Source organism: Methylomonas aurea (genome assembly GCF_024505045.1).
GTDB lineage: Bacteria > Pseudomonadota > Gammaproteobacteria > Methylococcales > Methylomonadaceae > Methylomonas > Methylomonas aurea.
This window is the reverse complement of sequence record NZ_JANIBM010000008.1, coordinates 1-203,327: the sequence shown is the minus strand read 5'-3', so window position 1 is coordinate 203,327 and position 203,327 is coordinate 1. Positions and strand designations below refer to the sequence as shown.

The 203,327-nt window shown below is 55.1% G+C and carries 165 protein-coding genes, 2 tRNA genes and 1 pseudogene; 71 read left to right on the top strand and 97 right to left on the bottom strand.

Features of this window, described 5'->3' with window-relative positions:
• The 3 genes from NP603_RS09770 to NP603_RS09760 all read left to right on the top strand — a co-directional run.
• A partial coding sequence (locus tag NP603_RS09770) for a DUF7986 domain-containing protein (RefSeq protein ID WP_256610677.1) occupies nt 1-554 on the top strand: 554 nt, incomplete at its 5' end.
• Nucleotides 555-639: 85 nt separating this feature from the next.
• On the top strand, nt 640-894 hold the full coding sequence (locus tag NP603_RS09765; RefSeq protein ID WP_256610676.1) for a type II toxin-antitoxin system Phd/YefM family antitoxin: 255 nt from the start codon (nt 640-642) through the stop codon (nt 892-894).
• A complete protein-coding gene (locus tag NP603_RS09760) occupies nt 894-1,169 on the top strand; it encodes a type II toxin-antitoxin system RelE/ParE family toxin (protein WP_256610675.1) in 276 nt (91 codons plus the stop codon). Before NP603_RS09765 ends, NP603_RS09760 begins: the two co-directional genes overlap by 1 nt.
• A gap of 319 nt (nt 1,170-1,488) precedes the next feature.
• On the opposite strand, the gene NP603_RS09755 is transcribed toward NP603_RS09760, so the two are convergent.
• From NP603_RS09755 to prmB, 10 genes are all read right to left on the bottom strand, one after another.
• Nucleotides 1,489-2,718, bottom strand: coding sequence for an AMP-binding protein (locus NP603_RS09755; RefSeq protein ID WP_256610674.1), 1,230 nt, complete (start codon nt 2,716-2,718; stop codon nt 1,489-1,491).
• Nucleotides 2,694-4,298 (bottom strand): photoactive yellow protein, encoded by a 1,605-nt coding sequence (gene pyp, locus NP603_RS09750; protein ID WP_256610673.1) that lies wholly within the window; start codon nt 4,296-4,298, stop codon nt 2,694-2,696. The genes NP603_RS09755 and pyp overlap by 25 nt, the downstream gene beginning before the upstream one ends.
• Nucleotides 4,299-4,571: 273 nt before the next feature.
• Nucleotides 4,572-5,339, bottom strand: a complete 768-nt coding sequence (gene kdsB / locus NP603_RS09745; RefSeq protein WP_256610672.1) for a 3-deoxy-manno-octulosonate cytidylyltransferase — start codon at nt 5,337-5,339, stop codon at nt 4,572-4,574.
• The gene (locus tag NP603_RS09740) at nt 5,336-5,527 is read right to left on the bottom strand and encodes a Trm112 family protein (RefSeq protein ID WP_064029609.1); all 192 of its coding nucleotides are present in this window, start codon (nt 5,525-5,527) and stop codon (nt 5,336-5,338) included. Before NP603_RS09740 ends, kdsB begins: the two co-directional genes overlap by 4 nt.
• The gene (gene lpxK, locus NP603_RS09735; protein ID WP_256610671.1) at nt 5,520-6,524 is read right to left on the bottom strand and encodes a tetraacyldisaccharide 4'-kinase; all 1,005 of its coding nucleotides are present in this window, start codon (nt 6,522-6,524) and stop codon (nt 5,520-5,522) included. The genes NP603_RS09740 and lpxK overlap by 8 nt, the downstream gene beginning before the upstream one ends.
• Nucleotides 6,521-6,955: an ExbD/TolR family protein gene (locus tag NP603_RS09730; RefSeq protein ID WP_256610670.1), complete on the bottom strand. Its 435-nt coding sequence runs from the start codon at nt 6,953-6,955 to the stop codon at nt 6,521-6,523. The genes lpxK and NP603_RS09730 overlap by 4 nt, the downstream gene beginning before the upstream one ends.
• Nucleotides 6,955-7,569 (bottom strand): MotA/TolQ/ExbB proton channel family protein, encoded by a 615-nt coding sequence (locus NP603_RS09725; RefSeq protein WP_256610669.1) that lies wholly within the window; start codon nt 7,567-7,569, stop codon nt 6,955-6,957. The genes NP603_RS09730 and NP603_RS09725 overlap by 1 nt, the downstream gene beginning before the upstream one ends.
• A 32-nt stretch (nt 7,570-7,601) precedes the next feature.
• A complete protein-coding gene (locus tag NP603_RS09720; RefSeq protein WP_256610668.1) occupies nt 7,602-8,759 on the bottom strand; it encodes an MFS transporter in 1,158 nt (385 codons plus the stop codon).
• Entirely contained in the window at nt 8,760-9,848 is a 1,089-nt protein-coding gene (aroC, locus tag NP603_RS09715; RefSeq protein WP_256610667.1) for a chorismate synthase, read from the bottom strand. It abuts the gene before it with no gap.
• A gap of 1 nt (nt 9,849) precedes the next feature.
• The gene (gene prmB, locus NP603_RS09710; protein ID WP_256610666.1) at nt 9,850-10,779 is read right to left on the bottom strand and encodes a 50S ribosomal protein L3 N(5)-glutamine methyltransferase; all 930 of its coding nucleotides are present in this window, start codon (nt 10,777-10,779) and stop codon (nt 9,850-9,852) included.
• A 77-nt stretch (nt 10,780-10,856) separates the two neighbouring features.
• Here prmB and NP603_RS09705 point away from each other — a divergent pair, with 77 nt between their 5' ends.
• The 3 genes from NP603_RS09705 to NP603_RS09695 all read left to right on the top strand — a co-directional run bounded on the left by NP603_RS09705 (nt 10,857) and on the right by NP603_RS09695 (nt 13,515).
• Entirely contained in the window at nt 10,857-11,735 is an 879-nt protein-coding gene (locus tag NP603_RS09705; protein WP_140912963.1) for an HDOD domain-containing protein, read from the top strand.
• Between the two features lie 121 nt (nt 11,736-11,856).
• On the top strand, nt 11,857-12,198 hold the full coding sequence (locus tag NP603_RS09700; protein WP_256610665.1) for a hypothetical protein: 342 nt from the start codon (nt 11,857-11,859) through the stop codon (nt 12,196-12,198).
• A gap of 69 nt (nt 12,199-12,267) precedes the next feature.
• Nucleotides 12,268-13,515, top strand: a complete 1,248-nt coding sequence (locus NP603_RS09695; RefSeq protein WP_256610664.1) for a hypothetical protein — start codon at nt 12,268-12,270, stop codon at nt 13,513-13,515.
• Nucleotides 13,516-13,520: 5 nt separating this feature from the next.
• Here the strand turns inward: NP603_RS09695 and NP603_RS09690 are convergent, their stop codons facing one another.
• The 3 genes from NP603_RS09690 to NP603_RS09680 all read right to left on the bottom strand — a co-directional run bounded on the left by NP603_RS09690 (nt 13,521) and on the right by NP603_RS09680 (nt 16,428).
• On the bottom strand, nt 13,521-13,706 hold the full coding sequence (locus NP603_RS09690; RefSeq protein WP_256610663.1) for a YbdD/YjiX family protein: 186 nt from the start codon (nt 13,704-13,706) through the stop codon (nt 13,521-13,523).
• A complete protein-coding gene (locus NP603_RS09685) occupies nt 13,696-14,076 on the bottom strand; it encodes a PilZ domain-containing protein (protein ID WP_256610662.1) in 381 nt (126 codons plus the stop codon). The genes NP603_RS09690 and NP603_RS09685 overlap by 11 nt, the downstream gene beginning before the upstream one ends.
• Nucleotides 14,077-14,166: 90 nt before the next feature.
• Nucleotides 14,167-16,428, bottom strand: a complete 2,262-nt coding sequence (locus tag NP603_RS09680) for a DNA internalization-related competence protein ComEC/Rec2 (RefSeq protein ID WP_256610661.1) — start codon at nt 16,426-16,428, stop codon at nt 14,167-14,169.
• Nucleotides 16,429-16,659: 231 nt separating this feature from the next.
• Here NP603_RS09680 and NP603_RS09675 point away from each other — a divergent pair, with 231 nt between their 5' ends.
• Entirely contained in the window at nt 16,660-17,976 is a 1,317-nt protein-coding gene (locus NP603_RS09675; protein ID WP_256610660.1) for a PepSY-associated TM helix domain-containing protein, read from the top strand.
• A gap of 704 nt (nt 17,977-18,680) precedes the next feature.
• Here NP603_RS09675 and ftsH read toward each other — a convergent pair.
• Nucleotides 18,681-20,609, bottom strand: coding sequence for an ATP-dependent zinc metalloprotease FtsH (gene ftsH / locus NP603_RS09670; protein ID WP_256610659.1), 1,929 nt, complete (start codon nt 20,607-20,609; stop codon nt 18,681-18,683).
• A 211-nt stretch (nt 20,610-20,820) separates the two neighbouring features.
• On the bottom strand, nt 20,821-22,002 hold the full coding sequence (locus NP603_RS09665; protein WP_256610658.1) for a BaiN/RdsA family NAD(P)/FAD-dependent oxidoreductase: 1,182 nt from the start codon (nt 22,000-22,002) through the stop codon (nt 20,821-20,823).
• A gap of 144 nt (nt 22,003-22,146) precedes the next feature.
• Here NP603_RS09665 and ppdK point away from each other — a divergent pair, with 144 nt between their 5' ends.
• Complete coding sequence (ppdK, locus tag NP603_RS09660; RefSeq protein WP_256610656.1) at nt 22,147-24,888, top strand: pyruvate, phosphate dikinase; 2,742 nt, start codon at nt 22,147-22,149, stop codon at nt 24,886-24,888.
• Nucleotides 24,889-24,925: 37 nt separating this feature from the next.
• On the opposite strand, the gene NP603_RS09655 is transcribed toward ppdK, so the two are convergent.
• Nucleotides 24,926-26,164, bottom strand: coding sequence for a diguanylate cyclase domain-containing protein (locus NP603_RS09655; RefSeq protein ID WP_256610654.1), 1,239 nt, complete (start codon nt 26,162-26,164; stop codon nt 24,926-24,928).
• Between the two features lie 199 nt (nt 26,165-26,363).
• Between NP603_RS09655 and NP603_RS09650 the strand changes: the two genes are divergently transcribed.
• From NP603_RS09650 to NP603_RS09625, 6 genes are all read left to right on the top strand, one after another.
• Nucleotides 26,364-26,885, top strand: a complete 522-nt coding sequence (locus tag NP603_RS09650; protein WP_256610653.1) for a transcriptional repressor — start codon at nt 26,364-26,366, stop codon at nt 26,883-26,885.
• 181 nt (nt 26,886-27,066) lie between these two features.
• A complete protein-coding gene (locus tag NP603_RS09645; RefSeq protein ID WP_256610652.1) occupies nt 27,067-29,022 on the top strand; it encodes a BRCT domain-containing protein in 1,956 nt (651 codons plus the stop codon).
• On the top strand, nt 29,019-29,798 hold the full coding sequence (gene thiD / locus NP603_RS09640; protein WP_256610651.1) for a bifunctional hydroxymethylpyrimidine kinase/phosphomethylpyrimidine kinase: 780 nt from the start codon (nt 29,019-29,021) through the stop codon (nt 29,796-29,798). The genes NP603_RS09645 and thiD overlap by 4 nt, the downstream gene beginning before the upstream one ends.
• Nucleotides 29,795-30,406 (top strand): thiamine phosphate synthase, encoded by a 612-nt coding sequence (gene thiE, locus NP603_RS09635; RefSeq protein ID WP_256610650.1) that lies wholly within the window; start codon nt 29,795-29,797, stop codon nt 30,404-30,406. Before thiD ends, thiE begins: the two co-directional genes overlap by 4 nt.
• Nucleotides 30,407-30,423: 17 nt before the next feature.
• On the top strand, nt 30,424-30,630 hold the full coding sequence (locus tag NP603_RS09630; RefSeq protein WP_256610649.1) for a dodecin: 207 nt from the start codon (nt 30,424-30,426) through the stop codon (nt 30,628-30,630).
• Nucleotides 30,631-30,640: 10 nt separating this feature from the next.
• A complete protein-coding gene (locus tag NP603_RS09625) occupies nt 30,641-31,078 on the top strand; it encodes a nucleoside deaminase (protein ID WP_256610648.1) in 438 nt (145 codons plus the stop codon).
• Between the two features lie 321 nt (nt 31,079-31,399).
• Here NP603_RS09625 and rluB read toward each other — a convergent pair whose 3' ends face one another.
• From rluB to NP603_RS09580, 9 genes are all read right to left on the bottom strand, one after another.
• The gene (rluB, locus tag NP603_RS09620) at nt 31,400-32,164 is read right to left on the bottom strand and encodes a 23S rRNA pseudouridine(2605) synthase RluB (protein WP_371928811.1); all 765 of its coding nucleotides are present in this window, start codon (nt 32,162-32,164) and stop codon (nt 31,400-31,402) included.
• A complete protein-coding gene (gene scpB / locus NP603_RS09615) occupies nt 32,148-33,041 on the bottom strand; it encodes an SMC-Scp complex subunit ScpB (protein ID WP_371928810.1) in 894 nt (297 codons plus the stop codon). The genes rluB and scpB overlap by 17 nt, the downstream gene beginning before the upstream one ends.
• A gap of 223 nt (nt 33,042-33,264) precedes the next feature.
• Entirely contained in the window at nt 33,265-34,086 is an 822-nt protein-coding gene (locus NP603_RS09610; RefSeq protein WP_305891384.1) for a segregation and condensation protein A, read from the bottom strand.
• Between the two features lie 2 nt (nt 34,087-34,088).
• The gene (locus tag NP603_RS09605) at nt 34,089-34,742 is read right to left on the bottom strand and encodes a site-2 protease family protein (protein WP_256610646.1); all 654 of its coding nucleotides are present in this window, start codon (nt 34,740-34,742) and stop codon (nt 34,089-34,091) included.
• Between the two features lie 5 nt (nt 34,743-34,747).
• Entirely contained in the window at nt 34,748-35,368 is a 621-nt protein-coding gene (locus NP603_RS09600) for an L-threonylcarbamoyladenylate synthase (protein ID WP_256610645.1), read from the bottom strand.
• 118 nt (nt 35,369-35,486) lie between these two features.
• Complete coding sequence (gene tsaB / locus NP603_RS09595) at nt 35,487-36,176, bottom strand: tRNA (adenosine(37)-N6)-threonylcarbamoyltransferase complex dimerization subunit type 1 TsaB (RefSeq protein ID WP_256610644.1); 690 nt, start codon at nt 36,174-36,176, stop codon at nt 35,487-35,489.
• 12 nt (nt 36,177-36,188) lie between these two features.
• On the bottom strand, nt 36,189-38,096 hold the full coding sequence (yoaA, locus tag NP603_RS09590) for a DNA repair helicase YoaA (protein WP_256610643.1): 1,908 nt from the start codon (nt 38,094-38,096) through the stop codon (nt 36,189-36,191).
• 32 nt (nt 38,097-38,128) lie between these two features.
• Nucleotides 38,129-38,854, bottom strand: coding sequence for a tetratricopeptide repeat protein (locus NP603_RS09585; RefSeq protein WP_256610642.1), 726 nt, complete (start codon nt 38,852-38,854; stop codon nt 38,129-38,131).
• A gap of 29 nt (nt 38,855-38,883) precedes the next feature.
• Nucleotides 38,884-39,423, bottom strand: a complete 540-nt coding sequence (locus NP603_RS09580; RefSeq protein WP_256610641.1) for a hypothetical protein — start codon at nt 39,421-39,423, stop codon at nt 38,884-38,886.
• A 264-nt stretch (nt 39,424-39,687) separates the two neighbouring features.
• Between NP603_RS09580 and NP603_RS09575 the strand changes: the two genes are divergently transcribed.
• Entirely contained in the window at nt 39,688-41,100 is a 1,413-nt protein-coding gene (locus NP603_RS09575) for a PhoH family protein (RefSeq protein ID WP_256610640.1), read from the top strand.
• Between the two features lies 1 nt (nt 41,101).
• Here NP603_RS09575 and NP603_RS09570 read toward each other — a convergent pair whose 3' ends face one another.
• The 13 genes from NP603_RS09570 to NP603_RS09505 form a co-directional block, all read right to left on the bottom strand.
• Complete coding sequence (locus NP603_RS09570) at nt 41,102-42,202, bottom strand: AI-2E family transporter (protein WP_256610684.1); 1,101 nt, start codon at nt 42,200-42,202, stop codon at nt 41,102-41,104.
• Between the two features lie 63 nt (nt 42,203-42,265).
• A complete protein-coding gene (locus NP603_RS09565; RefSeq protein WP_256610639.1) occupies nt 42,266-42,565 on the bottom strand; it encodes an STAS domain-containing protein in 300 nt (99 codons plus the stop codon).
• Between the two features lie 38 nt (nt 42,566-42,603).
• The gene (locus tag NP603_RS09560) at nt 42,604-43,806 is read right to left on the bottom strand and encodes a methyl-accepting chemotaxis protein (RefSeq protein WP_256610638.1); all 1,203 of its coding nucleotides are present in this window, start codon (nt 43,804-43,806) and stop codon (nt 42,604-42,606) included.
• A gap of 7 nt (nt 43,807-43,813) precedes the next feature.
• Nucleotides 43,814-44,872, bottom strand: a complete 1,059-nt coding sequence (locus NP603_RS09555) for a protein-glutamate methylesterase/protein-glutamine glutaminase (protein WP_256610637.1) — start codon at nt 44,870-44,872, stop codon at nt 43,814-43,816.
• An 8-nt stretch (nt 44,873-44,880) separates the two neighbouring features.
• A complete protein-coding gene (gene cheD / locus NP603_RS09550) occupies nt 44,881-45,519 on the bottom strand; it encodes a chemoreceptor glutamine deamidase CheD (protein WP_256610636.1) in 639 nt (212 codons plus the stop codon).
• Nucleotides 45,516-46,352 (bottom strand): CheR family methyltransferase, encoded by an 837-nt coding sequence (locus NP603_RS09545; RefSeq protein ID WP_256610635.1) that lies wholly within the window; start codon nt 46,350-46,352, stop codon nt 45,516-45,518. The genes cheD and NP603_RS09545 overlap by 4 nt, the downstream gene beginning before the upstream one ends.
• A 35-nt stretch (nt 46,353-46,387) precedes the next feature.
• Nucleotides 46,388-46,888 carry an STAS domain-containing protein gene (locus tag NP603_RS09540; RefSeq protein ID WP_256610634.1) on the bottom strand — a complete coding sequence of 167 codons (501 nt, stop codon included), beginning with the start codon at nt 46,886-46,888 and terminating at the stop codon, nt 46,388-46,390.
• Nucleotides 46,888-47,649, bottom strand: coding sequence for a ParA family protein (locus NP603_RS09535; protein WP_256610633.1), 762 nt, complete (start codon nt 47,647-47,649; stop codon nt 46,888-46,890). The genes NP603_RS09540 and NP603_RS09535 overlap by 1 nt, the downstream gene beginning before the upstream one ends.
• Entirely contained in the window at nt 47,646-48,122 is a 477-nt protein-coding gene (locus NP603_RS09530) for a chemotaxis protein CheW (protein WP_256610632.1), read from the bottom strand. Before NP603_RS09530 ends, NP603_RS09535 begins: the two co-directional genes overlap by 4 nt.
• Before the next feature lie 44 nt (nt 48,123-48,166).
• Nucleotides 48,167-51,358, bottom strand: coding sequence for a methyl-accepting chemotaxis protein (locus NP603_RS22005; RefSeq protein WP_371928808.1), 3,192 nt, complete (start codon nt 51,356-51,358; stop codon nt 48,167-48,169).
• Between the two features lie 33 nt (nt 51,359-51,391).
• Nucleotides 51,392-51,919 (bottom strand): chemotaxis protein CheW, encoded by a 528-nt coding sequence (locus tag NP603_RS09515; protein WP_256610631.1) that lies wholly within the window; start codon nt 51,917-51,919, stop codon nt 51,392-51,394.
• 16 nt (nt 51,920-51,935) lie between these two features.
• On the bottom strand, nt 51,936-54,026 hold the full coding sequence (locus NP603_RS09510) for a chemotaxis protein CheA (protein ID WP_256610630.1): 2,091 nt from the start codon (nt 54,024-54,026) through the stop codon (nt 51,936-51,938).
• A gap of 40 nt (nt 54,027-54,066) precedes the next feature.
• Nucleotides 54,067-54,429: a response regulator gene (locus NP603_RS09505; RefSeq protein ID WP_371928807.1), complete on the bottom strand. Its 363-nt coding sequence runs from the start codon at nt 54,427-54,429 to the stop codon at nt 54,067-54,069.
• Between the two features lie 255 nt (nt 54,430-54,684).
• Here NP603_RS09505 and NP603_RS09495 point away from each other — a divergent pair, with 255 nt between their 5' ends.
• The 6 genes from NP603_RS09495 to NP603_RS09470 all read left to right on the top strand — a co-directional run bounded on the left by NP603_RS09495 (nt 54,685) and on the right by NP603_RS09470 (nt 62,988).
• Nucleotides 54,685-55,281 (top strand): GspH/FimT family pseudopilin, encoded by a 597-nt coding sequence (locus NP603_RS09495; RefSeq protein WP_305891382.1) that lies wholly within the window; start codon nt 54,685-54,687, stop codon nt 55,279-55,281.
• Entirely contained in the window at nt 55,266-55,790 is a 525-nt protein-coding gene (gene pilV / locus NP603_RS09490) for a type IV pilus modification protein PilV (RefSeq protein ID WP_256610629.1), read from the top strand. Before NP603_RS09495 ends, pilV begins: the two co-directional genes overlap by 16 nt.
• 119 nt (nt 55,791-55,909) lie before the next feature.
• Entirely contained in the window at nt 55,910-56,953 is a 1,044-nt protein-coding gene (locus tag NP603_RS09485) for a PilW family protein (protein ID WP_256610628.1), read from the top strand.
• Between the two features lie 62 nt (nt 56,954-57,015).
• A complete protein-coding gene (locus NP603_RS09480; protein ID WP_256610627.1) occupies nt 57,016-57,561 on the top strand; it encodes a pilus assembly PilX family protein in 546 nt (181 codons plus the stop codon).
• A gap of 31 nt (nt 57,562-57,592) precedes the next feature.
• Nucleotides 57,593-62,542 (top strand): pilus assembly protein, encoded by a 4,950-nt coding sequence (locus tag NP603_RS09475; protein ID WP_256610626.1) that lies wholly within the window; start codon nt 57,593-57,595, stop codon nt 62,540-62,542.
• A 14-nt stretch (nt 62,543-62,556) separates the two neighbouring features.
• Complete coding sequence (locus NP603_RS09470) at nt 62,557-62,988, top strand: type IV pilin protein (protein ID WP_256610625.1); 432 nt, start codon at nt 62,557-62,559, stop codon at nt 62,986-62,988.
• 42 nt (nt 62,989-63,030) lie between these two features.
• Here NP603_RS09470 and queA read toward each other — a convergent pair whose 3' ends face one another.
• The 8 genes from queA to NP603_RS09430 all read right to left on the bottom strand — a co-directional run bounded on the left by queA (nt 63,031) and on the right by NP603_RS09430 (nt 69,283).
• Entirely contained in the window at nt 63,031-64,050 is a 1,020-nt protein-coding gene (gene queA / locus NP603_RS09465) for a tRNA preQ1(34) S-adenosylmethionine ribosyltransferase-isomerase QueA (RefSeq protein WP_256610624.1), read from the bottom strand.
• Nucleotides 64,051-64,126: 76 nt separating this feature from the next.
• The gene (locus NP603_RS09460; protein WP_256610623.1) at nt 64,127-64,414 is read right to left on the bottom strand and encodes an FAD assembly factor SdhE; all 288 of its coding nucleotides are present in this window, start codon (nt 64,412-64,414) and stop codon (nt 64,127-64,129) included.
• Complete coding sequence (locus NP603_RS09455) at nt 64,411-65,193, bottom strand: succinate dehydrogenase iron-sulfur subunit (RefSeq protein ID WP_305891381.1); 783 nt, start codon at nt 65,191-65,193, stop codon at nt 64,411-64,413. Before NP603_RS09455 ends, NP603_RS09460 begins: the two co-directional genes overlap by 4 nt.
• The gene (gene sdhA, locus NP603_RS09450) at nt 65,193-66,977 is read right to left on the bottom strand and encodes a succinate dehydrogenase flavoprotein subunit (RefSeq protein WP_256610622.1); all 1,785 of its coding nucleotides are present in this window, start codon (nt 66,975-66,977) and stop codon (nt 65,193-65,195) included. Before sdhA ends, NP603_RS09455 begins: the two co-directional genes overlap by 1 nt.
• Nucleotides 66,978-66,980: 3 nt before the next feature.
• Nucleotides 66,981-67,361: a succinate dehydrogenase, hydrophobic membrane anchor protein gene (gene sdhD, locus NP603_RS09445; protein ID WP_256610621.1), complete on the bottom strand. Its 381-nt coding sequence runs from the start codon at nt 67,359-67,361 to the stop codon at nt 66,981-66,983.
• Between the two features lie 15 nt (nt 67,362-67,376).
• Complete coding sequence (sdhC, locus tag NP603_RS09440; RefSeq protein ID WP_256610620.1) at nt 67,377-67,748, bottom strand: succinate dehydrogenase, cytochrome b556 subunit; 372 nt, start codon at nt 67,746-67,748, stop codon at nt 67,377-67,379.
• Between the two features lie 36 nt (nt 67,749-67,784).
• Nucleotides 67,785-67,958, bottom strand: a complete 174-nt coding sequence (locus tag NP603_RS09435) for a DUF1674 domain-containing protein (protein ID WP_256610619.1) — start codon at nt 67,956-67,958, stop codon at nt 67,785-67,787.
• On the bottom strand, nt 67,955-69,283 hold the full coding sequence (locus NP603_RS09430; RefSeq protein WP_256610618.1) for a citrate synthase: 1,329 nt from the start codon (nt 69,281-69,283) through the stop codon (nt 67,955-67,957). Before NP603_RS09430 ends, NP603_RS09435 begins: the two co-directional genes overlap by 4 nt.
• A gap of 195 nt (nt 69,284-69,478) precedes the next feature.
• Between NP603_RS09430 and NP603_RS22155 the strand changes: the two are divergent.
• A pseudogene (locus NP603_RS22155) lies at nt 69,479-70,668 on the top strand (IS3 family transposase).
• 170 nt (nt 70,669-70,838) lie between these two features.
• Here NP603_RS22155 and NP603_RS09405 read toward each other — a convergent pair.
• Both NP603_RS09405 and rpoH read right to left on the bottom strand, forming a co-directional pair.
• Nucleotides 70,839-70,925, bottom strand: a tRNA-Leu gene (locus NP603_RS09405).
• A gap of 49 nt (nt 70,926-70,974) precedes the next feature.
• Complete coding sequence (gene rpoH, locus NP603_RS09400; protein ID WP_256610616.1) at nt 70,975-71,829, bottom strand: RNA polymerase sigma factor RpoH; 855 nt, start codon at nt 71,827-71,829, stop codon at nt 70,975-70,977.
• A 232-nt stretch (nt 71,830-72,061) separates the two neighbouring features.
• On the opposite strand from rpoH, the gene NP603_RS09395 reads away from it, so the two are divergent.
• Nucleotides 72,062-73,726, top strand: a complete 1,665-nt coding sequence (locus NP603_RS09395) for a glutamine--tRNA ligase/YqeY domain fusion protein (protein WP_256610615.1) — start codon at nt 72,062-72,064, stop codon at nt 73,724-73,726.
• A 10-nt stretch (nt 73,727-73,736) separates the two neighbouring features.
• On the top strand, nt 73,737-74,624 hold the full coding sequence (locus NP603_RS09390; RefSeq protein ID WP_256610614.1) for a fructosamine kinase family protein: 888 nt from the start codon (nt 73,737-73,739) through the stop codon (nt 74,622-74,624).
• A gap of 215 nt (nt 74,625-74,839) precedes the next feature.
• Here the strand turns inward: NP603_RS09390 and NP603_RS09385 are convergent.
• The 5 genes from NP603_RS09385 to cysM all read right to left on the bottom strand — a co-directional run bounded on the left by NP603_RS09385 (nt 74,840) and on the right by cysM (nt 78,704).
• Nucleotides 74,840-74,926 (bottom strand) — tRNA-Leu (locus NP603_RS09385).
• 108 nt (nt 74,927-75,034) lie between these two features.
• Entirely contained in the window at nt 75,035-75,838 is an 804-nt protein-coding gene (gene truA, locus NP603_RS09380) for a tRNA pseudouridine(38-40) synthase TruA (RefSeq protein WP_256610613.1), read from the bottom strand.
• Nucleotides 75,839-75,910: 72 nt separating this feature from the next.
• Nucleotides 75,911-76,408, bottom strand: coding sequence for a L,D-transpeptidase (locus tag NP603_RS09375; protein WP_256610612.1), 498 nt, complete (start codon nt 76,406-76,408; stop codon nt 75,911-75,913).
• On the bottom strand, nt 76,405-77,727 hold the full coding sequence (rlmD, locus tag NP603_RS09370) for a 23S rRNA (uracil(1939)-C(5))-methyltransferase RlmD (protein ID WP_256610611.1): 1,323 nt from the start codon (nt 77,725-77,727) through the stop codon (nt 76,405-76,407). The genes NP603_RS09375 and rlmD overlap by 4 nt, the downstream gene beginning before the upstream one ends.
• Nucleotides 77,728-77,813: 86 nt before the next feature.
• Nucleotides 77,814-78,704 (bottom strand): cysteine synthase CysM, encoded by an 891-nt coding sequence (cysM, locus tag NP603_RS09365; RefSeq protein WP_256610610.1) that lies wholly within the window; start codon nt 78,702-78,704, stop codon nt 77,814-77,816.
• Nucleotides 78,705-78,827: 123 nt separating this feature from the next.
• Between cysM and ppk1 the strand changes: the two genes are divergently transcribed.
• The gene (ppk1, locus tag NP603_RS09360; RefSeq protein WP_256610609.1) at nt 78,828-80,897 is read left to right on the top strand and encodes a polyphosphate kinase 1; all 2,070 of its coding nucleotides are present in this window, start codon (nt 78,828-78,830) and stop codon (nt 80,895-80,897) included.
• A 9-nt stretch (nt 80,898-80,906) separates the two neighbouring features.
• Entirely contained in the window at nt 80,907-81,623 is a 717-nt protein-coding gene (gene dnaQ, locus NP603_RS09355; RefSeq protein ID WP_256610608.1) for a DNA polymerase III subunit epsilon, read from the top strand.
• 12 nt (nt 81,624-81,635) lie between these two features.
• On the opposite strand, the gene NP603_RS09350 is transcribed toward dnaQ, so the two are convergent.
• On the bottom strand, nt 81,636-82,094 hold the full coding sequence (locus tag NP603_RS09350) for an Rrf2 family transcriptional regulator (RefSeq protein WP_256610607.1): 459 nt from the start codon (nt 82,092-82,094) through the stop codon (nt 81,636-81,638).
• A 109-nt stretch (nt 82,095-82,203) separates the two neighbouring features.
• Here NP603_RS09350 and NP603_RS09345 point away from each other — a divergent pair, with 109 nt between their 5' ends.
• From NP603_RS09345 to NP603_RS09330, 4 genes are all read left to right on the top strand, one after another.
• Nucleotides 82,204-82,539 carry a hypothetical protein gene (locus NP603_RS09345; protein ID WP_256610606.1) on the top strand — a complete coding sequence of 112 codons (336 nt, stop codon included), beginning with the start codon at nt 82,204-82,206 and terminating at the stop codon, nt 82,537-82,539.
• Nucleotides 82,532-83,134 carry a c-type cytochrome gene (locus NP603_RS09340; protein WP_256610605.1) on the top strand — a complete coding sequence of 201 codons (603 nt, stop codon included), beginning with the start codon at nt 82,532-82,534 and terminating at the stop codon, nt 83,132-83,134. The genes NP603_RS09345 and NP603_RS09340 overlap by 8 nt, the downstream gene beginning before the upstream one ends.
• A 76-nt stretch (nt 83,135-83,210) precedes the next feature.
• Nucleotides 83,211-84,638 (top strand): cbb3-type cytochrome c oxidase subunit I, encoded by a 1,428-nt coding sequence (locus NP603_RS09335; RefSeq protein ID WP_371928818.1) that lies wholly within the window; start codon nt 83,211-83,213, stop codon nt 84,636-84,638.
• Nucleotides 84,639-85,006: 368 nt separating this feature from the next.
• The gene (locus NP603_RS09330; protein WP_256610603.1) at nt 85,007-85,573 is read left to right on the top strand and encodes a hypothetical protein; all 567 of its coding nucleotides are present in this window, start codon (nt 85,007-85,009) and stop codon (nt 85,571-85,573) included.
• 557 nt (nt 85,574-86,130) lie between these two features.
• On the opposite strand, the gene NP603_RS09325 is transcribed toward NP603_RS09330, so the two are convergent.
• From NP603_RS09325 to NP603_RS09275, 11 genes are all read right to left on the bottom strand, one after another.
• The gene (locus tag NP603_RS09325) at nt 86,131-86,682 is read right to left on the bottom strand and encodes a hypothetical protein (RefSeq protein WP_256610602.1); all 552 of its coding nucleotides are present in this window, start codon (nt 86,680-86,682) and stop codon (nt 86,131-86,133) included.
• Between the two features lie 154 nt (nt 86,683-86,836).
• The gene (locus NP603_RS09320) at nt 86,837-87,424 is read right to left on the bottom strand and encodes a biliverdin-producing heme oxygenase (protein ID WP_256610601.1); all 588 of its coding nucleotides are present in this window, start codon (nt 87,422-87,424) and stop codon (nt 86,837-86,839) included.
• Between the two features lie 5 nt (nt 87,425-87,429).
• Nucleotides 87,430-88,881 carry a GAF domain-containing protein gene (locus tag NP603_RS09315; protein WP_256610600.1) on the bottom strand — a complete coding sequence of 484 codons (1,452 nt, stop codon included), beginning with the start codon at nt 88,879-88,881 and terminating at the stop codon, nt 87,430-87,432.
• On the bottom strand, nt 88,878-93,350 hold the full coding sequence (locus NP603_RS09310) for an EAL domain-containing protein (protein ID WP_256610599.1): 4,473 nt from the start codon (nt 93,348-93,350) through the stop codon (nt 88,878-88,880). Before NP603_RS09310 ends, NP603_RS09315 begins: the two co-directional genes overlap by 4 nt.
• 274 nt (nt 93,351-93,624) lie before the next feature.
• Entirely contained in the window at nt 93,625-93,972 is a 348-nt protein-coding gene (locus tag NP603_RS09305; RefSeq protein ID WP_256610598.1) for a hypothetical protein, read from the bottom strand.
• Between the two features lie 11 nt (nt 93,973-93,983).
• Nucleotides 93,984-94,124, bottom strand: a complete 141-nt coding sequence (locus NP603_RS09300) for a hypothetical protein (protein ID WP_256610597.1) — start codon at nt 94,122-94,124, stop codon at nt 93,984-93,986.
• A 107-nt stretch (nt 94,125-94,231) separates the two neighbouring features.
• Complete coding sequence (locus tag NP603_RS09295; RefSeq protein WP_256610596.1) at nt 94,232-95,347, bottom strand: VPLPA-CTERM sorting domain-containing protein; 1,116 nt, start codon at nt 95,345-95,347, stop codon at nt 94,232-94,234.
• A 213-nt stretch (nt 95,348-95,560) separates the two neighbouring features.
• Nucleotides 95,561-97,663, bottom strand: coding sequence for a cellulose binding domain-containing protein (locus NP603_RS09290; protein WP_256610595.1), 2,103 nt, complete (start codon nt 97,661-97,663; stop codon nt 95,561-95,563).
• A gap of 222 nt (nt 97,664-97,885) precedes the next feature.
• Nucleotides 97,886-100,690, bottom strand: a complete 2,805-nt coding sequence (locus NP603_RS09285; protein WP_256610594.1) for a beta strand repeat-containing protein — start codon at nt 100,688-100,690, stop codon at nt 97,886-97,888.
• 215 nt (nt 100,691-100,905) lie between these two features.
• Nucleotides 100,906-101,121, bottom strand: a complete 216-nt coding sequence (locus NP603_RS09280; RefSeq protein WP_256610593.1) for a hypothetical protein — start codon at nt 101,119-101,121, stop codon at nt 100,906-100,908.
• A gap of 69 nt (nt 101,122-101,190) precedes the next feature.
• Nucleotides 101,191-101,391 (bottom strand): hypothetical protein, encoded by a 201-nt coding sequence (locus tag NP603_RS09275; protein ID WP_256610592.1) that lies wholly within the window; start codon nt 101,389-101,391, stop codon nt 101,191-101,193.
• A 571-nt stretch (nt 101,392-101,962) separates the two neighbouring features.
• Between NP603_RS09275 and NP603_RS09270 the strand changes: the two genes are divergently transcribed.
• Complete coding sequence (locus tag NP603_RS09270) at nt 101,963-104,503, top strand: ATP-binding protein (RefSeq protein ID WP_256610591.1); 2,541 nt, start codon at nt 101,963-101,965, stop codon at nt 104,501-104,503.
• A 3-nt stretch (nt 104,504-104,506) separates the two neighbouring features.
• On the top strand, nt 104,507-104,899 hold the full coding sequence (locus NP603_RS09265; protein ID WP_256610589.1) for a hypothetical protein: 393 nt from the start codon (nt 104,507-104,509) through the stop codon (nt 104,897-104,899).
• Here NP603_RS09265 and NP603_RS09260 read toward each other — a convergent pair.
• Nucleotides 104,896-106,539, bottom strand: a complete 1,644-nt coding sequence (locus NP603_RS09260) for an AAA family ATPase (RefSeq protein ID WP_256610588.1) — start codon at nt 106,537-106,539, stop codon at nt 104,896-104,898. The genes NP603_RS09265 and NP603_RS09260 overlap by 4 nt on opposite strands.
• A gap of 525 nt (nt 106,540-107,064) precedes the next feature.
• Here NP603_RS09260 and NP603_RS09255 point away from each other — a divergent pair.
• Complete coding sequence (locus tag NP603_RS09255) at nt 107,065-108,198, top strand: helix-turn-helix transcriptional regulator (RefSeq protein ID WP_256610587.1); 1,134 nt, start codon at nt 107,065-107,067, stop codon at nt 108,196-108,198.
• A gap of 268 nt (nt 108,199-108,466) precedes the next feature.
• On the opposite strand, the gene katG is transcribed toward NP603_RS09255, so the two are convergent.
• On the bottom strand, nt 108,467-110,689 hold the full coding sequence (gene katG, locus NP603_RS09250; RefSeq protein ID WP_256610586.1) for a catalase/peroxidase HPI: 2,223 nt from the start codon (nt 110,687-110,689) through the stop codon (nt 108,467-108,469).
• Between the two features lie 395 nt (nt 110,690-111,084).
• Here katG and NP603_RS09245 point away from each other — a divergent pair, with 395 nt between their 5' ends.
• The 5 genes from NP603_RS09245 (at nt 111,085) to NP603_RS09225 (ending at nt 118,472) form a co-directional block, all read left to right on the top strand.
• Complete coding sequence (locus NP603_RS09245; protein ID WP_256610585.1) at nt 111,085-111,960, top strand: LysR substrate-binding domain-containing protein; 876 nt, start codon at nt 111,085-111,087, stop codon at nt 111,958-111,960.
• Between the two features lie 210 nt (nt 111,961-112,170).
• Nucleotides 112,171-114,771: a DNA mismatch repair protein MutS gene (gene mutS / locus NP603_RS09240; RefSeq protein WP_256610584.1), complete on the top strand. Its 2,601-nt coding sequence runs from the start codon at nt 112,171-112,173 to the stop codon at nt 114,769-114,771.
• Nucleotides 114,772-115,018: 247 nt separating this feature from the next.
• Nucleotides 115,019-117,307 carry a CHASE2 domain-containing protein gene (locus tag NP603_RS09235; protein WP_256610583.1) on the top strand — a complete coding sequence of 763 codons (2,289 nt, stop codon included), beginning with the start codon at nt 115,019-115,021 and terminating at the stop codon, nt 117,305-117,307.
• A gap of 110 nt (nt 117,308-117,417) precedes the next feature.
• Nucleotides 117,418-117,864, top strand: coding sequence for a FecR family protein (locus NP603_RS09230; RefSeq protein WP_256610582.1), 447 nt, complete (start codon nt 117,418-117,420; stop codon nt 117,862-117,864).
• A 14-nt stretch (nt 117,865-117,878) separates the two neighbouring features.
• Nucleotides 117,879-118,472 carry an OmpA family protein gene (locus NP603_RS09225; protein ID WP_256610581.1) on the top strand — a complete coding sequence of 198 codons (594 nt, stop codon included), beginning with the start codon at nt 117,879-117,881 and terminating at the stop codon, nt 118,470-118,472.
• 40 nt (nt 118,473-118,512) lie between these two features.
• On the opposite strand, the gene dsbC is transcribed toward NP603_RS09225, so the two are convergent.
• From dsbC to rpsB, 9 genes are all read right to left on the bottom strand, one after another.
• Nucleotides 118,513-119,220: a bifunctional protein-disulfide isomerase/oxidoreductase DsbC gene (dsbC, locus tag NP603_RS09220; protein WP_256610580.1), complete on the bottom strand. Its 708-nt coding sequence runs from the start codon at nt 119,218-119,220 to the stop codon at nt 118,513-118,515.
• 65 nt (nt 119,221-119,285) lie between these two features.
• Entirely contained in the window at nt 119,286-120,650 is a 1,365-nt protein-coding gene (gene rseP / locus NP603_RS09215; RefSeq protein ID WP_256610579.1) for an RIP metalloprotease RseP, read from the bottom strand.
• 7 nt (nt 120,651-120,657) lie between these two features.
• On the bottom strand, nt 120,658-121,842 hold the full coding sequence (gene ispC / locus NP603_RS09210; protein ID WP_256610578.1) for a 1-deoxy-D-xylulose-5-phosphate reductoisomerase: 1,185 nt from the start codon (nt 121,840-121,842) through the stop codon (nt 120,658-120,660).
• Nucleotides 121,839-122,762 (bottom strand): phosphatidate cytidylyltransferase, encoded by a 924-nt coding sequence (locus tag NP603_RS09205; RefSeq protein ID WP_256610577.1) that lies wholly within the window; start codon nt 122,760-122,762, stop codon nt 121,839-121,841. The genes ispC and NP603_RS09205 overlap by 4 nt, the downstream gene beginning before the upstream one ends.
• A gap of 37 nt (nt 122,763-122,799) precedes the next feature.
• Entirely contained in the window at nt 122,800-123,561 is a 762-nt protein-coding gene (gene uppS / locus NP603_RS09200; RefSeq protein ID WP_256610576.1) for an undecaprenyl pyrophosphate synthase, read from the bottom strand.
• Nucleotides 123,562-123,572: 11 nt separating this feature from the next.
• Complete coding sequence (gene frr / locus NP603_RS09195; protein WP_256610575.1) at nt 123,573-124,130, bottom strand: ribosome recycling factor; 558 nt, start codon at nt 124,128-124,130, stop codon at nt 123,573-123,575.
• A 4-nt stretch (nt 124,131-124,134) separates the two neighbouring features.
• Entirely contained in the window at nt 124,135-124,854 is a 720-nt protein-coding gene (gene pyrH, locus NP603_RS09190) for a UMP kinase (protein ID WP_256610573.1), read from the bottom strand.
• Nucleotides 124,855-124,939: 85 nt separating this feature from the next.
• Nucleotides 124,940-125,824 (bottom strand): translation elongation factor Ts, encoded by an 885-nt coding sequence (tsf, locus tag NP603_RS09185; RefSeq protein ID WP_256610572.1) that lies wholly within the window; start codon nt 125,822-125,824, stop codon nt 124,940-124,942.
• Between the two features lie 119 nt (nt 125,825-125,943).
• Nucleotides 125,944-126,687 (bottom strand): 30S ribosomal protein S2, encoded by a 744-nt coding sequence (gene rpsB / locus NP603_RS09180; protein WP_256610571.1) that lies wholly within the window; start codon nt 126,685-126,687, stop codon nt 125,944-125,946.
• Between the two features lie 277 nt (nt 126,688-126,964).
• Between rpsB and map the strand changes: the two genes are divergently transcribed.
• Nucleotides 126,965-127,729: a type I methionyl aminopeptidase gene (gene map / locus NP603_RS09175; RefSeq protein WP_256610570.1), complete on the top strand. Its 765-nt coding sequence runs from the start codon at nt 126,965-126,967 to the stop codon at nt 127,727-127,729.
• Nucleotides 127,726-130,371: a [protein-PII] uridylyltransferase gene (gene glnD / locus NP603_RS09170; protein ID WP_256610569.1), complete on the top strand. Its 2,646-nt coding sequence runs from the start codon at nt 127,726-127,728 to the stop codon at nt 130,369-130,371. The genes map and glnD overlap by 4 nt, the downstream gene beginning before the upstream one ends.
• A gap of 6 nt (nt 130,372-130,377) precedes the next feature.
• Here glnD and NP603_RS09165 read toward each other — a convergent pair whose 3' ends face one another.
• Nucleotides 130,378-131,598 carry an FAD-dependent monooxygenase gene (locus NP603_RS09165; RefSeq protein WP_256610568.1) on the bottom strand — a complete coding sequence of 407 codons (1,221 nt, stop codon included), beginning with the start codon at nt 131,596-131,598 and terminating at the stop codon, nt 130,378-130,380.
• Nucleotides 131,599-131,848: 250 nt separating this feature from the next.
• On the opposite strand from NP603_RS09165, the gene NP603_RS09160 reads away from it, so the two are divergent.
• From NP603_RS09160 to NP603_RS09145, 4 genes are all read left to right on the top strand, one after another.
• Nucleotides 131,849-137,332 (top strand): glutamate synthase-related protein, encoded by a 5,484-nt coding sequence (locus tag NP603_RS09160; protein WP_256610567.1) that lies wholly within the window; start codon nt 131,849-131,851, stop codon nt 137,330-137,332.
• 111 nt (nt 137,333-137,443) lie between these two features.
• Nucleotides 137,444-139,186, top strand: coding sequence for a sulfite reductase subunit alpha (locus NP603_RS09155; RefSeq protein WP_256610566.1), 1,743 nt, complete (start codon nt 137,444-137,446; stop codon nt 139,184-139,186).
• Between the two features lie 212 nt (nt 139,187-139,398).
• Nucleotides 139,399-139,875, top strand: a complete 477-nt coding sequence (locus tag NP603_RS09150; protein WP_256610564.1) for a bacteriohemerythrin — start codon at nt 139,399-139,401, stop codon at nt 139,873-139,875.
• Nucleotides 139,876-139,881: 6 nt separating this feature from the next.
• Nucleotides 139,882-140,451 (top strand): alpha-ketoglutarate-dependent dioxygenase AlkB family protein, encoded by a 570-nt coding sequence (locus tag NP603_RS09145; protein WP_256610562.1) that lies wholly within the window; start codon nt 139,882-139,884, stop codon nt 140,449-140,451.
• Between the two features lie 35 nt (nt 140,452-140,486).
• Here the strand turns inward: NP603_RS09145 and nqrM are convergent, their stop codons facing one another.
• The 8 genes from nqrM to NP603_RS09105 all read right to left on the bottom strand — a co-directional run bounded on the left by nqrM (nt 140,487) and on the right by NP603_RS09105 (nt 147,579).
• Nucleotides 140,487-140,681, bottom strand: a complete 195-nt coding sequence (nqrM, locus tag NP603_RS09140; RefSeq protein ID WP_256610561.1) for a (Na+)-NQR maturation NqrM — start codon at nt 140,679-140,681, stop codon at nt 140,487-140,489.
• 91 nt (nt 140,682-140,772) lie between these two features.
• Nucleotides 140,773-141,993: an NADH:ubiquinone reductase (Na(+)-transporting) subunit F gene (nqrF, locus tag NP603_RS09135; RefSeq protein ID WP_256610560.1), complete on the bottom strand. Its 1,221-nt coding sequence runs from the start codon at nt 141,991-141,993 to the stop codon at nt 140,773-140,775.
• 12 nt (nt 141,994-142,005) lie between these two features.
• Entirely contained in the window at nt 142,006-142,614 is a 609-nt protein-coding gene (gene nqrE, locus NP603_RS09130; RefSeq protein WP_256610559.1) for an NADH:ubiquinone reductase (Na(+)-transporting) subunit E, read from the bottom strand.
• On the bottom strand, nt 142,614-143,282 hold the full coding sequence (locus NP603_RS09125; RefSeq protein WP_054759006.1) for an NADH:ubiquinone reductase (Na(+)-transporting) subunit D: 669 nt from the start codon (nt 143,280-143,282) through the stop codon (nt 142,614-142,616). Before NP603_RS09125 ends, nqrE begins: the two co-directional genes overlap by 1 nt.
• Nucleotides 143,283-143,290: 8 nt before the next feature.
• A complete protein-coding gene (locus NP603_RS09120) occupies nt 143,291-144,151 on the bottom strand; it encodes a Na(+)-translocating NADH-quinone reductase subunit C (protein ID WP_256610558.1) in 861 nt (286 codons plus the stop codon).
• Nucleotides 144,144-145,343: an NADH:ubiquinone reductase (Na(+)-transporting) subunit B gene (locus NP603_RS09115; protein ID WP_256610557.1), complete on the bottom strand. Its 1,200-nt coding sequence runs from the start codon at nt 145,341-145,343 to the stop codon at nt 144,144-144,146. Before NP603_RS09115 ends, NP603_RS09120 begins: the two co-directional genes overlap by 8 nt.
• Complete coding sequence (locus NP603_RS09110) at nt 145,344-146,687, bottom strand: Na(+)-translocating NADH-quinone reductase subunit A (protein WP_256610556.1); 1,344 nt, start codon at nt 146,685-146,687, stop codon at nt 145,344-145,346.
• 187 nt (nt 146,688-146,874) lie between these two features.
• Entirely contained in the window at nt 146,875-147,579 is a 705-nt protein-coding gene (locus NP603_RS09105) for a metallophosphoesterase (RefSeq protein ID WP_504137820.1), read from the bottom strand.
• Nucleotides 147,580-147,698: 119 nt separating this feature from the next.
• Here NP603_RS09105 and ispG point away from each other — a divergent pair, with 119 nt between their 5' ends.
• Complete coding sequence (ispG, locus tag NP603_RS09100; protein WP_256610554.1) at nt 147,699-148,919, top strand: flavodoxin-dependent (E)-4-hydroxy-3-methylbut-2-enyl-diphosphate synthase; 1,221 nt, start codon at nt 147,699-147,701, stop codon at nt 148,917-148,919.
• Nucleotides 148,920-148,967: 48 nt separating this feature from the next.
• On the opposite strand, the gene NP603_RS09095 is transcribed toward ispG, so the two are convergent.
• The 3 genes from NP603_RS09095 to NP603_RS09085 are packed head-to-tail and all read right to left on the bottom strand — an operon-like array spanning nt 148,968 to nt 151,114.
• Nucleotides 148,968-150,143, bottom strand: a complete 1,176-nt coding sequence (locus NP603_RS09095) for an NnrS family protein (RefSeq protein WP_256610553.1) — start codon at nt 150,141-150,143, stop codon at nt 148,968-148,970.
• On the bottom strand, nt 150,136-150,939 hold the full coding sequence (locus tag NP603_RS09090) for a ferritin-like domain-containing protein (protein WP_256610552.1): 804 nt from the start codon (nt 150,937-150,939) through the stop codon (nt 150,136-150,138). The genes NP603_RS09095 and NP603_RS09090 overlap by 8 nt, the downstream gene beginning before the upstream one ends.
• A gap of 40 nt (nt 150,940-150,979) precedes the next feature.
• Nucleotides 150,980-151,114 carry a hypothetical protein gene (locus tag NP603_RS09085; protein WP_256610551.1) on the bottom strand — a complete coding sequence of 45 codons (135 nt, stop codon included), beginning with the start codon at nt 151,112-151,114 and terminating at the stop codon, nt 150,980-150,982.
• A 193-nt stretch (nt 151,115-151,307) separates the two neighbouring features.
• Here NP603_RS09085 and NP603_RS09080 point away from each other — a divergent pair, with 193 nt between their 5' ends.
• From NP603_RS09080 to NP603_RS09070, 3 genes are all read left to right on the top strand, one after another.
• A complete protein-coding gene (locus tag NP603_RS09080) occupies nt 151,308-152,066 on the top strand; it encodes a DUF6901 family protein (protein ID WP_256610550.1) in 759 nt (252 codons plus the stop codon).
• 9 nt (nt 152,067-152,075) lie between these two features.
• Entirely contained in the window at nt 152,076-152,453 is a 378-nt protein-coding gene (locus NP603_RS09075; RefSeq protein WP_256610549.1) for a VanZ family protein, read from the top strand.
• A gap of 167 nt (nt 152,454-152,620) precedes the next feature.
• Nucleotides 152,621-154,195 carry a peptide chain release factor 3 gene (locus NP603_RS09070; protein WP_256610548.1) on the top strand — a complete coding sequence of 525 codons (1,575 nt, stop codon included), beginning with the start codon at nt 152,621-152,623 and terminating at the stop codon, nt 154,193-154,195.
• A 59-nt stretch (nt 154,196-154,254) separates the two neighbouring features.
• Here the strand turns inward: NP603_RS09070 and NP603_RS09065 are convergent, their stop codons facing one another.
• From NP603_RS09065 to hrpA, 3 genes are all read right to left on the bottom strand, one after another.
• Entirely contained in the window at nt 154,255-154,578 is a 324-nt protein-coding gene (locus NP603_RS09065) for a hypothetical protein (protein WP_256610547.1), read from the bottom strand.
• Between the two features lie 145 nt (nt 154,579-154,723).
• Nucleotides 154,724-155,428, bottom strand: a complete 705-nt coding sequence (locus NP603_RS09060) for a rhomboid family intramembrane serine protease (RefSeq protein WP_256610546.1) — start codon at nt 155,426-155,428, stop codon at nt 154,724-154,726.
• Between the two features lie 38 nt (nt 155,429-155,466).
• On the bottom strand, nt 155,467-159,360 hold the full coding sequence (gene hrpA / locus NP603_RS09055; protein WP_256610545.1) for an ATP-dependent RNA helicase HrpA: 3,894 nt from the start codon (nt 159,358-159,360) through the stop codon (nt 155,467-155,469).
• Between the two features lie 511 nt (nt 159,361-159,871).
• Between hrpA and NP603_RS09050 the strand changes: the two genes are divergently transcribed.
• Complete coding sequence (locus NP603_RS09050) at nt 159,872-163,693, top strand: P-loop NTPase family protein (protein ID WP_256610544.1); 3,822 nt, start codon at nt 159,872-159,874, stop codon at nt 163,691-163,693.
• A 158-nt stretch (nt 163,694-163,851) separates the two neighbouring features.
• Here the strand turns inward: NP603_RS09050 and NP603_RS09045 are convergent, their stop codons facing one another.
• Nucleotides 163,852-164,439: a hypothetical protein gene (locus NP603_RS09045; RefSeq protein ID WP_256610543.1), complete on the bottom strand. Its 588-nt coding sequence runs from the start codon at nt 164,437-164,439 to the stop codon at nt 163,852-163,854.
• 949 nt (nt 164,440-165,388) lie between these two features.
• Here NP603_RS09045 and NP603_RS09040 point away from each other — a divergent pair.
• The 7 genes from NP603_RS09040 to NP603_RS09010 all read left to right on the top strand — a co-directional run bounded on the left by NP603_RS09040 (nt 165,389) and on the right by NP603_RS09010 (nt 179,261).
• Nucleotides 165,389-166,480 carry a flavin monoamine oxidase family protein gene (locus NP603_RS09040; protein WP_256610542.1) on the top strand — a complete coding sequence of 364 codons (1,092 nt, stop codon included), beginning with the start codon at nt 165,389-165,391 and terminating at the stop codon, nt 166,478-166,480.
• A 340-nt stretch (nt 166,481-166,820) separates the two neighbouring features.
• Nucleotides 166,821-168,803, top strand: a complete 1,983-nt coding sequence (locus tag NP603_RS09035; protein ID WP_256610541.1) for a TonB-dependent receptor plug domain-containing protein — start codon at nt 166,821-166,823, stop codon at nt 168,801-168,803.
• Between the two features lie 33 nt (nt 168,804-168,836).
• Nucleotides 168,837-170,882: a TonB-dependent receptor plug domain-containing protein gene (locus NP603_RS09030; protein WP_256610540.1), complete on the top strand. Its 2,046-nt coding sequence runs from the start codon at nt 168,837-168,839 to the stop codon at nt 170,880-170,882.
• A gap of 129 nt (nt 170,883-171,011) precedes the next feature.
• Nucleotides 171,012-171,521, top strand: a complete 510-nt coding sequence (locus tag NP603_RS09025) for a YfiR family protein (RefSeq protein WP_256610539.1) — start codon at nt 171,012-171,014, stop codon at nt 171,519-171,521.
• 19 nt (nt 171,522-171,540) lie between these two features.
• Nucleotides 171,541-174,276, top strand: a complete 2,736-nt coding sequence (locus NP603_RS09020; RefSeq protein WP_256610538.1) for a response regulator — start codon at nt 171,541-171,543, stop codon at nt 174,274-174,276.
• Nucleotides 174,277-176,424 (top strand): putative bifunctional diguanylate cyclase/phosphodiesterase, encoded by a 2,148-nt coding sequence (locus NP603_RS09015; protein WP_256610537.1) that lies wholly within the window; start codon nt 174,277-174,279, stop codon nt 176,422-176,424.
• On the top strand, nt 176,421-179,261 hold the full coding sequence (locus NP603_RS09010; protein WP_256610536.1) for an EAL domain-containing protein: 2,841 nt from the start codon (nt 176,421-176,423) through the stop codon (nt 179,259-179,261). Before NP603_RS09015 ends, NP603_RS09010 begins: the two co-directional genes overlap by 4 nt.
• A gap of 6 nt (nt 179,262-179,267) precedes the next feature.
• Here NP603_RS09010 and NP603_RS09005 read toward each other — a convergent pair whose 3' ends face one another.
• Nucleotides 179,268-180,101, bottom strand: a complete 834-nt coding sequence (locus tag NP603_RS09005; protein WP_256610535.1) for a PHP domain-containing protein — start codon at nt 180,099-180,101, stop codon at nt 179,268-179,270.
• On the bottom strand, nt 180,098-181,927 hold the full coding sequence (locus NP603_RS09000) for an ABC transporter ATP-binding protein (RefSeq protein WP_256610534.1): 1,830 nt from the start codon (nt 181,925-181,927) through the stop codon (nt 180,098-180,100). The genes NP603_RS09005 and NP603_RS09000 overlap by 4 nt, the downstream gene beginning before the upstream one ends.
• A 69-nt stretch (nt 181,928-181,996) precedes the next feature.
• On the opposite strand from NP603_RS09000, the gene NP603_RS08995 reads away from it, so the two are divergent.
• The 5 genes from NP603_RS08995 (at nt 181,997) to galE (ending at nt 187,702) form a co-directional block, all read left to right on the top strand.
• Nucleotides 181,997-183,913, top strand: a complete 1,917-nt coding sequence (locus NP603_RS08995; protein ID WP_256610533.1) for a transglycosylase SLT domain-containing protein — start codon at nt 181,997-181,999, stop codon at nt 183,911-183,913.
• A gap of 76 nt (nt 183,914-183,989) precedes the next feature.
• On the top strand, nt 183,990-184,505 hold the full coding sequence (fabA, locus tag NP603_RS08990; protein WP_064021976.1) for a 3-hydroxyacyl-[acyl-carrier-protein] dehydratase FabA: 516 nt from the start codon (nt 183,990-183,992) through the stop codon (nt 184,503-184,505).
• A 10-nt stretch (nt 184,506-184,515) separates the two neighbouring features.
• Nucleotides 184,516-185,736: a beta-ketoacyl-ACP synthase I gene (gene fabB, locus NP603_RS08985; RefSeq protein ID WP_256610532.1), complete on the top strand. Its 1,221-nt coding sequence runs from the start codon at nt 184,516-184,518 to the stop codon at nt 185,734-185,736.
• A gap of 46 nt (nt 185,737-185,782) precedes the next feature.
• Nucleotides 185,783-186,640, top strand: coding sequence for a tRNA 2-thiocytidine(32) synthetase TtcA (gene ttcA / locus NP603_RS08980; RefSeq protein ID WP_256610531.1), 858 nt, complete (start codon nt 185,783-185,785; stop codon nt 186,638-186,640).
• Nucleotides 186,641-186,655: 15 nt separating this feature from the next.
• Nucleotides 186,656-187,702, top strand: coding sequence for a UDP-glucose 4-epimerase GalE (galE, locus tag NP603_RS08975; protein WP_256610530.1), 1,047 nt, complete (start codon nt 186,656-186,658; stop codon nt 187,700-187,702).
• On the opposite strand, the gene NP603_RS08970 is transcribed toward galE, so the two are convergent.
• Entirely contained in the window at nt 187,699-188,832 is a 1,134-nt protein-coding gene (locus NP603_RS08970) for a GGDEF domain-containing protein (protein ID WP_256610529.1), read from the bottom strand. The two genes, galE and NP603_RS08970, sit on opposite strands and share 4 nt — an antisense overlap.
• Before the next feature lie 250 nt (nt 188,833-189,082).
• Here NP603_RS08970 and NP603_RS08965 point away from each other — a divergent pair, with 250 nt between their 5' ends.
• Together NP603_RS08965 and NP603_RS08960 are read left to right on the top strand one after the other, a co-directional pair.
• Nucleotides 189,083-189,547 carry an RNA polymerase sigma factor gene (locus NP603_RS08965; RefSeq protein ID WP_256610528.1) on the top strand — a complete coding sequence of 155 codons (465 nt, stop codon included), beginning with the start codon at nt 189,083-189,085 and terminating at the stop codon, nt 189,545-189,547.
• A 293-nt stretch (nt 189,548-189,840) separates the two neighbouring features.
• Nucleotides 189,841-190,470 (top strand): PepSY-associated TM helix domain-containing protein, encoded by a 630-nt coding sequence (locus NP603_RS08960; protein ID WP_256610527.1) that lies wholly within the window; start codon nt 189,841-189,843, stop codon nt 190,468-190,470.
• 73 nt (nt 190,471-190,543) lie between these two features.
• Here NP603_RS08960 and NP603_RS08955 read toward each other — a convergent pair whose 3' ends face one another.
• Together NP603_RS08955 and NP603_RS08950 are read right to left on the bottom strand one after the other, a co-directional pair.
• Nucleotides 190,544-191,932: a sensor histidine kinase gene (locus tag NP603_RS08955; RefSeq protein ID WP_256610526.1), complete on the bottom strand. Its 1,389-nt coding sequence runs from the start codon at nt 191,930-191,932 to the stop codon at nt 190,544-190,546.
• Nucleotides 191,932-192,600 carry a response regulator transcription factor gene (locus NP603_RS08950; protein WP_256610525.1) on the bottom strand — a complete coding sequence of 223 codons (669 nt, stop codon included), beginning with the start codon at nt 192,598-192,600 and terminating at the stop codon, nt 191,932-191,934. The genes NP603_RS08955 and NP603_RS08950 overlap by 1 nt, the downstream gene beginning before the upstream one ends.
• A 154-nt stretch (nt 192,601-192,754) precedes the next feature.
• Between NP603_RS08950 and NP603_RS08945 the strand changes: the two genes are divergently transcribed.
• From NP603_RS08945 to NP603_RS08910, 8 genes are all read left to right on the top strand, one after another.
• Nucleotides 192,755-194,125, top strand: coding sequence for an OpgC family protein (locus NP603_RS08945; RefSeq protein ID WP_256610524.1), 1,371 nt, complete (start codon nt 192,755-192,757; stop codon nt 194,123-194,125).
• Between the two features lie 266 nt (nt 194,126-194,391).
• Nucleotides 194,392-195,783: a sodium:proton antiporter NhaD gene (gene nhaD / locus NP603_RS08940; protein ID WP_371928816.1), complete on the top strand. Its 1,392-nt coding sequence runs from the start codon at nt 194,392-194,394 to the stop codon at nt 195,781-195,783.
• A gap of 73 nt (nt 195,784-195,856) precedes the next feature.
• Nucleotides 195,857-196,417, top strand: coding sequence for a hypothetical protein (locus NP603_RS08935; protein WP_256610522.1), 561 nt, complete (start codon nt 195,857-195,859; stop codon nt 196,415-196,417).
• Nucleotides 196,414-196,626, top strand: coding sequence for a hypothetical protein (locus NP603_RS08930; protein ID WP_256610521.1), 213 nt, complete (start codon nt 196,414-196,416; stop codon nt 196,624-196,626). Before NP603_RS08935 ends, NP603_RS08930 begins: the two co-directional genes overlap by 4 nt.
• 106 nt (nt 196,627-196,732) lie before the next feature.
• Complete coding sequence (locus NP603_RS08925; RefSeq protein ID WP_256610520.1) at nt 196,733-196,903, top strand: chromate transporter; 171 nt, start codon at nt 196,733-196,735, stop codon at nt 196,901-196,903.
• Between the two features lie 464 nt (nt 196,904-197,367).
• Entirely contained in the window at nt 197,368-197,589 is a 222-nt protein-coding gene (locus NP603_RS08920) for a chromate transporter (RefSeq protein ID WP_256610519.1), read from the top strand.
• Nucleotides 197,590-198,448: 859 nt separating this feature from the next.
• Nucleotides 198,449-200,653, top strand: coding sequence for an SGNH/GDSL hydrolase family protein (locus NP603_RS08915; protein ID WP_256610518.1), 2,205 nt, complete (start codon nt 198,449-198,451; stop codon nt 200,651-200,653).
• Nucleotides 200,654-200,700: 47 nt separating this feature from the next.
• A partial coding sequence (locus NP603_RS08910) for a S8 family serine peptidase (RefSeq protein WP_256610517.1) occupies nt 200,701-203,327 on the top strand: 2,627 nt, incomplete at its 3' end.

Genomic DNA, 203,327 nt, shown 5'->3' with positions numbered 1-203,327 from the left:
CGCAGTTGGGCATATGGCGCAACAAATCGATTGCGGTGGACAGCGACGAAGCCATGGACAAGTTTACTGATTACACCATCTATGGCTACCGACCGCGCGGTTTCAACATGGCGGAAAAGTTTCTGCGCTTGTTCAGTAAGGAAGCCGACGACTACGAGTTGGCCCTACTTCGACATTTGCGCCATGCCCGCTATGCGATCTACCAGATCGAGGATACCGACGGCAGCGAATTTTTGCGGGCAGTCGATGTATTCAGTAAACAAACCTATCGCTTGATGGACTATCAAATGGCGAAAACGGCTTATACCGGCTTGATGCTAGCGGGCTATCTGGTTGACTTCGACGAGTTCACGATCCAGACCGGCGGCACGGTATTGGTTACGCGCGAGATTTTGCAGGCTGATGAAGTGGAAGCCATCATCGACGAAATCGACGACGAACAACTAGCGAGCTTTTTGAATGACGCCACCAACGGCGCCAAACTGGCCAGAGCAATCGTTACCGCGACGTTTAGATTTCAGCAATCCAGCAACTTCAAGCATCACCGGGTTTGATATGCACATAGTTCAAGCACTTGATAAACCGCTCGATTAAGCGCATTATTTGACACTCGTTTCTCCGTATTCTCAAGGAGGCTTTATGTCTCATATCAGTGCCAACGATTTAAAGACCAAAGGTATCGCCGCAATCGAAGCGGCGTTGAGCGAGTCACCCGAGGCGATTGTTTCGGTGCGCGGCAAGGATAAGTTTGTAGTGATGGATTTAGCCCATTACCATTATTTACGGGAATGCGAACTGGATGCGGCGTTAGCCGAAGCTCGCGCCGATATGGCGGCGGGACGCTTCGTCCAGGAGTCCGCCGAAGCCCATCTGGCGAGGTTGGATACGCTTTAATGGCTTACGCGCTGATTTTTACCGAGCGTTACAATCCCCGGGCGGCGCGCTTCATCAAGCAACATCCTGAGCTTCGGCAACAATACCTAAAAACCCTGCAATTGCTGGAAGCCAATCCGTTTCATCCGTCGCTGCGCCTGCATCCGTTGCGCGGCAAACTGGATGGATTGCATTCGGTGTCGATCAATCTATCCTATCGAATCACATTGGAACTACTGATCCAGGGCGACCAAATCATTCCGGTGAATGTCGGGAACCATGATGCGGTTTATTAATCACTAACCAAAAATTCAATAGTAGTCGTTTGCAGGGCGCCAACAGCAACAGCAATCCGCAACATAAAATGCCGCAGGGTTCCGCACAGTTCTCAGACCAGTCAGCTCCCTAACTACCCGATAACTCAAGCCGTTATGACACGTGATAATATAGCTTTCATAAAAACCAGAACCGGTTTTCATTTTGCAAAATACCTTGCCAACATCGATCAGACCGGGGTAACTCTTATTTTGTAAAAAATAAAGCCCTTTGTTTTCAGGGTCTACAGGTCATTGTTCGATTGACTCTTTCAATTTGCCGAGTCGATTGAAAGAGCGCTTATAGCTGGCGGGCCAGCTCTATTTGCCAGTCACTCAGTTTACCCATCGAGTTACGCGGCAACGCAACGCCAACGGTGAAATGTTTGGGAATGTGTAAGGGGGGAAGACGGTCAGCTAGCCAAACCGACACATCGGCAATTAATTCGGCGTCCGAACGGCGGGGGGAATTGGGTACAAGAAAGGCTTTAAGTTGATGCCCGTGCAATCTCACCGCCGCCGCTTCAATTCGGCCATGCTGGCAGATCAATTTGGCAATGTCGTCCGGATAGACATTCGTACCGCCGAGTTGAATCGCTCCGTCTCGACGATCACCGATCATGAAGCTATGTTGATCCAGCCATTTCAGATGGTCTGGGATGCCGGCACTATGGAAGCTACTGACCAAATTGTTGTGCTCCATGCGCCAGTGCGGCATCAGCGCGAATGCAGAGTCGGTGTGTTTGCGAAAGCCGATGCCTCCGGTTTCCGATGCGCCGTAAATTTCGAGAATTTCAGCCCCCTGTCCATGCAATGCCTGTAACACTTCGGCTTCACATGGGGCAGAGGCGGTGATTGCGACAGCGCCAGAGGGCAAAACCTGGCCGGCTTTGACCCATTGCCGCCAAAAGTCAGGGACCGCGACGATGATGTCACCCTGTTGAAACTCCCGCTGCAAAGCTGACAGCATGCGCCAACGGCCATCGAGTACTTCGGGTTGATCGGTTAATGCAGTAGGCAACAGGATTGTAAAAATGAAGCCATAAATATGATGGGCGGGCACCAGAGTCCATATACGCCTTCGAAACGGTGTAGTTTTGGGTAATAGATGCTCGGTAATGAACTGGATTTCTGTCATCAAATGTGCGGTCGGCAGGCAACAGCGCTTGGCTGGCCCCGTCGACCCGGAACTAAAGAAACTGATATTTTGATGTGCCTTTTCCAGACTCTGTTCGGCTACTGCTTTCCAGTTTTTCAAAGAGGGCTGGATCAGTAACAAATCTTCCAATCCTGAGTCATGAATGTGCAGCCGTTGCGCAAACTGCGTGGCACAGTCGAGCAATTCGATCGAATCCATCGCCACCGGCGGCTGCAACCAATTATCAGCAAGCGTAATGTTTTGTATGGAAGGTACGAAGCCGCCAAGGCGCTGCGCGGCAAAATAGCCGGAAACGATATCAACTATTAACCGGCGAAGATTTGCGCTAGTCGCCCACCACATCGTGTTTATATCCGTTTTACGAAAATCCAATAAGTGTTACCGCTAAGCGATTTCTTCATATGCACTTTCACTTTGGTTGGGCGCATGTTGTAGTCGAAGGTATATTCGAATTTTTTGTCCAACGCCCCTCTACGCACGCCTTGATCGAATTCGCCTTTGAATTTGGGCGTGTTGGTACATGGAGCTACATCGGTAAAAAAGTTCTTGCCCAACACCTCCTGAGGATTTCGTCCGGTAATGGCCCCTTCAGCGGCATTGTAGCGGATGATTACGCCGTTATTGTCCAGTTCCACGGCGCCAAACGCCATACGATCGATTTCAGCCGCACTCATGTTTCTGATGGCATTAACAATGTCGTCCCGGCCGAATTCCACTGAACTCGAACCGGATTGGTGTTTGAAACGGGAAACGAGTTGTTCCAGTTTCTTGGCACGTTGCGACAATATTTCGCTGACTTCCTGGTTTTGATTCATCGCTTGGGTGTTGGCTTCCGCAAGCTGGTTAATACGCAGCATGCTCTGGCTGATCTCTTCGGCGGACTGGTACTGCTGCTGGGCCGCTACGGAAATTTGTTGTCCCATGGCGTTAACCGAATCGACACGATGGTTTATCTCATTCAGTGCAGCGCCGGCGGAATTTGCTTGTTCGACACAGTTACGAGCGTGCTCGGTGCCCTTGCCGATAGCATTGGTCACATCCCGCGCCGCACCTTGCAAATCGACGATAATTTGATGAATTTGCTGAGTCGCACCTTGAGTATCCGATGCCAATTTACGTACTTCATCGGCTACCACAGCAAAACCGCGACCGTGTTCGCCTGCTCTGGCGGCTTCGATGGCGGCATTCAAGGCTAACAGGTTAGTCTGATCGGCAATCTTGGCGATGGTGTCTATCACGTCACCGATATTTTGGCTGCCTTTATCCAACCGGGTCACAGTACTCTGCATGCCTTCCATTTGGCTGGCCAACGAACCGATAGCATTGATGGTTTGGTTTACCACATGCAAACCGGTTTCGGTTTGTTGTTTGGCATTGGACGCTGAAGACTGAGTTGCTTCTGCATGATGGGCCATGCCGTTGGAAGAGTGCGCCATTTGCGAACTGGCTCGGACTACCTGATCGGTTTCACGTTGTTGCGAGGTTGCCAAATCGATGCTCTGTTGGCTGTTAGCGATAAACTGTTCAACCGCAACATTAAGATCATCCGAGGTCACGGCCACTTCTTCGATGATATTTTGCAAACCGTCGGAATGGTGATTAAAAGCCGAAAATAACTGTGCCAATTCGTCATCACCCTCAGTTTCCAATCGGGTATGCAAATTTTGCTCCATGCGTTTCAGCTGCCATATTGCCTGCTCTATGGGTCTGCGGACGCGTACCTCTATCGTCATGGACACAGCGAATACTGAACAGGCTATCAGAGCGACAAAGCCTCCAGCGAATAGGCGTAAGGCGTTGTTCAGTGTCGCTATCAGCTCGTTTGCTGACATGGTGACCAATGGTTGACTTTGTAGCCAGACCCAATAAAGAGCGCCCAAAAGCAAGAAGAAAATGCTTACCAGAAGGATATTCCCGATAACGCGCGTTTTGATTGAAGTTTGATTAAGCATTGCTCTATTGAAGATTCGTTTGTATTGTCACGGAATCAGCATTCCATCGAAGTATTGTTTTGCCGAAATAAAACTGTGACAAATCCGGCAGGTTTAGGCGCGCTCGCGCACTGAAACGCCGAGCTTTAACCGTGCATAGGCTGTCGAGGGAAAAACAGCCTTTCAACGAGCTCAGGGGGAACCGATAAAACTTGGCGGGCGGATAATGCGCCAGTTCCGAAGATTTTCAATACCGTCAAACTTGACGACGGAAAGCCGGAAATCTCGATTGGTTCAGTTTTGACGAAACGTCGAAGCCACCCTCAGCAAATCCTCCGCGGTATCTACCCCCGCCTCCGGCGTCCTCTCGACAATCTTCACCAAGACACGCTCTCCGTGCCAGAGAATCCGCAATTGCTCCAGCGATTCGACGCCCTCCAGCGGCGAAGCGGGCCAATTGCAATAACGGTTCAAAAAACCCACGGTATAGGCATACATACCGATATGCCGTAAATGCGAGAAAGCCGCGGCGGCGATATCGTGTTTGTCGGGGAACGTGGTCCGGCTCCAAGGAATCGGCGCGCGGCTGAAATACAACGCATAGCCGTTTTTATCCAACACCACTTTCACGGCGTTGGGATTGAAAATTTCGTCGGCATCCAAAATCTTAGCCGCCAACGTGGCAATGCCGGCCTGGTCTTGTCCCGCCAGCGCCAAGGCCGCGTCGCGGATGTAAGCCGGCGGAATCAACGGCTCGTCGCCTTGCAGGTTGACCACGATTTGTTCGTCGGCCCAGCCCATGATGCGCGCCACTTCGGCGATGCGTTCGGTGCCGGATTGGTGATTGGGATCGGTCATCACCGCCTGCAACCCCAGACTGCCAACTGCATCGAAAATGCGCTGATCGTCGGTGGCAACGACGATTTGCTCGGCGTCGGCTTCCAGCGCCCGCTCGCAAACGTGGACGATCATCGGCTTGCCGGCGATGTCCAGCAGAGGCTTGCCCGGCAAGCGGGTGGAGCCGTAGCGAGCCGGAATCACGACCTTGAAGCCGGCGCTCATTTTTTCAGCGCTTCGGCTTCTTCGAAACTCAGTTCGCGGGCTTCGTCTTCCAGCATCACCGGAATACCGTCGCGGATCGGAAACGCCAGCTTGTCAGCCTTGCAGATCAACTCTTGCTTGTCTTTATCGTAAATCAGCGAGCTTTTGCACAGCGGGCAAGCCAGAATATCGAGCAGTTTTTTATCCATGGGTTTTGGTTTTCAATAGTTTTAATAGCTGTTGAGAAAATGCCTCGGGCAATTCGGCATCAATGGGTAAGCACCAGAAATTATCGGCGGCAAAGGCGACGCACTTGACGGCGTCTTTTTCGGTCATCACCACCGGCCGCTGATCTTTGAACCGCAAATCGGCAGCGCTAAATGGAAGATGATCCGGATAAGCATGGGTTTCACAGACCAGGCCGGCCTCGGCCAATTGGCTGAAAAACCGCTTGGGATTGCCGATCGCGGCAACGGCATTCACCGCCACGCCTTTAAAATCAGCCAACGGTCGACTTTCGCCGGTTTTTAAATTACTCAGTTGTTGCCCCCGGCATTGCATCGGCCACTCGCCTTCCAGCAATTCCAACGGGCCGTTGACCACCACCAGATCGACCTGTTTGATCCGCTCCGGCGGTTCGCGCAGCGGGCCGACCGGCAGGCAGTAGCCGTTGCCGAACCGGCGCTGGCCGTCGATGACGACGATTTCGATGTCGCGCTCCAGCGCATAATGTTGTAAACCGTCGTCGGAAATAATCACGTCGCAGGGGTGGTTGGCCAGCAGATGTTTGGCGGCTGCCGGCCGATCCCGGCCGATTGCCACAGGGCAGCCGCAACGGCGGGCCAACAACACCGGTTCGTCGCCGACGCTGGCCGGGTCGCTGTCCGCTGCGACCAGTTGCGGGCCGGAGTCGGCCTTGGCGCCGGCGTAACCGCGACTGATCACGCCGGGTTTATAGCCTTGCTGGCGCAAAAATTCGACCATCCAGACCACCAACGGCGTCTTGCCGGTCCCACCGACCGTGATGTTGCCGACCACGATCACCGGTACCGGCAGCCGGGTTTTTCGCTTCAGGCCGACGCGGTAAGCGAAACGGCGCAAGCGCACCGCATCGACGTAGAGCATCGACAACGGCATGAACCAGGCCGATATGTACATCTCGCCATACCAGGCATCTTCGAACCATTTCACGAGTTTTTTGTTCATGGCTGTTCCGGCTGGTTGACGGCAAAGGTAATGTGGTGGAAACCAAGTTGGTTGGCCACGTCCAAGGCACTGACCACGGCTTGGTGCGGCGCCTTGCCGTCGGCACTGATGATGAACGGCAATTGCCGGGTTTCGCCGGCGAACTTGGCCAGCGCCGCTTTCAGGCCGTCAAGATTTTGGTTGACCAGTTCGTGAAACTGGTTGTCTTCGCCGGACAAAGAGTAGACACCCTTGGCGTCGACATACAAATTGATGGTTTTGCCCGGCTCTGCCGCGTCGCTGCCCTGCGCTTCCGGTAAATTGATCTTCAGCTCGGAATGGTGGCGGAACGTCGTCGCCACCATGAAGAAAAACAGCAGAACCAGCAACACGTCGATCATCGGAATCAAACCGATCTCGACCGGAGCCCGGCGGCGACGGCGAAATTCCATTACACGTCCTCTCTGGCGCCTTGCATGATGTCGACCAGGCGCAACGACTCCTCTTCCATCCGCACCACGTGGTCGTCGACCAGACGCTCGAAATAGCGGTGAAAAAACAGGCTGGGTATCGCCACGGTCAAACCGGAAGCGGTACAGATCAACGCTTCCGAGATACCGCCGCTCAACACCGCCGGGTCGCCCATACCGCCGACCGCGATATCGGAAAACACCCGGATTATACCGTCCACGGTGCCCAATAAGCCCAGTAATGGCGTGATCGAAGCGATGCTGCCCAAGGCGTTCAAGTAGCGCTCCAGCTCGTGAGCCACCTGGCGGCCGACTTCCTCGATACTGGATTTCATGATCTCGCGGCCATGTTTGCGGTTAAGCAAGCCGGCGGCCAAAATCCGTCCCAGTGGCGAACTCAATTTGATACGGCGGATGGTGGCTTCGTCGAGCTTGTTCTCCCGATGCAATTGCCAGATGTACGGCACCAGGTCGGCCGGAAGAATGCGTTTACGTTGCAGCGACCAGAATCGCTCGCCGATGATCGCCATCGCCACAATCGAACACAAAATGATCGGCGCCATCATCCAGCCGCCGTTTTTGATAACCTCGAACACTTGATAACCCTTGTTAGTAAATCGTCACAATTTTAACCCAATCTGGGTCGCGATTCGCGCGCCAGGCCGACGAAGGCGATCAACCAAGCCACGCCGCAAACCAACGCCGCAATCACATAAACTTCGCGCCCGCCCAACAAATCCCAGAAATAACCGCTGTACAAACTGCCGATCATACCGCCGACGCCGAAACTGGCACTACTGTACAAGGCTTGGCCCTTGCTCTGATGGCGTTCGCCGAAATAATGGTAGAGCAGCTGCATTGCCACGACGTGCGCGACACCGAACGTGGCGGCGTGCAGCAGCTGTGCGCCGATGGTCAAAGCCAGCGATCCGACACCGTCGGCAATCAACAGCCAACGCACCACGCTGAGCGCAATCGCCCACAGTAGCAGGCTGCGCGGCTTGCACCAACTCAGCAGACGCCGCATCGCCAAAAACAGCACGATTTCGGCGCCGACTCCGGTGGCCCATAGCAAGCCGGTTTCGCTGGCGCTGTACCCGTGTTGCTGCAAATATACAGAATAGAACACGTAATAAGGGCCGTGAGCCACTTGCAGCAATAAATAAACCAGCAGAAACGCCAGCAATTCCCAGCGCAACAACACCTGCCAGATGCCCGGCCCGGCTTGACCGCGACCGTTACCGGGCCGGGCCTCCGGAGTCAGCAGCGCCGCCAGCCAGTTAAACAGCATCAAACCGCCGATGATCAACGGCAAGTTGGCAATACTGAAATAATCGAGAAAGCGGCCGATGCCGAGCACGGCCGCGATGAAACCGATCGAACCCCACAAGCGGATCTGGCTGTAGCGCTGCGGCTCGGTCTGTAAATGAAACAACGTCGCGGCTTCGAACTGCGGCAGCGTCGCGTTCCAGAAAAAGCTGAAGCCGACGGTGACTAGCGCAAACCACCAGTAGTCGTTGCGGAGCAAAAACCCGGCAAAACTGGACGCCGCCAGCACCAGCGTCAGCCGAATCAAACGCAGATTGCGGCCGCTTTTATCCGCCAGCCAGCCCCAATAGTTCGGAGCGACGATTTTGGTCGCTACCATCAGCGCGGTCAGCTCGCCGATTTCATCGGCAGCAAAACCGGCCTGCTTCAGGTATAAGCTCCAGAACGGAAGAAACGCCCCGAGCGTCGCGAAATAGAAAAAATAAAAGCCGGATAACCGCCAATACGGAACGGGCATTTAGCGCAAGACAGGCAAACCGCAGTCGACGTGCAGATTTTGGGCGCGGTGGCGTAGCAGGTGGTCCATCAACACCAAGGCTACCATAGCTTCCGCAATCGGCGTGGCGCGGATGCCGACGCAGGGATCGTGGCGGCCCTCGGTGACCACTTCGATCGGCTCACCTTTGGTGTTGATGCTGCGGCCCGGCAGGCGCAGGCTGGAGGTCGGCTTCAACGCAATCCGGGCGACGATGTCCTGGCCGGTGGAAATACCGCCCAAAATGCCGCCGGCGTGGTTGCTCAAAAAACCTTCCGGCGTGATTTCGTCGCGGAATTGGGTGCCTTTGGTAGCAATGCAGTCGAAACCGTCGCCGATTTCGACGCCTTTCACCGCATTGATGCTCATCAACGCGTAAGCCAGTTCCGCGTCGAGCCGGTCGAAAATCGGCTCACCCAGACCCGGCGGCACTTGGCTGGCTACAACCTCGATTTTGGCGCCAATCGATTCGCCTTCCTTGCGCAGCGCGTCCATGTATTTTTCCATATCCGCGACTTTGCCGGCGTCTGGACAAAAAAACGGGTTATTGCCTATTTCATTCCAGTCGAATTGTTCGATCTTGATCGGACCGAGTTGCGACAGGTAACCGCGTACCTGAATACCGTGTTGCTGAAATAAATATTTCTTGGCGATTGCCCCGGCCGCCACCCGCATCGCGGTTTCCCGCGCAGACGAGCGGCCGCCGCCGCGGTAGTCGCGAATACCGTATTTGTGGTGGTAGGTGTAATCGGCGTGGCCGGGACGGAAGCTTTCGGCGATTTTGCCGTAATCCTTGGAGCGCTGGTCGGTGTTTTCGATCAACAGACCAATCGGCGTACCCGTGGTTTTACCTTCGAACACGCCGGACAGAATCTTGACCTCGTCGGCCTCGCGGCGCTGGGTGGTATGGCGCGAGGTGCCCGGTTTGCGCCGATCCAAATCGATCTGCAAATCGGCTTCGCACAATTCCAGTCCCGGCGGGCAGCCGTCAACGATCGCCCCCAAGGCGGGGCCGTGGCTTTCGCCGAAAGTCGTAACAGTGAACAGTTTGCCTATGGTATTTCCGGACATGTCAAAGCGCGTTGGTGAAGAGTGAATGGTAAGCGGAAACTTGTTCGGCGGTCAGCAGAAACACGCCGTCGCCGCCATGTTCGAATTCCAGCCAGTGGAACGGTACTTCCGGAAACATGTCCTGTAAGGTCTGAGCGCTGCTGCCGACTTCGACCACCAGGATACCCTGCTCCGCCAGATAGCGCTCGGCGTCGACCAAAATTCGCAGCACCAAATCCAGGCCGTGTTCGCCGCCTTTGAAGCCCAGCGCCGGTTCGGCATGAAATTCCGGAGGCAGGCTTTCCCACTCGGCTATGGAAACATAGGGCGGATTGCTGACGATGATATCGTAAGGTTTTGCCGGCAGTTTATCGAATAAGTCCGACTGGTAGAGCTGCAATTGCTCTTGCAACTCGTGCTGTTCCAGATTGATGCGCGCCACGGCCAATGCGGCGTCGGAGAGTTCCACCGCATCGACTTGCGCTTCGGGGAAGGCATAAGCGCAGGCGATGGCGATGCAGGCGCTACCGGTGCATAGGTCGAGAATGTTGAATACTTGGGTTTCGTCGACCCAAGGCTCGAAGCGTTCGTTGATCAATTCCGCGATCGGCGAGCGCGGCACCAGCACCCGTTCGTCGACGTAAAACGACAAACCGGCAAACAGGGCTTCGTGGGTCAAGTAAGCGGAAGGCTTGCGCTCGACGATACGCCGCTCGATGAGTTCGGCCACTTGCTGGCGCTCGGCCATCGTCAATACGCTATCCAAGTAACTGTCGGCCAAGTCGTAGGGCTGGTGCAGGGTATGCAGCACGATTGCCGCGGCTTCGTCCAGTGGCGTTACGGTGCCGTGGCCGAGAAATACCTTGTGTTCGGCAAAGCGGCTGGCGGCCCAGCGGATGTAATCTCGAATGCTGCTCAGGGTTGTAATAACATCCGGGCCTGTTATAGTCATAGCGTATCCGTGTGTAAAAAATGCAGCGGCGGATTTTAAACCAAACCCTTGCCGCTTGTCCGAATTAAGCAACGTCCATGACCGAGGCCGCAACCCATCCGCTCAGCGCCAAGCTGGCGAAAAACCGCTTGTACCAGGATTGCTTCAAATACATGCAATCCGATTCGCTGGCCTTGCCCACCATTCCGGACGTATCGCTAAAAATCCGCCGCGCGATCAACGAACCCAGCGCCAATAGCAACAAGATCGCCCGCGTGGTGCAAATCGACCCCAGCATCACCGCCCGCCTGGTCAAGATCTCGAACAGCCCGCTATACCGCGGCCGACGCCGCATCGAAAGCTGCCCGGAGGCCTTGACCCGACTCGGCTTGAAGGCAGCGCAAGACATTATCACCGCGTTTGCCTTGAAAGCCGTGTTCAATGCCCGTTCGCCGGTGATCCGCCGCAGAATGCAGGAGCTTTGGGCTCACAGCAGTTACGTGGCGGCGATCAGCGCGGTGCTGGCGCATAAGACGCCGGGCTTCGATCCGGACCGGGCCATGCTGGCCGGCCTGATCCACGACATCGGCGTGGTACCGATACTGGCTTACGCCGACCGCCAGCCGGATATTCTGGACAATCCGGGCGACCTGGCCGAAGCCGTGCGCGAATTGCGCAGCCCGATCGGCGTACAGATCGTGCGCAAATGGGACTTCCCGGCCGACTTCGAGGACGTGATCATTCACGCCGAAAACTGGCGGCGCGACAGCGGCGAATCGGCCAGCTACAGCGACATCGTCATGATTTCGCAATTGCACAGCTTCATCGGCAAAGTCGACGTCAAACAGATGCCGAAGATGGACGAACTGCCGGCCTACAAAAAATTGGCGGCCGGGAACCTGGATGCCGACTTGAGCATCAACATTCTCGACCAGGCCAAGGACGAGATCGAACATATCCGGCAAATGCTTAGCTAAAGCGCGGTTTTTCGTTGCGGCGATTGGCATTGGCGCCGGGTTGCGGAATAATCCCGCCGGCAAATCCTGCGGCCGCTTGCGGCCGATAAATTTCCGTTCAAATCCGCCAAGGAGACAACGAATGAAACTTACCGTTTTAACGACGACCGCCCTGCTGCTATCCAGCGGTATCTCCACCGCCGGCACACTGGGCAACGGCACTTGGGTTCCGGCCGCTTGCGGCACACTGCCGGAAACGCCGGTCGTAGACGACAGCGATGTCGACGCGTTCAATAAAAGTATCGCCGCGATCAATACCTGGCAACAAAAATCGCGCGACTATTTCGAGTGTATGATCAAGGAAGCCAATGCCGACAATGCCACCATCGCCGACAGCGCCAACCAGGCTCAAGCCAAATACCGGGAAACCGTCGAGAAAGTCGGCACTCAAGCCGACGCCGCGAAGAAAAAGCTGGATAAGTAACGCCCGCTGCGGAAAACCGCGCCTGCCGTCGGCATCAACCAAGCAACCCTGCCCGTAAACGCAACACACATGAAAATACTCAAACTGAAGCTGCCGATTCTGGCGCTGGCACTGCTGTCGTCCGGTTGCGCCAGTATCGGCAAAGGCATTACCGAAGCCATCCTGGAGAAACAGGAAGAAGAAGATACCCGCATCTGCGAGATCAAAGGCGAAAAATTCAGCGGCATCAAACCGCAATTGGAAGCCTCAGGCCGCAAAATGAAGCTGTTGATGGTGCACGGCGTCGGCAACCATTTGCCGGGCTATTCCACCCAATTCATGGAAAAGCTGGCGAAGGAGTTGGATCTGACCGTCACTTCCAGCAATGTCAAAAACATCCGTTTGACCGACGCCAAGGATCCGGCCCGGCCACTGGGCAATTTGCGCATCAACCGCTACCTGAATGCCGACCGGACCCAGGAGATGCAGTTTTACGAATTGACCTGGTCGGAAATCAGCGCCAAGGACAAGGAAGTGCTGTCATACGACAACTCCGGAGAACAGTCGTTTCGCCGAGCGGAAGTCAACGACTTGTTGAAGAAGTTCTCCAATGACACCGGCCCGGATCCGATTATCTATCTGGGAGAAAAGCGCGAAGACATTTTATCGGCCTTCGCCCAGTCGTTTTGCTGGATGATACACGGCGATTGGAACAGTCTGCCCGACGACGTTCAGCAAAGCTGCTCCACCAAAAACGTCACGCCGTTTTACAACGACAGTTACGCCTTCGTCTCGCATAGCCTGGGCAGCCGGATCACCATCGACGGTCTGCAACACATCGCCTCGAAATTGAGCAGCGGCGATACCGCCAGCTACTACACCGCGTTGACCAATGTCTTGAAAAACAAGGAAGTACCGATCTACATGATGTCCAACCAATTGCCTATGCTGCAACTGGGGCGCAGCCTGCCGGAAGTTGCCAACCAGGCCCAGGCCTATTGCAAAAGCGACGGAGCCAAATACAGCGAACGCATACTAGGCAGAACCTCGGTGATTGCGTTCAGCGATCCCAACGATTTACTGAGTTATGCGATCCCGCACGATTTCGTCAACAAGTATCTGGACTCGCGGCTGTGCATTAACGTGACCAATATCAACATCAACGTGGCCCGGGTTTACGACGCGTTCGGCTTAGGCAAGCTCGCCAACCCGATGGACGCCCACATCGGCTACGATACCGACGAGCGGGTAGTGGCGATGATCGCCAAAGGTATTGCCAATGACAAAACCGCGCCTATCGTCAACGAACGTTGCCGTTGGATAGAAACCATCGATTGACGGCGTCAGCAACAACGTTTGACGCCGCTCCATTTGCGCCGGGTTTCGGCGGCGAAAAACGCCTTGCGGCTGAGCGGTTCGGTTTGTTGGCCGGCATGCTCGGCCTGCCAATGGCGCAAGTAACGTTGGTATGCCGCGTCGCCGTTCAGATCGCGCCAGATTCGCAGCAAAACTTGCGGACTAAACTTCATGGATGGGTTCTGCCTCCGGTTGCGGCGCGAGTTTGACGCATTCGAACATCAAATCGTCCAGTTCGTGTTCTTGGTGCCTTTCGGCATCGTATTGCAAACCGCATTCCTGCTCTTCCTGAATATGTTTGATCGTGCCGTGGATCGATACCGGCACCCCCGACTCCGGCAAGATGATCGAGATCCGCAACTCGGCCTCTTCGATGGATTGGCCCAGCGGCTCGCATAAACGAATCTTGATCCCGCTGTAACTCATGTCCACCACATGGCCGTCGATCACGATTTCGCCTCCGGGCGGCGGCGGATCGATAATGATGTGCGCGACCAATCCGGCCGGATTAAAACGTATTCTGCTGCGGTTGTCGTTCTCCACGAATCTGTACTCCTGAGTTCGGTTTGCCGAAGTATAGGCACAAACCCATAGCCGACACAATTTATCCGCGATTACAGCCTAACACTGAAACTAGTCCGCATGCCAATAGCGGCGCCGGCGTTGTCGCTCGGCAGACGGATCTTGACCGCTACCTCGAACCTCGATGGCTCCGAGCTCGCCGCTAGTCATAAACGCCGCCGGCAATCGTCGATAGCGCTCCACTACCTGACTATGCGGAAAACCGAACCGGTTGCCATAGCCGGCTGGAATCAACACCCAGTCTGGCCGGACCGCGTCCAGAAATGCCTGGCTAGACGATGTCTTGCTGCCGTGATGCGGAGCCAGCAAGATCCGGCTGGACAACTGCCCGCCGTATGCAGCGACCAACCACTGTTCGGCGGCTTGTTCGATATCGCCGGTCAACAATGCACTCTGTCCGGCCGTAGCAACCTGCACGACGCAGGAATTGTCGTTTTCCTTGTCGAATGTCGGCTGCGGCGGTGCCAGCACGCGGAAGCGCACGCCGTCCCAAATCCACTCCTGCCCTGCCCGACAATAACGGCCGCCGTTGCGCTCGGCCCATTGCGGCACGCTGCTGACCAGCTCCGCTACCGGCAGCTCGGCCAGCACGGACTCGGTACCGCCGCTATGGTCGTTATCGCCGTGACTTACCACCAGCGTGTCGACCCGGCTGATACCGCGCCAACGTAAATACGGCAACACCACCGATTCGCCCATGTCGTTGAATTCCGAATATTTGGCGCCGGTGTCGAACAGCAAGACATGTTCGGCGGTCTGCACCACCGCCGCCAAACCCTGGCCGACATCCAATAGCGTCAACCAGAACTCCCCTACTTTGGGCTTGGCGACGGGCGGAAAACACAACGGAATCAGCAGCAACGGGCTCAGATGCCTGCCGGGAAACCCGCGCGGCGCCAACGCCAGCAAGATGCCTATCGCCGCCAACGGCAAAGCGTACCAAGTTGGCGGCGGCAAACTCCACTGCGACAACGGCAACGCTGCCAGGCGCTCCAGCATCCACCACAGTAGCTGCAATAACGAATCGGCCATTTGCAGTAGCAACGCTGCCAGAGTCGGCCAAACGAACAGCATCGCTACCGCCAGTAATGCCAACGGCACCACCACCACGCCGATCAGCGGTACGGCCAACCAGTTGGCAAGCGGGGCGATCAACGACACCTGTTGAAAAAACAATACCAATAACGGCGCCAGTCCGATCAAGCTGGCCCATTGCGCGGCGGCCAGTTCCCGCCAATAGCCGGGGCGGCCCAACCGCCCGGCCGAGACGTAGAGCAATAACGCCACGGCGGCAAACGACAACCAGAAGCCAACCGACAAAACCGCCAGCGGGTCGGCAACCACTACGGCCAGTAATGCCCAAATCAGTACTTGGCCAGGGGCGGGATTGCGTTGCCAGGCTATTGCCGCCAACACGACTCCAAGCATGATCAGCGCCCGCTCCGTCGGCGCCGAAAAGCCGGCCAGACCGGCATAGAACAGCGCCGACAGCCAGGCGATCAGAGCGGCGATCCGTTGCGGCGCGATAGCGAGGATGCCAGACCAGGCCCAGATCCGGCGCGTTGCCAGATAAACCCAGCCGGCCAACAAGCCGATATGGGAGCCGGAAATGACGATCAAATGCACCACGCCGGTAACGCGGAATACCTGCCATTGGTTCTGACTGACTGCGTTCTGGGTACCGATCGTCAAGGCTTTGATTACGCCGAGTTGGGGGCTGCCGGGTAACGCCGCGTCGATTTTATCCGCAATCCGGCTGCGGCAGACCGCCAGATAGCGGCCTAAACTGGCGACGCCGGTGATCGGTTGCGGCGACGGCTTGCTCTTTACATATCCCGTCGCGCCGATACGATTGGCAAACAGCCAGGCTTCGTAATCGAAGCCGCCGGGATTGAAGCGGCCGCGAGGTTTTCGCAACTTGACCTGGAATCGCCAACTTTGTCCCGCCTTGAGTTCGAACTCCGGCGTATACCAGGACAAACGCATCTTGTCCGGAACGTCGTCCGGCGCTCGAGTGACCGTAAAATCGAAACCTGTTCGGTGTTCTTGTATTTGCGGCAAACTGGCGATGTAGCCCTCGACTTCGATTTCGGCATTTTGGTAACGGTCCGGCAGTTGCTGCGCCATGCGCCAGGCACCAAATGCGCAAGCCCATGCCAGACCTAACATCAAGCTCAACACCATGTAAAGGCGGCGGGCGCAAGCCAGCAATGCGCAAACCGCCAAACCGGCGCATTCCAAGAGATTCGGCAGCCGACTAAACTGCTGAACCGCGACAATACCGACAAAGAACGCCAAGCTGTAACCGATCATCGGGGATTTCCGCCGGGGATATACGAAAGGGAGACAAATTCGTACTCTACCATGCAACCTACGCTGCCAACCAATTCGGCCAGTCTAGCCGATTTTTCGGCCAACCGCGGCAGGGAAACGCGTTAAACTGCGCCGATTTTTTGGCGGTATCCGTCAACCAAACGAAAACGCAGCAATTGACACCGATTGCTCCTTCTTGATCAACCACTGCAATTTAACGCTAACCCAGCTATGCCAGAACCGCATTACCCGTTAATCGTCCGCCCCCGCTTTATCGTCAACGCCAGAAAATTCTGGCGGCAATGTCATCTGGTGTTGGCGCTGGGCCTGGGTCTGGTATTTGCCTTGATCGGCCTCACCGGCAGCCTCAGCGTTTACCGCGAGCAACTGGACAGCCTGTTCAATCCGCAACTGCGGATCGAAGTTCCGCAAGATGGTGTGCCACTGCCGCTGGAGAAAATCCTGGGTTCGTTGCGAACCGCGCATCCCGACCGCCACGGCGCCTGGACTCTGGAACTGCCGCTCGCGCCGGACCGGCCGCTAACCGCCTGGTTCGATAAACCCAAAGAAAGCGTCGACGCGTTTTACGCTCCGTTGATGGTTTCGATCAACCCCTACACTGGAGCGGTGTTGGACAGCCGTTTGTGGGGCCAAACCTTCGCCACCTGGGTCCTGGACTTGCACGCCCAACTGCAACTGGACGCCGCCGGCCGTTGCGCGACAGCCATTCTGGGCGGCCTGCTGATGCTGTCTACGCTTAGCGGCCTGTATTTGTGGTGGCCGGGCTGGCGGAATCTGGCCGGCGCTTTCCGCGTCCGCCGCGATAATAGCCTGATCGGGCTGATATTCGACCTCCACCGCTGGTTGGGCTTGGCCGCGGCCGGATTTTTGCTGTTGCTGGCGTTCACCGGCCTGCATTTGGCCTATCCGCCGTTACTGGAAAGCCTGACATCGGCGGAAGGCATGGGCCACGGCGACGCCGGACCCAACGTGCGCAGCACCGCGGTTCCGAACGATCGGCCTGTATCGGTGGGCGAAGCGATTTTGGTCGCCCGCGGGCCGTTTCCCAGTTCCGAGGTCAGGCGGGTCACCACGCCGGCTGGCGAACTGGGTGTGTATCGGGTCAATCTGCGCCAGCGCGACGAAATCAACCAACACCACCCCTTTACTACGGTCTGGGTCGACCGCTGGAGCGGGCAGATCAGAGACGTCCGCAATCCGCACCGGTTTTCGCTGGGCCAGACGTTCACGGTCTGGCTGTGGCCTCTCCATACCGGCGAGGCCTTCGGCGCCGGCGGCCGGTTTTTATGGTTCTGCGCCGGCTTGACCCCTGCCCTGTTGTTCGTCTCCGGTTTACTGCACTGGCTGTACCGGCACGGCTGGATCGCGGACCACCAACTCGATTGGCCGACGCTGGCCGGCAAAATCCGTAGCAAAGTAGCCGGAGCCGCCGGACTCGCAAAAGCCGCCTGGGCAGTACGGTGGCCAAGGATAAAAATCTGGAGCGGCAAAGCCGGAAGAAAATTATTGGAACGGTTGCAGCGTTAACCGAAACGCGGCATGTTGGCAGTCGCCGGCTTGAGCCGGCGCCAAGTTCGCGGAGCGGCAGGCTAAGCGCGGCAGCGCCCAGCCCGTCGTCCACGTCGGCGGAAACTTATCTTCTGTCAGCCCTTATTATCGACGACAAGGGCCGGCCACAGTGGGCGCAGACGAAATTGCCGGTCGGCAAGCCCAAGACGAATTCTTTCGCCAAAGACGGGTGGCTGCAGTCGCCGCCGTGATTTTTGTTTACCGTGTCGTTTTTCTTAGTGTCCATAATCTTTGCCTCGCTATCGCTCAATTCACAATTCTTATAAGACTTTCCCTACACACCGAACACTAAGCAAAATATGTGCACTTTTTGAATAATCAATAGAAAATAGCTACTTTATGTGATAGATCTCACATCGAAAAACATCTATTACAGAAATGTGTAAAAATTTCCGACTAGAGCTACGGAACTATGTCAGCGACGGAAAACGGCGCCATCCCGCCTGTATAAAGCCACGGGCGATGAAAACAAATCAATTGCCTAACAATAGCTTGTAAAATATTTCGACAAAATAACATTAATAATCTTAATGTCGAAGCATTGATCGGAAACTCCAAGTCGGCAGCCGCGGCGGAGTCCCGGTTTGTATGATATGGCGACACCGAAACATCGGCCGCACCGCACCGCCGCTTCGGCCCAACCCGAAGCGGCAGCCTCGGCGTCAACCGCCGATTAGTTCCAGCATTTCCTCGCGCTGGATCACTTCCTTGTCTTGCAACAATTCGGCGAGTTTATCCAAATGGCCGCGTTTGCCGGTCAGAATCTGCTGCGCCCGACGCTCTGCATCCTCAATCAGGGCGCGAATTTCGGCATCGACCACGCGCGCGGTTTCTTCGCTGTAGTTACGTTGTTTGGATACATCGCCGGCCAGAAATTGCAGTTGTTGGCGTTGGCCGTAAATCAACGGCCCCAGTTTTTTACTCATGCCCAAGTAACACACCATGTTACGGGCAATTTCGCTGGCTTTTTCCAGGTCGTTTTGGGCGCCGGTGGAAACGCTCTGCAACGCCAGTTGCTCGGCGACCCGCCCTGCCAGCAGTATGGCGAGCTGGTCTTTCAGTTCCGCTTCGGTGGACAGGTATTTTTCTTCGACCGGCAGTTGCAAAGTAAATCCCAGCGCCGATACGCCGCGCGGAATGATCGATATTTTGTGCACCGGCTGGCCGGTCGGCACGTTTTCGGCAACCAGGGCATGTCCGGCTTCGTGGTAAGCTACCCGCCGTTTTTCCTCCGGGCCGAGTACCCGGTTTTTCTTTTCCGGCCCGGCCATGACCCGATCGATGGCAGCTTCGAAATCGGCCATGTTTACGGTGTCGCGGCCGGCGCGAGCAGCCAGGATCGCCGCCTCGTTGGCGATATTGGATAAATCGGCGCCGACAAAGCCCGGCGTGCGCTTGGCAACGATGGCCAGATCGACGTCTTTGTCCAGTTGCATGCCTTGAGTGTGCAATTTCAGGATTGCCACCCGATCCAGTTGGTCGGGCTTATCGACCACGATTTGCCGGTCGAAGCGGCCGGCGCGCAACAAGGCCTTGTCGAGAATCTCCGGCCGGTTGGTCGCTGCCATCACCACAACGCCGGAAGTGGCGTCGAAACCGTCCATTTCGGTCAATAATTGATTCAAAGTCTGTTCGCGTTCGTCGTTGCCGCCCATCACTACCGGGCCGCCGCGAGAGCGGCCGATCGCATCCAATTCGTCGATGAATATGATGCAAGGAGCTTTTTGCCGAGCTTGTTCGAACAAATCCCGCACTCGCGCGGCACCGACCCCGACAAACAGCTCAATGAACTCGGAAGCGCTGATATTGAAGAACGGCACACCGGCCTCGCCGGAAACGGCCCGCGCCAGCAAGGTTTTCCCGGTACCCGGCGAACCCACCAGCAGCACGCCCTTCGGCATCCGCCCACCCAGCTTTTGCAGTTTTTCCGGCGCTTTTAAAAATTCGATGGTTTCCTTCAGTTCCTGTTTGGCACTGTCGGCACCGGCCACGTCGTCGAACGTGGTCTTTGAAGTCTCCTGCTGAATGCGCATTTTGTTGCCCAGATTCAAAAAACCGCGGCCGCCTCCGCCAGCCATTTTCGGTAACAGCCACATCCAGATGCCGGCAAAAATCGCGATCGGAATGATCCAATTGAACAGCAAACTGCTGGCCCAGTTATCGCCGCTCCTGACCACATACTCGACCTTATGCGCCTGCAGGTTTTTTACCAACGACTCGTCCCACAGCGGTATCGTGAAAAATTGCTTGCCGATTTTCTTGTCTTCCTGCTTCAACGTGCCGTTGATGAAACGTTGCGTAACGACGGCATTTTCCACTTTGTCTTCGTTGACCAGGCTGATGAACTGGCTGTAGGGAATCTCTTTACCCTGGATGCGTTCGCCGCCGGCAAAAATCGACAACAAAAAAATACCCAGAAGCAGATACAGCCAGAACCGCGATTGCGGCGGCGCCTCGTTACCGGATTGGCCGGCGTTATCTGCGTTCTTGGCATTGAAAGCGCGCCAACGCGCCTGCAGCCAAACCCAGGCAGCGTTTAGCCATTCGACCGCAAGCCGGTAAATCTCGCCGATTTTTTGCTTATCTATCATGACGTTCGCCCTCGTTATAATGTTTGTTCTCCGAATACTCTAACCCAGTTTTACCGGAATTTGTGGAGTATTCAAGTAACACATCCGCAAGGGTCAGCTGAGAGCAACCGGCGTGTTGCGGAAACAGATCGGCGGCAAGTGCGTGGATTTGGCGGACAAAGTCGAAAATTGCAAAGCTAACCAAATCGGAGCGCAATAACCACGACAATCGTCAAACGTACTGGCCGGCACACCAGCCCGAGGACCAGGCCCATTGAAAATTGTAACCGCCCAGCCAACCGGTCACGTCCAGCACTTCACCGACAAAATACAAATCCGGTACCTGCAGGCATTGCATGGTCTTCGACGACACGCTATCGCAATCGACGCCGCCGACGGTTACTTCGGCGGTGCGGTAACCTTCGCTGCCGTTCGGTTTGACGCGCCAGCCATGCAAGCGTTCGGCGACCACGGCGATTTGTTTGTCCGAACAGTTTGCCGCCACAGCCGCCAGCAAATTCTGGTCAAGCAAGGCTTGCAGCAAGCGTTTTGGCAGATATTCTCCTAGTAAATTCAATAACTTGACCTTGCCACCGGCGCTGCGTTCGGCTCGCAGACGCTCGCCGAGATCATGGTCCGGCAGTAAATCGATCGATAGCTCGGTCCCCGGCCGCCAATACGACGAGATCTGCAAAATTGCCGGACCGCTCAAGCCTCTATGGGTTAACAACAGGTTTTCCCGGAAACTGCGCCCGCCGTAATCGACTCGGCACTGGACGGCAATTCCGGATAGCGGCGCAAAACGCTGGCTGTCGTCGTCCTGCCAGGTCAACGGCACCAGGCCGGCCCGAGTCGGCCAGACTTTGATGCCGAATTGCTCGGCGACGCGGTAGCCGAACGGCGTGGCCCCCATCTTCGGAATCGATAATCCGCCGCTGGCGACCACGACACTCTCCGCCCGGCGTTCCCCGAGGCTGGTTTGCAAGACAAAGCCGCCGCTTGCGGCCGCTTGCAGTTTGTCGATCCGGCAGTTCAATTCAATTAGCACGCCGTATTGGCGACATTCGGCCAGTAATGCGTTCAGAATATCCTTGGCGCTGTCGTCGCAAAACAATTGGCCGTGCAAACGCTCGTGGTAAGGGATCCGGTGCCGCTGTACAAAATCGATGAAATCCCATTGCGTAAAGCGGCTCAACGCCGATTTGCAAAAATGTGGGTTATGCGAGATGTAATTTTCGGCTTCGATGCTGTAGTTGGTGAAATTGCAGCGACCGCCGCCCGACATCAAAATCTTTTTGCCGGGCCGGTTGGCGTGATCCAGCACCCGCACTTTACGCCCGCGTTTGCCGGCCTCTATGGCGCACATCAAGCCGGAGGCACCGGCTCCGATGATGATTACGTTCGAACTATCCATTCCGCTCTGCTTGTCATAGCTTGAAAAAATCGGTAAAAAGTCAGGGTATTTTAACCGCATTCCCCTGCAGGCCGCGGCGTTGCTCCGCGCAACTCGGTGCCGGCTTGCAAGCCATGGACCTCCACCACTTCGACAAGAGCGATAATGACTGCACAATTCAGCTACTCATTCACCACCGGCGACGGTAAAAATAAAGCCTTACTGGGCGGTAAAGGCGCCAATCTGTGCGAGATGACCCAAATGGGCTTCAACGTGCCGCCGGGTTTTGTCATCAGCACCCAGACCTGTCTTAGCTATTTGGAGCAAAAACGCTTGCCGGACGGTTTGATGGACGAAGTGCGAGCCCAGATTGCCGACATCGAGCGGGTGACCGGCAAACATTTCGGCGGCGCCAGCGACCCGCTGCTGGTTTCGGTGCGTTCCGGTTCGGCGATTTCGATGCCAGGCATGATGGACACCATCCTGAATCTGGGGTTGAACAAACAAACCCTAGCCGGCTTGATCGAGGAAACCTCCGACCCGCGTTTCGCTTACGACGCTTACCGCCGCTTCATTCAACTGTTCGGCAAGGTCGCGCTCGGGATTGAAGACGAGAAATTCGACACGCATTTCAACAACGTCAAACGCGCCGCCGGCATCAAGGCCGACGTCGCACTCAGTGCAGACCAGTTACAAGAGATCAGCGAATTGTTCTTGATGGTCGTGCATGAAGAAACCGGCCGGCCGTTTCCGGAAGACGTCTACCAGCAGTTGGAGATTGCGATCTGCGCCGTATTCAACTCCTGGATGGGCAAGCGCGCGGTCGACTACCGCAGAGAATTCCACATCACGCCGGACATCGCCAATGGCACGGCAGTCAATATAGTGACGATGGTGTTCGGCAACATGGGCGACGATTGCGCCACCGGCGTCGGCTTCACCCGTAACCCCGGCACCGGCGAGAACGAGATGTACGGCGAATACTTGGTCAACGCCCAGGGCGAAGACGTGGTGGCCGGCATCCGCACGCCGAAGCCGGTGCAAGAAATGGCCAAGGAAATGCCGGAGCAATACCGGCAACTGGTGGAATTGCGCAACAAACTGGAAGCGCATTACCACGAAGTCCAGGACTACGAGTACACCATCGAACGCGGCGTGTTGTACTGCCTGCAAACCCGCAACGGCAAAATGAACGCGGCAGCGATGGTCAAAACCTCGATCGACATGGTCGCGGAAGGCCTGATCAGCAAGGAGCAGGCACTTCTAAGGATCAACCCTGAGTTATTGGAGCAATTGCTGCATCCGCAATTGGCGCCGGATCACGACAACAAACCCATCGCCACCGGTCTCCCCGCCTCCCCTGGCGCAGCCTGCGGCCATTGCGTGTTCGACGCCGATACCGCGGTGCGCCTGGGTAAAACCGGCCAGGACTTGATTCTGTTGCGGGAGGAAACCAAACCGGAGGACATTCACGGATTCTTCGCCGCTCAGGGTGTGTTGACCAGTCGTGGCGGCAAGACTTCGCACGCCGCGGTGGTGGCGCGGGGCATGGGCAAGGCTTGCGTCGCCGGCGCCGAAGACATCAAGGTCGATGTGCGGGCGCGGCTGGCTATCGTCGGCGATATCCACATTAAAGAAGGCGATCTGATCACGATCGACGGCAGTAACGGCAACATTTACCTGGGCCGGATCCCGACCATCGCGCCCCGTTTCTCGGAGGATTTGAAAACGCTGCTGGGTTGGGCCGACGAAGTGGCGCGCCTGCGGGTACACGCCAACGTCGACACGCCGGAAACAGCGCGTCTTGCGGTCAGCTACGGCGCCAAAGGCATCGGTCTGTGCCGTACCGAACGTATGTTCAACGCTGCCGACCGCCTGCCGCTAGTGGTCGACATGATTCTGGCCCACAATACCGAAGAGCGGGAAGCAGCGCTGGCCAAACTATTCCCGATCCAGCGCGACGACTTCGAGCAATTGTTCGAAGCGATGTCGCCGCATCCGGTCACCGTCCGTTTGCTGGACCCGCCGATGCACGAGTTCCTGCCCAACGAACACCAGCTCACCGACGAACTGGACGCGCTGAAACATTACCTGACCATCGTTAAAGGCCAACGGGTGACGCTGGACACCTTGGCCAATGCCGGCGATTTGCCGGCGCCGTTCAACAGGTTGAACGAAGACGTGATTCTGGAAGCGATTGCCAAGAAGCAGATGATGCTGGACAAGGTACTGGAGCTGTACGAAGTCAATCCGATGTTGGGCCACCGCGGCGTCCGCCTGGGCATGAGTTACCCGGAAATCTACAAGATGCAGATTCGCTCCATTCTGGAAGCGGCGGCGCGTTGCATCAAGCAACGCATCCCGGTCGAGCCGGAAATCATGGTGCCGCAAGTCATTACCGTGCAAGAGTTGAAACAGGTGAAAGGCTATGTCGACGAAATCCAGAACGAGGTCGAAAGCCAATACAAAATCAAACTGAATTTCAAATTCGGCACGATGATCGAAACCGTCAGGGCCTGCACCCGTGCCGACCGTTTGGCGGCGACGGCCAGTTTCTTCTCGTTCGGCACCAACGATTTGACCCAGGCCACCTTCTCCTTCTCGCGGGAAGACGCCGAAAACAAATTCCTGCCGCTGTACGAGGAGTCCGGATTACTGGAAGACAACCCGTTCGAAACGCTGGATATCGAAGGCTTGGGCAAACTGATGAAAATGGCGGTGGAATTGGGCCGGCAACAACGCCCCGAATTGAAGATCGGCATTTGCGGCGAGCACGGCGGCCATCCGCGTTCGATCCGTTTCGTCCACAATTTGGGTTTGAACTACGTCTCCTGCTCGGCGCCGCGGATTCCGGTCGCCCGACTGGCGGCCGCCCACGCCAAACTGCTGGAGACTAAACCGTTATAAGCTAAAACGGCCGGCGCCCCAACCTGGTGCCGGCTGCTTATTCCCGATAACGTCCGACCCGGTTCCTGCCCGAGGCCTTGGCGTCGTACAGGGCTTGGTCGGCACGATACAACAAACCGTCGAAAGCTTGATCGTGGCCGGGAATGATGGTCGCCACGCCGAGGCTGATCGTGACGAACTCGGAAATCTTCGAATCCGGATGCGGCATGCGCATATTCTCGACCGCCTTGCGCAATATCTCCGCCAACACTAATATTTGTTCGGCATCGCAAGCCGCCACCACGCAGAATTCCTCGCCGCCGTAGCGGGCGATCAAATCGCCGGGCCGGCGGAAAAACCGCTTCAAGGTTCTCGCCACTTGCCGCAGACACTGGTCGCCTTCCAAATGGCCCAGATTGTCGTTGTAGGATTTAAAAAAATCGATGTCGATCATGATCATCGACAACGGGTACTGGTGCCGTAAGGCCCGCTTCCATTCGCGTTTGACGAAGGCGTCGTAATAGCGCCGGTTCGGCAACAACGTCAGCGAATCCAGATAGGCCAGTTGCAAGCGGCTCTGCGCCTTATCCAGGCGCTTGCTGAGCCGGGCCTGCGCCAGATAAGACAGTAACAACACGATCACACCGATTAGCGCAACGATGCTATGGGTGATGACCAGATGGTCGACCCGTTCGTCGACGAAACTGTCCAGCGTCGCGGCGGGTATATTGACGCTGACGCCGCCCCTGACGTCGCCCAACTTATAGCCATCCTGATCGTGGCACTTCAAGCATGCCGGTTCGACCAGCAGCGGCGCCATATAACGGTAAAAAGGCTTGCCGTCGATCAGGCCCGAACCGCTGACGCTTTTCAGACCGTTCTGAAACGCGGCCAAAGCCTGAGCCTCCCAATTATCGGGTTTGTTTTCCGGCCGCAGCGGCTCGGTGCTGGTGATATGAAAATTGATCCCGCTTTGGCTTTTGCTCATTTCCGCCAACTGCCGGGTCATGAATGCCGGGTTAATCAAGGTTAGTTTGACCCCCTCCTTGGTCTCCAGATCCCGGTTCGGTACTTTCAGATACGGATTGGGCTGAGTAGCGGCATCGATCGGCACATAGACGCCGCCGTGCGAAGCATTCCATTTTCTGACCAGCAAAATGTGATCGAAAAACATTTCAGCCTGGCGGGTGGCGATATTTTGCGCGTACTGTTTGGTATCCATTACTTGCTGGTATAGGTTCAGGCCAAGCAACATTAGCCATAACATCGCATAAACCAGGAACGTAATCCTTCTCATCAATTGCCTCAAAAAATACTTGCCACCACGCCGCGCCCCTCACCGGCCATGTATCCAACAACCATACTATGGCGCCCAAACGGCCACCACACCATCATAGCAGCAGACAACTTCGATATGAATTGAAATGGCCTGTTGATGCTGGCACTATAAACAAGCCGGACAGCCAAATGAATGAACCTTATCACCCTTCCCGCAAATGACCGAATCAGAACCCGAACGTATCAGCCACCCGGAACACGACCACAACCAGTGCATTCGAAATGCGATAAGTGTAGCGGAACAGCTTTGCTTGTCACGCGGCGTGCAGTTGACGCCGATCCGTCATAAAATCCTGGAGTTGATCTGGAACAGCCATAAGGCCGTCAAAGCTTACGATTTGCTCGACCAAATCCGTCCGGTCAACGATGCCGCCAAACCCTCGACCGTGTACCGGGCACTGGATTTTTTACTGGAACAAGGCCTGATTCACCGGGTGGAAAGCCTGAATGCTTTCGTCGGCTGCCATTGCTCCGGCACCCAGCACGACCAGCTCTTGCTGATCTGCACCGCCTGCCATACCGTCGAAGAACGCGCCGCCCCGGACGTATTGAGCGCGCTAAGCACGGAATTAAGCGGCGCCGGCTTCGTCCCGCAACGTAAAACCATCGAAATTCACGGATTATGCAAGTCCTGTAAACCCGCTGCGACTGCCGCGTCGGAAAAAGACGACGAACATTGACCCAGGTCAATGCTGAATAACGTTAAAGTCCTAAACTAGAGCCATGTCGAACGCTTTCCTACCGTCGACATGATCCTCTTGAAAGATAGATGCTCGGCGGGCGAGTTTAACTCTCCCGCCTTTTTTTTGCCCGACGATCCTCCTATAATCGCCGGCCTATCCTAATCCGAATTCCCTCCGCATGCTCAGCGACAACCAAAAACATCTGCTCCGCCAAGCCGGAGTCGAGTTGCAGGACATCGGTGAACACCGCTTTTGCGAGCTGTGCCGCCATCCGCAGCAAATCGACTCCGCCGCTGACGGCGAACTGGTCGCCTTTCTAAAAGTCGCCAACGCCCTCTACCGCGGCGGCGAACCGGCGATCAGCGACAGCGACTACGATTTCGTGTTTCTGGCCGAACTGAAACAGCGCCAACCCGAGCATCCGTTGTTACACGAAGTGGAACCGGAACCGGCCTTCGCCGGTAAAACCGTCGACCTGCCGGTGATGATGCTATCCACCGACAAGGCTTACAGCCGCGACGAAGTCGAACGCTGGGCGGCACGCATCGAAAAAGCAGCGGAAGAACTGGGCAAGAACTTTGCCGACCTGCAATTCAAAATCACGCCAAAACTGGACGGTTACGCCGCCTACGACGACGGCCGGATGCTGTATACCCGCGGCGACGGCCGTAAAGGCCAGGACATCAGCCGCGTGTTCGAGAGAGGCCTGCAAGTTGCCAACCAAGGCCAGCGCGGCCTGGGCGCCGGCGAAATCGTGGTCAGCCGCAGTTATTTCGATCGGAACTTGGCCGACTTTTTCGACAACCCGCGGAATTTTCAGGCCAGCGTGATCAAGGAAAAAGATTTGGACGAACACGCCCAACAAGCCATCAACGACCATGCCGCGGTATTTTATCCGTTTGCATTGCTGCCAACGTGGACGGGCTCCTGGGCCGAATTGATCGCCGACTTCGAGAGCCACGTCAAAACCATCTGGCATAAAGTCGACTACGATGTCGACGGCGTGATTCTGGAAATCGCCGACGAGGAATTGAAAACTTACTTAGGCGCCACCCGCCACCACCACCGCTGGCAGTTGGCGTACAAGGAAAACCTGGAAACCGCCGAAGTCAGAATTCTGCATATCGTGCCGCAAACCTCGCGCTCGGGCCGGATTACACCGGTCGCCGAGCTGGAGCCGACCCGACTCAGCGGTGCGCTGCTGTCGCGGGCGACGGCCCACCATTACAAAATGGTGCTGGACAAGGGCATAGGACCCGGCGCGCTAATCCGCTTGGCGCGCTCCGGCGAGGTAATTCCGAAAATAGAGGCCGTCATCCGCCCGGCCGAACCCGACATCCCCGAGGCCTGCCCCAGTTGCGGCCACGCTTTGATTTGGGATAACGACTACCTGCTCTGCCCGAACAACCTGGCGTGTCCGGCGCAAATCAGCAACAGCATGGAGCATTTCTTCAGGGTATTGAAAAACAACGACGGTTTCGGCGCCGCCAGCATCAAACGCCTGTACGAACACGGTATCCGCCGCGTCGACCAAATCTATGCCCTCAACGCCGAGCAATTCGAAAACATGGGCTTCGGCCCGAAACAATCGCAAAATCTGGTCGACCAGTTGTTGCGCAGCCGGCGCGAAGCGGTCGAAGACTGGCGCTTCCTGGCCGCGTTCGGCGTGTTCCGCATGGGTTTGGGCAATTGCGAACGTTTGCTGGCCCACTATCCGCTACCAGCGATCTTCGAACTGAGCGAAGCCGATATCGTCGCGATCGAAGGCTTTGCCGAAAAGACTGCCGCCGTGATTACCGAAGGCTTCGCCAATATCAAACCCTTGTTCGATAATTTAATGGCACTGGGATTTAACTTACAGGCCAGTCAGGCGCAACCCGACGAAAACGCGCACCCGTTGGCCGGCAAAACCCTGGTATTTACCGGCACTTTGCACAGCGGCAGCCGCGACGAACTCAGCAAGCAAGCCAAAGCCAAGGGCGCCAAAGTCGGCAGCTCGGTTTCGGCCAAGACCGACTATTTGGTGGCCGGCGACAATGTCGGCGCCAACAAAACCAACGCCGCCCGCGAAAAAGGCGTCACGGTACTCAGCGAGCAGGAATTTCTGGCCTTGCTGAATGGAGACACAGCATGAGCCGGCCGATCGTATTGTGTTTTTCCGGCCACGACCCCAGCGGCGGCGCCGGGATTCAAGCCGATATCGAGGCCATCGCCAGCCACCGCTGCCACGCCGCCAGCATCGTCACGGCGTTGACCGAACAAGACAGCCGCAACGTCAAAAAGCTGATTCCGCAGCGTCCGGAGGATATTGTCAGCCAAGCTGAAACCCTGTTAAACGACTTCGAAGTTGCCGCGTGCAAAATAGGCCTGATCGGCGACGCCGAAATCGCCAGAGCGATTGCCCTGGTATTGCGGCAATATCCGACCGTTCCGGTGGTACTGGACCCGGTGCTGGCTGCCGGCGGCGGCACCGAGTTGGCCGGCCGGCAGTTGATAGACGTAATCGTCTCCGAACTACTGCCGCTCACTACCTTACTCACACCCAACAGCAATGAAGCCCGCCGCCTCTCCGGTCAAACCGATCTGGCCGATTGCGCACACTGGCTGCAACAACGCGGAGCCGAGTACGTGCTAATCACCGGCACCCACGAAAACTCCGAGCTGGTACACAACCGTTTATACATGCCCGACGCCCTCAACCAAACCTTCAATTGGGAACGCCTGCCCCACCACTACCACGGCTCCGGCTGCACGCTGGCTAGCACGATTGCCGCGTTGCTAGCCCAAGGCCTGGACATGTTCACCGCCGTCAGCGAAGCTCAGGAATTTACCTGGCAATCCCTGGCTGCAGCCTACCTGCCCGGAAAAGGCCAACATAATCCGGACCGGCTATTTTGGGTGGATACATGAAGTTTCCTCGCAAAGGCCTATACGCCATCACCCAACCGGACGGCAAATCCATTGCTCAAGTCGTCGCAGACGTTGAAGCGGCGTTACGCGGCGGTGCCGCCGTCATTCAATACCGCGACAAAAATCCGCTGGATGCCGGCAAACTGGCCGCCGCGCTGTTGGCCGTTTGCCACGCGCACCAGGTGCCGCTATTAATCAACGACAGCGTCGAATTGGCGCTGGCGGTTGGTGCCGACGGCGTGCATTTGGGCCGCGACGACGGCGACCTGGCGGCCGCCAGGGCCGCATTGGGGCCCGACGCGATTATCGGCGTGTCCTGCTACAACGACATCGGCAGAGCGACAGCGGCCGTCGCGGCCGGCGCCGATTACGTCGCCTTCGGCCGCTTTTTTCCGTCCGGGTCCAAGCCATTGGCCGCGCCGGCCGAAATCGGCACGCTGCAAACAGCCAAGCGCAGCTTGCAAGTCCCTATCGTCGCAATTGGCGGCATTTTGCCGGAAAACGCTGGACAGTTATTGGCAGCCGGTGCAGACTTAGTTGCCGTTATCGGCGGCGTATTCGACGGCGATCCGTTCGCAGCCGCGCGCCGTTTCCAGGCATTGTTTTAATTTTTGCGGAGGCCGCCATGCCAGACCATGTCTATCAAAAAATCGAATTAACCGGCTCGTCCACCGTCAGCATCGAAAACGCGGTGGAAAACGCCGTGGCCAAGGCCGGCGAATCGGTGACCAATATGCGCTGGTTCGAGGTCGTCGAAACCCGCGGCCATATCGCCGACGGCAAAATCGCCCACTGGCAAGTGACGATCAAAGTCGGCTACACGCTGGACTGAGCCACCGGATATGGACCCCTTTCTGCAAGCCGCCATCGCCGAAGCCGAAGCAGGTTTGGCGGAAGGCGGCATCCCGATCGGTTCGGTATTGGTTTACCAGAATCGCATCATCGGCCGCGGCCATAATCGTCGCGTGCAACACGGCAGCGCGATTCTGCACGGCGAAATGGACGCGTTGGAAAATGCCGGCCGTTTACCGGCCCAGGTTTACCGCGACAGCGTGCTCTACACCACCTTGTCGCCTTGCGCGATGTGCAGCGGCGCAATTTTGTTATACGGCATTCCGCGTGTCGTAATCGGCGAGAACCAGACCTTCGTTGGCGAAGAAAAGCTACTACAGCAGCGAGGTGTGGAGCTGGAAATAGTACAAGATCAGAGTTGCATCGATTTGATGCAGAATTTCATTGCCGCCCGCCCCGAACTTTGGAACGAAGACATCGGCGTCTAAGCACAGCCTATCAGGCTCAGCCAATCTTTGACATTCGCGTTTCAAAAACCGGTTTTACGTTCGATGATCTTGCCTGAGTTTTACAGACAGATCGCCAAGAACCTTGCTTAAGTTCAAAGGCTTCAGTGGATAAGTCTCCCAATTTGGAATGAAGCCGTTTGCGATTGCAATACCCTTCGGTGTGCTCAAAGACATGCAGTTTGGCATCGTCAGGTATTTTTAGGCGCTCGCCGTAAATAACGTCAACCTTAGAGTTGCGATACCAGCTTTCCCTAGCGGCAATCGGCTTCGCCAAATGTAGAGCCGAATAATCCGACGCAGCTATAAGCCCACAAACTCCATCAATCCCTGCAATTCCTTAGGCTCCAGTTCATAAAACGAATGCGCCCTGACCCGCTCCGGCAGCGTGATGTCGCCGTAGCGGACCCGGATCAGGCGGCTGACTTTGACGCCTTGCGATTCCCATAGCCTCCGCACCAAGCGGTTGCGTCCCTGTTTTACTGTGGCGTAGAACCACTTATTGGCGCCCTCGCCGGCGTAGAAACTGACGTCTTCGAAATGCGCCGGGCCATCGTCCAACTCGACACCTTGTTTCAAGCGTTCCAGCATCGCATCGTCGACTTCGCCCAGAATGCGCACCGCGTACTCCCGCTCGACTTCGCGCGACGGGTGCATCAAGCGATTGGCCAATTCGCCGTTGTTGGTGACCAGAATCAAGCCGGAAGTGTTGATATCCAGCCGGCCGACCGCAATCCAGCGCCCGACTTGCAGCCGCGGCAGTTGGGTAAATATCACCGGCCGGCCTTCCGGATCGCGTCGCGTGACTAACTCGCCGACCGGTTTGTGGTAAACCAACACCCGGGTCGGCTGTTCGGCGTATTTTTCCCATTTGACGATGCGGCCGTTGATCTGCAAATGATCGCCCGGCTTAAGATGGTAGCCCAATTGCACCGGATTGCCGTTGACCAATAGCTTACCTTCGCCAATCCAGCGCTCGATTTCGCGCCGCGAGCCCAAACCGGCGCGGGCCAGCAATTTTTGAATCCGTTCGCCGGCCGCCGTTACGCTGTCAGTGGAAGGTGACACTTTTTTCGCCGCCGGAGCCGGTTTCGGCTTGCGCACTGGTGTCGACTTCGGTTTGCGGTTCGGTTCCATCGGCTTTCGGTGGTCGGGACGGGTTGACGGTTGTTGCGGTTTCGACGGTTTGCGGTCTTTCACTGTGGTCCTGCTCGGTTTGCGGTTGCGGCGGATTACCGAAATCGAAATCGGCGATTTCTTGTAAGGTCGGCAATTCGTTCAACGAAGTTAAATTGAAATAATCCAGAAATTGTTTGGTGGTGCCGAATAAGGCCGGCCGGCCCGGCACCTCCTTATGCGCGATCACCCGGATCCACTCCCGTTCCAGCAAAGTCTGAATAATGGAACTGCTGACGCTGACGCCGCGGATATCTTCGATTTCGCCGCGCGTCACCGGTTGGCGGTAGGCGATAATGGCCAGAGTTTCCAACAATGCGCGCGAATAGCGTGCCGGTTTTTCCTCGAACAAACGCGTCACGTAAGGCGACAGGCCTTCACGCACCTGAAACCGGTAACCGCTGGCCAGTTGCCGGAGGCCGATCGGTCGATCGGCGTAATCGCGGGCGATGTCTTCCAGGGCCATCTGAATCGTCAGCGTGTCCGGCTGTTCCAGTTCCGGAAAGGTTTCCTGAATCTGACGGATGGTCATCGGCCGATTGGCGGCGAACAAAATGGCTTCGACGATGCGCTTGGTGTTCATGTCGCAGTCTTTAACCCGTTCCGGCGCCGGCAAATGGCGTTCGACGATGATGGCTTGGTGTTCGCTGGCGCGGATGACGGCAGCCCATTGCGGCGGCAGGCGGGTTGAGCGGCGGCGGATAGCAATAGTCTCGGATATTTGCTCGACTTCCGGTTTACGCCAATCGCTTTGCCAAGTAGGCCGCAAGCGTACCGCACGCCGACCCGCCGGTTTGGCAAGGTTTGTCGGTATTTCGCGCGGCTCCGGTTGGACGCGAGGTTGGCCGCTCCAGCCGGTTGGAAACCGTACTGCCCGCCGCTTGACCGGTACCAAAATTTTGACCGGCTCGGGCTTGGTCCGCGGTTTGCGCGGTGCGCGGGGCTTAGATGGCTGACTAACATGGTCGGCAAGGTTGGCGGTTGGCGGCGGCTCAATCGCCAGTGCTGCTATTGACTCGGAAGCGGACGTGGATGCCGGCGTAGGGTTCGGGCTGGAAGATGTCGATGACTCGCTCCTTGGAGAGTTCAAGGATGGCAAGAAACGCGACAACCACCCCGTTTTTTCCTTCACCTCGGGTAAAACACGCTGGGAAAGGGAGGATATCTGTTCGGTTAAGTTTTTCCAAAATGGCTGCCATTCGTTCACGGACTGATAGAGGCTCTTTGGTTATGTGGTGGTGGCTGAGCCGTTCGGCACGTTTCAACACGTCCTGAAAGGCCAGCAATAATTCCCTGAGTTCCACGTCCGGCAGAATCTGCCGAACGTTGACCGTTGAGGTGTCGACGCCGAATTCGAAGGTGTCGCGCTCGTTTCTGGGCAATAGATCGATTTCTTCGGCAACTTTCTTGATCGCCTCGTATTCCTGCAATTTACGGATCAAAAACGCCCTGGGGTCTTCTTCCTCTTCCTCGCTCTCCGGCTGGCGCGGCAACAACATCCGCGATTTTATTTCGGCCAGCAAGGCCGCCATGACCAAATATTCGGCGGCCAGCTCCAAGCGCAGGTTTTCCATCATTTCGATATAGGCGATGTATTGCCGAGTGATCTGCGCAATCGGAATATCGAGAATATCCAGATTCTGGCGGCGGATCAAATAGAGCAGCAAGTCCAGCGGCCCTTCGAATGCATCGAGAAACACTTCCAGCGCATCGGGCGGAATGTAGAGGTCTTCCGGCAGTTCCTGGAACGGCTGCCCTTGGACCAGGGCCAACGGGGCCGGCGCCGACTCGACGGCTAACGCGGTTTCGTTCAAACCTAAATTCCCGCCAGACTAAAAAACAATTGCTGGGCGTAATACAACGGGTAGGCCAAGATGTACTTCAAGACATCGGTCGCCAACAGAATCAGCAAAATCACAAAGCCGAAACGTTCCAGGCGGTTATATTGCCAGGCCCAGTAATGCGGCAGCATACCGGACAATATCCGGCTGCCGTCCAGCGGCGGAATCGGCAACATATTGATCAAGGCCAATACCAGATTGATGCTGATGCCGGCCACGCCGCTGTAGATAAAAGGCATCGATATAAACTCGATTTCCAGCAACACGCCCAGCCTGGCGATCAGCGCCCAGGCCGCAGCCATCAACAGGTTGGACACCGGTCCGGCCAAGGCCACCCACGCCATACCCTGCAACGGTTTCTTGAAATTGCGCGGATCGACCGGCACCGGCTTGGCCCAACCGAATACGAAGCCGGTGAATGTCAACAGCAACAGACCGGGAATGATCAGAGTTCCCAAGATATCGATATGCTTGAGCGGATTCACCGTTAACCGGCCTTGCGATGCCGCGGTATTGTCACCCAATAGCTTGGCAACCCAACCGTGGGCGACTTCATGCACGGTAATCGCAAAAATCACCGGCAAGATCCAGACCACGATGCGCTGCACCAGAGTTAATTCGTCCATCATTGTATTTACTCCAACATCGGCGCGATACCGATACCTTGCCTGACTATTTCGATGGTTTTGTCGCCGCAGGCGATCACCGTGGTCGGTTGGTGTTCGATCACGCCGCCATCGATGACAAGAGCCAGCTCTTTCTCTAACCGCTGCCTAATTTCGTAAGGATCGGACAGCGCATCGGTTTCGCCGGGCATGATCAAGGTCGTAGTCAGCAACGGCTCGCCCAATTGTTCCACCAAAGTCTGGGCGATGACATGATCGGGGATACGCACGCCGATGGTTTTCTTTTTCGGATGTTGCAGCCGGCGCGGGACTTCCCGCGTCGCATCCAGCAAAAACGTGAACGGCCCCGGCGTTAGTTTTTTGATCAGCCGGTGGGCATCGTTACCCATTTTGGTAAAGGTCGATACCTGCGATAAATCGGTACAAATCAACGTGAAATTATGGTTGTCGTCCAGCCGGCGAATGGTGCGGATGGTATCCATCGCCGCCTTATCGCCTATCTGGCAGCCCAGCGCGTATGAGGTATCGGTCGGATAGGCGATCACGCCGCCGTCGCGCAGAATATTCAACGTTTGTTGAATCAAGCGCGGTTGCGGATTCTTCGGGTGGATTTCGAAATATTGCGCCATGGGCTGAAGAAGTCGGCTTAAAGAGCGCCATTGTACCGCACAAGCGGCGGAAAACCTTGCCGGACATTTGCCATGCCGACCAACGAACATAACTTAAATTACTGAATCCGTTAATTTATTACCTTTCCGACTGCTTTTTCGCGACCTTATCGCGCAGGTAAACCGGCATGGCCCGCTCGACCGGCACCGCGCCGCCGTTAGCGCACAGATAAGCGCCGAGTTGGGCGATGCAGGCGGCATGCGGCCAGATATCTTCGGCTTCGACGGCCAGCAGTCGCTGGCCCAATCGCTGCGCCAGCGACTCGGCGTAAACCGGCCAGCCGGAGCCGACGCCAAAGCCGGATTCATCGCCGACCTGAATATCCGAGGCGGGTGTGACCGCTTCGGCGCCGAGCAATTCGGCCAAGCCCAAGTCGCTGCGCCGATAAACGCCCCAGAAAATCTCGCCCATCCGCGCATCCATCGCCGTGAATGCAATTTCGGGATCGTTCCGCTTATTGAAGAAATCTTGAGCGATCGCGGCCAGCGTCGATACTGGCGCCACCGGCAAATCGGCGCCGTAGGCGATACCCTGCACCACGCCGCCGGCGATGCGGACACCGGTAAACGAGCCGGGACCACGGCTGACGGCGACGGCATCCAACTGTTGCGGCCGCAGTTGCGCCTCGGCCATCAGACTGTCGATCATCGGCAGGATCAACTTGGTGTGCTCGCGCGGCGCGATGGCAAATTCTTCCCGAATTTCGCCGTTGATGAACAATGCCGCCGAGCAGGCGTCGGTCGAGGTTTCTACCGCTAGTAACTTCAAAGCCTTTCCTCGTTATGCAAAAAATTGGCGGACGTCGGCGATATCCCGGCTGCGCTTCATGGCAGGCACACTATCCAAAAACATCTGGCCGTAGGAGCGTTTCAACAAGCGCGGATCGCAAACCATCAACACGCCGCGGTCGTTGACGTCGCGGATCAAGCGGCCTACGCCCTGGCGCAGCATGATGATGGCACTGGGCAATTGGTGTTCGAAAAACGGGTTACGCCCCTGCTTCTCCATTGCGCTCATCCGGGCCTTCAATACCGGATCGCCCGGCGATGCAAACGGCAGCTTGTCGATAATCACGCAGGACAAGGCATCGCCGCGCACGTCAACGCCTTCCCAAAAGCTGGCGGTGGCCAACAGCACCGCATTGCCGAGTTCCTTGAACTGGTCCAACAACACACCTTTGGACTTGGTACCTTGTACCAGCAACGGGTGTTCGAGTTTGCCTTCCAGCAATTGCGCGGCGCGCTGCAACGCCCGGTGGCTGGTGAACAGAAAAAATGCCCTGCCCCGGCTGGCTTCCAGCACCGGCAACGCAAAATCGACGATTTTGTCGGTAAAGTCAGGATCGCTCGGTTGCGGCAGGCCCTTGGGGTGGTAAAACAAGGCCTGGTTCGGATAATCGAACGGGCTGTCCCAGCTTTGGCTCAACGCACCGCTCAAGCCCAAGCTCTTGGCGAAATGCACGAAATTGTTGGCCACGCTGAGCGTCGCCGATGTAAATATCCAGGTGGCTTTATGCCTGGCCATAAAGCCGCGGAATTCCTTGGCGATATCCAGCGGGGTCCGGCTCAGCGTGAACGACTTGCTGTAGGTCTCGTACCATTTGATCCATTGGCCGTCCTTGTCGCTAATCAAGGTATCCAGTTGCGCATCCAGCGCCTCGGCGCGATCGAAGCAGGACTCCAGGCCTTTGCTGCGCACCGAAGCCCGCTCCAATTGGTCGGTCAGCCGAGCCAATTGCTTTTGCAAGGATTCCAACGCGCCGGCGATTTTCGGATTACTTTCGATCTCCTGCCAGTCGCCGCGCCTCAGCTCCAACCCAAAGGCCAAACGCATGTCCTTGACTTCATGCTGCAAATCCTCGCAGGCGGTGCGCAGGTCCGGCATGTCCTTGGCATCGGTAAAATATTCGGCCAAGGTATCGTCGGCCAGATCGGTCAACTGTTTGCCGCTGATGGTCACGCCCAAGAAATTCGAGGCGGTGTCGGCCAATTGATGAGCTTCGTCGATGACGACGACATCGGCGTCGGGCAGCAATTCGCCGAATCCAGTCTCGCGAATCGACCAGTCCGCACACAGCAAATGGTGGTTGACCACGACAATATCGGCCTCCTGCGCCTGTTTGCGGGCTTTGGTCAGAAAACAGTCGGCATAATCCGGACAATTCTGGCCCAGGCAGTTGTCGGTGGTGGACGTGGCGTGAAACCAGACCGGGTCGCCGTCGTGGACATCGGCCACTTCCGAGACGTCGCCGGTTTTGGTACGTCTCGACCAGGCCTTGATTTGCGACAACGCCGTCGCCTCTTCGTGGCTGTAGCCGAAGGCGGAATTCAGCGCCTGTTCCAATCGGTAGGTACACAAATAATTGGCCCGGCCTTTCAACAAGCTGGCTTTAAAAGGCCGTTTCGTCAGGGCTTTGCGTATCAGCGGCAGATCTTTGTTGAACAACTGGTCTTGCAGATTTTTGGTGCCGGTCGACACGATCACGCGTTTGCCGGACAGGATGGCCGGAATCAGGTAGGCGAAGGTCTTACCGGTGCCGGTGCCGGCCTCGGCGATCAGGTTCTGTTGCGATTCGATGGCGTAAGCGATTTTTTCCGCCATCTCGATCTGGGCCGCGCGCGGCGAGTAACCGGCGATGACGCCGGCCAACGCGCCATCGCTGCCAAACACTTCCGCCAGTGTACTCACGCTGCAACAGACTCCTCAGAACTCCGGGACGATTAGTGCCCGAAAAAGCTTTCAGCCTTAGCCTTGGCTTCTTTGGCGCCTTGCGGGTTCTGCTGCATATTGCGGGCTTCGGCGATCAGCATCCAGCTTTTACGCTTCAGGTCCAGATTGCCGCCGGCCAGCAGCGCCGCCTTGCCGGCCAGCTCTTCGGCGAGTTGCGGCTTGTTCTGCTTCAGACGTAATTGCGCCAGTTTGTAGGTTAAAGTCGGATTGCGGGCATCGATGCGCAAAGCGCGTTCCATCACGACCACGGCGGCATCCAGGTCGCCGCTGTTGCGGCTGCGGTCGGCTTCGGTAACCAGCGCCAGCACGGCAGGCGGCGTCCCACTCGGAATCGCGGCTTCTTCGACCGCGTATTTTGGCGCAGGCACATTGACCAAGGCGGTCGTAGGATTGGCCGGCGCGGCCGGGGCCGCCGCTCCGGGCTGTGGCGGCGGTACGTCGGCCGGCGGCATCAACGGTTCGGCACGGAAGGCTGGCAAATTAGGCTCGACTTTAATGCTGCTGGGGCCGCTGTCGATCGCGTAGGTCGCGGTCGGGCTGGCATTAGTTGCCGGCTTTTTCGGCGCGGCGGCTGTGGCAGGCGCCTTTGCCGCTGGCTTTTTCGCTGTTTTTTTGGCCGGTGCGCTACCGGCTACCGGCGGTTCCGACACGTTGCTACAGCCGGTTCCTAAAATAGACAACAGCGCGAGGGCTAACAACAAAGATTGGTTTTTCATTTCAAATGTTTATTCAAGCTTATGAAAGGTTAAAACAGTTCGATTTCGTCGGGGCTGCTTTGCCGGTTCGCCTGTGCGAACAATTGCAGTGCCTCGTCGATACTCTTACCTTGGTGAATGGCGTCGAACATGACTTTTTCGGACTCCATCGTGTAACGGCTGCGAATACTTTCCTGAAATTTGTGCCATTCCATCGGATTGTAAAGCCTGTGCGGGGTATCGATAATCTCGGACAAGCCTCTTAGGTTGTTCGACACGTGCTGCAGACACTGCTGCATCCGGTCGTAAAACTGAAACGCCACGATCGCCCGGTTGATCTTTTCCTGCATCGATTCGCAATAACCCAACGCCGCGACCGTTGCCGCGTCCGGAGCGACTCTGGCCAATATTTCCTGAATCTTTTGCATATCGTCGACCATCAGCGTAAAGGTGCTGGCCAATTCATTGACCGATTCGTCGCCGTCTTTGATGCTACTTTCGACCTGAACCACCGACACGGTCAACAGCTTAATCGTCTCCCTGATTTGGCTCCAATCCAAGTCGGGCTGGTTTGATGCTGAATAGTTCATAAAGCAATCCTGGAAATAAGTGTATCGATTCGGAATCGACAGCCAACCGCGGATATTGTAACCGACTCTGCGGTACGGCATGGCGTCGGCTTAATTATAGGAAACTGGCAGACTTCGGCACGCTCGCGGCGACCTGCATTTGCACGGCAGCGGGCGAACCGCAGCTTCGGCCCGGTTGACGATTGCGCGCCGTATGGAGTAGAAAGACGGGGAGTAACGCGTGTCCACGCCGTCAAATACCCAACCCACCTAGACAGGGAAACCATGAATATAGAATCCGCCGGCAAAAAATTGTTCGTCCTGGACACCAACGTGCTGATGCACGATCCGACGTCGATCTTCCGGTTTCAGGAGCACAATGTATTCATTCCGATGGTGGTGCTGGAAGAATTGGACCACGCCAAGAAAGGCCTATCCGACGTATCGCGCAACGTGCGCCAAGTCAGCCGGTTTTTGGACGAGCTGATCCGCGACGCCGACCAGCAATCGATCAAGGACGGCCTGCCGCTGTCGCGCATCGAACACGGGCTGGCCGGCGAGCGCGAATTCGACGGCCGCCTGTTTTTCCAAACCCGGCAGTTGTCGCATCTGTTACCGGCCGATCTGCCAGGCCAAATCGCCGACAACTCCATCCTCAGCATTATGCTGGCTTTGAGCAAGGAGTATCCAGACGTCAACGTGATTTTGGTGTCCAAGGACATCAATATGCGCATCAAAGCCGCGGCCCTGCAAATCAACGCCGAGGATTACCATAACGACCAGACCATCGAAGACATCGACTTGCTGTACAGCGGCAGTTTGGCGCTGGAGGCCGATTTCTGGGACGAGAACGGCGGCAAGATGGAATCCTGGCAGGAAAACAACAACACCTACTACCGAATCAGCGGGCCGGCGGTCAGCGAATGGTATCCGAACCAATACCTGTACATGGAGGGCGAGGACAATTTCGAGGCCATCGTTAAAAGCCGCGACGGCGAGACCGCGGTACTGCAATTGGCCAGGGACTTCCGCACCAAACACAACAATATCTGGGGCATCTTCGCCAAAAACCGGGAACAAAATTTTGCGTTGAATGCGTTGATGGACCCGGACGTGGATTTCGTGACCTTAATCGGCTCGGCCGGCACCGGCAAGACCCTGTTGGCCTTGGCGGCCGGCCTGTCTCTGACCTTGGAACAGAAGCTATACCAGGAAATCATCATGACTCGCGAGACCATGCCAGTCGGCCAGGACATCGGTTTTCTACCCGGAAGCGAGGAGGAAAAGATGGCGCCGTGGATGGGCGCGTTGATGGACAATCTGGAATTGCTGGGTAGCCGGGCCGGCAACACCGAATGGGAACAAGGCGCTTCGCAAAACGTGTTGATGAACCGGGTAAAAATCCGCTCATTGAATTTCATGCGCGGCCGCACCTTCCTGAACCGCTATCTAATTATTGACGAAGCGCAAAACCTGACGCCGAAGCAATTGAAAACCTTGATCACCCGCGCCGGACCGGGTACCAAAATCATCTGTATCGGCAATTTGGCGCAGATCGATACGCCTTACCTGACCGCCACCAGTTCAGGCTTGACCTACGTGGTGGACCGCTTTAAAAACTGGCCCAACAGCGCTCACATCACCTTGCGCCGCGGCGAAAGATCGCGTCTGGCCGATTTCGCCTCGGACAACTTGTAAGCTATCCAGCCAACGTTCCGTTGGCATCCCAGCGCGGCCACGCGGTTAACACGGCTTTAACCAGCGTGGCCAATGGGATTGCAAAAAACACGCCCCAAAACCCCCACAGGCCGCCGAAGAACAAAATGGCGACGATAATCGCCACCGGATGCAAATTCACCGCTTCCGAAAACAGTAACGGCACCAATATCACGCCATCCAGTGCCTGAATCACCGAATAAGCGATGAACACATACATGAAATGGTCGCCGCCGCCGACACCCCATTGCACATAAGCCACGCCCAGCACCGGAAAGGTGACCAAGGTAGCGCCGACATAAGGAATCACCACAGACAGGCCCATCAACACCGCCAGCAGCATCGCGTAATTCAGACCCAGCCACCAAAACACCAGATAGCTGATCGCCCATAAGATGAAAACCTCGACGAACTTGCCGCGCACGTAGTTGGAGATTTGTTTGTCTACCTCCTGCCAGACCCGAAGGCTGAGGCTGGTATCGGACGGCAGGAATTGCAGCAGCCAGCCCAGTAGCAGGTGCTTGTCTTTCAAAAAGAAAAACACCATCAACGGCACTAGAAACAAATAAATGACTACGGCGACCAAACTGACGACGGATTGTGCGGAACCGGAAATGAGGTCCTGGCCGTATTTAAGCAAATCCTGCTGAATCGAGAACATGATTTCCCGGATTCGGCTTTCCGAAATCAACTCGGGGTGGCGTTCCGGAAAACGCATGATCTCCGCCTGGGTTCTGGACACGATTTCCGGGATATGCTGCACCAGTTGTACGGTTTGTTCCGATACCATCGGCACCAATACGAACAACACAAAGCCCAGCACCGCCATGAAGGCAAAAAACACCAGATGAACCGCGATTAGTCGGGCCACGCCGCGCATTTCCAGTTTGGTAACCAGCCCTTCCAGCAGATAGGCCAACACCACCGCAACAAATACCGGCATCAACAGCCCCAGTAGGCTGTAGATCAACAAAAAGCCGCCAAGCAATATGATTGCCAGAGCGGCTACTTGCGAATCGGGGAAGAAACGCCTGAAGAAATGGCGGACGGCGCTATAACTGGAGTTGTCGCTATAAGGGTTCATGAAGGGCTGACGCAGATCCGGCAAGAGCCGGCTCCAACTTACCGGACGAGAAATAGAAACGGCTTAAACCAAAGAAAACAGCTTATCGAAGTTGGCGATTTCCAGAATTTTTTTTACTTCGGCACGGGCGTTTTTTATTCTTATCGCCGATTTGTCGCCACCGATTTTATCGCGCAGCACCAACAGCATTCCCAGCGCCGAGCTATCCATATAATCGGTCCCCGCCAAATCGACTTCTATTTGTTTCAAGCCACCTTCGAGCAATTTAACCGCTTCCCGAAACTCGTTATGCACACCGAAATCGAATTTTCCGCTGACTTTTATTTGTAACAAGCCCGAGTCGACTCTTGCATCAATCCCCATAGTTTTTCCTCATTGTAATAATCTGCGCAGCAGCCGACTCAAAACAAATCCACGTCGCCCTCGTCCATCGACGATTGCGAGACGACGCGGGATTTAAGGGTCTGCCATTGATGTTTCATCTGCCTTAAACGGTCGGCACCCTGCCCGAGTTGCAATTGCCAGTCCGCGCGGTTATCGGCTTTGAACATGGCCATGCCAATCGCGACCTCGTCTTTCAACGCAATAAAATGTTCCAGATGGCCTTGCATATGTTCGATCAACTGACGGGCCATATCTTCGAATTGCAGCCCCCTGACGGCGTTGCCGACGCTGATTTCGATCTGGCTGGTCAACTGAGAAATCTCATCCACGTTTTTGGCAATATTGGCATTGATGATGCCGATATCATCCATCATTTTGTCGATATTGGCTTTGGAACTAATCGCGACGTTCATGCCCTTCGAAGCCATGACTTCGATCATGTTTTGTGCATCGCGAATGTTTTCCTTGGAAGCCTTGACGACCGCCTTGATTTCTTCACTGAATTTATCGGAGTTTTTCGAAAGGTTACGGACCTCGCCGGCCACGACGGCGAAGCCTCTACCGGCCTCCCCTGCCCGCGCCGCCTCTATCGCTGCGTTCAGCGCCAGCAGGTTGGTCTGGTCGGCTATCTTCTGTACGTCGCCCAACAGCTTTTCGACGTGAGCCATATGCCCGCCCACATCGTTGATGACCGCGACCATCTCCACGCTTTGCTTACTGATTTGCAGGACATGGTCAATGAAGAATTGCAGCACATTGTCGGTTTCGTGGGTAAATCGGGTGAAATTGATCGTTTGGCTGCCACCCTCTACACTGCCTTCCAGATCTGACACTAAAGAGCAGACCACGGACGATTGTCCGCTGGTCAACGTATGCAAGTTGTTAAAACTATTGGACATGGTTCTGACCGCATCCGCCAACATGGATTTTAACTGTTCCAGTTCGGCCCGAAAGCGATCGCTTTCCTGTTCGATACAATCAGCCAGATTGACCAGATAACCATCTACCGCTCTGGACATATCGACTTCATATCGATGACTTTGCCCGGTTTGCGGCAGCGCGGAAACGGCCTGAGCGCGAAAGGTCCGAAGCATCCACAACAGGCTGATCACGGCGCTCGCTCCCCAGTACACCCTGATATCGGAAAAGACTAGCGGCAGCATCAGCACCATAAAGGTCGAGCCGACTAATACGCCGTTATCTTTTAGGAACTGCACCATAATGAACTTATTCCGCTAATGCCAAAATTTTTTCTGCGATTTTGTCCAAGGATAACACATGATGCGCTGCTCCCAGCCTGAAGGCTTCGCCGGGCATGCCCCATACCACGCTGGAGGCCTCGTCCTGCACGATATTGATGGCTCCGGCGTCGCGCATCTCCTTCATCGCCTTCGCGCCATCGGCGCCCATCCCGGTCAGCATCACACCAATCGCGTTACCGCCGACGTTATGCGCGGCGGAGCGGAACAAAACCTCGACCGACGGTTTATGTCGATTCACCGGCGGACCGTCGTCCAGACGGCAAATATAACGAGCGCCGTCGCGGGCCACCAGCAGATGGCGATCTCCGGGCGCAATGTAAACGTGACCCGGCAATATCGGCTGTCCGTCCTGGGCCAGCCCCACAGTCATTTCGGTGGCGTCATTGACGTGTTTGGCAAACGACGCGCTGAACGCTAACGGCAGGTGCTGAGCGATGACGATCGCCGGCGCCGTCCGCGGTAAAGTCCTAACCAAGTTTTTGATCGCTTCGGTACCTCCGGTGGAGGAACCGAGTGCGACGATTTTATGGGTAGTCTTGAAATGTTTTTTCATAACGGTGTGTGCCGAAGCGTTCGGCTGGCTGGTGATTGCGCGGGCATTCGGCGTCTCCAAGCCCTTGACCTTTGCCTGTGCCGCCATGCGGATTTTGCCGACGATTTCGTCCGCATACGCTCTTAAACCTTGCGACACCTCGACTTTGGGCTTGGCGACGAAATCGACCGCGCCCAACGCCAGAGCCTCCAACGTGACCTCGGCCCCTTTTTCGGTGAGCGTCGAAATCATTACCACCGGCATCGGCCGCAGCCGCATCAGGTTTCGCAGAAAGGTCAGACCGTCCATGCGCGGCATTTCCACATCCAGCGTCAGCACATCGGGATTCAAGGCCTTGATTTTATCGCGTGCAATCAACGGATCGCCGGCGGTACCGACCACCTCGATATCGCCGGCTTCGTTGAATATCTGCGTCAACATTTGCCTGATCAGCGCCGAGTCGTCGACGATCAGCAGTTTTATTTTTGCCACTCCCGCTCCTAGAACAGTTCGACGCTGCCTTCGACCGGCGCGTCTTTGATACTGTAGCTGTATTGTTTCTCGCGCAGAAAAATGGTCTGGTTATGTAGATCCTTGATTTTTTTCATTCTGACGCGTCCGCTAAGTGGAAAGAAGTTGACTTTACGCGGATAGATATCGCCCAAGTCGTGAGAGACCAGTTTCAATGCCTCAGTATCGACATAATTCAATACGAATTTGACGTTGCGGGAGCCGACATTACCCAGCGAGGCGATGATTTTGCCGCCGCCAAACAACTTGACCTCTAGATTTTTGCGCTTACCCCCGTTTTGCAGGATGGTATTGATCAGGTGTTCCATCGCATAGTTGCCATAGCGCAACGCATTGCCGACCACGGCTTCGTCGCGGGCAGTCAAACGGCTACCGCTGGTTTCCGGCAACATGAAATGGTTCATACCGCCGACTCCGGTTTCGCAATCGCGAATGCAGGCGGCCACGCAGGAACCGAGTACCGTCGTGATCATTTCATCGCCGTTGGTAACGTAATAATCGCCCGGCATCAACTTCGCTGCGACGATTTGGTTCTCTTGGTCCCAGTAGCGGTTAATGCCCTCGAACCCGGCAATAGGCGGTTTTTCTATAATCCGAGTATGGCTCACTTGGTTGACTTCCGGTAAATGGTATTTCCGATCGGTTCGAAGGCCGTATCGAGTTGATGTAGCGATTCGGAATGGCCGATGAAAAGATAGCCGCCCGATTCGAGCAGGCGAGCATAGCGTTCGACGAGCATCGTTTTGGTTGCCCGATCGAAATAAATCAGTACGTTGCGGCAAAAGATGGCATCGAAACGGCCTCGCATCGGCCACTCCCGCATCAGGTTCAGCTGTCTGAACGTGACCGCCGCGCGTAATTCCGGCTTGACTCTGACCTTGTTTGCCTGCCGGCCGCTACCTCGTTGAAACCAGCGTTTCAGGCGCTGCTCGCCGATGCCGGCGACCCGATCCGCGCTGTAAACACCATCGGCAGCGGCCGCCAACACATTGGTGTCGAGATCGGTAGCCAGTATTTTCAACTCCCAACCGGCCGGCAAACTCTCTTTCAGCGCCATCGCCAACGAATAAGGCTCTTCCCCGGTCGAACAACCGGCCGACCAAATTTTGACCTGTCTAACCGCGGCTTTCTTTTTCAACAGCTCCGGGACCACGGTTTTATTCAAATATTCAAAATGGTGGTTTTCGCGAAAGAACGAAGTCAGATTGGTTGTAACAGCATTGATGAATTCAGTGAATTCATCGGCCGGATTCTCGGTTAAATACTGGCAATATTCCTTAAAACTGCCGAGCCCCAATAGTCTGAGCCGTTTCGCCAGCCGCGAATAGAACATGTCGAACTTATCGTCCGGCACCAAGATCCCCGAGTGTTGATTGGAAATTTTGCGAAGAATATCGAAATCCGCCTGGGTATATTCGAATTCGCGAGTGTTCTCTTTCATCTTGGCCGCAGCCTTCGCGTACAGAGCCGGAATCGCTAGAAAAAGCCAGACGCGGCGGCATCGACTTCCAACATTTCCGAAACGCCCAATAACTGCGCAGCCTCGATAAATCTTTCGGAGGGAAAATCGATAGTCACCACCTTCTGCAAACCGGCGGCCGTGCGCTTCAAAACCAATAGCAGTTGCAGCGTCGAAGTATCGATGCTAGTTACTGCTGACGCGTCTATATCGAGAGCATCATACTGGTTCAACATCTGCATCATTTCCTGGTGCAAGCGAGCGACACCCTGGATATTCAATAAAGGTTCCAGCACCAGCGTACCTTTTCCTGCCGTCTGCCACTCTGGTTCGGGCACTGGGCTAGCGGATTCGGCGACCACACAGTGGTCGACATCCTGTAGCGGCACCTCTGCCGCTATGTGGCCGGCAAATTCGACCGCCCGCGCCGCTGAGCCGGTTTGCCCGTCGCCGGGATTACCTTTCATCCAGGCCAGCGGATCGTAACCTATTAAACTGTTCTCGCCGTTCTCGGCCATTACATCACCCTATTTTCCAAAAAGTCTTTGGCCAACTCGGTGAAATCCCGCGCCGAGCGGCAGCCTGGACGATACTCAAAAATAGTCTTGCCAAAACTAGGACACTCGGCCAGCAACGCCGTCTCGCGTATCGGCGTCGCCAGTATTTTGCCGGGAAAGTAGTTTTTGACCAGTTCCAATACCTCTCTGGACAAGCGCCGCGTCGGAATGTAGCGCGACATGACCAGCGAGAAACGATATTGCCGCTTCAATGCCGATTCGAACTTCTTGATAGTGCCCATTAAATGCGACAAGCCCTGCAAAACCAGATAATCGCTGGTCATCGGAATCAAAATCTCGTCGGCGGCGAACAGCGCATTGGCAACCAACACGCCGGACGAAGGCGGGCAATCGATAAAAACGAAATCCTGATCCGATGGGCAAGAGTCCAACGCCTTTTTCAATAAATCGCCACGGCAGGAGCCGCCTTCGCTGAGCTGTTCGATCTCCTGCAAGCGCGGTCCGGATAAGACCAGATTCAGATTCTTTCTTACCGGTAGCAACCGGCTCGGTAACTCGCAATCGGCCAGCATCACCTCGTCGATACCGCCCTGCTGCGGCGCCACGACTCCGAGGGATACGGCCAAATGGCTTTGCGGGTCCAGATCGATCACGGTCACCGTTTTGCCCATCCGGGCCAACGCGTGGGTCAGATTGACCGAGGTCGTAGTTTTACCGACGCCGCCTTTTTGATTCAGCACGGCTATGATTTTCGGTTTCATTGCAAACTGGAGATATCGATAAACTCTTCAGGATTCAATAACCTGTCGACATCCAACAGCATGACCATGTTCTTTTTACCGACGTACATGCCGCGCATGTATTCGGTGTTGATTTTGGTTCCCAAATTCGGCGCCTGTTTTATATCTGTCGGATCGATGTCCAATACGTCGGAAACGGTATCGGCGACGACGCCCATCACGCTAGGGCCTGCCAGTGTATCGATGCTCAACACGATCACAACGGTAACGGGGGTATATTCGGCTTTTTCCATCTGAAACCGTTCGCGCAAATCGATAATCGGCACAATCGTTCCGCGTAAATTCAGCGCGCCTTTGACAAAGGCCGGCGCATTCGGAATTTTCCGGATCGGCTCCCAACCCCTGATTTCCTGGACTTTCAAGATATCGATACCGTAAGCGTCGCCGGCCAACTCGAACGTCAGGAACTGTTCAACCTGTTTATTCGTTGCCATCGCTTATTTTCCTTGTATAGAGGCCGACCTATCGCGGACTCTGATCAAAAATCCTGCCATTCGTCGTCCGCATCGTTAGACCTCGAGACAAATGCCGGTTGGCTACTCGATGCTGCAGCCGGTGCCGGACGGGAAGACTCGGTCCTCGCCACGCCGGTAGCGTGGCCGCGATGAACGGCTTGGTGCTGGCCGGCATTTTTGTCGGTCTTAAAAAACGCTAGCATTTCCACCATATTGGTAGACAAATCGCTCATAGAGATGCTCGCCGCCGAGGCTTCTTCGGCTAACGCGGCATTTTGCTGAGTGATTTCGTCCATCTGCGCCACGGCTTGGTTGACTTGGCCGATGCCGGCAGACTGCTCGATACTGGCGTCGGCGATTTGCGCCACGATGTCCCCGACCTTCTTGACGCCTGCAACGATTTCGGTGAGCGCCTTGCCGGTTTCATTGACGAACTCGGTACCGGCCCGAACCTTTTGCACACTGTTCTGGATCAATTCCTTACTTTCTCTGGCCGCAGTCGCGCTACGCTGCGCCAGATTCCGAACTTCGGTGGCGACCACTGAAAAGCCACGCCCTTGTTCGCCGGCTCTGGCCGCTTCCACCGACGCATTCAACGCCAGCAAATTGGTCTGGAAGGCAATTTCGTCGATCACGCCGATGATGTCGGCAATTTTATTGCTGCTTTCGTTAATCTCCTGCATCGCCGATACGGCGGCTTTGACCACATTGCCGCCTTTTTCGGCCAATTCCTTGGCGTTGTTGGCCAGCAAATTGGCTTGCTGGGCGTTGTCGGCATTGTTTTTCACTGTGCTGGTGAGTTCTTCCATGCTCGCCGCGGTTTGCTCCAAGTTAGCTGCCTGCTGCTCCGCGCGTTGCGATAAATTATTGTTGCCGCTGGCAATCTCTTGCGAAGAATTGTTGATGAAATGCGCAGACTCGCTGACTTGGCCGAAGATTTCGTTCAGTTTGTCGATGGTGGCATTGATATCGTTTTTGCAAGTCAAATATGTGCCTTGATAATCGCGTTCTATACGGTTGGTCAAATCGCCTTCAGCCATGCTTTGCATCGTGCTGCCGATATCGTTGAACACATTTTCAATCACATCGGTTAGTTCGTTGATACCGGCGCTAAGTGTGGCGAAAAAGCCTTGCTTATTGCTCAGATCGATGCGGTTGGACAGTTCTCCGGCTTTCACCGCTTCCACGATATCCGCTATCTCCCGTTCTATCTTTACCTCGTGGGTCCTGTCTAGCCACTCGACCACCGTACCAATCCGGTTACCGTCAGCATCGACGACCGGATTGGCAACGATGTTCATGTAACGACTACCGATTTCCAGACTTGATTTATGCGTTGAGTCTAGTTTGGCAAGCATACCGCGCTGATGGCTAGGATTTTTATGAAATTGATCGATATTTGCTCCCATCAACTTGGCCGCATCGAAGCCTGGTAATTGTTGCTTGATATCCTGCTCGGCATTTTTGAACAGTTCGGCAACCGCTTTGTTCATGTAGATGATTTCCAAATTATTGTTCGCCAGCATTACGCAAGAACTGACGTTATCCAGAGCACGCTCGACCCGGGTCGATTTAATCGCTCGCTCCCGCGTATCGGAGATATCGACATTCAGATTGACCTGCATCATTTGCAAACTGCGCAACAAATCACCCAACTCATCATAGCCATCCAAGTCGATAGCGCTGCGGAAATTACCCTCGGTGATTTTGGAAAACACTTGGTTAACGTTTCGCAGATTGGAGGTGATGTGACGAATGATTGCAAAGCCGATCAACAGGACAACTGCAATCACACCGATTACTGCAGCAAATTGAGTATATTTTTGCTGCTGAATGCCATCAATCCGTTTCTGCAGTATTCCCTTCAAGAGTGGACTAGCCGCATCATAGAATGCATAAATCGATTGCAACGCCGAGATACCGGAAGCTGTAACGCGATCGGCCGAGATATTTACCACCTGGGCAAGATATAAATTTTGCTTGACCAAGTCGGAAAACTTAGCTGTTTCAGAAAATAAAGTATCCTGCTTGCCGCTCAGCCCAGTCTTTAATTCGGAATCAGCAGTAGAAGCAACTAACAGATCGTGTTCGGTTTCTCCGAGCCTTTCAGCGATATGCTGATCTAGGACGGCCATTTGTATTTTCGCTTGCTGATCCATAGCCCCGCCTGCTCGAGCTACGGCCGCCGCATTCGCCATATGCTCGCTGACATGGTCCATCAGCTCCGGAAGCCGAATGGTTACAAGATTCATTAAGTAGTAAGAAGCGACTTCGGGATCGAGCGTCAAATTCGATTGGTCACTCACCTGGACCATCAGATCGGTAACTTTTTCGATCACCTCGTTGTGCTTGGCTAAACTGGCTTGAGCTGTCAATTGAGCAATGTTTTGTTGCTCGAGTACCATCCAATCACTCTTGATTTGGCGCCAAGCATCGGAGCTGTTTAACTGGGCGCCCAATTCGGCATCGACAGCATCCATCGTTCTAATCGCCTCGGCGACTCGCTTTCCGATCTGATCCAAGCCGACTGAATCGCGATTAGCGGCTGCTGTTAACAAGCCATAGCTGGCAGTGCGATGTTCGCTGAATTGAACCAATACTTGCTTCAGCGGCATCAAATAGTCGATACCGCTTATTTCCTTCCTTGCAAACTCGATATTCACGTTTTTATCGTGATCGACCGTGCCGAGCAAAATCAGGCCAGGTAGTAGTAGCAATGCGGCTAATAAGGCCAACTTCGCGGAAATTCCTAATCGGTCGATAAAATTGATTTTGTCGATGAAGCGTTCTGCTCTGATTTGAGCTTTTTTGTTCCGAACATTCTCGTACAACATTTCCGCAGCACGGATTTGTTCGCGGCTGGGCGCGTAGCGAGCGGAAACGTAACCCGTTACTCTGCCTTGTTCGAAAATCGGCGAAACATTTGCTTCCACCCAATAGTAATCACCGGATTTACAACGATTTTTTACTAAATTTCTCCACGGTCTGCCCTTGGCAATCGTGCTCCACAAGTCGGCGAAGGCCTCGGGAGGCATATCCGGATGACGAACGATATTATGGTTCTGGCCGAGCAGTTCATCTTTCGAGAATCCGCTAATTTCGATAAAGGCTTCATTCGCATAGACTATCCGACCTTTCAAATCGGTCTTAGTAACCAGGATGGTGCCTTCCTTCATCAAGACTTCACGGTCAGTTACCGGATGGTTTACCTTCATTTTGAACGCTCCTTAGCCGCTAATTCTTTTGTTTTATTTGTTCGAACTGTCATATTCATCAGAAACACCATCAAGCGACAGTAGTTTGTCGACGTCCAAAAGCATGACCATTCGGCCGCCCACGGCGGCAAGGCCGGTTATAAATTGGGTGCTCACTTTGGCTCCAAAATCCGGAGCAGTCTGAATATTCTTTCTATCTATGTTGATCACATCGGAAACCGAATCGACCACAACACCCATAATTCTAGTCCTCTCCTCGATTCTGACCTGCAACACCACAACCACTGTGAGCGCGGTATATTGGCTATGGCCCAACTGAAATCGTTCTCTCAAATCGATGATCGGAACGATGGCACCTCGCAGGTTGACAACCCCTTTCTCATAAGACGGAACGTTAGGAATCCTCGATACAGGTTCCCAACTCCTAATTTCTTGAACTCGCAAAATATCCACCCCATATTCTTCTCGCCCCAAGGAGAAACTCAGGAATTGCAACTGATTTTCCTGACTCTTAGCAGTCTCGCCTTGTTCGGGATTGATAGTTACGGCCTCATCAGTCATAGTCATTGCGCAAAAGTCATTGGCTGGATAAACGGACCAAACCCGGAATATCTAAAATCAAAGCCACCGAACCATCTCCCAAAATGGTGGCACCTGAGATACCTTCAACTCGCCGGTAATTGGCTTCGAGCGATTTAATCACCACTTGCTGCTGGCCGAGCAAGTCGTCGACAAACAAGCCGCAACGTACACCTTGCCCTTCAACAACGACAATCAGGCCTTCCGTCAACTTGGTGGTCTTGGCACCAGGCACGTTGAAAATTTCGTGGATGCGGATGATGGGAAGGTATTGGCCGCGCAACAAAAAGGTTTCGCCTTTCCCGACGACCCTGTTGATCCTTTCTTCCTTGACGTGCAGCGATTCGATAATCGAACCCAGCGGCAAGATATAGGTTTCGTCGCCAACGGCAATCGATTGGCCGTCCAGAATCGCCAACGTCAGCGGTAAATGGATGGAAATAGTCGAACCTTTGCCTAACTCGGATAAAATTTCTATATCGCCGCCCAAGGCCTGAATGTTGCGCCGCACGACATCCATGCCGACGCCGCGGCCGGAAATATCGGTCAATTTTTCCGCCGTCGAAAAGCCGGGCATGAAGATCAATTCGTAGGTCTGTTTCTCGCTCAGTACGGCGTCGGCATCGATCAAACCTTTCTCGATGGCTTTAGCGCGTAACTTGTCTTTATCCAAACCTTTGCCGTCGTCCGACACTTCTATCACGATATTGCCGCCGCGGTGGTAGGCCTCCAGCGTAACGGTGCCGGTTTCCGGTTTGCCGGCCGCAATGCGCACTTCGGGCATTTCTATGCCATGGTCAAGACTGTTCCGAACCAGATGCACCAAGGGATCGCTTAGCAATTCCACCACGGTTTTATCCACCTCGGTATTTTCGCCGACCAATTTGAGCTCGATTTTTTTGCCGAGCTTGGTACTGATGTCATGTGCCAAGCGCGGGAACCGGCTGAAGACGAAGCTAATCGGCAACATCCGGATATTCATCACGCTTTCCTGCAATTCGCGGGTGTGGCGTTCCAATTGCGACAAGCCGTTTTTTAACTGGTCGAGTTTGTTCATTTCGAAATGCTCACCCAGCAGGCTCAGCATCGACTGGGTGATGACTAATTCGCCGACCATATTAATCAATGTGTCGATCTTGCCGGTGTCGACCCGAATCGAACTGGAACCTTTCCCGGCGGCTTTAGCTTCTTCCTTTTTAGGCGCTTTGGCATCCTGCGGCTGGATTTCTGCCCCTGCAACATTCTCCTCCGTGGGCTTATTTACGGGAGCAGCGCTTGTGTTGACATCGTTGGCGCTCAGCGTGCCTTCACTTTGCAAAGCCTGCAACGGCATTTCAGTCTTGTAGATTGGCTGTTTGGCCAAGTCACAATCGTCTTCTACCCAATCGAATATCTCGTCGATTTCCGCGGCGGAAATATTTCCGGCAACATGTAATTTCCAGGATAAATGACATTCCTCCGGGTCGAGATCGTAAAGACTGGGTACGCCTTGTAAATCGACGGTGGTTGTCAGCTCCCCCAAACCTGCCAGCTCTCTGAGCATTCTGACCGGCTCGTTTCCGGTTTTCAGTAGATTTAGATGCGGGCTGAAGGCAATGCTCCACCCGCAAATTTCCAACTCAGCACCATCATCGGCTGGCGTTATCGGGCTAACGGACGGCAACGGTTCGAGAGCAGAAGAGCCATTGGCACCATTCGCGGAATTGCGCAATTCACTATCTAAAGCCAATTTGTGCGCCGAGACTACGGATTGGTCGACTTGCCCGCCGTCGCGGATGGACTGCAGCATATCGCGCAAACAATCGACCGAGCCAAGCAAGACGTCGACGGCTGGCTGGGTCACTTTGCGCCGGCCGTCGCGCATCTCGTCGAGCAAGGTCTCCATGACATGGGTAAAGTCGGATACCGCGGTAAAACCGAACGTACCGCTCCCGCCTTTTATCGAGTGGGCGGCACGGAAAATGGTGTTGATGTCCTCGGCATCGACGTCGCCGATATCCATATTCAGCAAACCGGACTCCATCGCATCGAGCCCTTCGAAGCTTTCCTCGAAGAACACCTGATGGAATTGCGCCATATCGATTGCCATACAACCACCCAGAATTGATTGCCCAGACGCTAGCGAAAACTTAACCCATGACCTTCTTGATCGTTTTCAGCAATTGGTCGGGATTGAACGGCTTTACGATCCATCCGGTGGCCCCGGCATCCTTACCCTGTTGTTTTTTATCCGCGCCGGCCTCGGTGGTTAACATCAGCATCGGCGTGAATTTGTAATTGGGCAGCGCGCGCAATTCCCTGATCAATTCGATTCCGTCTTTGTTGGGCATATTGACATCGGTCACCACACAATCGAATACCTGCGCCTTGGCTTTATTCAAAGCATCCACGCCATCGACGGCCTCCACTACGCTGAAACCAGCCCCTTTCAAGGTAAACGCCACCATTTGTCTCATCGATGCCGAATCGTCTACGGCAAGAATCGTCGCCACAATTATTTCCTCCAAATTTAAGACTCGTTAATTACTTAGCCGAAATTGCCGTATTGGCCGGATCGCCAAGCTCCGGGGGCAATTCCGAGACAGGGGAATTTTAGCCAAGCTCGCTTAACAGTGTAGTTACTGAAATCCGTTCTTGCGAGGCTCAGCCGAATTTTGTTTCAGCTCTCATAACTTTGTTTAATACTGTGCTATCTTCCATCCGGCTTCACAAAGAACCGCGCAGGAAAGCTGGAGACACTCCGACCTATGAGAAAACCCTCATCCCTCCTAGGATTCACACTGATCGAGTTACTTACGGTGGTGACGATAGTTGGCATTTTATCGGCTATCGCGGTTCCTAGCTTTGTCACGGCCATCAGAAACAGCCGATTGACCAGTACGGCAAACCAATTAATCACCTCTTTGAATTTCGCCCGTAGCGAGGCGGTAAAGCGCGGCAAAATCGTCGTCGTTCGTAAATCGGGCACGAACTGGGAAGACGGTTGGCAGGTTTTCGTCGATATCGACCGCTCGTCTTCAAGCAATACCAACGCCTTCAACGACGACGGAGATAACAATCTTTGCGAAGCGAATGAAGACTGTAATTTAAGGATCTATGAGCCTTTACCTACCAACTTTACGTTGAGAGCCAACAATTTCTCGACATATATCAGTTATAGCCCAACCGGAGAGAGCAACACGTTCGGCTCTTTTGCAATTTGCGATAATTCGGACGGCAACAACATTCCGGAACGAGGCACTGCCAAGCAAATCATTGTCAATACGGTGGGCCGGGTCCGCCTTGGTCAAGATGCCAACAGTGACGGCATACCGGACGGCCTAACATCATGTACATCACCATAACCTTAACGGCAAAACTACAAATGTTAAGTGTCAATAGGAAACGAATTACTCTGCGACGCCTTAGGCAACAAGGCAGCAGCCTGATCGAAATTCTTGTCACGATGCTTATAGTTTCGTTGGGCTTACTGGGCCAGGCCGGGGTTATAGCTTTATCAGCGAAAGCGAGTCACAGTGCTTTTCTAAGGAGCCAAGCGACGCTGCTGAGTTACGACATATTGGAGCGTTTGAGATTGAATCGTGCCCAGGCCGTTGCCGGAAATTTCACGATCAACTATGCCCCCACTGGCAGTACTCCAAGTGAAAGCGTACCCAGCGGCTCAGCAATCCAGCACGTGGAACTGAGAAACTGGAAAGCGAATTTGGAAAAATCCCTGCCTAACGGTGACGGCCAAGTAACAGTCGATGGCGGTGGGAACGTCACAATTAACATTCGCTGGAGCGAAGTAGTAAAAGGCGCTGCTGACGGCACTATTACGCCTACAGTTTTTACTACTCAAAGCGTGATATGAATAGCAGCCCGAAATTAACCGTGTTAAAGCCGCTACCCAACGCTATGTTGGGCGTTACGTTGATAGAATTGATGGTTTCGTTGACTGTCGGCTTGGTCATCATAGCCGCAATCGGATATGTGTTGCTGGCCTCCCGGCAAAGCTTCCGCAGCCAAGATGTATTGGCCCGGATGCAAGAAGGTGCCCGTACAGCCTTCCATATCCTTGAAAAAGACATGCGCATGGCCGGATTTAGAGGTTGTCCGGTCAACTCGGCTGCCGGCGGCGATATAAACGTTCTAGTTAACAGTACGGATTGGGACAAAAATCTAATAGGGCAACCGCTAATCGGTTACGAAAAAGCCAGCGCTACGGCTTGGAGCGCTTTTCCGACTGGTATCAACGGTGTAGTAGGAAATGTCATAGCCGGTGATGCGGTAACGATCTTGCACGCCGACAACACTCAAGAATATATAGTCTCTTCCCATACCCCGGCCTCGACACCACCGCAGTTTACGCTGACCGCTAACCACGATATCAAACAAGGCCAGATTTTGATTGCGGCTAAAGCCGACTGCTCGCGGATAGCATTGTTTCAGAATACCAAAGACTGCACCTTAAACAGTAACGGCAACTGCGGGCATAGCCTGATTCAACATAATGCCGTATCGCCTTGCAATGCGGGAAACAGCCGAAAAGGCCTTGGCAGTCCGATTGGTTCCTGTCCAGACGGCACCTCCGATACTTTCGATGCCGGTTCGCGATTGTTTCGGCTTAGCGCGACCACTTACTACCTCCGTAATAACGCCAGCAACCAACCATCCTTGTACCGTCAGGTGTTATCCACTTCCGGCGGTTCGCCAACCAATACCGCAGAAGAACTGATCGAAGGCGTTCAGGACATGCAAATATCCTACGCGGTAGACACCGGAACCGACAAAGCCGTGGACGCGTACGTTACGGCAGACGCTGTAGCCGACTGGTCTAAAGTGCTCGGTATCAGGGTAAGTCTGTTGATGGTGTCGCGCCAAGATGAACAAGGCATAACCTCTTCTCCTCAGCGATATTCGATAGACAAGAACGGCGACGGCGACAGCGAGGACACCGGGGAGACGGTGACTCCCACCGACTACTTACTGCGCAAAGTATTCACGACCACGATTGCCATTAAAAATCGGTTATGAAAAGGTTACTCCGCTTTGACGCTAAAAATCGGCCCGGATGGCAGCCTACTTTGCGGGTAGCGATGTCCCCGTTAACCCGGCAAACCGGCGCCACCTTATTCACCGCTCTGATTTTTTTGATCATGCTTTCAGTTCTCGGGGTTAACGTAGCTCAGATGAGTACGCTGGAAGAACGCATGGCCGGCAACAGCCGCAATCAGGATCTCGCGTTACAAGCTGCTGAAGCGGCACTTAAATACGTCGAAAGCAATTTAACGACTGGCGCCAATATTCGTTCATTAATTCCGCTTCCGGCTAATAACACCAGCGGCACAGTTACTGGCCCGGGCCTAAAGGCGATCAATGTTTGCTTACCCAACAACGCCAGTTATTGGAACGGAACCGGAGCCGCCGATTGCAACGGCGCCACCCAACAATTTACCTGGTCGGACGCTAATGCGCGTACTGCCCCTGTTGCACTTAACCAAATAGCGGCACAGCCCATGTATGTTGTCGAAAGGATGACTAACGAAGGAACAACTGAAAAATACCGAGTCACGGCAAGGGCTATAGGGGGCGATAGCAGTGTAATCGTAATTTTACAAGCCATGTTTAGCGTCACTCCCTAAGGTCGCACAACTGATTTTCAGGACAACCGCCATGAAAAATAGGTTTACCAAATTACTGCCGATAGCTGTGTTAGCGGCCATATCATTCGGAAGTCGGGCCGCACAACTCAATCTAGCCGATACGCCTCTATTTTTGACGTCGTCGACTACGCCGATATTAATGCTGAACATATCCAAAGACCACCAGCTATCGTTCAAAGCCTTCGACGATTACTCGGACCTCGACAATGACGGCACTCCAGAAACATCGTACAAGCATAGTTTCGATTACTACGGCTATTTTGATAGTTACAAATGCTATACCTACAGCACAACCAACAAAAGATTCGAGCCGAGTACCACAACCAGCAACAAATATTGCAGCGGGGCCTGGAGCGGAAACTTTCTGAATTGGGCCAGCATGACTCGGATGGATACGATCCGGAAGATTCTGTACGGAGGGCTGCGTTCGACCGATACCGGTAATACATCAAGCACTACCACGACCACAACGCCACCGGTCACATCCACCCCCGTTGCGACCGGCTCCGCATCGCCTGCTAGCGCTTATACGTTGACGGATACGACCTTAACCAATACCAGCCAAGGATCAAGGTATAACGGGCCGAATACCCTTTGCTCTCTACTGCCTATAACCAGTCCGGAATCGGCACCTAGCGCAGACTCTGCTGCCAGTGCGACTCAAAATGGCCCAACAACGGATGGGACGCCGACCAATAGCACTCCGACTAATAGCACTGCGATAACTACTTATACCGACACGCCGCTGGGCACCGTAACCACAACTACGTATACCACAAGCTACAACACCTCTTTCAATAGAACCACTTCGACGTTCTACACAAAAACCTATACAACCACTTACACCGTTACTAGCCGGAACGATTCTTTAGGTGGGGGCATGTGTAGTACCAGAGTAAGGCCTTATACCAACACCTATACTAAAACGTTTACATCCACCAGTACCACGCCTTACGAATCCACGACCACCTCGACCACCACTACCACCACCGGCCCAGTTGCCGGCACAACAGTATTACAGCGCAGCTATCTGCCAAATGACGCCCATAGTTTCGCTAAATTTTATAGCGGCTCAGACTTAACACAACTGACGCCATTTACGTCAACCGAGGTTGCCAGCGGTATCACACTATGTAACACAACGGTTTCTAGCACCACTTTATCGCAAAACGTCACTGACGATCCCTTAATCCGGGTAGCAAAGGGCAATTATTCTTTATGGGCCTCTAATGAGCGATGGCAATGTCGCTGGTCGGAAGAAAAGGCAGCTTCCAACGGTAACGTATCGTCTAGTTCCGGCATAAGCGCGCAAAGTGACAATCCATCCAAATCGAGCCAAGGCTTAGGTTCGCAGGACTACTCTGCAAAAATCAAAGTCTGTGACTCAAATTACATCGGCACCGAAAACTGCAAAATTTACCCTGACGGAACTCGCAAGCCGATTGGTTTATTACAAACTTACGGCGATGACAACAAAGTACGCTTCGGCCTGATGACAGGTTCTTACGGTAAAAACAAATCCGGTGGGGTACTGCGTAAAAATGCCTCGTCGTTATCCGATGAAATTAACGTATCCACGAACGGCACTTTCAAAACCGCACCTACTACTGGCGCGATCATCAACACGCTCAATAAGGTGAGGATTTATGGTTACCGCCACGATGACGGTACTTATTTTGGCGTCACAGGCAGTGCCGGTTGCAGCTGGGGTCTGAACACATTCTCGAACGGATCGTGTAACAACTGGGGCAACCCCCAGTCCGAAATTCTATTGGCATCCTTGCGTTATCTGGCTGGCAAATCCGCATCATCGACGTTTAACGTTGACGACTCCGGCTACATCTCCGGCCTCACCACCGCATCTGTCAGCGATCCGGTGATTCCGGCCCAGTGGTGCGCCACCCAAAACATCATTCAATTCAATGCTAGTACCAGTTCATACGACGGCGACGAACTGGGTGCTGTGACCGATTTAGGTGCTTCCGACATGAATACCTTGACGAACACAGTGGGTACCGGAGAAAACATTCCGGGCAATAGTTTCTTCGTCGGAGAAAACGGATTCAATAATAACCAGTTGTGTACTGCCAAAACCGTCAGCAATTTGAGCGACGTACGAGGCACATGCCCGGACGCCCCCCGACTCTCGGGCTCGTATCATATGGCGGGCTTGGCGCATTACTCTCACACCAACGATATTCGGTCCGATTTGCAAGGTAAACAGCTCGTCACCACTTACGGAGTCGCTTTATCTCCGCAGGTTCCCAAAATCGTAGTGCCAGTGCCGGGCAGTTCAACAAAAACCGTGACTATTTTACCGGCATGCCAAAACACCGATATCGGCGGAAACTGTGCAATCGTCGATTTCAAGATCGTCAGCCAGTCCAGCACGGCGACGACGAACACAGGCAAACTCTATATAAATTGGGAAGACAGCGAACAAGGCGGCGATTTCGACCAAGATCAATGGGGCATTCTGAGCTATTCGGTCACCTCGACTCAAGCCACTATCACTACCGACGTCATAGCCCAGTCAACTCCCTATCCAATGGGTTTTGGTTACATCATCAGCGGGACAACCAAGGATGGATTCCACGCCCATTCCGGCATCAACACTTACGATTACACCGATCCCCAAGGCACCACCGCATGCGCAAACTGTAACACCAGCGATGCGGCAACCTCGGTAACCTATACGATTGGTTCGAGTTCAGCGAACAGTTTGCAACAACCGCTCTATTATGCCGCCAAGTGGGGAGGTTTTATCGATGCCAATAACGACAATAAGCCAAACGCCAAGGCGGAATGGGATAGCAACCTCGATGACAAACCCGATCGTTATTTCTTTGCAATCGATCCAAAAAATCTGGAAACATCCCTTAAAAGCGCGCTTGATGACGTTCTGAAACGCACGGCAGCCGCCTCCGCTGCAGCGGCAAACTCGACCAGCATACAAAGCGGCACGATGTTATACCAGGCTCAGTTCAACTCGACGGATTGGAGCGGCCATTTATTCAATTTTCCAGTGAATAGCTCTGGTTTTGTTGTCGACGTCAATAGCGATGGTAGATTGGATATTAACGACGCCAATTGGGACGCCGGCACGCTGATTCCAGCCGCAACGGCGCGCAACATATACACGTTTAACCAATCGGTAGGCACCACTTTTCTTTGGGACAACCTAAGCGCTGGCCAACAAACCAATCTGCAGACCAGTTCCTCCGGCGTTCTCGGCTCGACTACCACAGGCCAAAACCGGTTGAATTGGATCAGAGGCGACGCTAGCTTCGAAGTGCGCAACGGAGGAACATTCCGAAATCGTAACAGCACTACATTGGCAGACGTAATCGATTCCGACCCGTTATTCACCAAAAATGAAAGCTACGGGTATGAGCATTTACCGACATCGACCCCAGGACAATCGACTTATCTCCAGTTCGTAACCAACAAAACCAGCGGTTCCACACCTCGCATTCCGATGGTTTATGTCGGCGCCAATGACGGCATGTTGCACGGGTTTCGGGCTGACACAGGAAATATCAATTCCGGCAAAGAGATTCTTGCCTACGTACCGGCCGGGACTTATAACAATCTAAGCAAGCTAACCGACACGGATTATGCTCATACCTATTATGTGGACGGCTCTCCGACTATCAGCGATGCGTATTTGAATGGCTCTTGGAAAACGGTACTGGTCGGAGGTTTAAATAAGGGCGGTAAATCGATTTATGCTCTGAATATTTCAAATCCGGGTGCCTTCAGCCCCGCCGCAGATGTTTTGTGGGAATACCAAGGAACAGACGCCGATACCGGAAACGTTGGCACAACCGATATTAACGCATTGGGCTTAACCTACAGCCAGCCTCAAATAGGTCTGCTCAATGACGGCACCTGGGTAGCCATTTTCGGCAACGGCTACAATAGCGCCGCCGAAAAAGCCTTTCTTTATATCGTTAATTTAAACACCGGTACTTTAATCAAGAAAATACCGACCAACACGAGCACCGGTAACGGGCTGTCCACGCCCAAACTATACGATAGTAACGGCGATAAAATCATTGACTACGTCTACGCCGGGGATCTGCAGGGAAACCTTTGGAAGTTTGATTTAACTAGTACTTCTTCAACCGGCTGGGGATTAGCAAATGCTGGCGTGCCTTTGTTTACCGCCGAACGAACGACCGGTGTTACTCAACCAATTACCGCGCAGCCGGTCTTGGGCGCTCATTCCGACGGCGGCATCTTGGTTTTTTTTGGCACTGGCAGATACTTAACAACTACGGATGTAACTAATGCCGAGGTGCAAAGTTTTTACGCGATTTGGGACAAACCGTCTACAACAGGCACAGTAACACGCAGTAATTTAGTTGCTCAAACTATTAACGAAGAAATCACTAAAGGCACAACCAGAACTATTACCGACTGCACTGATGACCCGCTAACGCCAACTAACGAATGCCTGATAACCTACCAATACAACCTAAGGGGAACCTCGGCAAACTCTGTGGATTACAGCACTAAACGCGGCTGGTATATGGATTTGTTGCCATCTTCGGGCACCGCTCAAGGCGAGAGAGTTATTTCCAGCGCTTTATTAAAATTAGACCGCATCATATTTTTGACGGCAATTCCATCTTCGGACCCTTGTAGTCCGGGCGGTACCAGTTGGCTAATGGAAGTAGATTTCAAGACCGGCGGAGCAACCGCAACTTCGTCATTCGATTTAAATAATGACGATAAATTTGATAGTAAGGATACATTGCCCAGTGGAAATACCGCTTCCGGTGCGCAATTCTCTGTAGGTATGGTGAAGTCTTTGGTTTGGTTGGATAAGGAAGGAACCGGCATAGCCGTAAAAGAAGGCTCCGGCACCAGTAGCAATATAGAATCGATTAAAAATAAAGGGCAAACAGCCTCCGCGGGTACAGCCAACCGGCTATACTGGCTACAGATTCAGTAAATATATAACAATTTATGAAATATACATTGCAACATGGCATTACCTTAATAGAACTAATGGTAACCGTGGGAATAATCGGTATTCTCGCAGCGATCGCAATTCCGTCTTACTCAGAATACGTTCACAGGGGTAACAGAACGGAGGCAAAAGCCATCCTTTTGGAAAACGCCCAGTTCCTGGAAAGAAATTTCACGGAGAGTAATAAATACAATAAAGACTCCGCTGGAAACGACATAGCATTACCGTTTACCGCTTCCCCTAAAACCGGCACTGCTTTATACAATATTAGCGCCACATTGGCTGCTACGACTTACACGATTACGGCTACCCCTGTCTCCGGACGAAGTATGAGCGGTGATAAATGCGGGTCATTATCTATCGATCAACTAGGCCAAAAGACCGTGGCATCCGCATCATTGGACGCCAACAGCTGCTGGAAAAAATAACCGCACCTATAAACACTGGTTGGATAGTTTTCGTACCAACATTCAACTAATCAACATCGCATCGCCATAACTGAAAAATCGATAACGCTGTTCTATCGCATGCCGGTACGCAGCCATCACCGCGTCGTAATCGGCAAATGCCGACACCAACATCAGCAGTGTCGACTCCGGCAAATGGAAATTGGTGAACAATGCGTCGACCGATTTAAACCGGTAACCGGGCGTAATGAATAAATCGGTATCGCCGACTCCAGCCGCCAGTTGCCCGCCGGTCGACGCAGACTCCAACGCCCGGACTGCGGTGGTACCCACCGCGACCACCCGCCCGCCTCGTGCCCGCGCCGCTGCGACGGCATCGACAGTGCTTTGCGATACGCTGTAAAACTCTTTATGCATAGTGTGTTGGCTCAGGTCCTCCACTCGCACCGGCCTGAACGTGCCGCTGCCGACGTGCAAGGTAACGAAAGTCCGCTGCAAACCTTTCTGTTCCAGCCTGTCCAACATCGTTTGGTCGAAATGTAGGCCGGCGGTTGGCGCCGCAACGGCACCGGCGCGTTCGGCGAAAACGGTCTGATAACGTTCGAGGTCGCTATTTTCATCATTGCGGTCGATATAAGGCGGTAGCGGAATATGCCCCACGTCTGTCAGCAGATCCAGTACGCCAGTAGGGCCAGGCAAGCGCAAACGGAATAGATCCGCCTCCCGGCCGACGACTTCGAAACAATAGCCAGCCTCCAGCTCTATCCGGGATCCTGCCTTCGGCGACTTGCTGGCCTTGATATGAGCCAAGGCCTGCTGCTGGTCTTCGATACGCTCGATCAAAATCTCGACCTTACCGCCGCTGGCTTTGCGGCCGAAAACGCGGGCGGGTATCACCTTGGTATCGTTGAATACCAACAAGTCGTCCGCCGACAACAACTCGAGCAAATCGGTGAACTGGCGGTCGGACACTGCCCCGCTAAGTTTATCCATGTGCAACATGCGGCTAGCGCTACGCTCCGCTAACGGGTACTGGGCAATCAATTCTTCCGGCAACCGGTAATTGAAGTCACTCTTTTTCATGATAATTTCGGCAACAATAAAGCATCCGGGGCCTCCCGGCCCCCAAAATAATTCAAGATAGAATAATCGACGTTAATTAATTCGATGCGCCGTTAACGGTTACGGCTTGTTCGACCATTTCCAGTGCGGCAGGTAAGGTGCGGATGGCAATAACCAGTTGCGCCAGATCGACGTCGGCCGGTAGCCGGTCCGCCATAAGGTAAGGCATCAGCTCAATGTCTTCCAAATCCAATATACGGAGAAAGGCCTGTTGCTGATCCGATGTTGCAGACAGATAAGCGTGCTCCAGATAGCGGAGCAATAGCAAATCCAATTCGAGGGTACCGCGCCGGCAACGCCAGCGCAGTTTATTCAATTCGCTCACAAATGGTCGCGTTCTACCAGCCGTTTCTTGATTTCCGCAATAGCCTTGGCCGGATTCAAACCTTTCGGACAAGTGTCGGTACAGTTCATGATGGTATGGCACCGGTACAACTTGAACGATTCGTCCAATTCGTCGAGGCGTTCCTTGTCGTTGTCGTCGCGGCTATCCGCCAGCCAGCGGTACGCTTGCAACAAAATCGCCGGCCCAAGATACTTATCGCTGTTCCACCAATAACTCGGGCAACTGGTCGAACAACTGGCGCACAGCACACATTCGTACAAACCGTCCAATTTGGCCCGATCTTCCCGGCTTTGCAACCGTTCGCTGTCTGCCGGCGCTTCGCTGGAAGCCGTCAGCCAGGGTTTGATCGATGCATACTGCTCGAAAAAATGGCTCATGTCGGCCACCAAATCCTTGATTACCGACATATGCGGCAATGGGAATATCTTGATGGTGCCTTGGTAATCGCTGATCGCCTTGATGCAGGCCAGCGTATTCTTGCCGTTGATGTTCATCGCGCACGAACCGCAGACCCCTTCCCGGCAGGAGCGGCGAAAGGTCAGACTGCTATCGATTTCGTTCTTGATCTTCAAGATCGCGTCCAACACCATCGGTCCGCAGTGGTCCATATCGATTTCGTAACTATCGATCCGCGGATTTTCTCCCGAGTCGGGATCCCAGCGGTAGACTTGAACCAGGCGGATATTCGTCGCACCGTCCGCTTTGTAAAGCTTGCCTTTTTTGACGACAGAGTTTCTGGGCAAAGTAAATTCAACCATTAGTAGACCCTCTCTTTCGGCGCCACGACTTCCACTTCGTCGGTCAGCGTATATAAATGCACAGGACGGTAATCGATTTTAACTTGGTTATCCTGGCGCCAAGTCAATGTGTGCTTCAGCCAATTTTTGTCGTCGCGCTGTGGGAAATCCTCGCGGGCGTGGCCGCCACGACTTTCTTTCCGATTGGCGGCGGCAGCAATCGTGACTTGGGCTTGGCCCAACAGATTATCCAGCTCCAGGGTTTCCACCAAATCGGTATTCCAGATCAACGATTTATCGCCGACTTTGACATCGCCGAACGATGCTGCAATCTCTCCGATGCGTTCCACGCCTTCCTGTAAAGTCTCGGCGGTACGGAATACCGCCGCCTTGGCCTGCATCGTGGTTTGCATGTCCAAGCGAATCTCCGCAGTCTTTCTGCTGCCGTTGGCATGGCGAATGCCATCGAAACGCGATAAGGCTTTGTCGCAGGCGTCTTTCGCCAACGGTTTATGCGGCATGCCCGGCTTGATCAATTCGGTGGCCCGAATCGCGGCAGCCCGGCCGAAGACTACCAAATCCAGTAAAGAATTGGATCCCAACCGGTTGGCGCCATGTACCGAGACACAAGCCGTTTCGCCGATCGCCATCAGGCCCGGGACCACGCTGTCGGGATCGCCATCCCTCAAGGTCACGACTTCGGCTTTGTAGTTGGTCGGAATGCCGCCCATGTTGTAATGCACGGTCGGAATCACCGGAATCGGCTGTTTGGTGACATCGACGCCGGCAAAGATGCGCGCGGTTTCGGCGATACCGGGCAGGCGTTCGTGAATGATCGCCGGATCGAGGTGTTCCAAATGCAGCAACGCGTGATCTTTTTTCGGACCGACGCCGCGACCGGCGTTGACTTCCATCGTGATCGCCCGGCTAACCACATCGCGCGACGCCAAGTCCTTAGCGTTCGGCGCGTAATTGGGCATGAACCGTTCGCCTTCGGAATTGGTCAGATAGCCGCCCTCGCCTCTGGCACCTTCCGTGATCAAACAACCGGAACCGTAGATGCCGGTCGGGTGGAACTGCACGAACTCCATATCCTGCAACGGCAAGCCGGCCCGTAACACCATACCGTTACCGTCACCGGTCACCGTATGTGCCGAGGTACAGGAGAAAAACGCCCGGCCGTAACCGCCGGTTGCCAGCACGGTCTGGTGGCCGCGGAACAGATGAATGGAGCCGTCGTCCAGACACCAAGCCAGTACGCCGCGGCATTCGCCGTCCTCCATGATCAGATCCAGCGCAATGTATTCGACGAAGAATTCGGCGTTATGCTTTAAAGCCTGCTGGTACAGCGTGTGCAGAATGGCGTGGCCGGTGACGTCGGCCGCCGCGCAAGTGCGTTGCGCCTGGGCCTTACCGTAATGGGTCGACATGCCGCCGAACGCGCGCTGATAGATTTTGCCTTCCGCAGTGCGTGAAAACGGTACGCCGTAGTGCTCCAATTCGATGATGGCCGGAATCGCCTCGCGACACATGTATTCGATAGCGTCCTGGTCGCCCAGCCAATCCGAACCTTTGACGGTGTCGTACATATGAAACCGCCAATCGTCCTCGCCCATGTTGCCCAATGCGGCACTGATACCGCCCTGCGCCGCTACCGTATGGCTGCGGGTCGGGAACACCTTAGTGATGCAAGCGGTTTTCAGCCCCTTTTCCACCATGCCGAAAGTTGCCCGCAAACCGGCTCCGCCGGCGCCAACCACGACGACGTCATGCTGGTGTTCAATGATGTTATATGCTGAGGCCATGTTTTACCTTGCCAGAAGAATAATGACGATCGCGAGTAACGCAGCGATACCCAAAACCAAAAAAGTCAGATTGGTGGCCCGAATCGCCAAATGCCGCACCGGAATCGTCGAGACGTAGTCCTCGATCACTACCTGCACCCCCAAAGCGGCATGGTAAACCACCGCAACGGTCCAAGCGATAATAGCCAAGGTGTTGAACGGCGACGATAACCAAGCCACGGTGTCCGCATAAGGCGCATTCAAAGCTTTGTGCAGTAACACCAACAGCCATATCGACAAAGGCACCAACGCAACCGCGGTCACCCGCTGGTACCAAAAATGGCCCGATCCGCTGTGCACCGAGAAAAAATCGGCGGCTTTTTCCACGCAGGCTTTGTAACCCATAACTATCCTCCCTAATCAGGAAACGATAAACGTCAATAGTGTCAGCGACGCCGAACACGCCAGTTCGTAAACTGCAAATTTATCCAGCGTCGCCCGCTCGAAAGTCTTGCCGACATCCCAGATCAAATGCCGAATCCCATGGACCAAATGAAAAAACAGCGCGTAAATAAAGCCCCAGTACACCAGTTTGAATAACCAAAAGGACATGAAAGCCTGCATCGCCAGATAGGCGTTTTCGCCGGCGGCAATGGCAAACAAGACGTACACGAACAACACCAGGCCCATCGACAAAAACACGCCGGTCATCCGGTGCGTGATCGATACCAACCCGGTGAGGGGCAACCGGTAGACCTGTAAATGAGGGGAAAGCGGTCGGTTAGCGGACATAATTGACCCTATCTTGAGTTTGAAATAAATACGGCGTTAAAAATCGACGCAACGCCCCTTACGCTCCCAATCTCCAAAGCGAGTGGGTTCCGGGCCTTTCGGGCCGTTGAATTCTTCCGGCTTGGGCGGCGCTGGCTCGGCTGCAGCCGGTGTTGATTCGGTAGCCTCTTCGACGGCCACCTGAGCGTTGTTAGCCTGTGATATTTTCATAGCGGTTTAACGAACGGTTGGCGATCCGCGATCGCAACAAAATCCCGGCGCGGCGGCCCGACGTAAAGCTGCCTGGGCCGACTGATCGGTGTAACAGCTTCCTCCATCATTTCCAGCCAATGCGCGACCCATCCCGCGGTACGGGCAATAGCGAACATTACGGTAAACATATCCACCGGAATATGAAGTGCTTTGTAGATGATGCCCGAGTAGAAATCGACGTTGGGGTAGAGCTTTTTCTCGATGAAATACTCGTCTTTCAAGGCGTACTCTTCCAAAGCCAAAGCAAGCTCGAACAACGGGTCGTTGGTCTGGGTGCGGTTGAGTACCTCGTAGCAGGTTTTGCGGATGATGGTCGCCCGCGGATCAAAGTTCTTGTAAACCCGATGCCCAAAACCCATAAGTCGAAACGGGTCGTTATGGTCCTTGGCCTTGGCGATGTATTTCGGTACGTTCTCGACGCTGCCGATTTGCGCCAACATATTCAATACCGCTTCGTTGGCGCCGCCGTGGGCCGGCCCCCACAACGCGGCAATCCCGGCTGCGACGCAGGCGTAAGGATTGGCGCCGGTGCTGCCGGCCATCCTTACCGTCGAGGTACTGGCGTTTTGCTCGTGGTCGGCATGCAGAATAAACAACAGGTTCAATGCCTTGACCAGATTGGGATCGATGTAGTGGTTCTGGTCAATGTAATTTTGCGACGAACGCGAAAACATCATATTCAGAAAGTTTTCGCAGTAGCTCAAATCCATGCGCGGATAGACGAAGGGCCGACCGACCGAATGCCGGTAAGAGGCTGCAGCGATGGTCGGCATCTTGCCGAGAAGTCTTGCCGCGCAGATCCGTCTGCTGTCGGGATCTTTGATATTCAAATCGCTATGGTAGAACGCCGACAAAGAACCGACCACGCCAACCAGCATCGCCATCGGATGGGCATCATAATGAAAGCCGTCGAAGAACTTGCGTAGCGATTCGTGAATCGTGGCACGGTCGCCGATTTCCTCGTTGAAGTCGCGCAACTGGGTCTGGTCCGGCAACTCGCCATTCATCAACAAGTAGGCCACTTCGGTGAATTCGCAGTTCTCGGCCAACTGCTCAATCGGATAGCCACGGTACAACAAGATGCCCTTATCGCCGTCGATATAGGTGATTTTGCTTTTACAACTTGCGGTGGCAATAAAACCGGGATCGTAAGTGAAACAACCCAAATCCTTGTTCAGGGAACGAATGTCCGCGGTATCTGCACCCAAAGACCCCTTCAACAACGGATATTCCACTTCTTTCCCGGTAGCGTTATGCCTGACCGTTAAAGTATCGTTTGACATGGTTTCCTCAGTATTCTGATAGCAGAAGCTTAGCAGTCGAAAACGATTATCACACAGGCCAAGGATAAGGCCAAACCGTTATCGGTCGGATTTCTTGATCGGCCAAGCGTGGCAACGGCCGCCGCCACACCCATCTGATGTGGTTACACTTTGCCGGACACACTTATACAATGCCTAAAATTGAGTGTGATCCCAATGAGCCGGGAAAAACCGAATATTTATACAGCCGAATTCAGAGCCTGTGCCGTTAAGCTGGCGAATGAGTCAGACAAATCTGTTGCCCAGGTTGCCCATGATTTAGGGATTAACGTGAATACGCTGCATACCTGGATTGGTAAATATTCCAGACGCCAATCCCCAGGTCATCCGGTCAGAACCGATGATCATCTTTGTGATGAACTCAAGCGTCTCAAAAAAGAGGTGGCCCGACTGACCGAGGAGCGCGATTTATTACTTGTGCCCTGTGGGTAAAAAGGCCGCCGCGTATTTATGCCCTATGGGTACTTTGCCAAAGAGCAACGGTAAAGTGCGCCTGGATTCAAAAGCATACGGCGGAATTCAGCGTCGCAGGGATGTGTCGGTTGTTGCAAGTGTCGCCAAGCGCCTATTACGCCTGACAGCATCGCCGCCCCTCGCCACGGCAGCGAGAGGATGAACAACTGAGTAACCTGGTTCATCAAGCCTTCGAAAAAAGCCGACGCAGTTATGGTACCCGACGGATCAAAACTGCCCTGTCCCATCAAGGTCAATCCGTGCGGCGACGGCGAATTGGTAGTTTAATGAGAGAAGCTGGATTGATGTGTAAAACTAAACGCCGATTTAACGTCACCACCGACTCCAAGCATGATCTACCGATTGCGCCCAATCATCTGGATCGTCAGTTCGCGGTTGATCAGGCAAACCAAGTCTATGTGGGCGATATTACTTACATCTATACCCAGGAAGGCTAGTTGTAGTTGGCGGTGGTGATCGACTTGTTTTCTCGCCAGATCGTTGACTGGTCGATGGCCGAGCATATGAAAACCCAATGGGTTAACGATGCGCTGTTGATGGCTATCTGGAAACGCAAGCCCAGCAAAGGCTTGCTATGGCATACCGACCGGGGTAGCCAATAGGCTTCAGAAAGCCATCGAACTTTACTTAAACAACACGGCATTCGACAAAGCATGAGTCGAAAAGATATCTGTTGGGATAACGCGGTTTCGGAGAGTTTCTTTCACACGTTGAAAACCGAGCTGATTCACCAACAGACTTTCCAGACCCGCGCTCAGGTTAAACAAGCGGTGTTCGAATATATCGAAGTGTTTTACAACCGAGAGCGACTGCATTCCGCCAATGGCTATCTGTCTCCGGTTAATTATGAATTGCGGCATCAAGCCGCTTAACTATGTGTCCAGTTTAGTGTTGACAAATCAGTTAGGGGCGTTATGTATAAGGACACACTTTTGGGTGTATGTCCCTGCATTTCGTTGAACTTCGTTGAACAATAAAAAACCCGCTAAGCCATGCGGCTCGCGGGTTTTTGAATTTCTTTGAACTACTCTGAATGAGTAGGTGGTACCGAGGGTCGGAATCGAACCGACACTCCCTCGCGGGAACCGGATTTTGAATCCGGCGCGTCTACCAGTTTCACCACCCCGGCAAAGAAAGCGTCATTATACCGATGTTTTCAGAAATTGCAAATATTTTTTCTAAGCTTCGAGCGTTACGGCAGCCCTGAGCTTCTTCATGGCATTTTGCTCAAGTTGCCGGATGCGCTCGGCGGATACTTGGTAACGGTCAGCGAGCTCGTGCAAAGTCGCTTTTTCGTCGACCAGCCAACGGCTGGACAAGATATCCCGGCTTCTGTCGTCCAACTCGGCCATTGCGTCCATCAACAACTCCTCCTTACGGCCTTCCCAATCGGAAGCTTCCAGCATTAATGCCGGGTCGGCGCCGTGTTGTTCCAGGTAGGCAATCGGTGCCTGTGCCTGATCGTCGTCGCCGTCGCCGTTAGGCTCCAATCCCACGTCACGACCGTCCAACCGCCGTTCCATCTCGTAGACGGTTTTTACGTCTACATCCAGATTTTCGGCAATCGCTTCGGCATCTTCCCGCGTAAGATAGCTCAATTCTTTTTTGAATTTGCGCAGATTGAAAAATAATTTACGCTGCGCTTTGGTAGTGGCGACCTTGACGATACGCCAGTTACGAATGACGTATTCGTGAATTTCCGCCTTGATCCAATGTACCGCGAACGACACCAAGCGTACGCCCATGTCGGGATCGAATCGTTTCACCGCCTTCATCAAACCTATATTGCCTTCTTGCACAATGTCTGCCATCGGCAAGCCATATCCGGAATAACCGCGCGCCACGTGTACGACAAAGCGCAGGTTCGACATCACCAGTTCGCGGGCGGCTTCCAAATCGCCTCGATCGCGGTAACGTAGAGCCAATTCATGCTCTTGTTCGGCGCTGAGCTTAGGCATCTGCGCGATTAGGTTCAAATATGAATCAAAAGTCCCAACCGATAAATTGATGGGCAAAGTCAAGCTGTTACTCATATCACCCTCGATTCTTCTGAAAAATTAGACATGTCCGAATTCTAGCACTCGTTTAACAAGAGTGCTAATAATTTAATAATTTCCTTATATATCAATACGATAATCAATTTTCCGCTTTTTGCTCCGCTTTGCATTCATCTTTACTGGCTCGCGACAAACTCGTTAAAATGGAAGACCGCCCGATTTAATGGCGTTCTCGCAAAAAATCTAAAACTTCAACCCTTAACCGAAAATGTCCGCCTCCGATACCAGCACTGCCGCGCCTAATTTCATTCGCCACATCATTGCCGCCGATTTGGCGTCCAACAAAAACAACGGCCGAGTCGCCACGCGCTTTCCTCCGGAGCCTAACGGCTATCTGCATATCGGTCACGCCAAATCGATCTGTCTGAATTTCACGCTGGCGCTGGAGAACAATGGCACCTGTAATTTGCGCTTCGACGACACCAATCCCGAAAAGGAAAGCGTGGAATACATGGAATCGATCGAACGAGACGTAGCTTGGCTTGGGTTCAAATGGGCGGGTAAGTTCCACGCCTCGGATTATTTCGAACAGCTCTACGACTACGCTGTGCAACTGATCAAACAAGGCGACGCCTATGTCGACAGCTCCAGCGCGGAGCAAATGCGCCAGGATCGAGGTACGCTGACTCAGCCGGGAAAGCCAAGCCCGGATCGCGATCGCAGTATCGAAGACAACCTGGATTTATTCCAACGCATGCGCGCCGGCGAATTCAGCGACGGCCAATATGTGCTGCGCGCCAAAATCGATATGGCGTCGCCGAATATCAACATGCGCGATCCGGTGATCTACCGCATCCGTCGGGTACACCACCACCGCACCGGAGACGCTTGGTGCATCTACCCGATGTACGACTACACCCATTGCTTGTCTGACATGCTGGAAGGCATCACCCATTCGATCTGTACACTGGAGTTCGAAGACCATCGGCCTTTGTACGACTGGGTGTTGGATAAATTGAACACGCCTTGCCATCCGCAACAAATCGAATTCGCCCGCCTGCAATTGGAATACACCATCGTCAGCAAGCGCAAACTGCTGCAATTGGTCACCGAGAAGCATGTTTCCGGCTGGGACGATCCGCGGATGCCGACCATTTCCGGCCTTCGCCGCGCCGGTTTTACCCCGGAAGCGATTCGCGATTTCTGCGAACGGATCGGCGTGACCAAAAACGATTCCTGGATCGAAATGGGGGTGCTGGAAAACTGTATCCGCGAAGATTTGAACGAACGCGCACCGCGAGCGATGGCGGTGTTGCGGCCGCTAAAAGTCACTATTAGCAACTGGGAAGACGGCAAAACTGAAACCTATCAGATTGCCAACCATCCGCAAAAACCGGAAATGGGTAGCCGCGAAGTGCCGTTCGGCAAAGTCATATTGATCGAACAAGACGACTTCATGGAAAACCCGCCCAAAGACTTCAAACGCCTGGTACCGGGCGGCGAAGTTCGTTTGCGCGGTTCCTATGTCATCAAATGCGATGAGGTAATCAAAGACGCTGCCGGCAACGTTGTCGAACTCATTTGCAGCCACGACCCCGCAACCTTGGGCAAGAACCCGGAAGGCCGCAAAGTCAAAGGCGTTATCCATTGGGTATCCGAGGCGCATTCCATCGCGGCAGAGCTGCGCTTATACGACCGCTTGTTCAGCCACCCCAACCCGGACACGCTGGATAATTTCCTGGACGGCATCAATCCCAACTCACTGGAAATTCTTAGCGACTGCCGCCTGGAAGCCAGCTTAGCCAAGCCGACGCCGGACACGCGTTACCAATTCGAACGCACCGGATATTTTTATCTGGACTACGTCGATAGCAAGCCCGAGAAGCTGGTATTCAATCGCACCGTGACGTTACGCGACAGCTGGGGAAAATAAGGACCTGCAGATGTCGGACCGCTTGCAACCCTTGATACGGCATCTGGCGCAATCGACCGGACAAAATCTGGCCGAAGCTCGCCTGACTAGCGTCGGCGGCGGCGACATCAATTCCGCTTATCGGTTACAAAGCCAGGGTATCGACTGGTTTATCAAACTTAACCGAGCGGAATTGGCCGACATGTTTGCTGCCGAAGCCGTCGGCTTGACCGAATTGGCCGGTATCGGCGCTGTTCGCATCCCGAATGTGGTCTGCCATGGTCAGCATCAGCAATACGCCTACTTGGTTTTGGAATACATCGAACTGCGCTCCTTGTCAGCCGGTGCTGCCGCACTATTCGGCGAACAACTGGCCCGCATGCACCTCCAACCGCAAGCCTACTTTGGCTGGAGCATCGACAACACCATAGGCTCAACTCCTCAATACAACCCGAGGCATCATGACTGGATGGAATTTTGGCGCGACCAGCGTCTAGGCAAGCAATTGCAACTTGCCGCCGAAAACGGCCATTGCGGCGCATTGCAAAAACAGGGAGAAAAACTTCAGGAAGGGCTGGCTAGCCTGTTCGATAACTATCGGCCGCAGCCATCCATGTTGCATGGCGATTTATGGGGCGGCAACGCTGCCGCCGACAGCCAGGGGAAGCCGGTAATGTTCGATCCGGCCTGCTATTACGGCGACCGCGAAGCGGATATCGCCATGACCGAATTGTTCGGCGGTTTCGCGCGGGAATTTTACGCCGCCTACCAAGCACACTACCGCCTGGATACAGGTTACCAAGTCCGTAAAAACTTGTACAACCTTTACCACATACTCAACCATTTGAATTTATTCGGCCCCGGCTACCTAGGCCAAGCCACCCGATTGATAGATCAACTACTAGCCGAATTGAAATAATCCGGCCTCTGACGCCTCGCTAATAGCCCAGTATAACGGCCCAGCCAAGCTGGCACGCGTACTCCGCCGGAAACAACAAGCACAGGGAAACGAAAGGAAATCCGGAATTTATTCACTGGCAATTGGTGCTGACACGCAAATTGCGAACAGCCTACCTACCAGCTAAAAGGACAAAAAACTGAAGAAGAAAAGACCATTTATCCGGGAAAAATAAATGGTGCCGAGGAGAGGACTTGAACCTCCACGGGGTTACCCCCACTAGCACCTGAAGCTAGCGCGTCTACCAATTTCACCACCTCGGCTGAGTCAAGTGAAGTCGCCATTGTATAGATCGCCAGCGTAGATGTCAACACCTGCCTAAAAAACGATTGACTGACTCCGTCCGGCAAACACTGGCCAAACCGTTTGCGTCAGTCAAACCGCTTGGCGTTAGCCGGCAACTTATCGAAAAGCGGATGTTTGGCAATACCGTATTGGCCTGGGTAATACACCGCGGCCAGATGCAGGCCGTTGGGCGGTGCCGTCATTGCCGCCCGAGTACGGTCCTTGGCGACCAATAGCTCGGCAGTCCAATCCTCAGGCTGTTTACCGCTACCGATTTCGATCAATACACCGGCTATATTGCGCACCATGTGATGTAAAAAGGCATTGGCGCATAAGTCGATCAGCACTTTCTCGCCGTCGCGGTAGACGTCGATGAAGTACATCAAACGGTTCGGACTGACCGATTGGCAGCTTTGAGCGCGAAACGAGGAAAAATCGTGTTCGCCGAGCAAATGCTGCGCGGCTCGGTGCATACGCTGCTCGTCCAGCGGCCAGTAGCACCACGTCGCCTGATTGCGCAGCAGGGCCGATTTTGTCGGCCGGTTCAAAATCACATAGCGGTAAGCTCGGGCAATGGCGCTGTACCTGGCATGAAAGTCGGCAACTGCCGGCTGCGCCCAGGTAATCCGGATGTCGTCCGGCAAATGGCTGTTGCCACCCATCAACCAGCCGCGCAAATCGCGCTGTACCGGGCTATCGAAATGCACCACCTGTTCCAGCGCATGGACGCCGGCATCGGTCCGGCCCGCGCACACGACAATGACCGGCGCGCAGGCGATTTTGCTCAAGGCCCGCTCCAGTTCGCCTTGCAGGGTGCGTTTGCCCTGCTGCCATTGCCAGCCAGCGTAGGCGCTGCCGTCGTATTCGATACCTAAAACGATGCGATTCATACAATCAGCACGCCGAGAACGGCAGGCACCATTCGGTGTTTTAAAGTGCCCGTAATATCTCGGATACGAGGCTCAGACATGAATAAAAACCCGGCAACCGACCGGCACCGCATCGAACAAGGCGATCACGTCGGCATTGTTCATCCGCACGCAACCGTGCGACTCCGGTTGTCCGTTCATCAATTCGTCCGGCGTGCCGTGGATATAGATATACCGCCAGCCACTATCGACCTCGCCGTAACGGTTCTTGCCGGGCTCCAAACCGCCCAACCACAGAATTCGGCTCAAAACCCAGTCGCGTTGCGGCTGTTGAATCGACAATTCGGGACTGTAAATCTCACCGGTCGGACGCCGAGCCTTGAACACGCTGTTAATCGGCAAACCGGCGCCGATCTTGGCGCGAATCCGGTGCCAGCCAGTCGGCGTACAATAACTGCCCTTTCTTTCGCCGGGACCATTTTTTGCCGTCGATACCGGATAATCGGCAACGACCGCGCCAGCTTGCAGCAAACGCAAGCGCTGTTCGGCGATCGAGACATCGATCAAGCAAGCCGCCGACGCATCCGTCATTTCACAAACAATGCAATCGATTCGACGTGGGCGGTCTGCGGGAACATGTCCATCACGCCGGCTTTGACCAATTTGTAGCCGAGTTCGTTGACCAGAATACCGGCGTCGCGAGCCAGTGTCGACGGGTTGCAGGACACATAAACGATACGTTCCGGCCGCCAGTGCTTGAAATTGTGCAAAACCTCGGACGCACCGGCCCGCGACGGGTCGAGCAGGACTTTATCGAATTTCTGCTTGCACCACGGCAGGTCCTTGACGTCCTTGCTCAAATCGGCGACGTGAAACTCGACATTCTGCAGATTGTTGAGACGGGCATTTTCCCTGGCATGGTTGACCAACGGCAAATCGCCCTCCACGCCGACGACGTGGCCGGCGCGGGTCGCCAATGGCAAGGTGAAATTGCCCAGGCCGCAAAACAAATCCAGCACCCGGTCGTCTTTGCCCAAATCCAAGGCCTCAATGGCCCGAGTCACCATCTTCCGGTTAATTTCATAGTTCACTTGAGTGAACATCGCCGGGCGGAAATTGAATTTGACGCTCTGCTCGGCCAAGGCATAACTCGGCACGACTTCAGCTTCCCCGTCCAACGGCACAATGCTGTCCGGGCCTTTCGGTTGCAGACAAATCGTCACCCCCAGCTTTTCGGCATATTCGCGCATGCGCTGCTGGTCGGCCGCGCTAGGCGGTTCCAACACCCGCACCGCCAGCACGCAGTCGTTATCGCCGATCGCGACTTCAATCTGCGGAATCTTGTCCTTGATCGACAGACCGGCAATCATCTCGCCCAAGGCCAACAGATTTTCGCCGACGATAGGATGCATGACTTTGCAGCTATCGATTTCCGCCAAAAACGGATTGCGCCGTTCGCGAAAGCCGACCAACACCCTACCCTTCTTCGCCACCCATTTCACGCCCATCCTGGCTTTACGCCGGTAACCCCAATGCGGCCCGGTCAACGCTTCCCAGATTTGCGGGATTTCCAGCTTACCGATCCGACGGAACTGGTCGCGCAACAATTCTTCCTTGAAATGAATTTGCTCGGCGTCGTCGACATGCTGAAAACTGCAACCGCCGCAACGGCCGAAATGCGGACAAGCCGGCTCGACCCGATGCGGGTTGCGGTCGTGCAATTCGACGACTTTGCCTTCGGCATAATCGCGGCGGCTGTCGGTATAGACGAAATCCAGGGTTTCTCCGGGCAAGGCTTCGTCGATGAATACCACTTTGCCGTTGACGTGGCTGACGCCGCGGCCGTCGTGGGACAGTGATTCGATGGTTACGGTGACGGGTTCGAGCGGAAGTTTTTTCTTGTGGGCCATTATCAGTAGAAGTTAGGTCGGGGCCGCTCGGTAGAGCGCAACCCGACATGACAGGATGCGAAGACGGATAGTTTAAAAGAGGTGGTTCAGGTCGGAAATACGCCGGTCGACAAATAGCGGTCGCCTCGGTCGCAGACGATGGTGACGATCAAGCTGTTTTCGACTTGCTCGGCCAATTTCAATGCGGCAAACACGGCGCCGCCGGACGAGACGCCGGCAAAAATACCTTCCACCGCCGCCAGACTGCGCGTGGTGTTTTCCGCATCCAATTGCTCGACTTCGATGATCCGGTCTACGCGGCGGGCGTCGTAGATTTTCGGCAGATATTCCTGCGGCCAGCGGCGGATGCCGGGTATCTTCGATTCGCCTGCCGGCTGCACGCCGACGATTTGAATATCCGGATTTTGCTCCTTAAGATACCTCGAAGTCCCCATAATCGTGCCGGTAGTCCCCATCGAACTGACGAAATGGGTCACTTTGCCATCGGTGTCGCGCCAAATTTCCGGGCCGGTACCTTCGTAGTGCGCACGCGGGTTATCGGGATTGGCAAACTGGTCCAAAATCCGGCCTTCGCCGCGCGCTTCCATCGCCCGCGCCAAATCGATCGCGCCTTCCATGCTTTGTTTTGCCGGTGTCAAAATGATCTCGGCGCCATAAGCTTTCATCGACGCGATCCGTTCCGCACTCATGTTGTCGGGCATGATCAAGGTCATTTTATAGCCCTTGATCGCCGCGGCCATCGCCAATGCGATACCGGTATTGCCGCTGGTCGCTTCGATCAGTCGATCGCCGGGCTTGATCTCGCCGCGGGCTTCGGCATGTTTGATCATGCTCACGGCCGGCCTGTCCTTGACCGAACCGGCCGGGTTATTGCCTTCCAACTTCAATAAAACGGTGTTGCCGCCGGCCACCGGCAGACGTTGCAGGCGCACCAATGGCGTATTTCCGACAAAAGTCTCAATGGTTGGGAAGTTCATCAATGGTATCCGTTTGCGTTATCGCGGCGATTATAGCAAGTTCGAGGGCTGGAGCGCCGCTGTAACCCAAGCCTAAAAGTTTTCCTTTATAATCCAATCACCCCAATCCAACCCGCAGCAGACATGGAATCCATCGATTTGACGAGTCCCGAACTCTACCTGAACCGCGAACACAGCCTGCTGGAATTCAACGTCCGGGTGCTGGCGCAAGCGTTGGACGAAAGGCTGCCGCTGCTGGAGCGCCTGAATTACCTATGCATATCCTGTTCCAACCTCGACGAGTTTTACGAAGTGCGCGTCGCCAGCTTGTTGCAGATGGCGGAAATGGACCCCAATCTGGTCAGCGCCGACGGCCTGACCATCAACGAACAGTTCGAGAAAATTTCGCAAAAAGCGCACGAACTGGTGGCCGAACAGTACCGGGTGCTGAACGAAATCTTAATTCCTAAGTTGGAAAGCGAAAACATCCGCTTCCTGCGTCGCGACCGCTGGTCGCCGTCGCAAAAGGCCTGGCTGGAAAAATACTTCAACGAGGAATTGCTGCCGATTCTGACGCCGGTGGGTTTGGATTCGGCCCACCCGTTTCCGCGCATCCTGAACAAAAGTTTGAATTTCATTATTTCGTTGACCGGAAAAGACGCTTTCGGCCGCAACAGTGGCCGCGCCGTGCTGCAGGCCCCGCGGGCGCTGCCGCGTATCATCCAATTGCCGGTCAACGAAACCGACAGCGGCCCGCACGATTTCGTGTTTCTGTCGTCGATCATCCACGCCTTCGTCAACGACCTTTTCAACGGCATGACGGTGAAAGGCTGCTACCAATTCCGGGTCACCCGCAACAGCGACTTTTTCGTCGACGACGACGCGATCGACGATCTGCTGTTGGCTGTGGAAGGCGAATTGGCGATGCGCAACTACGGCGACGAGGTCAGGTTGGAAATCGACGCCAACTGCCCGGAAGAAACCACCCAATTTCTGCTGGCGCGCTTCGATTTGACCCAGGACCGATTGTTTCTGGCCAACGGCCCGGTCAATTTAAGTCGGATGCAAGCGATCTACAGCATGATCGAGCGGGCCGATTTGAAGTTCCCGCCATTCAAACCCAGCGTACCGTCGGCCTTCGGCCGCAACAAGGACTTCTTCGCCAGCATCCGTAAACAGGACATCCTGCTGCACCACCCCTACGAATCGTTTTCGCCGGTGGTCGATTTCATCAAGCAGGCCGCGGCCGATCCCGACGTGCTGGCGATCAAGCAAACGCTGTACCGTACCGGCGTCGATTCACCTATCGTCGCCGCGCTGATCAAAGCCGCTCGCGCCGGCAAGGAAGTCACGGTAGTCATCGAATTGCGGGCCCGGTTCGACGAGAAGGACAACATCGGCCTGGCCGCCAAATTGCAGGAAGCCGCGGCTCACGTGGTATACGGCGTGGTCGGTTACAAGACCCACGCCAAAATGTGCATGGTGCTGCGCAAGGAGGGCAACACGTTGCGCAATTACGTCCATCTCGGCACCGGCAACTACCATCCGCGCACGGCCAGGCTATATACCGATTACGGCCTGTTCACCTGCGAAAAGGAATTGGCCGAGGACGTGCGCCGGGTATTCATGCAATTGACCAGCCTGGGCAAGGTCAGCAAACTGAATAAATTGCTGCAATCGCCGTTTACGCTGCACCACGGCTTACTGAAAATGGTGGAAAGGGAAATCGAACAGGCCAAAAAGGGTAAGCCGGCCAAGATTGTCATCAAGGTCAACGCCGTGGTCGAGGAACAGGCGATCCAGGCGCTATATCGGGCCTCACAGGCTGGCGTCAAGATCAAAATGATCGTGCGCGGCGTGTGCTGTCTGCGGCCGGGAGTAGCGGGCGTTTCCGAGAATATCGAAGTCCGCTCCATCGTCGGCCGCTTCCTGGAACATACCCGGGTTTATGCGTTCTACAACGGCGGCGACTGGGCCGTCTATGCTTCCAGCGCCGACTTGATGAACCGCAACCTGTTTCGCCGTGTTGAAGTCTGCTTCCCAATCGCCGACAAGAGAATCGCCGAACGCATACTCGGCGACCTGGACGGTTATTTGAAAGACAACACCCAGGCCTGGCTACTCGGCCCGGACGGCCAGTATCAGCGGGTCCATGACGAGCGGCATCCGCCCTACCAAGTGCAGACCGAGCTGCTGAAACACTTTTGTACCTGAGGCGAAGCCATGAGCAAACCGGTAAACCGCCAAGTAGTCCTCGATACCGAAACCACCGGTATCAATCCGAAAGAAGGCCATAAGGTCATCGAAATCGGTTGCGTCGAATTGATCAACCGCCGGCTGACCCGCAAGCATTTCCACGTCTACTTGAATCCGGACCGCGAAATCGATGCCGGAGCGATCGAGGTGCACGGCATCACCAACGAGTTTCTGCGCGACAAACCGCGCTTCGTCGACGTGGTCGACGATTTCATGGCATTTACCGCCGGCGCCGAGCTGGTCATCCATAACGCACCGTTCGACGTCGGCTTCTTGAACCACGAACTGTCGCTACTGCCCGGCGAAACCCGCACCGTGGAAAGCAACAGTAGCGTATTCGATACCCTGGCTTTCGCCCGTAAAAAACATCCCGGCGCCCGCAATAGTCTGGACGCGTTGTGCAAACGTTACGGCATCGACAACAGCCATCGGGAATTGCACGGCGCATTGCTCGACGCCGAGATTCTGGCGGACGTCTATTTATTGATGACCGGCGGCCAAGCGTCATTGCTGGACGACGGCGAACAACAGCAAGATGGCGGCGAGCGTGGTATCGTCAGATTGCCGGCGGAACGGCCGCGTTTGAAAGTGATTGCCTGCGGCGCGGAGGAGTTGGCGGCTCATCAGCAACGTTTGGCCAAAATCAGCAAAGCCAGCGGCGGACTCTGCCTCTGGCAAGAATAAAACCGGCGGTGTTTAGCGTGGGTTGCCGCCGGACTCGGCCAGACCGGCAATGGATTTGGCCGGCATTGCCGGCACGCTGATGTCGCTTAACGCGGCTTTATCCAGCGTTTGCAAGAATTGCTCGATGGCGCTGCCCAGCAAACCGGTCAAGCCACAGCCGTATTCCAAAGGGCATAGCCCTTGTTTCTTCGGATTGAAGCACTCGGCCATCTGAAACCGGCCTTCGACTTCGCGGACCACGCTGCCGATACTGATTTCCCGGCCGGGCCGGGACAAGCGAATGCCGCCGCCTTTGCCGCGCACCGTCCGAACAAAGCCTTTCACGCCCAGTTTGTGCACGACTTTGACCAGATGGTTACGGGAAATACCGAAGAAATCGGCCAGCTCGGTAATCGTTACCAATTTTTCGTTATTGACGTTCAGATATATCAGCACGCGCAGCGCGTAATCGGTATGGGCAGTCAGTTGCATGTTCAGTCCTCGTTAAAGCTGCATTTGAAATAAATGTTAATGGCGCTTACACTTGCCGTAAAGTTGCATTTAAAAAACACCTTAAAAACTGAACCAACGGTGGTAACCGATGCTGATCGAACCCGTGGCCTTATCCGATTTTTTTCTGAGTTTTTTCAGTGCGGCATTGATTATTTTGCTCGCCGCACTGTACGCGGCGCTATTCGCCTGGAGCAAGATCGCCGGACGGCGTTCGCTAGGTATCGCCGCCTGGGTGACTTACTTCGCTTTACTGGTTTGCGTCGCACTGTTCAGCTACGTCAACCATTTCAGCGGCTATTGGCTGGCGCTTTCGCTGCTGATGGCGCTGGGTTACGGCTGGATGCCGCGTTTCATCTGGCGATTGTGCGCTGCGACGCACCAGCCGGACCACCACCATCACCAACCTGGAGGTCACCATGACTGAACAAATTCCACCCCGCTGGGCGTCGGAAACTTTCTGGAAGAAAACCGCAATCTGGGTCACCGGCGGCTCATTCGTACTGCTAGTGGTATTAACTTTCGACTCGTTGGCGAAGATTTCCGCCGGCGGCCCGCGGGTGCCGGCTTACAGCGTGATCAACAAAGACATCGGTTACCGTTTCGATAAAAGCAAACAGCGTTACCAGCCCGTGATCGGCGACGACGCGCCGTTGTTCGGCAAAAGCTTGAGCGAAGAGGAAGCGGAAAAGCTAGTCGATCTGGGCAAGAAAACCGTGCAGGCGAAAAACTGCATGAACTGCCACACCCTGCTCGGCAACGGCGCCTATTATGCGCCGGATCTGACCAAGGCCTGGCTGGACCAGGGCTGGATCGCCAAAGAATCGCGCGAACAGATGATGCTCAATTTCCTGCTCGATCCGGAAAAGAACGCCCGCACCTTCGGTTCCAACCGCAAGATGCCGAATCTGGAGATCACTCAACAAGAGGCCGAAGGCATCGTCGCTTTCCTGAAATGGATGGCATCCATCGATACCAACGGCTTCCCGCACAATTTCAGAGCACTCGGCGCAGAGGACTAACACCATGACAGCGACAACTTTCCAAGACAAAGCGGCCGCCTGCTGGTCCGGCTGCAAGCAACGCCACGCCGAGTTCATGGCCAATCCGCATTTGAGCGGCGGCCAGAAACTGGCGGTGCACTACTTCACCGTCGCCATGGTGCTGTTCATGGCGCAATTGCTGTTCGGCCTGCTGGCCGGCCTGCAATTCTTGTTTCCAAGTTTTCTTTACGAAATCCTGGATTTCAACGTCAACCGCATGGTGCACATCAACGCCATGGTGGTGTGGATGTTGTACGGTTTCATCGGCTCGGTGTACTGGTTTCTGGAAGACGAAAGCGGCGTCGAAATCGTCGGTCTGAAATGGGGGCAATTGGCATTCTGGGTACTGACCGGCGCCGTGACGCTGGTGGTTTTGGTCTACCTGTTCATCCAGTTCGGCGCCGGCAACGACACCTCGCTGTGGCTGATCAACGAAGGCCGCGAATACATCGAAGCGCCGCGCTGGGCCGACATCGGCATCGTCGTCGTGGTATTGACGTTCTTCTACAACGTCGCCGCCACCTTCGCCAAAGGCCAATGGTCCGGCATCGCCGGCGTGCTGGTGCTGGACTTGGTGGCATTGGCCGGTTTGTATCTGGCCGGGATGTTTTACGTGACCAACATTTCGGTCGACCAGTACTGGTGGTGGTGGGTGATCCATTTGTGGGTGGAAGCCACCTGGGAAGTATTGGTCGGCTGCATCATGGCCTGGAGCTTGATGAAACTGCTCGGCGTGCGCCGCCAAATCGTGCAAACCTGGTTATATATCGAAGTGGCGCTGATGTTCGGCTCCGGCATTTTAGGCTTGGGCCACCATTATTTCTGGATCGGCACGCCGGAATACTGGTTCAGCATCGGCGGATTTTTCTCGGCCTTGGAACCGATCCCGCTGGTAGCGATGGTGGTGCATTCGGTCTACGATTCCGGCGTCCATCGCTTTAAAAACAGTAACCACCCTGCCCTGGCCTGGATCATTGCCCACACCTTTGGCAACTTTCTCGGTGCCGGCGTCTGGGGCTTCATGCACACTTTGCCGCAAATCAACCTGTACACACACGGTACGCAATGGTCGGCCTCGCACGGCCATCTGGCCTTCTTCGGCGCCTACGCCACGATCAATATCGCCTTCTTTTACTTAGCGGCGCAACAGGCGCGCGGTAACGTTTGGATGGGCGGCGATCTGGCCAACGGCTGGCGCTGGAAAGCGGCGGCGATTTTATTGAACCTCGGCGTCTTGGGTATGACCGTAGCGCTGTTGATCGCCGGTTATGAGCAATCCTTCATAGAACGCGCCGTCGAAGGCTCGACCTGGGCCGGTTACTTCGCCGCGCAAAACCACCCGTGGTTCATGCAAGCCATGGTCTGGCGCATGGTGTTCGGCTTGATGACCGCGGCCGGCGGCGGCTTACTGTTCTGGGATCTAGTGGAAATCGGCAAAGGCGAACAACGGCCGGCCGCAGTAATCGCTAGCCAAGCCGAATAAGCGGTTATCGACCCAACCGGGCAAGCACCGACCGGCTTGCCCGGTATTCCGTACCTCAACTCGTTCCGCTGCTAAAGCTGGCGCAGCACGAACACGCTCCTCTCTTGTTGTCCCGGCCGTCAGTCCGAACGCAACACCGTTGCCCCAAAAGCGTGTTAACACTCCATTCTGACGGTTCCAAGCCAAACGCCGTAGGCCCTAAAAATTACAGGCGCTAATGCAACCATCCCGGAACCGGTTCGCAAAAGTGTGACTACCCGGCCTTATTTTGCCGAATCCGTTTGTTGGATCGCGGAAATCTCTTCGATACTGTCTATCAAGAATGCTCGGCGTTCGGAATACCGATAACAACAATAACGAGAAAAACCATGACTTTCCCCAATACCCGTAATTTTGGGCCAATCGCGGCGGCCGCATTAATTTTCAGTACGCCGGCAATGGCCTCCTTCGTCAATACCTCGCCGCTGATCAACAGTTCGCGTAGTGCGCGCAATGTCGATAACGGTTATGCCGGCCTGAAATGGACCTTGGGAGAAAGTTTCATTCCTGAAGTGGTCGTCGGATTTCGCCATGCCAACGTCAGCTCAAACGGCGAAACCTATGGCGGCGATATTTCGTTTTCGTTTCGGGTTTGGGGTGGACTGCAACCCGGACAGATCCGGTTGAAATACTTTAACGGCGCCGACTACCTGCAAGGCGAAGTCGGCGGCGGCTACGATTTCAAAAACGGCTTTTTCGTCGGCGTCGGCGGTAAAGCGCCGTTCTCCAGCGTCGGCTTGGATTACCAGTTTAACGGTCCGGTGCCGTTGGTACCCTATTTCATGCTGGACTCGATCGGCCAATATCGGAAACCGATCGTCAACTTCAGGTTCACGTGCCCGATAGCTGGACAACATTACAATCCGGTAACCGGAACCTGTGGCGGCGTTATTTAATATCGAAGATGTATTGAGGGGCGGATGCGACAGTCCGCCCGCTGGTCCGAACTCGATGCTATCGCCTGCGCGGGAAACAGATCGGTTAAGCCGCGGCCGCAAAAGGCCCGACAACAAAACCGTTAAAATTTGCACCTGTCAGGCGGACGGCTCTTGGAGGCTTTGCGCACCAGTTGCCACAGTGTTCCGTTCCCTATTCTATGCCGTTAGCACTACTCAGCGCCCATTGGGGGAAAGTATTTGCCGTTGAGGAAGTCGGAGCGTTTCAGCAAAGCCTGCCGCAAAAAATCGTTGTCCAACATCCGCGCCGTGCGGGGCGAGTCATCGAAATGCTTTTCGCCGAAAACCAACCGATAGCACGAACCTAACCGCCCCGGCCAGGGTGGGACACCGGCCGAACTTTAACAGCCCTCCATACGGATACGGTACCAGGTGAAGTGCTCGGCAGGGCCTTTGCCCAATTTCCGCTGTTGAGCCATCGTCGGTACTACCGATGCTCCCAACCGATACACCAATCGGAAAACGCACCGCATGAACCGAACTCGAGGCCATCGATACTATTGCGCCGATTCGTCGCGCACAACCGCATCCGCAGGCCGAGCGTTCGCCGCCGGTTTATGCGCCGTATTCGGCGGCGGCCCCAAGTATTTTTTATAAGCTTCGATCCAATCCGACGAAATTTCTACCTGCGCCTGACGAATTGGAAGGTCTCCGGCACAAACCAATTCGCGCAACTTATTTTCCAGTTCGTCCTTCCGATAAGCGTTATACGGTTGAGTATTGAGCGATTGCGGCCACAGATTTCTGACGGCATTCGAGCCGCCTAATGCCAGGCTGATCAGATGGTCGATTTGGTAACGGCGTGCATTTTGCGCTCCAATACCGTACAAACGAAATACCTGCCTTTTTTCGGTTTCGGTAATCTCCCTGGCCTGTTGGGCGTAGCCTAATTGGCAGACGACATGAATATCGGTCGTCACCGTGTCGCCCGGCGTCAGCCGCGGATCTGGCTTAAGCTGGACCTCGGCGCGGCAGACACCGAAAACGAACATCGCCACCAGCGGCAAAGCCGCCAACACCGAATACGATCTAGCGCATTGACTTCGCATGGCATTTATCCTTTTCTATTGCTCTATTCGGCCGAGTATCGTATCGCGAGATTGCGAAATCTCAATGAAAACCAGAGCGAGACCAAACGCGTCGGATTCGGCCGCTGCGACCCCAGCCGACGCGTAGCGCACAAAGCCCCCAAGCCGGCGAAAATCAAGCATTGGCAAGCCGCTCCAATAGGCTAAAAACCAGATTGGCGTAAGCAGCGGCTTCATTTGTCGCCTGCTGGCTGTCGAGTTGTTCGGATAAAGCCGCTTGCACTTTAGGCCAACTCAACAATGGCCGGCCGTCCAACGTATAAAAAGCCAGAGCGGAATCGATCGCATCTCCCAAACGCGCCCGTAGGTGCGCAGTGATGATATTACCGCCCAACGCCGAGCCTTCGATCACGTAACGGCAGCCGCACGCCGCGGCTTTCGTCGGTATCGTCAGCGAATGATTAGTGCTTGCGGGAAGCGGGCAGCCCAGAGCGGTCAAGTCCCGCGTTAGCAAAGGCAGTCGTGCTTGATAAGACAAGCCCAACGCATTATTCGCTATCAAAACCGGCTCGACCACCGTATAAAACCGGTAATGCGTCGTCAGCACTGCCGCATAATCCGCTAGGGTAACTTCAGCCAGCAGCAAGCGCCGGAATATCGGCAGCGCTTCGACGGCGCGATGCCGATCTTGGGTCAGTTGGCGTAAGACCTTAGCGGCGCAAGAATTGCTCGGAACGCCCCGGTCGGCTGAATCAGATTGCATCGGTACTAAACATAGAGGTTTTGCAATAGATCACGCAATTTGTGCAGCAATAAACGTGATTCGTTTTCCCAAGGCCGGCTGTATCCCATGCGTTTTTCCAGCCATTTTTCGAAGGAGCGGCGCGGCGCAATGCCTAGCCGGCCGTCGTGGTATTCGACCGGTTTGTCCGGATTGCCGCCCCATGCCACTTCGTGGATGTGCTCCATGCGTGTCAAATAGATTCTAAGCACGATGCCCGCTTGAGTGGTCAGACGCATGGCCATGATTCCGGCAACCTCGGATAACGGAAAATCCGGGAACTCGCGCCTCAAGCTATCGCATTGCCAGACCAGTTCGCCCGCTTCGTGGCAAAACCAATCGTCGATGTACCCGAGGGCTTCCGCTTCGAAACCGTGTTCGCAAACGATAAACCTGTCGCCCAAGGCTAAGCAAATGCCGTCGGCTTTGAATTCACTAACCAGCCACGGTGCCAGCTCCGGCCAGGCCGACTCGATAGCACCATGGCGCTGGAGCAGATGCTTAACCTGTTCAAAACGTTGGGTCAACCCATCTATCATGCGGATGCGGCGGCGAGCATGAAAACTGGTTATTGCGACGCTATAAGCGCGAACATGTTCGGCAGCCAACTCCAACGTCTGCGGGGAAAGCAAGCTCGACTGCTGCTGGTGGCAGGCGACCAGCGCCGTCAAAGCGCCATTGACGACGACGGGGAAAGACAAGGACGACCTGACCCCCATGTTGCTTAAATACGTCCGGTGTACCGGCGAGACGCTACGCAAATCGACCAAACTCAAGTCGGCTTGGTCATCGTTACCCAGCAACGCAACGGGATCGGCCAAGGCATCGGCGATAAAACGCCAAGGCGTTCGCAAATACAACTTGCGCGCGATTTGCGGAATGTCGCTGGCTGGGAAACGCAAGCCCAGATAAGTACCGTAATGGCCGTCGGCAGCAACCGTTTCGGCGATGACCTCGCCGTCGCCGTCTTCCCTGAACAAATACAGCATGACGCGTTGAAAGCCGGTGATGGCGGCTACCTTTTCGGTCAACGCCTGCTGCATTCGCTCGATTTCGGCCTCGCTGTCTGGCGTTTGCGGCAAGAAAATACCGTGCGAGGTTTGGCGCCAGGGAACATGAGGCAACAATTCAAAACTGATAGCGCCGCTATCGAGCCGGTTTAAAATCACATCGAGCGGGCGATCCGCTAAAGCCGTTTTGTATAAGATCAAGCGCCGCGAACCTTGATTGGAGAACAGTTTCAGCCAATCGGCCGGCTCCGCAGGCAGCGTGCGACCCAGCCATCGCTCGGCCGGCAGCGCGGCGAACCGTTCAATATTCTCGGAAACGCGGTCGCAAATGCCTTGCCCGTTGACGATAATCAGCGCACCGTGAGCTTGAATCGCGCCCGACAGATGCAAGGCTTCCTGTTCGCACTGATCGAGAAAGCGTGGTTTCATAACCGCAGTCCTGCCAATAAATCCTCGAAATTGTCGGTTTCCAATGGTTTGGAAAATAAATAGCCTTGGTAGATGTCGCAGCCGTTTTGCTGCAGCCAGCGCAGTTGCTGCTCGTTTTCAACGCCTTCGGCGACGGTTTTCAAGTTTAGCGCTCCGGCAAGGCCCAGAATCGCCCGGGCAATGGCTTCGTCTTCGGCTCGCTCGCCCAAACTTTCGACGAAACTCTTGTCGATTTTCAATTCGGTCAAAGGCAGATGCTTCAAATAACTTAAAGACGAGTAACCGGTACCGAAATCATCGATCGCGATGCCGACGCCGGCTTCGTGAATCGCCAGTATATTATTTCGGACCGTAACGCTATTTTCCAACAATGCGCTTTCGGTGATTTCGACTTGAATTTGCCTTGCGGCGACGCCGTAACGCTGCAAGGAGCTCAACATTTTATTGGCGAAGTGGATTTCCCGAATACTCTTGGCCGATACATTGAGCGCAATGGTCGGAACATGCAGGCCCTGGCCCAGCCAATAGGCGATTTGCGCCAGCAACAGCTGCAACACATGTTCGCCCAAATCCAACATGAACCCGCTGCTTTCCGCAATCGGAATAAATTCTGCCGGCGATATGTCGCCCAGTTCGGGGTCGTGCCAGCGTAGCAAGGCTTCCGCGCCGATCAACTGTTTGCCGGCCTCGATTCGGTATTTGGGTTGGTAAACCAATCTGAGCCGTTTCTGCCGGATGGCCTCACGCAGACCGCTTTCCAGCGCCTGTTGCTTCAACAGCTTGATTTGCATATCGGGTTTGAACAATCCGATACGATTGCGGCCTTGCTCTTTGGCGCGGTACATGGCCGTGTCCGCGGCTTTGATCAGCCCCTGGCTATCGTTGCTGTCTTCGGGAAAAAAGGCGATGCCAATGCTGGCAGAAATGAACAGGCTGCGCCCATCGATCTCGAACGAAGCGCATAAATCGTCCAGCAAGCGTTGCGCGATGGCTTGCGCCGTTTTGACGTTGCAATCGGACAGAATGGCGGTGAATTCGTCGCCGCCCAAACGCGCAACCGTATCGATGTCGCGCACGACATCCGTCAACCGCGCGGCAGCCAGTTTCAGCAATTCGTCGCCATAATCGTGACCCAGGCTATCGTTGATGTTTTTGAAATTATCCAAGTCGATGAACAACAGCGCCACCTGGTTATTGCTTCGTCTGGCCTTGGCCAGCGAATGTCTTAACCGGTCTTGAAACAAGGCACGATTGGGCAAACCGGTCAAAGGATCGTGCGTCGCCAGATATTCGGCTTTACGCTGCGAATCTTTGATACTAGTGATGTCGGAAAATACCGCAACGAAATGCTCGGGGTTGCCATCTTTATCGTCGATCCGATTGATGGTCAGCCACTCCGGAAAGATTTCCCCGTTCTTGCGTTTGTTCCAGATTTCGCCTTGCCAATAGCCTTTCTGATTCAAGGCTTGCCACATCGATTGGTAAAACTCGAGACTATGGCGGCCGGATTTCAGCAGAAAACCGACCGTGTGGCCAATGCTTTCCTCCATCAGATATCCGGTGATATGAGTAAACGCCGCATTGACCGTTTCGATAACGCCTTTGGGGTTGGTGACCGCGATGGCTTCGCCGGCCTGTTCGAAAACCCGTGCCGTAATGCGCAATTGCTGTTCGGCATGTTTAGCGGCGGTAACATCCTCGGCTTCGGTGATAAACGCGGTCGGAATGCCGTCCTCGTCCTGCAAGGATTGATGTACTGTGCGCAAGTGGTGGGTTTCGCTGCCGTTATTGATGACATGTTCGCACACCACAGCTTTTTGCATGCGCAAGGCCTCCAGATCGGCGCTCCAGATTTTGGCGGCCAAGTCTTTGGGCAAAAGATTGAAATCGTTTTTGCCCAAATAGCCTTCGGCCGGAATGTCGAAATATTCGAGAAATCGCCGATTGGCGTACAAATAATCGCCCTTGGTGTCCTTCATCGCGAAAATGACGGTAGTGTTTTCCATCAATGCGCTCAAACGCGACTGAGATTTCTGTAATTGAGTCTGCGCTTGACTGATTTCTGTAATATCGATCAGGGTCGCGACCAGGGTAACCACGTTGCCGGTCGCGTCCAGACCCGGAGTGATTGCCAGTTGCAGGCAGCGCTCGTTAAACTTGACCGCACGCTCGATACGGTCGGCATGCGCCAAGGTGCTGCCCAGTAAATTGTCCAGATGCTTCATCGATTCCGGCAGGCGCAGGCGACTGACATGTTGCCTCAGCGCAGTGGGGCGCAGGTCGAAATGGCGGGCCGCCGGCGCATTGAAGCGGATCAATTGGCATGCGCGATCGAACACCAAAATCGGAAATTGCAACGCGTCGTACAAGTGCGCGTATTCTTCCGTCAGCCGCGCCAATTCCTGGGTCTTGACGCTGAGTTCCTCGTTTAAGCTGATCAGCTCTTCGTTGGTGGCCTGTAATTCTTCGTTAGCGGCCTCCAATTCCTCGTTGGTCGCTTGCAACTCCTCGTTCGAGGCCTGAGTTTCTTCATTGAGCGCCTGCATTTCCTCGTTGGCGGTGGCGAGCTCTTCCACCAATGCCTGCAAATGTTCGCGGGTAGCGACCAACTCGTCTTCCAACGCCCGGTTAGGAGTCAGGCCGGCGGGCTCGTCGTTGGCGGCGTCTGCCCTATCCGGCACAAACAGCACCAACCGATATTGGCTATTGCTATCGGCAATCGGCTCGACATAAATCCGAAAGCGCTCGTTACTCAACTTACGTTTACGCCCGCGCTGAGGCTTGCCGGTTTGTTCGCACTGGTGCAACAACGTCAAAAGTTCGCCGCGCAATTGCGGCACGCTGACATCGGCAATCGACAGCCGGGTGCTCCCTACCGGAAATTGCAGGTAATGGTCGACCTTTCCGACGGTATGCTGGATATTGCCTTTACTGTCGATCAGGGCGGCCGTCACCCCATAGTGCCTGACCAAACCGGATAGCAACGCTTCCTGCTTATGATCGCGCTTATGCAGCGGCGACTTAAAACTGGCCGTATTGACCGGGCCCGGCAATATCGCCGAGTCGCCGGTTTTTTTGAACAGGCGTTCGCGGCGATCCAATGGCGTGAACAATTGTTCGGCCTGGGCCACACTTTCCGAACGTCCCAGGAATAAACAGCCTTCTTTCTGCAACCCGAAATGAAAGGTTTGCAATACCTTGGCCTGCAACGGCGAGTCGAAATAAATCAGAACGTTGCGGCAAGACACCAAATCCAGGCGCAAAAACGGCGGATCGCTGACCAGATTGTGCCGAGCAAACACGATCATGTCGCGCAGCAACTTGCCGGCCTCGTAAGCTTGGTTGGCAGGACTGAAATAGCGGCCCAATAACTCCGCCGGCACTTCCGCCATCGAGGCGGCAGGGTAAATCCCACGGCGCGCGACATTCAATGCATCGTCGTCGATGTCGGTCGCAAATACTTGCACTCTATGGTGCTGCAGCCGTTCGCCCAATGCTTCGGCAATGAGCATGGCGACCGAGTAGGCTTCTTCGCCGCTGGCGCAACCGGCAACCCAAACCCGAATCTCGCCGCCCGACGGCTTGCGCTTGCAAAGCTCTTGTATGGAACTGCCCAGCGCGGCAAATGCCTCGCGATCCCGAAAAAAAGCGGTCACCGAAATCAAGATGTCGCGGGCCAAGGCATCCAATTCGCCGGAATCGCGATCCACCCAGTCTAAGTAATCTTTCAATTCCAACTTGGAGGTCGCGATTTGGCGGCGGCGTACCCGCCGCAACAGAGTGCCGATTTTGTACCCGGAAAAATCCAGATGCAGTTTGTCGCGCAACTTACCCAGCAATTGGTCGAGCTGATCCGGCGGCGGGATGACTTCCGGATTGGGTGCCGGCGTTTCCAACAATTGCTGCAATCGCGCCCCAATGTCTTCGGGGGGTAGAATATGGTCCGCGACCCCCGCTTCGATGGCGGATCTGGGCATACCGTCGTATTTGGCCGACTCCGGCGTCTGGGCAAAGGTAAATCCGCCAGCCGCTTGGATCGCGCGCAAGCCGGCGACGCCGTCGGAGCCGGTGCCCGACAGCACGATCCCGATCGCGGAATCGCCTTCTTCTGCCGCCAGGGAAATCAGAAATTGATTGATCGACGGCTTGGGAACGACTTCCGGCTGGGCAGTCACCAAAATCAAATGGCGCTCTTTGATATAAGCGTTGTAATTTGCGGGAACGACGTAGATGAAGCCGGCTTCCGGTAGATCGCCGTTTTGCGCCTCCTTGACCTTGAGTACGGTCTCCCGGCTCAAAATCTCCACCATCATGCTGCGGTAACTGGGCGACAGATGCTGAAGCACCACGTAGGCGCAAGGTAACTCGGGGCGTAATTGGCTGATGAGTTGGCTAATAGCCTCCAATCCACCTGCCGATGCGCCTATGCCGACGACGTAAAGCTTGCTCGATGAATTGGGTTCTAACATTGAGTGGGTTGGGCGATTCGAAATACCCGGGGTATTATCCATAAGTAGGTGGGATTGTCACGGCGCAAACTTGGCGCGCGGTCAACAATCGCCGCGATTAGCGACCGGAAATCCGGCAGCAGTCAGGCAAGCTTCGCACCGATTTTCCCGACGCGGCGGGCGGATAACGCCGGCGCTGGCGGCAACCGCGGCAGCGGCTGCTTAACCGGAAAAGCGCCCAAACCCCAAATCAGACCGATCCTGAACCTGGGCTGCGGAAGCGGTCAGGCTTAACTTAACATGGTCCTTCCCTTAGGCACTGCAGCATTATCAATTCGCCGATCCTGATCGGCTCCGCATCCGGCTCGATGCAAACCGACACATGCCCCCATTCGGTGGGAAGAACGAACTGGAAAAAATTTCCGTAGCGCACCACCAAATAATCAAGGCCGCCGCAATCGATATTGCCGCGTTGCGAGGCTAGTTTCAACAAGGCGGGATTGACCAATAATTCCTCATATCGGTCGCTCTCGGAGCTGCTTGCGCCCGATAGGCCGGTCCTTGACTTCGACCGGAGCTGTCCATTCCGATAGACGGCAACGTAGCGAATGCTTTCGGACAGCCGAAAAATGCTATCGATCATGCTGTTTCTCTTCATAATAAAAGGAGGCCGCCGTCCCCGAACGTATCGAGGCTGACATCACACATGAAGAATGCACTGTCCGCCGCCATCACCGGGAAGCCGGCACGCGGTTCCACCTTCGCAATCTCGGCATAAGCGCTGGTTGGATTCACCAGGCGCTTACTGCCAGCGGTCGGCAACCGCTCATGAATTGGCCACTAAAACGCCGCGAAAATCGGGTAGTAGGCTAAACAATCGCCTGACGAACGGTCTTTGCGAATCAGGCCTTATCGCATATCGCTACTTTGCCCCGCCTCAATGCCCAAAAACCCGCCAAACCGGACAAAAACATCCAGGCAGCGCCGGGCAACGGAACCGGAGCCACCGTATGGTAAGACAGTTCGACCCCTGGTGCGTTGGGAGACGTGATGCCGGCGCTGAAGGTGTTCATGAAATTGCCGTAGACGGTCTTTTCTCCGGCGTCTCCGTGGTAATACACATAGGTGCTGATATCCATGCCGGCGGAAATCGCAAGCTGAGCACCGATATAGGTTTGAAAATCGATGGTCTGTACGATATTGGGCGCCGTGCCCGAGAATGGCAGCCCGAAGGGTCCGCTATACGAGTTGTGCACGCTATCCCCTGCCGTTTCGATACCATTGCTCGCGGCACTCCACCACCAGTCCTCGCTCATATCGTTCATGCCATTGTGATCGGGGTCATATTTGTCTATCCACCAAGGGTGTTCTTCACCATACACCCGGTCGATATAGCCCCAGCTCCTCGATTCGTTAGCTTCTTTTCCCTGAAAATCGAAGGCGGCCACTACCTCGGGGTTGTTGCCCGGCCCGATCAGGTGGTTCGAGTCGGTAATTCGGTAGCTGCCATTGACAACAACCCAACCGCCAGATGCGACATCATAACCATTGGTAATCACACAGGGTATGGTCGTACACCCCTGTTGGGTGGAGTAAGCTCCGTCGAAATTAATGGCCAGCCGGAGGGTAACCGGCGAGCCAACGGAAAGACCGGAACTTCCGGCATTGACGGTCAGGGTTTTAGTGAAACTCGCCGCGATGACTGACTGTGCGTCATTAGAAGGAGTTTCGTTTTGCCCAGGACGCGCCCATGAATACGCCGAAGCCCGCAAAGTTTGGCTGGTCGCGTCAGCATATCCCGAGGTATGGTTTCCGGTGGGAGCCCCGTCCGGATAGACGATTGGCGGGTGCTGCCCGGGGGCGTAGTAGTTATGCTTCACCGGCGAATGGTCATCCGAGTGGGAAAAGTGTGTAGTCGTGTTGCCGCGGTACTCCCAACCGGAAATTTGCGATGCCGCATGGACATGGCCCAATGGAATCATTACCAGGCCAAGAACGGCCGACGCATGTTTTAACATTTCTTTGCTCCGAAAGAATAAATACGAACTTCTTGAAAAACCATAAAAAACAGGACCTGATCGTGCAAACCTGCTTTTAAAAACTCTTAGCCTAAGCCGCGCGGAACCGATGCGGGCAATTTAAAGAGGCCGGCTTCCCCAAAGTGGATCATCCTTTTCCGATGTGAGCCGGCCGAAAGATTACATTGCGCTTCCTTGTGCCGGGTTCATCCTCTAGCGGCTGGCGCAGAAGCCAAAGCTGGTCGACGCGCCGCCCGCCAGGGTTGCATTCCAGACTTCACCCTTGACCTTCAACAAGATGCCGGACTGGCCATAAATGCCGTTCCACAAATTGTCGACCCTGCCCGCGATGTTCAAATCGACAGACCATTGCTGGCCGCTAACGCCAAGATTGTTGACGGTAACGGTCGCGCAGTAACCGGAGCCCCAATCGGCGTCGACATGCAGGCTGTGCTGAATCTGCCCCGGATTGGCATCGGTTTCGTCGCCATCCTCGGCGGATGAGCAACCGGGATCGTCCGGGTAATCGGCCAAGCCGTCGCCGTCGTTGTCGAGTTGGTCGCTGCAAACCGCCGGTGCCGGCGAACGGTCGGCACAGAAACCGAAATTGGCAGTTCCGCCCGGCGCCAACTCCTTGTTCCATTCGTCGCCGCTAGCCGTCACTTGCTTGCCGGTCTGCGTGTAATTGGCGTTCCAGATGTTGCTGATGCTGCCCGCCGCTTCGAAGCCGGTTTGCCAAAGCACCGTGGCCTGTTTGTTGTTGCGAACGGTGACGTCGGCGCAATACCCCGTTCCCCAGTCGCTGCTAATCGCCAGGTTGGAAGGCAAGCTAGTCAGCACCGGCCCGTTGGATTCGTCGCCATCGTCCGCTGCGCTGCAACCCGGATCGTCGGGATAATCGATCCAGCCGTCGCTATCGTTGTCCACGCCGTCGGTACACGCCGGCAACGGCTCGACCTCGTTATTGTCGGTTGGGGACTGGCACTGGGGATCGTTCGGGAAGTCGGTCAAGCCATCGTGATCGTTATCGATGCCGTCGCCGCATTGCGAAGGCACGCGCGGCGCCAGCGGCAGCGCGCCATTGGCGTAATAGCGCTGAATGCCCAGTCTCAGGAAACCGCCGTCGTCGTCGCTGTTCAAGGCCGGCAAGTCGTTCAGATGGTCGGTACGATTGCGCGCGCGATTGTCGATCGGCGCCGGGTCCTCGACTGCGTCCTTCACGTAATCGAAATAGCGGGTCTGATCGTCCTGGCCGGCGCCGAACAGCAGCGCCACCACCCCGGCATCGCGAAATTGCTGCAGACGCGTCGTGTCGCCGCTGTCCACCACCGGCTTCAGGAAATATTCCGGCCGATTGTCCTGATAATGGTTGGGCGTGTTGTTGCATTTGCGGTACAGGGTATTGCCGACCGGAATCTGCCAGATGATGACGTCCTGATTCAGTTCGCTGTGCAAGCGGGACACGAATTGGCGAAAGCGGTCGAAGTCTTCCTGTTTCCACCAGCGGTCGGGGCCGCCCTGCAACTGGTAAAAGCCCGAATCGCGGTCCGATGTTTCGGTGAACATCACGTCGAATTCGGTATCCAGGGAGCGATAGAAATTGGCGGTTTCCACAGCCAATTTGTCCGGATCGCCTTGATTGACGATCAGGTCGGTGCGGGTAGCCCAGCCCGAGACATGCCAACCCAGGATCACATTTGGCGCATATTGGTCGCGCAACGCCTTCATCAGCTTGGCGAAACCGCGGGCATTGTTTTCGTAACCCGCCGCTTGAGCCAAGCCCGAGCTAGCCACCGCGACCCCGGTCTGCGCAGGATCGCTGTTGCTCCATTCGATATAGCCCCACAGGTCGGGTTCGACTTGCACGACTACCGGATGGCCGAAGGCGGCAATGCGCTGCAATAGGAAGATCCAGTTTTCGAAATAAGCCTTCATCGTCGCCGGCGTTTGCAGGTTGCGGCTCGGCGGCTCTTCGAAGCGGTAAGGCGCGGCATGGACGATTTCATAATAGGTGATGACCGGCGTCAGGCCGGCTTGATGGCTCTCCTCCAGCCATTTGTCGGCGAAGCTGCCGTCGGGCGACAACCACTTACGCCAGTCGTCGGCGCCCAGGCCGCCGGTGAAATATTGAAAACGGTAGCCGAGCGGCATGTCGGCGTGGCGGCCGGCCTCTCCGACCGGACTGTTGCCGACGCCCATTGCCAATATCGGCGGCGTATTGCCGGCCATCGGCAGCGCAGAAACGGCCGGCGCCAGTATCGACAAGCCGCAGGTTAATATCACGGCTTGCGCCGATGTGAAAAATTGATGTTTCATATTTCGGTTCTTAGTCAGTTAAAAACGTATCCATAGTAGTGAGACCGGCAAGGCAAAGTCGTCACGAATCGGTCATGTTTCGGTCGCAATCGGCACAAGACTGGAGATAACAGCACGCTCGTCGATAGGCGCTATCCCGCGAAAGCGATTTGTCTAGCCGCTCGGTTGATTAACCCGTAAAAAATCGCAGCCTCCGGAGAGTAACGGCAAACCGCGAACAGACTAGGCGGTTGCCGCCAACCTCCGTCCCGCCGCCCGACGCATCCCCATCAGCGCCAGACCGCTCAGCATCATCCAGGCCGCGCTCGGCAACGGCACCGCCGAGGTAGTGGCGTGCAGCACCACCGAGTTATCCAGATATTTCACGTCGAAATGCCAAGAAGGGTCGAAGCCAAGCGCGACGATATGGGCAAAGGTGCCGGTCAAGGCCCCTGGATTGAAGGTCATCAGGGTAAAATCGCCCGCGCCGAAGTTGAAACCAGCCAACCCGGTAAGTTGCAACGTGCCGCCGAGTTCCACCTTGCTGTTCAGGCCTTGGAAGCTCAAGGTGTCGAAGCTGGATAACGAAGCCAGCGTGAAGTCCAACACCCCGCCGGCCGATTGCTTGAAGGTGCCGCCGTTACCCAAGTCTATGGTCAGGCTGCCGACCGCGTCGCCGCTGCCGGCGCCGATTAAGCCGGCGTTGGTCAGGCTATTGTTGGAACCATACAAGGATATGGCCCCGTCGCCATCAATTCGGCCGGTATTGCTAAAGATTTTGCCGCTCATGTTGGTTTCGAAGCTGGCATTGCCGGCAGTCGTTATCGTACCGGCGTTGCTAAAGCCATTGGCCGTCGCTGCACCCTGCATGCTGATCCGGCCGGCCTGTACCTCCACTGTGCCGCTGTTATTGAAAACCGCGTTGATCGTGGTGGTACCTGCGCCGCTGCTATTGCGAAAAGTGCCGGCGTTTTTGAAAACGCCATAGCCAGGCAGGTCACCCAGATCGGCGTAAGTGCCGGCATTGATCTGTCCGCCTTGCGCGATCCAGAGCGCTCCCGCTACGTTGTCGATGCGGCCGGCACCGCCGCTGGCAGTGCTGTTCATGTTGACGCCGCCATTCATCGTCATTACCCCTTCGTTACGCAGGACGCGCCCGGCATCCAGACTCAGGGAATTATTGATGGTTGAAGCGCCTTGCAAGATGGTGGTACCGGCTTCTAATTGCACGGCATTGGTCAAATTGGCAGTACCGGCTACAGTCAGGTTACCCGACCCTTTCAATAAGCCGCCGGTGCCTTGCGTGAAGTTGGCGGTTTGCCAACCTTTATTGAGGTTCAGCGTCGCATTGTTGCTCAGGCTGGTATGGCCGGCGACATTAACGCCAACGTTGGCATTCAAGTTGCCGTTGGTAATTGCCACCTTGCCCGCCACGTCCGTGGTGGTACCGTCGTTCAGTTCGTGAGTGCCGCCGTTGAAATTCAGTTCCGCGCCGCTGGCGACTTTCAAGATGCCGGTATGGGAGCTGCCGGCCGCCAGTTCCAGTCTGCCGGTTTGCACATCGACGGTACCGGTATTGTTGAAGGCCGCATAAAACCGGGTAGCGCCAGCGCCGCCGCTTTTACGGAAGGTGCCGGCATTATTGAATACTCCGTAGCCCGGTAGCTGATTGAGGTCGGACGGATAGCCTCCTTGGAAATCATAGCCTTGCGCATCCCATACTGCCCCGGCGACGTTGTCGATGCGACCGGCGCCGCCACTGGCAGTTCTATTCAGACTGACGCTGCCTTTCATCGTCATAGTCCCTTCGTTGCGCAAGATACGGCCGGCATCTAGGCTCAGGGAGTTGTTGATGGTTGAAGCCCCCTTCAACGTGGTGGTTGCTGGTCCCGATTGTACGGCATTGGTCAAATTGGCGCTGCCGGTTACGGTCAGATGGCCTGTCCCCTGCAAGAAGCCGCCTGTGCTCTGGATAAAGCCGGCGGTTTGCCAGTCTTGGTTGAGGTTCAATGTGGCATTGTTGCTTAGGCGGGTGGTACCGGCGATATTGGCGCCCGCATTGGCAGTCACGGTGCCGTTGCTGACTGACAGCGTGCCCGCCACGTCCAGCGTCGTGCCGTCGTTCAGATCGTGAACACCGCCGTTGAAATTCAGTTCCGCGCCGTTGGCGACCTTCAAGGCGCCGCTATGCGTACCGCCGGCCGCCAGTTCCAGTCTGCCGGTTTGCACCTCGACCGTACCGGTATTGTTGAAAGCCGCGTACGATCGGGTACCGCCAGCGCCACCACTCTTGCGGAAGGTACCGGCGTTGTTGAATACCCCGTAACCCGGCAATTGGTTGAGGTCGGCCGTCGCGCCAACGTTAATGTCGTAACCTTGCGCATCCCATAACGCCCCGGCGGCGTTATCGATACGGCCGGCGCCGCCGCTGGCACTGCTATTCATATTGACACTGCCTTTCATCGCCACCGCGCCTTCGTTACGCAAGATGCGGCCGGCGTCGAGATTCAGCGAATTATTGATGGTTGAACCGCCTTTTAGGGTCGTGGTTGCATTGCCTGATTGCAAGGCGTTGGTCAAAATGGCATTGCCGTTAACGACCAAATGGCCGGTGCCTTGCAAGTATCCGCCGCCTTGCTTGAAATGGCTTACTGTCGACAGACCCGTCGCATTGTCGGCCGTCGCCGCACCGTTCAGAGTCAACCCGCCGCTTTCGATGACCAACGTCTCTTCGCCGCTATAGGTATTGACACTATTGATTACGTAAGGTCCGCCAGCCCAGTTGCGAATAATGCTGTCGGCCGTTCCCGAGGTATTGATGATGACATCGTCGTCGGCGCCGGGTAATGCAGATTGTCCGGGCTCCCAGTGATTGGCCCACCAGACATGGGTATCCCAATACCCGGTACCTGAATAAATGCCTTGCGGATTCCAATAAACCTGCTGCGCTGAAGCAAAGCCACACGCCAGCAACGAAACGATCGCCGCGCTGAGCTGTCTGCGCCGGAACTTGGCATGGTGGATAGCATTGTTTTGTAATCTTTTCATAACTATTTGTTTTAGGTTTGTCGAGTAGGAGCTTCTTTCGTGCAATGAGGGAATTCGTCGGTTACTTTGCTGCGCATGGTCCCCGTGTTATGCACAGCCACGGCAGATGAATAGGGAACCTGCTCATTGGCTATCTAACGCCCTAACTGGGGAGAGCGCGTGTGAGCAAATCGTCGGTATCGATGAGGGATTTGGTTCCATCTGATCGGCCACCCTTATTTCCAACCGGTCAGCAGGTCGTTGATGGTATCTTCAGCGCCGCTGCACAAAGGAGGCTCAAAGCCGTTGGGGCCGCCGGGGGCGGCACCAGAGTCATTCAGGACTTGGCTAAGCTGCTGATGGCTGATGTCCGGACAGGCGGCATGGGCCGAACCGTATGCCTTGCCGAGGGCCATGGCAAACCGGGAAAAAGGGTGGATGTGACGTTTCATGATATCTCCCGATAGAGTTGGTCTCAAAATTCCGAGAATCGCGGCACACGGCCGAAAACGGTATACAGCTTAAAAAAGCTTCGGGTACAAATCGTCACGAAACGGTTTGGTTTTGGTCTCGTTTTGGCATTTTGCGCCGGATTCAACGGCTTGCCAGTCAACGGCGACCGATTTTTTCTTGGAACGGACGTGGACGGCATCCGCCTGGCGACCGGCAAGCTTGCCGGGTCCAAATAGCGGCAACATTGCTTCTTGTAATCCTTGCGTCACGAAAGATTGATGAGAACCAGATTCGAAAGCCGACTCCGCGCCCCCGGGTTGACTCTGATGCCACCCTTCGCATGATCGAAATCTGCGACGGACTATGGCTTTATAGTGTTCCAAGTTACAATCGCGCCCAAGGGAACCTCTGAAAATTATCCGTTCGTGCCGAGTTAGTCGAAGCACGGGCGGATAATGCTCTGATTTATAAGGGCTGCCGTTCGCACTGAGTTAATCGAAGCAATTTTTAGCGGTCCCTTAGGTTAAATAACTTTGTCCCGGCCGGCACCGGCCCCCACTCCAACGGAGCTCGATGCAAATTCACCGGCTAAAAATGTCAATAGTACGTTTGGCAATCTATTTCCAATCCCATGCCGGTTAAGATCATAAACACCAATCGTCCCATGTTTCCGCCCTACGCTCCGCAGGCAGTTTTTTGGGTTGCTGCCTTTGTTTCGCCGCTCCAAACTCGGAACCCGGTATAGTCCAGGAATCGCAACGATACAAGACGTCAGGAAACGGTGGAGTGTCGTTTATTTTTCATATTGTTGCGGATTCGTCTTAATCGGAGAGTCCGAAAATGTCTAATCAGATGCTCGCTTTCGACTACTTCCAACTCGACCCGGCCGGCGCCCGGCTACTGAAGTACGGCGATAGGGTGGCGCTGCCACCCAAGGCGATGGCCGCACTGGTCTATCTGGTGGAAAATCGCGGCCGTCTGGTCGGCAAAGATGAATTGCTGGACGCGGTCTGGGGCCACCGCTTCGTCAGCCAGAGCGTCTTGAAAAACACCATCGCCACGCTCCGGCAAGCGCTGGACGACGAGTCGAAAAATCCGCTCTACATCGAGACCGTGCACCGGTTGGGCTACCGCTTCATCGCCGCGGTAAACACCGGCACCACCGCGGCTACGGAATCGGCCAAGATGGCCGCCGTTCCTATATTGGCCGGGCTGTCCCGCCTGATCGGACGGGAAAAACCGCTGGCCGAACTCGGAAACCTGACGAAAAAAGCTTTGGCCGGCCAGCCGCAATTGGCCTTCATTACCGGCGAACCGGGTATAGGCAAGACCGCGCTGATTGAGACCTTCCTGCAATCGTCTGCCCTTCCGGCCCTGACGGGACGTGGCCAGTGCATCGAGCAATACGGCCAAAGCGAACCTTACCTCCCCGTGCTGGAAGCGCTCAACGACCTGGTGCGCCAAGACGAAGCCCGTCTATCCAAGTTGCTGAGTCAAGTCGCCCCTACTTGGCTAGCCCAGTTACCTTGGTATTTGAACCAAACCGAGCCGATGGCGATGCAGCAGGTACTGGCCGGCGCCAGCCAGCTACGCATGCTCAGGGAATTTGGCGAGCTAATAGATCGATGCGCGGCCGATCGGCCACTGATCCTGGTCTTGGAAGACCTGCACTGGAGTGACCACGCTACGCAGAATCTTTTGGCCTATCTGGCGCGCCGCAAGCAGATCGCACGCTGGTTGATCTTGGGCAGTTACCGGCCCGAGGACGTGATGCTCGTCGACCACGACCTCAAGCACGTCCTCAGAGACTTGCAGATACAAGGGCTTTGCACGGAAATACCCTTGGAGCCGCTCTCGGAAGCCGCCATCGGCGCATATCTCTCAACACATGTGAAAGATCCCGATCGGGCCGCTAACTGGGCACGCGCACTTCACCGCAAAACCGGCGGCCTGCCGTTTTTCCTAATGCAGTTGATCGAAACCGTTCAAGCCGGGCGGGCCCCAGAAGAAGACGTTGCGATACAGACTGCGGCGTTGCCCGAGAGCATGCAACAACTTTTGGCATACCAGTTCGACCGCCTGTCGGACGGTTACCGGCTTATTCTGCAAGCCGCCAGCGTCGTTGGCATGACCTTTTCGGCGGAAACGGTGGCAACGGCGTTGGCGCTTGACTGGGTCGAAGTCGAGACGCGCTGCGAAAACCTTGCGCGGTCCAGACACTTCATCGAACCGGTCACCGATATTCCGGGACACTACGGTTTTCGGCACGCCTTCTACCAGAAGTTTGCCTACCAGCATATATCGCCCCTACAGCGGGCTGGCCTACATTTCCATGTCGGCGAGTGGCTGGAGTCATCCCGCAAGCGACCCGAGGAACTGGCCACAGAGCTGGCCCTGCACTTCGAACGCGGTCGGCACTGGGAAAAGGCCGTCAAATACTTGCAACTGGCCGCAAACACTGCCGTGGCTCGGCATGCGCTGCACGAGGCGGCACAATTACTGAGGCACGGCCTGGCCTTGCTGGAAGACAAACTGACCGGTTCGCCCGAATACGCCCGCTACGGCACGGACCTGAACACTCTTTACGCGATGATACTGCAGGCCATCCAGGGTTACGGGGTGGACGCTCTCGAGGTCATCTACCGGCGGGCGCTGGAGTCGGTGGATCGGCTCGGGGACACGCCGCGCCTACTACGCGTACTATGGGGCGTTTGGGCCTTCCACTACGTGCGCTCCAAGCTCGATCTTAGCCTGGATTACGCTCGCCAAATGCAGGCCGAAGCGGAACAAGCCGGTGATATGGCAGGCTTGATTGGCGCCCATTTTGCACTGGGAACCACCCACATGAACCGTGGCGAACTCGATCTTGCCCTGGCCCATGCCCGGCAATGCCTGGCGCTTTACGAGCCGAACAGCCACGGCGCGTTGTTTCGACTCTATACCCAAGATCCCGCGGTCTGTGCGCGCTATTGCCTGGGACTGGTTCTCTGGCTGAAAGGCTTTCCCGAACAGGCGATGACTGTATTTGACGATGCGCTGGCATTGGCCGAAAACCTCGGCCATCCCTTCAGTCTGGCCATCGCCCTGAGCGCAATGGCCTGGCGGCATGTGGACCGCAGAGAGCCCAGCAGCGTACTGGAACGTTGCGAAGCATTGGAGCGATTGGCCGAGGAACACGGTTTCCTGTTGTGGCAGGCCATGGCCGCCATCATGCGTGGCTGGGCAAGCGCGATGCTGGGGCAGGCCGAAGAAGGCATCCTGCGGATCCAACAGGGACTGGCAACCTGGCGCGCGACCGGCTCCCGATGGATCGCACCGCGCTATCTGACCCTCCTCGCCGAAGCCTATGGCCAAGCCGGGCGAATCGAAGAAGGTTTGTAAGTTTTGGACGCAGCCTTCGCCGAAACCGAGCTTTACGGCGAGCGTCGCTACGAAGCCGAAATCCACCGCCTGAGAGGCGAGTTGCTAATGCAAACCGGCAATGCCAATCCGCTAGAGGCGGAGGCCTTTTTCCTCCAGGCTCTGGCCGTCGCTGGCCGCCAGGGCGCCAAAGCTCTGGAGTTACGGACGGCGACAGGCTTGGCAAGACTGTGGAAAAACCTCGGCCGTAAGGACGATGCCAGAAAACTGCTGAGCGACAGCCTTGCTGGGTTCAGCGAAGGCTGGACCACGCCGGACTTGCAGGAGGCCAGTGCGCTACTCGCTCGAACAGGCGCCTATATTGCGTCGAGTCCTTCATGCGGCGCGGGACGGCCGCCCGACCTCGCCGATTGCTAACCGCTCGCCTGGAAAGCACCGACCCTGGCGTTCGGTAGCGGTCTGAGCATGTTAGGCAGCGCCTGGGCGAATTTCGCCGTTATCGAAGGCGTAACCGGCCCGGAAGCCGGCTTACCGGGTTCGGCCGGGGTCGATACGCTCCCTTTTCGGCGACTGGCATGCGTTTGCCGCCGCTGCGCCTTTGGCAAACGGCCGTAGACGAATTCTCTCTGGAAGCCGTATCGAAAGCGGTAAGCCATCCCGGACCAATCTTCCTCGGCCGTCACGAACTGCCGCAGGCGCGCCAGGTTCTCCAAACATGCCTCGACTTCGGCGTTACCCTCATCCAACGCATCAGCCACCGCATCGGCAGAGAATGACATGCCAAGCGCGCTAGCGGCTTCCAGTATTCGCCGATAGCTATCGGGCAGCCGTTCGAACTGCCGTGCCAACAACAGCGCCATGCCCTCGGGAAGCGCGACGCCAAATCCCTCCGGATTTGCGTCGTTCGCCATGATTTCACCAGGCATGTTATCGACCAAACTGACCAGGAAGTAGGGCAAACCGCCGGTTTTCTCCAACAGGGTGCTTACCCAAACATCGGGCACTTGCCGATTGGGGAAACGCCGCACAAGAAAATGTCTGACCTCCGCCTCCGACCAGGGCTGCAAAGTCAAATCGAGGCATAAACCTTTTATCGCCAATTCCCGCCTTACGGCGATCGAGGCGTGACCGGTCAGCAACGCATCATCGGAACGGCAACCGGCGACGATCATCCAGCGTTCGGACTGCCTGCGCCGAGCCAGATAAGCCAATAGATCCAAAGTGGCGCGGTCGCTCCAGTGCAAATCTTCCAATACCAAAATCAAAGGTTTTTCCCGAGCGCCGCGAGCCAGAAACTCGCCAAGCTCCCTGGGCATGCGCACCGAAGAATCGACCATCGGTGCTTGCCGGCTATGCGGCCAAACATTTTCTCGATACCAAGGCAGTTGCGTTAGCCAGGTCGGAGCGACTTGGCGCATCAACTCGAGCAAACGATCGGCCTCCTGCCGCAGCAGATCGTTCAGTGCTTCCAATACCGGCAGATAGGGTTCGCTTGGACCATAGTGTTCGAAGCAGTATCCTCGGCCGCAGACTGCACGTAACGAGGCGACACCAACGAAAGTTTCGATTACCGCTGTCTTGCCTACGCCGGCCTCGCCGTTGACGAACGCCAACCGGGGTCGACCGTCTGTGGGGTTATCCAGAATTCGCCACAGCTCCGCCAGCGGCTGGTTCCTTCCGACCAAGGGAATATCGCAGCCGCGGCCGGTATCGGCTCCAGCCACCGGCTGCGACGGGAAGGGACCGCCGGGCGCGGTATCGGCAATGAAACGGTAACCGAGCTTGTGGACGGTTTCGATATAGCGCGGAGTCTTGGCATCATCACCCAGCGCTTGCCGGAGCACCGTCACGGCATTCTTCAAAACGCCTTCGGTAACAAAGCGGTGGCCCCATACCTTGTCCAGCAACTCTTGTTTGCTTACCAACCGGCCGGGTTGTTCCAGCAAATAAGCGAGGAAGGCCAACGCCTTGGGAGGCAAAGGCACAATTGTGCCTTGTTTCAACAGACAAGCGGCGGCGCGATCGAGACTATAGATACCGAAATCAACTTTCTCCATGTCTTACCCCCTCAAACCGGTCCTGAGCGGCACGGGCTTTGTGCGGCAATACAAGGATTCGGTCCGAGGCCCCCCTCCTGTAAACCTTGTTAGCGGTGGTTTGGAGTAATAAAAATTCATAGCGGCGGCCACTTATTCCCCTTTTTTCAAACTTGACAGCCCATCTTCGGCGGCTCCGATATGGTGCGATCGTTAGACATCGTGCATGTTAGTGTTTCGTTGCCGCCGGCAGACACCCCACATGTCGGGGTTCAATCTCCGCAAGTCAGCCAAACAACCGAACAAACGAAACAAAATCCGCTCGCGTAATTTATGGTCTCGGTTCGAACGGCAGCCGCTTGATACCGTTGATAACGGACATTCCATAAGTTGAACCGCATCGGTCGCTCATCCAGACAACCGATATCGAATTGGCGGGTTGGGCGGTGCGCCTGGTGGGACGATCGCCTATAATCGTTAGATATTGGCCGATAGAATGGGTTGCGGCCGAACATGGACCATGCGGACATCGGGAACCAAAGCGCAATGACGAACCGGCCTAAACGAGACGATGCCTTATTGGCGAGTTTGCAGCAATTGTGCAGTTTGGGCTTAGCCAGCGAAACCGTGATGCCCGATCTTCTGAAAGGGTTGAGTCGATGGATGGGCTGCGACAACGGCCAATTCGTCTGGGTCGACGCCCAGCAAAGGCCCTGCAACTTTTACTGCGACGCGGGCGATGCATCGATCTGGCAAAATTATTTGTCAATTTTCGATCAGCTTGGCATCCCCGGCTGGAAAACCCTTGATTGGTATCAACAGAGCGAACGGGCGACAGTGGTCGGCGGCCGGCATGACCAGGGATATTACCGCTCATCGTTTTACGGCGAGATCATGCATGCGGTCGGCGGGGAATGCAGCATATGCATCCCGATCCGCGACTCCGGCGGTCTGGTGCGCGGCTCCATCGGCCTGAATCGCCAAACCAGCGTGCATGCCTTTAATGACGCCGACCGCCTGGACTACGAGCAATTCGCCTCCCATCTTTCGCTGCTTTTCTCGAATTGCATCGAACCCGAAGCATCCAATTTCCAGCGCATCGGTGAGCGCGGCATCGCAGTTTTCGATTACGCAGGCAAGCTGTTGTACAGCGATGACCCAGGCCGACAGCTGCTTTTTTTGACCGGGTATCCCAAAATCAGGCGTCTCGACCACAACGCCAATACGCCGGGCGTGGAAATCAACATCCGCCGAATTTGCTCTTCCCTACAAAGCATAGCGCGCGGCAAACCGGCCCAAGCTCCGGCGTTCGAGTGGGTTACAGCTTGGGGACGTATCGGTTTCCGCGGTCGGCTGTTATCGTCGACAACCGAGAACAACGGCGGCACAATCGGCATGGACATCGTACGTTATATTCCGCGCCGAATCGCCTTCTGGCGCCAGATCAGTTCGCTGGATTTACCTTTGCGGCAACGGCAGGTCTGTCTGGAGTTCGTCGAAAACCGTTCATTGACCGACATCGCCAAGCGGTTGGGTATCAGCCGCAATACGGTAATCGATCACGTCAACAAACTTTACGATCGCTTCGGCCTGGAACCCAGTCGGGAAAACTTGCAGGAGTTTTTGAGCCAACTCAGGTCACCTGACCGTTACGCTTTGGATTTCACCGAGCCGCAATAAGCTGTTTTTGCGCCGGCACTGCGCCAGTTCCACTCTAACGCGTCGAGCCGCAATGCTTAGCGCGTCTGCCTCGGCTTGGCGAGATTGAAAGGGTGCGCTTGGGCTCGCGGCGTTAGAACCGCTATTTCTGAAAAGATTTGTCGGAAATCGGTTGACCGAAAAATCGGCAACAATGGACCGGCAGTCAAAACACTGGATCGCACCTAACCCGGCAAAGTTACTCGACTTGACCGGGTTTCGGTCGAGTCGAGCGTCGTGAAGGCTTGGCTTAACGCAGATCGAAACGATCCAATTGCATCACCTTGGCCCAGGCCTTGGCGAAATCCTGCACAAACTTTTCCTTGGCATCGTCTGCGGCGTAGACTTCCGCCACCGCCCGCAGTTCGGAGTGGGAACCGAAAATCAAATCCACCGGCGTCGCGGTCCATTTGGCTTGGTTCGTGGCCCGGTCTTTGCCTTCGTAGATGCCATCGGTCGCCGATTTGCTCCATTGGGTCGACATATCGAGCAAATTCACGAAGAAGTCGTTAGTCAACGTGCCCGGCCGGCTGGTGAATACACCGTGTTTACTATGGCCGGCGTTGGCGTCCAACGCGCGCATGCCACCCACCAGTACGGTCATTTCCGGTACGCTCAGGGTCAGGAAGTTGGCGCGTTCGACCAGCATTTCTGCCGGCGACAGCGCATTATCCTTGCCGAAGTAGTTGCGGAAGCCGTCGGCTTTGGGTTCCAGAACCGCTGCCGAGTGGACGTCGGTTTGTTCCTGCGAGGCATCCGTTCGCCCCGGTTTGAAAGGTACTTGCAGCTTGACGCCGGCTTTTTTTGCGGCCTCTTCCACCGCCGCCGAACCGCCCAGCACGATCACGTCGGCCAGCGAGACTTTTTTACCGCCTTTCAAACTGCGGTTAAAGTCGTTCTTAATGGTTTCCAGGCGCGTCAGCACCTTGGCCAGTTCGGCCGGGTCGTTGGCTTCCCAGTCTTTTTGAGGCGCCAACCGAATCCGTGCGCCGTTGGCGCCGCCGCGCATGTCGGTGCCGCGGAAGGTCGCCGCGGATGCCCAGGCGGTTCTGACCAGATCAGGAATGGTCAAATCCGAAGCCAGGATGGCCGATTTCAACTTGACGACGTCCTTACTATCGATCAGCTTGTGGTCGACTTTGGGGATCGGGTCTTGCCAAACAAAGTCTTCGGCCGGCACTTCGGCGCCGACATAACGTGCCTTCGGTCCCATGTCGCGATGGGTCAGCTTGAACCAGGCGCGGGCGAACGCGGCTTCGAATTCCTTGGGGTTATCCAGAAAGCGCTTGGAGATCTTTTGGTACTCCGGGTCCATTTTCAACGCCAGGTCAGTAGTGAACATGATCGGCGGATGGCGCTTAGTCGAATCGTGGGCGTCCGGCACGAAGTTGTCGCCCTTGCCGTCTTTGGGAATCCATTGGATGGCGCCGGCCGGACTCTTGCTTTGTTGCCAATCGAAGGTGTACAGCCAAGTCAGGTAGTCGTGGGTCCAGCGGGTTGGGTTGGTCGACCAGGCGCCTTCCAGGCCGCTGCTGACCGTATCCACGCCATTACCCGCGCCGCATTTGTTGGCCCAGCCCAAGCCTTGCTGTTCGATGTCGGCGGCGGCCGGTTCCTTGCCGACGCATTCGTCGGATTTATGCGCACCGTGGGCCTTGCCGAAGGTATGGCCGCCGGCGATCAGCGCCACGGTTTCCTCGTCGTTCATCGCCATGCGGCCGAAGGCTTCACGGATATGCTTGGCGGCGGCCAACGGATCGGGGTTGCCGCCCGGGCCTTCCGGATTGACGTAGATCAGGCCCATTTGCACGGCGGCCAAGGGTTTGGCCAGTTCGCCATTGGCGTCGTGGCGTTCGTCGGCCAGAAATTTTTTCTCCCAGCCCCAATTGACGTTCTCGGCTTCCCAGTCGTCGGCGCGGCCGCCGGCAAAGCCGAGGGTTTTGAACCCCATGTCTTCCAGCGCCACGTTACCGGCCAACACCATCAAGTCGGCCCAGGATAATTTGGCACCGTATTTTTGTTTGACCGGCCATAGCAAGCGGCGGGCTTTATCGAGGTTGACGTTATCCGACCAACTGTTGAGCGGTTCGAAGCGCTGTTGGCCGCCGGAGGCGCCGCCGCGCCCGTCGAAGATGCGATAAACGCCGGCGCTATGCCAAGCCATGCGGATGAAGAACGGGCCGTAATTGCCGTAATCCGCCGGCCACCAAGGCTGGGAGGTGTGCAATACGCCGGCGATGTCTTTCTTGACCGCCTTCAGGTCCAGGGTTTTGAATTGTTCGGCATAGTTGAAGGCCTGGCCCAGCGGATTGGACTCGGCCGAGTTCTGGCGCAACGGTTTTAAATCCAGTTGCTCCGGCCACCAAAAGCTGTTGGTCGTAGCTTGCATATCGGCAAACGCCGGCTGGCTATGCAACGCTGCAGTAATGGCTAACGTCAAAGCGGAAGCCAGGAATAGTTGTTTGGTTTTCATGGTGCACCTCTGTTCCTTATTGTTGTTCAATCAAAAACATACCGTCGCCTCTGCAGTTTAGATGCCGCTCCCGGATTAAACCATGGGCCGATCAAACTTGGCTGCCTCGCGTCGAACTGAAAGGTAGCGGTGCTGACTGCCGGCACTTGAGCATTACCGAATCTTTTTTACATCCAGGAACATAAGCCCGAACTGCGTTTAAGCATCGCCAGCGGCTTGCTGATCCGCTGTTGAATCGCTCCGGCCAATATATTCAAGCGAATAGAGCCGGCAATTTGAAATTGATTCAATCGATAAGCCGATAGGCCGAGTCAATGGCGACGACTGTTAGCTGTTATCATTCCGGGCCGGACGGCGTTTGTCAGGACCCTATAACCAACGGTAGGCATGATGAGATGACTTTGCGCGATTTGAGCTATCTGCTGGCGGTAGCGGAATTCAGAAACTTCAGCCAAGCGGCTGAACACTGTGCGATAAGCCAGCCCACCTTGAGTACCCAAATCAAAAAGCTGGAAGATTATCTCGGTGTGGAGCTGTTTCTGCGCGACAAAAATAATGTGGCCGTGACCGACACCTGCCGGCAAATTCTGCCCATCGCCCGCCGTATACTTGACGACGTCGGCTCGATTCGGCAAATTGCCGCCCATACCAGCGCCCGGCACCGCAATCAGCTATCGCTGGGCGCGTTTCCGTCGCTGGCCAGTTACGTGCTGCCGGAATACGTGTTTCGGCTCAAACAACACTATCCGGAATTGAAATTGCAGTTGGTCGAAGAAAAGACGCATACGCTGATCGCGTTGCTGATCGACAAAAAGCTGGACGCGGCCCTGCTGGCCTTGCCGGTGGAACACGAAGCGCTGGAATACCGGCTGCTATTCGAAGACCCGTTCACGCTGGCGGTTGCCGCCGACCATTCGCTCGCCGCGCTGGACGAAGTCGATCTGAATCTGGCCGCCGGGGAAAATCTGCTGTTGCTGGACGAAGGCCATTGCCTGCGCGACCAGGCGCTGAAGTTATGCGATCCGGCGCGCTTCGTCGAACACGATTTTCGGGCTTCGAGTCTGGAAACCCTGCGCTTTATGGTCAAGAACGGCGTCGGCGTCACATTGATGCCGTCCGTCGCGATTCAACCGGAAGACAAAGACATTCGTTACATCGACATCCGCCAACGGCCCAGCCGTTCCATTGCGCTGGTCTGGCTGAAAGCTCATCCGCGCGGCGCGACACTGGAAACGATGGCTAAGCTGCTGGCTTACAAACCGCTGCCTTAAGCTGGACAACATCTCCGGCCGGCAATGTCGCAACTACCCCGAGAAGACGGCGGCATACAGTTTCGCGGTCTGCGGCTCCAGCGCTGAAACCGGCGTGTCATGCCGAATAGCCGGACCGAGTCAGCTACGGTCGCCCCCCATTTCGACCGGCTAAGCCAGCGCGGAACGAAACCGAACTTTATAAGTAACTCGCATACCTCTGATTTATAAATGAATAACCGAAAAAATCATCAATCCGGGCTGGAGCCGGCCCCGCAACATACGCCGATGATGCAGCAATACCTGCGCATCAAGGCACAGCATCCCGAGATATTGTTGTTTTATCGGATGGGCGATTTTTACGAGCTGTTTTACGACGACGCCAAGCGCGCCGCGCAATTGCTGGACATCACCTTGACCGCCCGCGGCGCATCGGCCGGGGCGCCGATTCCGATGGCCGGCATTCCGTATCATGCCGCGGAAAATTACATCGCCCGCTTGCTGAAACAGGGCGAATCGATCGCTATTTGCGAGCAGATCGGCGACCCCGCCAAATCCAAGGGACCGGTCGAGCGCAAGGTGGTGCGCATCGTCACGCCCGGCACGGTCACCGACGAGGCTCTGCTGGAAGATCGCAAGGATAACCTGTTGCTAGCCTTGGCCCGGTTCGACAAATCGATTGGGCTGGCCTGCCTGGATTTGAGCAGCGGCAAGTTCGTGTTGCAACAACTGGAAAACGACAGCCAGTTGCTGGCGGAAATCGAGCGCTTGAATCCGGCCGAATTGCTGTTCAGCGAAGATCAGGCCTTGCCGACCGCCATCAAGGAACGCAAAGGCCTGTGCAAACGGCCGCCCTGGCATTTCGAGCTCGGCAGTTGCCGACAGTTGATACTCAAGCAATTCAATTGCCACGACCTGAAAGGCTTCGGTTGCGAGCAGCTGCCGGCGGCGATTTGCGCGGCCGGTTGTCTGTTGCAATACGTGCGCGACACCCAGTTCAATGCTCTTCCGCATATTCAGGGCATTGCAGTCGAACATGCCGACGACAGCATCAGCCTGGACGCCGCCAGCCGCCGCAATCTGGAGTTGGACAGCCACCCCAGCGGCCAACTGCAATACACTTTGCTCGGCGTGTTGGACAAGACCACCACCGCGATGGGCAGCCGCTGTTTGCGGCGCTGGCTGCATCGGCCGTTGCGCGACCAGGCCGTAGTCAACGGCCGTTACGCCTGCATCGCCAGCCTGATCGACCACGAGTTGTATCGGGACCTGCAAACCAGCCTGCGTCAAGTCGGCGACATCGAGCGCATCAGCTCGCGGATTGCGTTGAAATCGGCCAGACCGCGCGACCTTTTGACCCTGCGCCTAACCTTGGCGGTGCTTCCTGAGCTGCAACAAAAACTGGCCGGCAGCGATAATCCTCATTTTGAAGCCTTGCGCGCACAGCTTAAAGAACATCCGGAATTGGTCGATCTGCTGCAACGCGCCATCATCGACAATCCACCGGTCTTGATCCGCGACGGCGGCGTGATCGCGCCGGGCTTCAACGCCGAACTCGACGAACTGCGCAACCTGAGCCAGAACGCCGATCAGTTCCTGATCGACATGGAACAGCGCGAACGCGCCGCCACCGGCATTGCTAATCTCAAGGTCAATTACAACCGGGTGCACGGCTATTACATCGAAATTTCCAACGCCCAAGCTGACAAGGTGCCGGTACATTACACCCGCAAACAAACGCTGAAGGGCGCGGAACGCTATATCACGCCGGAGCTAAAATCGTTCGAGGACAAGGTACTCAGCGCGCGGGAAAAGTCGCTGGCCTTCGAAAAAGCCTTATACGACGACTTGCTGGGCACGCTAAGCGAAGCTTTGCTGGATTTGCAACATTGTGCAAGCGCGTTGGCAGAGCTCGACGTGCTGGTCAACTTTGCCGAACGCGCCGAAACCCTGAACTGGACCCAGCCGGTGTTGACCCAGGAACCCGGCATCCACATCGTCGCCGGCCGCCATCCGGTGGTCGAGCAATTGTCCAGCATCCCCTTCGTCGCCAACGACCTGGATTTTTCCGGCGAGCGGCGGATGCTGGTCATCACCGGCCCCAACATGGGCGGTAAATCGACCTACATGCGCCAAGCGGCGTTGATCGTGCTGCTGGCGCACATCGGCTGCTACGTACCGGCGCAATCTTTGAGTTGCGGGCCGATCGACAAAATTTTCACCCGCATCGGCGCTTCCGACGACTTGGCCAGCGGCCGCTCCACCTTCATGGTGGAAATGTCGGAAACCGCCAACATCCTGCACAACGCCAGCGCCAACAGCCTGATTTTGATGGACGAAATCGGCCGCGGCACCAGTACTTTCGACGGCCTGTCGCTGGCCTGGGCCTGCGCCGATTACCTGGCGCGCAACGTCAAAGCCTTCACCCTGTTCGCCACGCATTATTTCGAACTGACCACGCTGGCCGAAGAGCAAACCGGCATCCATAACATTCATTTGGATGCGATGGAACACGGCGACAAGATCGTATTTCTGCATGCGGTGAAAGACGGCCCGGCCAGCCAGAGCTACGGCCTGCAGGTCGCAGCACTGGCCGGCGTGCCGCAAGCGGTGATCGCCAATGCCAAACACAAGCTGGCGCAACTGGAAAACACGGCTTATATCGAACAGCAGGACCGCAGCGAAATCGACCAATTCGATTTGTTTACCAGCCAGGAATGCCATCCGGCCCTGGTATTGTTGGAAGGGATCGACCCTGACCAACTCAGCCCCAGACAAGCTTTGGATACTCTATACCGTTTGGCCGGCCTGATGAAAAACTACAAAACCTAAACCGGCGTCAGCCTGGCATGGAGTCCCGCGCCGGCCGGGTCCCTGGACAGTCTGGCTGAGCGCCGATCAGTCGCCGCGGCATTATTGGTCGGGCGTCATGGAGATTTGATATAGGTGTGCAACTTCGGCCTGTAAGGCAATTTGCCTTGGTAAGCACCAGCGATTAACCCATTAAGCGCCGGATCAAATAGTTGACAAAACGCGGGCCGACTATAATTAGCGAATAGCTGTTAATTGTGTGGACCCCATGGCGAAATGCCGCTTCGAAAAACCTTTATTGATCTCGATTCTGACGCTAGCGACGGTATTACTGACCGTAAGCGATGCGCTGTGGCGCGTCGACCGTTGGATCTACGACCTGCAACTGCCTTTGCTGGCGTCGCCGGCTTCTCCGGAAATCGTGATCATCGAAGTCGATCAAAAAAGCCTGGCGGATTTCGGCCGCTGGCCTTGGCCGAGAGACATCCACGCCCGCTTGCTTGAGATTTTGGCTCGTTCCAAGCCCCGTGCTATAGCGCTGGACTTCATTTTTTCCGAAGCCGACAAGTACCACCCGGAAGCGGATGCCCGCCTGACCCATGCCCTGGCGTTGGCGCGGCCGGTCGTGTTACCGGTGGTGGTGGAATACAACGGCCAGACACTGGTGGAAACCCTGCCGCTGCCCGACTACGCCAAGCACGCCGCTCTGGGGCACGCCAACGTCGACCTCGACAGGGACGGGATCAGCCGCAGCATACTGTTGCAGGTCGGCTTGGGCGACAGGCTGTGGCCGGCCATGCCTTTGGCACTTTACGCCCAACAACATCCTGAATTTCTGGCAGCGCTGCCAGGCTTGCGCACTGAAGCCCGGCGCGGCGCACTGAACGGCGACTTTCGAGTCTGGCTGCCGTTTTTCGATCCGAGCACCGATTTCGCTCGTCTTTCTTACTCCGACGTGTTGTCCGGCAAAATTCCCGCCGGAGCGTTCGACGGCAAATACGTGCTGGTCGGCCTGACGGCAAGCGGCCTGGAACGCGAATTGCCGGCGCCATTGGCGGTCGGCGGCCGGCCGATGACCGGGGTCGAATTCATCGCCGCCGGCCTGGACGGCTTGTTGAAACAAACCCTGTGGCAGCCGTTGCCGGGGATTTGGCAATTTTGGGCGAGTCTGGCGATCGCCGGTTTGTCGGTTTGGCTGAGCACCCGGTTCTCGCCGCGCTGGTTGCCGCTGGCTATATTGGCGCTGTCCGCGGCCATTCTGGGTGGAAGCTGGCTACTTTTACGCCTGAGCCATTACTGGTTCACTCCGTCGGTAGCGCTTTGCGTATTGTGGTTCAGTTACCCGCTGCGCAGTTGGCGCCAATTCGAGAAGTTGATCCAATCTTTGTTCGCCGAGCGCAAACGGGCATTTATCACGCTGAACGCAATTGCCGACGGCGTTATCACGACCACTCCGGACGGCGTGGTCGACTACATGAATGCGGCTGCAATCGACATCGTCGGCCATAGGCCTCCCAGTTCCAGCAGTCTTCATATCGACCGGATTTTCAGCCTCGAAATCAATGACAAACCCTTCGCGATCGCGGAATTGATCCAGCGGAGCATAGCCGAAAACGTGCCGTTGAAATACAGCCACTGCCGGCTGACCGTATCCGGTCAACACCAGATTACCGCCAATTTGGCAATTGCACCCTTGCTGGCCGCTAAAGGCGTGCCCAGCGGCGCGGTGATCAGCATCAACGATATCGGCGAGAGAATGCTGATGGCCAAAATGCTGATGCAGAAGACGGAGGAACAAGCCGTGATGCGCGAACTGATCAACCGTACGGAGCAGGTCAGTCTCGCCAAAAGCCAGTTCCTTTCGCAAATGAGCCACGAGTTGCGCACGCCGTTGAACGCTGTGATCGGTTTTGCGCAACTGCTGCAAATGAACGATCCCGAGCATCCGCTGGACCCTTGCCATCTGGATTCGGTAGAAGAGATCCTCAAGGCGGGCCAGCATTTGCTGGCTTTGATCAACGAACTGCTCGATCTGGCCAAAATAGAATCGGGCAAAATCGCCATGAATATTCAGAGTATGGCGCTAGCCGCTTTGATCGGTGACTGTACCGCCTTGATTTCACCTCTGGCACGCAGCAAAGGACTTAACTTGACCGTTCAAAATTCGCTGGATCCCGAGGTTTTATTGAAAGTGGATCCGAAACGGGCCCGGCAGATTCTGTTGAATTTCCTGTCCAATGCCGTCAAATACAATAGCCCGAACGGCCGCATCGATTTGCAAACCCAACTTAACGAAAGCGATAGAGTCCGCATTTCGGTAACCGATACCGGCCCGGGTTTGGCCGAACAAGAGCAAAAACTGCTGTTCCAATCCTTTCAGCGCCTCGGCGCCGAGAGTGGCGAGATCGAAGGCACCGGTATCGGCCTGGCCATCACCAAACAATTGGCTGAATTGATGGACGGACGCGTCGGCGTCAGCAGCACCCCCGGAATAGGCAGTACTTTTTGGGTAGAGTTTCCGCTAGCCGTCAAGCTACCGGTTGCGCCCACCCAATAAAATTCGGGTTCTGGGCAGTACGCCAATCGCGGCTATACTTTGCCGGCATACCTCAGCGCGCCGCCGGAGACTGCATCACCCACCCTTCTTTATTGATTGTCGAGGCTCTTATGAAACGTTTTCTGCTACCGTTATGCGTGGGGATTGGCCTTACGCTCTCCACTGCCGCATTCGCGGACGACAATGTAATCGGTTACATCAAGACATCCACTGACGAAACCGCAATCATTGGAGCGGGAAATAAGTTAAAAGCGGGCCTCGGATCAGCAGTGCGTGTCGGGGACATCATCAAAACCGATGCCAACGGTTCCGCAGGATTGACGTTGAAGGACAATACGGTCCTGTCCATCGGCCCGAATACCGAACTGAAAATCGAGGCATACCAATTTTTGCCGGAACAGGACCGGCTGGAGTTGAGCGCCAGCTTATTGAGCGGAACCCTGCAATATATCTCCGGTGTCATCGCCAAACTCAAGCCGGAAGCGGTAAGGCTCAATACCCCGACCGGCGTGATCGCGGTCAGAGGAACCCGTTTTCTAGTCAAAATTGCCGAATAAGCCGAGTATTTGCCATGACCAAAATGCCTACATCAAAAACATTTCTGACCATTGCCGCCTTGGCGTTGGGCGGCTGCGCCGAATCCTATCTGGTGTTGTTGGAGGACCACGACGGCAGTACCGGCAAGGTGACTTTCAGCAGCCGGGACGGCGCCGAAACCTTGGTCGAAACAGCCGGCTACGGCGCTACGTTAAGCAACGACAAAGCGGTGTTTAAAGTCGAACAGCAACGCATCGAAAAAGATTTCGGCAGGGCCTTGGCCTCGGAACCGGTGCGTCCGGAGGTATTCCTGCTCTATTTCGAGACCGGCGGGGCCAAACTGACACCGGAATCTGCTGCGTTGATACCGAAAATAGTCGAAGCGGCAGGCAAACATCCGGCAGCGGACATCTCGGTGATCGGTCATACCGACACGGTCGGCAACGCGGATAAGAACGAAAAACTGGCCCGCGAACGCGCTGTCGAAGTCAGCAGTTTGTTCGATCCCAGCAAGCTCGACGTCAAGGAAGTGACCGTGACTTCGCACGGCGAGAAGAATCAATTGATCAAAACGCCCGACGAAACCTCGGAACCGAAAAACCGTCGGGTGGAAGTCACAATCCGATAAAACAAGCGGCGGTCCGGCTGCAAACCGAACCGCCCGGATATTATTCGCTGGCCAGAATTTTTGCTAATTGCGCGGCCGGCACATAGCCCGGCAGGATATTGCCTTTTTGAGTCACGATCATAGGCGTGCCGTTCATGCCGAACGCTTCACCCAAAGCCATATGTTCGTCGACCGGATTTTCGCAGCTTTTGCTATCCAAGCTTTCCCCTTTCTTGGCCGCTGTCAGAGCCTTGTTTCTGTCCGCGGCGCACCACACGGAAACCGCTTTCTTGTATGAATCGGAACCTTTGCCGGCTCTGGGGAAAAACATATAGCGCACCGTGATACCTTGCGCCAAGTATTGGTCGATTTCCGAATGCAATTTACGGCAATAACCGCAATCGATGTCGGTAAACACCGAGACCATATGTTTAGGGTTCTCCGCTTTGAAGATGATCATCTTCTGTTCGCCGAGTTTGTCCAATTCAGCTTTACGGGCACCGGCAAGTTTGGCTTCGGTAATATTTTTCTTGGCTTGGACGTCGAATAATTGGCCTTGCACCAAGTATCTACCGTCTTCCGAAGCATAAAAAATATTGCCGCCCGACGTCACTTCATACAGTCCGGGAATTTCGGAGGGTTTCACCGCATCGATTTTACCTTCCGGCATAAAATTGCCGATCGCTTTTTTGATCGCAGCTTCGTCAGCAATCGCCTGACCGCACAAAATCGCGGCAGACAAAGCGAGTAGGTGTGAGATTTTTTTCATGCTAGTACCATGGAAGTTTGTCAGGGAGAGCGATTCGGACTCGGATCGAGCGGATTCGTTCAGCGTTATTGAAATAGGCGGTCGATATCGAGAAACATGGCCAAGGCCATCAACAACATCAACAACACCATACCCACCTGTTGAAAATACATCTGCAATTTCTCGGGCACCGGACTGCCTTTCACCGCCTCCACGGCAAAAAACAATAGATGGCCGCCGTCCAATACCGGCACCGGCAAAAGATTCAACACGCCGAGACTGACGCTGACCAAACCGAGAAATTTCAGGAAGGCGGTCAGCCCCATATCCGCCGATTGTCCGGCATACTGGGCAATACTGATCGGTCCGCTCAGATTTTCCACCGAGGCAGAACCTACCACCATTTTTCCCATCATTTTCAATGTATTGACGGCATAGAACCAGGTTCTTTCGAAAGCCGCCGGGACGGCGTCGAGCGGCGACAACGAGTGCTCGACCAACAGCGAATCCAACAGATCCTTGGGTGTTTCAACACCGGCACCGATCTTGCCTATGCTTTTGCCATCCTTTTGCTGCTCCTTGCGCGGTGTCAGGGTTAATACCGAGCGGACGCCGTTTCGTTCTATGGTCAGGTTAATGGCGATTTCCGGCCGGGCCTGCACATAATCGACCCATTGTTGCCATTCGTCGATTTCGACGCCGTCGGCGCTGACCAGCAGATCGCCGCTCTGTAAACCGGCCTGTTTGGCCACGCCGTCTTCCATCAATTTGCCGACGACCGGTTTGATCTTCGGCGACCAAGGCTTCAGCCCCAACCGCTTGTGCAGTCCTTCCGGCGTTTCGGCATCTTGGTCGGTCAAGCGCAGAATGCGAGTTTGCCGACTGTCATCGGCAGATTTGGTAGTGACACTGATTTCGCGTTCACCGGCAATCGCCGCCGAGAGCAACGCGTCGAAGGTTTCGATCCAGGTCGGCGTGAGTTTGTCGTTGACGGCGACGATTTCGTCGCCCTTGACCAGACCGGCTTGCTCGGCCAGCGATCCGGGCTCGACGCCGCCGATCAGTGGCCTTAGGCCCACTTCGCCGATGACCAGTACCGCCCAGAACAGCAACACCGCCAGCAGAAGGTTAAACAGGGGGCCTGCCGCGACTACCGCGGTCCTGGCCCACAATGGCCGCCGGTTGAACGCGTACGGCAAATCGGCCTCTTTGACGGCTTCCTCGCGTTCGTCGACCATTTTCACATAACCGCCCAACGGCACCGCAGCGATCACAAATTCGGTATCTTCGGCGCTTTTTCGCCAAGCCAACAAGGGTCTGCCGAAGCCGATCGAAAACCGAATGACTTTTACCCCCACCTTGCGCGCGACCCAAAAATGGCCGAATTCATGAAACGCCACCAATACCGCGATGGCGACTATGAAATAAAACAAGGTATGCAAGGTATCCATCTAACTCCTATTGCAATAATTCGCCGATGACGAATTCGGCCACCTCTCGGGCGCGGAGGTCGGCGTCCAGAACATGCTCCAACGTATCGGCAGCTTCCGGTTCAAAACGCGCCATACTGCGCTCGATGATTTTGGCGATATCGGTGAAACGCACACGTTCGTTCAAGAACGCATCCACCGCGATTTCATTAGCGGCATTCAACACGGTAGGCATGATGCCGCCGGCCTTGATTGCCTGATATGCCAACTTCAAACAAGGAAAACGTTGCAGATCAGGTTGCTCGAAATCCATGTGCTTGACCTGAAAGATGTTCAAGGGTTCCACTCCGGAATCGAAACGTTCCGGCCAAGCCATTGCATGGGCGATAGGCGTACGCATGTCCGGATTGCCCATTTGCGCCAATACCGAACCGTCGACGTAATCCACCATCGAATGAATGATACTTTGCGGATGAATCACCACCTGAATTGCATCGGGGTCCATATCGAACAGCAGGCAAGCTTCTATCAGTTCCAAGCCTTTGTTCATCATCGTCGCCGAATCGACCGAAATTTTCCGGCCCATGTCCCACTTCGGGTGGGCTACCGCCTGCTCGGGCGTTACCTGCTCCAAATCGGCCAGCGGCGTCTGCCGAAACGGGCCGCCGGAAGCGGTCAGTAAAATTCTGCGGGCCTGTTTGGCGCGATGACCGGCGGTATAGCCGGCCGGCATGCACTGAAAGATGGCATTGTGCTCGCTATCGATCGGCAGCAGCGTCGCACCCGAATCGGCCACCGCCTGCATAAAGATTTGGCCGGACATCACCAACGCTTCCTTGTTGGCCAGCAGCACCGTCTTACCGGCTTTCGCAGCGGCCAAGGTCGGCAACAATCCGGCGGCGCCAACGATGGCGGCCATCACCGCATCGACGCTATCCAGCGTCGCCACATGGGCTAAGGCATCGGCACCAGCCAGGACCCGGATGTCCGCGATCGGCGTGCCGACTAATTTATCCTTGAAAGCCTGAACATTATCCGGATTGGCCACAACGGCATATTCCGGCCGATGCGCAAGGCATTGTTCGAACAAGGCGTCGATATTGCCGTTAGCGGTTAACGCAACCACTTTGTATTGGTCCGGATGGCGCGCGACCACATCCAGGGTACTGACGCCGATGGAGCCGGTCGCCCCGAGTATGCAAATGCCCTTCATGAGTAAAAAATCCTGCCGATCAACAGAATGCCGGCATAAAAGAATGGGGCGGCGGCGATCACGCTATCGACTCTATCCAAAATACCGCCGTGTCCCGGCAGTAAATTGCCGCTGTCTTTCACGCCCTTTTTACGTTTGACCAGGCTGAAAAACAAATCGCCGTATATGGAGACCAACACCGTCATGACCGACAAGATCAGCATATCGGTCCAAACCAGACTGCCTAAAAACCGCAGGCTGCTGTCTTGGGCTTCGGCCGGCTCGGCGACGGTCAGCCAGCCGTAAACGGCGAAACCCAGACCGCATAGTGCCGCCGAGGCCAAAGCACCGTACATGCCCTCTACCGTTTTGCCGGGGCTGACTTCGGGAGCCAGTTTCTCCTTACCCCAGGTTTTCCCGGCAAAGTAAGCGGAGATATCGGCAGCCCAAATCAGGATCAAAAAGTAAAGTACCATGCCGGTGCCGTAATAAGCGCGCAGTTTGCTCAGGAACATCCAAGCGCCGAGCAGCACCATCCAGCCGATAAAGGCTTTGAATCGGGGTTTGAATTCCATAGTCAACAGCTGCAGACTGGTCTTTCTGATTAAAACCATCGTCAGGATCCAGAACGATACCGGCAATATCACAAACCACTCCAAGGCATCCGAATAATCCTTGATTTCCGGCCACTCCATTGCTTCACTGGCCACTTCCAGCAACACGGTCCAGTAATTCACACCCAGCATAGGCACGATCAAAGCAAACATAAACAGAATCTTGCCGCTGAGTTTGCTAACGTCGGTCAACAGCATCCATTCGTAGGCGGCGGCCAATGTGATCAACGCGATGAACAACGAAAAATAAGTGGCGGGTAACAACAGCACCGCAGCCGTGGCGGCCGCTGCCAGAACCAGAGCGGTTAAAATACGTTTTACTAACATATCGATTTTCTAATTATTATGGTTATGGAAAACATCCCTAGACAACTCGGCCGGCGACAACCTGCTCGCCGGTATGGCCGAAGCGGCGCTGGCGACGCTTGAAACTGCCGATGGCTTGTTGCAAGGCGCCGTGGTCGAAATCTGGCCACAGCGCATCGGTGAAATAAAACTCCGTGTAAGCCAATTGCCAGAGCAGGAAATTACTGACCCGTTCCTCGCCGCCGGTGCGGATGAACAAATCAGGTTCAGGCAAACCGGCGGTCTGTAAATACCGGTCTACCAAATCCTCGCTGATATCCCCCTCATCGATGGTTCCGGCTTTGATTCCGGCAACGATTTGCCGCATGGCATTGGCGATGTCCCAGCGCCCGCCGTAATTGGCCGCAATCAACAGGGTTAACCCGGTATTACCTGCGGTTTGCGCTTCGGCCGAACGGATTTTATCTTGCAATTTCTCACTAAAGGCGGTTTTATCGCCGATGATTTTGAGGCGGATATTGTTTCTATCCAGTTTGTCGACCTCGGCTTGCAAAGTCGACATGAACAGGTCCATTAACAGGCTGACTTCGTCCTTGGGCCGGCGCCAGTTCTCGCTACTAAACGCAAATAGCGACAGCACCTCGATGTTTTCCTTGGCGCAGAACTCGACGATTTTACGCACTGCCTTGACGCCGGCATGGTGCCCCATAATTCTCGGCATCAGGCGTTTTTGCGCCCAACGGCCGTTACCATCCATGATGATGGCAATATGGCGGGGATTGCCATTATCAATCACCGGTTTGTCGTCAACAGCATTCATGTCTTTCTCGGTTACATGGACAGCAAATCAGCTTCTTTTTCTTCCAGATGCTTTTCTACTTCCTTGATGTATTGATCGGTAAGTTTTTGGATCTTGTCTTCCGCTTGACGGGCATCGTCTTCGGAAATCAACTTTTCTTTCAAGGCGTCCTTGATCGCGGCGTTGGCATCGCGACGAATGTTGCGGATCGCCACCCTGCCCTGTTCCGCCTCGTTTTTGACGATTTTCACCAAATCTCGGCGGCGCTCCTCGGTCAAGGCCGGCAGTGGCAGACGGATCACGGTACCCTGGGTAGCCGGATTCAATCCCAACCCGGAAGACATGATCGCCTTTTCAATCGCCTGTACCATGCTTTTTTCCCAAGGCACCACTTTCAAGGTCCGCGCGTCTTCGACCGTAACGTTGGCGACTTGCGACAGCGGCGACTCACTACCGTAGTAGGACACGGTAATTTGGTCCAATAAACTGGGGTGGGCGCGTCCGGTTCTGATTTTGGTGAACGCTTTTTGCAACGCTTCGATGCTTTTCGCCATCCGCGCTGCAGCGTCCTGTTGAATATCGCTAATCATTCTGTTAATTCCTCACAATCAGAGAGCCGATGTCTTCGCCGCGCATCAAACGCATTACGGCACCCGGCTCGAATACATTCATTACCCGCATCGGCAGATTGTTGTCCCGGCACAGCACTAAGGCGGTGGTATCCATGACGTTGAGACGCTGATCGATGGCTTCGTCATAAGTCAAACGCGGGTAAAACACCGCATCGGGCACTTTAATCGGATCGGCCGAATAAACGCCTTTGACCTTGGTGGCCTTAATCATCAGCTCGGCGTCGATTTCGATGGCGCGCAGACTGGCGGCGGTATCGGTGGTAAAAAACGGGTTGCCGGTACCGGCGGCGAAGATGGCGACCCGGCCTTTTTCCAAATGGCGGACTGCCCTACGGCGAATATAGTCTTCGCACACCTGGTTGATTTTCAGCGCGGTCATGACTCGTACCGGTTGCCCCAGGTATTCCAACGCATCTTGCATGGCCAAGGCGTTGATCACGGTGGCGAGCATACCCATCTGGTCGCCGGTGACCCGGTTCAAACCTTCCGACGCCTTTTCGCCGCCGCGTAAAATATTGCCGCCGCCAATGACCAGACCAACCTGAATACCGGCATCGCATAAGTCTTTCACTTCCTGGGCCAAGCGCTGGACGATATCGGGATCGATACTGCCGCCCGTTTCGCTCATCAGCGCTTCACCGCTCAACTTCAGCAAAATTCTCCGACAAATCAATTGAGTCATATTCAAATATCCAGAGTAAAGGGTAAAAGCAACGAAATATCCAGAAAAATAAACCCGGATGACCGGGTTTATGTCTTGGGCTGGTTTAACCTCTGACTTGCGCCATGACTTCGGCAGCGAAGTCCTCTTCTTTCTTTTCGATGCCCTCTCCAACTTCGAAGCGCGCGAAACGTATCGCCGCGTTGCCTTTTTCTTTCAACAGTTGGCCGACGGTTTTACTGTCGTCTTTAATGAAGGCCTGTCCCTGCAGCGTGATTTCCGCCAAGAACTTGTTGACTCGACCTGAAACCATTTTCTCGACGATATCGGCCGGTTTGCCTTTGATTTTTTCTTCTTGTTGCGCCAAGAAAATTTCTTTCTCTTTTTCGATAGTTTCCGGCGCGACTTGATCGGCAGAAATGCAAACCGGTTTACTGGCAGCGATGTGCATCGCGACATCCTTACCTAATTCGGCATCTGCCTTGGCCAGTTCGACGATAACGCCGATTTTGCTGCCGTGCAGGTAAGCTGCTTGGCCACCGTCTGTAGTAGTGTATTTGACAAAACGGCGCACGGTGATGTTTTCGCCGATTTTAGCGATCAAAGCTCGACGGGTTTCGTCTACACTGACGCCGGTGCTCAACAACATGGCTTGCAATTCTTCATCGCTGTTGACGTTGTTGTTTAACAAGCTATTGACGACGTCGTTGGTGAATCCGATGAAGTCGTCGCCTTTGGCCACGAAGTCGGTTTCGCAGTTGACATCGACCATCACCACGGTTTTGCCGTCGTCGGATACTTTGACGCCAATAACGCCTTCCGCCGCGATTCGGCCGGATTTTTTATCGGCTTTCGCCAGACCGGCTTTACGCATGTTCTCGATCGCCAGTTCCATGTCGCCGTTAGCTTCGACCAAGGCTTTCTTACATTCCATCATGCCCGAACCGGTACGTTCACGCAGTTCCTTGACCATCGCCGCACTAATACTCATCGTTTTTTCCTCAAATTTATCAACTAAAAAAACGCCTCACAGAGGAGGCGTTTAAAAGACAGTCTGTTCTGAACGATACGTTCAGGAGCCCGGCAGCGGCGCCGGGCAGGTATAAATACTTACCCTTCCGAAACCACTTCTTCTACGAACTCGTCGGCTTTGGACGAAGCATCCATACGCAGAGCCTTGGCTTCCAAAATCGCTGCGGACGCACTTTGGCAATACAGAGTGACCGCGCGGATGGAGTCGTCATTTCCCGGAATCACATAATCGATTTTTTCCGGAGAATTGTTCGAGTCGACCACGCCCACAACAGGAATACCCAGTTTTTTGGCTTCCATAATCGCATTTTTTTCGTAACCGACGTCCAATACAAAAATCACGTCAGGCGTACCACGCATGTCTTTGATACCACCTAGGCTGCGCTCGAGTTTTTCCAGCTCGCGCTCCATACCCAAAGCTTCTTTCTTGCTGAAACGCTGGTATAGAGTTCCGTCGGCTTTCATCGCCTCCAGTTCTTTCAGGCGGTTGATCGATTTCTTGATGGTTTTGAAATTGGTCAACATACCGCCCAACCAACGATGATTGACGTAAGGCATGCCACAACGTTTCGCTTCTTCCGCTACAGCTTTACGCGCCGCTTTTTTGGTACCGACAAACAGGATAGTACCTTTATTGGCGGTCATTTGACCGAGATAGTTCATCGCGTCATTGAACAACGGCAAAGTTTGTTCCAAGTCGATGATATGAATTTTGTTGCGGGCTCCAAACAGGTATGAAGCCATTTTCGGGTTCCAGTAGCGGGTTTGGTGTCCGAAGTGAACACCCGCTTCCAGCATTTGACGCATTGACACTGCTGCCATTTACTTCTCCTAAAATTGCCGAATTTTCGGCTTTGGGTTACGCCTCCACCCGCCCCGACCAGTGACCGGGAACCAATGGTTTCCGGCACCCCACCGACCGTGTCGACAAGTGTGAGTATTGATTACATAGTGAACTTACCTTTATACCATGATTACAATTTCACAACAACTTCAAGTCTGATAGACTCCTTGGGATAGTCTGCCGGGTAAGCTCCGATTTTTGTGGCACCGGCCCTGCTCGAATCGCACTCGTAATTCATTCAAAATCATTGCCCCGATGACCATAATTATCAAAACCGCCGACGAAATCGAAAAGATGCGGATTGCCTGCAAACTGGCCGCCGACGTGCTAGACATGATCGCGCCTCATGTCGTCGCTGGCGTCGCCACCGAAGAACTCGACCGTATCTGCCACGATTACATCGTCGACGTCCAAAAAGCGATTCCAGCGCCGCTGAATTACCGGGGCTTTCCGAAGTCGATATGCACGTCGATCAACCATCAGATCTGCCACGGCATTCCCAGCGACAAAAAACTGAAGAACGGCGACATCGTCAACATCGACATCACCGTGATCAAGGACGGTTACCACGGCGATACCAGCAAAATGTTCTGCATTGGAGAGGTCAGCCCCCACGCCAAACGCTTAGTAGACGTAACCCGCGAGAGCTTGTTTTTGGGCATCGAACAAGTTAAACCCGGCGCGCATTTCGGCGACATAGGCCATGCCATTCAAAAACATGCCGAGGCTAACCGCTACTCGGTGGTTCGCGAATTCTGCGGTCACGGCATTGGCAAAAAATTCCACGAAGACCCGCACGTCATGCATTTCGGCAAGCGCGGCGAAGGCGCAATGATGGAGCCGGGCATGATCTTTACGATCGAACCCATGCTCAATCTCGGCAAACGCCACATGAAAATCCTTCCCGACGGCTGGACCGCCGTCACCAAGGACCGCAGCTTGTCGGCCCAGTGGGAACACACGATTCTGGTGACCGAACAAGGCTACGAAATATTGACCCTTAGACAGGAAGAATTGTGAGCCCGTTTCCGTTCACGGAAAGCGACTTTTTAAGTTGTTTCAGCCAGGACAACCCGATTGCGGCGTTTAAGAACGCAATCGCCGCGGAAAACTCCCATTTAAAACTGCGCTTCAACCCGGACCAGGCTACTGCCGGCCTGCTCACCGAGAAAGCCCGCTTCATCGACAACATCCTCACTGCGTGCTGGCTGCATTTCCTCGGCCCGGCAGCTGATCTGCACTGCCTGATCGCGACCGGCGGCTACGGCCGCAGCGAGCTGTTTCCCTATTCCGATATCGACATTCTGGTGTTACTAGCCGACGCCGATCCGGCCGACTATCAACACGCGCTATCGGGCTTTTGCAACTTTCTATGGGATATCGGCCTGAAACCGGGCCTGAGCACGCGCGACGTCGACGACTGCCTGACGGCCGCCCAAGACGACCAAACCGTGTTCACCAGCCTGCTGGAAATGCGCCTGATTGCCGGCAGCTCCGAGCTTTTCGAGAAACTGAAACGCAAAGTCAGCTCGGATGCATTATGGCCTTCCGACCAATTTTTCCCGGCAAAAATGCAGGAACAGCAAAAGCGCTACGCCAAATACCACGATACGGCTTACAACCTGGAACCGAACATCAAAGAAGGCCCGGGCGGGCTGCGCGATTTGCAGGTCATAAGTTGGGTATTCAAACGCCACTACAACGCATCGTCACTGCGGGAATTGATCAAATACGGTTTCCTGCCCAAATCCGAGTACGACAATTTGATCACTGCTCGCGACATTTTATGGCGCCTGCGTTTTGCCTTACACAATTTAACCAACCGCTGCGAAGACCGCTTGGTATTCGACTACCAGCGGGAACTTGCCAGCCAATTCGGCTATGTCGACCGCAACGAACAGCCGGACGTAGAGCAATTCATGCAGTTCTATTTCAAAACAGTGGTCGACATCGAACGGCTGAACGAAATGTTGCTGCAATTGCTTAACGAGCGCTTGATCAGCAACAAGGAAAGCCTGACCCCGATTCCGATAACGGCCAACTTCTCGTCGATAGACGGCTACCTGGAAGTCAGCAACAAAGACGTATTTCAAAAACAACCCTTGGCATTGCTGGAAATCTTCCTGATCCTGCAACAGTCGCCGTCGCTGAAAGGCATTCGCGCCAGCACGATTCGATTGATCCGAAAGAATCTGCCGCTGATCGACGAAAACTTCCGCCGCAACAAACAGGCTAATCGATTGTTCATGGACATCCTGCGCCAGCCGCGCGGGATTACCAGCCAATTGAAACGCATGAACCGCTACGGCGTACTGGCAGCCTATCTGCCGGACTTTGCGAATATCGTGGCGAGAATGCAGTACGACCTGTTCCACATATACACCGTGGACGAGCACACGCTGTTCGTGATCCGCAATCTGCGGCGCTTTTCATTGGCCAAGCACAATAACGAGCTGCCGTTTTGCAATAACATTTTTTTGCTGATCGCCAAGCCCGATATCCTGTATCTGGCGGCGTTGTTCCACGACATAGCCAAAGGCCGCGGTGGAGACCATTCCACGCTGGGCGAGACCTTGGCCCGCAACTTTTGTCTGCAACACGAATTGTCCAACCACGACACCAAGGTCATTACCTGGCTGGTCCGCCACCACCTGCTGATGTCGATGACCGCTCAGCGCAAAGATATCAGCGATCCGGAGGTGATTCACACCTTCGCGCTGCAAGTCGGCAGTATCGAATATCTGAATTATTTGTACCTGTTGACCGTGGCCGACATTCGCGCCACCAATCCCAGCTTATGGAACGCCTGGAAAGACGCACTGCTGAAAGAGCTCTACATCTCGACCCACCAAGCGCTGCACCGCGGCCTGCACAATCCCGTAGCGCGCTCCGAACGAGTACAAGAAAACAGGAAGGAGGCGCGAGAAGAGCTGTTGAAACTGGGCATGTCCAAGACCACGATCAAACAGTCTTGGCAACACCTGAGCGACGATTACTTTCTACGCTACTCGGCCGACGAAATTGCCTGGCATACCATTGCCATTGCCGCCTGCCAGGAAAGCGAAATGCCTCTCGTTCTGCTACGCCCGCAAACTCAACGCGGTAGCGCTGAAATATTCGTCTATACCCGCAATGAAGACTTATTGTTTTCGATATGCACGGCAACGCTGGATCAGCTTGGCCTGACCATCCTGGACGCAAGGATCATCACGACCGCAGACCAGTATGTTTTGAACAGTTTTCAGGTGCTCGAACAATCCGGAGAAGCGATCAACGACCTGTACCGGGAAGTCCATATCTGCAATGCACTACGCCAAGGCCTAATCGCCAAAAAAGTCAAAGCCTCGAAGAACATCCACAAACAGTCCCGCCAGGCCCGCCATTTTCCGATCGAAACCAGCATTACCTTTCTGGACGATCCTTCGCATAAACACACGATCGTGGAACTAGTGACAACCGACCGCGCCGGTCTGCTATCGACCATCGGCCGCGCGTTTACCGAGCTCGACATCCAGTTGCACGACGCCAAGATCACGACGATAGGCAGTCGCGCCGAAGATATGTTCTACATCACCGATCGGCAATCGCGTCCGATCGACGACGAGGATAAAAAACAACAATTACGCACCACGATGCTCAGATATTTGGACCTGAAAACTTGAACTCGGCTACCCGGCCGACAGCCGCTGGCCGCGCGCCAATTTCGGCAAGCGACCTTCCAGCCCCATTGCCGCTTTCATGACTTTATTACGCGCCGGAGTGATCCTCTGCGCCAGGCCGAGACCGAGATTGCGCAGCAACTTGACCGGCAGAATGTCGTTGCTGAACGAGCGGTAAAACACGTCCATGACGGTCATCATCTTCAGATTTTCGTTACGCCGCATCGCCTCATAACGCCGCAGCACCGAGACATCGGCAAAGTTTTTGCCCCGGCCGTGTGCATCGACCACGACCTCTGCCAAAGCGGCGGCATCCAGCAAGCCGATATTAACCCCTTGCCCGGCCAGAGGATTAATCATGTGCGCCGCATCTCCGACCAAGGCAACGCCTTGTTTGACGTAGGCTTGAGCGTGCTGGCGCCGTAACGGAAAACTCGCCACTCCCAGCACCTGTTTCACTTCACCCAGACAATCAGGAAAGGCTGCGACCAACTCCGCCCGCAATTGCTCGAATGGCAGGGCTTGCAAGCGTCGCACTTCATCAGGCGATTGATACCAGACGATCGATGCATAGTTTCCGGTCAATGGCAGAAACGCTTGCGGCCCGGACGAAACGAAGCGCTGCCAGGTAATATCCTGCTGCGGATAGGTCGTCTCGATGTAAATCACCAATGCATGCTGGTTATAATCCCAACTGGTCACACCCAAACCGACCGCCTGCCTTACTCTGGAGTGACCGCCGTCGGCCGCAACCAACAGTTTCGCTTGCAATTCCCGGCCACTCTCCAGGGTCACACAAGACTGGCTGCCATCATAATCGATCTTCTTGATGACCTGCGGCATCAACAGCTCCACGTTGGCAAACTCTCGCAATCGATCGAGCAATGCCAGTTGCGTAATCCGATTCTCGACGATATAGCCCAATTCGGGATAACTGATATCGGTACTGTCGAACGTCGTATCGCCCGAACTTTCCCACACGCGCATCCGGCGAAACGGACAAAAACGCCGAGATGTCACGCCCTCCCAGGCGCCGACAGTTTCCAGAATATTTTTGGACGCGATACTGAGCGCGGAAACCCTTAAGTCATGTGGCTGATCGGCGGAAAACGGTTCAGGCGTCTGGGCCTCTACCACGGCCACCTTTAGACGGCTGCCGCCCAAACTGCATGCCAACGCTGCACCGACCATGCCGCCACCCACGATCACCACATCAATTTGTTCTTTCATATTTAGTCACAAAGTTTTAAAACAGAAGCCTAACGGCAAACTTGACAAGATTAGATTCACGAAATGACAGAGCCCGCCCCGCGTGATATGATTGGAAAGTTTCGCCAACTGAAATTCGGAAGTTATCGCGCGTTTCTCCCCGCTCTTCGGGACGACTCTAACACGCAGCAGGCAGAAAAACCATAAACAGCGTTTTCGGCAAGGAAAACACCGGCAACGCATCAACTCAGTAGACAGGATCTGGATAGCTATGATTAAAAACGCCCAGAAAATCAACTCAGTACACATGCTTTACGATGCCGACCTATCCCAGGATAGTTGCGGCGTCGGCTTCATTACCCGCAAGGACAGCAAACAGACTCACGAACTGCTGCTGAAATCGCACGAAGCGCTCTGTACCATTCCGCACCGCGGCGGCATGAGCGCCGAAGGAATCGGCGACGGTGCCGGCGTCAACATCGACCTGTCCCTGAAGTTTTTCCGCAAAGTCACGGGGAATCCGAGCCTGGCGCTGGGCCAATTCGGCGTAGCCAATTTCTTCTTTCCGGAAGACCACGCCCATTACGATTCGGAAGCGCAAAAACTGGTCGAAGAGCACCTGAAAGAATTCGACCTACCCGTTTTGAAATGGCGTGAAGTACCGGTCGACACTTCCGTGTTGAACGCTGCCGCGGTCAAAGCGCAATTACCGATCAAACAGGTGATTTTCGGCCGCCCGGCATCCTTGCAAGACGCCAGCCACGACATGTTCGAAAAACATATTCAACAAGCCTTGCTGGCCATTGAAGTCGACGGTTTCAATCGACCGGAATTGCAGGGCTTCTACCCGCTATCGATGAGTTCGCGCACCCAAGTTTACAAAGGCCGCTTGAATTCGTTCGAGGTCATCCCTTACTTTGTCGACCTGTACGACGCCGATCACGAAATCAGCACGCTGTTTTTCCATACCCGGTTCTCGACCAACACAGCGCCGGCGACGATGATGGCGCAGCCATTTCGCTACATGGCACACAACGGCGAGTTGAACACGGACAAGAAAAACCGCCTCAGCGAAAACGCAATCGCCCGCCAGAATAACAAGCACATCGTGTTTCCGTGCGGCCAGTCCGACTCCGGCCGTCTCGACCAAACCCTGACCCGCCGCATCAATGAAGACGAACTCGACATCGTCACCGCAATCCTGGCGATGATGCCGCCAGCCTGGGAAAACGATCCGACCCTGTCCGACGACGTTCGCGCGATGCTGGAATATTTCAGTTTGTACGAAGAAAAAAACGACGGCCCTGCAGCGCTGATATTCAACGACGGTATCCGCGTCGGCGCCAGACTGGACCGCTTGGGTTTACGGCCGCTACGTTCGGTTGAAACTGCAGAATACTTGGCCGTAATGTCGGAAGCCGGCCAGATCGACTTCCCCCCCGAGCAAGTATTGCGCCGCGGCCGCATCGAGGCCGGGGGTATGCTTTACTTCGATCATAACACCGGCGAATCTTACGACAGCCACCAAGTTATGGCGCGTCTGGCCCGCGAAAAAGATTACAAGGCAATGTTGGCGCAACGCTGCGTGCACATGGATCAACTGCCGAAAGTGGAGTTGTCGGAGATCGGCAACGACCACCCGTTGAACATAGAACAACGCCATACCGCTTATTCGCTGAACCAGGAAAGCTTCAAATTCCTGCTGGATCCGATCCTGCAGACCGGCCTGGAAAAAGTCTCGGCAATGGGCTACGGTCTGACCCCGAACGCACTGAGTTCGGCCGAGGGCGGCATGTCCCGTTATTTCAGCCAACGTTTCGCCCAGGTTACCAATCCGCCGCTGGATTCGCTGCGAGAAAGCGACGGCATGACCTTGCGCGTCGCACTCGGCGCCAAACCGACCTTCGCGCCGCCAACCAGCAAACAGTTGATGATCGAATCGCCGATTCTGCAACGCACCCAACTGGAACAAATCCGCCGCCAGATCCTGGTCAAAACCGTGACTCTGGACATGCTGTATACGCCGGACTTCGATGATTCCGCGCGCAACGAACAAGCGCTGGAACACGCCTTCCTGGCCGTTTGCGAACAAGTCGAACAAGCCGCGCGCAACCATACCGGCATCATCATTCTGAGCGACGCCAACATCAGCCGAACCAGAGCGGCAATCCCTGCTTTGCTGATGATCGCCGCCGCCAACCAACATTTGGTCAAACAGGGCCTGCGCTTCAATTCCTCAATCGTTATGGAAACCGGCCAGGCCGCCAGCCCGCACGATGTTGCGACCATTTTGGGTTTCGGCGCCTCGGCAATCTGCCCGCTGAGCGTGCATAACCGAGTCACGACCGAATATGCCGACGAAGCCGGACGCAAAAAAGCCTTGTACAACTTCCAGAAAGGCGTCGAAAAATCGCTAATGAAAACCATGGGCAAATTCGGCCTTTGCACCGTGGAAAGCTACATCGGCGGCGAGTTTTTCGAATCGAACTATCTAGACACTGAAGAACCGAAACTAAAGCCCTATTTCCCGAACATTAATTCGTCGGTCGGCGGCGCGCGCTATGCCGATATCGCCGCCAGTTCCTGCGAATGGCACCATAAGGCCTTGTCGGTACAGAGCGAAAACGACATTCCGTTCCTGGGCCTGTTCAAGGAACGCCAGGATGGCGCCGGCCACACCTTCGGCAACACCGCAGTTCGCGAATATATCGCGATGACCGACGAGCCGATTCTGTATATCCCGCAGCAACAGGCTAACGTAGCCAGCGATAATGCCTACCGCGATTTCGGCTACGAAAAACGTACGCCGGCGCAAATCGACGCCTTCGGCATTACTCCGGCCTATCGCAGCTTCACCCGCAATCTGGCTCAAGAGCGGGCCAACCGCCCCGCCGCGTTGCGCGACGTGATGGAGTTCCCGGTCGATATTTCCGGCGCAGAGACGCAAGCCGAGTTCGATCGCCTGCTTGGCAGCCAAAACCTGCACGGCAATAACAACTTTGTGGTGCGCGGTTTGAAAGTGTCCCGCACCAACGGTGCCGTGTTCAAAGTCGAATTGACCGACAATCCGAGCAAAGTCCGACTGGAACAACTGGCGGAACATCTAAAATCGCGTTTCGCCGGTCAAGATTTCTCGGTCGCCATCGAAACCGACAGTCTGAACGTCCGGATTAACGACACTGACAGCGTACTGCATTTTTACCTGAGTAACCTCCGCACCGCCCGCGAGCGTCTGGACTTGGCCAAGATACAACCGGCGCACGAAATCACCCCAACTTTTGCCTCAGGCGCGATGAGTCACGGCGCATTATTGGCCGAGGCCCACGAAGCGGTAGCGCAGGGTACCAACATCGCCGGCGGCATGAGCAACTCCGGCGAAGGCGGCGAGCACTCCAGCCGTTTCGGTACTATACGCTCCAGCAAAATCAAGCAATTCGCCTCCGGCCGCTTCGGCGTCTGGGCCGGCTATTTGGCCGACCCGAATCTGGAAGAAATCGAAATCAAAATCGGCCAGGGTGCGAAACCGGGCGAAGGCGGTCAGTTGCCAGCGCCGAAAGTCTCGGTGGAAATCGCAGCTTTACGTGGTGGCACGCCGAAAGTGGAACTGGTCAGTCCTCCACCGCACCACGATACCTATTCAATCGAAGATTTGGGTCAATTGATTCACGACGCCAAGGCCGCCCGGGTTCGGGTAGTGGTCAAGTTGGTATCCTCGGAAGGCATCGGTACGATCGCGGTTGGCGTCGCCAAGGCCGGAGCTGATGTTATCAACGTCGCCGGTAACACCGGCGGCACCGGTGCCGCCGCGGTCACCAGCCTGAAAAACACCGGCCGCTCGCCGGAAATCGGCATCGCAGAAGTCCACCAAGCCTTGGCGGTGAACGGTTTACGCGACAAAGTCGTTTTGCGTTGCAGCGCCGCTCACCAGAACGGCACCGACGTGGTCAAATCGGCTATCCTCGGCGGCGACTCGTTCGAATTCGGCACCACCGCTCTGATGATGCTGCGCTGTGTGATGGCGAAAAACTGCAACATCCGCTGCCCGGCCGGGTTGACCACTGCGCACGAGGAATTCAAAGGCGATCCGCGTGTATTGGCGCAGTTTTTCATGAACCTGGCTCACGAAGTTCGGGAAATTCTGGCCGACTTGGGCTACAGCAGCCTTAAGGATATCCGCGGCAAGACCGAACTGCTGCATTTGATCAACCATCCGAGCATGATCGGGCAGTTGCACCTGCAAAAACTGTTGGCGGAAGTGCAGGAAATCAAAGTCGAAAAGCCGATATACCTGGAAAAGGATTTCGCCATCGACGATCTGATCTTCGCCAAAGTAAAAGCAGCCCTGTTCGAACACGGTCAAAAGCAAGTCGTGGTCGAAGGTGCCGAATTCAAGCTCAACAACCGTAACAAGACTGTCGGCGGCCAAACCGCAATCGATATCGAGCGTATGCTGCATTACGAGATGAGCGCGGAGCAAATCGCCGCCAGCCAAATCGTACACACCAACCAGCATGGTCGCCGCTATTTGGCGGACGATAGCGTCGTCGTCCGCACCCACGGTTCCGCCGGCCAAAGTTATGCGGCGTTCAATAACGACGGCATGCGCATGGAACACACCGGCACATGCAACGACGGCGTCGGCAAAACCGCTTGCGGCGGTGTGATCGTGATCAAATCGCCCGGCGGCGGTTCGAATAAACCCGGTGAAAACGTGCTGATCGGCAACTTTGCCTTGTTCGGCGCCTCCGGCGGCAAAGCCTTCATCGAAGGCGAGGCCGGCGACCGCTTCGCCGTCCGCAATTCCGGTGCAATGGCCGTCGTGGAAGGCGTCGGCGATTTTGCCTGCGAATACATGATCAACGGCGCAGTATTGAATTTGGGCGGTTTCGGCAAAGGTTTTTGTACCGGCATGTCCGGCGGCAATGCTTACCAATACGACCCGGAAAACCGGCTGGAGGATTTGTACGACGACACCTCGGTCAGCATCCATCGATTGACCGACGCTAGTGAAGTAGCAGCCAGCCACGAACAGTTCATCCTTTACATGCTGGAACAGCATGTAGAGTACACCGGCTCGGCAAAAGCAAAAGCGATCCTCGCCAATTGGCCACAACATCGGGAGCACTTCAAATTCGCCTTGCCACTATGGTTGAACCGTACCCAAACCGCGGAGTACTTGAGCAAATCTCTCGACCGCAAAGCGATGATCGAGGAACTGTCGGTGGCATTCGCGCAGAACCAGATCGAACAGATCAAACAAGCGCACAAAACCGGTAACGCTTTGTTCAACGGCGCGATACCCGGCTACGGGGAAACCGACAGCGACTTGACTCTGAAACTGATCAATAGCTACGCCGTGATAGACAGGGCCCAGCAAATCGCTCGCGACCAGTTGATCAAAGCCAATATGCCCCTGACGCAGGGCTTGATCGATAAATACGCCGACAAGCTGTTAATGGAGCGTCCGCGCAAATTGCAAGACGCGTTGGTAAAAAACATTCGCGAGGCCTACAGTCAATACGACGACCAACAATTAGCGGCGCTAATGGCTGAAAAACGTTTGAACGACTATAAGACCACGTTGAAACTGCGCGACGTCCAGAGCATTTACTCGATTGGCTCCACCGCCTGGATCATCGAACAGGACCGATTCAACCGCCAAGCTCTGGCCGGCGTTCCGTCCATCGATAAAAATTTGGCCAGCCTGGAAAGCCTGAGCATCGTCAAGGAATTGTTGGAAAACGAAGCCGCATAACCTTGTCCGGCCGGGCAAATCCGATCCTAAGTCTGGATAGCCGATTGCCCGGCCCATATGGATTTATTAGTTTAACGAGCTGCCAACGCGCAGCTCAAAGTTGGTAAAGAAATGAAATCACCTTTTATCCCTGAAAACGCACCCTATTCCGACGTCCAACGCGCTTGGCTGAGCGGATTTTTTGCCGGCATGCACAGCCATATGGTGCAAAACTCCACTAGCAGTAACCAGAGCGGCAACCGGACGTTGCATATTCTGTTCGGCAGCCAAACCGGCAATTCCGAAAGCCTGGCCCATGACGCCGCCAACCGCGCCAAAAGTCACGGCTTGGTGCCGGTAGTCAAAGGCATGGACGAAATCGATATCGGCCAACTGACCAAAATGGAATACCTGCTGATCATAACCAGCACGTACGGCGAAGGCGCGATGCCGGATAACGCCGAAATGCTCTGGGATGCCGCTAAAGAAGATTCCGCACCCCGTTTGGAGAACGTCAAATATTCGATTTTAGCGTTGGGCGATACCAGCTACGACCTGTTCTGCCAAGCCGGCAAGGATTGGGACGAGCGCTTGGCAACCCTAGGCGCGCAACGCTTGTTCGACCGCGTTGATTGCGACGTCGATTTCGAGGCACCCGCCGAACAGTGGCTTAGCGAAGTAATCCCGTTGATGGCAGAAGGCGCGGCCACCGTCGCCGTGCTGGACACCGATAACCGCGTTGCAGCCAAACCGGCTTATAACCGCAAGAATCCGTTCCCTGCCAAATTGCTGGTCAACCGCTTGTTGACAGCCGAGAATTCGTCGAAGGAAACTCGCCATTACGAAATCTCGATCGCCGGTTCCGGACTCAGTTACGAAGCCGGCGACGCGATGTGCGTCGTGCCGACCAACTGCCCGCAATTGGTCGCCGATATCGTCAAAGCCCTGGGGTGCACCGGCAGCGAAGACGAACCGGTCAACGGCGAATTGATGACGCTTTCGGAAGCATTGCGGACCCATTTCGAAATCAAAACCCCGAGCAAAGAATTCGTCGAGGAAATCGCAAAGCGTTCCGGCGACCAGGAACTTAACGGCATCCTGCAGGCCGGCGACAAAGAAAAATTATCTAATTATTTGTGGGGTCGCGATACGCTGGATCTATTGTTGCAATTTCCGGCCGTCGAATTTTCCGCCGCCGAATTTCTAGGCCTATTAAAACCGCTTCAACATCGGGCCTATTCGATCTCTTCCAGCAGCAAACTAACCCCGGACACCGTGCATCTGACGGTGGCCAGCGTGCGTTACGACGCCCACGGCCGCCATCACAAAGGCGTCTGCTCGACCTATCTGGCCGATCTAGTAGACGGCAATACTGACGTGAAAATTTTCTTCACGCCCAACAATAATTTCCGAGTGCCCGCCGACGATAGTCTGCCAATGATCATGGTTGGACCGGGCACCGGCATCGCACCGTTCCGCGCCTTTTTGCAGGAACGTCAAGCCCGCAATGCAAGCGGTAAGAATTGGCTATTTTTCGGCGACCGTAACGCTGCCACCGATTTTATTTACCGAGACGAAATCGAAGCCATGAAAACTAGCGGCTTGCTGACCAAACTAGATCTCGCCTTCTCTCGCGACCAGGCCGAAAAAATTTACGTACAGGACCGCATGAAGCAACACGGCGCCGAGTTGTTCACTTGGCTGGAACAAGGCGGATATTTCTTCGTCTGCGGCGATGCTTACCGGATGGCCAAGGACGTGGATCAAGCCTTGCACGATGTTATTCGGGAGCACGGCAAAATGAGCTTGGTCCAAGCTGTGGAATACGTCAATAGCCTGAAAAAAGACAAACGTTACGTCAGGGACGTTTACTGATCGAGCTATCCGATCCAGCTCAGTTCGTTTTCCGCATTTCTATACCACAATCCGCCTGGGCAAGTTCCACTTGCCTTCTGCGGATTGTGCTCCGGCCATCCAACTTTTACATTTCCAACCGATTGGTTTGCCTTGCTGTTCGAGGAGGCGAACACTATCGCTGCATAACGGTTTTGGCACGCCTCCGATAGCTCTAGTGGCGGCGCTACAGCATGTTCAGCATTGGCATCATTACTGCTGATATAACTCTAGCCTTGTTCAGACAACGGCTGACATTTCGCTTCGGACAACAAACAATGACATTAATCGATGAAGCTACGATTTCCGCAACCGGAAACGACCAGATCGACGGCGATCACGCCGAGTTTATTCAGCTTGTGAATCAATTAGATAAGGCGGAGAATCCCGAATTTGCGCGACTCTATCGGCTATTACACGAACACGTCGTCGCACACTTCGAACGCGAAAACCAATTAATGGCACAATGTGGATTTCCGGCGGAAAGCGAACATAAAGGCGAACATCAAAGGGTATTGTCCGAATTCAAACAATTTCAATCCAGAGTCGATAAGGGACTAATCGCGTTCGGCCGCGCCTTTATCCGGGAGCGCTTGCCGGGATGGTTCGCCGTACACGTAGCGACGATGGATAGCGCGTTAGCGAGTTATATCCGGCAGAACCAGGCGTAGCCCTTTATGAATGCAAACGGAAGTCTGAGAGTTATCGAGCGCTTTTACTCACAGGCCGAATGCGAAGGAATTTACAAGAGTTTCATACTGGATCACGATTGGCCGATCAACACCTACACCGTCGGCGAACGCTGCTTTGTCCTGCCACGCTTACAAACCTGGCATGCCGACTCGGGGATCCGTTACAGTTACCGTTACAATCTTTTGGAAACCCGGCCTTGGACGCCGCTTCTGACTGGAATTAGGCAACGAGTCGAAGCTTATCTAAACATTTCGTTTAATTCGGTATTGGCTAACCTCTACCGCGACGGCAACGATTACGTAGGGTGGCACGCCGACGACGAGCCGGAACTGGGCGAGCGGCCCATTATCGCCTCTCTAACATTCGGTACGGCGCGAAACTTTGCGTTTCGCCATAAGAAACTCGATCGGCAGGGCGAAGTTGTTCTGACCGACGGTGCATTGCTGATTATGCACCCTGAATTTCAACGCGATTGGCAGCATAGCTTATCGCCCGATTCGGGAATTGGCAGCGGCCGAATCAATTTGACTTTCCGCAAGGTTATCGCGCCTTAACCTGAGCTTCCAGCCTTTACTAGCCGCATCGCCGCTCAAGAATGTTCGGCCGGCGTCGCTTGCGCCTGTTCGGCCTCAAACTTCCTTCTTTTATCGCATTTCTCGGTGCAAATGCAGTTGCCGGTGCCGCCGCAGGAGCCTTTGATCGCGTTTCTGCCGAAAATGACTCCCACCGCCATAATGGCAATCACAATAAGCATAAATATAAACGTCGCAAGAAAATAACCCATATCGATAGTCCTGTTATATAAGCCTTAGAAACGAAAAAACGAGAGACGACTTCTAATCGTCCCCCGTTTTTTCAACCGGATCAAGCTGAGGTTAACCGCCGAAGTCGTCCAAGAAAATGTTTTCTCTGTCGACGCCGTTAGCCAGCAACATATTGATCACCGAGGAGTTCATGATCGGAGGACCGCACATGTAGTATTCACAGTCTTCCGGAGCCGGATGGTTTTTCAAGAACTCTTCGTACAGCACATTGTGGATGAAGCCAGTGTAGCCCTTCCAATTGTCTTCCGGGAGCGGATCAGACAATGCCACGTGCCATTTGAAGTTCTCGTTTTCACGTTGCAGCATGTCGAAATCTTCGACATAGAACATTTCACGTTTGCTGCGCGCACCATACCAGAAGGTAATCTTGCGTTTCGACTTGAGCCTGCGCAATTGGTCGAAAATGTGCGACCGCATTGGAGCCATACCGGCACCGCCACCGATGAAGACCATTTCGGCATCGGTATCTTTAGCGAAAAATTCGCCGTACGGACCGGACACCCAGACTTGATCGCCCGGCTTCAGGTTAAAGATGAACGAAGACATGATGCCGGGCGGCACGCCATCCGGTGCACCCGGCGGTGGCGTGGCGATCCGCACGTTCAGCATGATTTCTTTCTCTTCCGGGTAGGAAGCCATCGAATACGCGCGCAGAGTCGGTTCTTTTACATCGGAAACATAACGCCACAGATTGAATTTATCCCAATCCGGCCGGTACTCCTCGGCAACGTCCATGTCCGCGTACTTGGAAACGTGCGGCGGACACTCTATTTGGATGTAACCACCAGCGCGATAGTTGATCGCTTCACCTTCCGGCAACTGCAACACCAACTCTTTAATAAAGGTCGCGACATTGTCGTTGGACTTGACCGTGCACAACCACTTCTTGACGCCGAATACGCTATCTTCGACCTCGACTTCCATATCGGTTTTTACCGCCACTTGGCAAGCCAGACGTTCGCCGTGAGCCGCTTCGCGCTTGGTGATATGCGACAGTTCGGTCGGCAGAATATCGCCGCCGCCTTTGTGCACTTTAACTTTGCATTGCCCGCAAGAACCGCCGCCGCCGCAAGCCGACGATACGAACAGTTGGTTGTCGGACAACGCGTTCAGCAACTTGGAACCGGCCGGCACGTGAATCTTCTTCTCGTTGTTGATCAGAATTTCCACATCCCCGGCGGCCACCAGTTTGTTTTTCGCGCCAATGATCAAGAACACCAGCGCAATCACGATAGCCGTGAAGAAAATAACACCTAATGCAATTTCAAGCATTACGATACCCTTTTACAATTGAATTCCAGAGAAAGCCATGAAGCCCAAGGACATCAAGCCTGCTGTGATGAAGGTGATGCCCAGGCCTTGCAGCGCGGCAGGCACATCGCTGTATTTCAGTTTCTCGCGTACGCCGGCCATCAAAGTGATTGCCAATGCCCAGCCGAAACCGGAACCGATACCGTATACCACGCTCTCGCCGAAGTTGTAGTCGCGTTCGATCATGAACAAACTACCGGCCAAGATCGCGCAGTTAACAGTGATCAGCGGCAGAAAGATACCCAGCGCGTTGTACAGAGCCGGAACGAACTTGTCCAAGAACATTTCCAGAATTTGTACGATCGCCGCGATCATGCCGATACAACTCAGCAGGCTCAAGAAGCTCAAATCCACGCCGGTAATTCCCAGCCAGGACAAAGCATCTTCTTTCAACAGCGTTTGGTAGATGAAGTTATTGGCCGGCACGGTCAGGGTTTGCACCACCATCACCGCTACGCCCAAACCCATCGCTGTTGAAATCTTCTTGGACACGGCCAAGAAGGTACACATGCCCAGGAAGAAAGACAGGGCCAAGTTTTCAATGAAAACCGCTTTAACAAATAATGCGATATAGGCGTCCATTAGTGATGCCCTCCTTCACCGTGAGCAATAGCCATGATTTTGAACTCGTTATGTTCGACTTGTTTAGGTTTCCAGGTACGGAAGGCCCAGATAATCAAACCAATCACAAAGAACGCGCTGGGCGGTAACAGCATCAAGCCGTTCGGCACATACCAGCCGCCATCTTTCACCAGCGGCAGGATTTCGATGCCCAACAACTTGCCCGAGCCCAAAGTTTCACGCACCAGCGCAACCAAGATCAGAATCAAGCTGTAGCCGGCGCCGTTGCCGATACCATCGATAAAGCTTTGCAGCGGAGGATTTTTCATTGCGTACGCTTCTGCGCGGCCCATCACGATACAGTTGGTGATGATCAAACCGACGAATACCGACAGTTTTTTGCTGACATCGAAGGCGAAGGCTTTCAGCAACTGGTCGACCACGATTACCAACGAAGCAATGATAATCATCTGCACGATAATGCGAATGCTGCTCGGCGTGTGCTGGCGCACGGCGCTGATCGCCGCACTGGAGCAGGCTGTGACCGAAGTCAGGGCCAGCGCCATAATCAGCGAGGTAGACATTTGCGAGGTCACCGCCAGCGCCGAGCAAACCCCCAACACCTGCAAGGTGATGGGGTTGTTATCGACCAACGGTTCGAATAATACTTTTTTGGTTTCTTTGTCCATGACGACTCCTAACCGTTTGCTTTGATTTTGTTCAGGTAAGGCGCAAAACCTTCCGGCCCCATCCAGTACAGGATCAGATTGCTGACGCCGCGGCTGGTCAAAGTCGCACCGGCCAAACCGTCGACCTTGGTCGCAGCATCCGGACGGCTATTGTCGACCGTGCCTTTAACCAAGGTCAAAGCCACTTCACCACTGTCACCGTAAACTTTCTTGCCTTTCCACAGCGCACGCCAGTTCGGGTTGACCACTTCGCCGCCCAAACCGGGTGTTTCGCCCTGGTCATACAGGTTGATGCTTTGTACTGTTTGGCCGTCCGCTTCCAGCGCCAGGAAACCGTACATGGTCGACCACAAACCGTAACCGTTGATCGGCAAAATGATGGATTGCAGCTTGTCGCCGTTTTTCACCAGGAACACCTTGGCTACTTTAGCCTTGGTACGAATGCTGGCGATGTCCTTTTCCGGCGGAATTACTTCATTTTGCGCCGGGTCCTTTGCAGCTTTGCGCTGGTCGTATTCGTCGACATTGCCGTCAACGTATTCGCCAGTCGTAATGTCCACCAACTTAGCCTCTATACGTTCCTTAAAGGCTTGGTCGATGTCGGTGCCCTCATCCAGCAAGCCGGCCACATCAAGAATGTTCTTCTTCATGTCCAAAGCTTTGTTATGCGCTTGCAAAGGACGTAATGCCACTGTGGCAATCGATACCAAAACAGCGCATACCAAACATAGGGCCAACGCAACGTTAACCGTTTTTTCCAGGCTGTCGTTACTCAACGCCAGGATACGATCGGCGTAGACGCGGAACTGCTGGTAGTAGTTGGACAACTGCTCGTTAAAATTATTGGTCTTGTTTTCGGAATTAGGCATGACGTTTGATCCTTCTTCTGATATTCGCTTGAATCACAAAATAATCAATCAGTGGTGCGAACATATTGGAGAACAGAATCGCCAGCATGACGCCTTCCGGAAAGGCCGGGTTGATTACGCGGATAATAATGATCATGACGCCGATCAGTATGCCGTAGATCCAGCGTCCGACATCGGTATTCGCCGCCGAAACCGGATCAGTGGCCATATAAACGGTACCGAACGCGAAGCCACCCAACACCATGTGCCAGTACCAGGGAATCGCAAACATCGGATTGGTGTCGCTGCCGATCACGTTCAACAAGGTCGACATGCCAATCATGCCAATCATGACGCCGGCCATGATGCGGTAGGAAGCGACGCGGGTATACAACAGGAACGCAGCGCCCAACAGACAGGCCAGAGTCGAAGTTTCGCCCATCGATCCGGGGATGAAGCCCAGGAAGGACTGGAACCAGCCGAAACTGCCGGTAATCGCATCCAAACCGCCGGCAGATGCCAGGGACAGTGCCGTCGCACCGCTGTAACCGTCTACCGCAACCCAAACCGAATCGCCGGAAATGGAAGCCGGATAGGCGAAGAACAGAAACGCACGGCCAGTCAAGGCCGGATTCAAGAAGTTTTTACCGGTACCGCCGAATACTTCCTTGCCCAACACGATGCCGAAGGAAATGCCCAAGGCCACTTGCCACAGCGGAATGCTGGCAGGCAGAATCAGGGTGTACAGCATCGAAGATACCAGGAAGCCTTCGTTGACTTCGTGCTTGCGCACGGTGGCGAACAACACCTCCCAGAAGCCGCCAACCGCCAAAGTGACGATATAGACCGGGAAGAAATACAACATACCGTGCACCAGACAGGATAACGGGTTGTAGGGGTTGTAACCGAACAAGGCCATCGGAATGCTGCGCCAGCCGTCGATATCGGTCGCGCCGATTTTCTGCATCGCCAGATTGGCTTGAAAGCCGGTGTTATACCAAGCCATCAAAATGCAGAACGCCGTGGCGATGACGACAAAAGTCATCGTCCGCTTCAGATCGTTACCGTCCCGGACGTGAGTAGTACCGCGCGTTACATCGGACGGCGTATACATGAAAGTATCGACCATCTCGTACAGGCCGTAATACTTTTCGAACTTGCCGCCTTTTGTAAAATGCGGCTCTATGCTATCTAAAAGTTCTCTAGCCGACATTTATCCTTCCTTCTCGATTTTGGTTAAATTTGCTCTAAGTACCGGCGCAAAATCGTGTTTACCGGGATCGACGAAGGTAAACAAGGACACGTCTTCCTCGTTTAACTCCAAGCAGCCCAGGGCTTGCGCAGTATCGGTATCGCCGACGACGATGGCCTTCAACAGCGGTGTCGGCAGAATATCCAAAGGCATGACGGATTCGTAAATCCCGACCGGGACGATGGCCCGGTTACTACCATTCTTGTCGGTGGTCAGTGGAAACAGGCGTCCGGATTCACGATCTTTGGAAGAGACGTAGACGTTCAAAGCCGAATACTTGTCTTTGCCCGGCACAATCCAACCGAAAAACTCGCGGTCACGGCCTTCTTTCAGTGCGGATACCTGCAGACTGTAATTGCTCAAGTAGGCAAAAGCACCTGACGCTTCATGACCGTATAGCACGGAACCGGAAATGACGCGATTCTCTCCATCTTCCAACTCCCCGGCGGCCAAATCCAACAAGTTGGCGCCAACACGGGTTTTGACCAGACGCGGCCGTTTAACTGTCGGTCCGGCCAGGGATACGACGCGCTCCACATTTAGTTGGCCGGTAGTGAATAGAGCACCGATAGCGATCACAGCCTGGTAATCGATATGCCAGACAAATTTGTGAGCATTGACCGGGTCGATGAAATGGATGTGGGTGCTGGGTAAACCGGCCGGATGCGGACCGGCAAACTCGGCGGTCTGCACGCCGGCAACTGCAGAAATGTTGGCGCCTGTTGCTTTGCACAAATAGGTCTTGCCGGCCAGTTTCGAAATCACGGTCAAACCGTTGGCGAAATCGCCCGCTCTGTCGGCTATCACCACCGCCGGGTCGGCCGCCAAAGGACGGGTATCGATCGCCGTGACGAAGATGGAGCTCGGCGTCGAATCGGCTGCCGGGACCTTACCGTAGGGGCGAGTCACGAACGATGTCCACAAGCCTGACGCTTGCAAATTTTGCTTCACTTGTTCGGCAGACAAGCCAGCCAATTCTGACTCTGCATACTTGCTGAATTTTTCATGCTGGTCGCCCTTCAACTCGATCACCACGGATTGCAGCACCCGCCTGTCCCCGCGGTTGATTGCTTTGACGACACCGGCACCGGGTGAAGTGAAATTCACGCTGGGATTTTGCTTGTCGACGAACAGAGCTTGGCCCACTTTAACCTTGTCCCCTTCCGCAACCAGCATTTTCGGTTTCAGCCCAACATAATCGGCGCCCAACAGCGCAACCGATTTGACGGCATTACCCTCGCTTATTTGCTGTTCGGGCTTACCCGTAATGGGCAAATCCAAACCTTTCTTTAGTGTAAATTGCATAGTTAATACGCCTGCTCTCCAGACAAATTTCAGCAAAACGCCCCCTTGGATACAGTAATCCCAGAGAGCAGTTGAAAACTTAAAACCTTGCCATTACATCACAAGTTATCGGCTTTCTCAACGAGAAATCCCCAGTACCATGGGAGGAAAAGCCCCTTGCAAAAGCGCTAAAAAAATGGTTCGCGGATCAAATTTCAACGACCTTATTAATGTCGAATTCAGCGACAGTCTTACGCCCCAAATAGCCGCGGGTATTACTTAAAATCCGGGCATCGGCGATCCGGTAATCGCCCTGGTTATGCACGTGGCCGTGAAACCAGGCAGCAATCTCGTATTCGTGAAACAATGGCTTCAGGTCGTTGCAATACGCGATTTTCTTAATCACATTCGGCGAATCGATCCAGCTCCATTCAGTTGGCGCATGATGGGTAACCACTACGGTCTTGCCTGCATAAGGCTGTGCAAGCGATTGCTGCAGCCAGCGACGCGCCTCTCGATGTAACGCTGCGAAATGTTCGGGATTAAACGCTTGATCGCCGAAGGCTATTTTCCGAAAGTCGTTAAGCGACCGGCCAAGCGCCTCCGCCTTTTCCAAACCGTCGACGAATAAATCACTCCACAGGGTGCAACCAAGAAATCGCACCCCTTGAAACACAAACTGGCCTTTCTCCAGAAACCGAATTTGAGTGTTGGCACATTGCTCCCGCAGCATATCGAGCGTTTGCCGATATTCGTAACCGTAGAACTCGTGGTTACCGGCTACGTAAACTACCGGCTTGCCGATTGCTTTCAACCATTCGATACCCTGGCTGAAGACCCCGATGTCGCCGGCAGCGACGACGATATCGGCATCTGTATCCGGCAAAGCTTGGTCGCCAAACTCTAAGTGCACATCAGAAAAGTAATTTATCCGCAAAATTTTTCCGTCCCGTGGCTATGGAGGTATAATTTTAATCCTAAGTGAATTACTTGGTATTTTTAAACAATTCGAGTTACTGAAAACACAATTCTATGTCTATTAGCCCCAGAAAACACACCCAACAGGTTTTGGTCGGTAACGTTAAAGTCGGCGGCGGCGCGCCGATCGTCGTCCAATCGATGACCAATACCGATACTGCCGATGTTTCAGCAAGCGTCCAACAGATCATGGAATTAGCAACCGCCGGCTCGGAAATAGTCAGAGTCACGGTCAACACCGAAGAAGCAGCCAAAGCCGTTCCGGAAATCGTCAACCAACTCGAGCAAAAAGGCTTTTCCGTACCGATTGTTGGCGACTTTCACTTCAACGGCCACAAACTGTTGGAAAAATACCCGGACTGTGCTCAAGCCCTTGCCAAGTACCGCATCAACCCCGGCAACGTCGGCAAAGGCAAGGCGCGCGATCCGCAATTCCAGCAAATGATCGAATTTGCGATCCGCTACAACAAACCGGTCCGCATCGGGGTCAACGGCGGCAGCTTAGACCAGGCGGTATTGACCCGCTTGCTGGACGAAAACCGCCAGTTGGCACAACCAAAGGAATTGTCGGCCATTACCCGGGAGGCCATCGTCCTGTCGGCACTGGAAAGCGCCGCCAAGGCGGTCGAACTCGGACTGGGCAAGGACAAAATCATACTTTCCTGCAAAATCAGCAACGTGCAGGAGTTGATCAGCATCTACCAAGACATCTCCAGCCGTTGCGATTACGCGTTGCACTTAGGCCTGACTGAAGCGGGCATGGGCTCAAAAGGCATCGTCGCCTCTTCCGCCGCCTTGGGTGTCCTGATGCAGCAAGGCATCGGCGACACGATACGCGTGTCTCTAACGCCAGAGCCGGGTGCCCCGCGTACCAAAGAGGTTATCGTGGCTCAGGAAATTTTGCAAACCATGGGCTTCCGTTCCTTCACGCCAATGGTCATCGCCTGCCCCGGGTGCGGCCGTACCACCAGCGATTATTTCCAAAGGCTGGCCCAAGACATCCAGGCCTATCTGCGCGACCAGATGCCGGTATGGAAAGACAAGTACAAAGGTGTGGAAAACATGGAAGTCGCCGTGATGGGCTGCGTCGTTAACGGTCCGGGCGAAAGTAAGAACGCCAATATCGGCATCAGCTTGCCGGGCAGCGGCGAGTCGCCGGTAGCCCCGGTATTCGAAGACGGCGTCAAGACCGTGACCTTAAAAGGCGACAATATTGCCGAGGAATTCCAAGCACTAGTCGAACGCTATATCGAGACGCACTACAGCGCTCACTAACCTCCCGACCAAAAAAAGGCGGCTTTTCAGCCGCCTTTTTTGTGCCTGTCAGCCGGGCTGACCGTCGACCCGCGGCGATGTCAATATCGGCGCATAATAGAAGGCGAATAACGAAAACGCCGCCAACCAGCAATAGCTGGATGCCATGACAAATCCGCCGTACCAAGTCGGCAGCAGCGCCGGAAACATTACCCTGAACAACGTAGCGACGTTCAAAAGCAAAAACGCAATCGCCACAACATTCGAGGCCTTCAGCGCACGCCCGGTATGCCCTAACGCCACCCTAGCCATCATCCCCAACGTCAATACGCCGATTCCGCCGACCGTAAAGGCATGCATAGCCAGCGCCGGCTGAACCCAGGCAAATGCCGACAACGCCACCAAACCGAATCCGAGTATCAACCAACCGTAACCGATATATAACACCCATAACAACGGCACGTACCAGATCCGCGCGTTGTACCAAGCGGACACTCGCAACGCATTGACAACCAGAGCAACAATTGCCGCAACCGCCAACACCGCGCCAGAGACGCCAAACATCAACAACGCAAAAACCGCCATGCCGGCGGCCACCGCCGCCACATCCAAAGCAGGATTGCGGATGCAAATCACGCCCGATAAGCCGCGTTCGGTAAAAAACGGAAATACCCTACCAGCAATCACCAAAATCATCGCCACCACTACGGCAACAACCAACGTCAAACCCAAGCCGGCGCTGGTTGCCGACAAACTCAAAATTTGAGCGTGAATCAGGCCGTTACCCAGGGTAAGCAACAGCAACATAGCGATAAAAACCAGATTTTTGATATCGCCTGTCTTCAACAGGGGCCGAGCAACGAAATAAGCTACAGCCGGCAGAAACAGCATATCGGCGACGGCGATCAATCCGTCAGGCAGCAGGCCAGAATAAAACGGCAATACCCGACCGTATATCCATAGAAAACTCAATGAGGCCAACTGGTCCGGGTTTACGGTTTGCAGTCCGGTCCAGTTTCTGACCGCGGTCAGCAAAAAACCGGCTATCACTGCCGCGGTGTAACCCAACAACATCTCATGCGCATGCCACAGGCTACCGGCGAAATAATTGTCGATATGCAAGGCGCCTTTGGACATCGAGTTCCATAACGCAATCAAAGCCAGTGCCGAGAGACCAGCCAGTGAGAAAAAAGCGCGAAAGCCCATTGCAAACAGCGGGTAATCAAAAACCGGTTTGTTATTCATGCAGCCTTTCCTCCAGCCAGTCGAGTTCGTTATCCGAGAAGCCGGCGATTATACGCACTTCTCGGTTGAATGGCCCTTTCGGTTTCCCCTTGTAATAACCCAAAATCAAATCCTTATAATGCTGCTCGGCCTCCAGCCCCCGCTGCCGGCTCAGGCTATTGAACCAAAACGAGCCGCGCTCGACATGGCCGATTTCATCGTTGTATATCCGCGCCAATATGGCTGCACCGTCTGCGTCGCCCATCGTCGCCAGTTTGTCGCGCATGCCGGGAGTGACATCCAAACCCCGTGCCTCCATGCAACGCGGGACGATCGCCAATCTGGCTAAAACATCTTCCGCAGTATCCTCGGCATGCGACCATAATCCCCCGTGCGCCGGAAAAGCACCGTAATCGCTACCCAATTGCCGCAGCCGATTACGGATAAGTTGAAAATGCTGCGCTTCTTCATCGGCAATCAGCAACCAATCCCGGTAAAAATCGTCCGGCAAGCCGCGAAAGCGGTAGATGATGTCCCACGCCAGATAAATTGCGACGAATTCGATATGAGCCAAGGCATGAAAAAAAGCCGCCTTGCCTTCGATGGTATCCAAGCGCCGTTTCGGCATGTCACGCGGCATCATCAGTTCCGGTTTTTCCGGAAATATCGTAGCGGCAATCGGTAACGGCTCGCCGGCTGGCGTTAAGGACAGGCGATTTTCCGCCATGAGTTGCCGAGCCTGAAAAGTAAAGGCTAGTTTTAGTTCAATATCGGCGTCAAACAGACACCGCTCGGCAAATTCGAACACTGATTGCATGGTACTCCGGATTTAATCCTGTGCTGATAACTCGGCATCGTCAGGCGGGCATCGAAACTTCGGTCACTCCGCGAGTCGACGAGTCCAATCCCGCCGGGGCAAGGCAGCTCAATTTTTTCTCCGGACGCAAACCGAAATCCATGTCGAAGCGCATGACCGTCAGCGATTCTATCATGGGCTAAACCGGTTCACTTGGCGTGGCCGCGCCGATTGAGAAAACCGGCTGCTGCGCGCCCCGACTTGGAAAGATTTACAATCCCAAGATCAGGCCCCTACAATTCGCCCCATCGGCAGGCGATTTGCCGTGCAACCGGATGAATTGGTAAGAAACCCTCTACCCGCAATTTTCAGTTAATCTTGTAGGCAAAATGCAAAATCAAGCTGCAAATCCCAACGAATATCCTCCGCAGGATGTTTTGCGCTTCGTCTACCGGCTCAAGGCCGAAGACTGCGATTGCGCGGAATTTCCAATCGATATCCACAAACCGACCATGACGCTGATTCCTGCGGCCAAGGAGCCCTACCCATTTTGGACCGAATTAGGCTACCACCAATGCCATAACTGCCCGCTAAATGCTGCACAAACCCCACATTGCCCGGTAGCCGTCAATTTGGCTCCGCTATTGGAATTGTGCGGCCATTTGGTCTCGCACAAGCCGATGAGCGTCGAAGTCATCACCGACCGCAGAACGGTTCGCTGCGAAAGTACGGCCCAACATATCGCCAGCTCCATTCTCGGCCTAATCATGGCCACCAGCCCCTGCCCACACACCGAATATTTAAAGCCCATGGCGCGCTTCCACCTACCGTTGGCCGACCAGGACGAAACCATCTACCGGGTAACCGCCACATTCCTGCTTGCGCAATATTTTCGCCGCCAGGATGGTTTGCCCTATTCGCTGGAACTCGAAGAATTACTGAAGATTTACCAAAACCTGCAAATCATCAATCTGCACCTAACACAACGCCTGAGAGCGGGAATCAGCGAAGATGCCGCCGTAAACGGCGTGATTTTGCTGGATTTACTGTCGAAGACAGTTTCTTGGTCGATAGAGGACGGTCTGGAGGAAATCAGCTATCTGTTCGACAGCTACCGTAAACCGCTGCAGTCGCCCCCCCAAACCTGAGCCGCCGTCATGTACAAAATTCTGGATCTATCCGCCCTGTTGCTGTATTGCGCATTTATTTTCTGGCTTTCCGACCAAACCAAATTGCCCGACCACGCGCTCGTCGAAAACCAAGACAAACTCGACCACTTCCTGGCCTATTTCGCGATGGCGGCGTTCGCCTGGCGCTACTTTGCCCATTTCTCGGTCCCTCGCCACTGGCATTTAGTGATAGTCGCGGCATTTTGCAGCATCTACGGCCTATCCGACGAATGGCACCAATCCTTTGTCGTCGGCCGCGAATCGAGCGAACTGGATTGGCTGGCCGATTCGTTGGGCGGCTTGTGCGGCAGCCTATCCTGCTACTGGTATGCCCGCCGTTCCGCCGCCCCACGTTCGGCACGCTGATACAAAAGATTCGCGGTACTTTCGTTAATCCATCCGCTAATCATTGCTTTCCTTCAATTGGCAACCGTCCAGTGCGGCTATCGCTTACGTTATAATGGCGATTCAGTCTCCAATTGCGTCATTTCAGTTGCTACGCAACGTTTATCGCGAAACTTATCAGAATCTCCATGGAAGTCCCAGAATACAAGCGCCGCAGAACCTTTGCCATTATTTCTCACCCCGATGCCGGTAAAACCACCATCACCGAAAAACTGCTGCTGTTCGGCGGCGCGATTCAGCTGGCGGGCTCGGTCAAGGGCCGCAAGGCGGCGCGCCACGCCACCTCCGACTGGATGGAAATGGAAAAGGAACGCGGGATTTCGGTCACTACCTCGGTGATGCAGTTCGAACACAACGGCGCGATCGTCAACCTGCTCGATACGCCGGGCCACGAAGATTTCTCGGAAGACACCTACCGCACGCTGACTGCCGTCGACTCCGCGTTGATGGTGATCGACGTCGCCAAGGGCGTCGAGGACCGTACCATCAAATTGATGGAAGTCTGCCGCCTGCGCGACACACCAATCCTGACCTTCATCAACAAACTGGACCGGGAGGGCCGGGAACCGATCGAACTGCTGGACGAAGTGGAAAGCGTGCTGAAAATCGAATGCGCGCCGATGACTTGGCCGATCGGTATGGGCAAGCGCTTCAAGGGTGTGTACCAGTTGTACAGGGACGAGATTTTGCTGTTCAACCCGCAGCACGGCGGCAAAATCGCCGAGTCCACGCTAGTCAAGGGCTTGAATAATCCGCATTTGGACGAACTGCTTGGCCTGCAGGCCGACGAATTGCGGGAGGAAATCGACTTGGTAAAGGGCGCCAGCCACGAGTTCGATCTGGACAAATATCTGCGTGGCGAACAAACCCCGGTGTTTTTTGGCTCTGCAATCAACAACTTCGGCATCGCCGAGCTGCTCGACGCTTTCGCCGAGTTTGCACCGCCGCCGCGCCCACGTCAGGCCGAACAGCGCGAAGTCAAGCCGGAGGAAGACAAATTCACGGGCTTCGTCTTCAAGATTCAGGCCAACATGGACCCGGCCCACCGCGACCGCGTCGCCTTCATGCGCATCTGTTCCGGCAAATTCGAGAAGGGCATGAAGATGCACCATGTGCGGATTGGCAAAAGCATCCAGGTAGCCAACGCGATCACCTTCCAGGCCGACAGCCGCAAGCATGTGGAAGAAGCCTATCCTGGCGACATCATCGGCTTGCATAACCACGGCACTATTCAGGTTGGCGACACTTTCACCCAGGGCGAAACCTTGAAATTCGGCGGTATCCCCTACTTCGCACCGGAGTTGTTCCGCCGCGTGGTGTTGAAAGACCCATTACGCGCCAAGGCCTTGCAAAAAGGCTTGGTGCAGTTGACCGAGGAAGGCGCCACCCAACTGTTCAAACCGCTGAAAAACAATGATTTGATTCTGGGCGCGGTCGGCATCCTGCAGTTCGACGTCACCGCTCACCGCTTGAAACACGAGTACAACGTCGAATGCGTTTACGACGCCTCACCAATCAACACCGTACGCTGGGTCAGTTCCGATAATCCAGCCAAACTGGAAGAATTCAAGAACAAGGCCTTCGAAAACCTGGCCGAGGACGGCGGCGGCTATCTGGTCTATCTGGCGACCAGCAGGGTCAATCTGCAATTGACGGAAGAACGCTGGCCGGACATCCATTTCAGTGCCACCCGCGAACTGTAAACCGCCAGACACAAAAAAGGGGCCATCAGGCCCCTTTTTCTTATCCACGAAAACTTATCTTATTTAGCGGCTTCGGCGATTTTATTGAAGGCTTCTACCCGTTGTTTGCCCAAGTTAGCCAATTCGATACCGTTATCGACAATCATTTGAATCAAACCCGGCGTGTTGTAAACGATCTTACCCAGGTAAGCCACCGCAGGTACCGCAACGATCGCGCCAAACACCGTACCGATACCCAATACGCTCAAAGCTTTGGTAATCAATACCACGATATCCAGCGGCAACAAAATCATGGTGCCGAAGTAAACCAGCACGATGAATGTAAACAAGGCGAACACCACGAACTGCAACAGCCTTACCAGCACAACATTTAGGTTTTTCATGATCAATATTTCTCGATTGAATGGGGATTCTTTTGCACTTATAAGCAACGGCCTTGATTTGTATCGCATTTTCCGCCGCTCGCGAACGTCGGCATTATAAAATAAAACCCCCAGCGTTTTCTCTACTTTTTGCCCGCGACTAGGGCTATTCCGCGCTTAAGTCGGCCTGTGCGGGTTTATTCTCGATGAAAAGGGGATGCAGCAGCGCCCCAGCCGCAAAGCCGCCCAAGTGTGACCACCAAGCCGAATCGACCGCGACATTGTCGAATACCGCAGCAGTAAATGCGTCGCCCAATTGCACGATCACCCAAAACCCGAGAAAGGCAATCGCAGGTACCTGAAAAAACAACGGATAAAATAAGATCGGCACCAGAATTACCACCGTCGCGTAAGGGAAGCGCACAAAATAGGCTCCCAATACGCCGGCAATCGCACCGGAAGCGCCGACCACCGGCACCGCCATGGTCGGATAAAAATACCATTGGGCATAGGTAGCCAGCAGCCCGCACAAGATGTAAAACGCCAGAAAGCGTTTATGCCCCATCAAATCTTCGATGTTGTCGGCGAAGATCCACAAAAACACCATGTTCATCAACAGGTGCAAAAAGCCGCCGTGCAAAAACAGGCTGGTCAGAAACGACAAATAATGGTCCGGCGGCAGACCGAAGGCATAAGCCCAATCCGGGTTGGAATAACGAATCGGCACCATGCCGTACATGTAGGCGAAGTGCTGGCCGACTTCGTCCGGCATCAGCAACATCATCAAATACACCGCGACGCACAAGGCAATAATGCCCCACGTGACGTAAGGCTTGGTCTGGCAAGGTATCGAATCGCGAATCGGTATCATCGTTTGCCCTCTTGGTTATGGTTTATCCGGCGCCGCTGTCAGTAGCTGTCGCTCCACTGTTTTTCGAGGCGCTGCACAGACACCGGAAATGCCGTTTTCAATTGTTGGGCGAATATAGACACCCGCAGTTCCTCCAGCGCCCAGCGAAAAGTTTCCCGCTCAGGCGTCGGCGTTACGGTCTTGCTCTGCTTCTCGATGTATTGCCAGTAGCGTTGGTTCAACCGTTTCAAGCCCTGCACCTCGACCGAGTCCGGTTTTTGTTTGTCCAATCGAAATTCCACCGCTTTCAAATAGCGCGAGAGGGACTGCAATTGCCCGGCCGGGGTGTACCGCAAAAAGCCTTTGTGTACCAGCAAGCTTAGTTGTTGTTCGATCTCTTCGCGCAAGCTCGGCGCCACAGCCGGTTCCTGCAGGCGCCTGCTCAACGTTTGGTAGTATGCCAGGATTTCGCCGATCTGCTTGCCGGCCTGCGTCATGGTCGACATTAATGTCGATTTTTTCGCCGCCAGAATAGACTCGAATTGCTGTTGCGTGCGAATCGTCTGGCCTTCGACGAACACCGCCGCGAAGATCGCATATAACACGTCCTCCTTGAAATCGCCGCCGGCACGGTCTTTCAACAAAGGATGCACCGGCAATTGGTTATAGGCTAATTGCAAAGCCGGCGACACGCCGTGGTTCTTTAAAATGTATTGCGCGTCTTTTTTGCAGACCAATTGATACAGCTTGGTCAGACCGTCGAAATGGGCCAGTTCGGCCTTGTGCTGGGTTTCCAGAATCTTCACGCCGACTGTCGGTCCCTCGTCGACGATGGCCGGAAAGCCGATGAAGCTCTGGCCTTTTTGCATGAACTGCCAGGTCTCCGGCAAATCGTCGAAGGCCCAGGCGATGCAGCCAGTATGGTTCATTTCCTCCTGCGCCAGTTTGTCGAAACTGTCGCCGGCCTTGGTCGCGAACTGGGCCTGCAACTTGGCTAGGTTGCGCCCGTAACCGATGGCCCGCCCGGCATCGTCGACCACCCGAAAGTTCATCTTCAAATGCTCGGGCAAGGCGTCCGGCTGCCATTCGTTGAGCGGAATCGCTTCGCCGGTCAATTTGCGCAAGCGGTTACTCAGCCATTCGTACAGCGAACCTTTAAAATCCGGCTCGATTTCCAGGCAGGCCTTGGCGGTGTTCGGCACCGGCACAAAGTGTTTACGTAGATGCTTGGGCAAAGCCTTGATTAAGGCCACCACTTTTTCTTCCAGCATGCCCGGCACCAGCCAATCGAACGGAAGTTGCCGAATCTGATTCAGCTGGTGCACCGGCACGATCGCGGTGACGCCGTCCTCGTCGTGGCCGGGCTCGAAGCGGTAATGCAACTCGATGGTCAGATCGCCGACTTTCTTACTATCCGGAAAATCCCAGTCGTTGATCTGATTGTCGTCGGTGCGGGTCAGGTCTTCCTTGGTCAGGAACAGAATCTTGGGATTCTCGCGCTCGACTTTTTTGCGCCACTGGTCCAAGGTAATGCCGCTGACGATCTCGGCCGGCAGTTTCTTGTCGTAAAACTGGTACAGCCATTCCTCATCCTCGATCAAATCGACGCGGCGGCCCTTGTGCTGGATATAACCCACCTCCTCCAGCAGTTTTTCGTTAGCTTTAAAAAACGGCGCGTTGGAGTGGTAATCCTGATTGACCAGCGCATGGCGGATGAACATCTCCCGCGCCGCCTTAGGATCGACGTTTTCGTAAGGCACTTTGCGCTTGGCGGTCAAGGTCAAGCCGTATAGCAAAGTCCGCTCGTAAACGCCGCAACGGCCGGCGTTTTTCTCCCAATGCGGGTCGTAATAATTGCGCTTGACCAGATGCTGAGCGCAAGCTTCTATCCATTCCGGCTCGATCTTGGCAACGGTGCGGGCGTAGACCTTGCTGGTCTCGACCTGCTCGGCGGCCATGATCCACTTGGGCCGCGCCTTGTGCTGGCCGGAACCGGGGAAGATAAAAAACTTCAGGCCGCGCGCGCCCAAATACTCGTATTGCTCGTGACGAAAGCCGATGTTGGACAGCAAACCCGGCAACAAGGCCATGTGGATTTGCTCGTAATTGGCCGGATTGCCGGCAGTCTTCAAGCCAAGGTCGCCGCGCGCCACCTGCATGATTTGAGTATGAATGTCATGCCACTCGCGCATCCGAATGTAGGACAGAAAGTTATCCTGGCAGTATTTGCGCAGCTTGCTGTTGGTCAAATGCTTTTTCTGTTCCTCGAAAGCATTCCACAAGTTCAACAGCGTCAAAAAGTCCGAATCCTCGGCTTTGAATTGGGCGTGTTTGGCTTCGGCTTGGGGCAATTTATCGGCCGGCTTGTCGCGCGGGTCCTGAATGCTCAAGGCCGAGACGATGATCGCCACTTCGTGCAACGAACCCAGTTGCGCCGCTGCCAGCAGCATACGCGCCAGTTTCGGGTCGGTCGGAATCTTCGCCAACTGCCGGCCGGTGTCGGTCAGGTTGCCCTGCTTGTCCAAGGCATCGACTTCGAATAACGAGGTCTTGCCGTCGCGTACCATTTTTTCGTCGGGCGGCTCGACGAAGGGAAATTCCTCGATGTCGCCCAGCTTCAAGGCCGCCATCTGCAAGATCACCGACGACAGATTAGTACGCAAAATCTCGGGATCGGTAAATTCCGGCCGCGCCAGATAATCCTCTTTCGAATACAGCCGGATGCAGATCCCTTCCGCGACCCGACCGCAGCGCCCTGCCCGCTGGTTGGCGCTGGCTTGCGAGATGCGCTCAATCGGCAAGCGTTGGATCTTGCTGCGGGCACTGTAGCGGCTGATGCGGGCGTGGCCGGAATCGATCACGCAACGGATGCCGGGCACGGTCAGCGAAGTCTCGGCGACGTTGGTCGCCAACACGATGCGCGGTTTGTTGCCGGAAGGCTTGAACACCCGCTCCTGCTCGGCCACACTGAGCTTGGAATACAACGGCAACACCTCGTAGCGGCTGTTGTGGTGCGACTTGCGCAGCGATTCGGTCGTCTCGCGGATTTCGTGCTCGCCGCTTAAAAAAATCAGAATGTCACCGCGCAAATCCCTATAAAGCTCATCCACCGCATCCAGTATCGCTTGCTGCAAGTCGGCGGAGGTCTCGTCGTCTTCCTCGATCAACTCGATGGGCCGATAACGAATATCGACCGGATAGGTACGGCCGGAGACGTTGACGATAGGCGCACCGTTAAAATGCTTGGCAAAACGCTCCGGATCAATGGTCGCCGAGGTAATCACCACCTTCAAATCCGGCCGCTTCGGCAACAGCCAGCGCAGATAGCCCAGCAAAAAATCGATGTTCAGACTGCGCTCGTGCGCCTCGTCGATGATCAGCGTGTCGTACTGATTCAGATAGCGGTCGTTCTGGGTCTCGGCCAGCAAAATACCGTCTGTCATCAACTTGACCAGCGAGTTCGGCGCGGTCTGGTCGTGAAAACGTACCTTGTAACCGACCGTGTTGCCGATGGCCTGGCCCAATTCCTCGGCGATGCGGTCGGCCACGGTGCGCGCCGCGATCCGCCGCGGCTGGGTGTGGCCGATCATGCCGCTGATACCGCGGCCTATCTCCAGACAAATCTTCGGCAACTGGGTGGTCTTGCCGGAGCCGGTTTCGCCGCAAACGATGGTGACCTGGTGGTTTTTAATCAGCTCTGCAATCTCATCCTTCTTGCCGCTGACCGGCAAATCCGGGTAATTAATCGCCGGCACCGAGGCGCGACGCTGGTTGCAACGGCTCACCGAACGCTCGATCTTGTCCGCCAGTTGCTGGAGTTGCCCGCCTACGTCTTTGCCCTTCCCCGCTTCGCCGCGCAATCTATCCAATTGCCGCTTCAAACCGTGGCGGTCGGCGCCCATGCAACTTTGGAGATTTTTGGCGAGTTGTTTCAGGGTGTCGTGAACGGACATGGGGCGATAAATAGCGTAAAAAGGCTGGCATTATAAGGGTTGCAGGGCCGCTTTACATTGGCGTCTCACGTCGCAACGATTTATCAGACATTCCGAGCACTACGTGATCAGACTCGGTACCCACCGATCGACAATCCCGAGCAGGAATCGACTAAGCTGAAGAGCCCATGGCGAAAACGGGTAGAGAAAAGACTGTGACAGTTGTTTCCTACCCTCTGTCCCTTGGCCGATCGGCGCTCAAAGTTTGGGTGGGTTTATATCGGATGAACGGTGGTTTTGATCGGAATTCGTGCAGCGTCTGCCGGGAAAAATCCAATAAATCGCATATCACTCTTACAAGTTACGGATTCCGATAAGATTACGCCATTAGCGAATGGCGGCTTTGGGGAGCAGCAAATTGGCGTAATCGACCCTAAGCGGAAGTCTGTGTTTGAAATTTTAATGTCTGATTTCAACCTTTTACCGATCATGCAGATCACGCTAAAAACTTGATAATAATTTACTGATAGATATGCACCCTTTTTTTGAAGTCACAGCCTCGGATATTCAAAAACTGAATGATGAGCAAGCTCGTGAATTAATTGCTCGCCTTTGTAAAGCAGAACTTCGGTGCAGAGGCATTGGAACAACTCCTGTCACTTGGGGCGGAGATCAACGCGCAAAAGACGGCGGGGTGGATGTGCGAGTTGATATATTGCTAGCCGCCGGAGTATCTGGCTACGTTCCTAGGGAAGCAACGGCTTACCAGGTCAAAGCCGAAAAGTTTGGGCCGGCAAAAATTCCTGATGAAATGGCCCCTAAAGGTGAGGTACGTCCGGCGATTGTGGAGCTCAGCAAGAATTCCGGCGCGTATATCATCGTGTCAACCGTAGACAATTGTTCCGATTCGGCTCTAAAGAGTCGTAAACAGGCTATGTCGAAGTGTCTGGAGGAACACGGATTAACTGAAAACATTAAACTCGACTTTTATGATAGCCGACGGATTGCCGACTGGGCCGGAAATCATCCTGGCGTTTTGGTCTGGTTACGGGACGTTTTGCGTAGGCCTATCCAAGGCTGGAAACCGTATGGACCTTGGGCCTATCAAGAGGTTTCTATTGATGATGAGTATCTGCTTGACGACAAGATTAAGGTATTCGTTCCAAATACTGATGAAGCGATTTCCGTAATCGACGCTCTCAAACGTCTTCGAACGGAACTGTCAACACCGCGCACCTCAGCGCGAATAGTCGGCCTCTCGGGAGTTGGAAAAACGCGGCTCGTCCAAGCTTTGTTTGACATCCGTATAGAACCATCAAGCGCGCTAGATCGGGAGAACGTTCTCTATACCGATCTATCGGACGACCCACAACCTCAGCCAACCGCAATGCTCGAAGCACTGATTCAAGATGAATCGAATTGCGTGGTAGTAATCGACAACTGCGGACAGAACGTACATGCAAAACTCACCGAAATCGTCCAGGGCCCGGAAAGCAAGATACGCCTGGTAACCATTGAATACGACATCAGAGAAGATTTGCCAACCGGCACAGCATGCTACCGGCTGGAAGGATCGTCTGATGAAGTGATCGCAAAATTACTTAAGCGTCACTACCAAATGCTGTCCGACTTGGACGTGCATAAGATTGTCGAGTTTTCCGCAGGTAACGCGAGGGTCGCATTTGCCCTCGCGTCAACCTCTTCGATGAAAGGACAGTTGGCTCAACTCAGGGATGACGAACTTTTCAGGCGCTTATTTATTCAAAGGCAATCCGAAAGCGACGAACTTCTTAGATGCGCAAAGGCTGCAAGCCTGGTTTATTCGTTCGACGCGGAAGACGATTCGGAAACTTCTGAGTTGGCCGTACTCGCCGCTGTCGCCGACGTTTCAATAACGGCATTGTTGAGGAATGTCACAGAGTTAAAACGGCGCGGATTGATTCAAGCACGAGGTAAATGGCGCGCGGTATTGCCTCATGCTATTGCAAACCGTTTGGCGATGCGATGCTTGGAGGACTTTTCACCACAATTATTGGTAAAAAAATTAATTTCCGCAGCGCCTGAGCGTGTAGCGCGGTCATTTTCCCGCCGGTTGGGTTACTTGCACGAATCAGAAGTAGCCGCCGCTATAGTTAGCGAGTGGTTAAAACCCCGAGGCTTATTGGGAGATCCGGCTAGGCTCAACGAGCTCGAATGGCAAATGCTGGAAAACATAGCGCCGGTTAACGAATCTGCCGCTCTTGATACCCTGCTTCGGGCAACCGCGAACGAAGAACTCATATCGCCTTCCAACGAGAAGCGCGCGGAATTTACCCGTTTGCTTCGATCCCTTGCATACGAGGCTGATTTATTCGAAAAGGCGGTTTCCGCTTTATTGAAATTTGCGTTGGCCGAACCCGAGGAAGGAAGCTCTAATTCAGGACGTAAGATCCTAAAATCGTTATTTGTTTCGCATCTCTCTGGAACGCTAGCTTCGCCAAAACAGCGAACTGAATTTGTAAACGCGTTAGTTTTATCGAACGATGATGCGAAATTAAAGTTGGCAATTAGTTTGTTGGAGGCAGGACTTGAGGCTTACCACTTCTCGTCCAGTTTCGGTTTCGATTTTGGTGCTCGCAAACGCAGCTACGGCTGGTATCCCAAAACTCTCGAAGATTTTCGAAACTGGTATGGCGCTTTCATCCAACTGGCCGCGCAGATTGGAAAATCTGACAACCCGGTTGGGTTAGATGCTAGGGGAATTTTGGGTAGAGCAATTCGCGGCCTTTGGGGTGACGAATGGCTAAATGAACTATTAATCGAAGTTTCCCGAGAACTGGCCGCCGTGGATGGCTGGCCCGACGGGTGGATAGGTATTCGCAACGCGCTTAGGTGGGAGAAAGAAGCGATAAACGGGAAATCCCTAGAACAATTGAAAATGCTCGAGAAACAGTTAGCCCCGCGCGATCTGTGGGGGAAAATTCAGGCAAAAATATTGCGGCGTGGCGATTACAGTGTTGAATTGGACGATGAGGATGAGTCTGGCCCAAATTCTGGGCTTTGGTACGAAAAAATATTAAACGAAGCGGAAACGCTTGGAAATGCCGCAGCCACGGATGAAACAGTGCTATCCGACTTACGCCCTTTTCTATATCACTCAGGACACACAAATAAACCGTATTGTTTTGGTATCGGAGTGGGTAAGGAACATTCCTCCGTTGCCACTCTTATTGATCAAATTCGCGCGATTATCGGTAGTAATCCCAACCGGGCATTCGACCTGCAATTTGTGCACGGCTTGTTAGTAGGGTGGCATTTGGTAAAACCCCAAGAAGTCGGAGTTTTTATGGACTCGGCTATTGGCGATCCGGTTTGGGCGGTTTATTTCCCCATGCTGCAACTTTCGGTGCCAGTCGATGACGTTGCGTATGGCAGGCTAATCAAGTCGCTGGAAATAGGACTGGCACCCAGTTGGCGCTATACTCAGCTTAGTTTAGGGCGCAGAACGGACTCACTTTCAGTGGAACAACTTGCCGCACTGCTGAATCTGCTGAAGTCAAAGCCGGACAATGGAACAGAGGCCGCGATAGACATCATTTATATGGTGATTCATTGCGCTGCTGATAAAGACACGGACTATCGACTGGGATTGCAAGCCTATGTCTCGGATTTTGTAGTTGACATAGATTGGGCGCGATTGAATTTTAAAAACCACAATTTTGATTATAAGCTTGAGAAGGTCATCGAGTTTGCGCTTTCAGGAAACGACCCTTACAAAATCACGAAACTCTCCATAGAACGTTTGCTTGCGCAAGATGACTTCAAATTTATGATGCGCTGCGGAGATCTGTTTAGGCCGTTTTTCAAGGAAAATCCAATTGATGCGCTAGATGGAGTTTATTGCAACGACGAGGCAAGTTTGTTTCAACGTCTGCATGTCGTGTTAACGAATCGGCATGACGAAACAGCTTTGGCTGATGTGCCAATAGATGCAATTATCGAGTGGTGTAAGATTTCTCCAATTGACAGATGTAAATTTGCCGCCGAAGGATGCAAGCTTTTTGATCAACAAAACGCCACTGATCGGAATGTTATTTCAATTGCTGCGGCTGCAATTCACATACTAGAGATTGCGCCAGACAAGAAGAAAGTTCTCGAGATCTTAGTCCGTCGTTTTTCTCCCAGTCATTGGTCAGGTTCTCGTGCTGCAATCATGCGGCAGAGACTTTCCTTAATTGATCAACTCAATCCCCTTGGCGATCCCGAGCTCTCGAATTTGATTTCTGCAGAAAAAAAGCAACTGTCAGATGCCGTTTTGGCTGAGGAACGATGGGAACTGGATCGGGAAAGACAGGAAACTGGCAGCTTCGAATAAGCCAGCAAATCGGCGCAATAAAGCTGAAATGAGCCAGATGCAATCTATGCACAAACAACTACTTTCAGACAGCTAAGCCTGAACTAAATGTCAGCAATAGTTGGGACAAGGATCGAATACCCTTTTCGACTGACAACCCTTGCGTTTGCGGCGGCGACTCAATCCTCACAGCCTTGCGACAACGGCTTCAACGTCAGCCAAATCTGCGCGTCTACCGGCAAGCGCGCGTTGCCGGATACGGCTTTTGCCAAGTCGCCGCCGATTTCCTTGGCCTCGAACACCAGGACTTTTTCAACGACGCCAATGCAGGCTGACAAGCCGTAACGAGCGAATACCGGCGCCAACGGTTGTGGATACGCCGGGCCGTTCAACAGCCGTTGCACGCGCCGGTTCTCGCTCTCGCCGGGCTTGCTCGGCCGGCCGCGCTTTGTGTTCCAGGATTTGGCTTGCGCGGCAGCGCCAGCCAAGGCTTGCGACCAGTCCGGATAGTCCATCAACCGGCCCAAATACACGCCGTGCAGCGACAGGCTTTCGCCGGGAAACCATTCCCGCAGCCCGGCATCGAGCAAATTAGCGAGCGACAACAAGGATAAATGACACGGAGTTCTGACGATTGCGACTTCGTCCTCCGCGCTACGGAGCTCCAGTTTGGCCTCGCATTCCGGCAAGACTAGCGAAAAGACTTGGTCGGCGGGCGCCGCCGGCGGCAACGCTAACAAAGCCAAAACTAGAGCGGTCTTCGTCATAATGGCAAATTCATCCTCTCATTTTTCAGTCTTGCAGCATCTAGAAACGGCCCCTGAGGCCAATAAGCCAGTGACCTAAGGACAACGCATTCGTTGAAAATCTTTAACACATCGCGAAGAAAAGCGATGCGTTTTAACGACAGCGGGCGTCGCGCGAGGCCCGTGCTCAAACCAGCTCGATCAAACCGAACGCACCGGAGCGAGATAGTGGGCAACGGTACTGTCGGCCGACCGCAGCAAATTACCCTCGACGTTGAACTGACACCAACAGCCGGTCGAACTGGCCGCTATGGACGCTGGGCAAACTGTCGATGAACATCGCGCGCTCGCTTTTGATCGGTAATTGGCTGTAGCATTATCCTGCAACCCGCGCCGCAACAAACGTGCGTCCACCAGAAGATCGCTCCGCTCCAAACCGCGCTTGATCGCAATTTCTCAAAAGCTGGCGGCGCTGACAACACCTATTGGCAATATCGAAACACTCGAATAGCGCAAATCTCCAGACTACCCAAACACCTCGCGGACTCAAGAATCGTCCGGAACTGTTCACGAAGAAACCGGACAATCCGTTGTCCGTTTGTGTTAGACGCCACATCATGCTGACGCAATCTTGTCCGGACATACTACCGGCACCGCTCCTCAAACATCGAAGTCCCTGGATGTTATCGATTGACCGGTTCGAATCCGGAATTGGCCTCGATTTTGAATGTTTCGGTTTTGCGGACACAACGCTTGCCTGAAATGGCGTCATGCACCTCTAAGGGTCTCAACCAACCCAACTATCGCATAACTTTCACTCTAAATCGGAATCATCTGCATGCCACGACCTTTAGCCCGGAATGGGTGCGCTCGCCGCAATAACGGCATTGTCACGCAACCATCCGCCGCACTAACGCCGCGACTGCTGTAGCTCCACCGTGCACGGCGCCGAACCATAAAGGGAAATATTATGTTGGACATCGCTATTGTCGGAGCGGGTTTATCGGGGCTGGCTCTGGCCGAACGCTTGGCTGACGGACACCGCAATAGTGCGCTGTTCGACGCGCGCAACCGCTATGGCGGACGCATATTGACGGTTCGACTGGCGAACGGCTTGGCGGCCGATTTGGGTCCGACTTGGTTGTGGCCGGCGCAACAACCGCGGGTTTCAGCGCTGTGCCGTCGGCTGAATGTGCCGCTGTTTCGCCAGGCGGACACCGGCTTGAATTTATACCAACCAAGCAGCGGCACCCGACCGCTCGGCTATGTCGACCGCCAAACCCACGCCGGCGCGTACCGGATTCGAGGCGGTTGCGGCGCATTGGCCGATGCGTTGGCGGCCAAATTGGCAGACACACCGTTGAATCTGGGTTGGCGCCTGGAGCGGGTTGCGGACCGCGGCACACACGTAACACTGGCTTTCGCGGTAAACGGCTCTTTGCAGCAAATCAACGCTAGGCAAGCCGTTCTGGCCATACCGCCACGCCTGCTTGCCGAGCGGGTGAGTTTCGAACCGGCTTTGCCGGAACAACTGGCGGCAGCCTGCCAAGCCACGCCCACCTGGATGGCCGGCCACGCTAAAGCGGCAATAGGCTACCCGGAAGCGTTCTGGCGCAGCAAAGGCTGGTCCGGCAATGCCTCGGCCGCCTATCCCGGCGCGATATTGGCGGAAATTTACGATGCCTGTGATCCGCAAACCGCTTCCGGTGCGCTGTTCGGTTTTTTCGGCATCGCGCCAACCTTACGCGAGCAATACCGGGCGCAGTTACCGAATCTGATCGCTTCCCAGTTAAAAGCATTATTCGGGCAACCGGCTGCGACGCCGGACAGCCTGCAGATTCAGGATTGGAGCCGGGAATGTTTTACCGCGACAGACGCTGACCGGGTGCCGCCCGCCAGCCATCCGGACTACGGCCACCGCTGGCTGCAACTGGACCATTGGCGCGACAAGCTCTACTTCGCCGGCAGCGAAACCGCGCTCGAACAAGGTGGTTATCTGGAGGGCGCCTTGGTCGCGGCAGAACGGGTTTATGCCGCATTGGCGCTTGCCACCGGCAGTTAAACCGCATTCCTTCGGCAGAAACAACTTGCCAAACTCGCCCAAATCTCGCGTTCGGTACAGTGGTCCGACACTAACGCCGACCGGCGAGATATCGCAGTTTTGACCGGCCCGAACCGCTGTTTTCGGGTTTCGAGCCAGAATCCGGCGTCAAAATCTGCGGCGGTTTGCAAAATTTGGCCGGAAATCGCTAACCAAACACCGGAAATCTGGCAAGCTAACGCCACTAAGCTGCTGTTAACTATTACAATACCCCGCTCTATCGAGCATTTTCCAATCGAAAAACGCCGCACTTGCTGACACTCGAATTAATGACCTTGCCAAAAATGGACCGGTGCGGCCAATGCGTAAACTGATTGCGGTATCTTTGTTCGCTTCCGCGGCCTTGGCCGGCGAGGCGCCGCAGGACGATTTCACCAATCTGTCGATCGAAGAACTGTTAAACCTGGAGATCATCAGCGCATCGCGCCTGGGAACCAAAACCAGCCAGGCACCGACCTCGGTTTCCATTCTGACCGCAAAAGACATCCGCACCTTCGGCTGGCGCACCCTGGCCGAAGCGCTGAACAGCCTGCGCGGGCTGTTTACCAGCAACGATCGCGACTACAGTTTTCTCGGCGCGCGCGGCTTTATGCGCAGCGGCGATTACAATTCGCGGATTTTGTTGATGATAGATGGCCAACGCCTGAACGAGAACATCTACGACGGCGGCTACATCGCGCAGGAATTCATGCTGGACATGGATCTGGTCGACCATATCGAGTACGTGCCCGGTTCCGGCTCGTCGATTTACGGCGCCAACGCGTTTTTGGGCATGATCAACATCGTCACCAAACAAGGCCGAGCCATCAACGGCGCCCAAGTAGCAGGCGAAATCGGCACCTTCGACACCTACAAGGGCCGGGTCAGTTACGGCAAATCGCTCGATAACGGCGCCGACCTGTTGTTCTCCGCCTCGCATTTCGATAGCGCCGGCGTGGAAAACTTATATTTTCCTGGCTACGACAGGCCGGAAACCAATAGCGGCGTCGCCCACAACATGGACGACGAACGCGCCGACCGCTTGTTCGGCAAGTTTAAATTCGAGGAATTCACGGTCAGCGGCGGTTACGTCAGCCGTTTCAAACGCGTACCGACGGCGTCGTTCGACGCGATTTTCAACGACCAGCAATACTTCACCGAAGACAAACAGTTTTTTACCAACCTCAAATACGAAAAAGATCTCAGCGACACCGGCAAGATCCAGCTCAAGGGCTACTACCAGGGTTACGATTACCACGCCGACCAAGCTTATCGGTTCGACGGCGCCCGCATCATCAACCACGACCTGGCCAGCGGCCGCTGGTGGGGCGGCGAAGCCCAGCTAACCTTTTCGCCGATTTCGGGCCACCGCGTAATCATGGGTCTGGAATACCAATACGACCAACGCCAAACTCTGGTCAATCACGATATCGACCCTTACTTTTCCTACGTGCAGAGCCGGCGTAGCGGCCACCGGCTGGAAGCCTATCTGCAAGACGACATCCAAATCCTGGATGATTTGATTTTCAGTGCCGGCGCCCGCGTCGACTACCACCATATGCTGAATAGCATGCAGGCGAATCCGCGGCTCGGCTTAATTTGGAGCCCGCTGGCCAATACCCAATTCAAACTGCTTTACAGTTCGACGTTTCGTGCGCCCAATGCGTGGGAACGCGATTACAACGCATTCGGTTTCGTCGCCAATCCGGACATGCGCGAAGAGCAGATCAAAAGCTACGAAGCGATTGCCGAGTGGCATTCCGCCAACGGTTTGCGGTTGCTAAGCTCGCTGTTTCACAACGATATCTCGCAGTTGCTACAGGGCCGTCCGGTCGGCGAAGACATCAACGGCGACTATTCGGTGCAAAATTACGGCCGTTACCACGCTTACGGCATCGAGTTGGAGGCGGAAAAACGCTGGAGCTCAGGCCGGTTATTGAAGGCCTCGTATACTTACAATCTGCTAACCAATGAGAACAGCCACGGCACCTGGGCGACTTATTCGCCGCAAAACTTGTTCAAATTGCATTACGCCGAATCGTTCTTCAACGACTATCTAACGCTGGGCATCGAAAACATCTTTATCGACCGACGCAAACTCGATTACGCCGGCAGTTTTGCCGACGGCTACAATCTGGTTAACATCAATCTGAGTTCCGATAAACTGATTCGCGGCCTCGACACCTCCTTCGGCATCTACAACCTGTTCGATATCCACCCGCAAATGCCCGGCGTCAGCGATCAGGTCGACATCATCCGCATGAACGGCAGGGAGCTGCGTTTGAAGCTGCAGCTAACATTCTGAGCAGCAATGATGTTGACCAAGGTAAATCAATCTTTGCTACCGACAACTTTAGCCCTCGCGCTAGCTTGGTTGGCCTGTGCACGGTTTGCCGAAGCCGCCAACCAAGTACCGGAAGACGAAAACCTGCCGGATTTGACCGCGCTCAGCGTCGAGCAGTTGATGAGCCTGGACGTGACCTCGGTCATGAAGACTTCGACCGATGTCAGCCATGTCCCGGCGGCAATTTACGTACTGAGCAACGAAGAAATCCGCCGCAGCGGAGCGACCACGATTCCGGAAGCGTTGCGGGTGGTACCGGGCCTGAACGTAGCCAAGGTCGACGGCAACAAGTGGGCGGTTTCGATCCGCGGATTCAACACCCAGTTTGCCAACAAACTGTTGGTACTGGTGGACGGCCGCAGCGTCTACAACCCGCTGTTCTCGGGGGTTTGGTGGGATCAACAGGACATGATGATGGGGGACATCGACCGCATCGAAGTCATTCGCGGCCCTGGCGCCAGTTTATGGGGCGCCAATGCCGTGAACGGCGTCATCAACATCGTCACCAAAACCGCGAAGAACACTCAAGGCACGTTATTGAGCGGCCAGGTCGGCACTCAGCGCCACGGCGGCGGCGTGCGTTACGGCGCCGATTTGGGCGACGACGCCTTTCTGAAGGTCTACGCCCGCCATTCGGATTACGGCGACTCCAGAACCCGGGATTCCGCAGACCCGGCCGGCGACGAAGGCGACATGAGCAAAGCCGGTTTTCGTTACGACAAGAGCTTCGATATTGCCAACAAGCTCAGTATTCAAGGCGATGCCTTTATCGGCGACGGCAACGGTTCGCCCGTCGCTTTCCCGAGGCTATCGGCCAACTTGACCCCGGTCATGGCCGCGCCCTACTCCCTGGCGCTGCCCGCCGATCAACAGTTCTACGGCCATTACCTACAGGGCCGCTGGGAGCAACACCAGGGCACCGACTCCACCACGGTAGTCCGGATGTATTGGGATCGGCACAGCCGCAAATCGCCGTTCTTGAATTCGCGCTACCAGATCGACAGCTTCGACATCGACTTTCAACACAACTACAAACTCGGTGATCGCCACCTGCTGCTGTGGGGAACCGGTTTGCGTTTCAATATCAACGATTTCGAGAACAGCCCGCAAATTTCGATGAGTGCGCCGCAGCGTACCGACCGGATTTACAGTTTCTTCGCCCAAGACGAAATCAGCTTGGTTCCCGACCGCTGGCGTTTGACCGTGGGCGGCAAAGTGGAGCACAACCCCGTCACCGAATTCGAAGTGCAGCCCAATGCCCGCCTGTTGTGGACCCCCAACGAACGCCACTCCTTCTGGGCGTCGGTATCGCGCTCGGTCAGAACGCCTAATTGGGTCGAACAAAATATCTCGTATAGTCTGAGCGTTCAGCCGCCGAATCCCGGCTTGCCGATACCGCAAATCGCCGGCCTGGTCGGCAATCCGAATATGGCTGCGGAAAAAATGCTCGGTTTCGAGCTGGGCTGGCGCGGCCAATTGCTGCCGCACCTCAGCGCCGACGTCGCGCTGTACCACTACAACTACGACGATCTGTCCAGCAATACGATTTCGGTATTGCCCCCTTCCAGCTACCTGTTGATCAAATCGACCACCGGCAATTTCGGTATCGGCGAAGTCTACGGCGGCGAAATCAGCTTGGACTGGCAAGTCTCCGAATATTGGAAACTGAAAGCCAACTACAGCCACGAGGAAGACCGAATCCGCCCCGGCAACGCCACTCCGGCCGGCGTTTTCATCAACGACAGCGGCAGCTATCCGGCGCACAAGGCCATGCTCTGGTCGATGTACCAACTGACACCACAACTGAAATTGGACTTGAATTGGCGCTTCGTCAATTCGACCGTCACCAACGGCAGCTTCACCCAGGGCTACCACGATCTGGACGCGCGCCTGGCTTGGGACTTGGGCTCGGGCTTGGAATTGGCACTGGTCGGGCGCAATCTGCTCGACAGTTACCATTTCGAATACGGCTCCGATCTGTTTTCGACTGCAACCGCCGTACAACGCGAGGTCTACGGTACCTTGCGCTGGCATTTCTAACGCGGACGGCAGACCTCGATGAATTTGCAAACCCGGCAAAAATTCGCAACCACCATCCTTCGCGGCATTATTCGCGCGGGATCCGGATTGTGCCGAAAAGCCGCAAATTCTAAACGCTCGGCCGGCGCTATGCTTAGTCTGCTACTTATGTTCGCCCACCCGGCCTACGCCGCGGAAACGGCAAACGAGGCCGCCGTGAAAGTCGCGTTTCTCTACAACTTTTTCAAATTCATCGAATGGCCGGAGTCCGCCAGCCAAAGCAAATACAACCTGTGTTTGGTTACGCCGCACAACCTCGGTGACAACCTGCTGGCTCTGGAAGGCAAAACCGTCAACGGCAAACCCTTGACGGTACTTCAGGACTTACCGATCAAGGATTTGAAAGTCTGCCATCTGGTATTCATCGCCAAATCGGCCGCCAATGCCGGCGACATTCCGCGCGAACTGAGAGGCACGCCTGTGGTCACGGTCAGCGACAAACCGGGCTTTCTGGAACAAAACGGCACGATCGGTCTGGTGCAGGACGGCAACCGGTTGAATTTCGAAGTCAATCTGGACAACGCCAACGCGGCGAACGTCCGTATCAGCGCACAGTTGCTGAAACTGGCCCGCAACCTGAACCTTAATCTGAACAAATAACGTCAGAACCGAACCAGCCATGATCCGGGATAAGCTAGTCGATTTGCCGATGACCTATAAACTGCAGCGCCTGCAGGCCATTACACTGGCGCTGGCCTTAGCGCTGACTTTGGCGATCGTCAGCGTCACTCAGGTCTGGCAGGAAAAAAAAGAGCAGCTCAACGAAATCCGCTCTCTGGGCAAGATGATAGGGTTTAGTGCCGGCGCCGCGCTATTGTTCGGCGACGCCAAAACCGGTTCCGACATACTCGCCACCTTACGCGGTAAACCGGAAATTTTATCGGCGCAACTCTACGGCCGGGACGGCGAGATTTTCGCCAATTATCCGGCACAGGCAGCACCCGGCAGTTTCCCGCCGACCTTGTTGAAGGCGCAGGAACAACTGCTCGGGCAAAGGCAGCGGCTATTGAACCTGATCACGCTGAACCCGTTGCCTGACGATAGCGGCGAAGTGATCGGCTATCTGCGAGTGCTGATCGATTTACGCCCGCTGTGGCGGGCAGTCGCCATCAACCTCGGCCAGATTCTAATGGCGATGCTCGCCTCCTTCATGTTTGCCGTCCGGTTCGGCCGTCGTCTGGCCGCTTCGATCGCCGCCCCGCTGACGCGGCTGTCGCAACTGGCCAGACAGGTATCGGTCGACAACAACTATATGGTGCGGGCCAAGGGCGAAAGCAGCGACGAAATCGGCCAACTGGTGAAGAGTTTCAATCAGATGATCGAGCGTATCCAGCAACGCGATGCCGAGCTGGAAAACCAGCGCGGCTGCCTGGAACGCGAAGTGGATCTGCGCACCGCCGATTTGCGCCAAGCGGTATTGGACGCACAGGCCGCCAGCATCGCCAAGTCGCAATTCCTGGCGACGATGAGCCACGAAATCCGCACGCCGATGAACGGCGTGCTCGGCATGACCGAATTGCTGCTCGGCTCGGAATTGAATCCGACCCAGCGCCAATACGCGGAAACCGTGTTCAGCTCGGCCGATTCGCTGCTGACCATCATCAACGACATTCTGGATTTCTCCAAAATCGAAGCGGGCAAACTGGAACTGGAGGAAACCGATTTCAGCCTGAGCAATTTGATCGACCAGCTAGGTACTTTGTTCTTCGAACGCGCCAGCAGCAAAAACATCCGCCTGCTCTGCGAAATCGATCCGGAAACGCCGAAAGAAGTCCGCGGCGACCCCTACCGCTTGCGCCAGATTCTGACCAATCTGTTATCGAACGCTGTTAAATTCACCGAAGCAGGGGAAGTCAAGCTTCAGGTCCGCAATTGCGAACCGAAACTATGCTCGTCGGCCACCGGCCTGTGCCTGGAGTTCAAAATCAGCGATACCGGCATCGGCATGAACCGGGAAGCCCTGTCCCGACTGTTTCAGGCCTTCAGCCAAGCCGACGGTTCGACTACCCGCAAATACGGCGGTACCGGCCTAGGCCTAGTCATCAGCAAGGAACTGTGCGAATTGATGGGCGGAAATATTCGGGTCGAAAGCCAGCCGCAGGTCGGCTCGGTTTTCAGCGTCTATTTGCCGTTGCGCGAAGCTCTGGCGCCGCTGCCGGCTAAGGCTGCATCACAAGCCAATTTGGCCGGCAAATACGTGCTGGTGGTGGAAGACAACGCCACCAACGCCAAAATCCTGGAAAACCACTTGGCGGAATTCGGCATGCATTTCCGCGTTGCCAAGAACGGCAGCCACGCCCTGGAAATTTTGGAACAGAGCGCCCGATCCGGCCAATTTTTCGATATCGCGCTGCTGGACATGCGCATGCTGGGCATGAACGGTACCGAGCTGGCCCGGCGCATACGGGATGACGTACGCTTTGCCAGGTTGCGACTGGTGATTATTTCCTCCTGTGCGGACGAGGCGGAAATGGCCGATATCCGCAACTGCGGTTGCGACGTGCATCTGCAAAAGCCGGTGTACCGCCGTACCTTACAAGACACCCTGTTGCGCTTGCTGCCGCCCGCAACCGAGGCCGCGGCGGAAGCCAAACCGGTTCCGGCGCCGTCCGGATTGCGCATCCTGTTGGCTGAAGACAATCCGGTGAACCAGAAAATCTGCAGCGCGATGCTGCGCCAATTGGGGTACAACTTGATCTGCGCCGGCAACGGCCAGGAAGTGTTGGATCTGTTCCAAACCGAACCGGCCGATCTGATTCTGATGGATTGCATGATGCCGGTCATGGACGGCTATACCGCCACGCAACGCATCCGCGAACTGGAACAGGCCAGCGGCGCCAAACGGACGCCGATCATCGCCCTGACCGCCAACGCGATGGAGGGCGACCGCGAGAAATGCCTGCGGGTCGGTATGGACGATTATCTGAGCAAGCCGTTTTTGCAAAAAACCCTACACGACAAAATCCGGGCGCTGATCGGAGATTCGCAACCCGCCCGGCCAGATGCCGAAATTCGCCGGACGGCTTTCGACTCGGCCGAACTACGTTCGCTACGCCAGATCGGCGGCGACGAGTTGGTCGCCGAGGTATTGCGCCTGTTCCGGGAAAATGCCGCGCAGCAGATCCGCGCGATCGCAACCGCAATCGAGAACCGGCAAAGCACCGAGGTGCGCCAGGCTGCGCATAGCCTGAAGTCGACGGCGGCCAATATCGGCGCCGCGCAACTGGCGGAACTGGCCCGCAATTTGGAACATGCTGCCCGCGACAACACGCTGGCATTCGATAGTCTTGTTGCCGAATCCTTGCAAACCGCCTATAAAGCAATCCTGCAACAACTTCCCGTTACAACCTCGTAAATGCATCAATCTCACGCCCCCCATCTCATTCTGGCGATCGACGATGACGACATGGTGCGTTTGATGTTGCGGGACATCCTGCAGCGTGAAGGCTTCGATGTGGTTTGTGCCGCCGACGGCGGCCAGGGCCTGGAACTGTGCGCCAGCCGCAAACCCGATCTGGTGCTGCTGGACGTAATGCTGCCGGACTTGAACGGCTTCGACTGCCTGCAAGCCATTCGCCGGATGCCGGGCAACTCAATCTTGCCGATCGTGATGCTGACGGGGGTGGACGACCTCGAATCGGTTAACCGCGCGTTCGAGCTGGGCGCCACCGATTTTATCGCCAAACCGATCAGCTGGCCGACCTTGCCGCACCGCTTACGTTATCTTTTGCGCTCGGTCGCCACGCTGTCGGCATTAGCCAAGAGCGAGGCCGAATTGCGCAAAGCGCAAAAAATCGCCCAGCTCGGCAGCTGGGAATGGCATGTTGCCAGCGACGCGCTGCAGTGTTCCGAGGAAATCTTCAACATTCTGGACTTCGATCCGCCGCGCCAAGACTTGAATTTGCAGGATTTGCTGAACCGGGTGGACGCGTCTGAGGCCGCCAAGCTGCAACAAGCCATAGACTTGTGCCTGAAAAACAAGTTGAGCTTCCGCATCGAATTGCCGTTAGCGCATCGGGACGGCGGCGACCGGGTGATTCACATACAAGGCGAACCCATCGTCGAGAACGATACGGTCGATCGCATCCGCGGCGCCATTCAGGACATCACGGAACGCCGCCACATCGAAGAACGGGTAAGGTTTTTGTCCTATTACGACCCGCTGACCGGGCTGCCCAACCGCACGCTGTTCAAAGAGATTCTGGGCCAAGCCATGGCCTATTGCGACCGCTACGGCTCGGCGCTGTCGACGCTGTTCATTAGCATCGCCCGTTTCAAACGCATCAACGAAACCTTGGGGCCGAAAATCGGCGACCACGTGTTGAAAATGTTCGCCGACCGGCTGGTTGCCGAAGTCAGGGAATCAGATTACGTATCGGTCAACTGCGAGCTGGATCTGGCCAACATGACCGTATCCCGACTCGGCGGCAGCACTTTTACCGTATTGTTAAACCGGGTAGAGGACTCCCGCGACAGCGTCAAAGTCGCCAAACGCATCTTTCAGATCATGCAACAATCGTTTCCGGTCGAGGCCACAGAACTATTCTTAGGCATCAATATCGGCATCGCGGTCTACCCCGGCGACGGTATGGACGAGGATGGCTTTATCAAGAACGGCGAATTTGCGATGAACCATGCCGGCGAATACGGCCACAACAACTACCAGTTCTTCAGCAAATCGCTCAACGTCGCCGCCTTCCACAAACTGGCGATGGAGAACAGCCTGCGCCGGGCGATCGAACGCGACGAACTCGAGCTGCATTACCAGGCCAAAATCGACATTCGCCGTCATCGGGTGGCCGGCTGCGAGGCCCTGATCCGCTGGCGCCACCCGGAATTGGGTTTGATCGGCCCGTCGCAATTCATCCCGATTGCCGAAGATTCCGGCCTGATCGTACAGATCAGCAATTGGGTATTGGAAAACGCCTGCCGCCAAGTACTCGCCTGGCGCCGGCAGGGCGACTGTCCGGAACTCGTTATGGCGGTCAACGTGTCGGCCAACCAGTTCCGCCAAGCCGGTTTCGGCGGCCATGTCCGCGGACTGCTGGCGCAGATCGGGCTGGAGCCGCGCTATTTAAAATTAGAACTGACCGAGACGATATTGCTGCACAACGTTGAGGACGCCTTGGTCACGCTGCGCGAATTACAGGCATTGGGCGTCAAGATCAGCATCGACGATTTCGGCACCGGTTACTCGTCGCTGTCCTATTTGAAAAAACTGCCGATCTCAGAACTCAAAGTAGACCACAGCTTCGTTCGCGACTTGCCGCACAACGAAGACGACATGGCGATTACCGCAGCAATTTTGGCGTTGGCCGATGCACTGTCGCTGGAGGTGGTAGCCGAAGGCGTCGAAAACCAGGACCAGGCCAATTTTCTGTTGGATAACGGCTGCACTGTAGTACAGGGATTTCTCTACCAGCGGCCGATGCCGGCTGCCGAATTCGCCGAGTTTGCCAGAGCCTTCAATAGCCGGTCGACCGCCGTCCCGATCCTGCGATGACGACCGAACCGAAGATTCTGATTGTCGACGACGACGCCATGGTCAGGATGTTGGTCGGCCAGGTATTGCGCGCCCACGGCTACCGAACTTTAGAAGCCGGGAACGGGAACGAGGGCTTTCGTCTGTTTTGCCAAGAGCAACCCGATCTGGTGTTGCTGGATGTGATGATGCCGGAGCTGGACGGCTTCGCCTGCCTGCGGCAAATGCGGGCTGTTCCCGACCGCAACATCCCTGTCGTGATGATGACGGCGATCGAAGACACGCGCGCAGTGGAAGAAGCCTTCCAACTCGGCGCTACCGATTTCATAGCTAAGCCGGTGCAATGGCCGCTGTTGCCGCACCGGATCGAATACGTATTGCGCGCCCACCGCACCACGCAAAATCTGATCGAACAGCAAAACCTGCTGAGACATAGCGAGCAGCGCTTCCGCGACCTGGTCGAGAGTTTGAGTTCGGATTACTTTCTGTTTTCGTTGGACCAGCAAGGCGCGTTCAGTTACCTCGGACCGTCGGTTGAGCAGATTCTCGGCTATCCGGCCGAACAACTCCTGGGCGATTGCTTTGCGCTGGCCACCGATAATCCGCTTAATCTGGCCGCCCGCAGCCATATCCAGGCCAGTTTAAACGGCATCAAGCCGCCCAATTACGAGTTGGAACTACGTTGCCGAGACGGTGGCGCCCGCCTGTTGAGCCTGAATGCCACGCCGATTTTCGACGAACAGGGCCGGGTCATTGCCGTTAACGGTCTCGCCCACGATATCAGCGAAGTGCGCCGGACCCAGCAGGCCCTAAGCGACAGCGAGGAGCGCCTGCGCTTGTCGATGCAGGCGGCTAAACTCGGCTTTTTCGACATCGACCCGCAGACCGGAGCCACCATCGTCAACCGCGAATACTCGGCGATGCTCGGTTACGACGCCGCCGGCTTCTCGGCCGACATCGACGCCTGGGCCGAAAGGCTGCACCCCGACGACCGCCAGGCGGCGCTGGAGCGCTATCGGGCCTACATCGCCGGCGAAATCGGCGAATACCGGCTCGAATACCGCTTACGCTGCGCGGACGGCGGTTGGAAATGGATATTGTCGATCGGCAGCATCGTCGAACGCGATGGCGACGGCCGCCCGTTGCGAATGCTCGGCACCCATACCGACATCACCGACAGCAAAATCGCCGCCGAACGTTTGAAATTGCTGGCAAAGGTGTTCGAAAACAGCGGCGAAGCCATCTTTCTCTGCGCCCCGGATTTGACCATCGTCTCCAGCAACCAGGCTTATACCAATATTACCGGCTTCCGGGCCGAGGAAGTACTCGGCAAGAAACCGGCCATGCTGGATGCGGAGCACGACGACAGCGGCCATTTCCGCCGCATCCGCCAGGCTTTGAATGAAAACGGTTATTGGCAGGGCGAAATCTGGGACACCCGCAAAAACGGCGAACTCTATCCGGCCTGGCTGGGGATTTCGACGATCGGCGACCCGCTCGGTACGGTCAGCCACTACATCGGTATCTTCTCGGACATCACCGAACGCAAGGCGGCCGAAGCCCAAATCGAGTATTTGGCCCGCCACGATCCGCTGACCAACCTGCCGAACCGGACCTTGCTGCGCGACCGCTTCGACCAGGCCATGGCCCATGCCTTGCGCAATAACAGCCTGGTCGGCTTGTTGTTTCTGGATCTGGACCATTTTAAAAACATCAACGATACGATGGGCCACGATGTCGGCGACCGACTACTGCAGGGCATCGCCGAACGGCTGTGCCAGTGCGTCCGCGAAGTGGATACCGTTTGCCGGCAAGGCGGCGACGAATTCATCATCATTCTGACCGACATTCCCGACGTCGATACCATCGCCCAGATCGCACTGAAAATTCTCGACCAACTTAATCAGCCGTTCCTGATCGAAGGCGTCACGGTTTGCACCTCGTTCAGTATCGGCATCAGCCTCTACCCCAACGACGGCTTGAACTTCCACGGTTTGTTGAATAAAGCCGATACCGCGATGTATGCGGCAAAAAACGAAGGCCGCAACACCTTCCGTTTCTTTTCCCACAACATGAATTTGGCCTCGATCGAACGGATGAACATCGAGAACGGCTTGCGCGCGGCATTGAAGCAAAACGAATTCCGCCTGCACTACCAACCGCAATATTCAATTCGCGACAACAAGATCATCGGCGCCGAAGCGTTATTGCGCTGGCAGCCGGCCAACGGAGCGATGGTGCCGCCAGCCAAATTCATTCCGATTGCCGAAGACAACGGCCTGATCGTGCCGATCGGCGACTGGGTATTGCGCGAAGCCTGCCGGCAAAACCGGCTTTGGCACGATGCCGGCTGCAAATTGTTGGTGACGGTGAATATCTCGGCCTTGCAGTTCAAACGCGGCAACCTGCTGGAATCGGTACAAGCAGCCTTGTCCGAATCGGGTCTGGATCCGCAATATCTGGAATTGGAACTGACCGAATCGGTGTTGATGTTCGACACCGCCACCGTGATTCAGCAAATTGCCGACCTGAAAGCGCTGGGCGTAAGCTTTGCGATCGACGATTTCGGCACCGGCTACTCCTCGCTCAGCTATCTGAAACGTTTCGCAGTCAACAAACTGAAGATCGACCAATCCTTCATCCAGGATTTGAGTTCGGGCAAAGCCGAAGACGCCGCCATCGTCCAGGCCATTGTGCAATTAGGCGACACGTTGGGACTACTGACGTTGGCCGAAGGCGTCGAGACTCAGGAACAGGCCGAGCGCCTGCATCAGCTCGGCTGCCACAAAGCCCAAGGCTTTTATTGGAACCAGCCGTTGCCGCCGGACGAATTCGGGGCTTTGTTCGACGCCGACTGAAGGTTGTCAGAACAAATTCCAGACTGGATCGGCCCCCGCCGGCAAGGCCGCCAAGCGGCCCAATTCCACATACTGGTTGCCCGGTGCATGAAAATCCGAGCCCTGCGAAGCATACAAGCCGTGCTTTAGCGCAAAGCCGTAACTTAAGCGGATATCGTCGATACTGGCTCGGCCGGTGACGACCTCGATCCCCTGCCCCCCCGCCGCCTTGAACCGGATCAACGCCTTGTCCAACCATTTCGTGCTGAGCTTATAGCGCAATGGGTGCGCCAGCACCGCAACGCCGCCGGCCTGCCTGATCCAGTCCACGCAGTCGGCCAACGGCGCCCAGGCGGTCGGCACGTAGCCGGGTTTACCTTTGCTCAGGTAACGGTCGAAAGCGTCCTGCTGGGTCTCGACATAACCGTGTTTGACCAGAAAATCGGCGAAATGCAGGCGGGTGATTTCGCCGTTGCCGGCTGCGGCGCGTAACTCGGGATAGGCGTCCGGGATGCCTTTCTTGACCAGTTTTTGCGCAATTTTTTGCGCCCGCTCCTCGCGGGTGATTTGCTGTCGGCCAATGCCTTCCAACAAGCGGCTGTTGGTCGGATCGATGTTCAGACCGACGATATGCAGACAATGGCTTTCGAAGCCGGCGGACAGCTCGATGCCCTGGACCAACCGAATGCCGCAATCCTGCGCCGCCTGCCGGGCTTCGGCCAAACCGGCCACGGTATCGTGGTCGGTCAATGCCAGAACGCCGACGCCTTGCTGCTTGGCGCGGTTGACCAGTTCGGCCGGCGGCAAAGCACCGTCCGAGGCGGTCGAATGGCAATGCAAATCATAGATTAAGTCGCTCATTGATAATCGCCGTAAAGTTTGGCGTATAAGCCGTTTTGTTGAATCAGCGCCTCGTGTTTACCTTGCTCGCAAATTCGGCCCTGTTCGAACACGTAGACATGGTCGGCCTGTTTCACCGCACTCAAACGGTGGGCGATGATGATCGTGGTGCGGCCTTCCAGGAAGCCGTTCAAAGCCTGGTGCAGCTTGTACTCGGTTTCGCTGTCCAACGCCGAAGTGGCTTCGTCCAGAATCACCACAGCCGGCTGGCTGACGATCATTCGCGCAATCGCCATGCGCTGGCGTTGGCCGCCGGACAGGCGCATGCCCTGGCGGCCGACCACCGTGTCCAATCCGTCTGCCAAGTCGGCCACGACATGTTTCAACTGCGCGATCTCCAGCGCCTGCCACAACGCCGCGTCGGCGATTTCGCGGCCCAGGGTCAGATTGGCGCGTATCGTATCGTTCAGCAGCGCCGGATGTTGCAGTACTGTAGCCACGTGCTCGCGCACCACGTCAAGGCCGATCTGGTCCAGCGGCACGCCATCGAAGTAAATCATGCCGCTGCCGGGCGGATAGAGTCCGATCAAGGTTTGCGCCAGCGTCGATTTGCCGCCGCCGCTGGCGCCGACCAGCGCAATTTTTTCGCCGGCCGGAATCGACAAATTGATGCCGTTCAGCACCGGCTCGTCCTTGTAACTGAAATGCAAGTCTTTGACGCTGACCGAAACGGTTTTCTTGCCTAGGAACGGATTGGCCTGATGCGGGTAGTAGGGTTCGCGCTCCAGACCAGCCAATTGATTGACCCGCGTTAATGCGGCTTTCGCCGCATAAAACGATTGTTGAATACTGAGGATTTCCTGAACCGGCGCCATCATGAACCACAAGTAACCGAATACCGCCAACATTTCGCCGATGCTGAGGTTGGAATACAGCACCATCAACATTGCGGTGGCCCGGAAAATATCGAAGCCGAACAAAAAGGTCAGAAAACTCAGCCGCACCGTCGCATCGCTCTTCCAGGCATAAATCGTGGAATGGTTTTTCACGGCCAGCGCACTGTTGACCAATTGCCGACAGTAATGCTCTTCGCGGTTACTGGCCCGGATCTGGTGTATCGCTTCCAAAGTCTCGCTCAAGGCCTGCTGGAACACGGCATAGGCTTTGTTCTCGTTGGCCTTCAATTCCTTGACCCGGGAACCGACCGCCTTCGCCAGGTAAATCACTAGCGGATTCAAAAAAATGATGAACAATCCCAGTTGCCAGTGCATCCACAACAAAATCAATGCCGTGCCGAATACCGTCAACACTGCGACCAGCAATTTGCTGATTGTGGTGCCGATGAAGTTATCGAGAGTATCGAGATCGGTCACCATGTGCGAACTGACCGTACCGCTGCCCAGGCTTTCGTATTCCGACATCGAGATATGCTGCAAATGCTCGACCAGACTGGCTCTGATCCGGAACACCACGTCCTTGGCGATATTGCAAAACTGCCGGGTCTGGCTGATGTTCAAGGCCAATGCGAACAGGCGCAGCAACAAGCTGGCCAGCAAAATCGCGCCGATATAGACGAAAGGCGTGCGCCATTCCGCCGGCAACCAGGGATCGAGCGTGGCCAAAACCATGCCGGGATGGTGCAACAATACTTCGTCGACCAGCAAGGGCATCAGCAGCGGCACCGGCACGCTGGCCACGGTCGCCATGATCGCCATCAGATGCCCGGCCAGCAACTGCTTTTTGTGTTTAAGAGCGATACCGTAGATGTAACGCCAGGAGTATTCGAAGCGGTTCGGAGCGGGAGCGATTTTCAAAGTCTGGAAACGAATTCGGTTAGGTTTAGCCATTATAATGGTCCGGTGGCCGCGGCAAAACTTATAGCCGGGCCTAATGGTCCGGCTATCGGGGAAGCTATCATGTCTTTTATCCTACATCTGATGCTTGCCGCGGCGATCGGCAGCTTGCTGCCGGCGGCAGCGACGGCCGGCGAGGCGGAACTGGCCGATTCACGCCAACGGTTCGTTCAGGCCGAGCAAGCCATCGCCGCCAACCGCGAAACCGACTATCGCGCACTTGCCACTACGCTGCAAAGTTACCCGTTGTATCCGTATTTGCAATACCAATGGCTTAAAGGCCGCTTGTCGGCCGACGGCGAGATCCGCCAATTTCTGGCCGATTACGCAACCAACCGCTACGCCGGTTTGCTCAAACCGAAATGGTTGGCGTATTTGGCCGAACAAAAACGCTGGCAGGAGTTTTTGCGATATTACCAAGGCAGCGACGACAGCGCGTTGCAATGTTACGCCGGCCTGGCCTACCTCGAGACCGGGCAAACTCCGGAAGCGTTCAGTCTGGCCCGCACGCTTTGGCTGAACGGCAAGTCGCAACCGAACATTTGCGACGGCCTGTTCGCGGCTTACCAAGCTTCGCCTTACTTCGCCCCCGACCTGGTCTGGCAACGTTTCCACGCCGCGTTGAAACGCGACAATGCCGCACTGGCCGAATACCTGACCCGCTATCTGGCCGGCAGCGAACTGGAGTTGGCCGGACTGTGGCTGAAACTGCACCGGCAGCCGGAAAGCATGCAGACCGAAACCGAGTGGCGCCAGCATCCGACGCACGCCGCGGACTTGTTCGGCCATGCCGTCGAACGCTGGCTGGATCGCGACGCGGCAGCGGCGGCAAAATTCTGGGACCAAGAAAAGTCCAAGCAAACGTTGGCCGCGGACCGCGCCGCCGATATCGAAAAACAACTGGCCCTGGCCCTGGCTTTAAAACACGACGCTCAGGCCTACTCCCGCTTGTCGCGCTTGGAGACCGACGACGAATCGAGCCGGGAATGGCGGGTACGGGCGGCGTTGAACATCCAGGATTGGCAGGGCGTGTCGGCCGCTATCGGCCGCTTGAACGCCGAGGAGAAAACCCGCGACAAATGGCGTTACTGGCAGGCGCGGGCTTTGGCGGCGACCGGCCAAAGCGCCGCCGCCAGCAGCGCATTCGCCGAATTGGCGAAAAACCGCAGTTTTTACGGGTTTCTGGCGGCCGCCAAATCCGGCCAGGCAATAGCACTGGCACACCAACCGTTGCAAGTCGCCGAATCCGAATTGCAAGCGTTGAGCGACAGAGCGGAGTTTCAAGCGGCAAGCGAATTACTGCTATTGAAGCGGCCGGCGGAAGCCAGGCGCCAATGGCAATTTGCCGTCGCCAAATTGGAACCGAGCTTACTGCCAGTTGCGGCTAAGCTGGCGCAACGCTGGCACGCGCCGGCGCTAGCCATCGCCACCGTCGCCAAAGCCAACCATTGGGACGATGTCGAACTGCGTTTTCCGCTGGAATACAGTCGGGAAATCGGACAAATCGCGGCGGAAAGACAGTTGGATCCCGCCGTGATCTACGGTTTGATCCGCCAGGAGAGCGCCTTTGACAGCCAGGCCGACTCGCCCGCCGGAGCGAAAGGATTGATGCAGGTGATGCCGCAAACCGGCCGCCAAATCGCCGCCGATCTGCGCGACCGCTGGGGCGATGACGACAACCTGTTTCAAGCCGAGCTCAATCTCAAGTACGGCGCCTTTTACTTCAAGAAGCTGCTAAGCCAGTTCGGCGGCCATTATGCGCTGGCGGCGGCGGCCTACAATGCCGGCGCCAGCAAAATCAAGCGCTGGCTGCCTAGCGGCCGCAGCCAACCGGCCGATATCTGGATCGAAAACATTCCCTACAAGGAGACCCGCGGCTACGTCGCGTCGGTTTTGATGTATACGCTGATCTACCAACAACGCCTGCAACGCAACTCGCTGAAAGTCGACGATCTGCTGCGTGACGTAATGCCGGGATAAAAATTGAGCTGATTTTTTAACTTGATTATTGGATAATGTTGGATGTTTTTGAACCCACAAATCAGGTAATCATTGGATGGAGAAGCAGCACAGTTTCACGCGCGAAGAATTATTAATGTCCGGCCGGGGCGAGCTTTACGGCCCGGAAAACGCGCAGCTACCGCTTCCCAACATGCTGATGATGGACCGCATCGTCCACATTTCCGACGAAGGCGGCAAATACGGCAAGGGCGAAATCATCGCCGAACTGGATATCCACCCCGACCTGTGGTTTTTTGCCTGCCATTTCCAAGGCGACCCGGTAATGCCCGGCTGTCTGGGCCTGGATGCGATGTGGCAATTGATCGGATTTTATCTGTGCTGGCTCGGCGGACCGGGTAAAGGCCGGGCTCTGGGCTGCGGCGAAGTGAAATTTACCGGCCAAGTGTTGCCGACCGCAAAAAAAGTCACCTACAAAATCGACTTGAAGCGCGTGATCATGCGCAAGCTGGTGATGGGCATCGCCGATGCGGTCATGGAAGTCGACGGCAAACAAATCTACGAAGCCACCGATTTGCGGGTCGGCTTATTTACTTCCACTCAGGATTTCTAAGGAAACCAGCATGAGACGCGCGGTTGTAACAGGTTTGGGGATCGTTTCCAGCATCGGCAATAACCGGGACGAAGTCGTCGCTTCGTTGCGACGCGGCCGTTCCGGCATCGTTCACGCTCCGGTCTACCAGGAACTCGGATTCAGAAGCCACGTCCACGGTCCGGTTAACATCGATCTTGACGAGGCGATAGACCGCAAAATCAAACGCTTCATGGGCGACGGCGCCGCCTTCAATTACTTGGCGATGGAACAAGCCATCGCCGACTCCGGCCTGGAAGAGAGCGACATCTCCAATATCCGCACCGGTTTGGTGATGGGTTCCGGCGGGCCGTCCACCTCGAATCTGGTCGATTCCGCCGACATACTGCGCTCAAAAGGCGTCAAAAAAGTCGGCCCGTACATGGTGACCCGCGCCATGTCCAGCACCAACACCGCCTGTCTGGCCACGCCGTTCAAAATCAAGGGCGTCAATTATTCGATCAGTTCGGCTTGCGCGACCAGCGCCCACTGCATCGGCCACGCCCAGGAACTGATTCAACTCGGCAAGCAGGATATCGTGTTTGCCGGCGGCGGCGAGGAACTGCACTGGACCATGTCGGTCATGTTCGACGCGATGGGCGCATTGTCGTCCAAATATAACGACACGCCGGAGACGGCATCGCGCCCCTACGACGAAACCCGCGACGGTTTCGTGATCTCCGGCGGCGGCGGGGTTTTGGTCATCGAGGAACTCGAGCACGCCAAGGCTCGCGGCGCCAAAATCTACGCCGAACTGGTCGGCTACGGCGCCACCTCGGACGGCTACGACATGGTGCAGCCTTCCGGCGAAGGCGCGGTGCGCTGCATGCAAATGGCGCTGGCGACCGTACACGACCCGATCGACTACATCAACGCCCACGGCACCAGCACGCCGGTCGGCGATACCCGCGAATTGGAAGCGATGCGAGCGGTATTCGGCGCCGATGCCGTGCCTAGAGTCAGCTCGACCAAATCCCTGACCGGCCATGCCCTCGGTGCAGCCGGTGTCAACGAAGCGATTTATTCGCTACTGATGATGGAAGAGAACTTCTTGAGTGCGTCGGCCAACATCACCCAGCTCGACCCCGGCGCAGCCGGTATCCCCATCGTCCGGGAATACCAGGACAACGTGACGTTGAATACCGTGATGTCGAACAGCTTCGGTTTCGGCGGCACCAACGCTACGCTGATTTTCCAACGCTACAACGGTTAACTGCCAAGCGGCCTGTGCCTTCCGCCCGGCCGCCTCTCTTAGCACCATGTCCGATCCCAGCCAAAAATCCCGTACCCAGTTCAACAAGCTGCAAAAGCGCCTGAGGCGCAGCGTCGGCGAGGCCATCGCCGATTACAACATGATCGAACCGGACGACAAGGTCATGGTTTGTCTGTCCGGCGGCAAGGATTCGTATACCATGCTGGACATTCTGCTGAATTTGCAGAAAACCGCGCCGGTGAATTTCGAAATCATCGCCGTCAATTTGGACCAGAAACAACCCGGCTTTCCGGAACACGTACTGCCGGAATACCTGACTTCGATTGGCGTGCCGTTCCACATCATCGAACACGATACTTACAGCATCGTCAAACGCATCATTCCGGAAGGCCAGACCACCTGCAGCCTGTGCTCGCGGCTACGGCGAGGCACGCTGTACGGCTTTGCCAGGGAACACAAAATCACCAAAATCGCGCTGGGCCACCACCGCGACGACATCATCGAGACCTTTTTTCTGAACCTGTTCTACGCCGGCAAACTGAAAGCGATGCCGCCGAAACTGCTCAGCGACGATAAACAGAATATCGTGATCCGGCCGCTGGCCTATTGCCGCGAAAAGGACATCAACCGCTTTGCCGCCTTCAAACAGTTTCCGATCATTCCCTGCAACCTGTGCGGATCGCAGGAGAATTTGCAACGCAAAGCGATGAAGCAAATGCTGAGCGCTTGGGACAAACAATTCCCCGGCCGGATCGAAACCATCTTCGCCGGCCTGCAAAACATCGCCCCGTCGCAAATGCTCGATACCGGCTTGTTCGACTTTGCCGGCTTGCGCCGCGATCCGAATTCAACCCTGGCCCGCGTCGTCTCCGACGAGCCGGGATTGGACATACTCGAACGCTAAACATAAAACGGAAACATGGCTCAAACCATCCTAGTGACGGGCGGTACCGGCTACATCGGTAGCCATACCTGCGTGGAATTGCTGAATAACGGTTTCGATATCGTTATCGTCGATAACCTCAGCAACAGTAAGGTCGAGGCGCTCCGCCGCATCGAAACCATCACCGGTAAAGCGCCGGTGTTTTACCAAGCCGATATTACCGACGCCGCGGCCCTTGGCCGCACCTTCCACAACCACAGTGTCGACGCCGTCGTGCATTTTGCCGGCTTGAAAGCGGTCGGCGAATCCTGCCAGCAACCGCTCAGCTACTACCGCAACAACATTTACGGCACCCAGGTCTTGCTGGAAACGATGGCGGAAGCCGACGTCAAGCGGCTGGTGTTCAGCTCGTCGGCGACCGTTTACGGCGACCCGCACGCGGTACCGATTCTGGAGAGCTTTCCGTTACAGGCGACCAACCCTTACGGCCGCACCAAACTGTTCATCGAGGAAATCTTGCGCGACGCCAGCGCTGCCGACCGCCTCAACCAAAGCGCTAATCCCTGGCAAACCACCATCCTGCGTTACTTCAACCCGATCGGCGCTCACAGTAGCGGCCTGATCGGCGAGGACCCGAACGGCATCCCGAATAATCTGATGCCCTACTTGTCGCAGGTCGCGATCGGCAAATTGCCGTTGCTATCGATATTCGGCGACGACTACCCCACTGTCGACGGCACCGGTGTGAGGGATTACATCCACGTGGTCGATCTGGCCCAAGGCCACATCAAAGCCTTGCAATACCTGCTGAGCCAGCCGGCCTCCGAACCGATCTGCGATGCCGTCAATCTGGGCACGGGTAACGGTTACAGCGTCTTGCAAATGGTCAACACCTTTATCCAGGTCACCGGACAGGACGTGCCTTACAAAATCGCGCCGCGCCGGGCCGGCGACGTCGCCGCCTGCTATGCCGATCCGACTCTGGCAGCACAGAAACTGGGCTGGAAAGCCGAACGCGATTTAACCCAAATGATCGCCGACACCTGGCGCTGGCAAAGCCAAAATCCGAACGGCTACCACTAAGCCGCATCCATCCTCAGCACCAGACCGCCGTTTTCGACCCGGTTGCGGCCGTTGCGCTTGGCTTCGTACAGCGCGGCATCGGCGGTTTGGATCAATTGCAACGCAATCTCGGCCACCGGCTTTTTCAAGGCAAAAGCCGGTTGGTAAGTGGCGGCACCCAACGAAATCGTCACCGGTATGGTTTGTTCCGCAAACAAGATCCGCAAATCGGCGATGCTGGTGCGAATCCGCTCGGCGATTTCGACGGTATGTTTGTTATCGCTTTGCGACAACAGCGCCACGAACTCCTCGCCGCCGTAACGGGCCAGCACGTCGTTATTGCGCAACTGCTTTTTGACCATCGTCGCCACGGCGGCCAACACATGGTCGCCGGCCTGATGGCCGTAGCCATCGTTGATGCGTTTGAAATAGTCGATATCCAAAAACAGGCAGGACAAAGGTTCGCGGGTGCGTTGGCTGCGGTCCAATTCTTCTTCGATCCGCTGCTCCAGAAAACGCCGGTTGTTGACGCCGGTCAACGGATCGACCAAGCTGGTGCGGCGCATGGTTTCGACGTTCAGATTGTTTTCCAGACAGATGCTGATCACCGAGGCGATATGTTCGATAAAATCGGTCGCCATGCCTTGCACGAAACGGTCATCGCGGTAACTGCCCAGATTCAACGATCCGAGGTATTTCTCGCGCCGCACCAAAGGCGCAATCACGACCGAAGCCGGTTTTTTAGCCAGCGACGCCGAGAAAAAGCGTTCGCAGTCGCTAGACTGGTAGCCGCCCAGCATCGGCTGGTTGGAGCCGTCGAAACATTCGCTTAGCGGCGACTCCTGGTTGATCAACAGCAAACCTTCGCGGCGCCGGTAATCGTAATGGTCGCTGTCCAGGTACGCCGCGATCTCGTTCTTCGGATCGACCAGCCATAAGTTGACCACATCCAGTCCGAACAGAATTTTAGTCTCGGCCAGGATGAATTCGATCATCTCCGCCAGCGTGTTCATCGCCAACAAACGCATCTCGAAGCTTTGCAGGCGTTTCAACGTCAAACTGTTATGCTGCACGCGGCTCAACATGCCGTCCAAATGACTTTCCAGCACGCGCAGTTCTGTAGTGATATCGTCTTCCAATCTCGACCTCATCCGCTTTGTCAAGCGCATAAGACTAGCAGTTTTCGCAAAAAATGCGCGCGACTCGAGCGGCTAGCGGCGACCCCGAAAATCATGGCGGCTCACCCGAAAAACCCGCCAATTGCCGCAGCCGCTAGGGCATTTGCCGCAACTTTACGCTGTTGTCGCGGCGCGAACGCCGGTCCGCCTAGCCTTGCCGCTGGTACATATCCTGCTTGGACATCCGTCCATTCGCCGCCAAAATCTCGGGCCTACGGTCAACATGAACGATCTTGCCATCAGTATCGATACCCTGTTTTTGGACCATAGAGACTCCTTGATTCGGACAATACTCGGCGTCGTCGGCTGCCCGCAAACAGCGGAAGATTTAGCGCACGAGGCCTATTTAAAGATGTTGCGCGCATTGGAACAGCAGGAAATCGCCTATCCGAAGCCCTTCCTGTACCAGATCGCGAAAAACCTGGCGCTCGACCATTTACGTAAAGAAAACATCCGTCTGCGCCCCGCCCATTCGCCTGAGGACGACAGCGACAACCACCAGAGTCTGTTGGATCGTTTGCCGGCCAACACACCCACGCCGGAACAACAGGCTGCCGACCAGCAGGAGGTGGCCCAGATGCTGGCAGCACTGAATCAGCTATCGGAGCGGTGCCGGCAGATTTTGGTGCTGCATAAACTTCACCACCGGAATTACGAACGGATTGCCGGGTATTACGGCATACGCTGAAAATCTTGGAAACGGAGCGGTAGCGAAGCGAAGATTTTTAGTCCCCGATAGCCGTAGCGCCTTGCAGGTTTTCGCAGCGAAGCGGAGAAAACCTGCAAGGCCTCGCGAAACGGAGTCAAGTCATGCGAGAGCCTAAGTTGCGACCCCTTGTTGGGTCGGAACGAGGTGACGCGGACGAATCGGGGCCGCCGAAGGCATCAGCGGTCGCGTAATCTTTGCCGATTTTTTCTAGCAGGATGCCCGAAAAAATCTTTCGGCAAAAATAGCGACTCTCCGAGTTTTCCATTTTTTCCGTGTTGACCGGGTTGATACTCTGGTGGCCGTTGACCGGCAAGTTCAAACAGGCTTTAACCTGCAAACGCCATGCCTCGCCGGTGCGGTTTAACTTCGACCTCCATAAAACCGTCGGAATTTATTCGACTATCGTGCTGCTGCCGGTGCTGTTTTCCGGTGTGTATTTCAATCTTCCGGAGCAGGTCAATGCGTTGGTCAAATTGTTTTCGCCGGTTAATCGTCCGGCCGCTTTCAACAGTATGCCGGCGCAAATTCGTAGTAGGCCAGCACAAGCCGGAGAACAGGCGTTAAGTTTGTCGAGAGTTGAGGCCATTGTGCAGGAGCACTACCCGGGCGGACAGTTATGGATGCTGGATGGGCCGAAAAGTCCCGAAGGCGTTTATAAGGTAATGAAAAAGGATGTCACCGAGTTGAGCCGATTTATCGGTTATAGCGATGTTGCCATGGACCAATACAGCGGCGAGATACTCAAAGTCTACGATAAAAGCATCGGCAGTAGCGGCGATAGATTCCTGGATTGGCAATGGCCCCTGCATTCGGGCCACGCTTTCGGCTGGCCGGGGCGGATTTTGGTGTTGCTGAGCGGCTTGGCCTGCCCGGTGCTGTCGGTCACCGGCGTGATCCGCTGACGGCAAAAGCGCCGGGCCAGGCGTTCGGCCGCCAAGAGCGATCGCCGCCGTCTCGATGGCTAACGCCAGCCGCCTACCCGGCTCGGGTTTGCCGTCCGAACAAAACGCTAATCCCGGTGCCGTTGCCGCCGACACCGGGGCCGACTTTAATCTGCGCCGCGTGCAGGTCGGCGATCTCCTTGACGATGGCCAGGCCCAAACCGCAGCCTTCGCCGCGGCTGCCCGGAATCCGGTAAAACCGCTCGAATATCCGTTCCGCTTCCTCCGGCCGGATACCGGGACCGTCGTCCTTGACCACCCAGCCGGGCGGGTCGGCCAGAACCGTTACGTTGATACGGCCGCCCGGATTGCTGTAGCAAATACTGTTATCCAGCAGGTTGTTCAGCAGCTCCCGCAGCAGGGTTTCGTCGCCTTTGATCGAAACCGGTATGCGCGGCGCGTCGAATCCCAATTCAATTTCCTGTTCCAGAGCTTTATACACCCAATCCATACAGCAGGCTTTGGCCAGCGCGGCCAAATCCAGGGCCTGAAATGGGCGCGAACCCTGCGATACCGATTCGGAACCGGCCAGAACCAGCAACTGCGAACTCAAATGCGCCACCCGGTCCGCCGAATGTTTGATGTGACTCAGCGCCGGTTTCATCGCATCCGGACTGTCCGCGGCCAACGCCCGCTCGGCATGCACTTTCAGCCCGGCCAGCGGCGTGCGTAACTGGTGGGCGGCGTTTTCGATGAAACGCTGCTGGGCGGCCAGCGCGGCCCCCAGGCGTTGCAACAGCGCGTTGATGGTGTGGGTCAAGGACCGCACCTCCAGCGGCACATTGGTATCCGGAATCGGGTCCAGTTCCCGCGCCGAACGCTGGCCGATCAGCGTCGCCAGATCGCGCAACGGGCTCAAGCCGCGATTGATGCCGACCCAGATGTGGAGCCCGGTCACCAACAACAGCAATAGTTGCGGTGCGACCACCGCCAGCAAAATCTCGTTCATCATGCCGCGCCGCTTGTTCAAGGTTTCCGCGACCGACACCAGCACGTCGCCGCTATCGCCGCCGGCCGACGCGGTCAACACCGAAACGATGCGGACCTTACGCCCCTGGATTTCGCCGTCGGAGAACAACGGCGCATCGGCCGCCATCGCCGCCAACGCCGGGCTGGGCAGCGCCCTGTCGCCGGCAATGAATCCGGCCTCCGCCGACTCCACTTTGAAAAAGGTCTTGTCCATTGCGTCCCAGCGGAACACTTCGACCGCAATCGGCGGCAAGTCGAAAGTCACTTTATCCTTTTGCGTCTTCACCTCCTGCGCCAGCGATTTGGCCGAATCCAGCAGCCAACTGTCGTAGGCGCGGTCGGCATAGTGCAGCGCCACGAAATAAGACACGGCGGCATCCAGCACGACGACCGCGATCAACGGCAGCGTCAGCCGCGCCACCAATTGCGCTCTCAGACTCTGCGGTTTGCGCATCAGTTTTGCTCCAGCAGATAACCCAGGCCGCGCAAGGTACGGATACCGATGGCATAAGGTTCCAGCCGTTTGCGTAAACGGTGGATGTAGACCTCAATGGCGTTATCCGCCAACTCTTCGGAGCGCACCGCCAAGCGTTGGGCGATATGGTCCTTGCTGACCACGCGCCCGGCCTGCAACAACAGCGCTTCCAGAACGCCGTATTCGCGCGGCGGCAGCAGTAACGGTTCGCCGCGCACCTTGACCTGCTGCTGGCGGGTATCCAAAACCAGACCGCCGAAATGGATATCGTGGCTGAAGCCGCCCTGGCTGCGGCGCAACAGCGCTCTGACCCGCGCCTCCAGTTCCAGCAGCTCGAACGGCTTGGTCATGTAATCGTCGGCACCGAGCTGCAAACCGCCGACCCGGTCGTTCAGGCCGTCGCGGGCGGTCAATATCAACACCGGCATCGGCGATTGCCGCCGCCCGCGCAATTCGCGCAACACTTCGCGCCCGTCCATGTCCGGCAGACCCAGATCCAGAATCGCCAATTCGAAGGGCTGCGTACTCAACGCGCCGACGGCAAAGGTGCCGGTCTTGGCCAGCGTGACGTCGAATCCCCAGTCGCGCAAACTTTGCGACAGTCCGTCGGCCAAGGCCTGATCGTCCTCGACCAGCAAAATTCTCATGCGCCATTCCCGCTAATGAAAGGTAGATGAAAGGTTAGCCCGCTAAAGTGGCAGGGTTAAAACCGGCGGCAAGCGCAGGGATCGCCCCCGGACCACTAATCGCGCAATGCCAACCGGCAACGGCAAGATACCCGACACCACAGCAGAGTTCATTATGAAATCGACATTAGCGTTCGCGCAACCGCGCAATCGGCAATTGGACTTTTTTCGCGGCGTGGCGCTGTTGATCATTTTCGTCAACCACATGCCGGGCAACCCCTGGTTCTGGTACACGCCGTCGCGTTTCGGCTTCAGCGATTCGGCCGAGATCTTCGTGTTTTTATCCGGATACGTCTCGGCCGTCGCTTACGGACGCGGCTTCCGCCAGGCCGGCCTGGCGCTGGGCAGTGTCAGGGTGTTCCTGCGTTGCGCCCAGATTTACGCCGCCCATCTGGCGTCGTTTTTGGCGATGGCGGCCATTTGCGTATTCGGCAACCGTTGGCTGCCTGGAACCGATTACATTCAACAATTGAACATCGCTTATTTTTTTAACGACACGCAGCAAGCTGTGTTCGATTTATTTGCATTGAGTTACGTGCCGAATTATTTCGACATACTGCCTTTGTATCTGGTGCTGCTGTCCTGGGTACCGCTGGCCTGGAGCCTGTCCCTGCTCGGCAAATACCTGGCCGTGGCGGCTTCGCTGCTGGTTTACCTGGCAGCCTGGCACTACGGCCTGGAACTGAGCGGCGAGCCGAACGGCGACCGGCCTTGGTTTTTCAATCCGTTCTGCTGGCAACTGATGTTTTTTACCGGCTTTGCCTTCGCTGCCGGATGGCTGCCGCAACCCGGCTATCGGCCAGGCCTGGTCTTGGCCTGCGCCCTGATGGCGGCCTTGGCCGTGCCGCTGGCTTACGAACCATTCTATACCCGGCATGCGCTGTTGCAGGAACTGCGGGCGCACTTGGAACCGCTGCTGGACAAAAGCCACCTCGGCCCTTTGCGCTGGCTGCATCTGCTGGCACTGGCCTATCTGGCCGCCCACCTGCCGGCCCGCATCGCGGCTGGCTTGGAGCGCGCTCCGGCGCGTTGGCTGGCCGAAATGGGACGCCAATCCCTCCCCCTGTTTTTATGCGGCATGGTCCTGTCCTATCTGGGCGGCATGGCGCTGGATTGGGCCGGCCGGGAGCCGCTCGGAACGGCAGCGGTCAACCTGGCCGGAATCGCCGGCCTGCTGAGTATCGCCAGACTGTTGGCCTGGCTGGAAGCCAAGCCGTGGCAAGCGGGATCCAAAGCCGACGCCTGCCGCGAACCGAACGGTTTACCGCCGTTGTTCGGTTTGGGGCTGAAACAAGCCGCCGCCCTGCCCGTCCTGGTCTGCGCAGCCTTGATACCGCTGTCCTTGGTTCGGAGCCAGGATAACGCCAATACGCCGGCCATAGCGACCGCGCAGCCAGCGCCAGAGCCGGCGCCGGCGCCAAGCGGCGAATTGCTGAAGACCGGCGCCGACGCAGATACCGAAGCCGTGGCCCAGCGCCAGTTGTAGATACGGGCCGGGCGGATCAAGCGCCGTCCGCGGTTTTGATGGTCGGCGGCGTAGCGGATAGCGCGAATTGCGAACTTTACCGATTTGAGGATTGGCTGAATGTTCGGTTTTTCCAGGTATGCTAGCCGGCGGCCGGTATTGCGCGCCGCGGCGTTCGGGCGGCAAAATGCCGGGTTGCGGACAACAGACTGATCAGGATTATTGGTATGGCAATCAAAAAATCTTCGGCCGGTAAGCTGGCATTTACCGGCATCAGCTTAATTTTAATGCTACTGCCCAATTCGGCATTTTGCGCCACGCCGGAGGCTTTGGATTTAAGCGGACATTGGATCGGCTTCCTGGCCCTGGGTTTGTTTGCCACCGCCTACGTGCTGGTAGTGCTGGAAGAACTGCTGGAACTGCGCAAATCAAAGCCGATGATGCTGGCCGCCGCACTGATTTGGCTGGCGATCGCGCTCACTTACAAAAGCCACGGCTTGTCGGGCCTTGCCGAAACGGCGATTCGGCATTACGTGCTGGATTACAGCGAATTATTCCTGTTTTTGATCGTCTCCATCGCCTACATCAACGCGATGGAGGAAAGGCGCGTATTCGACAACTTACGCGCCTGGCTGGTAAACCGCGGCTTCAGTTACCGCCAGTTATTTTGGGTGACCGGCTTGTTGGCATTTTTTATTTCGGCGGTCTCCAACAACATGACCACTGCAATGCTGATGTGTGCGGTGCTGTTGGCGGTCGGGAAAGACAATCCGCGATTCGTTGCTATATCCTGCGTCAACACCGTAGTCGCCGCTAATGCCGGCGGCGCATTTTGCCCTTTCGGCGACATTACCACCTTGATGGTCTGGCAAAAGGGTATGATCGAGTTTTGGACCTTTTTCAACCTGTTCGTGCCGGCGACCATCAATTTTCTGATACCGGCAACGATCATGCATTTCGCGATACCCGACGCCCGGCCGGCGCCGATTCTGGTCAAAGCCAGCACGCTGCGCGGTGCTAAGCGTATCGTCCTGCTGTTTCTGCTAACGGTGCTGACCGCGGTCGGATTTCAGAACAGCCTGCAATTGCCGGCCGCCGTCGGCATGATGGCCGGCCTGACTTACCTGCAACTGTTCGGCTACTTCCTGCATATCACCCACCGCGACGAACCGGAACTGGATATCGACGGCGTGGCCGGGGATAATCTGCCGAAGGCCGGCGATGGCGGCAACGGGTTACGTTTCGACGTGTTCCACCACTTGGCCAGGATGGAATGGGATACCCTGCTGTTCTTTTACGGCGTCGTGCTGTGCGTCGGCGGCCTGAACTTCATCGGCTATTTGCAGCATCTGTCAGAATTCCTCTACGGAGAGCTGGGCGCGACGCCGGCCAACATTCTGGTCGGTATCGTTTCGGCGGTGGTGGATAACATTCCGGTGATGTTCGCGATACTGGCCATGACGCCGGACATGAGCGAGGGCCAATGGTTGCTGGTGACGCTGACCGCAGGAGTCGGCGGCAGCTTGCTATCGGTCGGCTCGGCGGCCGGCGTCGCCCTGATGGGCCAAGCAAAAGGGGTTTACACTTTCATGACCCATCTGAAATGGGCGCCGGCAATCATGTTGGGCTATCTTGGTAGCGTCGGAGCACATTTTCTGATCAACGGCGGACTTTTTTGATCGACTGTCCGCGCGGCAGCGTCGAACGGAAACCCGATCGTTCCCAACGAACCACTTTTCAGGAAGCCACAGCATGTACCAAGAACCATCGATACCCGAAACCGTACCCGGCAAGCGCTACGTTTTTATCGAGCAAACCGTGTTTATTCTACTGGTCCTGCTGTCATTAGCCGGAATCTATATTACCGACTTCAACCCGGACGACGGCTACGGTTATTGGTTGGCCATGGTATTCGTGTTCGGTTTACTTTCGATGTTCGTGGCCTGGCTGCAGGCCAAAAGCGGCGCCGCCGATTTCGGCCAGATGTTGAAAGCCCAAGCCATGCATTGGTTACATACCGTCGTCGTCGTGGTCGCCGCGTCGTTTTTGAACAAGTCCGGCCAATTGTCCGGCGTCAGCGCCGACTTGATGATACTGCTGATTTTGGGCTTGGCGGCCATGCTGGACGGTTACCACATCGGCTGGGAATTCAGCTTCCTGGGCTTTTTTCTGGTGGGCTGCGCGGTCATCATCGGTTACGTGCAGTCCTTTCTGTGGGCTTGCGGCGGATTTGCAGCCGCCATCGTCGCCGTGTCGTTGCTGCGCACCTTCCTCAACGCGAAAACTCACCGCCTAGACGGAGACGAAACTTGATTGGAGCGATAACTTGGTTCAGGCGGTTAAACCGCAAAAACAAAGCGGCAGTGATATTGTCGGCTATCTGGATGCTGGCGATACCGGCTTTCGTCGTTCCCTACGGCGACGAAGCAACCGGCCGGCTCGAACATTTTTTCTGGTGGGGGCTGTTTCCGGTATTCCTATACTGGGGCCGCCATATTTGGGTCAGAAAGTGGCCGTACTGATCGCTTTCGTCTGCCGAGAAAGGTTTTAGCCGCCGGACGCCCGCTATCCGTCAACGTAAATCCGCAGCAAGCCCCCTGCTGGTACTACCCTCGCCGAGCCAGCAAATTGTTGCTGAAACCGGGCTTGACCAGCTTCGGCGGCCAGGCCGGAAAAATCTCTATCATGCACCGGCAACTGGTCGAGCGCCGGCGCTGGATCAGCGAAAAACGCTATCTGCACGCATTGAATGACTGCATGGTCCTACCCGGCCCGGCAGCGCAGCAACTGGCGACTTAAATCGGCTGGCTGCTGCACAAGATGCCGGGGGCGCTGGCTGCCGGCGGCAAATGGGCTTCACGATACTTTGCAATCGGTGGAGGCAACAATGCCCCGCATCCAGTTTCAACCGGGGTGAATTTTATCGCTTACTAGCGGTAGGCCGGGCGTTGTGGGCCGCTGCGCTGAGCTGGCTATACGCCGAATAGGGCTGGCACGGCGGCTTAACACAAATGGGCTGGTTCTTTACCAAAGCCGCCAGGCTGACCTTCGGCGAACTTATGGGGTATTGCCTTACGTTTATCAGGGCGCCGTGGGGCATTACCGCTGGCTGACACCGCAGCAAATAATGGATACGCTGGCGCTGGGCGGAAACCACGCCGGGACCGTTAATCATGGTCAACGCCTACGTCGGTTTCGTCCCCAGCCGGGGATAAGCCTGGTTTGAGCGCGAGGCGAGGTTTATCGCGGGCTCGTTGGCAGCGGTGCTCGTTACCTACTTTACCTACCTGCCCAGCTTTTTATTCATTCTGGCCGGCGGCCCGCAAGTGGAAACCGGCCACGGCAATGTGAAATTCACTCCGCCGCTGACCGGCGTCTCCACCGCCGTGGTCGGCGTCATCGTCAATCTGGCGATGTTCTTTGCCCATCAGGTGTTCTGGCCGCAAGGCTTAAACGGGCCCTTGGACTTTTTTCCGCCGTATTGAGGCTGACGGCGCTATTGGCGTTGTTCAGGTCAAGTTCGGCATTATTCCGATACTCGCGTCATCGGCAGGTGCCGGCCGGCTATGGCTATTTTTGGCACTGTGATTCGGCTGATAGGGATGTTGCCTATCGGCCAAAACCCGTCAGTCGAGGTCACTATCCAATTTCAATAGATAATGAATTCTGTAACCAATTGAGTGTCCGGTTTTGGGTGAGCAATTTGACGTGGCTAGCGGCTTAACAAATCTGTCTTGTCGGCGGAGTATTTCAATACCGCTCGGGGACCATGGATTAGCAAGGTGCTCAAGCGCCGATTGCCACGTTAACTGGTGCCCAGAAAGAATCGCCGATCGCCGCTGATGTGCTGTCTGGGAACCATGCCAAAACTGGGAGCTTAATTGCGACTGGACGTATAGCCTTTGCCACCGCCTACATCGGCGGAGGCCAAAGTGGCGGTGAGCGACCCCACACCCGGGATTACAATCAGGCGATTGCTCTGGGTATTATGTCGACAAAACGCATAAATCTGCCGATCCACGGTTTTGATGTCCTCGTCCATCGCTACCTAGGTTTGATACTGTTCGGCAAACAGTGAACGGCTGAGCGTCGACAATTGATTTTCAGAAGCCTCCAAAAGTGAGGGCAACTGTTTCCCAATCTTCGCTGTATCAGGATGTGGTCACCGCATTTGTCAACGACTTTCATGGTCGGCAAGGAATATGCTGACCTACAACTTCAGACCTCCGTCAATCCGTAATTGCCACTATATTCATAAAAGTCTAAATTGAACTATTGTTGATTCAGATACTTGGGTAAAAGCGGTTGAATTTCCAATTCATAGCATCAACAAGGTATAAGCCAATGACTAATACGATATATTGCGCCCTAACGATGACATTGGTTCTTACCTTTACTGAGGCGTGGAGTCAGGATCATTGGGTAGATGCCGCCCAAGGAGAACGTTCGAAAGTGGCGAGAACGCCTTGGCACCCGAGTTACACTGACGGCCAAACTCAAGTAGCAGCCGCAGAGTCTACAGGGAAGCCACCCTTAAATAAGCCCGAACTTCGAAAATATCAGCTCCCGCAACAGCAACAGATTTCCAAGCAGCCCGCGACGCCCTCAAAACCATCAGGCGTTGCGGTGCCGGGCGGCGTTAAAAGACCCAGCTCCCATATTCCCGAACCCGGAAGGGGCGACCTCCCGCATAAAATACCCGAGCCACCGGTTTCGCACCAGGAACCATCAAAAGTACCTAAACCGGAGCCAAAACCACCTTCGCCACCACTTCCCAAACAGGACTTTTCACAGCTCTCATTCGACTGGTCTCTTCCAGAGCACTACGGGTTCGATAATAACCAAAATGGACGTATCGATATCCCAAATACTCGATCTTATGTACAGAATACCGATGCCTGTCCTTCGGAAACGAATGAAGGCGACAACGCTCCCACCCGCTTTCCGGTGAGCTTCACGGTAAACGGATTACCAGCGACTGCCAGCCCTGTTGTTACCTTTAAAATCCAAGGCGAGAATCTCTCTACGCCGATTTCTAAAGTGGTGCGGCATCCAGATTGGTTACGCTCAATATCGGTCTGCCTGCCCGAAGGGAGATATGAAGTTGAGCTGCAGGCATCTGATCCAATCGCGGGCTCCAGGTATATCCGTAGAGACATCACCGTAGAGGATTTTCTGATTGCAGTTCTCGGCGACTCTTATGCATCGGGCGAAGGGAATCCTGAGGAAAGGCTAACGTTCGATATCAACTCCATTACTGATGCGGTAAGAATTTTCGGATCAGGTGAACTCCCGAAAAATGCCTGCTCCATCTGGGCTGACGATGGCTCGACGCCGGCATCCCCTGGGGTACCGCCAAATACCCGGCAAAGCATTGACCACCAGAGATCGCATCGTTCAAGTATCTCAGCAGGGTCACAGCTCGCACTCGAACTGGAACGACAATCCCCGAAATGGTCAGTCACGCTTGTGCACCTCGCCCAGTCTGGAGCAACGACCAATAACGGTGTCCTCGGAACCTATAAAGGACGGGCAGGTTGCAATTACAACAACGATGCAATGAGCCCTCAATTGAATGAGCTTAAATCGCTAGTTGGATCGCGTAAAATCGATGCACTTATTATGTCGATCGGCGGAAACGATGCTGGGTTTGCCAACACGTTATTCTCACTGTTGATGCGCGAACCGGGCATCTCGCAGGCACTTAGCAGAGTTACCTTGAGCAAGATTGAGCACGCCATCAAATCGGGAAAATGGCAAGATTTCGAACAAAAAATTGGAATGTTTGGATTAGTTACGAAATTCAGCGACGGGGATCCAGGGTTGCTCGGCTTACCAAGCCAGTACCGCGCAATCGCTCAGCGACTACAGTTGGACTATTCCGACAAACAACTTAGTAAGGTCTACCTAACAGAATATCCGGACTTTTCGACTTATCTCGAAAATGTCCGAACCATTCCTACTCCAAAACCTGATGTGCCGGACTTATCGGCTTATCTCGTAACAGGCCCAAACACTAGGGTTTCTACTCCACTACCTTTACCTTATGTCATCAAGCCTCACATTGCTACGTGTGATCATGTGCTAAACCGGGTTGCTAACCAGTTGCAGGGCGGCTTGATGCCCGACGGCAAGTTGGAAATCGGTAGGGGCGAACTCAACTGGGCAAGGACGAACGCCCTAGAACCATTGAATAGGGTGCTGCGCCAGGCAGCTAACGAACATAACTGGACCTTTGTGGACGGGATACTGGAAGGCACAAAGGGACACGGATTGTGTGTGTCAAAACCTTACGAACCTCAAGACTACGCACCGAGACTTCCCGTGCCAGATAGAACGGCAGAGAACATCAGGTTCTTCAGAGCAGGGGAAGAATCGTATGCAATTCAGGGTTCAGGGCAAGGGTTTAGCGGCATAGAGAAAAACACTGGAATGGTCCATCCAAACGAGTTTGGGCATTACGTGATAAAGGAAAAGATCAAAAGCAAAATGGCACTTCCAGAGATCGTCGATAACGAAATTTGCAATCCGTGCAGTATTATGAAGTGAAGCTCTCTGCCAGAGCTAGACACATTACTATATTATTAGAAACTAAAATGAGACCCCTGGTCAATTTGGCATTTACACTTATTGTAATATTTAATTTAAACAACTCCTTTGGGCAACCGAAAGTTGCCTCTATTAGCGAAGAAGGTATACCTCCAATAAACATGGTTGGCGGAGATGCTCCTAAGTACTTTTCCTCAATATTGATTTATCTTGGAGAAACCAATAAAGCACTTAAACTCAAAGTAGGTGTGGCTCATAAAAGCGATGGAATAAGTCAGATCATGCAAAGAGACCTCCATCTGCCAAATTTTGGCTTCACGCGTGAACTAGAGGAGTACTTGTGCAAGCTGAATATGCACGTGTGCATGGTTTCAAACGGCAAGCTCGACTGGAAAAAATTGCGTGCTTCCCCCCCAGGCGTAAGTGAATACGACGGCGAATGTCCGAACAGCGAGCTACCATCTCATGTTGTATGCTTTCCGAGCGTTTCGATATCGAAAGGCTGGACCACGGTCGTTCGACATCTTCAACCCACGGACGATCTTACTAAAATTGTCGTCGAGAACATGCAAGGATGCGTCAAATGGGACGCTAAATGTGCCAAGCGCGTTATTCAACTCAATTCCTTTCGGCCACAGTTAACTTCTCGGTTGCCGTTTGACGTTCAATCCGATTACGAACTTTATAAAGGCTTGCTTGACGAAAAATTGTGGCGTGGAATCACAGGGCCGATTCGTTTTCCAGCGCGCTTGTATGCGATCAAGCCCGATTTTGCTGAATCTGTGCGATCTCCCACTGATAAGTTATCGTTATTAAAAGATGCGATCAAGGACGCGATAGCTAAGCATCCGCTTCCAGCTTTCCCTAACGACAAGCCCCCTCCCAAAGAGGCGTCTTACTTATACCTGAATCAGACAGTTGGGAATTTTAGTTCTCAATCGAATACTAATGCCACCTCACCGGTTGAAGAACCAAAACTAGCGTGCGAGAACCCGCAGCTACCATCTGACGGCAATGATCCTATGGATCTAACGACAGTCCAGAAAAATGCGCTCAGCGCCATGACTTTTCAGAAGTTTCGAGACCATCAGCAGTTGTCAGAGTTGAAGTCCATTACAGTAGGAGTCTGGGATGGATTATGGGATGAAACTCATTGCGAATTTGCTCTTAAGAATGGAAAGACGGAGATCCCTCCTTCGGAAAATCGAAGTTTTTATAGACCGGCTAATAGCATCATTAGGATCGCTGATCCCAAACCAAATTTATCCGCTGAAGATAGGAAGTATTTACGGCCATATAATTCCTGTAACTCAACATTGCCGAACGCGGATCCGAACACCAAGACAATCGATTGCAGTAAAACGACCTATTACGATCACGCGACGTTTATGGCTGGATTAATTGGAGCCCAACCCAATGGGGTAGGTATTGTCGGGCTGAATCCGAAAGTACGACTGTGGATGTATGAACTAGTACCAGACCGGCTATCCGGCGATCCATTTGGTCCTGCATACGCAGATGACGATGACGATGATATTCCCCCTCTTGTTAACAAGCCTCCAGTTGTAGTAAATGTAAGTCAGGCAACGGTTGTAGCTGCAGACTCCTTCTATGCTGCAATTACCCGAATAAAATCGAACAGCACATATACAGACGAGACACTTTTTGTTATTGCTAGTGGCAATGATGGCCAATTCTTTTCGTCGTCAAATGAAGATGTCATAAGCCGCCCGCCGGGGCTCGTAAACACCGCTTCTTTGAGTGTTAGAAACCGAAGCGGCATTCTGACGGTTGTTGCCCTGTCGCCTTCCGGCGAGAACGTACTTAGCTGTAACGATTTGCTAGCGATACAAAAGGATGAATCCTTGCGCAAAGCCAATCTCACCTTAGAAATTCCCGACATCTGCAATAAAGACCCTTCAGACCTGCCATTATCGAACTATGGTGATGTATTCAACGTTGCCGCGATAGGACTTGGGGCTGGACCAAAATACGGGGGGCGATTTGGTGTAAAAGCGGGTACTTCTGTTGCTACGGCCTACGTTACAGGGCTTGCATCCCTCATTCGTGCTCGACTACGCAACCTTAAGGATGAAACCTGGAAGGCTCACGGCGGCATACCTAAAGGGCAGACGTTTATTGATGAAGACTTAAACACCACAAGAATCGTCCAAGAACGAATTCAATTCACGGCCGATCCTCTAGGAGAGGGTCCACATGCTCCTATTAGCCGTTTCGGTAGAATCAATTTTGACCGTGCTCTCGCTTTTGAAACTGACCAAATAATCGGAAATCAAGCATTGGAATCGCAAGTCAAAAATTGCCAAGATCAAAAAGGCGGAATGGTTCTAACCGATTCACTGGAGGGTCAAAGAAAGCTATCCATTCAATTCGTTGATAATTCGGCACAATCAACTAAGGAAATTTCACTTGGTAGTATTAGACGTTTATACCAAGAAAAAACGGATGCCCCCAATCCACCAGTTTACACAGTAATCTATCAGTCTGAAAATAGTCAAACTAATATACCCCTACAAATAATTAAACACGCCACATTCAAGAATCCACCTAAACTCCGGTTTTCCTGCATCCGTCCCATCAAACGGGACTGGATAGGTCCTGAAAAACAAGATCTGCATATTATGGTTGATTTGCAAGACATCAGGGATTTTGG

Excerpts from the sequence above, each read along its gene's own strand:
- ttcA (WP_256610531.1), top strand. The coding sequence starts at position 185,783 with ATGTCCGATCCCAGCCAAAAATCCCGTACCCAGTTCAACAAGCTGCAA.
- mutS (WP_256610584.1), top strand. The coding sequence starts at position 112,171 with ATGAATAACCGAAAAAATCATCAATCCGGGCTGGAGCCGGCCCCGCAA.
- NP603_RS09565 (WP_256610639.1), bottom strand. The coding sequence starts at position 42,565 with ATGGGGATTGATGCAAGAGTCGACTCGGGCTTGTTACAAATAAAAGTC.
- NP603_RS09390 (WP_256610614.1), top strand. The coding sequence starts at position 73,737 with ATGTCGGACCGCTTGCAACCCTTGATACGGCATCTGGCGCAATCGACC.
- NP603_RS09730 (WP_256610670.1), bottom strand. The coding sequence starts at position 6,955 with ATGGAATTTCGCCGTCGCCGCCGGGCTCCGGTCGAGATCGGTTTGATT.
- NP603_RS09020 (WP_256610538.1), top strand. The coding sequence starts at position 171,541 with ATGATCCGGGATAAGCTAGTCGATTTGCCGATGACCTATAAACTGCAG.
- NP603_RS09345 (WP_256610606.1), top strand. The coding sequence starts at position 82,204 with ATGCTGATCGAACCCGTGGCCTTATCCGATTTTTTTCTGAGTTTTTTC.
- NP603_RS09290 (WP_256610595.1), bottom strand. The coding sequence starts at position 97,663 with ATGAAACATCAATTTTTCACATCGGCGCAAGCCGTGATATTAACCTGC.
- ispG (WP_256610554.1), top strand. The coding sequence starts at position 147,699 with ATGTCTATTAGCCCCAGAAAACACACCCAACAGGTTTTGGTCGGTAAC.
- NP603_RS09430 (WP_256610618.1), bottom strand. The coding sequence starts at position 69,283 with ATGTCAAACGATACTTTAACGGTCAGGCATAACGCTACCGGGAAAGAA.
- NP603_RS09585 (WP_256610642.1), bottom strand. The coding sequence starts at position 38,854 with ATGAAAAACCAATCTTTGTTGTTAGCCCTCGCGCTGTTGTCTATTTTA.
- NP603_RS09040 (WP_256610542.1), top strand. The coding sequence starts at position 165,389 with ATGTTGGACATCGCTATTGTCGGAGCGGGTTTATCGGGGCTGGCTCTG.
- NP603_RS09575 (WP_256610640.1), top strand. The coding sequence starts at position 39,688 with ATGAATATAGAATCCGCCGGCAAAAAATTGTTCGTCCTGGACACCAAC.
- cysM (WP_256610610.1), bottom strand. The coding sequence starts at position 78,704 with ATGAACTTCCCAACCATTGAGACTTTTGTCGGAAATACGCCATTGGTG.
- NP603_RS09325 (WP_256610602.1), bottom strand. The coding sequence starts at position 86,682 with ATGCGAAGTCAATGCGCTAGATCGTATTCGGTGTTGGCGGCTTTGCCG.
- lpxK (WP_256610671.1), bottom strand. The coding sequence starts at position 6,524 with ATGAACAAAAAACTCGTGAAATGGTTCGAAGATGCCTGGTATGGCGAG.
- NP603_RS09375 (WP_256610612.1), bottom strand. The coding sequence starts at position 76,408 with ATGACGGATGCGTCGGCGGCTTGCTTGATCGATGTCTCGATCGCCGAA.
- ppk1 (WP_256610609.1), top strand. The coding sequence starts at position 78,828 with ATGGAATCCATCGATTTGACGAGTCCCGAACTCTACCTGAACCGCGAA.
- truA (WP_256610613.1), bottom strand. The coding sequence starts at position 75,838 with ATGAATCGCATCGTTTTAGGTATCGAATACGACGGCAGCGCCTACGCT.
- NP603_RS09340 (WP_256610605.1), top strand. The coding sequence starts at position 82,532 with ATGACTGAACAAATTCCACCCCGCTGGGCGTCGGAAACTTTCTGGAAG.
- katG (WP_256610586.1), bottom strand. The coding sequence starts at position 110,689 with ATGAAAACCAAACAACTATTCCTGGCTTCCGCTTTGACGTTAGCCATT.
- rseP (WP_256610579.1), bottom strand. The coding sequence starts at position 120,650 with ATGGATACCTTGCATACCTTGTTTTATTTCATAGTCGCCATCGCGGTA.
- NP603_RS09050 (WP_256610544.1), top strand. The coding sequence starts at position 159,872 with ATGCACCCTTTTTTTGAAGTCACAGCCTCGGATATTCAAAAACTGAAT.
- tsf (WP_256610572.1), bottom strand. The coding sequence starts at position 125,824 with ATGAGTATTAGTGCGGCGATGGTCAAGGAACTGCGTGAACGTACCGGT.
- NP603_RS08965 (WP_256610528.1), top strand. The coding sequence starts at position 189,083 with ATGAACGATCTTGCCATCAGTATCGATACCCTGTTTTTGGACCATAGA.
- NP603_RS09125 (WP_054759006.1), bottom strand. The coding sequence starts at position 143,282 with ATGGACAAAGAAACCAAAAAAGTATTATTCGAACCGTTGGTCGATAAC.
- uppS (WP_256610576.1), bottom strand. The coding sequence starts at position 123,561 with ATGAATGCTGTTGACGACAAACCGGTGATTGATAATGGCAATCCCCGC.
- NP603_RS09150 (WP_256610564.1), top strand. The coding sequence starts at position 139,399 with ATGTTCAGCATTGGCATCATTACTGCTGATATAACTCTAGCCTTGTTC.
- NP603_RS09580 (WP_256610641.1), bottom strand. The coding sequence starts at position 39,423 with ATGAACTATTCAGCATCAAACCAGCCCGACTTGGATTGGAGCCAAATC.
- NP603_RS09625 (WP_256610648.1), top strand. The coding sequence starts at position 30,641 with ATGGACCCCTTTCTGCAAGCCGCCATCGCCGAAGCCGAAGCAGGTTTG.
- rpoH (WP_256610616.1), bottom strand. The coding sequence starts at position 71,829 with ATGAGTAACAGCTTGACTTTGCCCATCAATTTATCGGTTGGGACTTTT.
- NP603_RS09560 (WP_256610638.1), bottom strand. The coding sequence starts at position 43,806 with ATGGTGCAGTTCCTAAAAGATAACGGCGTATTAGTCGGCTCGACCTTT.
- NP603_RS09665 (WP_256610658.1), bottom strand. The coding sequence starts at position 22,002 with ATGGATAGTTCGAACGTAATCATCATCGGAGCCGGTGCCTCCGGCTTG.
- NP603_RS09455 (WP_305891381.1), bottom strand. The coding sequence starts at position 65,193 with ATGGTTGAATTTACTTTGCCCAGAAACTCTGTCGTCAAAAAAGGCAAG.
- NP603_RS09315 (WP_256610600.1), bottom strand. The coding sequence starts at position 88,881 with ATGAAACCACGCTTTCTCGATCAGTGCGAACAGGAAGCCTTGCATCTG.
- NP603_RS09045 (WP_256610543.1), bottom strand. The coding sequence starts at position 164,439 with ATGACGAAGACCGCTCTAGTTTTGGCTTTGTTAGCGTTGCCGCCGGCG.
- NP603_RS09470 (WP_256610625.1), top strand. The coding sequence starts at position 62,557 with ATGAAATATACATTGCAACATGGCATTACCTTAATAGAACTAATGGTA.
- hrpA (WP_256610545.1), bottom strand. The coding sequence starts at position 159,360 with ATGTCCGTTCACGACACCCTGAAACAACTCGCCAAAAATCTCCAAAGT.
- nqrF (WP_256610560.1), bottom strand. The coding sequence starts at position 141,993 with ATGCTTGAAATTGCATTAGGTGTTATTTTCTTCACGGCTATCGTGATT.
- NP603_RS09510 (WP_256610630.1), bottom strand. The coding sequence starts at position 54,026 with ATGGCAATCGATATGGCGCAATTCCATCAGGTGTTCTTCGAGGAAAGC.
- NP603_RS09645 (WP_256610652.1), top strand. The coding sequence starts at position 27,067 with ATGCTCAGCGACAACCAAAAACATCTGCTCCGCCAAGCCGGAGTCGAG.
- NP603_RS09285 (WP_256610594.1), bottom strand. The coding sequence starts at position 100,690 with ATGAAAAGATTACAAAACAATGCTATCCACCATGCCAAGTTCCGGCGC.
- NP603_RS09600 (WP_256610645.1), bottom strand. The coding sequence starts at position 35,368 with ATGGCGCAATATTTCGAAATCCACCCGAAGAATCCGCAACCGCGCTTG.
- NP603_RS09335 (WP_371928818.1), top strand. The coding sequence starts at position 83,211 with ATGGCCAATCCGCATTTGAGCGGCGGCCAGAAACTGGCGGTGCACTAC.
- NP603_RS09075 (WP_256610549.1), top strand. The coding sequence starts at position 152,076 with ATGTACAAAATTCTGGATCTATCCGCCCTGTTGCTGTATTGCGCATTT.
- thiE (WP_256610650.1), top strand. The coding sequence starts at position 29,795 with ATGAAGTTTCCTCGCAAAGGCCTATACGCCATCACCCAACCGGACGGC.
- frr (WP_256610575.1), bottom strand. The coding sequence starts at position 124,130 with ATGATTAGCGATATTCAACAGGACGCTGCAGCGCGGATGGCGAAAAGC.
- NP603_RS09160 (WP_256610567.1), top strand. The coding sequence starts at position 131,849 with ATGATTAAAAACGCCCAGAAAATCAACTCAGTACACATGCTTTACGAT.
- NP603_RS09060 (WP_256610546.1), bottom strand. The coding sequence starts at position 155,428 with ATGATACCGATTCGCGATTCGATACCTTGCCAGACCAAGCCTTACGTC.
- NP603_RS09630 (WP_256610649.1), top strand. The coding sequence starts at position 30,424 with ATGCCAGACCATGTCTATCAAAAAATCGAATTAACCGGCTCGTCCACC.
- NP603_RS09080 (WP_256610550.1), top strand. The coding sequence starts at position 151,308 with ATGCAAAATCAAGCTGCAAATCCCAACGAATATCCTCCGCAGGATGTT.
- NP603_RS09255 (WP_256610587.1), top strand. The coding sequence starts at position 107,065 with ATGACGAACCGGCCTAAACGAGACGATGCCTTATTGGCGAGTTTGCAG.
- NP603_RS09155 (WP_256610566.1), top strand. The coding sequence starts at position 137,444 with ATGAAATCACCTTTTATCCCTGAAAACGCACCCTATTCCGACGTCCAA.
- NP603_RS09720 (WP_256610668.1), bottom strand. The coding sequence starts at position 8,759 with ATGCCCGTTCCGTATTGGCGGTTATCCGGCTTTTATTTTTTCTATTTC.
- NP603_RS09515 (WP_256610631.1), bottom strand. The coding sequence starts at position 51,919 with ATGACTGATGAGGCCGTAACTATCAATCCCGAACAAGGCGAGACTGCT.
- NP603_RS09570 (WP_256610684.1), bottom strand. The coding sequence starts at position 42,202 with ATGAACCCTTATAGCGACAACTCCAGTTATAGCGCCGTCCGCCATTTC.
- NP603_RS09395 (WP_256610615.1), top strand. The coding sequence starts at position 72,062 with ATGTCCGCCTCCGATACCAGCACTGCCGCGCCTAATTTCATTCGCCAC.
- NP603_RS09690 (WP_256610663.1), bottom strand. The coding sequence starts at position 13,706 with ATGAAGTTTAGTCCGCAAGTTTTGCTGCGAATCTGGCGCGATCTGAAC.
- NP603_RS09230 (WP_256610582.1), top strand. The coding sequence starts at position 117,418 with ATGAAACGTTTTCTGCTACCGTTATGCGTGGGGATTGGCCTTACGCTC.
- NP603_RS09480 (WP_256610627.1), top strand. The coding sequence starts at position 57,016 with ATGTCCCCGTTAACCCGGCAAACCGGCGCCACCTTATTCACCGCTCTG.
- ispC (WP_256610578.1), bottom strand. The coding sequence starts at position 121,842 with ATGAAGGGCATTTGCATACTCGGGGCGACCGGCTCCATCGGCGTCAGT.
- NP603_RS09025 (WP_256610539.1), top strand. The coding sequence starts at position 171,012 with ATGCTTAGTCTGCTACTTATGTTCGCCCACCCGGCCTACGCCGCGGAA.
- NP603_RS09110 (WP_256610556.1), bottom strand. The coding sequence starts at position 146,687 with ATGCAATTTACACTAAAGAAAGGTTTGGATTTGCCCATTACGGGTAAG.
- NP603_RS09165 (WP_256610568.1), bottom strand. The coding sequence starts at position 131,598 with ATGAAAGAACAAATTGATGTGGTGATCGTGGGTGGCGGCATGGTCGGT.
- NP603_RS08955 (WP_256610526.1), bottom strand. The coding sequence starts at position 191,932 with ATGCGCAAACCGCAGAGTCTGAGAGCGCAATTGGTGGCGCGGCTGACG.
- map (WP_256610570.1), top strand. The coding sequence starts at position 126,965 with ATGACCATAATTATCAAAACCGCCGACGAAATCGAAAAGATGCGGATT.
- fabA (WP_064021976.1), top strand. The coding sequence starts at position 183,990 with ATGGAGAAGCAGCACAGTTTCACGCGCGAAGAATTATTAATGTCCGGC.
- kdsB (WP_256610672.1), bottom strand. The coding sequence starts at position 5,339 with ATGAGCGCCGGCTTCAAGGTCGTGATTCCGGCTCGCTACGGCTCCACC.
- NP603_RS09070 (WP_256610548.1), top strand. The coding sequence starts at position 152,621 with ATGGAAGTCCCAGAATACAAGCGCCGCAGAACCTTTGCCATTATTTCT.
- NP603_RS09650 (WP_256610653.1), top strand. The coding sequence starts at position 26,364 with ATGACCGAATCAGAACCCGAACGTATCAGCCACCCGGAACACGACCAC.
- fabB (WP_256610532.1), top strand. The coding sequence starts at position 184,516 with ATGAGACGCGCGGTTGTAACAGGTTTGGGGATCGTTTCCAGCATCGGC.
- NP603_RS09545 (WP_256610635.1), bottom strand. The coding sequence starts at position 46,352 with ATGAAAGAGAACACTCGCGAATTCGAATATACCCAGGCGGATTTCGAT.
- nhaD (WP_371928816.1), top strand. The coding sequence starts at position 194,392 with ATGCTACTGCCCAATTCGGCATTTTGCGCCACGCCGGAGGCTTTGGAT.
- NP603_RS08915 (WP_256610518.1), top strand. The coding sequence starts at position 198,449 with ATGACTAATACGATATATTGCGCCCTAACGATGACATTGGTTCTTACC.
- nqrE (WP_256610559.1), bottom strand. The coding sequence starts at position 142,614 with ATGGACGCCTATATCGCATTATTTGTTAAAGCGGTTTTCATTGAAAAC.
- dnaQ (WP_256610608.1), top strand. The coding sequence starts at position 80,907 with ATGAGCAAACCGGTAAACCGCCAAGTAGTCCTCGATACCGAAACCACC.
- NP603_RS08935 (WP_256610522.1), top strand. The coding sequence starts at position 195,857 with ATGTACCAAGAACCATCGATACCCGAAACCGTACCCGGCAAGCGCTAC.
- NP603_RS09120 (WP_256610558.1), bottom strand. The coding sequence starts at position 144,151 with ATGCCTAATTCCGAAAACAAGACCAATAATTTTAACGAGCAGTTGTCC.
- pyrH (WP_256610573.1), bottom strand. The coding sequence starts at position 124,854 with ATGACTCAATTGATTTGTCGGAGAATTTTGCTGAAGTTGAGCGGTGAA.
- NP603_RS09535 (WP_256610633.1), bottom strand. The coding sequence starts at position 47,649 with ATGAAACCGAAAATCATAGCCGTGCTGAATCAAAAAGGCGGCGTCGGT.
- NP603_RS09260 (WP_256610588.1), bottom strand. The coding sequence starts at position 106,539 with ATGGAGAAAGTTGATTTCGGTATCTATAGTCTCGATCGCGCCGCCGCT.
- NP603_RS09705 (WP_140912963.1), top strand. The coding sequence starts at position 10,857 with ATGACCGAGGCCGCAACCCATCCGCTCAGCGCCAAGCTGGCGAAAAAC.
- pyp (WP_256610673.1), bottom strand. The coding sequence starts at position 4,298 with ATGCTTAATCAAACTTCAATCAAAACGCGCGTTATCGGGAATATCCTT.
- NP603_RS09010 (WP_256610536.1), top strand. The coding sequence starts at position 176,421 with ATGACGACCGAACCGAAGATTCTGATTGTCGACGACGACGCCATGGTC.
- NP603_RS09475 (WP_256610626.1), top strand. The coding sequence starts at position 57,593 with ATGAAAAATAGGTTTACCAAATTACTGCCGATAGCTGTGTTAGCGGCC.
- NP603_RS09095 (WP_256610553.1), bottom strand. The coding sequence starts at position 150,143 with ATGAATAACAAACCGGTTTTTGATTACCCGCTGTTTGCAATGGGCTTT.
- thiD (WP_256610651.1), top strand. The coding sequence starts at position 29,019 with ATGAGCCGGCCGATCGTATTGTGTTTTTCCGGCCACGACCCCAGCGGC.
- NP603_RS09005 (WP_256610535.1), bottom strand. The coding sequence starts at position 180,101 with ATGAGCGACTTAATCTATGATTTGCATTGCCATTCGACCGCCTCGGAC.
- dsbC (WP_256610580.1), bottom strand. The coding sequence starts at position 119,220 with ATGAAAAAAATCTCACACCTACTCGCTTTGTCTGCCGCGATTTTGTGC.
- NP603_RS09495 (WP_305891382.1), top strand. The coding sequence starts at position 54,685 with ATGAGAAAACCCTCATCCCTCCTAGGATTCACACTGATCGAGTTACTT.
- NP603_RS09540 (WP_256610634.1), bottom strand. The coding sequence starts at position 46,888 with ATGGCCGAGAACGGCGAGAACAGTTTAATAGGTTACGATCCGCTGGCC.
- NP603_RS09295 (WP_256610596.1), bottom strand. The coding sequence starts at position 95,347 with ATGTTAAAACATGCGTCGGCCGTTCTTGGCCTGGTAATGATTCCATTG.
- ppdK (WP_256610656.1), top strand. The coding sequence starts at position 22,147 with ATGACTGCACAATTCAGCTACTCATTCACCACCGGCGACGGTAAAAAT.
- NP603_RS09700 (WP_256610665.1), top strand. The coding sequence starts at position 11,857 with ATGAAACTTACCGTTTTAACGACGACCGCCCTGCTGCTATCCAGCGGT.
- NP603_RS09655 (WP_256610654.1), bottom strand. The coding sequence starts at position 26,164 with ATGAGAAGGATTACGTTCCTGGTTTATGCGATGTTATGGCTAATGTTG.
- pilV (WP_256610629.1), top strand. The coding sequence starts at position 55,266 with ATGTACATCACCATAACCTTAACGGCAAAACTACAAATGTTAAGTGTC.
- NP603_RS08950 (WP_256610525.1), bottom strand. The coding sequence starts at position 192,600 with ATGAGAATTTTGCTGGTCGAGGACGATCAGGCCTTGGCCGACGGACTG.
- NP603_RS08945 (WP_256610524.1), top strand. The coding sequence starts at position 192,755 with ATGAAATCGACATTAGCGTTCGCGCAACCGCGCAATCGGCAATTGGAC.
- NP603_RS09000 (WP_256610534.1), bottom strand. The coding sequence starts at position 181,927 with ATGGCTAAACCTAACCGAATTCGTTTCCAGACTTTGAAAATCGCTCCC.
- rpsB (WP_256610571.1), bottom strand. The coding sequence starts at position 126,687 with ATGGCAGCAGTGTCAATGCGTCAAATGCTGGAAGCGGGTGTTCACTTC.
- NP603_RS09350 (WP_256610607.1), bottom strand. The coding sequence starts at position 82,094 with ATGCAACTGACTGCCCATACCGATTACGCGCTGCGCGTGCTGATATAT.
- NP603_RS09225 (WP_256610581.1), top strand. The coding sequence starts at position 117,879 with ATGACCAAAATGCCTACATCAAAAACATTTCTGACCATTGCCGCCTTG.
- NP603_RS09090 (WP_256610552.1), bottom strand. The coding sequence starts at position 150,939 with ATGCAATCAGTGTTCGAATTTGCCGAGCGGTGTCTGTTTGACGCCGAT.
- sdhC (WP_256610620.1), bottom strand. The coding sequence starts at position 67,748 with ATGTCCGCTAACCGACCGCTTTCCCCTCATTTACAGGTCTACCGGTTG.
- NP603_RS08970 (WP_256610529.1), bottom strand. The coding sequence starts at position 188,832 with ATGAGGTCGAGATTGGAAGACGATATCACTACAGAACTGCGCGTGCTG.
- nqrM (WP_256610561.1), bottom strand. The coding sequence starts at position 140,681 with ATGGGTTATTTTCTTGCGACGTTTATATTTATGCTTATTGTGATTGCC.
- NP603_RS09320 (WP_256610601.1), bottom strand. The coding sequence starts at position 87,424 with ATGCAATCTGATTCAGCCGACCGGGGCGTTCCGAGCAATTCTTGCGCC.
- NP603_RS08995 (WP_256610533.1), top strand. The coding sequence starts at position 181,997 with ATGTCTTTTATCCTACATCTGATGCTTGCCGCGGCGATCGGCAGCTTG.
- NP603_RS09435 (WP_256610619.1), bottom strand. The coding sequence starts at position 67,958 with ATGAAAATATCACAGGCTAACAACGCTCAGGTGGCCGTCGAAGAGGCT.
- galE (WP_256610530.1), top strand. The coding sequence starts at position 186,656 with ATGGCTCAAACCATCCTAGTGACGGGCGGTACCGGCTACATCGGTAGC.
- NP603_RS09695 (WP_256610664.1), top strand. The coding sequence starts at position 12,268 with ATGAAAATACTCAAACTGAAGCTGCCGATTCTGGCGCTGGCACTGCTG.
- NP603_RS09235 (WP_256610583.1), top strand. The coding sequence starts at position 115,019 with ATGGCGAAATGCCGCTTCGAAAAACCTTTATTGATCTCGATTCTGACG.
- NP603_RS09115 (WP_256610557.1), bottom strand. The coding sequence starts at position 145,343 with ATGTCGGCTAGAGAACTTTTAGATAGCATAGAGCCGCATTTTACAAAA.
- aroC (WP_256610667.1), bottom strand. The coding sequence starts at position 9,848 with ATGTCCGGAAATACCATAGGCAAACTGTTCACTGTTACGACTTTCGGC.
- ftsH (WP_256610659.1), bottom strand. The coding sequence starts at position 20,609 with ATGATAGATAAGCAAAAAATCGGCGAGATTTACCGGCTTGCGGTCGAA.
- sdhA (WP_256610622.1), bottom strand. The coding sequence starts at position 66,977 with ATGGCCTCAGCATATAACATCATTGAACACCAGCATGACGTCGTCGTG.
- NP603_RS09680 (WP_256610661.1), bottom strand. The coding sequence starts at position 16,428 with ATGATCGGTTACAGCTTGGCGTTCTTTGTCGGTATTGTCGCGGTTCAG.
- NP603_RS09145 (WP_256610562.1), top strand. The coding sequence starts at position 139,882 with ATGAATGCAAACGGAAGTCTGAGAGTTATCGAGCGCTTTTACTCACAG.
- NP603_RS09330 (WP_256610603.1), top strand. The coding sequence starts at position 85,007 with ATGACTTTCCCCAATACCCGTAATTTTGGGCCAATCGCGGCGGCCGCA.
- NP603_RS09765 (WP_256610676.1), top strand. The coding sequence starts at position 640 with ATGTCTCATATCAGTGCCAACGATTTAAAGACCAAAGGTATCGCCGCA.
- NP603_RS09605 (WP_256610646.1), bottom strand. The coding sequence starts at position 34,742 with ATGATGGACGAATTAACTCTGGTGCAGCGCATCGTGGTCTGGATCTTG.
- NP603_RS09280 (WP_256610593.1), bottom strand. The coding sequence starts at position 101,121 with ATGAAACGTCACATCCACCCTTTTTCCCGGTTTGCCATGGCCCTCGGC.
- NP603_RS09035 (WP_256610541.1), top strand. The coding sequence starts at position 166,821 with ATGCGTAAACTGATTGCGGTATCTTTGTTCGCTTCCGCGGCCTTGGCC.
- NP603_RS09245 (WP_256610585.1), top strand. The coding sequence starts at position 111,085 with ATGACTTTGCGCGATTTGAGCTATCTGCTGGCGGTAGCGGAATTCAGA.
- NP603_RS09205 (WP_256610577.1), bottom strand. The coding sequence starts at position 122,762 with ATGTTAGTAAAACGTATTTTAACCGCTCTGGTTCTGGCAGCGGCCGCC.
- rlmD (WP_256610611.1), bottom strand. The coding sequence starts at position 77,727 with ATGGCCCACAAGAAAAAACTTCCGCTCGAACCCGTCACCGTAACCATC.
- NP603_RS09675 (WP_256610660.1), top strand. The coding sequence starts at position 16,660 with ATGCCAGAACCGCATTACCCGTTAATCGTCCGCCCCCGCTTTATCGTC.
- NP603_RS09015 (WP_256610537.1), top strand. The coding sequence starts at position 174,277 with ATGCATCAATCTCACGCCCCCCATCTCATTCTGGCGATCGACGATGAC.
- prmB (WP_256610666.1), bottom strand. The coding sequence starts at position 10,779 with ATGACTATAACAGGCCCGGATGTTATTACAACCCTGAGCAGCATTCGA.
- NP603_RS09085 (WP_256610551.1), bottom strand. The coding sequence starts at position 151,114 with ATGATAGAATCGCTGACGGTCATGCGCTTCGACATGGATTTCGGTTTG.
- sdhD (WP_256610621.1), bottom strand. The coding sequence starts at position 67,361 with ATGGGTTACAAAGCCTGCGTGGAAAAAGCCGCCGATTTTTTCTCGGTG.
- NP603_RS09270 (WP_256610591.1), top strand. The coding sequence starts at position 101,963 with ATGTCTAATCAGATGCTCGCTTTCGACTACTTCCAACTCGACCCGGCC.
- NP603_RS09760 (WP_256610675.1), top strand. The coding sequence starts at position 894 with ATGGCTTACGCGCTGATTTTTACCGAGCGTTACAATCCCCGGGCGGCG.
- NP603_RS09530 (WP_256610632.1), bottom strand. The coding sequence starts at position 48,122 with ATGGCAACGAATAAACAGGTTGAACAGTTCCTGACGTTCGAGTTGGCC.
- NP603_RS09065 (WP_256610547.1), bottom strand. The coding sequence starts at position 154,578 with ATGAAAAACCTAAATGTTGTGCTGGTAAGGCTGTTGCAGTTCGTGGTG.
- queA (WP_256610624.1), bottom strand. The coding sequence starts at position 64,050 with ATGAAAAAGAGTGACTTCAATTACCGGTTGCCGGAAGAATTGATTGCC.
- NP603_RS09310 (WP_256610599.1), bottom strand. The coding sequence starts at position 93,350 with ATGTTAGAACCCAATTCATCGAGCAAGCTTTACGTCGTCGGCATAGGC.
- NP603_RS09305 (WP_256610598.1), bottom strand. The coding sequence starts at position 93,972 with ATGATCGATAGCATTTTTCGGCTGTCCGAAAGCATTCGCTACGTTGCC.
- NP603_RS09740 (WP_064029609.1), bottom strand. The coding sequence starts at position 5,527 with ATGGATAAAAAACTGCTCGATATTCTGGCTTGCCCGCTGTGCAAAAGC.
- NP603_RS22005 (WP_371928808.1), bottom strand. The coding sequence starts at position 51,358 with ATGAAGGTAAACCATCCGGTAACTGACCGTGAAGTCTTGATGAAGGAA.